This is a genomic window from Brachybacterium fresconis (assembly GCF_017876515.1).
In the GTDB taxonomy this organism is placed as follows: Bacteria; Actinomycetota; Actinomycetes; order Actinomycetales; family Dermabacteraceae; genus Brachybacterium; species Brachybacterium fresconis.
Map to the genome: position 1 here is coordinate 2678284 of NZ_JAGIOC010000001.1, position 226024 is coordinate 2904307.

Consider the following 226024-nt stretch of genomic DNA (forward strand, 5'->3'; position numbering starts at 1 on the left):
GGAAGCTGTCGGCGCGGACCGCAACGGGCTGTCGGTCAGCGTGCCGTCAGCCGCGGTCTTCTTTCCGGTCCCGTGGGTCTCCAGCCACTGCCGCAGCGTGCCCCGGACGATCCCGAGGTCCTCCGCGATACCGCGGACCGTCGCTCCCGGTGTCGATTCGTACAGGTCAACCGCCTGCTGGCGAAACTCTTCGGAGTAGTGCTTCCTGGCCATGGTTCATGATCTCGCTTCCCCAGCAAATGCTGGAATCAGCGTGTCCACGAACAAGGGTCAGGCCCCCACCCGTCCACATAAGACGGTGGTCTCAACCGGTCAACGCACCACTCACCGGATGATGCTGGCCGGAGGTGGTCGTGACGTTTTCAACGGGGCAGATCGACGGGGCCAGCTCCAGCGGAACTCCCAAGGCCGCCCGGCAGAGCAGGCCGACCCGGCGTGACCCGCGGGGAACGCCGGGTCGGCATGCTCTGCTCTGGCAACGTGGAGACTCACTCGGACATGACGATCGGGAGCACGTCAACCAGCCTGGTAATACGTCGTGGGGACCTCGGCAGCCGTTCCGCACGGTCGAGGTGGAGGCCGTGGAGCCCTGCCTGCGTTGCTCCACGGAGGTCGAGGTCTTCGTTGTCGCCCACGTGGAGCACATAAGAAGGGTCTACCTCCAATGCCTCGCACACCGCCCGGTACGTGGAGGGCCTCGGCTTTGCGGCACCGAGAGCCTCACTCGTCCACACCCCGGACACGTACTCACGGATTCCGAGGTGGTGGGCTTTTCGCTGCTGCCTCGCCTCCGGCCCATTGGTCAGGATCGCCAAACGTACGCCCTGGCGGTGCAACTCGCGCAGCACGGGTACAGCGTCATCGAAACCTATCCACTCGCGCTCGTACAGCTCCACGAATCGCGCATAGATCCGATCGCACTCTGGGTCACTGATGCTCTGAGCAGGACCGAGGCTCTCCAGTAGTCCTCGAACTCGAAGCCTCCGGTACTGGGGTCCATCGATCTCCCCTAGGCCGCGCCGTTCAGCCAGACGCTCGGCGTGGCGCTCCCACGCAGCGACGACCGTGGGGGTCGCCTCGGCACCCATCTCTTCGACGAGGCGAGCAACCCCTAGGCGTGCGGAGCTGGCGTGATCGAACAAGGTGTCATCGAGGTCAAAAATCACGGCGCGGAACACGAGACCAGCATGTCGCACGCGCAGCCCTACGTCCTAAGATCACGAAGGCCTGCCGACCTCGTCGCACCATGTCCACCCTGCCGCAAACTACGGTGGTCTCAACCGGTCAACGCAGCACCCGTGTAGATTCTCGCTCGATCTGTCAGACGTGCAGCACTGTGAACAGCGGTTCGACGGCCGTGGCGAGTGCGCGGTTTCTCGCTATGTCGTCAGGTTCCTAGCGGGGCGGAGGAAGCGCCCGGTCCTTGGAAGCGAGAATGGTGATGGAGACCGGGACGTCCTTCTCACCCGGTTCCGTGACCCTGTCGATCCGAAGGCCAGCGTCGACGAAGGCGTTCAGAAACTCCGCGAGGGGAACTTGGCGCATGCCGCCGACTTTGTACCGTATGCCACCCTCTCCCCACCAGGGGGCAGACTCATGTCGTCGTGCCTCGCGATAGGTCGTGTGTACGACCAACTCTCCTGCGGGGAGGCTGTGTACATGTGGTCCGTTGAAGCACGGGTGCACTCCGTAGAACATAAACATCCCCGTGGGGCGCAGAACTCGTGCGGCTTCCCTGACCATGCGGCTGAAATCGTCGACGTCCGTGGACGTCCAGGCGCTCATGACCAGATCGAAGGACTCGGAGTCGAATGGGAGGTCCTGGGCGTCGCCCTGGTGTACTCGGGGGCATCGCTGACGCGCCAGGCGAAGCTGGTCCTCAGAGATGTCGACGCCGGTTGCGGTCCAGCCGAGTTCTTCGATGATGGCGAGGTTCCTGCCTGTGCCGCACCCGATGTCCCGGCACGTGCCGGATCCTCGCGGGAGGGTCTCGCGCAAGACCGCGTCTCTGTGGGGACCTTCCGCCATCTGGGCGTCATACCAGTCTGCGAGGCCGTCGTAGCGAGCTCGGCTATCTGGGATGTTCGGTGACCTCGTCGGCGAGTTCATGCAAGAAGCCTATCGAAGTCCTCGCCTGCCAGACCGGTACAACTCTGCCCCACGCCGTCGAGAACTCGTCGTCGGCGACGATGCAGCACTGGAGGACGAACCGTCCCGGGATTGATGCCGCCGCTGTTGGAGTCGAGGTGCATCAGCAACACCCCAAAGAAGGACGCGCCTCAGCTGACCGCACGAGGCCGCCAGCGGACGTGTCCGGAAGATGGGTACCCCAGCGGTACAGTTGCGGCCGAGTGACGTGCGGTTGCCAATAGGGTTCGAACGTGTACTTTTGCGACACATCTGTCGCACGGGGTATACCCCACTGGGGCAGGCTGGCAGGTTTCCGTTGCGGCTATCGTGTAACGGTGGATCAGGCAACTCGGGGCATGGGCGCCTTCGTCGATGAGTCGAGCGCCAATCGGGGCGCTGCGACGCAGGAGTATCTAATCGGGGCCGCGATCTTGGATGCAGAGCATCAAGACTCGATTCGGGAGGAGCTCCTCCCTCTGCTCTTGCCCGGCCAGATCAAGCTCCATTGGACAGATGAGAGCGAACGCCGCCGTCGTCGGATCGTTGATGCGATCGTTGCGGTCGGTCCAATGAATGTCATCGTGACGCACCTGAGTGAGCGCCAACGGAAGACGGAGCGGTTTCGACGCAAGTGCCTAGAGGTTCTCTACTACGAGCTCGCCGGGGCTGAGGTGCTTGAGGTGACGCTTGAGAGCCGAAGCTCAGTGCAGGACTCGAAGGATCGTGCGCACATCGTCGCTCTGCAGAACCAAGGACTCGACCGGGGGGTGCGGATCCAACACCTGAGGGGCGGAGACGAACCACTGTTGTGGATCGCAGACGCGGTGCTCGGCTCCATTAACGCTGCTTACTTGGGCAATCCGGCGCACCTGGCGGCCTTGCAAAGCACGATCCTGCTCGAGCAGCGAACCCCAGAGTCTTTGACCCCTTGCGCAGGGGCAAGCGAAAGGCCCTAGATCCAGTCGTCCGGCTGGGGTTCTAAGGCCTTCTTCCGCACCCGTCGTAACGGGGGGCACTACCTATGGTAGCCAGCGCTCGCCAAGCTGGCAAGGCTCAGCCGGGGCGCCGAGGGTCAGTCAGCCCGCGGCAGCGACTCCAGGGCTGCGCGCAGCCGTGCGTCGGCGTCGTCAGCCACTGCGCGGACGTGGTCACTGCCGCTGATCTGGACCATAACTTTCGGATCCATCGCCTCGATGATGCTGCGGCCTTCATCGGCGCCGGCCCGGACGATCACGTTGCAGGGCAGGAGTGCGCCGAGCTGCGGCTCCGCGGCGAGGGCCCGGCGAGCAAGGCTGGGGTTGCAGGCTCCGAGGATGATGTAGTCGCCGATCTCCTCGGCGGCGGCGGTATCGAGCTTCTTCTCGAAGGTGGCCCGCATGTCGATCTCGGTGATGATCCCGAATCCCTGCTCGGACAGCGCTGTACGGACGGACTCGACGGCCTCGGTGTACGGCTGGTCGAGGGTGAGGTGATGGGTATAGGTCATCGCGTTCTCCTTCGGGTCGTCGTGCCGGACCTCGATCATCTCGAGGTCCGGGGTCTCAGGCCAGGGTCAGGAACAGCTTCTCGAGCTCCTTGCGGTCCAGATCCTTGTCCGGGCTGGTCATGCACTGCTCCATACCGCTGGCGATGATCGCGAATCCCGCGCGGTCCAGCGCCTTGGAGACGGCCGAGAGCTGGGTGACGACGTCCTTGCAGTCACTCCCCTCCTCGATCATCCGGGTGACAGCGGCGAGCTGCCCCTGGGCGCGCTTGAGGCGGTGGATGACAGGGGTCATGTCATCGGGGTTCAGTTCCATGGCGTTCTCCTGACGAGCCGAGGCGTTGACACCACACTATACCCCCGGGGGTGCCTTGCATACCCCCCTGGGTATGTGAGAGTGTGCGTTCCAGTGGCGATGGTTCGCCTGCCGCGACGGATCCCGTCGCTGGCTCCTCGATGCTCGAGAGGGAGTTGTCATGTCTGAGATCACTGTTGCCGAGGTAGACGTCCGTCGCGTGCGGGACCAGATCGTCGATGTCCGGGAGGATGAAGAGGTTGCCGAAGGGATGATCCCCGGGGCGCTCCACATCCCGCTGGGTCAGCTGGCCTCGCGGACGGCAGAGCTGGACCATGCGCGGCCCGTGGTCACGGTGTGCCGCAGCGGCAAGCGCAGCGCGCGCGCAGCGGAAGAGCTCACAGCGGCCGGTTTCCAGGCCGAAACCATGAACGGCGGCATGATCGCCTGGCGAAACGCCGGCCTGCCGACCTCCTGACGGACGCCTCACCTCGAAAGGAAGGTCCTCCGTGACGTTCATCCTCGTTTTGACCCTGTTGCTGGCGGTCCTGATCGGCGTCTCGCTCGGACTGCTCGGCGGTGGCGGCTCGATCCTCACGGTCCCGATCCTGACCTATGTGGCGGGCCTGTCACCGAAGGAGGCCATCGCCGCTTCCCTGTTCGTCGTCGGGACCACCTCGGCAGTCAGCGCCATCAGCCACGCCCGGGCAGGCCGGGTGCGGTGGCGCACCGGGTTGATCTTCGGGGCAGCCGGGATGGTCGGCGCCTTCGGAGGCGGCCTCCTCGGTGGCTACATCCCGGGCACCGTGCTGATGATCGCGTTCGCGCTGATGATGGTCGCGACGTCGATCGCGATGATCCGCGGCCGCAAAGGCGCCCGCGCAAAGGATGCCTCCCCGCGCGACCTGCCCACGGCGAAGATAGTGGCCGAAGGGCTCGCGGTCGGACTCGCCACCGGCCTGGTCGGCGCGGGCGGAGGGTTCCTGGTGGTGCCCGCCCTGGCGCTGCTGGGAGGGCTGCCGATGCCTGTGGCGGTGGGCACCTCGCTGGTGGTGATCGCGATGAAGTCCTTCGCGGGACTCGCCGGCTACCTCACCTCGGTCTCGCTGGACTGGGCCCTGGTGGGCGGGGTGACCCTGGCCGCGATCCTCGGCTCACTGCTCGGATCCCGCCTGGCCGGGCGGATCCCCGAAAACGTCCTGCGCAAGGGCTTCGGGGTCTTCGTCCTGTTCATGGGGGCCTTCGTCCTGGTCCAGGAGCTGCCGGGGATCGCCGGCACCATCGTCGGCGCGGTAGCGGTGCTGCTCGCCCTCGCGGCCGCCGGATGCTGGTTCCTACTGCCGAGCTGCCCCCTGCGTGCGACGCGGCGGCCCGCATGAGCGCCTCCGCTCCCCACGCACCCGGGCGCGTCCTCGGTCTGACGGAGACCACGTTCGGTTCCGCGATCCGTTCTCATGAGCTGGTCGTGGTGGACTTCTGGGCCTCCTGGTGCGCCCCGTGCCGGCGCTTCTCCCCCATCTTCGCTGCCGTCGCCGCCGAGCACCCGGAGGTGCTGTTCGCCTCCGTCGATACCGAGTCGGAGCCCGGACTGGCGGCTGCCGCGAACATTCGGGCCTTGCCCACGCTGATGCTCTTCCGTGACGGGCTGCTGGTGCAGACCCATCAGGGCGGGCTCCGCGCCCCCCGCCTCACCAGGATGCTCGAGACAGTGCGCGCCCAGGACATGGGTTCCGTGGGCGCGCCGGCCCCGGAGGCTGGTCAAGGGTGACCCATCGCGCCATCGTTGCTCCGCTCCGATGGGGGCTGCGGGAGAACCTTCCCCAGTTCCTGCTGCTCGTGGCAGTCAACGCCCTGGTCGGGGCGACCCTCGGGCAGGAGCGGACCGTACTGCCGCTGCTGGCCACTGAGGAGTTCGGGCTGGACCACTACTCCGGGGCGCTGACGTACATCCTCGCCTTCGGCCTGGCCAAAGCCGGCGCGAACTATCTCGCCGGCACCCTCAGCGACCGCCACGGGCGCAAGCCCGTACTGGTCGCAGGATGGGTGCTCGCCCTGCCGGTCCCGGTTCTGCTGATCCTGGCCCCGACCTGGGGGTGGGTCGTGGCCGCGAACGTCCTGCTGGGTATTAGCCAGGGCCTGACCTGGTCTACCACCGTGGTGATGAAGATGGACCTGGTCGGCCCCCATCGTCGCGGCACCGCCATGGGCCTGAACGAGGCCGCCGGCTACCTGGGGGTCGCCGGGACCGCGATCGCCACCGGATACCTCGCCGAGGTCTATGGACTGCGGCCTGCACCGTTCCTGCTGGGCGCCGCCTTCATCACCCTCGGCCTGGGACTGTCGGTTCTCCTGGTGCGCGAGACCCGCGATCACGCGCGCCACGAACCTGGCGGCGCTGAGGCGCCCGACAGGGAGAGTCGCAGCGACCGGGAGGTCTTCGTGCTGACCAGCTTCCGGGACCGCTCACTGTCCTCGATCAGCCAGGCCGGCCTGGTCAACAACCTCAACGACGGCCTGGCCTGGGGGCTCTTCCCCGTCCTCTTCGCGACCGCGGGGCTGCCACTGGGGCAGGTCGGCGTGCTCACCGCGGTCTATCCGGCCGTGTGGGGCGCTGCGCAACTGGTGACCGGGGCGCTGTCTGACCGGTGGGGCCGTAAAGGCCTCATCGTCACCGGCATGCTCACCCAGGCACTGGCCCTTGTCCTGATCGCTGCCGGCTCGAACTTCCCGTCATGGCTCGGGGCGATGGCGCTGCTGGGACTGGGCACCGCGATGGTCTACCCCACCCTGCTCGCCGGCATCGGCGATGTCGCCCACCCGTTGTGGCGGGCACGAGCGGTGGGCGTCTACCGGCTGTGGCGGGACGGCGGCTTCGCCATCGGCGCCCTGGTCGCCGGCATCACGGCCGATGCCCTCGGACTCGAGGCCGCGGTCATCATCGTGGCCGCCTTGACTGCCGCATCCGGAGTTCTCGTCGCGCTGCGCATGCGCCGCAACGACCACCTCCCGACCCCCTCGTTGCATACCCCCGGAGGTACCTGATACCCTCGGGGGTATAGCTCGATCGCTATCGCCCACACCGCACAGGAGGAATCGTGCTTCTCGAACGCATCTATGACGAGGACCTGTCCCAGGCCAGCTACTTCATCGGCTGCCAGTCCCAGAGCGTGGCACTGGTGGTGGATCCACGGCGCGACATCCAGGTCTACCTGGACCTCGCCGCCCACCACGGGATGACCATCACCGCCGTGACCGAGACCCACATCCATGCCGACTTCCTCTCCGGCACCCGCGAGCTGGCCGCCGCCACCGGCGCCACCGCATACGTCTCCGGCGAGGGCGGCGAGGACTGGACCTACGGCTTCGACGCCGAGTTGCTGCACAACCGCGACACGATCCAGCTGGGCAACATCACCGTCACCGCCCGCCACACCCCAGGCCACACCCCCGAGCACCTGTCCTACCTCGTCACCGACGGCGCCTTCACCGACGAACCCGGCTACTACCTCACCGGCGACTTCGTGTTCTCCGGGGACCTGGGCCGCCCGGACCTGCTGGACGAGGCCGCCGGCATGGAGGACACCCGCTTCGAGGGCGCCAAGCAGCTGTTCGCCTCGCTGAAGAACGCCTTCCTCACCCTGCCCGACCATGTGCAGGTCTTCCCCGGCCACGGCGCCGGATCGGCCTGCGGCAAGGCGCTCGGCGCTCTGCCCTCGACGACCGTCGGTTATGAGCGGAAGTTCGCCTGGTGGGCCACCTACCTCGAGCGCGACGACGAACAGGGCTTCATCGACGAGCTGCTCGACGGCCAGCCCGACGCGCACGCCTACTTCGCCCGCATGAAGCGCCAGAACAAGCAGGGTCCCGCCATCCTCGGCCGCCGCCCCACGCCGGGAGTGGTCGGCGTCGAAGAGCTCACCCGCGGACTCCAGGACGGCACCTACGCCCTCATCGACACCCGTCCCGTGGACCAGGTCCACACCGGGACCGTGCCCGGCGCGCTCAGCATCCCCTCGCTCGGCAAGGCCGCCACCCACATCGCCTGGGCCTTCGACCCCGAGACCGACGACGCCGAGCTCGTCGTCCTCGCCGAGGACGCCGAGACCGCCACCGAGTACGGCGACCACTTCGTGCGCGTCGGCGTGGACTCCCTGACCGGCTATGTCACCTCCCTCGACGGCCTGCCCACCACGGTCCCCGCGGTCGTCTCCCCGGCCCACCTGGAGGCGCTGCGCGCCGAGGACGCCACCGCCCTTCTGCTGGATGTGCGGAACCGCAGCGAGCACGCGGACGGGACCGTCCCCGGTGCCGAGCAGCTCTCCGCCGGGAAGGTGCTCTTCCACCAGGACGACCTGCCCGACCGTGAGGCGGGCCGGCTGATCACGTTCTGCCAGTCCGGACTGCGCAACTCCGTCGCCGCCGCGGCGCTGCGCCGCGCGGGCTACGACGTGGTCGAACTCGACGGCAGCTACGCCGCCTGGTCCCACTGGACCGCACAGCAGCACGACCTCGCCACCACTGGAAAGGACGCCCGATGACCGCCCCCCTGCGAAACGCCCCCCGCACCGTGGCGCCGGCCGAGCTCACCCGACGCCTCTCCGAGGATCCGGAGCTGATGATCGTCGACGTCCGCACCCCGGGCGAGTTCGACACCACCCACATCCGCGGCTCCTACAACGTGCCCCTGGACCTCCTCACCGAGCACACCGCCGACCTCGCCGAACGCATGCACGACCACGTCGTGCTGGTCTGCCAGTCAGGTGCCCGGGCGAGCAAGGCCTGCTCGGCTCTGCATGAGGCCGGCTTCGACGCGGTCGACGTGCTCGAGGGCGGCATCGCCGCCTACCAGGCAGCCGGCGGCACCGTGGTGCGACGCGGAACCCGCTGGGCGATGGACCGTCAGGTCCGCATGACGGCCGGCTCCCTCGTCCTGCTCGGCACCCTGGCCGGCCAGCTGATCCACCCCCGCCTGGGGCTGCTCGCCGGCGCCATCGGCGCGGGCCTGACCTACTCCGCCCTCAGCGACTCCTGCGCCATGGCCTCGGTCCTCTCGAAGATGCCCTGGAACCGCGTCGCACCGGACCCCTCCCTCGCAGCCCTCTTCGAGAAGGCGCCCTCGCAGGCCGCTTGAACCACCCCGCCATCACCGCTAGGAGAACCCCATGTGCAGAGCTACCACCTGCCGTACCTGCGGCAAGACCACCTGGGCCGGCTGCGGCCAGCACGTCGACCAGGTCATGAAGAACGTCGCCCGCCAGGACCGCTGCCCGGGCCACGCGAAGGAGGAATCCCGCGGAGGATTCTTGGCGCGTCTCCTCGGTCGCTGATCCCACCAAGCGCTCGACCTCAAACCGGGGCCCTCCGCGAGCACTGACGCGCCCGTGGAGGGCCCCTCTCGGAGCAGAGCGCGCCGCACAGCATGGCGCGTATCAAACTAGGGCACTCCAGCGAAACAGTTACTGAGCCGTCGTTTACGGTTCCCGATAGGGCCCGAAAGTGCACTTTTGTGTGGCTTCGTTCGCTTGGTGGCGGGGTTTTTGCAGCGCTCCGTGGCGGTCTTGTTGCCGCGATCACGCAGGACTGGCTGCAGGTAGGTGTCGCGGTCTGAACCGAGAGGGGTGCGCCCGGTCGGGGCCGTTTGGATCGCTGCCGCTACGTCAGAGTCCGAAGGCTCCGCCGCTGACGAGGATCACGATGCCGAGGCCGATGAGAACGATGGGGAAGAGGATGTGCTCCCAGCGTTCGAGCACTTCGGCGATCGGGGGGCGGGTGGCGACGAACTTTGCCAGGGCCACCAGGACCGCGACGAGCGCGAGGAAGACGATGCAGTAGGCGACTACTGCGAGAGGTTCCACGCTGAGGAAGACAGGGGTGTAGACGCCGATGTTGTCGCCGCCGTTGGCAAGGGTGACGCCTGCGACTGTCCACACGCCGACCTTCTTGCCGGCAACCTTGGCCTCGTCGTCATCGTCGTCATCGTCTCCGCGCCAGGCCTGCCATGCGGCCCAGAGGCCGAGGCCCAGAGGGATGAGACCGAAGTACGGGATGGCTGCCGAGGGCAGGAATGCTCCGGCACCGATGGTCACCAGGACCGCGGCACCGAGGATGCCGACGAATCCGAGGTACTGGCCGGCCAGAATGCGGGCGGTAGTGCCGCGCTGGCCTGCCCCTCGCGCGAAGAAGAGGGAGAGCACGATGATGTCGTCGATGTTGGTCGCTGCGAACAGGCCCATCGCCTGCAAGACCGAGGTGAGGATCATGCGCCCTCCCCAGCTGCGTCGCATCCGGGAAGCGAGCAGGCGGGATCGATGCACGGGGCGTCTTCGTCCACTGTCAGGGTGGCATCGACCAGTGCCGTCAGCGCCTGCGCCAGGTGCGAATCGGCGATCTCATATCGTGTCCGACGACCCTCGGGCTCGGAGACGACGATCCCGCAATCGCGCAGGCATGCCAGGTGGTTGGACACGTTCGGGCGTGTCAGGTCCAGATCTCGGGCCAGTTCCGCCGGGTAAGCGGGATGGTCGAGCAGGGTCAAGATGATCCGGGATCGAGTGGGGTCGGCCAGTGCACGACCCAGGCGGTTCATCACGTCGAGACGCGAAGCAATAGTCAGCATAGACTGAACTATACAGCGCGCACTGAACACTCGGTCACAGGCGTCAGCCCAGATCGCATGCCCGTAAGGGGAACCCTCACCGGACACCACCGCTACTTATCGAGAGGAACGACGGCACGCCTGGCGGGCTGTCCCGTAAGACCCGTCCGGTGAACTGTCCGGTGAAGGGAGGCTATATGACACACTGGGGAGCATGTCCCCCTTGAAGGTCGGCTATGCCCGAGTCTCCACCGACGAGCAGGACCTGACCGCGCAGCGTGACGGACTCGCGGCGTTCGGTGTCGATCCCAAGCGCATCTACGTCGATCACGGGCTCACGGGCCGCAACGCCGACCGTGAGGGCCTGCGGCAGGCGCTGGCTGCCTGTCGGGACGGCGATACGTTCGTGGTCACCAAGCTCGATCGGCTGGCGCGTTCAGTCCGTGATGCCCACCAGATCGCCGACGACCTCGCGGCGCGGGAAGTGAAGCTGAGCATCGCCGGATCGGTGTACGACCCGACCGACCCGATGGGGAAACTGTTGTTCAACGTGCTGGCGATGGTCGCCGAGTTCGAAGCCGACCTCATCCGTGCCCGCACCCGCGAGGGGATGAAGGTCGCCAAGGCCAAGGGCCGGCTGCGCGGGAAGTCACCGAAACTCACCCCCCGGCAAGAAGCTCACCTCGTCCAGCTACATGCCGCCGACGAGCACACCGTGGGCGAGCTGGCCGAGCTGTTCAGCGTGGGCCGCTCCACGGTCTACCGCGCCCTTCAGCGCGCCGAGCGCGGGCGCGAGAACGCCTTGCAGTAGGTGCGTGATGGACGCTCGAGCGCGGTGGCGAATCCTCAGGCTCCACGTCGAGGACCAGGTGCCCCTCGCGCGCTTAGCTCGCGAGACCGAAGTTGGGCTGCGGACCCTGGAGCGCTGGCACGCCCGCTACCGCGCTGACGGCTACGCCGGACTGGAGACAGCCTCACGGGCGGACGCCGGCTCCCGCCGCCTGCCGCCCGACCTCGTCGACCTGATCGAGGGACTGGCACTGAGCAAGCCGCGGCCGGCCATCGCCACCATCCACCGCAAAGTAACCGGCATCTGCGCCGCCCGGAGGTGGCCGGTCCCCTCCTACTCGGTGGTGTGGGACATCGTGCGGACCCTGGATCCCGGCATGGTCACCCTCGCCCTGGAGGGCGCAGCGTCCTACCGCGACAAGCACGAGCTGGTGCTACGCCGGCAAGCAGAGCTGCCCAACGCGATGTGGCAATCCGATCACACCATGCTCGACATCCTGGTGGTGGGCACCGATGGCAGGCCCGCGCGGCCATGGCTGACAACGATCCTCGACGACTGCTCCCGGGCGGTCTGCGGCTACACAGTCTTCCTGGGCGCACCGTCGGCGATGAACACCGCCCTGGCGCTGCGCCAAGCGATCTGGCACAAGACCGACCCGGCCTGGCCGATGTGCGGCCTGCCCGACGTGCTCTACGTCGACCACGGCAGCGACTTCACCAGTGACCAGCTCGCCCACACCGCCGTCGACCTCCACATCCGACTGATCCACTCCACCGTCGCCCGACCCCAGGGACGGGGCAAGATCGAGCGGTTCTTCGGCACCATCAACACCGAGCTACTCGCCACCCTGCCCGGACACATCACCGAAGGGCACCCCTGGCCGACACCGAAACTGTCCCTGGCCGCCCTCGATAGCGCCCTGGAGGCGTTCGTGGCCACCTACAACGACCGCACGCACAGCGAGCTCGGAACCTCCCCGCGCAGCGCGTGGATCGCCGACGGCTGGCTGCCCCGAATGCCCGAGAGCCTGGAAGACCTCGACAGACTGCTGTTGACCGTCGCCAAGACCCGCGTCGTGCGCCGCGATGGCATCCGCTTCCAGGGCCTGCGCTACGTCTCGCCAACTCTGGCCGGCTACGTCGGACGCTCGGTCGTGATCCGCTACGACCCCCGCGACATCACCGAGATCCGCGTCTTCGATCACGACGAATTCGTCTGCAAGGCCGTCAACCAAGAGCACCACGACCAGAAGGTCAGCCTCAAGGAGATCCAGGCCGCGCGCAACGCCCGCCGCCGAGCGCTGCGAGCCGGCATCAACGAACGCATCGCCCTCGTGGCCGCACCTACCGAGACGCCACGGATCACCGAAGCACCGGCTCCGGCGCCGAGGTCGGCGTTGAAGATCTACAAGGAGGACCTCAGGTGAGCCAGCGCTTCATCGTCACCAAGGAGCACCGCCGCTTCACCGAGTTCGCCGACGCCGTGCGCCGCGGGCACACCATCGGTTTGTGCTTCGGATCAGCCGGCGTAGGAAAGACACTCTCCGCGCGCCGCTACGCACACTACGAGAAGGCTCATGACCTGCTGACCTACTGGGGGCCGCGCTCCGACAACGACGCCAAGATCTACGCCGCCTTGAACCGGAGCCGCACCGTGCTCTACACCCCCAGCGTGCTGACCACCCCGCGGACCCTGAAGGACGAGCTGACCCAAGCCATCACCCGCACCAACATGTGCATCGAGCAGCACCTCGTACCTCCCGGCACGGCCACTCCCGAGGCCTGGGGATGGCGACACGGCAGGAACTACGTGGAGCTGATCATCGTCGACGAGGCCGAACGACTGCGTCCCGCCGCGCTGGAACTGCTGCGCGATCGCTACGACCGCGACGACATCGCCCTGATCCTGATCGGCATGCCCGGCCTGGAGAAGCAGTTCAGCCACTACCCCCAGTTCTACAGCCGAGTCGGCTTTGCCCACCAGTACCGGTCCCTGGGACAAGACGAACTGCTGTTCGTCCTCGAGCGACACTGGCGATCCCTCGGCAAGACCCTCGATCCCGACGACTTCACCGACGCCCAAGCCATCGCAGCCATCGCACGGATCACCCGCGGCAACTTCCGGCTCCTCGAACGCCTCTTCCCCCAGATCCAGCGGGTCCTGAAGATCAACGAACTCGACACCATCACCAACGACGTCATCGAAGCCGCACAGAGCACCCTGGTCATCGGTGTCACCTGACCCCGCCACGAAGCGACCGAAGAACCCCGCCATTCAGCAGACGAAGTCACAACGGCATTTCTGCGACAGATCTGCCTCGTGGGGTATACCCCAACGAGACGGCTGACGACTGTTTCGTCGACCATCGTCGGCCTCCAGAAGCGCCCAGCATCGCTGGAGGTCGGGTCCCCTCGGAACCTCCGCTTGTTAGCGTCACGACCATGCGGACCCCCTCCCTCGCGTCTCTTCGCCCACTGTCCCAGTTCGCTCGCGATGCCGCGGCGTACTCAGCCTTCGGCGCCATCCCCGTCGGGCGCCTGCACGGCAGGCAAGCCCTGGCCCTCGTTGCGGCGTCCGCCGCCCTCGGCGCGGCGGGAACGTTCCTCGGCCTCCGGGCCGCCGCGAGAGCACGCACGGCCGCTCCCGACGGCTGGATGCCGTGGACTCCCCATGGGCAGGCTGCCCTGGCTGGTCCTGCGAAGACCGAGGGAGACGGAGCGAAGCCCCCGGGTGGGGAGGACCGTCGGGCGCTGGCACGGAGAGCTGCCATCGCCGCCGTGGCGGGGACGATGTCCGGCGGCGCCACCGCCATCGGAGTGGCGGCGGACAGGCGCATGGAAGCGTTCTTCACGGATCGGGGCGCGCGGCACCCGAGGCTCGCCGTGGGTCTGAGCCAGGGCATCGGCTACGCCGGACTGATCGCGCTCATCGCAGCCGTGGTCGACGCCCGGGAGAATCCGGGGAACCGCGCGTCCCCCTCACGCTCACCGCTCGCCCGGCAACCTGACGTCAGGACGGCGAGGCAGCCATGCCGCTCCGGATGCGCTCGGATGCGTCGTTGAGCTCGGCGCGCGGCTGTTCACGCCAGTCAGCGTCGATGCGGAAGCCATCGCCGGGCGTCCGCGGGAACACGTGGAGGTGGGCGTGGAAAACCTCCTGGAACGCAACCTCGCCGTCGGCCAGGAACAAGTTCACGCCCTCGCACGGAAGCCCCGAGTTGCGCAGTGCCGCGGCGAGACGCTGGCCGGCCCGGAACATCGACATCCCGAGCTGCTCGTCCAGGTCAGCCAGGTAGGGCGCGTGCCGCTTGGGGATGACAAGGAGGTGCCCGTCAGCCACAGGCTGGATGTCCATGAAGGCGAGGACATCTTCGTCCTCGTACACCCGGCTCGACTCCACGGTTCCGGCTACCACCCGGCAGAAAATACATTCATCGGCGCTCATGGACTCCACGGTGCCCGATCCGACGCGAACGGCTGCCCGGTTTCCACTGAACACGCGCCTTCGAGCGCCAACCCATCACACCGGAATCCAATGGGGCCAACGCCGGCGGACCTGTTGCGCAGGTCGAGGTACCTCAACTGAGCGCATCCGTCCCGCTAAGCATCACCCTGCGTGACAGCTACGCGACCGTAACTTGTCAGGTCGAGCGATAGGTCGCGTGGCTAATTCAGAAGTATCTGGCACAACGCGCGTATCGGTCCCAACCAAAGTATGGACGCTTCGGCCCGTCTCTTCATGGCGATACCGTTTTCCCCAAGTCGTGCTCGTGGAGGCTGGCGATCGCGGCCGTGCATGCATCGTCGAGCGCGGCACGCGCCTCGCGGGCAGCTGCTTCGGGATTGACGGCGACTGCGGGCTCGAGCAGTGCAGTACACGCCGTGGCCAGTGTTATCTGGGGGTCGCTGCCGGGCAGTAGATCGGCGACAGGCTCGCGGGACGCGATGTCGTGCAGCCCATGCATGAGTCCGGCGGCGGCGTGCACCTGCATCTCCAGGGGCAGGTCTGCGCGGATCACTCCGTGATGTCGCAGGACGGGAAAGATCCGCAGGAGTATTGCCACAGGGCCGATGATGCGGGTGATCTGCACGATAGCGGGATGGTTCTCCATCACGCTACGCACACTCGGTCCGGTCGAGCGCACGGTGGCTGCAAAGGGATGCTGCTCGAAGGTGCTGCCGACCAGCGGCAACAGGCGGTGCGGGACGACGTTCGCCGGGTTGTCGCGCATCGCGGCGCCGATCTCGGAAAGCACGTCGAGGAAGTCATGGGCGAGCAAGTCGGCGAAGAGGTCTTCCTTCGTCGACCAGTACAGGTAGAGCGTGCCCTTGCCGACGCCAGCGTGGTGGGCGATATCCGCGATCGTGATGCCGCGCATCCCGCCCTGCAGTGCCAGTTCCCGTGAGACCTGCAAGATCCGCTCGATCCGCGGCGACATGGTGCTCGTCGTCCCCATCAGTGACTCCTCGTGTCCTGCGCCTACCGGTTGCCGGGTGGTCGCGTCCGTCGTCTCCATCGCTGTGGCCGCACAGCCCGGCCATGGCGCCCATTCTCGCTGGAGCCGGGTAGCCAGCATGCCGCAGCGGTCGCGGCCCGGACGCATGTCGAACATGAATCGTCGGATCTGTCGCCGCTGCGGCTGTCCGGCTGCCGCGGTGTCGCTGGATCAAGCGGCGAGATCGGCTTCGCGCATGCGGTACAGGGGCAACCGGGCGAAGATGGCCCGTGCTGGAGACAGGGCGAACATGCGTCGGTAGAAGGCCTGGATGCGACTGCTCCGCTTGATCTCCTCCTCGGTGTCCAGAGTGAAGATGGCACGCATCGGTGACGCGGACCGCTGGAAGGTCTCAACCGGGCCGCGCAGCGCCGCTTCCCAGGCGGTCAGGGCCTTCTCGAGCGAGTCCGGGTGCTTCTGGAGCATCGCCCGGAGCACGTCAGCGCCGCTGAGGCTCGAGGTCGCGCCCATCCCGGAGTAGAGAGTGGGGCACCAGGCCGCGTCGCCGAGCAGCATGACGTTGCCGTGATGCCAATGGTCGACGTGTGCCTGCTCGACCGAGTCGAAGAGGAACTCGTCGGTGTTCTCGAGGTGACGCAGCGCAGCCTCGACCATATCGCCCAGCGGCTGGGGTCCGTAGACCTCACGCAGTCGCGCAGCGACCCCGATCTCCTTGGCACGGGCCCGATCTGCGTCGACGTCCTGGGTCTTGTAGGAGAACAGCACGGTCGGCGCGTGGTCCTCGAAGCTGAAGACGGTGAACGAGCGTCCCGCCTCCTTGATGCTCGCGCCGTCCTGGACCCGCAGACCGGGAAGGCCCTGCGGCAGCTCGTAGGCGCAGACCATGTCGGCCACCCGGTCCAGATAGTCGGTGTGCGGGCCCCAGGCCAGCCGGCGGACCGTGGAGCGCAGACCGTCGGCTCCGACCACCAGGTCGAAGTCCTCGGTCCGCTCGGTGCCGTCGACGGTGTTGCGCAGAGTGACTGTCGCACGGTCCGCGCCCTGGACGATCGCCATCGGAGTCGTCGAGAAGTGGACGTCCACGGAGGCGGGCAGCGATTCGAAGGCCGCTCTCTCGACGTCCCCGCGCAGCATCAACCACGGGCTCGTCGGAGTGTCCCCGAACCCGACGCTGGGGCCTTGCAGCCCCTGGCGGTCGGCCTTGTAGGTCCTGCCGTCTGCCGGGTTGCGCGCACGCAACCCTGTGATGCCCAGGTGCTCCGCGGCGACCCGGCCGGAGCCGAACATCATGATGAAGTAGCCGCCGCGACGCCGACCAGGGGACCGCTCGACGATCTCGGCCTCCCAGCCCGCCTTCTCGAGTGCGATCGCGGCCGACAGTCCGGCGATTCCTGCCCCGACGACCAGGGCCCTGCGTGGGGTGTGCGATGCGTACGTCATAGCAATATCATTGACCTACCTGACCATTTCGGTCAGTCGGTCAGCGCTCGCTCGATGAGTAGCGTTGGCCACATCTCGGTCGTGGCGACCCGTTACCTTGTGAGTGCCCCCGATGGACGGGGGTCTGGTCGCTCGGCCGGGTATGGCTTTGTTGCCCTGCCATCAATGGTCGACCGGCATCCTTCGAACAACTCATTCAGATCGCGCTGGTACTGCGCTATCAGGTCCGGATCGGTGGCCTCCACCTGACGCCCGATACGCTCCATCGCCCCCTTGAGCTGCGTTGACCCGGGTCCATCCTGTCCGTGCACGACGCATGGCCCGACGGCCCGATAGGCGGGCTCCGTGTCGTGGTGGCCATCCCAGCGGCCGATCGTGAGGCCGAGGATTCCCAGGCGCGGATCGTGGGTCGCGTCGGCCAGGACCCACCGGCCCTCGACACGGACCTGCACCGTCGTATGGATGTCGCTGCGGAAGGCGAGATGCTGCTGTGCGTCCACCAGGACAGGCAGCTCGTACTCCCAGGACACGGCTCGACATCGGGCGCCGAGGGCGCTGAGCTCCTCGGAGAGCAGACCGGCCGTGGCGACGCAGTTCCCCCGGCCATCCACGAGCAGTCCTGCGGCGTCATGTGCGGCGAGGGTGTCGTACGGGAGGCTCCGCACGCGCTCGAAGATCTCGACCAGGTCGGATTCATCGATCATTCCTCCATCCTCCCGTCGAACGAGCACCGGACGATACCCGGGAAACCGGGATGCGCACCCGATAGCCCGGATCTACCCTGAACACATGACCTCCGCGGGCGCCCCGCTCACCCCGACCGTCACGGTCGTCACCGACGCTGGATTCGATCTGCTCGGGCGTCTGCTCCAGCTCTACCTCTACGACTTCTCCGAGCACGCGGGGTACGACGTCGACGAGCGCGGCGAGTACCACTACGCATGGTTGGACGCCTATCGCGACGAGGCGGATCGCCACGCGTACCTCTTCCGCGTGGGGGCTCATCCTGCAGGGTTCGCACTCGTCCGGCGCGGCGAGCCGACGACGATGGCGGAGTTCTTCGTGCTCAGAAAATACCGCCGCGGCGGCGTGGGCACCACGGCGGCCCGGCAGCTTCTCGCGATGCTCCCCGGGACGTGGTCCATCAGCCAGCTCGCCTCGAACAGGGCCGCGACCGAGTTCTGGCGGCGGGCGATCCCGGTGCCCTTCGAGGAGATCACGCATGCCGACGGGCACATGGAGCAGCGATTCACGAGCCCGCGCCCGCAGCGCCCCGCAGGGCATCGATAGGATTCGCACCCATGCAGCGCTGCAGCTCGGACCGGGACTTCTCGGCGTACAACGCCGCCCAGCAGGCACGGCCCGTGCGACTGCTCGCTCGCCGCGCTGTGGAGCTGGCAGCAGAAAGTACACGGACCGACGGCTCCGGGACCGCGGTGGAGCTCGGGTGCGGCATCGGCGTCGAGGCACGCTTCCTGGCCGAGAACGGCCTCACCGTGCACACTGTCGACGCAGATGCGAGCGTCGAGCGCGCCATGGCAGCGCTCTCCGCTGACCTGCCGGTCCACCACAGGACCACCGATCTCGCGCAGCTGCGCGAGCTGCCACCCGCCGATCTCATCCTGTCCTGCGCCACACTCCCGTTCGTGCAGCAGCCCGCCTTCGACGCCCTCTGGTCGACGATGCGCTACTCGCTCCTCCCCCGCGGGGTCCTCGCCGTCGACCTCTTCGGCGACCATGACGACTGGGCGGACACCGACGGCACCTACTTGAGCCGCAGCGCTCTGGAGGCGCTGTTCGACGGACTCGAGATCATCGAGCTCACCGAGGAGGAACGCGACGGCCGTTCCTTCGACGGACGCAAGCACTGGCACACCTTCCGGGTGATCGCCCGCCGACCCTGAAGGGAACTGTTCACCGCGCACTGGCTCCGCTGCGCCCTGGCCATGCAGATCCCCGATCCGCGTCCGCGGAGACATCGTCACTCTGCACAGCGAGAACGTCACTCTCTACAGTGAGGTGCTCACTGTAGAAAGTGAGGGGCTCAGTCTATACACTGAGCCCCTCAGTGCATACAGTGAGAGAATGGACGATCAGGAGCTCGCGGAGCACGTTGCCCGCCTGCGTCGACAGCGTCAGGATGACGCCCACGTCGAGGCAAAGGCAGCAGCCAGTGGAGCGCCGAAAGATCTCTGGCGCAGCGTGTCCGCTTTCGCCAACACCGAGGGCGGTCTCATCATCCTCGGCCTGGACGAGGCGAGCGGTTTCGTCCCCGCGGAAGGATTCGACCCGCAGCGAACCCTCGATGTGGTGCTCACCGGCTTCGACGCCTCACCCGGCACCCACGCGAAGATCACGCCGATTCCTCCGCACGAGCTCGGCCGGAGCGAGGTGGACGGGGCCCAGGTCGTCACCCTCCGCATCGACGCCCTAGACGGGACCTCAGGAGCGAAACTGCCTTGCTTCGTCACGGCGCAGGGCCTCGAAGCGGGCAGCTACAAGCGAGTCGCCGATGCGAACAAACGCCTCACTCACTACGAAGTCTATCTCCTGCATTCGAAGAGGAGACAGGACCGCACCGACCGCGAGACGGTCGAAGGGCGGACCCTGGCCGAGCTCTCCACCGACCTGGTGAGCCGTACCCTCGAGGGCCTTCGCACTCGGGGTCGGGCCCTCACCGGAATCGAGACCGGAGACATACAGGGAGGTTTACACCGAGTCAACGCCGTCGACGCCGACGGCGTGCCGACTCTGGCCGGATACCTTGCTCTGGGCGCCTACCCGCAGCAGGAGTTCCCTCATCTGGCCATCGATGTGGCGGCGCACCCGGGCACCGAGAAATCTCACGATCCAACCCTTCGGTTCCTGGACCGCCAGGAATGCGACGGGCCCATGCCTCAGGCCATCAACGACGCAGTGCGAGCAGTGCTGCGCAATCTCCGCACCCGCCGCGTCGTCGACGGCACGGCGGGCACGGACGTCCCGGAGATTCCCGCCGACGTGCTGCGTGAAGCGATCACCAATGCCGTGCTGCACCGCGATTACTCACCGTACGTCCGCGGCCAGCAGGTCGCCGTCGACATCTTCCCGGACCGCGTCGAGGTGAAGAGCCCCGGAGGTTTCTGGGGAGACCGGACCAAGGAGAATGTCGCCGAGGGCTACTCGACCTCGCGCAACGAGAGCCTCGTACAGCTGCTGCGAGTGGTTCCCATGCCCGACGGCCAGTCAACAGTCGCCGAGAACCAGGGCTCAGGGGTGCAGTTGATGGTCGCCGCGATGCGCCGGCACGGTCTGCCCGCCCCGGATTACAGTTCAACCTCCATCGACCACGTCGTCGTCAAGCTCGCTCGTTTCGGGCTGATCGATCCCAGCATGAGAGCGTGGATCGACGGGCTCTCCGAGCGCGACCACAGAGACCGCCAGCATGACGTGGCACTCGCGCTCGCGAAGCTCAACCAGCAGGTCTCTGTCGCGGACCTGCGGATCAACCTCGGGCTCGACTCGGACGACTGCCGAGAGGTACTCGCAGAGCTTGTCGCCGACGGACTCCTGGAAGGCATGAACGATGGGCCGTATGTACTGGTCGATCCGGGAATGACCGAGGCAGTCTCCGGTGCGCGCTGGGAGATCCTCTCGATCCTGGATGTCACGACGGCGAAGTCCATCGCAGAGATCGCCGAGGCGACGGGGAAGACGCGCAACGCACTTCGTCCCCTCCTGCGCGATCTCGTCGATCAGGGGCTCGTCCTAGCAACGGCCCCGCCCCAGAGCCGCAATCGGACGTACCTCATCCCGCCCTCCCGCTGAGCGTCACTTCGCGGTGACGGGCCGACTGAAGCGTCTGCACACGTAGACCCGCGAGAACCGACCCCGGAGTTCAGGCTCGTCCTGGACACTCGCGTGGCAGAACGCGGTCAGCGGAGCCGAGAGTCCAGACGGGCTCTCCCAGCCGGCATCCGTGTCCTCCCAGGTCTTGTAGACGTGGAGGTAGTGCTCCGATTCTGCGAAGCCGTGGGCACGGTACCACTCCAGGGCGGGCTCGTCCTCACGGGTCCAGGCGTCCACGACCGACACAGTGCCGGGCAGTTCGGATCGCGCGCGGGTGAGCAATGCGGACGCGACACCTCTGCCCTGGTGGTCCGGATCCACCGCCACGGTGTCGATCGTGGCCAGATCGCCGTCGATCTCGATGTCCAGGATGCCGACGGCATCATCGCCGTCCAGCGCGACGAGCTGCACGGCTGGACTCGGCGGGCGCCTCGCCCACACATCGTCGTAGTAGCAGGTGGACAGGAAGGTCAGGGTTCTGCATCGCAGCCAGCTGGTCTCGTCGGCCGGCTCGTAGCTGCGGATCACGATGGGCATAGTTCTCCTACGGATCGGTGTCATGGAAGGGAAGCCTCACGCGGAGAACATGCGGCGAGGATACTCAGCCTTTCACCGGGTGTCAGACCGTTTTCAACACGGTGTGCAGGCGATGCTCCGGGAAGCATGATCGAAGGATGAGTCCGGAGCGCTGCGTCTTCCATGCCCGCACGATGCACAACACTGACGCACACGAGCTGCACCCCTCAGCGCGCTCGAGCGGACGGATCCTCGTGCCTTCGCGGCCGCGATCGCCCAATGCGACGACACTCCGGAACGCCGACGGCTCCGGGATACGTGGATTCCGGTTCTCGACGCAACGTGGACCGAGGTGGTCTTTCTGTCTCCCGTGCAGCAGCGCGCGATCTGGGAGGCATGGCGCACCATCGCCGGGGTCGAGCTGCCGGGGCAGGAGTTCTGGGCGATCCCCATCAAGGACCTCGGCCCCGCGGTCGTCTTCGATCGACACCTGAGCAGCACAGGCGATCCGATCGACCCGCGGGAGATCGACGCCCTCGACGTCGCCACCCACCGCTCCTCGGAGGAGACGACGCCACGGAATGCTCGGTGGATCGACGAACTCGCGAGAGCGAGCAAGCGCGGCGCCTGGTTCAACGGGACCCCGCACGTCCTGACGAAAGACCCCGTGCCGCTCCGCTCGGCAGAGGTGATCGACTGGCGTCCGAAAAACGGTTGACCCTGAACGGCAGCGACCGGAGCATGGCGCCATGCTCATGACGTCGCAGGACATCGATCCCCCGGCAGTCCTGGACTTCATCGTCCGCCAGCAGCAATCCCCCGAGACGGCGTGCGCCTACCTCGGCACGGAGCCGTCGGAGATCCGTGGCGACCTGGAAGAGCTGGACCAGCACTGGCTGGAGACCGTCCGCGTGTCCGTCGCGGCAGACGGCGGGATCGTCGGCGCAGCGGTCATCGAGTGGGACGAGGAGCTGGACCGTTCCTGGGTGCACGGTCCCTGGATGGAGCAGGACGCATGGCTGACTGCGGGCCCCTCGCTGCTCGCGGCGGTGACGGCGCAGGCACCGGTCGTCGGCCACGAGATGTACGCAGACGTCAGCAACCACGGCATGGCGCAGCTGGCACGCCGCTGCGGATGGCAGGCCGGGGAGGCCAATTTCGAGTATCGCCGCGCCACGCCCGTACCGTCCGGAGCTCCGGGGACCCGCCCGGCCACCAGCGCGGACGAGCCCGCCATCCGCGCGCTGCATGAGCGGGAGTTCCCCGGAACCTACGCGTCAGCCTCCGAGCTCCTCGATCCCGACAGCCGCTACTCGACCCTCGTCTTCGCACCGGAGGGGACGGTGCTCGGGTACGTGGCCTCGCAGCTGCAGTCGGAGTCCGCGGTGTACGTGGACTTCCTCGCGGTGCGTCCCGACGCGCGTCGGAGCGGCGTCGGAGAACGCCTCATCAACGGTGCGCACGAGAGCTCGGGCCGGGACAAGATCACTCTTACGGTCGATGAGAACCGTCCCGCGGCACGCGCGTTCTACGCCTCCACCGGTTTCGAATCGATGGCCACCACGCGGCCCTATCGACTGCGCCGGTCGAGACGGTGACGAGTCGGCCTGAGCGCACGGGTCTCCACGCGCTACGGGACCCACGTCTGCGAGAAGTAGTCGGCCTGCAACGTGAGGAAGCTGCCACCCGGCTCCGCCCGCACCCAGATCGTCCGGGGGTCGACGAGGTTCCCCGGGATCTCCAGCTGGGGCGTCGCCCCGATCTCCTCGGCGAGCTCCTGAGGTGAGGATCCCGGCGCAGGCCGCACGGTGATCTCGATCCAGCATCCGCCGCTCGCGCAGTCACGCTTCGTGCTGATGATTTCGGCGTCCTCCGGCAGGGGGATCGACGACACCGCCGGCACGTCCCCCTCCGTGGCCATCATCGTCAGCCAGAGATAGCGTCCGCCGACGAGGAGGAACGCCACGAGCAGCGCGGCGATCACCCAGCCCACGATCAGCCTCCGGCGCTCGCCTTTGCCCATCTCGCCCCGTCCATCCGTGGATGCGGTCAGTCTATGGATCGCCGCTCTCCCGGAGCACTTCTCGGACCGCGACGTCCTGCGTCATCGGTGCCGACCATCACACCGCGCCCTCAACGACGGAGCTCTACGAACAGGAATGCGAGGAACCGCGGATCGTCACGATCTGCGAAGAGCTCTGGGACATACTCCCTGGCCCCTGGTGAGACTCCCGGCTCCCGCACGTCGGCGATGGTGAAGCCCGAGCGAAGGAACGCCTGGATCATCTCCGAGAGCGGACGATCCCAGAAGGTGACGTCCGCCTGCTGCCCGTCGAACTCCCAGCGGTCGGTGCGCGGACGGGTCGCGAAGTAGTCCGGCTCCTCGCCATTCTGTCGGCCGGCGTACCAGATCGCGAAGGGGTGCTCGACAGAGAGGAGCAGCCGCCCGCCCGGCTTGAGAACCCGCCGGAACTCGGTCAGCGGCGCGTCCCAGTCCCGCAGGTTGTGCAGTGTCAGCGAGCAGACGACGTCGTCGAACGCGCCGTCATCGAAGGGCAGCGGTGCACCGAGGTCGGCGACGATCAGCTCGGCGCCGTCCCCTACTCGCTCTCTGGCGAGGCGGAGCATCTGCGCGCTGCCGTCGATGCCCACAACACTCGCGCCGCCGTCGAGCAGGTCTTCGATCGTCACCCCGGAGCCAGCGCCCGCATCGAGCACCCTGCGGCCATGCACCTCCCCCAGCATCTCCCGGATCTCCGGGCGATTGTAGTGCTGGTTCAGCAAGCTGCCGGCGTTCTCTGCCGCGTAGCCCTCGGCGATCGCGTCGTACACAGCAGAGTCATTGACCGGACGGGCGCTGTCGGCAACGGTGCGCGACGGGGAGATCTTCATCCCGGCGAGACTACCGGTGCGACAGGGGCATCGAGCGAGTGTTCGCGGAACTCGGGGGCTCGGCGCGCGCGCCCGGAAATCTCCAGCCCTCGAGCTCGCTGGCCCGGTCCACCCCTCCACCGCCTTGCGGCAGCGGCCTGCGCCCGTCACGATGTCCCTGTAAGCCGATTCCTCAGTCCGACCTGTCTGACGGCTTGCCGCTCCAAGGGCGGTGACTCATGTCGGCTCTGACCAGCTATCGGCAGCTCTTCCTTCGCCCTGGCGCGGGGCGGTTTTTCGTCCCCGCAGCTCTGGCGCGACTCGGCGTCGCGATGCAGAGCCTCGCCATCCTCTGGGCGGTCCAGGGCGCCTCCGGCTCGTTCGCGGTGGCGGGGCTCGCCACGGGTTCCTTCGCGGTTGCGGAGGCCCTGCTCGCTCCGCAGGTGGCGCGGTTCGTGGACAGCCGTGGGCAGCGGGCGGTGGCCATCTCACAGCTTCCGGTGTTCGGTCTCGCCACGGCGCTCCTGCTGCTCGCCGTATTCCGAGATCAGGCAACCTGGGTGTGGGTCCTGTCCAGCGCTGTCGCCGGCGTCTCCTGCCCCCAGGTCGGCTCCCTCGCCGCTGCGCGATGGCGGCATCTCACCGGCGGCTCTGCGCAGGTGACCTCCGCTCTCGCCCTCGAGGCAGCGGTCAACGAGCTCACCTTCATGCTCGGCCCCATCCTCGTGACGACCCTCAGCGCCGCGGTCCATCCGTCAGCCGGTCTGGTGCTCGCCGCAGTCCTGGTGCTGGTGTTCACAACCGTGCTGATGCGGCGCCGTGAATCGGAGCCTCCGCGCCAACCGCGCGGGCCCGGACTGGTGCTCGATACGCGACTCGCGAACGCCGCGTTCCTGCCGTTCGTGGTGCTGCACCTGCTGCTCGGCCTCTACTTCGGTGGAATGGCGCTCTGCCTCACGGCGGCGGCGCTGTCCTTCGGCGCAGGCACATACGCGGGCCTCGTCGCGGCAGCCGGGGGCGCGGCGAGCCTGCTCACCGGCCTCCTCTACGGGTCCTCGCGACGGATCGGGGCAGCGCCGGCGATGGTCGGAGGGGCAGCCCTTCTCGCGGTGTCGTGCTTCGCGCTGAGCCAGGTGCAGAGGTTCATGCCGTTCGTGCTGCTGACCGTGCTGGCGGGTGCCTGCGTCGCCCCGATCGTGATCCCCGCGGCGGTCACGCTCCAGGAGGAAACCCCGCGCTCGCTCTATGTCCAGGCGGTCACCTGGACCGGGTCGGCGAGTGCCCTGGGGACCGCGGTCGCCGGACCGCTCGTCGGCCGTCTCGTCGACCAGGCGTCCCCGCAGCGGGGCTATTTCGTCCTCGCGATCATCCTCGCTGCGCTGGTGCTGACAGCGGCGATCCTCACCCGGGGCGGGCGGAGAGCCGCGAGCTGACAGGCGAGCAGAGGAAAGCCTCGCCTCCGCGTCCCGTCGCTCGCCGCCACCGCCGCGCTCAGGCCTCCGGGATCTCGCGGTCGAAGGCCTCCGGCGTGATCGAGGCGGGCTCCGGCCCGCAACGCACCCCGGTGTCCAGGGCGTCGATCCGGGTGAGCTCGTCCGCGGTCAGCTCGAAGCCGAACACGTCGAAGTTGGCGGCGATGCGCTCGGGCCTGACGGACTTCGGGATCGCAGAGCGTCCCTGCTGGAGGTGCCAGCGCAGCATCACCTGGGCGGCTGTCACGCCATGGGCGTCCGCGATCTCGCCGATGACCGGGTCCTCGAAGGTGGAGCCGCCGCTGTCCCCGCCGTAGCTGGTGATCCCGCCCATCGGGGACCAGGCCTGGGTGAGGATCCCGTGCTCGGCATCGGCGGCCTGCACGTCGGCCTGGGTGAAGTACGGGTGGACCTCGACCTGGTTGACGGCGGGGACCACGTCGGTCTGCTCCCGGAGGTTCGCGAGCACGTCGGGCATGACGTTGCTGATGCCGATCGCGCGCACTCGACCATCGGCCAGCAGCTTCTCGAGCGCCGTGTACGCGCCGATGGTGCGCTCGAAGTCGGTGGGCACGGGCTGGTGCAGCAGGAGCAGATCGATCTGCTCGACGCCGAGCTTGTCGGCGCTCTTGTCGAAGCCGTGCAGGGCCCCGTCGTAGCCGTAGTCCGTGATCCACAGCTTCGTTTCGAGGAACACCTCGGAGCGGTCCAGTCCGGAGCGGCGGACGGCCTCGCCCACCTCGCGCTCGTTGCCGTACGCGGCCGCGGTGTCGATCAGGCGGTAGCCGAGCCGGAGGGCCTCGGCGACCGCGGCGGTCGTCTCCTCGGGCGGGGTCTGGAAGACGCCGAAGCCCAGGGCGGGCATCTCGACGCCGTTGTTCAGGGTGCGCGTGGTGGTCATGTCGGTCTCTTTCGGAGGGCGGTCGTGGTCGGTGTCGCCGGGCGGCGGCTCAGTGCTCCGCGGCGGGCTCGTGCGCGGTCAGCGCGGGGTGGTCGGTGGCGGCGAGGCTTCCCAGCAGGCGTATCCGCTCCTCGGTGGCGCTGCCGGGCTCCGCGGTGTAGGCGAACAGGGACCACTCGGGATTGGCGGGCAGGTCCATCGCCTCGTAGCTGAGCTCGAGGTCGCCCACCACCGGATGGTGGATCCGCTTGAGTCCGGCGCGGTGATGGCGCACGTCGTGGACGGACCAGCGCTGCCGGAAGGCGTCGCTGCGGGTGACGAGCTCGCCGATGACGTCGGTCAGCCCTGTGTCCAGGGGGTTCTGTCCGGCGTAGGTGCGCATCGTGGCCACGATGCCGTCCGCGTTCTGCTCCCAGTCCGGGAAGAAGGTGCGCGCCGCCGGGTCGAGGAACGTGAACCGGGCCGTGTTCGCCCGGCCCGACGGATCCTCGAACAGCGGCGCGTACAGGGCTCGTCCCAGGGCGTTGGAGGCCACGAAGTCCATCCGTCGATCCCGCACCCACATCGGGGCACCGGTGACCGCGTCGAGGAAGCGCTGGAACGCCGGGGTCACGCCCCGCTCACCGCACTTCCTGCGCTTGCGCACGGGGCGGGGTCCCGCCGCCCGCGCCAGATCGGCCAGATGGTCGATCTCGGCCTCCTCGAGCCGGAGAGCATGGGCGATCGACTCCAGAACCTCGGTGGACACCCCGCCCAGCTCGCCTCGCTCCATCCGCGCGTAGTACTCGACGCTCACGCCGGCGAGCATCGCGACCTCCTCCCGGCGCAGTCCGGGCACCCGGCGACGAGATCCGCCGATGATGCCCGCCTGCTCCGGCGTGATCCGGTCCCTGCGCGTGCGCAGGAACTGAGACACCTCTGCTCGATGATCCATGCGCCCACGGTAAGACCGCCGCGTCGCGGGAAGGAGGAACTGTCAGTACACGGATCAGCGGCCCCTCCCTCCGCCGGCGGCAACGCGCATAGAGTTCCCGGACCATCCCCGAACCCGTCCCGAGGACCTCTCCCCCGTGAACCGTCTCCTGGTGCCGACCTCCGCGCTGATGTGGGGACTGCAGATCGCCTTCCTCAGCCCGTCGCTCGCGCTGATCCTCTCCACCCTGTACGGGGCCAGCACCACGGAGATCGGGTGGGTGCTGGCGATCTACAACGCGAGCGGCTTCATCGCCTCGCTGGTGGTGCCCGCCTGGGCGGACCGCCGCCAGGAGTACCTGGGGCCGATGCTTCTCAGCGGCGTGCTCACGGTCCTGCTGGTGCTGCTGCTGGCCCTGGTCACCACTCTGCCCCTGGTGACCATCGTGCTGGTGGTGGTGGGCGGGCCCGCCGGGGTGGGGGTCTCGCTGCTGTGGGCGCATCTGCGCCATGCCGGGGCGCGGCCCGCGCAGATCGTGAACACGCGCGCGATCGTCTCGGTCGCGTGGGTCGCGGGACCTCCGCTCGCGACGCTCGTCATCGGCTGGTTCGGGCCGCAGGCGATCCTGCTCGCGATCGCTCTGGTGGCGCTGGCGAACATCGGCACCACGATGCTCATGATCCGCGGCCACCGCGCCGCACTCGCCTCCGGCACCCCACCGGCTCCCGCGCACGAGGAGGACGACGTCTCCCTCGGCACGGCGGGCATCGTGCTGGTCACCGCCGCGTTCGTGCTGCTGCAGGCGACGAATGCGACCGCCATGTCGTTCCTGGCCGTGTACGTGCCGCAGACGATGGGCGTGGACGTGGTGTGGGCCGGCATCGCCCTCGGGGTCGCCGCCGGTCTCGAGGTGCCGGCGCTCATGATCGTCGCGCGCCTGACCACGCGGCACTCGAGCCTCGGCCTGATCCTCACCAGCTGCGTGGCCGGGATCGCCTACTACCTGGGCGTCGCCGTGGCGACAGGGCCGATCCTGCTGATCGCGCTGCAGGTGCTCAACGCCTGGTGCTTCGCGGGGATCGGCGGGGTGGGACTCACCCTCTTCCAGCAGATGATCCGTCGGCCCGGCCTGTCCACCGGGCTGTACATGAACACCCGGCGGGTGGGCGCGATCCTCTCCGGCCCGCTCATCGTGCTCGGCGGGGCGACCGCCCTCGGCCAGCGCGCCACATTCCTCGCCTGCGCGCTGCTCACTCTGGTGGGCCTGCTGATCATTGCCGTGGCTGGCCGACGCAGCTCTCAGATCGTCGCCACCGAGCCCGCGTCGACCCGGTAGTTCGAGCCGGTGACGAACGAAACGCGGTCCGAGCACAGGAACGCGACCACGGCGGCGACCTCCTCGGGCTCGCCCCGGCGCTCGTGCGCGGCGCTCCGGTGATCAGTGCCTTCTTCCCGGTGATGTTCAGATCCCTGGTCAGCCGATGCTCCCTCGCAGCAGGTCCCGGTCGGTGATCGCGTCGGCGATCACCGTGCGTGCGGCGTCCCGTGCCCCGTCGATCTGCCACATCAGCACGCCGACGGGTCGCCCACGGTCCTCGAGGTAGTAGACGACGCTGTGCGCGGTGTCGTGGTGCACCTCGAGGGTCTCCAGGGAGGGGTCCAGGGTGCCCACTGCTTCCCAGCGCACCCCGTAGACCATCGAGTAGAAGTAGGGGGTGTGCTGGTAGGGGGCCTCGGACCCGGCCATCGATCGTCCCGCGGCCGCGCCGGATTCACGCGCGTGGTCGACGTGCTCGATCCGGGTGCGGCCGAGGATCGCGTCGGGGTACTCGATGATGTCGCCGGCCGCCCAGATCGACGGGTCGGAGGTGCGCAGGTGCTCGTCGACGACGACGCCCTCGGAGACCTCCAGCCCTGCGTGGCGGGCCAGGTCGAGGCGGGGTTCGGCGCCCAGGCCGACCACCACGATGTCGCCACCGACGGCGGTGCCGTCGTCGAGCGTCACGCCGACGTCCGCGTCGTCCTGCACGGTGAGCATCTCCGCGCGTCGACCGGGGAGCAGCTCGACGCCGTGGTCCGTGAACAGCTTCTGGTAGCGCTCCGCGATGCTCGGCGGGAACTGCGAACCGCCGAGCACCTCGTCGGGGAACACGAGGGTGACGTGGGCACCGTTGAGCGAGAGGGAGGCGGCGATCTCCGCACCGATGTACCCGCCGCCGACGACCACCGCGCGGGCCCCGTCGGTCATCAGATGCCGCAGGGTGCGATAGTCCGCGAAGCTGCGGAAGTGGATGATGCGCTCGTCCTCCGGGCCGTCGAGCCGGCGCGGCTCCGAGCCGGTGGCCAGCAGCAGCTTCCCGTAGTCGATCCGCTCCCCGCCTTCGAGCTCGACCTGCTTCGCCGTCCGGTCGATCGCGGTCACCACGGTGCGCACGCGCAGGTCGGCACCGGTGTCCTCGGCCGTGTTCAGCGGGACGGAGTCCTCCCCGAACTCCGGGTCGATCCACAGCTTCTTCGTCAGGGCGGGCCGGGTGTAGGGAGCGTCCTCGTCGGAGCTCACGATGCCGATGGTGCCGTCCGCATCGTGCTCTCGAAGCGCCCGGGCGGCATCGTCCGCCACCTGGCCTCCGCCGATGATCAGATAGTCGTACGAGGTCATCTCAGAGATCTCCTTCGTCGCGGCGTCGCTGTGCCCCGAGTAGACATGCTGAGCGCACGAACTTCGACCCCTGAGCGGGAAATCGACCGTTCGGTCTCACTCTGCCCGTCCTCGCGATCGCCGCGCTCCGGCCGTGGGCCCCGGCGTTCATCCACGGCGACCTGCAGATCGCGCACGTCTTCGTCGACGACGGCGATGAGGTCGTCGGCATCATCGACTGGTCCGGCGCCGCGCCCGGCGATCCGATGCTTGAGCTGCTGCGAACTGCCCCTGCAGCCGCCGCGACGCCCGTCTGACCGCTCGGACCGCACCCGTGACGTCGGCATGGTGGTGACGTAACGTCGGGGCCACGCGGTTCGTCCCGCACGGGCGATCACCCGCCACTGCGCGAGAGGAATGCATCCCATGGACCACATCCGTCTCGGTCACTCCGGGCTCTACGTCTCCCGCCTGGCACTGGGAACGATCCCGTTCGGCTCCGGGGGCGGTTTCGAGAAGATCGCCGGACTCTCCGTGGACGAGGCCCGTCGACAGCTCGACGAGGCCCTCTCCCACGGCGTGAACTTCCTCGACACCGCGAACATCTATTCGGCCGGCGACTCCGAGCGCGTCCTGGGGAAGGCTCTGGGGACGCGCCGTGACGACATCATCCTCACGTCGAAGGCCCGCACCTCGATCGGCGAGGGGCCCAACGATTCCGGCGCGAGCAGGTACCACGTGACCCGCGCGGTCGAGGAGAGCCTGCAGCGGCTGGGCACCGACCATCTCGACCTGCTGTACATGCACCAGTGGGACGGTCAGACCCCGATCCTCGAGACCATCCAGACCGTCACCGACCTGATCCGCGCCGGCAAGGTCCGCTACTGGGGCGTGTCCAACTACAGCGCCTGGCAGCTGACCAAGACGGTCTACGAGGCACGGCAGGCCGGGCTCGAGGCCCCGATCGCGCAGCAGGTCTACTACACGCCCGAGGCGCGGGAGATCGAGTACGAGATCATCCCGGCCGCCCGCGACCTGGGCGTCGCCACCTTCGGATGGAGCCCGCTGGGCGAGGGGCTGCTGAACGGCAGGGTGCGCCGCGGCACGAAGACCCCGTCGGATACGAGGCAGGGCACCGGGTGGCCGGAGCCGCACGTGACCGACTGGGAGCGCGCCTACGACCTCATCGAGCTGTTCGACGAGATCGCCGGCGACCTGGGATGGACGATCCCCCAGGTGGTCATCTCCTGGATCCTCGACCGCCCCGGCGTGGACGGCACCGTGATCGCCGCCCGGTCCTTCGAGCACCTCCAGGAGGACCTCGCCGCCGCCGATCTCATCCTGCCCGACGAGGCCCGCGATCGGATCACCCTGGCCTCGCAGCAGCCCGCCTACTACCCCCTGTGGCACCGTCTGCTCAACGGCCAGGACCGCCCCGAGCCGGTCGAGACGGAGTTCTACGCGGAGCACCAGCGCGCACTGGACGCCCGCCGGGACGGCTGAGGCCGAGGGACGCCCTCCGCTCGCCGCCGATGCGGCACACTGGGTGCTGACGTGCACCGTCGTCGACGGGCAAGGAGGCCCCACCATGAACGACATCGTGATCGTCGCCGCGGCGCGCACCCCGCAGGGACGTCTGCAGGGTGCGCTGTCCTCGTTCCCGGCACCCCGGCTGGGATCCTTCGCCATCGAGGGAGCGCTCGCGCGGGGCGCCGTGGACGCATCCGGAGTGGACGCCGTGATCATGGGGCAGGTCCTGCCGGCGGGCTCGGGCCAGAACCCGGCCCGGCAGGCTGCGATCGGCGCGGGGATCGGCTGGGACGTGCCGGCGCACAGCGTCAACAAGGTATGCCTGTCGGGGCTGACCGCCGTCATCGACGCCGCCCGGATGATTGCCGTCGGGGACGCGGAGGTCGTCGTCGCGGGCGGCATGGAGTCGATGTCCCAGGCCCCGCACCTGCTCATGGGGTCTCGCTCCGGGTGGAAGTACGGAACCGTCGAGGCGCTCGACCACATGGCTCACGACGGTCTGACCGACGCGCAGGACCGGGAGAGCATGGGGCAGTCGACGGAGCGGCACAATCCGCGCTTCGCGGTGACGCGCGAGGACCAGGACCGGGTCGCGGCGCTGTCGCACCAGCGGGCGTCCGCGGCCGCCGAGGTGCTCACCGAGGAGATCGTCCCGGTCGAGGTGCCGCAGCGCCGCGGGGACCCGGTGGTCGTCACCGCGGACGAGGGGATCCGCCCGGACACGACCCTCGAGAGCCTCGGAGGGCTCCGCCCCGCCTTCGCCGAGGGCGGGAGCATCACGGCGGGGAACTCCTCGCAGATCTCCGACGGCGCCGCGGCGCTGGTGCTCACCACCCGTGCCCGGGCCGACGAGGAGGGCTGGCAGGTCATGGCCGAGATCGGGGCCTCCGGGCAGACGGCCGGACCCGACAACTCCCTGCAGGCGCAGCCTGCGGATGCGATCAGCCGTGCCCTGGCGAGGCAGGGAATCACGCCCTCTGACCTCGATGTGGTGGAGATCAACGAGGCCTTCGGCGCGGTGGTCGCCCATTCACGGCGCGAGCTCGGCCTGCCCGAGGAGATCGTCAACGTCCACGGCGGGGGCATCGCGATCGGTCATCCCATCGGCGCCTCCGGCGCCCGCCTCGCCGTACATGCCGCCCATGAGCTGAGGCGCCGGGGATCCGGCACCGCCGCCGTCGCGCTCTGCGGCGGCGGGGGCCAGGGCGAGGCGCTGCTCCTGTCGCGCTGAGCGCTCCGGGACACTGCTCCCGAGCAGACCGAGCAGACCGAGCAGACCGAGCAGACCCGACCCACCCGACCCCCCGACTCACCCATCGGTCGAGCTCTACGTTCTCGGTGCCACCGACGCTTGTGGCAACGAGAACGTAGAGCTCAACCGGGGGTTGGGGCCGGAGGGATGGGGGTTGGGGCCGGAGGGGGGATGGGGTTCGGGGGCGGCTGAGGGGTGGCTTGCGGCCAGCAGGTCAGCCGGCCGCCGGGGCCGGGGTGCGCGGGGCGTCGGCGCTCGCGACCGGCGCCGGGTCCTGGGCGCGGCTGCGGAAGCCTCGCAGCCGCAGGCTGTTGCCGACGACGAACACGCTGGACAGCGCCATCGCGGCGCCGGCCAGCATCGGGTTCAGCAGGCCCAGCGCCGCCAGCGGGATCGCGGCCGTGTTGTAGGCGAAGGCCCAGAACAGGTTGCCCTTGATGGTGCCGAGCGCGCGGCGGGAGAGCCGGATCGCATCGGCGGCGCTGCGCAGGTCGCCCCGCACCAGCGTGATGTCCGCCGCCTCGATGGCGACGTCGGTGCCGGTGCCCATCGCCAGGCCCAGATCGGCCTGGGCGAGGGCCGCGGCGTCGTTGACGCCGTCGCCGACCATGGCGACGACCTTCCCCTCGCGCTGCAGGCGCGCGACGTGGTCGATCTTGTCGCGGGGCATGACCTCGGCGATGACCTCGTCGATCCCGACCTCCGCGGCGATCTGCCGCGCGACGGAGCGGTGATCGCCGGTCAGCAGGATCGGGGTGAGGCCGAGGTGCTTCAGCTGCTCGATCGCCTGGGCGCTGGTGGGCTTGACGGCATCCGCGACCACGAGCACCCCGCGGGCCCGTCCGCCCCAGGCGACCACGACCGCGGTCCGCCCCTGCGCCTCGGCCTCGGCCTTCGCGGCAGCGAGGTCCACGTCGAGCTCGCCGCCGTCGCCGTCGCCGTCGCCGTCGCCGAGGAGGTTCTCGCGGCCGACGAGGATCTCCTGGCCGTCGACGAGCCCGCGCACGCCGCGCCCCTCGAGGTTCAGGAAGTCCTGAACCGCGGGCAGCGGGCCGGCCACGGCCGCGGCGCCCTGGCTGATCGCCCGGGCGATGGGGTGCTCGGAGGCGTCCTCCACAGCGCCGGCGCGGCGCAGCAGCTGGTCGCGATCCACCCCGGCCCCGGGTACCACGCCGGCGAGGGTCATGGTCCCGGTGGTGACGGTGCCGGTCTTGTCGAGGACGACGGTGTCGATCCGGCGGGTGGATTCGAGGATCTCGGGACCCTTGATGAGGATGCCGAGCTGGGCGCCGCGGCCGGTCCCCACGAGAAGGGCGGTCGGGGTGGCCAGGCCCAGGGCGCAGGGGCAGGCGATGATCAGCACCGCCACGGCGGCGGTGAAGGCGGCCTCGACGGGGAAGCCGAGCAGGAGCCAGGCGGCGAGCACCACGATCGCGAGGACGATGACGATGGGCACGAAGATCCCGGAGACGCGGTCGGCGAGACGCTGCACCTCGGCCTTGCCGGACTGGGCGTCCTCGACCAGCGTCGCCATCTGGGCGAGCTGGGTGTCGGAGCCGACGCGGGTGGCGCGCACCAGCAGCCGGCCGCCGACGTTCACGGTGGCGCCGGTGACGGCGTCGCCCTCGCCCACCTCGACGGGGACGGACTCGCCGGTGAGCATCGAGGCATCGACGGCCGAGGAACCGGAGACGATGGTCCCGTCGGTCGCGACCTTCTCCCCGGGGCGCACCAGGAACTCATCGCCCACGATCAGCTCGGAGATCGGCACGCGGACCTCGGCTCCGTCGCGGAGCACGGCGGCATCCTTCGCCCCCATGTCCAGCAGGGCGCGCAGCGCCGCGCCGGCCTGCCGCTTCGAGCGCTTCTCGAAGTACCGCCCCAGCAGGATGAACGTCGTGACGCCGGCAGCGACCTCGAGGTAGATGTTGGCGGCGCCGTCGCCCGGGGCGATGGTGAGCTCGAAGGCGTGCGTCATGCCGGGGACCCCGGCGGTGCCCAGGAACAGCGCGTACAGCGACCAGAGGAAGGCTGCGCTGACGCCCACGGAGATCAGGGTGTCCATGGTGGCGCTCAGGTGGCGAGCGTTCTTCCAGGCGGCGCGGTGGAACGGCCAGGCGGCCCAGACGATCACCGGGGCGGCGAGGGCGAGGGAGGCCCACTGCCAGTAGGTGAACTGCAGCGCGGGGATCATCGCCATCGCGATCACCGGGACCGAGAGCACGGCGGCGCCGATCAGTCGCTGACGCAGCGCCCGCAGCTCGGGGTCGTCCTGCTCGCCGTCCGCGTCGCCGTCCCCCGTGGGCCCGTCGGCCGTCGGCGTGGGCAGGGCCGCGCCGTATCCGGCCTGCTCGACGGTCGTGACCAGGTCCTGCGGCTCGTACTCCGCGGGGTAGGTGACCTTCGCCTTCTCGGTGGCGTAGTTGACCGTCGCGGTGACCCCGTCGAGCTTGTTGAGCTTGCGCTCGATGCGGTTCGCGCACGAGGCGCAGGTCATCCCGCTGATCGACAGCTCGATATCGGCACCCAGGGGGATCTGGGGCGAGGGGGTGGTCATGACGGGTCTTCTCTCACTCGAGGGGGGCTCGCGGCCGACGAGGCGGCTCCCGCGAGGGCGGGACAGGGCGCGAGCGCGCGCGGGGGCGGGACGTCAGGCGCGGGTCGCGGCGTAACCGGCTTCCTGGACCGCGGCGAGCACGACGTCGTCCTGGACGGGCTGGGCAGCGGTGAACGCGAGAGTGCCGGTCTCGTGGCTGACCTCGATCTGGTCGACGCCGGGGATCTCCCCGACCTCTTCGCGCACGGACATCTCGCAGTGCCCGCAGGTCATGCCGGTCACCTGGTACTCATAACGGTTCTGGGCCATGGGGCGCCTCCTTGTCGTGGCATACCCTTACGGGGTATTCGTTCCTGCCATTTATACCCCTAGGGGGTATGCATGTCAAGGTGTGACCGGCGCTCCGTGAGGTAGTGCGGCGTCCTGCCTCAGTCGCGGTCGCGCACCGCGGCGGCAGCGACCTCCGGGCGCAGGTCCACCCAGCGCAGCAGCTGGGCATTGAGCGCCACGACGACGGTGGACAGCGACATGAGGATCGCGCCGACGGACATCGGCAGGACGAAGCCGATCGGGGCGAGGACGCCTGCCGCCAGCGGCACGGACAGCAGGTTGTAGCCGGCCGCCCACCACAGGTTCTGGCGCATCTTGCGGTAGGAGGCGCGGGAGAGCTCGATGACCGAGAGCACCGCACGGGGGTCGGAGCTGGCGAGCACGACGCCGGCCGAGGCGATCGCGACGTCGGTGCCGGCACCGATCGCGATGCCGACGTCGGCCCGGGCGAGAGCCGGAGCGTCGTTGACGCCGTCACCGACCATCGCGACCTTCGTCCCCTCCTGCTGGAGCTCGGCGACCTTCGAGGACTTGTCCTCGGGGCGCACGCCGGCGAAGACGCGGTCGATCCCGAGCTCACCCGCGACGCTGCGGGCCACGGCCTCGGCGTCGCCGGTGATCATGACGACCTCGATGCCCCGGGCGTGGAGGGCGTCGACGGCCTCACGGGACTCTGTCCGCACTTCGTCGCTCAGCTTCAGCGCTCCGATCACGGCGCCGTCGCGCAGCACGTGGAGGATGATCGCACCCTCCTCGCGCCAGTCGGCGGCGTCGGGATGCTCGGCCTGCCCGGTCTCCTCCAGCAGGCGCGGTCCGCCGACGCGGATCTCGCTGCCGTCGACACGGGCAGTGACCCCGAGCGCGGGGGTCGAGGACAGGTCCGACGCGGCGGGGATGTCCACCTCGTCGGCCTGTGCCCGCTCGATGATGGCGCGGGCCAGGGGGTGCTCGCTCTCGGACTCGGCCGCGGCGGCCAGGGCCAGGACCCGGTCGGGGTCGTCGGCGGCGATCTCGGCGAGGACGGGCTCGCCCCGGGTCAGGGTGCCGGTCTTGTCGAACAGGACGGCGTCGACGGTGCGCATCGCCTCCAGCGCCAGGCGGTCCGTGACCAGGACGCCACCGCGGGCGGCGCGCTCGGTCGCGATCGAGACCACCAGCGGGATCGCGAGGCCCAGGGCGTGCGGGCAGGCGATGACCAGGACGGTCACGGTCCGCACGACGGCATCGTCCGGCAGCCCGACCAAGAACCAGACGATCGCGGTGAGCACAGCTGCGCCGAGGGCGAACCAGAACAGCCAGGCGGCGGCCTTGTCCGCGATGCGCTGCGCGCGGGAGGAGGAGTTCTGCGCCTCGCTGACCAGGCGCTGGATCCCCGCGAGCGCGGTGTCGTCCCCGGTGGCGGTGATCTCCAGGCGCAGGCTCGAATCCGTGGCGACCGTGCCGGCGACGACCTGCTCCCCAGCGCCGCGAGAGACGGGGCGGGATTCGCCGGTGACCATGGATTCATCGACGTCGGCGCGGCCCTCGATGATCCTGCCGTCGGCCGGGACGCTCGCGCCGGGCCGCACCAGCACCCGGTCGCCCGTGAGCAGGTCCGACGGGGGGACGGTCACGATCTCGTCGCCCTCGATCCGCTCGGCCTCATCAGGCAGCAGCGCCGCCAGGGAGTCCAGTGCGGAGGAGGTCTGGGCCAGGGAGCGCATCTCGACCCAGTGCCCCAGCAGCATGATCACGACCAGCAGGGCAAGCTCCCACCAGAATTCGAGCTGAGGATCGAGCAGGCCCAGCGTGGAGCCCCACGAGGCGAGGAAGGCGACGGTGATCCCGAGGGCGATCAGCAGCATCATCCCGGGCTGACGGGAGCGGATCTCGGCGACGCCGCCGGTGAGGAACGGGCGCCCGCCCCACACGTACATCACGGTGCCGAGCAGCGGGGAGATCCACAGCGCGCCGGGGAACTGGGGCAGCGAGTAGCCCAGCAGCGTGGCGAACATCGGCGAGAAGATCACCACCGGGATCGCGATCAGGAGGTTGATCCAGAACAGGTGACGGAACTGCGCGACGTGGTCGCCGTGGCCGGAATGACCAGAGTGGCCGGAGTGCTCGCCGTGCTCGCCGTGGCCAGAGTGGCCCGCGTGGTCGCCGTGACCCTCGTGGTCGTCCTGCTCGGCAGGGGCGGGGTGCGCCGCGCGGACCGGGTCCCTCTCGGGCTCGACGTGATCCCTGTGCGGGGGCTCGCGATGGGTCATCATGCCTGCACGCTATACCCCTTAGGGGTATCCGTCCAGGGTTGCCGCCCCCGCCGAGTGAGCGTCGCGACCCCAACCGACGGCCATCACGGCTCTTCTTTTCATCGCTCATCGACGATATGATCGCTCCATGACGATCATCGACGTCACGCGCGAGCCCCAGTTCGAGATCGGCGACGGTCAGGCCGCGCTGTTCCACGCACTGGCCGAGCCGACGCGGCTGGCGCTGCTCCAGCACCTCTCCACGGGGGAGCACCGGGTGCGGGACCTCGTCGACCACATGCATCTCGCCCAGTCCACAGTGAGCAAGCACCTGGCCTGCCTGCGCGACTGCGGGCTCGTCACCGCACGCAGCGAGGGCCGCGCCTCGTGGTTCTCGCTGACGGACCTGGCGCGCCTGACGGATGTCCTCACCGCGGCCGACGTGCTGCTCGGCGCCGCCGGCACCTCGCTCTCCCTGCAGGACCACCGCGACCACGACGTCGGTCTGGACGGTGAGCTCTGATGGGCGCCGGGCACGACCACACGCACAGCCACGGCGCCGCCGGGACCGCCCGCACCCGCCTCGCGATCGCCTTCGCGATCACGGCACTCATCGTCCTGGCCCAGGCGGTGGGCAGCGTCGTCACCGGCAGCCTCGCCCTGCTGACGGACACCGCCCACGCCCTCGTGGACGCCTCCGGGCTGCTCGTCGCCCTGCTCGCGGCGACCATGATGCTGCGCCCCGCCAGCAACGCCCGCACCTGGGGCTTCGCCCGGATCGAGGTGCTGGCGGCCCTGGCGCAGGCCACACTGCTGATCGTCGTCGGCACCTACACCGCCATCGAGGGCATCTCCCGATTGGCGGACCCGCCGGCCGTCCCCTCCGGGGAGCTGCTCGTGTTCGGCGTGATCGGCCTGCTCGCCAACATCCTCGCGATCGCTGTGCTCGTCGGGGGGAAGGACTCGAGCCTGAACCTGCGCGCGGCCTTCCTCGAGGTCGTCAACGACGCCCTCGGATCGCTCGGCGTGATCGTCGCCGCACTGGTCATCCGCTACACCGGCTTCGAGCAGGCAGACGCCCTGGCGGGGCTGTTCATCGCGGCACTGATCGTGCCGCGCGCCGTGCGCCTGCTGCGCGAGACGCTGCGGATCCTCATGGAGTACACCCCCAAGGGCGTCGACCTCGACGAGGTCCGCGAGCACCTCCTCGCCCTGAAGCACGTCCAGGACGTCCATGACCTGCACGCCTCCGCGATCGGCTCGAGCCTGCCGATCATCTCTGCGCACGTGGTGGTGAGCGAGGAGTGCTTCGAGTCGGCGCACGCCCTGCGCATCCTCGAAGAGGTGCAGACCTGCGTGAGGACCCACTTCCCGGTGGCCTTCGAGCACGCCACCATCCAGATGGAGAGCCCGGAGGTCCACCAGCGTGAGGCGGCACGGGGCCTGCACGCGTAGCCGCGGGTCACCGGGCGAGGGAGGCGGCGAACGCCGCCAAGGCCGGTCAGCCAGGGGTCGTCGCCTGGGACTTCCAACTGCAGCCGGAGGTCTGACCCGATCTCGGCGACGACGCCGACCCCAGCTGCTCACCGGACCCGTGAGAATCGTTCAGAGTGTCTCCGGCCGGCGAATCGCTTCGGCACCACCGTCGATGAAGATCAGCTGACCGGTGACATAGCTGTTCTCCTCGCTGGTCAGGTAGCGCAACAACCCCGCAGGGGCAGTCGGCGGGCCTGCCGGGCCGTTGAAGGGTGCCGGTGAGCCCTCCATGAGAAGCCTGCGCCCCTCCTCATTCGCAAGAAGCTCCGCGGTCATCGGAGTCTCGATCACGCCGGGCGCGATCGCGTTGAGGGCGATGCCTTCGCCAGCCCACTGCGGGGTGGCCGCATTCTTGCGCACCCAGCGGGCGATGGCGTTCTTCGAGGAGTTGTAGATCGAGTTCGAGGCTCCCGTGGCTGCACCCTCGGCGATCTCCTCAGCTCGTGCCAGTGCCCGCTCCTAGTCGTCGGAGATCAGGGCGTCGAACAAGTCGTCGTCGAGGGGATCCAGCGCTGCCAGCGACGAGGCGACCGCAGCGCGAGGCGTCTCGGCAGCGGCGAGCAGAGGGCGCAATCCTTCCAGTGTCGCGACGGCCCCGAAGTAGTTCACGGCGGCGGTGGCGACGATGGGTGCCGACAAACCAGCGCAGGCGATGACTCCGTCGAGAACTCCGCCGGACCGCTCGCGAACCTGCGTCACCAGCTCGCGACGACCGTCCTCGGTCGTGAGGTCGACGTTCACGTCGGCGTCCTTGAGGTCGATCGTGATGACGGTATGCGCATCCTCGCGCAGCAGCCCCGTCGTGACCTTGCCGATTCCGGAGGCCGCGCCGGTCACTGCGTAGGTCCGTGACATGACAACTCCTTTGCTGACGACCCCGGCGAGCGCCGAGCCTGTCCCCACTCGAGCACCTGTCGTCGAACGAGTCAAGACACCTGCTCTGATGCGTCAGCGACCAGACCTCGACGTCGCTGCAGCTGGCGGGATCGCCCCGTGTCCACCGACGCCGCCGCCCGTCACAGGCCGCTGCTGCTCCCCCATGGCCCGCGGCCACCAACCCCAGCGTTGCATCCATTGATGCATGCATTAGGGTGTCCGTGTGGAATCCCTGGAACTGCCCTGGCTCGACGCCTCCGACCGTCAGCCGCTCGCCGAGCGCATCGCCGCTGCCGTCGCCCGCCGCATCGCCGAGGGGGACATCGATCCCGGCGACCTGCTCACCGAGGTCGACGTGGCCGCTGAGCACGGAGCGAGCCGCACCCCGGCCCGCGAGGCGATGCTGAAGCTCTCGACCTGGGGCCTGGTGCGCCTGGTGCCGAAGAAGGGCGCGCTGGTGACGAGCCCCACGGCCCGCGAGCGGCGCGAGCTGCTGTCGGTGCGTTCCATGCTCGAAGGCCACGCAGTGGCCCGCATCGTCGGCGACGAGGGACGACGCACGAACCTGCTCGAGGCGCTGGAGGCGACCCTGGCCGCGCAGGCCGACAGCATCGGCCGCCCGAAAGAGTTCGCCGTCCACGACCACGCCTTCCATCTGCAGATCATCCGCCAGCAGGGCAACAGCGTCGTCGACGAGCTCATCGCCTCGCTCGCCCCGCGGCTGTACCGGCTCAGCCATCTCGCGGTCACCGCCCCGTCGGCCGATCTCACGGCGCTCCACCGGGAGCACGTCGAGCTGACCGCGGCCGTGCGGGATCAGGATGTCGTGACGTTCCGCGACCTGATCGAGCACCACCTGACCTCCGGGCACGAGCACTACGAGGTCCAGCCGTGAGCCGACGACCGGTGCCCGCCTGGCTGCGGGTGGCCCCCACCGGTTTCGTGCTCGCCTGGGGCGGCAACCACTTCACGCCCCTGCTGCACGTCTACGAGTCGCTCGGCGGGTACGCGCCGTGGCAGGCGAACCTGCTGCTGGGGATGTACGTGGTGGGCCTGATCCCCGGCATGCTGCTCGCCGCGGCGCTCTCGGACCGCCACGGCCGCAGGCCCCTCGCGATCGCGGGGCTGGTGGGCGCGGCGATCGCGAGCATGCTGCTGGCCGCCGGGATGGAGAGCTTCCTGGTGCTGTGCTTCGGTCGCGTCCTGGCGGGTGTCGGGGTGGGCATCGGGATGTCTGTCGGCTCCAGCTGGGTCAAAGAGCTCTCGAGCCCTCCGCACGACCTCACCGCGACGGCGACGGCCGGTGCCCGACGGTCCTCGCTGACCCTCACCCTCGGCTTCGCGATCGGCGCCGGCGTGACCGGTTCCCTCGCCCAGTGGGCACCGCTGCCGGGACAACTGCCCTATGCGGTCCATCTGCTGCTGTGCCTGCTCGCCGCGGCCGCCCTGGTCACGGCACCGGAGAGCCTGCCCCGCGAGCTCCGGGCACGCGGATCGCTCCGCACGGACCTGCGGGTCCCGACGGCGGGCCATCCGGTCTTCGTGCGCCTGGTGCTCCCGGCGGCGCCGTGGGTGTTCGCCGCGGCCGGCGTCGCCTACGCGATCCTGCCCAGCACCGTGGAGGAACATCTCGGCGACTCGGCCACGATCTACGCAACCGGCCTGACCGTCCTCACCCTCGGGGTGGGCGCCCTCGCGCAGGGGACCGTCGGACTGCTGAACCGCCTCACCCGCGGGCGGGCACTGCTGGTGGGTATGAGCGGCATGACCGCCGGGATGGCCCTGGCCGCCGTGGCGAGCGATCTGCGTAGTCCCGTGTTCGTCGTCGCCGTGGCCGCCCTGCTCGGGGCGTCCTACGGAGTGTGCGTGGTCGCGGGGCTGATCATCGCCCAATCGCTCGCGACCCCGCGCGACCTGGCCGGGATCACCGGGGTGTACTACTCGCTGTCCTACCTCGGGTTCCTGCTGCCGACGATCCTGGCCGCACTCGCCCCGGTCCTGTCGTACACCGGCGGGCTCGTCATCGTCGCGGTGGTCTGCGCGCTGTGCCTGGCGCTGGTGGGGCTCGGCCTGCGGCGGCCGCCGATCCGGACGACCGACGCTGCCGATGCCGCCGAGGACGAGCCCGCTCAGCTCAGGACCACGCAGGAGCTCGCCGTCGGTCGGTGACGGTGCGCGCACCCTCCGGCATCCGCTCAGGGCGGCCCGGCTCGTCGTCGTCCGCCCCGACGCCGGTCCACGAGATCCTGCCGGCGCGTGACGCACGAAACTCGCTGCACTCTAGGCAAACTTGCACCGGGTGCATATTGTGGTCGTCGTCGACACGGAACCCCGTGCACCGACGCCGATGGACGACGACCTCGGAGGTGCCCGATGTCCGCGGACGAGGACGGAAAGAAGCCGGGCCTGCGCGAACGCAAGCGTGAGCAGCTCCGCGCCACCGTTGAGCGCGCGGCGCTCGACCTCATGCTCGAGCAGGGCTACGACGCGGTCACGGTCGAGATGATCTGCGAGGCCGCCGTGGTCTCGCGGCGCACGTTCTTCAACTATTTCGGCTCCAAGGAGACCGTCGTGCTCGGCCGAGCACCGGAGGGCCCTTCGCCGGAGGACCAGCAGGCGTTCGTGCACGGCACGCACGGCACGATCCTCGCCGATCTCGCCCGGATGCTGCTGAAGACCCTGCAGGAACGACCGCACGACGTCGACCCGGCGCGGTGGCGGGACCGCCTCGCCCTGATCCGGGCCACTCCGGAGCTCGCCATGACCCTCGCGGACACGATCGCCGCCAAGGACGCCGACCTCCTCCACCTCGTGGGACGTCGGATCCGCGCGCGATATGCCGCCGAGGGCGTTGCCGAAGCCCCCGGGCGGGCCACGGATCTGCAGATCACGCGGCAGGCCGAGGTGATCGTCGCGCTGTGGTGGGGGATGGCCCGCTACACCATGCAGACCATCGTCCAGCACCCCGAGACCGACACCGAGGAGCTCATCGAATCGCTCCTCGACACCCTCACCCTCATCCAGGAAGCAGAGCTATGACCGCCACCCGAACTGCTGCCCCCGCGCCCGCTGCGCCCCGGGAGAACGGCAGCGGCACCCGACTGGTCCCGCTGTTCGCCGGCCTGCTCGTCGCGATGTTCATCGCGGCGCTGGATCAGACCATCTTCACCACGGCGCTTCCCACCATCGTGGGCGACCTCGACGGGGTCGACCAGATGCTGTGGGTGACCACGTCCTACCTGCTCGCCTCGACGATCATGATGCCGATCTACGGCAAGCTCGGCGACCTCGTCGGCCGCAAGCCCCTGCTGATCTTCGCGCTGTCCGTGTTCGTCGTCGGCTCCCTGGTGGGTGCTGTCGCCGGGAACATGAGCGTGCTCATCATCGGCCGCGCCATTCAGGGCATCGGCGGCGGCGGCCTCATGCTGCTCGCCCAGGCGATCATCGCCGACGTCGTCCCCGCCCGCGAACGCGGCAAGTACATGGGCCTCATGGGCGCCGTGTTCGGGCTGTCCTCCGTGGTGGGCCCGCTGCTGGGCGGCTGGTTCACCGAATCGCTCAGCTGGCGCTGGGGCTTCTGGCTGAACATCCCGCTGGGAGCGATCGCGATCCTCGCCGCGGTGTTCTTCCTGAAGCTGCCCAAGAAGTCACAGCGCGCCCGCCTGGACGTCCTCGGCATCCTCACCATGGCGGTCGCCGTGACCTCGTTGATCCTCGCGACCTCGTGGGGCGGCAACACCTACGAGTGGGGATCCTGGCAGATCATCGGACTGTTCGTCTCCACCGTCGTCTTCGGTGCTCTGTTCGTGCTGGCCGAGCGCTTCGCCGCCGAACCCATCATCCCGCTGCACCTGTTCCGCAAGCGCAACTTCGTGCTGACCACGATCGCCTCCCTCGTCATCGCCATCGCGATGTTCGGAGCCCTCGGGTACATGCCCACCTACCTGCAGATGTCCACGGGCGTGAGCGCGACCGAGTCCGGTCTGATGCTGCTGCCGATGGTGGCCGGTCTGCTGATCACCTCGATCGCCTCGGGCCAGATCGTCTCGCGGACCGGCCGCTACAAGTGGGCGCCGATCCTGTCCATGCTGGTCGCCGCGCTCGGCGTGTTCCTGCTGTCCACGATGGAGACCGACACGGCGACCTGGGTGATCATGTCCCACATGTTCGTGCTCGGCGCCGGCCTCGGCATCGGGATGCAGAACCTCGTGCTGATCGTGCAGAACACGTTCCCGGCCTCCGAGGTCGGCACTGCGACAGCGTCGAACAACTTCTTCCGCCAGATCGGCGCCTCGCTCGGGTCGGCGGTCGTCGGCTCGGTGTTCACCAGCCGCCTCACCGATCTGCTGAGCGAGCGGATGCCGGCCCGGGCCGCGACCCAGATGGACGGCGGGGGCGCCAACTCGCTCACCCCGGAACTCGTGCAGTCCCTGCCCCAGAAGCTCCAGGACATCATCGTCGGCGTCTACACCGACGCGCTGACCCCGGTCTTCCTCTGGCTGGTCCCGCTGCTGGGCGTGGCCTTCGTGATCGTGCTGTTCGTCAAGGAGGTCCCCCTGGCCACGACGGTCGACGGCTCCGGTTCGACCGAAGCGGCCCCGGCCACCGCTCCCCCCGGGACGCTCTCCCCGGGGCCGGGCCGGATCGAGGAGAACCTGAGCCTGGGCCTGGTGCTCTCCCTGATCGTCCAGCGCTCCCGCACGGCGAGGGAGGACTCCGAGCTGACCATCGCCCTGGCCCGCCTGGCCGGGGACCACCCGGGCAGCACCTCGGAACGCGCCGAGCATGCGGTGCGCACGCTGATCACCCCGGCGGCCCTCGCCCTCCTGGACGGCACCGACGGCGACCCCGGCGCGGAGCGGCCCGGGCGCCACCGCGCCCAGGACCCCCGGGACGGCGAGCCCGCTTCGGAACCCGCCCTCCCGACCCCTCAGCTCGCTGCCCAGTCCTGAGCAGCCTCTCCCGAAAGGACTTCCTCATGACTCGTCGATTCGTCGGAGCGATCGTCTCGCTCCTCGCCCTGCTGGCCGGACTGTGGCTCGCACTCTCGCCCTTCGCCCTCGGCTTCCAGCCGGAGGACACCGACTGGACCGATGCGACCCTGACCGACGTGTGGACCGGGCTGCCGCTGGCACTCGTCGGTCTCGTGGGTCTGATCGTGTTCGCCGCTTCCCTGCGCACCCACATGGTGCAGGCCGGATACATCACGCCCCGCCCGGCACCGGCCCCGGTGGTCACGCCCGCCGCCACCCCTGACAGCCCCCGTGAGATGGACGCCATGCTCGAGCCGCTGATCGCGGCCCTCGCCCGCGACCTCGACCGCGAGAGCCCCGACCCGGCCACCTCCGCCCAGGAGACCACCACCCCCCACCGCGAGTACGGCCGCAGCGCCGTGGGCACCGACACCGGCGCCCAGGCCGCCGTCGCCGCCGACCGCTGATCGCGAAGGAGACACCGTCATGACCGAGAACCTGCAGAACACCGCTGCATCCGCTCCCAACGCTGCGACCCCCGAAGGGCGGGTCGCCGCTGCCCACGTCGCCGAGCCCCTCAACGTGCTCGACAAGGTCGGGATGGGCATCCTGTCCCTGCTCGGCCTGGGCGGGCTGTGGATGATGCTCGCCCCGTTCCTCGTCGGCTTCCAGGGTCGCGGGGCCGACTGGACGGCCGGCACGACGAACGACTTCGTGGTCGGCCTCGTGCTCGCCGCCCTGTCCCTGGCCGCTGTGGTGACCGTGCTCGGCGGCGGACTCGCCACCATCGCGCGCACGGCACGGGAGCGGGTCACCCCCGAGGAGGTCTGAGGCACCCACGCCGAGACGAGGAGTCGGCTCCCGAGGTGTTCGCCCCCAGCCGGTGTCGGAGCACGACGGGCCGGGAGACGCTGTGACCGCCCGAAGGGCGCCCCGTAGGATGGGAGCAACCGCATTCCCAGCGACTGCACCGGCCAGGAGGCCCCCGCCATGACGAGCCCCGCATCACCTCAGGTCCCCACCACAACGTTCGCCGGCGGATCCCCGATCCCGTTGATCGGCTTCGGCACCGGAGGCGCCCAGGGGCCGGCCGGGGCGGATGTCATCGCCTCCGCGCTGCGCACCGGGTACCGGCTCCTGGACACGGCCGCCCAGTACGGGAACGAGGCCGCCGTCGGCGAGGGGCTGCGCCGCAGCGGCGTCGACCCCGCCGAGGTGCTCGTGACCACCAAGGTGGCCGGGGGCGATCACGGCCGCGAAGCCGCTCGCACCGGGACCCTCGAATCCCTGCGCCGCCTGGGGCTGGAGCAGGTGGGGATCGCTCTGATCCACTGGCCGAACCCCTCGCGCGGGCTTGCGGTGGACACCTGGCGCACTCTCCTGGACCTGCGGGAGGAGGGGCTGGTCGCCCATGCCGGCGTCTCGAACTTCCGCCCCGATCAGCTGCAGGAGCTGTTCGATGCGACCGGACAGTGGCCCGAGATCAACCAGATCCAGCTCTCTCCGGCGCTGCCGCGCCCGGAGCCCGTCGCCTTCCACCGCAAGCACGGCATCGTCAGCCAGGCGTGGGGACCGCTCGGCACCCGCGAGGGGCTCGCGGAGCAGTTCGCGATCAGGAAGGTCGCCGCGAAGCACGACGTCTCCCTCGCGCAGGTGGCGCTGCGCTGGGCCGTGGACCGGGAGATCGTCGTGATCCCCCGCTCCGCCGATCCGGGCCGGCAGGCCCTGAATCTCGATCTGTCCTCGCTCCGGCTGGACGAGGAGGACCGCAGTCTCCTGGCGAGCCTGGACCTGGGCGAGGAGAAGGCCTGGGACTCCCGGGAGCACGAGGAATGGTGAGCAGGGCCCGCGTCAGCCCGTGACCTGGCGTGCGAGGCAGTACTGCGTCACCGTGCGTCCCACGCTGCAGTGATCATCCGAAAGATCTCATCGACAGCCCTCTCGGGATCGCTCGCCTCGCGGCCGAGCGAGAAGGCATCGATCACGAAACGTGCGATCGTGCGGCAGGCCGTGGTCGTCTCCTCGAGGCCGAGATCGGTCGCGATGGTGGCGGCCAGCGCGTCGGCATGTCGCAGCCTCATCGACCTCTCGTAGTTCTGGAGCGCCGGGGTCTCATCGACCAGCTCCCACAGCGGCGCGGCCTCGTCGGACGCGCAGTGTCGCACCTGGGCATGGATCTCCCGGTGGAGCACGGGGATCAGCGGCTCCTGGGGCGAACGCTCCGCGACCGCGTCCGTGAGGTGCAGCTCGAACGCCGGGTCCTGATCGAACACGAGCGCCTCTTTCGACGCGAAGTGGGAGAACAGAGTGGTCACCGCGACATCGGCCTCGGCCGCCACCTCGCGGATGCCCACCGCGTCATAGCCGCGCTCGCAGAACAGTCGAAGTGCGGCGTCGGCGATGTTCCGGCGCGTTGCGGCCTTCTTGCGCTCACGTCGTCCCGGCGTGACAGTCATGGTCTGATGCTACCAAGGTCGAAACACTACCTGTTGCTGTTTCCTATCTGCTAGTGGTAGCTTGCCGCTCATGAGAAAAGTGATCTTCGCCGAATACGGCGGCCCCGACGTCCTCCAGCTCGCCGACACCGACACGCCGCACGCAGGCCCTCACGAAGTACGCATCGCAGTCCGCGCGGCTGGGGTGAACGCCGCTGACTGGAGACTGCGCGAAGGGCAGTTCAGCGCGGGGCAGCCGATCGAACTGCCTGTCGGCGTCGGCCTGGAGGCCTCGGGAGTGGTGGACGAGATCGGCGAGGGCGTCACCGGCGTCGAGCTCGGAGATCACGTCTTCGGCATGGGGTCGGAGACCTACGCCGAGCACGCCGTGCTGTCGTCGTGGGCCCGGATGCCCGACGGCCTCACGTTCGAGACGGCCGCCGGCTACACCTCCGTCGGCGAGGCGTCGCTGCGCATCCTCGACCAGGTCGGCGTCGAGCCCGGACAGACGCTCCTCGTCAGCGGCGCGTCCGGTGGCGTCGGATCGACGGTGCTGCAGATCGCCGAGGACCGCGGTATCTCGGTGATCGGCACGGCGAGCGCGGACAACCTGGACTACCTGCGCTCCCTGGGTGCCACGGCCACGACCTACGGGGACGGCTGGGTCGAGCGGGTCACGGCGCTCGGGACGATCGATGCCGCGCTTGATCTGGCCGGATCGGGTGTCATCCCCCAGTTGGTCGAGCTGACGGGAGACCCGGACAGAGTGCTCTCGATCGCCGACCTCTCGGCACCGGAGCACGGCGTCCGCCTGTCGCTCGTGCCCGGCCCCGTGCAGGAGGCTCTCGACGTCATCGTCGAGCTCATCTCCCGCGGCGCGCTGCACACCCCCGTCGAACAGTCGTACACCCTGGCCGAGGCGGCGTCCGCGCACGTCGACAGCCAGGCCGGCCACTCCCGGGGGCGCCGCATCATGGTCCCATGAGCTCGTCAGCCGGTGACGGTTCCCGCGATCTCGTGCATCTGCTCGAGCCGGCCCCACTCGTCGTCGTCCGTGCCGGCGTAGACGTAGGAGATCCGCCCGGCGTAGCCGACATCGCGCAGCACCGTGAGGCAGCGCGTGAGGTCCTCGACATCGAGCACGCCCGGCGCGGATTCGCGGGCCTTGACCTGGGAGCACTCCGCTCCCCCGGCCACGGCGGCGATCTGCTCGTACTTGTCGGGTCCGGTCCAGTTCCCGGTGTCGATGAGGAGCCCGACCTCTCCCCCGAGCCGGTCCAGCAGGTCGCGGGTGGTGTCCGCGTCGACCAGGAGCGACTTCCAGTTCTCGGTGATCACCCGGATGTCCGGATGGTCCGCCGCGAGCTCGCGGAGCCGACGGGCGCTGAGCGCGATCGTCTGCTCCGTCGGCGGCTGGTCCCCGGCGGGCACCCGCACCCGCGGGGCGCCGAGCTGCTCGGCCACGTCGATCCAGCCCGACAGCCAGTCCTGCTGCTCCTCGCCGCGCTCGGGGTGCGTGACGTCCCCGTCGTCGACCAGGAAGCACTCGAGGTCGACCCCTGCGGTGTCGAAGGCGTCGCGCACCTCGGCGAGGTAGGAGGCCGCGGTGCGGGGCAGGTAGAAGTGGCACAGCTGCGCGCTGGCGAATCCGTGCGCGGCGAGCTGACCGGGCAGCTCGAGCAGCGGCAGGCCCTCGGCACCGTCGTTCTCGGTCAGCACCCCCGACGGTGCCGACCCCGGGGCGACGAACCGCCCCATGGTCCGGAACAGCGACCAGGTGTGCAGCGCCTTGGTGGGATCGAGCGAGTGGGCCATGGGATCTCCTGTGAGCGGGGTGCCGGGACACGGCGTGGCAGGGCTCCATCATGTCGCGGATGGGCGGCGCAGGATACGGTCCGGGCCCATGACCGTGGACCGCCGCCGACGGGCCGATCCTGGCCGGCTCTGCCGTTCTCGGCGCGCAGATGGAGGCGAGGTTGGACCGTCCCGTGCCGTGACGTGGGGTCGCGCTGGTGGACGCCCCGTCGCCTGCAGGCAGGAACTCGGACGCAGCTCCCGCCCGCTCGCGCCGCCGTCGACCTCACGCAGGCTATGGCCGCAGATCGGACATCACGGGACGTCTGTTGCCACACCGGTCTCGGCGCTCTACGTTCATCAGCATGGACAATGCGGTGGCCCGTCGCGCGATCACGGCGGCCCAGGAGCTCCTCGCATCGCTGGAACTGGACGTCGAGGAAGCCGTCGTCCTCCACGACTCGAACCGACTCACGGTGCTCCTGCTGCCCTGCGACCTGGTCGCCCGCATCGGTCCCATCTCGCCGGGCGGCGCCGAGCTCGAGATCGACCGGGCACTCCGGCTCGCCGCCGTCGGCGCACCCGTGGGCACCCTCGATCCACGCACCCCTCCGCGAGTCCACGTGCGCGACGGCTTCGAGATCACCCTGTGGGCCCATCATGCACAGCGCAGCGATCGCGAGCTCCCCCCGGCCTGCTACGCCGACGCCCTCGCCCGTCTGCACATGGCGATGCGCGAGGCGGACCTGGACGTCCCGCCGCTCTCCGAGCGCGTCGGCTCCGCACTCTCCCTGGTCGACGACCCGGGACGCACCCCGCGCCTGACCGGCCCGGACCGCGCCTTCCTGCACGAGGCCCTCATCGGGCTCGGCGCAGAGATCGAGCGGCGCGGCACCCACCAGGTGCTGCACGGGGAGCCGCACCCCGGCAACATCCTGGACACCGCCGAGGGCCCGCTGTTCATCGACCTGGAGACCTGCTGCACGGGCCCGGTCGAGTTCGATCTCGCCCACGCCCCGATGGACGTCGCCGCGCACTATCCGGGACTGGACACCGACCTGCTCGCGGACTGCCGAATCCTCTCCTGGGCGCTGGCGACCTCGTGGCGCTGGGACCGCGATGACTCGCTGCCGAGCGGAGAGCGCCTGGGCGCCGAGTGGCTGCAGCACGTCCGCGAGATGATGTCTCGCCGATCGCACGCCCTCTGACCGTCCCCCTCGTTCACGGCGCGAACCGGGCGCTCAGCTCCGCCACTCGTTCCCTGCGGTGCTCCGGCCGCATGCGCCCGGCCCGCTCCAGCAGGCTGATGCCGTGCAGCGCGCCCCAGAACACCTCGGTCACGGTGCCGTCGCCGTCGTCCCCGATCGCGGCAGCCAGGGTCTCGAAGCCTGTGCGCAGGTCCGGGGGCGTCTCGGCGCCGGCGAACTGCGTGTCGATCGAGAGCTGGAACATCGCCTCGTAGACCGCTGGGTGGGCACGCCCGAAGTCGAGATAGGCGGTGGCGACGGCCTCGATGTCGCGCTGCCCGTCGGTGCCGCCGAGCGCGGCACGGCACTGCTGCGTCAGGTCGGCGAAGCCTTCGAGCGCCACGGCCAGCATGATCTCTGCCTTTCCGCCGGGGAAGTGGCCGTAGAGCACCGGCTGCGTATAGCCGATGGCATCGGCGAGGTGCCGGGTCGTCACCGCCGACCATCCGTCGGCATCAGCGCGTTCCCGAGCGATCTCGAGGATCCGACGACGCCTCTCCTCGGTGCGCTGCTGACGTGCCTTCGTCTCCACCACTGGTCCTCCCGACGCCGCCCCTCTTGCCCTCCCGTGCTCTGCCAGCGTAATCTAACACTGCTAGATCTAGCACTGCTATTCAGGAGTGACCCCATGCTGCCCGTCCTCGCCGTCGTCTCCACCACCAGCGTCGGCCTCCTGGTCGGCGTCGAGTTCGCCGTCGCCGTCGTCGTCCATCCGATCCTCCGACGCCTGCCGGTCGCCGCCTCGATCGCCGGGCGCGCGCACGGCGCACGGATGCTGGGCCGCGTGATGCCGTTCTGGTACATCGGCTCGACCGTTCTCGTCGCGGCACTCGCCGTACTGACCTGGGGCTCCACCACGGCCGTGGTGGCACTCGTCGCCATCGGGCTGCTGCTGCTCAGCGTCGTGCTCTCGGTCGCGCTGCTGGTGCCGATCAACAACCAAGCTACCCAGTGGACCGCTGAGTCTCTCCCCGAGAACTGGCGTGAGCTGCAGCAGCGCTGGGACCGTCTGCACACGGCCCGCGTCGGGATCATCGTCGTGGCGCTCGTGCTGGTCACCGTTGCCACGACGACTCTGTGACCGACGGGCTGCCCGAGCCCCTGGTGTCCGCCGAGAACACTCCGTCGGGCCCGCAGGGAGGGCGCTTCCGTGAGGACGTGGTGAAAGGGGTGGCGACACGTGACCCCGGAACCGCATAGTGAGGGTGGACCCAGGTACGCGAGCGGCGCGGGGCCGCCCCCGTCGGCCACAGGCCCGCACGGTCACCGACCGCCCCTGGACAGGCAAGGAGTCGACATGAGCCCACGACGCCGAGGTCGCCCACGACTGGACCTCGAGGAGCTGCCGCCCGCCCTCGCCGCCACCCTCGACGCCGCCGTCGCCGGCGAGGAGGTCATGCTGACGCGGTCCGGTGCTCCGCTCGGCACCCTCGTCGTCCGCTCCTCGACCCTGGAAGGCGTGGTCCACGAGACACCCCGAACGAAGGACCCGCGCCCGGTGCCCGAGGGGATCACCGTGGTCGCGACCGCGATGGAGCTCTCGGAGAAGGCCCGCCGGCGGATCTCCGAGGAGCTCGGCGAGGACTACATCGTCCTCGACCTCCACGAGGCACCGCCCTGTGCCGACGTGCTGCTCGTCCCGCCGATCAGCCCACAGCTGGTCGGGGCGCTGCGCGGGCAGTTCCCCGACGCGCGCCTGCTGGTCACCGAGATCGAGGACGAGGAGCTGGGCGTCCACTACGGCGGCCCCGTCAGCCGAATGCTCGAGGCGGGCGCCTCCGGTTACCTGCCGCCGCGGCCGGTGGCCGAACTCGCCACCACCGTGCACGCCCACCTGAGGCGTCGCGATGCGCTCGCCCTCGAAGCCTCCGCTGCCGGCCAGGAGCAGACCGGTGAGGGCCGGACCCTCACCGACTGACGACTGGTGGCGGCGGCGGACCAGCGACCGTACAGCCGACGCTGTACAGTCATGGCATGCACGAGACCGTGACGCTCAGCCACACCGCATCCCTCGCCCGCCTGGGCCACGCGCTGTCCGACGAGACCAGGACCCGCGCCCTCCTGGCGCTCCGGGAGGCCCCGGCATTCCCGTCGGACCTCGCCGAAGCGCTCGGCGTCTCGCGACAGAAACTCTCGAACCACCTCGCGTGCCTGCGCGGATGCGGGCTGGTCGAGGGGGTGAAGGAGGGCCGGAACACCTGGTACCGCCTGAGCGACCCGCACCTCGCCGACGCCCTGAGCGACCTGATGAGGCTCGTGCTGGTCGTCGACCCCGACTGCTGCTCCGGCGAGGAGTGCACCTGCGCATGAGCCCGACGACGACCCCGTTCTCCGCCACCCCGACCGATGCGCGCCGGGCCGTCCTGCAGCGCCGCATCCGCTGGATCGTCGCCGCGACGATCACCTACAACGTGCTCGAGGCCGTGATCGCCCTGGCCGCGGGCCGTGCAGCGTCTTCCGCCGCGCTGATCGGCTTCGGCCTCGACTCGATCGTCGAAGTCCTCTCCGCGGCCGCAGTGGCCTGGCAGTTCGCAGGCCCCGATCCACACCGTCGGGAGAAGGTCGCCCTGAAGGTCATCGCGATCTCGTTCTTCGCCCTGGCCGCCTTCGTGAGCGTCGATGCGCTGCGATCGCTGCTCGGCGCCGGCGGGGCCGATCACTCCTCGGTGGGGATCGCCCTGGCCGCGGTGAGCGTCGTGATCATGCCCGCGTTCTCCTGGTTCGAGCGTCGCACCGGGCTCGAGCTGGGTTCCGCCAGCGCCGTCTCCGACTCGAAGCAGACCCTGATCTGCTCCTACCTCTCCGCCGCCGTGCTGCTCGGGCTGGTGGCGAACAGCGTGCTGGGCTGGGCCTGGGCGGACTCGGTCGCGGCCCTGGTGATCGCCGTCTTCGCGATCCGTGAGGGTCTCGAGGCGTGGCGCGGGGACGCCTGCAAGCAGCCGGTCTCGGCGCTGATCTCCGAGGGCGAGGAAGGCGGGCACTGCTGCTGAGGCCCGAGAGATCCTGAGCCAGGATCGAGACCGTCATCGTGGGCGTCTCCCGCCATCCTGAGGCGCCCATCATGTCGATCTCGATCCAGGGGAGATGCGACGGGCCCGTCGGCACCGCAACTCGCGCCCCGCTGACTTCGTGCCTCCCCATGCCTCACCCCACGAGCAGGCAGAACGGATGACCCTCCGGGTCAGCCATGACATACAGCGGCTCCTCGGCATCGCCCGAGCGGTCCATCAGCAACCGGGCGCCGAGGTCCTCGGCGCGCTCGCGCTGGACCTCGAGCTCCTGTTCATCGGGCACTCGGAAGTCCATGTGCAGCTGCATGGGGATCTCTTCGCTGGGCCAGGTCGAGGGGCGCAGGTAGGGCTTGTCCTGGACGGCGAGGATGCGCCGCTCCGCCGCATCCAGCAGCACGATCCAGTCGGTGTCATCGGGTGCGGGCGGCGGCGGCATGTCATCGCCGGGCCGGCAGTGCAGCCCGAGCAGGGCGCTGTAGAAGTCGGCGAGTGCCCGCGGGTCACGGGCATCGATCGCGGTGCAGCTGAGCACGGGATACGTCATGGAGCCTCCTCGCTCCCCGTCCACCGTAGTCCCGGCCTCGGGCACAGCGGAAGGCGGCCCGGAGATCCACCCCCGGTCTGACCCGCACCATCCCCCGGGGGGATCCCGCGGGCCACCCGGTGTTCCTACGCTGAGGACATCCGCCCGGCACACCGGACGGGACATCCCTGACGACGAAGGAACCCCCGTGACGACCTACGGCACCATCGCCCACCACGGCACCGGCAAAGGCACCACCAGCCTCGTCCTCGGCATCTGCTCCCTCCTGGCCGGGTGGGTGCTGATCGCCCCCGTCATCGGTCTGGTCCTCGGCATCATGTCGCTCGGGAACGAGCCCGACGCCCGCGGCCGGGCGGGATGGGGCATCGTCCTCAGCGTCCTGGCGATGGTCGGCTGGATCATCGCGTTCGCCCTCCTCGCCGTGACCGGGATCGGCCTGACGTTCCTGAACGGGGACCTGGGCGCTCTCCTCGGCGGCTGACGTCCGCGCGCCCGACGGTAGGTCAGCCGACGGGACCTTCGAGAATCGTCAGCTGATCGACGTCCCGGAAGCCGAATGCCCTGTTCAGCGCGAGCATCGCGGTGTTGTCGGGCGCGGTGTAGGTCTGGATCCAGCGGGCACCACGGGCCTCCTCGACGCCGCTGAGGTTCTCCAGGTTCGCGAGCTTCAGGGCGCGGCCCACGCCGTGGCCCCGGTGGCCGCGGTCCACGAGGGTGTCGTCCTGGGTGATGATCTCCGGGTCGTGACGGGAGACGAACAGCTCCGTGTACCCGACCCCCACGCCATCCAGGCGGGCGAGGCTGCGCACCAGGATCCAGCCCTGGTCGGCCATCCGCCGCTCCCCGCGGCGCACGCTGTCCACGTCGCTGCGCGCGGCCGGACGGGTGAGGTCCCCCAGGGGGACGTCCTCCTCCATCTGGGTGGTCAGTCGGGTCCACTCCTCGATCACGTCCTCCGGGCAGGCGCCGGTCCATGACCGCACCTGCACGTCCGGGGCCGACGGGGCCCGGTCGGGCCGGGCGTGGTGCGCCCACAGCGCCTCCAAGTCCACCGGGAGGTCGAGCAGGAGCCGACGCTCCTGGTGGCCGGTCCGCAGCCCGATCGAGATGGCGAAGGCGACCCCGGCCTCGGAGTACGTCTCTGCCTGCAGAAGCTCCGCGGCGCCGCGGAGTCGCCCGCGCACCGCTGCGGCCAGCGCGGTGCCGATGCCCTGACGGCGCTGCTGCGGCAGCACCGAGATCTCCACGTCGGCCGCCTCCCCGGGGTCGACGTCGGCCCCGGCGGCGCCGACGGGTCGTCCGTCCGAGGTGGCCACCAGCAGCACCGAGGTGCGGCCGGGCTTGGGGTCGCCGTACTGGGCCAGCGTGGTCTCGTCACTCGCCCACCAGGCGGCCTCGCGCCCGGCATTGAACCCCTCCCCGAGCAGGGCGTTCCACGCCAGGATCTCGTCCTCGCGAGCGGGATCGACGTCGGTGATCTGCACAGCGCTCATGGGGACATCGGACCACGGGATGCCGCCATGCTCCACCGATTTTCCGACGGCAGCGCCGGGAGCGGGCATCGAGCGGCCCGAGATCTGCCCCGGAGCGGTTCCGTTCGTCGGTGCTGCGGCTTACGCTCACCTCGAGCGCACGGCATCGTGCCGGCGCCGACGTCGAGGAGGACGCCATGCCCGCAGCCCTGCACCCCTATCTCAACTTCGACGGCAACGCCCGCGAGGCATTCGAGTTCTACGGCCGGGCCCTCGGGGCGACCCCGCAGTTCGCCACCTTCGGCGAGTTCCAGGCCGTGCCCGACGGCGACCCCGCGGCCGACAAGATCATGCACGGCTCCCTCGAGGTCACGGACCTGATCCGCCTGTACGCCTCCGATGTCATCGAGGGCATGGGCGCCTACGTGCCAGGCACCAACGTGACCCTCTCGCTCATGGGCGACGACGAGCCCGTGCTGCGCAGCGCCTTCGAGAAGCTCACCGAGGGCGGGGCCATCACGATGCCTCTGGAGAAGCAGATGTGGGGCGATGTCTACGGCGCCTTCACCGACCGCTTCGGGATCGTGTGGCAGGTGAACATCAGCCAGGACGGGCAGGGCTGAGTTCGCGCATGACCTCCCCTGGTCATGCAGATGAAGCATGTGCGTCGGAGGAACGCAGGCGCCGTCCCGCTCAGCGTTCGTGGACCACGCTCCGCCGTCGCTCGTAGGCGCGGGCGGCTCGCACCCGGTCCCCGCAGCGGGTGGAGCACCAGTGGCGGCGAGCGTGGGTGCGCAGCAGGAAACGGTCGCACGGAGGCGCCCCGCACCGTGCCAGGGAGGAGGCATCCTCCCCGGTCAGCAGCGCCGCCGCGTCTTCGACGATCTGCGCCATGGAGTGCTCGACGAGTTGGGTCACGGGATGCCCGGGGGCGCGATACAGCCCGCGGTTCGCGTCATGGTGCAGCAGGGGGGCACTGGGGACGCGGGTGAGCGTCCGGTTCACGTGCTCGAGCACGGATCTCTCGGGAGGTGTGCCGTCGACCTGCGCGGCGAAGAGCGCACGCAGCTGATGACGCAGATCCGCGAGCTGGTTCTGGCAGTACTCCAGCAGCTCGGTGTCTTCGGGGGCGAGTCCGCGATCGACGAGCCAGGTGGTGGCGGCGGCCGGGCTGTCCAGTTCGTCCTCGTGGCGCCCGCCGGGCAGCATCACAGCACTGTCGGCCAAGGCGAGGCTGATGTGCTCGGTGGCTCCGGGAGCGGGGGGCAGGGGAATCGTGGACACATCTCTCATGGTACCACTTTCCTTTTCCCGTGAGAGTGGTGCTACGGTCATCTCACGCTGCACTTCTCGTTCTCCCGTGAGAAAGAGGTCCCTCATGACCGTCCCCGCACCCTCCGGCACCGCCCCCTTCGCCCTGTCCGTGCTCGACAACGCTCACACCGGCGTCGGGCAGACGGCCACGGAGACCTTCAGGGAGATCACCGCGCTTGCCCAGCTGGCCGAGCGCCGCGGCTTCCGTCGCTTCTGGATGTCCGAGCACCACGCCATGCCGGCCGCGGCTACCTCGTCGCCGCAGATGATGCTCGCCCGCCTTACGGCGGAGACCGAGCGCATCCGCCTGGGTGCCGGCGGCGTCATGCTCCCCAACCACGTGCCGCTGCTGATCGCGGAGCAGTTCGGGATGCTCGAGGCGCTCGCCCCCGGCCGCATCGATCTCGGTCTCGGTCGAGCTCCCGGCACCGATCCGGCGACCGCCGCCGCTCTGCGCCGGGGCCGCGAGGCGAACGACGCCTTCCCCGAGCAGGTTCTCGAGCTGCTCGGCTTCGTCGAGGACGATTTCCCCGACGGACACCCCTACCGGAACGTCCACGCGGTCCCCGGGCCGTGGCAGGCGGACGAGAACCGGGTGCCGCGCCCGGGCACCCCCGAGACGTGGGTCCTCGGCTCCTCACCGTTCTCCGCCCAGCTCGCCGGCCAGCTGGGCCGCCCCTACGCCTTCGCCCTGCAGTTCGGGGACGCCGACGTCGTGACCGCGATGCGGCTGTACCGGGAGAGCTTCCAGCCCTCCGCCGTGCTCGCGGAGCCGTACAGCCTGGTCAGCATCGGGGCGGTCGCCCACGACGATCCCGCCGAGGCGCGGCGTCAGGCGCGGACGGCGGCCATGGCGATGCTCCTGATGTTCACGCGGAAGGGCTACAAACTGCTTCCGCCGGAGGAGGTCGAGGCCTACTCCCCCACCCTGCAGGAGCAGCAGATCCTGGACCAGTACACCCAGAGGTCCGCCCATGGCACCGCCGCGCAGGCCGCCGAACACCTCGACAAGCTCCACGAGCTCACCGACGTGGACGAGATCATGCTGGTGACGATGGGCCATTCGCGCGCGGTCCAGTCCCGCACGGTGGAGCTGATCGCCGACCACTACGGCCTGCCCGGAGCGTGAGGAAACGAAGACCCCGCCCCCACCCCCGATCCCCGGAGGACCTCGATGACCACCGCTTTCGCCCCTGTGCACTGACCACCCGCAGCGGTGCCACGCGCCTCGGGGGCGATGCCCGGGGCCTCGCCTTCTGGGAGGATGCCCCCTGACCTCGCCCGACGGGGTCGAGGTCACCGTCACCGGCAAGCCGGCGCGGCACGGACCCGAGGGCAACGAGACGACCTCCGGCGATGTCGTCGGTTTCCTGCTGACCCTCCTCTCGGAGGCCCCTGCTGACCTGGCCTGGTGACCGACTGCCCGGCGCCCGCCGGCCGGAAGGGGATCACGTGCCCGTGCGATCCCCGAACTGCCGTCGGTACCCCGACGGGGTGGTTCCGTAGGCAGCGGCGAAGTTCTGCCGCAGGGTGACGGCGGAGCCCATGCCGCATGCCTCGGCGATCCGCTCGATCGGCAGACTCGTCGTCTCCAGCAGGCGCCGCGCCTCGTCCAGCCGCCGCGCCCGCACCCAGGCCGCCGGCGTGGACCCGGTGACGGCGCGGAACTCGCGCAGGAAGGTGCGGGTGCTGAGGTGCACCACGGAGGCCAGGCTGGTCACCGTGAGCTCCTCCTCGAGGTGCTCGGCGGCCCACTGCAGGGTCCGTGAGATCGCGTCGTCCCCCGCCTCTCGCGGCAACGGCCGCTCGACGTACTGGGCCTGCCCGCCCTCGCGGTGCGGGGCGATCACCAGACTGCGGGCGATCTGGTTGGCAGCAGCCGCGCCGAGCCGAGTGCGCACCAGGTGAAGGCAGGCATCCAGCCCGGAGGCGGTCCCGGCCGAGGTGAGGACGTCGCCGTGGTCGATGTACAGCACGGAGTCGTCGACCGTCAGCTCCGGGTGCCGCGCACGGAGCAGGTCGAAGGCCTGCCAGTGCGTGACCGCGGGGCGACCCTCGAGCAGACCTGACTCGACCACCGGCAGAGCTCCGAGGCACAATCCGACGACCGTGGCTCCGCGCGCATGCGCCTCGACCAGCACGCGCTCGGCGCGAGCACCGAAGTCGCGCCCGTCGTCGAACCACGAGGGGACCACCACGACGTCAGCCTGCGCAGCGGGGGTCAGCCCCAGCACTCCCTCGATCCGATACCCCTCGGCCGTGCTCACCGATCCCTTCCGGTCGCTGAACAGGAAGGTCTCCCACGAGGCCAGCCCCTGCCGGGTCACCTCGTCGAACACCATCTGCGGCACCGCGAGATGGAACATCGTGATGCCGTCGAAGGCATAGATCCCGATCCGCACGAAGTCTCCTCACCCATGGCGAGATTCCATCGTATCGAGTCATTCGCGCCACTGGTGGGCGTGCGCGAGCCTGAGCACTATGGGGACATGCCGACAGCCGTCGGCTCCCGTGTCCGTGAAGGAGCACCATGACTGCACCCCGCCGCGCCCTGATCCTCATCGACGTCCAGTTGACCTACTTCGACGGCCCGCTGGAGATCCAGTATCCGACCCACTCGGACTCCCTGCCGGAGATCCTGCGCGCGATCGACGCCGCGAACGCCGCCGGCATTCCCGTCGTCGCGGTACAGCACACGATGGGCGAGGGCGCGCCCGTCTTCGACGCCACCACGGCGGCTTTCGCCCTGCATCCGGAGATCGAGGCCCACCGGAAGGGCGCCTGGAAGTCGGTGGTCAAGGAGTACAGCTCGGTCTACGCCCATACCGACGTCGCCACGTGGCTGCGCGAGCAGGACGTGGACACCGTGACCCTGGTGGGCCACATGACCAATAACTGCATTCTCGCCTCCGCCGTCGAGGGCGAGGGACTCGGATTCACCACCGAGGTGCTGCGCGACGCCACCGGCGCGATCCACCTCGCCAACGAGGCAGGCTCGGTCACTGCGGAGACGGTGCACACCACTCTGATGACCCTGTTGAACTCGAACTTCGCCGCGGTCGGGAGCACTGCCGCCTGGCTCGAGGCGCTCTCCTCCGGCGAGGCCCTGTCCGGCAGTGATCTAGTGAGCTCGGCCATCCAGGGCGCGCAGGAGGCTCAGACTGCCTGATGGCGCACGGCCTTCCGAGCCGGCGGCGGGACGAGGTGGGCAAGCGCGGGATCATCCAGCGGAACCCACGCCGGCTCGTAGGTGTTCGTGGGGCTGCTCTGCCGTGCTTCCGGCCCACCCAGGACGGGCCGCTCGAACGCGGTGCGCACCGTGAAGTACAGGGCGGGCGCCTCGGAATCGACGGGCACGGGGAGCAGCGGTCCGACCGTCCCGGCCAGACCGGTCTCCTCGGCGAGCTCACGCAGGCAGGCATCCTGCGGCGTCTCACCGGGCTCGATCCCACCGCCGGGCAGGACGCAGTACTCGCGTCCTGCCCGGCGGCGCCTGATCACCAGAAGATGATCCCGTTCGATCACGACGGCCACGGCGCGGATCCTCATGGGCTCACCGAGCCGTCTCGAACTCGTCGGCGCGCTCGTCGCGTGCTCCCTGCCGCGGCGCGGTAGCGGGCGCGATGACCGCCGCCAGCAGCACCACCGCCAGTGGCACCACGAGAGCACCGCGCAGTCCGATCTCCTCGCCGAGGAAGCCCAGGGTGGGTGGGCCGACGAGGAAGGCGAGATAGCCGATGGTCGAGGCCAGCGCGACGCGGGCGGCGGGATTCGCTCCCGAGTCGCCGGCGGCGGACAGCGCCAGCGGGAAGCCGAGCGAGGCGCCGAGTCCCCACAGCACCACGGCGGCCACGGCCGTCGGCTGACTGTCGACGAAGGCGATCAGCGCCAGCCCGGTGGCGGCGAACAGGGCGCTGACCATGAGCACGCGGGAGCGGCCCACGCGGGCGACGATCGGCCCGCCGGCGAAGCGACCGGCGGTCATGGAGGCGGCGAAGAGCGCGAACACCGTCGATCCCATGGTCGCGCCGAAGCCGTGGCCGTCGACCATGACCAGCGGCAGCCAGTCGTTGGCGGTGCCCTCGGCCAGCGCCATCGCGAGCACGATGCAGCCGATCAGAACCAGGCGGGTGTCCTTCCAGATCGCCGGGCGCGGGGTCGCGGCCTGCTCGGCGCGCTCGGCGGGCGAGATCAGGCCTGTCCCGGCGGGCACGGAGCGCATCGCCCAGAGCAGCAGCGCCGCGCCGACCGCGCCGGTCAGCGTCAGGTGGGCGAGGACGGGGAAGCTCACGGCGTTGGCGAGGATTCCCAGGCCGGCGCCGATCACGGTGCCGAGGCTGAAGCAGCCATGCAGGGCGGGGAGGAACGGGCGGCCGCCGGCTTTCTCGACGTCGGCCCCCTCGACGTTCATGGCGACCTCGCCCCCGCCCATGCCGGCGCCGAACAGGGCGAGGCCGACGGCGGTCAGCATCGGCAGGCCGGCGGCGGCTCCGAGCGCGATCGTCGGCATGGCGACCACGATCAGGCCGGAGCCGACCGCGACGACGGGTCGGGTGCCGAAGCGCATCACGAGCGGCCCGGACGAGAGGATCCCGATCATCGAGCCGACGGAGAGCCCGAACAGGACCAGCCCCATCTGCGCCGTGGAGGCCTCGAGCAGGTCCCGCACCACCGGGGTGCGGGTGACCCAGGCGGACATGCTGAGGCCGGGCAGCAGGAACAGGGCGTACAGCGCCCAGCGGCGCGCGCGCAGGGAGATGGGCACGAAGGCTCCTCGGGGACAGCGGGAGGGGCCGCAGCCGCCGGCGTTGCAGGCGGCGCAGCGGCGCGAAGACTGCGGCGCACCAGAGGTGCACCGTGCACGCTCACGGTACGGGAAGACAGTATCGACGTCGCCGCAGTCCGCGTCGGCGAATCAGTGGGCGTACGTTGCGAACATGCACTCCGTACCCCTCACCCTCGATCTCGTACGCGGCCTCGCCGAGCTCGAACCGACGCCTCGCGGACTGCGCACCCACCGTCTACCCGCCTGGGCCCGTGCGCAGTTCCCGGATCCGCAGCTGCTGGCCATGGAGCACCAGCCCTCCGGTGCCCGACTCGCCCTGCGCACGCGCTCCCAGCAGCTCGAGCTCGAGCTGCACTCGACGCGGGTGGCCTTCCGCGGAGCGGAACGGCCTCGCGGCCGGGTCGACATGGTGATCGACGGAGAGCTCGTGCTCAGCGACCCGCTCACCGGCGGGGACGCTCTCGACGTCGACCTGGCCACGGGCGAATCCGCCCTGCAGCCGGGGCCGACGCACCGCGCCGTCGTGTCCGACCTGGGGCCCGAGGAGAAGGAGATCGAGCTCTGGCTCCCCCACAACGAGGGGATCGAGCTGGTCGCGCTCCGGGCGGACGGGCCCGTCATGCCGCTCGAGCCGGACGGGCAGCCGGGCTGGGTCCACTACGGCAGCTCCATCAGCCAAGGCTCCAACGCCGCCGCGCCCACGCAGATCTGGCCCGTCATCGCCGCCCGCGCGGCCGGGATGAAGCTGCGGAACCTGGGCCTGGGCGGCAGCGCGTTGGTGGATCCGTTCGTGGCCCGGACGATCCGCGACGCCCCGGCCGACGTCATCTCGCTGGAGCTCGGCATCAACATCGTCAACCTCGACGGTTTCCGTCGACGCACCCTCGTGCCCGCCGTCCACGGATTCCTCGACACCATCCGCGAGGGTCATCCCCACACGCCGATCCACCTCGTCACCCCGCTGTTCTGCGGCATCCACGAGCACACCCCCGGGCCCGGCACCGTCGACCCCGCCTCGATCGGCACGGACCAGGTGCGCTTCGCCGCCTCCGGCACCGAGGGCGACACGGAGTTGGGCCGGCTCACTCTGACGGTGATCCGCGAGGCGCTCGACGAGGTCGTCGGCCGACGGAACGATGAGAGTCTGCACCTCGTCGACGGTCTCGCGCTGTACGGCGAGGCCGACGCGGTCGAGCATCCGCTGCCGGACGCCCTTCATCCGGACACGGCGACCCATCGGCTGATCGGCGAGCGCTTCGCCGCGCAGGTGCTCGGCGCGGGGGCGCGAGCCGAGTGATGGGACGGGCCGCTCCGGGACGGTCGAGCACACCCTTCACTGCATGCGGCGTGATTTCCAGGCATGAGCCTTCAGGACAACCGCGGCTTCGATGTCCGGAATCCTCGTGCTGTACTCGATGCTGCGCCCGTCGCGGAGCTCGGCCGTCACGTCGAGAAGCAGCGGCTCGCCCAGCTCGTCCGCGTTGCTCATCGAGGCCACGCGCAGCGCGCGCGACGGCGAAATGGTCGACTCGCTCATCATCCGTCCCCCGTGAGAAGCCGCGAGACCTGTTGCGCTGCCTCGCCGCTGTCCTGGTCTCCGCTCATCAGCAGATCCCAGTGGACGATCGCAGCGTCCGCGATCGGGAAGCCGTCGGACCCTTCCGCCTCCTCGACGTGTGGGGCGAGACGCCAGAGTGTCGGATCGCGAGGCACGCAGGTGATGAGGGTCGCCTCCCCCAGCGGCGCAGGGACGAAGCCGTCGTCGGAGAGGTCGATGGGCCCGGCGACGTATACCCGCCCTCGCATCGGGAGCTTCCAGGGAGCGAGCCTGTCGGCGCCGACGTCGCCACTCACCAAAGCGGGCACCTCGAGCAGCGCCGCGATGTTCACGACCTGGTCGACCTGCTCCGTCACGGGGTCCAGGCCGTACCAGCCGAACTCCTGCCCGCCTGGGCCGGGGTACTCGCTGCGCCAGTGCTCGAGCAGGCGAGCTCGATCTGGGGCGAGCAGCCCCTTGCCCTCGTCGGTCACGAGTCCCTGCAGCGCCTGGGCGGCGCGGGAGACCGACTGCTGGGTGGTCCCGAGAGCCTCTGCGATCACCGGTTGTCGGTTCGGACTCGGCGTGAGCAGCAGGTAGCGCTGCAGCGCCCAACGGACCCACGCAGGCCGGCCCGTCTGCTCCCGTGGCCGCCTTCGCAGTGATGGAGCAGACGCCGCCTCGTAGGTACGGCCAGCGTGGATGAGCCGGGTCGGCTCGGCAGTGAGGATGTCGAATTCGCCGGCCTCGGCGCGCTCGACCACGCCAGGGGTCGCGGATCGTCCGACGTGCAGCACGCGGCGATCCGCGCTCGTCTGGGGGGAGGCGTCGATCCGGATCTGGCGAGCATTGAGGCTCTCGGTCGGCACCGAAGGCGTGACTTCGAAGGACGTGCGATCCGGTGTGCGCAAGAGCCAGCTCGATCGCGAGGAACCCTCCGTGACCAGCACGTCGAGTTCGTGCAGCAGATTCGCTACATCAACTGACATCGATCCTCCAACAACTTCAGTCACGCCGGACGTGACTGTGCGTGTTGGACAATTCCATCGTGGATCTGTAAGGGGCGCTACCTCAGGTGCCACCGTCGCGAGTCAGCAGGCCGACGAGCCCGAGACCGACCCAGCTGCACGTTCCCGCTGAGCGACCACTGCCCGCCTCGCGTCATCCTCCGTGCACCGCGCGGTGGTCGAGCTCCCGCCATCCCACAGGCAAGGGGACCGGCCCGAGATCGTCGGAAGGCAGGCACTGCTCCCAGTCGGCGTCGAACGGCCACGCCCCCTCCACGAAGGCCTGCCGCAGGCGCCGCCCCTGCTCGCGGATGCGTTCCACCTCGGCCGCGGTGGTCGCACCGATCCGCAGGAGGTGCTCGAGCTCGTCGTCGTCCTTGAACTCGACGCTCCAGGACTCCGTCCCGGGCGTCCCGACGCCCACGACGTCGAGCACCCAGTCCTGGGTGTCGAACCCGATCGGGGACCGCTGCCAGGGGCACTCGAGATTGCCGTACCAGTCCCCGGTCCAGGAGCGACCGTCGTGCCATCGCCAGATCGACCAGTTCTCGCCGCGGGCGTGGACACGGATCACCGTGGCGCCACGCCAGGTCGTCTCCTCGTGCGTGCCGTCCCAGTCCAGCGGCGCCACCAGCCGATCACGGGGCCCCTCGGCACGACCCGCGCGGCGAGCCATCCCCGACCCCACCGGGGTGGCGACCACGGAGAACTCCTCGGAATCGGCGATCACGATTCCCGCGACCGCGAAGCTGGGCGCGGGGCTCGCCGAGGGCCGATTCCTGATGCTGCGCAGCGCGACCCGCGTGCCCGGAGCGAAGGGGGCGAGCTGCGGGACGGGCTCCGGGACGGGGACATGCGCGGAGAAGGTCACGCCCGAACCCTACGCACCAGCTGGCAGCCCCGTGTCGCGGAGACCCGCATCGTGGCACGGGAGATCGGCGCGGTGGGCCGACGTCAGCGGAAGGTCTTCTTGAAGTGGGTCGCTGAGTCCTCGTACCCCATCGACCGATAGCCTCGATATTTCATCGGTCTGATCAGCGGGGGCGGTCGGCGTCGTTGCCGATGTTCAGCTGCCGATTCTGTCGTTCGAGTATGACGGTTCGTCGCAGTGCCCGTTGCGAGAGATCGTGTTCCACTCTCGAGAAGAGGTTCTGCTGGTCGTAGGGACGGGTGGAGCACCTGGTCAGGTCTGTGCGACGGCGGTGCGCAGCCAGTTCGTGCCGGTCAGGACGGTGCAGGCTTCGGGAGCGTGCTGTCCAGTCAGTTCTGCGACCCATGCCCCGTCGCGGATCCCATCGGTGCCGGTGTCGTGGACGGGAGCCCATGCCTTCGCCTCATCGAGACGATTCAGCAGGTCAGGCGTGCTTGCGGGGAGGATGCTCCGACCGAGCAGGCCGGACGTTGCCGGTGGAGCCAGCCTGTGACGTCCATGGTGCCGCCTGGGCCTGTGCCTGCACCACGTACTTGACGTGGGACACGTCAGCGCACGAGATACCCTGTGGCAACTCGTTGTCCGCCACCGAAAGAGAACCCCATGCGGCACGCTTGGAAGATCGCTACGGTCTTCATCCTTATTGGGCTCTCCGCCCTTTGGCTTCGATCGTCGATGGTCATTCCAGATAGCCTGGCAGTGCCAGCCGCTCTAGTGGGCGCTGTAGGCTTTTCCAGTTTTATTTTAATCGGAGCTCTCACGCGGAAGCAGAGATGACATTCTGCTGCCGACGTCACATGACGTGAGTATTCAGAAAATAAGCGACTCAGCGAGGGTCGCGAATGATTTGCTTCTGCTACACGGACCCCCGTTGTTTCGCCATCGCAATGACGACGTCCCGCGATGCTATTGTGTGATCATCGCAAGTGTTCGTCAATTATGTGCACCGAGATATGCCATTCAGTGCCCGAAGACCTCTACCATCTCGGTTCGAAAGTTCCGCGATGACGGCTGCGTGAGAAGATGCCGGCCCGGCACAGACTCCCATGGCGGAAACCTGGAAGTTGCCAGCGTGACTCAGCGGCGGCTGGTCATCGACGGGGAGAACGCGACTCTGCAGGCGGGAAGGGAGCTCCATGGGTGGGCGTCCCGGCGCGCCGACCGGGAGCTGAGCGACATGGAGCTGCGGGCCGCCCGCCGCTGACCCACCCCGGTCGACGTCGGAGCGCCGGGTCTCTCACGACCGTTCGATCCCGTGTGTCGGACCCGGCGGACACCGTCCGGGACATGGCTGACCTGGTGCCCGACGACTACGCCTCGACGCTCGAAGAGCTGAAACAGCACGTTCACCACGCTCGCTTCAGGGCGCAGCGCGCTGCGCACACTGAACTGTTGCGGTTGTACTGGCGCATCGGCAGGACGAGCCTGGACCGGCAGGCACAGCAGGCCTGGGGATCGAAGGTGCTCCAGCGGCTCGCAGCCAACCTGCGCGCCGAGTTCCCCACGATGAAGGGCTTCTCGCGACGAAATCTCCTCTATATGCGAGCGTTCGCCGAGGCCTGGTCGTCGGAGGACGAGATTGTGCAACGCGGCGTTGCACATTTGCCGTGGGGTCACGTCATCGAGCTCCTGAGCAAGCTCGATGACTCGGAGTTGCGCGACTGGTATGCCGGCCAGGACGCCCAGCACGGCTGGACCAGGCCCGTGCTCGTCCATCAGATCAGGACCCGCCTGCATGAACGCGAATCGGCAGCCCCGTCGAACTTCCCGACCGCGCTCGACGGCAGAGATTCCGACCTCGCCCAACAGCTCACGAAGGACCCCTACACCCGGGATTTCCTCGCCCTCGACAGCGACGCATGCGAACGGGAGCCCGAGGAAAGGCTGGTCACGCGGATCATCGAGACGTTGCGAGAGCTCGGACCGGGGTTCGCCTTCGTCGGCCGCCAGGTGCACTTCGACGTGGACGGCGACGACTTCTACGTCGATCTGCTGTTCTTCCACGTCGAACAGCTGCGCTACGTGGTGATCGAGCTGTAGGCAGAGCGATTCGACCCGCGCGACACTGGTCAGCTCGGGTTCTACGCGGACGGTGCCGGGCCACGGGGACGACGACTCCGCTGACGCTCACGGATCACGAGGTCGCCGCGCCTTCAGCGCCGGATCACGAACTCCAGCGGCAGCTCCGCGGTCAGGGCCTCGATCTCCGGATCCCGCAGCACCTCGCCGTCGACGGTGGGCAGGTCGAGGTAGCCGCGGCTGATGCGGTGGATGAGATGGGTTCCCTCCGCTGGCGAGCTCCCGTTGCGCAGCACCTGCCAGGCCCCGGGGTCCTCCCGCAGGCGTCGGGCATCAGCGCTGGTCGCGGGGCACTCGGCGAGCGCAGCCCACAGCTCGGCGTCGGTCATCTCGACCAGCCGTTCGAGAGACAGCGCCCCGCCCGGCGCCGCCAGCGCGGTCGAGACGAGGTCGCGCAGCACGGCGACCGCCAGGACGTCGGCCCAGGAGCGCTGGGCCCGGGCCTCCGCGGCGACCAGGCGGGCGAGCTCGGCCGCGGTCTCGCGGTCGGTGTCGACGGTGCCGTCGTCCAGGCGCAGACGGCGCAGCATTCTCGCCGGCAGATCCCGCGTTCGTCCGTGGGCCTGGCCGCTGCGCAGGAAGGAGTCGAGATGGTCGAGCTTCATCGTGCCCGGACGGCTGCCCAGCGGCGAGGGGATCTCCCCCTCGTCGATCGCGATGATCTGCTCGGGGGAGATCCCCTGCGGTTCGAGCAGCGGACGCAGCGCGAGGATCCGCTGGTGGGAAAGGTCGTGGTGGTCCAGGCCCTCGATCCCCTCGAGGGTGTGGCTGTACGGCAGGTGGCCCACGTCGTGCAGCAGCGCCGCGATCCGCGACGCCTGGTCGTCGGGGGCGAAGTGCGCCACCAGGGCGAGCAGTCCGAGGGAATGCTCGAGCCGCGAATAGGTCTGGGTGGTCGTCAGCGCCGCGGCCCCGGCATGAGCGATATGGGCGAGGCGGCGCACCCGGGCATGGTCCAGCAGCCCGCGCTCGAGCGGGCTGAGCTCCACCTCGATCCGCCACAGCGGGTCGAACCAGCGGCCGTCCAGCCCCAGGGTGTCCGCGGCATCGGCCGCATTCGTCGTCGTCTCCACGAGGGTCCACGCTAATGGGTCATGGCGTCGCCCGGGCCTGGGCCCGCAGATCCACCACCCGCCGTGCGGTCAACCCTCGTCGTCGGCGAGCCACTGCACGAGGGTGAGCTCGTCGACGATCCCGTCGGCGGGGACGAGTCCGCCGTCCGCCATCCCCCGGCCCAGATAGGGAAGCTGCCACAGCACGCGGGGCCGGCGCCCGCCGATGCTGCCGCGAGAGGAGAGGATCGCCCGGGCGATCTCACGGGTGGTCGCGACCTCGGGGCCGCGCACCGTGAGGGTGCGGGAGTGCGGGTCGTCGGTGGAATCCTCGATCTCGTCGGCGATGTGGGCGGCAGCCCTCCTCGCCGACAGCGCCGCCATGGTCATGGTGGGCAGCACCGAGACGGGGCCGATCGAGGCGCGGCGGACCACGTCGTCCATCAGTTCGAACCATTGGGTGGAATGGATGATCGTGACCCTCTCGCCGCTGCTCGCGTACACCTGCTCCTGTGCGGCCTTGCCCTGGTAGTAGCCCATCAGGCGGTTCACGGCCGGGTCCGCGGCCCCGGCGATCGAGACGCACACGATCCTCCCGACGCCCTCCTGCCGGACGGTGCGGACGACGTGCTGTGCGGTGCCCTCGAAGAAGGCACGGGCGGTGGCGGCGCGCAGCGCCTCGAGATTCAGGCAGTCCACGACGACGTCGGCCCCGCCCAGCGCCTCGCGCAGTCCGACGCCGGTACGGGCGTCGACGCCGGTGCGGCGGCTCGCCCGCCGCACCTCGTGCCCCCGCTCCTCCAGCTGCTCGGCCAGCCGCGATCCGATGGTCCCTGCCGCCCCGAGCACCGTGATGATCATGGTCATCATCGTCCTCCGGCGGCCGACGGGCGGCAAGGGCGGGTACGGATCACGACGGCACCGCCCGGCCCCCGAGGCCTACGATCGATCCATGGTGCCGACCCCGTTCCCCGTCCCACCCGCCGAGCGCATGCCCTCGCTCGAGGGATCGACGCCGCCCGGGCACGCCCTCGGCCGCCTCGCCTACATCGACGCCACCGCCGGCATCGCCGGGGACATGCTGCTGGGGGCGCTGATCGATGCCGGCGCCGACCTCGACGGGGCCCAGCGGGTGCTCGATGCGCTGGTTCCCGGATCGGTGCGCTTCGTGCGCCGCGAGGTGGACCGTGCCGGTCAGCGCGCCACCAAGGTGGACGTCGAGGTGCTGGTCGACGATCCGCCGCATCGCACCTGGTCCTCGATCAGGGCGATGCTCGAACGCGCGCGAGCCCTCGACGAGGCGCCCGCCCGCACGATCGACCTGTCGCTGGCGGTGTTCACCCGCCTGGCCGAGGCGGAGGGCGCGACCCACGGCGTGGCACCGGACGAGGTCCACTTCCACGAGGTGGGGGCACTGGACTCCTTGGCCGACGTGATCGGGGCCTGCGAAGCCTGGCGCCAGCTCGGCATCACGATGGGGGTGGGCAGCGTGATCGCGGTGGGCAGCGGGCGCATCCGCGCCGCCCACGGCGACATCCCGGTGCCGGTCCCGGCCGTGGTGCGCCTCGCGACGGGATGGCCGACGGTCGCCGGCGAGCTGCTGCCACCGCGCGGGCACGGGCCGGCTCACCAGCACGACCATCCGCACGGCGACGGTGACCGTCCACCCCACGACGGCCAGGAGCCCGCCCCGACAGGGGTGCACCATCACTCCCCCTCTCCCGACCACGCCGCGTCCGGCCTCACGGTCCCGGACTCCGATGCCCCTGTGCCCGAGCACGTCGCCGGCGGGCCGCACGAGCACGGCGGTCGACGGGTCCCGCCGGGCGTCGCCCCCGGCATCGGCGAGCTCGCCACCCCCACCGGCGTCGCCCTGATGCGCAGCCTGGCCGCCTCCGCGGGGCCACAGCCGATGCTGGCCACCGAGGCGGTGGGCGTCGGCGCCGGCACCAAGGACACCCCGGGTCGGCCGAACGTCGTGCGGGTGGTCCTCGGCCGCCCGGGATACGGCGAACCCGACCAGGCCGGCTCCCACCAGGGCGGCTCCCACCCGGCTGGTGGCTCCCCCCAGGTCGGCTCCCACCAGGCCGGCTCCCACCCGTCCGGTGCCCATCAGGGCGACTCCATCGATCATCGGACCGAGCATGCGGTCGGGACGGGGTCGGCCGATCCCTCCGCCCTGGCAGCCTCCGAGCTGCCGACCGGACGGACCGCGGCGGCCGCGTCGAGCGGGGTCGCCGCCGACGCCCACGACACCCCGACGTCCGCCCTGCAGCTGGAGGCGAACGTCGACGACCTCGACCCGCGGCTGTGGCCCGGCGTGCTCGAGGAGCTGTTCGCCCACGGCGCGCTGGACGCCTGGCTGACGCCGATCACGATGAAGCACGGCCGTCCGGCCGTCACCGTGCACGCACTGGTCAGAGAGGATTCCGCGGGCAGCACGGCGGCGCTGCTGATGGACCGCACCGGCACGCTCGGGGTGCGGATGCACCGGGTGGAGCGTCTGATCCGCACCCGCGAGTTCACCGAGATCGAGGTGCGCGGGCAGAAGATCGCGGTGAAGATTGCCCGTGACCAGGACGGCACCGTGGTGCGCCGCGAGCCGGAGTTCCGGGACGTCGCCGCGGCGGCCCGGGTGCTGGGGATCAGCGAGCGCGCGATGCTCGATCTGGCGAAGGATTCCGCCGCGGACCTGACGGATCCGCGGAACTGATCGATACTGGGCAGGGACCGCCCCCGCTCACTTGGAGGTTTCCATGTCTGCCCTGTCCGACGCGATCACCCAGGCCATCGACCGCGCCCGCAAGGCCGAGAACGGCCGTCACGCCGAACTGCTGGTCAACGACGGTCCGCTGCGACAGACCGTCATCGCCCTGAGGCAGGGCGTGCGACTGGCCGAGCACAACTCCCCGCCCGCCGCCTCGATCCAGGTGATCCGCGGCGTCGTGAAGGTCACCGGCGAGGAGGAGGCCGTCCTGGAGACCGGCTTCATCGAGGCCCTGACCCATCACCTTCACGCCGTCGAGGCGCTGGACGACTCCGTGTTCCTGCTGACCACGGTCACCTCCGTCCCCGGCTCGGAGAGCCACGGCGGACACATGAGCACCACCGGTGAGCTCCTTCCCGTGCGCGAGGAGGAGATGACCGATTCCGAGCAGGCCACCGCCCACGCAGAGATGGACCACGAGTCCGGCGGCGGACGCAGCGACAGCTGAGCTCGCTCAGGGCGCGTCCATCTTCCTGAGCTCCTACCGCTCGTCCCTCGCATTACGTCGCTCAGGCCGCGTCGTCCGCCTGCCCGGCCAGGCGCAGCCAGGTGTTCACCACCGTGTCGGGGTTCAGGGACATCGAGGTGATGCCCTGCTCCATGAGCCACTGCGCGAAGTCGGGGTGGTCGGAGGGGCCCTGCCCGCAGATGCCGACGTACTTGCCGGCCGTCCTGCAGGCCTCGATAGCGCGGGAGAGCATGAACAGCACGGCGGGATCGCGCTCGTCGAAGGCGTCGGCGACCAGACCGGAGTCCCGGTCCAGACCGAGGGTCAGCTGGGTCATGTCGTTCGAGCCGATGGAGAAACCGTCGAAGTGCTCGAGGAACTGCTCGGGGATCGCAGCGTTCGAGGGGATCTCGCACATCATGATCACCTCGAGCCCGTTCTCCCCGCGCACCAGACCGTTGCCGGCCAGAAGGTCGATGACACCCTTGCCCTCGGCGGGGGTGCGCACGAAGGGGATCATGAGCTTGACGTTGGACAGCCCCATCTCCTCGCGCACGTACCGCAGCGCCTCGCACTCCATCGCGAAGCAGTCCGCGAAGTCCTCCGAGAGGTAGCGGCTCGCGCCGCGGTACCCGATCATCGGGTTCTCCTCGTGCGGCTCGAACAGGTTCCCGCCCAGCAGGTTCGCGTACTCGTTGGACTTGAAGTCGCTCATCCGCACGATCACCGGCTCCGGGGCGAAGGCGGCGGCGATCGTGGCCACCCCCTCCGCGACGCGCTGGATGAAGAACTCCCGCGGTGAAGGGTAGGCGGCGACCTGTGCGCTCACCTCGGCCGCGAGCGCCGGCTCCTGGGTGCGCAGACGGTCCAGCTCGAGCAGGGCGCGGGGGTGGATGCCGATCTGGCGGTTCACGATGAACTCCAACCGCGCCAGGCCCACGCCGGCGTGCGGCAGCCGGGAGAAGGCGAAGGCCTGCGCCGGCGTGCCGACGTTCATCATGATCTTCGTGTCCAGCTCCGGCATGGAGTCCACCTCGCTGGTGGCGACGGTGAAATCGAGCGTCCCGTCGTAGACGAAGCCGGTGTCGCCCTCGGCGGCGGAGACGGTGACCTCCTCGCCGTCGGCCAGCTCGCGGGTCGCGCCGCCGGTGCCGACCACGGCCGGGATCCCCAACTCGCGGGCGATGATCGCGGCATGGCAGGTACGGCCGCCGCGATTGGTGACGATCGCGCTGGCGCGCTTCATGATCGGCTCCCAGTCGGGGTCGGTCATGTCCGCGACCAGCACCTCGCCGGGGACGAAGTCGTGCATGCGCTCGATCGACGTCATCACCCGCACCGGGCCGGCCCCGATCTTCGCGCCGATCGCACGGCCCTCGACGCGGACGCTGCCGCGAGAGGTCAGGTGGTACTTCTCCAACGTGCTGCCGGCGCGGGACTGCACGGTCTCGGGGCGGGCCTGGAGGATGTACAGCCCGCCGTCGGCGCCGTCGAGCCCCCATTCGACGTCCATGGGGCGCCCGTAGTGCTCCTCGATGATCAGCGCCTGCCGGGCGAGCGCGGTGACCTGCTCGTCGGTCAGGGACAGGCGCGTCCTCTCGGCGGGGTCGACCTCGACGAACTCGGTGGTGCGGCCGACGGCGGGGTCGTCGGTGTAGACCATCTTGGTGGCCTTCTCGCCGACGGTGCGCTGGAGGATCGCCGGGCGGTCCTCGCGCAGCCCGGGCTTGTACACGTAGAACTCGTCGGGGTTGACCGCTCCCTGGACCACGCCCTCCCCCAGCCCGAAGGCGGAGGTGATGAACACGGCCTGGTCGTACCCGGATTCGGTGTCGACGGTGAACAGCACACCGCTGGAGCCGAGGTCGGAGCGGACCATCTTCTGCACCCCGGCGCTCAGCGCCACGGCGGCGTGCTCGAAGCTGTGGTGGACGCGATAGGCGATCGCCCGATCGTTGTACAGCGAAGCGAAGACCTCGCGGATCGCAGCGAGCACCGCGTCGATGCCGCGCACGTTCAGGAAGGTCTCCTGCTGGCCGGCGAAGGATGCGTCGGGCAGATCCTCCGCGGTCGCGGAGGAGCGCACGGCGAAGGACGCCTCGGCGCCGCTGCCCGCGGCGAGGCGCTCGTAGGCCTCGCGGATCTCCGCCTCGAGCTGCGCGGGGAAGGGCTGGGCGATCACCATCTCGCGGATCTCGCGGCCGGCGGCGGCCAGCGCCACCGTGTCCTCGGTGTCCAGCCCGCCCAGCTGCTTCTCGATCCGCTCGGCGAGCCCTGTGGCGCCGAGGAATTCGCGATAGGCGTCGGCCGTGGTGGCGAAGCCGTCGGGGACCTGCACGCCGAGCCGGGCGAGGTTCGAGACCATCTCGCCGAGCGAGGCGTTCTTGCCGCCGACCTGCTCGAGGTCGGTCATCGCGAGGTCGGAGTACCAGCGGATCGTGGGGGTCATGTCGTGCTCCTTCCGACGGCGGCGCTGCCGCCGCGGGGTGGGCGAGGGGAGTCAGCTGCGGGGTCGACGGGTGGCGAGGGATTGGAGGATGCGGGTGGACATCTCCTCGACGGAGGTCGCCGAGGAGTCGATCGAGTCGATGGCGTAGCGGCGATAGAGGCGGCGGGCCCCCTCCAGCTCCCAGCGGGTCTGCTCCAGGGAGGCGTAGCGCGAGTTCGCACGGCGTTCGCCGCGGACCTCCGAGAGCCGCTGCGCAGAGGTCTCCAGGCCGAAGCAGCGATCGGAGAGCTCGGCGATCGCACCGGGCAGGCGACCGTCCTCGAAGTCCTCGTCGACCAGCGGATAGTTCGCGACGAACAGGCCGTGCAGCAGGGCGAGATACATGCTGGTGGGGGTCTTGCCGCAGCGGGAGGGGGCGATGAGGATGACGTCGGCCTTCTCCAGGGCCCGCACGGACTGGCCGTCGTCGTGCTCGATGGTGAACTCGACGGCCTGCATGCGGCGGTTGTACCGGCCCATGTCGCCCACGCCGTGCAGGCGGGCCGGAGCGTGGTCGCCGCTGACCCCGAGCTGGGCCTCGAGCTGCGCCAGCGGCCCGGAGACGAAGTCGACGACGGTGGCTCGGGTGCGCAGCAGCACCGCACGGACGGCCTCGTCGACAGCGGTGAGGAACACGATCGGCGGCGCCGGCCCGTCGGCGGCGGCATCGAGCATGGCCAGCACCTTCTCCGCTTCCTCCAGGGTACGCAGGAAGGGGACCCGGTGGCGCTCGAACGGGATCGACGGGAACTGCAGCAGCAGGGCGTTGCCCATGGACTCGGCGCTGATGCCGGTCGAGTCGGAGACGAAGTAGACGGGCACGGACGGCTTGTCGGCCATCGACGGCTGGTCGGCCATCGACGACTGGTCGGCCATCGACGACTGGTCGGGCATCGACGGCTGGTCGCGCATCAGCCACCTCCTGTCTCTGGCGTCGTCGCCGGGATGGGCACACCGTACCGACGGAATGCGCGAGGACCAGGCCTGACGGCGTGTCCGTGGCCCAGTTCACCTGCCGAAGCGCATGGCGTGCGCGAACCCCGGCGGATCACCGCGCGTTCGGTCACGACCGGGCACGGGCTCGAGGCCGGGAGCACGGCGCGTCCGCACCCCGCTCGCCCCGGGTGACCTCTCGCCCCGGCCCGCACCCCACTCATCCCAGCCAGAACCCCGCTCATCCCGGCCCAAAACCCGCTCACCCCCGGCGCGAAACCCGCTCACCCCCGGCGCGAAACCCGCTCACCCCCGGCGCGAAATCCGCTCACCCCCGGTGACCTCTACGTTCTCGGTGCCAAGATGGACGGTGGCACCGAGAACGCAGATCTCGAAGGACAGATTCGGCACGCAGCCGGGAACTGACGGGCCTGAAGGGATCAGGCGCGCTCGAGGATGGCGACCAGGAACTGCCCGTCCGCCGGGCGCAGGTCCCAGGAGGAGAAGCGCTGGGCGAGGCGCAGCCCGGCCGCTGCGGCGTCGGCCTCGAAGTCGGCCATCTCGTAGCCGCGATCGAGCCCGAAACCGACCACCAGGCGCCCGTCGTCCGCGAGGTGCTCGGCGAGGCGGGCCAGGGCCGGGCGACGCTCGCTGCCGGCGAGGAAGGTGAGCACGTTGCCGGCGCTGAGGGCCAGGTCGAACTGCTCGCGCTGCCCCTCCGCGTCCCGCAGGTCGAGCTCTGCGAGGTTCCCGACCTCCCAGCGGGCCGCGGGATGGTCCTCGCGGGCGACGTCGATCAGGTGCGCATCGAGATCGACGCCGACGACACGGTGACCGGCGCGGGCCAGATGCCCGCCGAGGCGTCCGCTGCCGCAGCCGGCGTCGAGGATCCGGGCACCCCGCGGCGCCATGGCGTCGATCAGCCGGGCCTCACCGTAGATGTCCTGGCCGGAGGCCTCGATCCGTCGCCAGCGCTCGGCGTAACCGCGCGCGTGCTCCGGGTTGCGCCGGACCGCGGCGGTCCAGAGGTTCTCGGCCGGGCCGGGACCCGCCGCGCCCGGCGGCACCGCCTCTGACGCGCCCGCAGAGGAGCCACGCGAGGAATCGGGGGACGATTGCGGCTGAGCGCCGCCGAGAGGGATGGTCATCTCCCCATCGTGGCCCACCTGGCCACATGATGGAGCCTCCGGCAGCACGCGAGCCCGCGATACCAGGAGCCTCCCGTCGGGCGAGCCGGGGCGCTGAGCCGAGCCGGGACGAGCCGGGACGTCGAGCTCTGCGTCGTCGTTCCCAAAACCAGCTATGGGAACAAGAGCGCAGAACTCGGCTGAGAAGGGGCGGAGGCTCGGGAACGGGCGGGGCCGACCCGCCCGCCGCACCTGTTCAGGCGGCCATGCGGGAGTCGTCGCGGATCTGGCCCACGAGCTCCTCGAGCATGTCCTCCAGGGTGACGATGCCGACCACGGCGCCGTTCTCGTCGGTGGCGGCGCCGAGGTGCGCGCCGGTGCCCTGCATCGTGGTCAGCGCCTGGCGCAGGGGCTCGTCGGCGCCGATCTCCGGCAGTGCGCGCAGGCGCTCGGTGGGGATCGGGTCGTCGCGATGCTCCTGCACGGAGTCCAGCAGGTCCTTGATGTGGACATAGCCGGTCAGGCGCCCCTCGGCGGTCCGCACCGGGAAACGGGAGAAGCCCTCGACCGCGGCGGTCTCGGCCTCGGCGGCGGTGACCCCTTCGGGCAGGGACGAGATCTTCTCCAGCGGGATCACCAGGTTGGCCACGCTGCGGGCTTCGAAGCGCAGCGCCCCCAGCAGCAGCGCCTCGTCGTTGTCCTCCAGCAGTCCGCCCTCGCGGGACTCGCTGACCATGGCGGCCACCTCGTTGCGGGTGAACACGCTGGTCACCTCGCTCTTCGGGGTGACGCCGAGCATCCGCAGCACGAGGTTGCCGCTGGCGTTGAGCAGCCACAGCAGCGGGCGCAGCACCGTCACGATGCCCATCAGCAGCGGTGCCAGGATCAGAGCCATCCGCTCCGGACCGGCCAAGGCGATGTTCTTGGGCACCATCTCGCCGAAGACGACGTGGAGGTAGGTGACCAGGGCCAGGGCGATCGCGAAGGAGATCGGATGGACGAGCGCGCCGGGCACGCCGAGCGCGTCGAAGGGTGCCTCCAGCAGGTGGGCGATGGCCGGTTCGCTGATCGCGCCGAGCGCCAGCGAGCACACCGTGATGCCCATCTGGGCGCCCGCCATCATCAGCGAGACGTGCTCCATGGCGTAGATCGTGATCTTAGCGGTCCACCGTCCTTCGAGGGCCTTGGGCTCGATCACGGCACGGCGGGCGGAGATCAGCGAGAATTCCGCGCCGACGAAGAAAGCGTTCAGCGCCAGCAGCAGGAGGGTCAGGCCGAGGCCGAGTCCGGTGCTCATCGGCTCACCTCGCTGGTCTCGGGCGCAGCGACCGCATGATGCTCGAGCGCCACCCTCTTCTCGTCCCCGGGGCTAGCGGAGCCCTTGTCGGAGCCCTTGTCCGAGTCCTTGACGGAGCCCTTGTTCGAGTCCTTGCCCGTGCGCTCGTCCTTCTCCGTGCCGTCGTCCTCGGCGTCGGCGCGCTCGACCTTCACGTGGACGGTCTCGATGCGCATGCCGTCGACCTCGGTGACCTCGATGCGCAGCTGCGCGAGCTCCTCGCCGGGGGCGGGGTCGGTGTCGACGACGATCTCGTCGCCCACCTCTGCGAGCCGTCCGAGTTCGAGGGTGACCAGACCGGCGAGGGTGTCGTAGTCCTCGTGCTCGGGCACGGTGACGCCGAGGCGCTCGGTGGCCTCGTCGGGCCGCATCCGGGCGTCCAGGTCCCAGGAGCCGTCGGGCTCGGGGGTGTCGTCCCTCTCGTCGTCGTGCTCGTCGCGCACCTCGCCGACGATCTCCTCGACCAGGTCCTCGAGCGTGATCAGTCCGGCGTGGTCCCCGAACTCGTCGACCACCACGGCCATCTGCAGACCGCCGCCGCGCAGCGTGTCCATGAGGTCGTCCAGCGGCACCGTGTCGGGCACGAACGTGGCGATGCCCATGACGGCATCGACCCGGGTGGCGGACCGTTCGTCGAAGGGGACGGCCAGGCCATGGCGGATGTGTGCGACGCCGGCGATCTCGTTCTCGTCGGTCAGCACGGGGAACCGGGAGTGACCGGTGCTGCGGGCCAGCTCCAGCATGTCGGCGACGGTGTCGTCCTCGTCCAGGGAGTCCATCCGGCCGCGCGGCACCATCGCGTCGTGGGCGCGACGGTCTCCGAAGGCGAGAGTGCGCTGGACCAGCGAGGCGGTCTCCTCCGCGAGGGCGCCCTCGTCGGCCGAGCGCTTGACCAGGGCGGAGAGCTCCTCGGCGCTGCGGGCGGAGCCGAGCTCCTCCTGCGGCTCGACGCCCAGGGCCCGCACCACGGCATTCGCGTTGCCGTTGAACAGGCGGATCGGCAGAGCGAAGACCTTCGTGAAGATGCGCTGGAAGCCGACGACCATCTTCGCGGTGCGCAGTGGCTGGGCGATCGCCATGTTCTTGGGGACCAGCTCGCCGAAGATCATGGTCGCGCCGGTGGCGAGCACGAGAGCGATCGTCACGGACACGGAGCGGGCTGCGACCGTACCCAGGCCCATGTCCACCAGGGCCGGGCCGATCAGCGCGGCGATCGCCGGTTCCGCGAGGAAGCCGATGCCCAGGTTGGTCACGGTGATGCCGAGCTGGGCGCCCGAGAGCTGGGTGGAGAGGGTCTTCATCCCCTCCAGCACGCCCCCGGCGCGCTTGTCGCCCCCGTCGACGGCGGCTTCGACGTCGTTGCGGTTGGCGGTGATCAGGGAGAACTCGGCGGCGACGAAGCCGCCGCAGGCGAGGACGAGCAGGAGTCCGATACCCAGGGATATGAGGGGACCGATCAGGTCCATGGACGGGTTCCCCCGGTCAGTGCATGTCGTGTCAGGCCCGAAGGCCTGGGACTGTCACTGGGGGCGTCGCTGGCGGCGCTCATGGTCTCCTGGTGCTCCTCATGATCCGCTCCGGCTCTCGGTGCGGGATGACGAAATGCTACAGCGCGGTCCCTGGGCGCGGGAGGGGTTGTGGATGCGAGGTCCGACGCACTGGGACGGCTCGCCCCCGTTCTCGGGCACGGGTCGGCGTACGGCTCAGAGCTCCGCGGCCCGCCTCTGCAGGAAGCTCGCGACGGCCCGCAGCTCGATCTCGTCGACCGCGTGGCCGAGGTGGGGCCGGCGCTCCTCCTCGAGGCGGGTGTGCGCGGTGAGGAACTCGCGCGTCGCCTCCTCCGTCTCGGGATCGAAGTGCGGGTCGAGTCCGCCGTGACCCCACAGCACCGGCGGCGCCACCTCGGCGAGCGGCGCATCGCCCGGCATCGGCGCGGGGAACGGGGCACCGGAGAGCTGGACGATCCACGCGAGGGCCAGAGGGTCCCGTCGCAGCAGCTGGAGGGCGAGGAATCCTCCCTGGGAGAAGCCGATGGCGCCCGCCACGGTCGTCCCCTGCTCCGCCTGCTCGGCGATCCAGCTCTCGACGGCGGTGGCCGAGACCTCGAGGGTCTCGGGGCGGGCGGCGTCCAGAGGCCAGCCCATCCAGGCGTAGCCCTGCACGTAGCGGTAGATGCCGCGCAGGGAGGCGTAGGTGAAGTCCTTCGGCAGGAACGGGACGAGGCCCGTGAGGTCCTCCTCGTGACTGCCCAGGCCGTGCAGGAGGATCACCAGCGGCTTGTCGGCCGATCCGTCGGACCCGGCACCGGGCGGGTCGAGGCGCACCACGGCGGACTCGTCGATGCGCGGCGAGATCAGCTCGACCGACGGGGGAGGGGGCGAGTTCGTCATGACCCGAGCGTAATGGCGCGCGCCGCGGACGTGCTCCCCGCGCTTCCGGGCAGGGAAGGACCCGCAGGTTGCGCATCTGCGCTGGTCGGATGGACGGTGTCCGACCCCTGCGGGTCCCGGCAGCTCGGTGGTATTCGCTGCGCGTCCGTCGATCTGGGGGCCCGCCGACGGCGGGTCAGGTCGATGGTCGCCTCAGCGGCGAGCCACCTCACATGTCCGATAAGAAATCATTCTTTGGACCACCTCCCTTCCTGTGTCCCTCCACCGTAGGACCGGCCCGACGACGGCGCAATGGATTAATCGCCGTGCTCTCGGCGCAGCTCCGACCCGCGGGGCCCCTGTCCCCGGACCGATCGCCGTGCTTGGATGGGCAGCGGCCCGTCGTCGCCGATGAGGAGCGCATCCGTGCAGTCCGTCCTGACCGATTCCCTGGAGAAGGTGCTCGGGGGGACCGCCCCGCGCCCCGCCGAACTGATCGGGGGCGCGCACGCCTCCGGGTTCCTGGGTGAGGTGCTGTCCGTGCAGGTCGCCGTGCTGCTCGAGGAGCACGACGCCCCGGACACCGCCTCCGCGGACCGGCTCGCCCACGCGCCCCGCGACCTCGAGGATGCCTCCGCGGTGGTGGCCGTCCACCTCGCCGGGGACCTCGCCGAGCGGGCCCGCGTGCACGTGGTGCGGCGGGTCCCCGTCTCCTCCCCCGCCCCCGAGAACCCCGATGAGCACTACCTGGCCACCGAGCCGGGCGAGTACCCGGACCTGCTCGAACCGGTCACCGACCGGACCGCACGCCTCACCCCGGGGATCTGGGAGGCGCTGTGGATCGATATCACGCCCGAGGGCCCGTCCGACGGCGGGCCCCACGACCTCGCCGTCACGCTCACCAGCGCCGACGGGGAGCACCTGCTGGCCGAGCACACGGTGCACCTGCGCGTCCACCCCCACCGTCTGCCGCCGCTGGCCATCACGAACACGCACTGGTTCCATGCCGACTGCCTGGCGACCCATTACGACGTGGCGGTGTTCTCCGAGCGGCACTGGGAGCTCATCGAGGCCTTTCTCGCCTCGGCGCGCGAGATGGATGTGAACTCTGTGCTCACCCCGACCTGGACGCCGCCGCTGGACACCGCCGAAGGGTACACGCGCCCGGTGGTCCAGCTGGTGGGGATCCACGAGGTGGAGGGTCGGTACGACGTCGACTTCCACCGGTTGGACCGCTGGCTGGGGATCTGCCGCGACCTGGGATTCACCGGGATCGAGATCGCGCACCTGTTCACCCAGTGGGGCGCCCGCGCCACCCCCGCGATCCAGGTGGAGACCGCGGCAGGGCTCGAGGACCGTTTCGGCTGGCACGTCCCGGCGACCTCCCCCGCCTACCGTCGGCTGCTCGAGGCGCTGATCCCGGCGCTGCGCGAGCATCTCGCGGAGCAGTGGGACGGTCAGGTGCTCTGGCACATCAGCGACGAGCCGGGCCAGGACCACCTCGCGGACTACCGTGCGGCGAAGGCGCAGGTCGCGGACCTGCTCGAGGGCGCGCAGGTGGTCGATGCGCTGAGCTCGCTGGACTTCGCCGCCCGTGGCGTGGTGGAGACACCGATCGTGGCGACCGACCACGTCGGGGCGTTCCTCGAGGCCGGGTGGACGCCGTGGGTGTACTACTGCGTCTCCCAGAACCGGGACGTCGCGAACCGGTTCATCGCGCTGCCCTCGGTGCGCAGCCGGGTGCTGGGCCGCCAGCTGTTCGCCTTCGACGCCCCCGGGTTCCTGCACTGGGGCTACAACTTCTGGTACTCGCAGTTCTCCCTGAAGACGATCGACCCGTTCCAGGACACCTGCGCGGGCGGTCCGTTCTTCGGCGGCGACCCCTTCGCGGTCTACCCCGGGCCCGACGGCACGGCGTGGCTCTCGATCCGGCACCGCGTCTTCGCGCAGGCCATGGCGGACCATCGCGCGCTGACCTGGCTGGCGGAGCTCACCGACCGCCCCAGCACGAAGGCGCTGATCGACGAGGGCGGCACCCTGACCTATTCTTCGTTCTCCTATGAAGTCGGCGCCCACCTGCGCTCCCGGCAGGCGGCCGACGAGAAGATCCTCGCCGCTCTCGCCGCGCGCTGATCCCGCCGCCGGCGGCCCGCGCCGGAGCCGCCCGACCCCGTCGGATGCGCGCAGGCCGGCCGACGGGCCTCAGGCCTCGGGGTCGGCGAGGTCCCGGTCGGTGCCCAGAGCATCGCCATCGGTCCCGGCGAGCTGGTCGAGCTCCTCATCGTCGATGTCGCTCTCCATCCGGTCCTCGTCACGATTGCCCTGCTCGGCGGCGACCGCGTCCTCGGTGCCGCGTTCACGGTCCTCGTCGAAGCCGTAGCCGTCGGCGTTGCGGGAGTCCGAGCCCTCGGCGACGACCCGATCGGTCTCCAGGGCGTCGTCGATGCTCACGTCACCGGGCTCCTCCTCGTCCGGGCGGGCGTACTCGTCCTCGCTGGTCTCGGCCAGCAGCTCGGTGTCCTCGTCGGTCGTCGGATCCTGGGCGCCCTCCGGAGAGGTGGCCTCCTCCTCCCAGGCGGCGGACTCGGGGTCGTAGGGGTCGGTCATGGTGTTCCTCCTGACGTCGGGACGAGCGGGTCACGCGATACCGCCGGGGTGGTCCCGGGCGGCGGCTCAGGTCAGCGCATCGAGGATCGCGCGGTGGAACGCGTCGAGATCGTCGGGCGAACGCGAGGTGATCAGCCGGAAGCCGCCGGAGTCGTCGAGGACGACCTCCTCGTCGACCCACTCCGCGCCGGCATTGACCATGTCGGTGCGGATCGTGGGCACGGAGGTGAGCCGACGGCCGTCGACGAGCCCGGACTCCACCAGGATCCAGGGTGCATGGCAGATGGCGGCGACGGGCCTGCCGGCCTCCGCGACGCCGCGCACGAGCGACTGGACGGTCTCGTCGGTGCGCAGGGCGTCGCCGTTCAGGGTGCCGCCGGGGAGCACGAGGGCGTCGAAGTCGTTCGCCTGCACGGCGTCGTAGGTGGTGTCGACGGGGACCTCGGGGCCGAGGTCGTGATCGAGCACGAGGGTCTGGATGGTCCCTGACTCCGTGGCGGCGACGGTGACGGTCGCCCCCGCCTCGCGCAGCGCTTCCAGGGGCCGCCGGATCTCGTCGGTCTCGGTGCCGAAGTTGCTGGAGAGCAGGAGGATCGTACGATCTGCGAGTGGGCCTGGCATGGCTTCTCCTTCCGTCGGACGAATCGACGGCGGGGCCTGCGTGCGGCGACGTCGGCCCCGTCCCGCCGGGGCTCCGACCGTAGCACCGGCAGGTGGGGTGCGTCCCGACCGATCGGTGCAGGATGACGGCGGACGCGAGCGCACGAGGCGGACGCGGTGAGGCGCGCCGAGGCCGCCCTGGACAGGGTCCAGGGCGGCCTCGGAGTCGTGCCTGCGGGTCGGGCCCGAGGCGGGGGTCAGGCGTCCGGCGGCGGGGGCACCGAGGTGCCGGCCGACGGGGCAGGTCCGGAGCCCGCAGCAGGCTTCGAGTGGGCGGAGCCCTTGGTGTTCTCGAGCTTGGCGAGCTGGCGGGCGGCGGCGTCGCGACCACCGAGGCCGAAGGCCAGCACTGCGGCGGCGGCACCACCGATCACCAGGGCGCCGAAGGCCATCTCGATGATCGAGTCGGCCACGCCCATGGACTGCAGGCCCATGGCGGTGAACAGGATGATGATCGCCCAGCGCACGATGGTCGAGGCGGTGCCGGTGAGGATCTTGCCGACGATCATGGCGATGAAGAAGCCGGCGGCGATGATCGCACCGCCGAACAGCACGTTGCCGCCGAGGGCGAGGATCTCGCTGAGGATCGCGGTGATCTGCGGGATGCCGAGCACCTGGGCGCCCATCACGGCGAAGAACAGCACCACGGCGATCTCGACGATGCGCAGCACGGTCGGGGTGGCGGAGGAGCCCTGCGGCAGGATCTCCTGCTTGGTCAGCCACGCATCGACGCCGGAGCCGTCGAGGATCGGACGGAACAGACCGGAGACGAAGCGTCCGATCAGCACACCGATCCCCACCAGCACCACTGCGGCGATGATGTTCGGGATGGCGGTGAACACGCCGGTGAGCATCGCGGACGCCGGCTCGGAGATCGAGGCGATTCCGAGGATCTGCAGAGCCGCGATCGACACCACGATCATGATCAGCGCGAACACGACGGACCCGAGGATCTCGGGGACCTTGGACGCCTCCTTGCCGGGCTGGCCGGGCTGGTCGGGCTGGCCGGGCTGGCCGGGCTGGCCGGGCTGGCCCTGGTGATCGGGGTGGCCGGCCTGCGCCGGAGCGCTGGTGACACCGCCGGTGGCCTTCTCGAAGCCGGACTGGGCGGTGCCCAGCAGCTTGCCGAAGTCCACGGCGTTCAGCGCGGTCACGATCAGGGCCCGGACGATCTTCGCGATCGTCAGGCCGATGATGAACACGAACACGGCGCCGATGATGTTGGGGATGAAGCTCAGGCCCTGCTCGAGCATTCCGATCACTGGCGAGAGCACCTGCGAGAGCTGGAAGATGCCCAGGATGATGATCAGGCCCAGCAGCCACACCACCATCGAGGCGATGGTGCCGATCGAGTTGCCGAGACCTGCGCCGTCCACACCGGGACGCTGCAATGCCGGCACCTTCTGCGTCAGTTTGGCGACTCCGCCTTTGACCACGGCGGCCAGGATGGCGGTGATGATCAGGATGACGATGGCGGCCAGGATCTTCAATCCGAGCCCTGCCCAATCGATGGTGGATAGCGCGTCCACGATGTCCTCCGGTTATCTCGGGGGTCGGGATGGTCACCGATCACCGGTCGGCAGAGGAGCACCGCACCGCGATCGGTCGAAGACCCTTCAGCGGATCCTCAGGATGAGCATGGACTATTCCGCTTTTCAGGTCCAGACGTGCAGGTGAGGCGCATCACGTCGATGCTGCGAAGCGGAGCGTGTGTCCGATTGCGGGTGAATTCTTTGTTTCCGGCCCGGCCACGATGATCATCGCCCGAGAATGCGCGCTCTCAGGTCCCGCAGAAGGTCATGAAGTGTTCTCCGCCGTCGCCGGGGCCTTCGAGGTGGGCGTGCTCCGCGTGATGCTCGAAGGGCCGACGGACCGCCTCCAGCAGGGTCCTCACCGGCTCGAGATCACCGAGGTGCGCGGCGCGCAGGGCGGCGTCGAGGTGCACGTTGCGCGGGATGTGGACCGGGTTCGTGCGTGCCATCGCGTCCTCGGCGGCGACGGCCGACGGGCCGGTCCCGCGCAGGGCGAGCAGCCGCTGATGCCAGGCCTCGAAGGGTGCGGGGTCGGAGAACAGCGAGGCCGGATCGGCATCGGTCAGGGCGCGGAAGAAGCCGGTGTGGTCGACCTGCTGCTCCTCGAGGAGGACGGCGAGGTCGGCGCCGAGGTCCTGGATCCTCGCGAGATGCTGATCAGCTCCGGGGTCCGGCCCGCCGGCCGCGGTGCCCTCCCCCTGGGTCGGCGAGCTGTCGACCCGGTCCGACTCCGCCCCCAGCGGGATGCCGAGCTTCGCGGCCAGGCCCCGCGCGTACGCGGCGCGGTAGTGGCCCTCGTAGCGCTCGAGCACGGCGGTGGCCTGCTCGACGGCGACGTTCGGATCTCCCTCGTCGACGAGCTCGAGCAGCGTCTCGGCACAGCGCGAGAGGTTCCACAGGGCGATGCCGGGCTGATGGCCGTAGGCGTAGCGTCCACCGCGGTCGATCGAGCTGAACACGGCGTCGCGGCGATGGACGTCGAGGAAGGCGCACGGCCCGTAGTCGATGCCCTCGCCGGACAGCGCCATGTTGTCCGTGTTCATGACGCCGTGGACGAAGCCGACCAGCATCCACTGCGCCATCAGCTCCGCCTGGGCCCGCATCACCGCCTCGAGCAGGGCCAGCGGAGGACTCGCGGCCCCTTCGGCCGCCGGATGATGGCGCTCGATGGCGTGGGTGACCAGCGCCCGGCGGACCCCGAGGTCGTGGTGCCAGGCGGCGTACTCCAGGGTGCCGACGCGCAGGTGACTCGCGGCCGCGCGCACCAGCAGTCCACCCGGCTCGGGGGTCACGCCCTGGCGGGGAGCGATCTGCTCCCCGGTGGTCAGCACCGCGAGGGCGCGGGTGGTGGGGATGCCGAGGGCGTGCAGGGATTCGCCGACGACCGCCTCCCGGAGCATCGGACCCAGTGGGGCCTTCCCGTCCCCGGCCCGGGCGAAGGGGGTGGCGCCGGCGCCCTTGAGGTGCAGGTCGCGGCGATCTCCGCGGGTGTCGACGAGGTCGCCCAGCAGCACGGCGCGGCCGTCGCCGAGCTGCGGGTTCGCGCTGCCGAACTGGTGTCCGGCGTATGCCTGGGCCGTGGTGAACGGATGCTCCGGCGCATCGGATCCGGGGGCCAGGGAGCGACCGTCGGCGGCGAGCTGCCCGGTCAGCAGGGCGATGCCCTCCGGTCCCCGCAGCCAGGCCGCGTCATAGCCGAGCTCGGCGGCGAGGTCCTCGTTCAGCCAGACCAGCTCGGCAGCGGGCGGGACGTCGGACTGCCAGGGCACGGACAGCTCCGGGACCGCGGCCGCATAGCTCTGGTGCAGCACCGGTTCATCCAACAGCATCGCCTCCTGCCCCCACGCTACCGCCGCGCGCGACGCCCGCGCTCTTGACACCGCACGGCGTCGGGCGAAGACTGGACCCGCATTGTGCAACCGGGTTTCAGAAGACGGGTCCGGATGCCGCGACCACGACGGCGAGGGAGCTCGATGATGACGGCCGACGACGCCGCGTCCGCAGCGCGCCCTGACTCCGGCCCGGGAACGGCCGTGCGGCAGGGCAACGCCCGGGACTGCGTGCTCACGCTGCGCGGCGCCTCCGGAGCGCTGACCATCGGCGAGCTCTCCGCCGCCACGGGCCTGTCCCGACCGACCGTCGAGAGCGTCCTGCAGGACCTCATCGCCGCCGGCCCGATCGCTCCGGTCCCCGCCGCCGACGTCGCCGGCCGGCGTGGTCGCCCCGCCCGCCGCTTCGCCCTGGACCCCGACGCGGCGACCGTCGCGGCCCTCGACCTCGGCGAGCGCACCGTGAGCTGCCTGATCACCGATGCGCTCGGCGCAGTCCTCTCCCGGAGCACGGTGGCGGTCGAGAGCGGGGACCACCTCGCGGCGATCGGGCGGGCGATCGGACGCACCGGGTCGCGGCCGGACGTCGTCGGTCTCGCCGTACCGGGAATCCTCGCCGCCGACGGCCGCCTGACCCGCAGCCTCGCGATGGACGACCTCGTCGGCCGCGACCTCGCCGCGGAGGTCTCGGGGCTGCTGGACTGCTCGGTGGTGGTCGAGAACGACATCAAGCTCGCCGCCCTCGCGGAACGTCACCTTGGCCCGCCGGCGAACTCCATCGCCTACGTGCAGATCGGTCATCGTCTCTCGGTGGCCCTCATCGTGGACGGGGCGATCCTGCAGGGCAGCCACCGCCTGGCCGGCGAGCTCGGCAGTCAGCGCGGGATGCGCTGGACCAGCACCTCGCGGCGCGGACGGCTGACCTGGTCCACCGGGGACGAGGCGAAGCCGCTGCTGGAGCGGGCCGCGGCCGGGGAGGAGATCGCCCGGCGCGAGATCGAGCAGTTCTGCGCGGAGATCGCGCCGCGGCTGGCCACCGTGGCGCTGACGGTCGATCCCGAGCTGGTGGTCGTCGGCGGCGGGCTGTCGCGCCAGGGCGAGACCCTGCTCGATCCGCTGCGACGCAGCCTGCACCACCTGCTGATGACCCCGGAGCGGCCCGAGGTGGTGGCCGCCCGGCTGACCACGGACGGCTCGCTGATCGGCGCGCTCGGCCGGGCCTTCGAGCACGGTTCCGCCCGCATCGCCGGAGTGCCCGGCGTGCCGGCGCCCTGGCCGCAGTTCCTCGCCCCGATCCCGTCGGACGGCGCCACCACGACGACCCCGAACCCCTCGGAGGCGCGCCCCGCCCCCTGATCTTCGACCACACCGGCCCACCAGCGCACCAGCGCACCAGCGCACCAGCGCACCAGCCCGAGACCACCACATCCCCGATCGCGAAGGATCCCCATGACCCCCGGCATCCGCCTCGGTTTCAGCTCCTACAGCTTCCACAGCAAGCTCGCCACCGGCGAGATGACCCTGCCCGAGGTGATCGACTGGGTCGCCGCGAGCGAGGGCGAGCATCTCGAACTCGCCTCCCTCGGCGACGATCCGGGCGCCCCGATCCCCAACATCGCCTCCGACCCCGCCTACGTCGAGCAGATCCGCGCCCACGCCGAGCAGGCCGAGGTGACACTGTCCACCCTGGCGATCGGCGCGGACTTCGTCACCGACGACCCCGCGGAGCTCACCGCGCAGATCGATCGCGTGAGGGCCCACGTGGACCTCGCCGACCGTCTGGGGATCCGCCAGATGCGCCACGACGTGGTCGCTCACGCCGGGCGCGAGGGGGACGACACCCCGCTGTTCGAGAAAGCGCTGCCCTCGATCGTCGCGGCCAGCAAGGAGATCGCGCAGTACGCCGCGACGAAGGGCGTCACCACCAGCCTCGAGAACCACGGCTTCTTCGTGCAGGCCGCGGACCGGGTGCGGCGGATCATCCACGCCGTCGACGAGCCCACCTTCCGCACCACCGTGGACGTGGGCAACTTCGTGTGCGTCGACGAGGACCCGACGGTCTCCGTCCCGCAGAACCTGCCGTACGCGATGGTCGTCCACCTCAAGGATTTCTACATCCGCCCGGCCGATGCCGATCCCGGCGAGGGCTGGTTCCGCAGCCGGGGCGGGAAGCACCTGCGCGGTGCCGTCGTCGGAAACGGCGACATCGACCTGCGCTCGGTGGCCCGCTCGATCCGCACCTCCGGGTACACCGGCTTCGTCTCGATCGAGTTCGAGGGCTGGGAGGACTGCCTCCTGGGCTGCGAGCGCGGCCTGGCCAATGCCCGTCGCCTGCTCGAGATCCCCTGACCTCTCACCCCCCTCTCACCGCTCTTCACGACCCCATCCGCCTCCCGGCCAGAAGGAAGCACCGCACATGAGCACATTCCGAGTCGGCGTCATCGGCGCCGGAACCATCGCCCAGTCCCACCTGACCGCCTACGCCGAGAACACCGACGTCGAGCTGATCGCCGTCGCCGACATGAACCTCGAGCGCGCCCGGTCCGTGGCCGACACCTTCGGCGCGAAGCGCGCCTACGCGGACCCCCACGAGCTGCTGGCCGACGACGAGATCGACGGGGTGTCCATCTGCACCTGGAACAACTCCCACGCCACCTGGGCGATCGCCGCGATCGAGGCCGGCAAGCACGTGCTGGTCGAGAAGCCGATCGCCCGCACCCTGGACGAGGCGCTCCAGATCCAGCAGGCCGTCGAGCGCAGCGACCAGGTGGTGCAGGTCGGGTTCGTGCGCCGACACTCCCCCAACTGCCAGGTGCTGAAGTCCTTCATCGACGCGGACGAGCTCGGTGAGATCTACTACGCCAAGGCCAGCTGTCTGCGTCGCGTGGGGAACCCCGGCGGCTGGTTCGCGGACAAGGAGATCTCCGGCGGCGGCCCGCTGCTGGACATCGGCATCCACGTGCTGGATCTGTGCTGGTACCTCATGGGCTCCCCGAAGGTCGTCTCCGTCAGCGGCAACACGTACGAGAAGCTCGGCAACCGCGCGAACGTCACCACCATGCCGCGCTACAAGGCCGCCGACTACGATCCCGACCGCAACACCGTCGAGGATCTGGCCAACGCCGTGATCCGCTTCGAGAACGGGGCCTCGCTGCTGCTGGACTGCTCCTTCTCGCTGCATGCCACGAAGGATTCGATCGAGGTGGCGGTATACGGCGAGAAGGGAGGGGCGGAGCTCGAGCCGGCCCTGCACATCGCCACCGAGATGCACGACTCGGTGGTGAACATCGAGCCGCAGATCGCCTCGCGCACCTTCGAGTTCGGCACCGGGTTCGCGCACGAGATCCAGAACTTCGTCGACGCCGGCCTGGGCCGTGCGGAGTCGGTCGCCCCGGCCTGGCACGGCGTGGAGATCGTGCGGATCCTGGAGGCGATCTACGCCTCGGCCGAGTCCGGGCAGGAGGTCACGATCGCCTGAGCGGCGCATCCCTCCCGGGCCCGCGCTCGTCGGCGTGGATCGTGCCGGCGAGCGCGTAGGGTCGAGCCATGACAGCACGCACCACGTACCTCCTGGTCGACGGCGAGAACATCGACGCCACGCTCGGCATCTCCGTCCTCGGTCGCCGCCCCCAGCCGGAGGAGCGGCCCCGCTGGAACAAGCTGCTGCACCATGCGGAGGTCACGTGGGACCAGCCCGTCAAGGGCCTGTTCTTCCTCGCCGTCGGCGACAGCCTGCCCTCCGGGTTCGTGCAGGCGCTGATCGCCCTGGGCTACAAGACCATCCCGCTGCGCGGCGAGGGCAAGGTCGTCGACATCGCCATCCAGCGCACCGCCGAGGCGCTGGTCTCCCGCCCGGCCGACGTCATGCTGGTCAGCCACGACCGCGACTTCGTCCCGCAGATGCAGGAGCTGGCCTCGTCGGACGACCGCCGCACCGCCCTGGTCGGCTTCCGCGAGTTCATGGCCAGCGATCTGCAGGAGATCCCGGGGATCGAGTTCCACGACCTCGAGTACGACGTCGCCGCCTTCACCAGTCGTCTGCCGCGCGTGCGGATCATCGACATCGACGAGTTCGACCCGCTGGAGTTCATCTGAATCCGGCGTCGGATCACCCGCCGCCGCGGCGTCTCAGGCGGTGAGGTCCAGGACGATCCGTCCGCGGACTCCTCCTGCCTCGAGACGACGGTGCGCCTCGGCGGCCTCGACCGCGGGCAGCACATCGGCCACCCGCAGCGCGAGCACGCCCTGCTCGGCGAGGTCGCGCAGTCCGGCGAGCATCCCCCGCGCCTCGGCGACATCGCGCACCATGACCGGCTCGACCCTCAGCCCGCGCGCTCCGTCGCCCCGGTAGCCGCGGAAGGTGGCGACCGCGCCGCCGTCGGAGACGGCGGGCAGCACCTGCGCGGACTGGATGGAGGCATCGGCCAGGCCGTCGACCCCGTCGGGGGCGACCTCCCGGATGCGCTCGGCGACGTCCTCGCCGCGGCGCACGACGACGTCGGCCCCCCAGGAGCGGACCAGCTCCTCGTCCTTCTCGGCCGCGTCGGCGAGCACGCGCAGGCCGTCGTGGACCGCCAGCTGGACCAGGTAGCCGCCGAGGGTGCCCGCGGCCCCGGTGACGGCGAGGGTCTGCCCGGTCCCGAGCGCGAGCAGGTCGAGGGCGCGACGGGCAGTCAGCGCATTCATCGGAAGCGTCGCGGCCTCCGCATCCGAGGCCCCCGTCGGGGCACGGACCACCGATCCCACCGGCAGCACGATCTCCTCCCGATAGGCGCCGTGCGGGCCGGTGGGCATGACGATCCCGATCACGCGATCGCCGACGGCCAGGCCGTCGCCGCCGTCCGGTCCGAGCTCCGCGACGACCCCCGTGACATCCATCCCGGGAACGTCACCGGGCGCGTCCGCCTGCTCCGCGTCCGCCCGGGCCCCGCTGCGCACCAGGGTGTCCGTCGGACTCACCGCGGCGGCGCTCACCCGGATCCGCACGGTGCCGGGCTCGAGCTCCTCGACCGGGACGTCGATCTCGTGCAGGGTCTCAGGGCCTCCGTACCGTGTCACTCCGATAGCTCGCATGCACCCTGCCTAACACTGTTCCGCAGGCTCGGCAACGGGCATGGACCGCACGGTCGCCGTCGGCCCCCGGATCCGCCGACGGGACGACCGATCGGACGGTCCCCCTGTACAGATCCCGCCGGAGCGGACGAGGGTGGCCCCATGACTGGATTCACGACGACCAACCCGACCACGGGACGGACCGAGAAGGAGTTCGCCGGACTGGACGACAACGGCGTCCAGGACGTGCTGGCCCGGAGCTCTGCGGCCTACTCGAGCTGGCGCACGCTCGCGGCGCAGGAGCGCGCCGCGATCCTGGAGCGGGTCGCCGATGCCTATGACGAGCGCAGCCGGGAGCTCGGAGAGCTCATCGCGACCGAGATGGGCAAGCCGCTGCAGCAGGCGATCGGGGAGGCCGAGCTGGCCGGTTCGATCTATCGCTGGTATGCCGAGCACGGCCCGGATCTGCTGCGCGACGAGCAGCTGGATCCGCAGGGCGCCCAGGAATCATTGGTGCAGACCGAGCCGATCGGTCCGCTCATCGGCGTGATGCCGTGGAACTACCCCTATTACCAGGTGGCCCGCTTCGTGGCCCCGAACCTGATGGTCGGCAACACCATCCTGCTCAAGCACGCCGAGATCTGCGCGGCTTCCTCCGAGGTCATGGCACAGATCCTCCACACCGCCGGCGTCCCGGAGGACGCCTATATCAACCTCTTCGCCTCCCACGACCAGATCGCCGACATGATCGCCGATGAGCGGATCCGGGGTGTCTCGCTCACCGGCAGCGAGCGGGCCGGATCCGCCGTCGCCGCCAACGCCGGGAAGCATCTGAAGAAGTCGGTGCTCGAGCTCGGCGGGTCCGATCCGCTCATCGTCCTCGATGATGCCGATCTCGAGCGTGTCGCCCGGATCGTCGCCACGGCGCGACTCTCCAATGCCGGGCAGGCGTGCAACTCCCCCAAGCGGATGTTCGTCCCGCGCGAGAGCGTGGACGCCTTCGTCGCGACCGTCGTCGAGGTCTTCGAGGGCGCGACCGTCGGCGACCCGCTGGACGAGGACGTCGATGTCGGCCCGCTGTCGTCCGTCGGGGCTCGCGACGGCGTCGTCGAGCAGGTCGAGCGCGCCGCCCAGCAGGGAGCGAGGATCCACACCGGCGGCGACGCCCTCGAGGGCGACGGCGCCTTCATGCGACCGGCGGTGCTGACCGGAGTCACCCGGGAGATGGACGCCTACTCCGAGGAGATCTTCGGTCCGGTCGCGGTGATCCACGGCGTCGAGTCGGTCGACGAGGCGGTGGAGCTCGCCAACGACGTCCCCTACGGGCTCAGCGGCTCGGTGTGGGGCACCGATCTGGAGCGTGCCCGGGAGGTGGCCGACCGTCTGGACGTCGGGATGGCCTACGTCAACGAGCACGGCACGACGCTGCCGGGCCTGCCGTTCGGCGGCGTGAAGCGCTCCGGCTTCGGCCGTGAGCTCGGCCGCTGGGGCATGGGAGAGTTCGTCAACGTCCGCCTGCGCCGCACCGCCGTCGAATGAGCGACGGCGGTCGACCGGGCGGTGTCAGCCACGGCCCGCCAGCACGCCCTCGACGAAACGGATCACGTCGTCGACCACCTCGGCGCGGTTGGTCTCGTTGAGGATCTCGTGCCGGGCGCCGGGGTAGGTCTTCACCCGCGTGGCGCTGCCTTCGACGGCCCGCAGACCGACCCGGCTCGCACCGGGCGGGACCAGATGGTCGTCCTCGCCGTGCAGGTACAGCAGCGGATGATCGCCGACCGTGCCGGCCGCGGTGATCATGGCCAGGCAGCGCTGGATGGCCTCCAGGGTGGGGCGTTTGAAATCGCCGTGCCAGACCAGCTCGTCCTCGGCGTAGGTGGCGCCGACGGCCGGATCGCGGGAGAGGGTCTCGGGGTCGATCGGGGTGGAGGGGATCTCCTCGAGCGCGAGCAGCTCGTCGACGATCGCCCAGGAGCCCAGCACCGGCCCGGAGAGCACCGTCGCGACCGATCGATCGGGGTGGATCTGCGTGTACCGCGCGGCGATCATCCCACCCAGGGAATGTCCGAGCAGCACGATCGGGACGTCCGGATGCTGCTCGCGGGCGTATCGGACCACGACGTCGAGATCCGCCACGACCGGCTCGAAGTCCTCGATCAGCACACGCGCTCCGTCACTGCGGCCATGGCCGACGTGATCAGCGGCGTAGACGGCGGCACCGGCGTCGTTCAATCGGCCGGCCACCCAGGCGTAGCGGCCGACGTGCTCGCCGTAGCCGTGGGCGAGCACGGCGATCCAGCGGGGATCGGGCAGGGTCCAGGCGCGCCCGACGAGGGCACCGCCGTGGCCGGCGAAGGTGACGTCGTCGGACGGGGTGAGGGTGCTCATAGACCCATGATGCCTTCCCGGCCCTCCGTGCACACTGATCCCCCGTCCCGTATGGTCGGCAACTTCCTTCCTCGACTCCCGCGAGAGGCCCATGGACGACACCACCCCGTCGAACCCCGATCTGGACAACGGCTCGCGCCGTACTCGTCGGCCGCGCCGACGGAAGGCACTGATCGCGCTGTTCGTGATCGGCTGCCTCGTCGCCGTCGGAGGCCTCCTCACCGACCGCTACCTGGGCTCGCTCCAGGAGGCGTACGAGAAGCGCAGCGTGGTCAGCCTCGACCGCGGCGCATCGGACGGGGAGCGCCCCGCGGAGGCGGCGGGCGACGGGCAGAACATCCTGCTCCTGGGCTCGGACCAGCGCGCCACCGCGGAGGCCGCCGCGCAGGAGGTCAGCGGGCAGCGGTCCGACACGATGATGCTCGTGCACCTGCCCGCCGACGGCTCGGAGGCCTACGTGACGTCCTTCCCCCGCGACCTCTACGTCGAGATCCCCGGCCACGGACAGGACCGCATCAACGCGGCGCTGTCCTACGGCGGCCTGCCCCTCGCGGTGAACACGGTCGAGGACTACACGGACACACCGATCGACCACGTCGCACTGATCGACTTCGAGGGCATCACGGGGCTGGTCGACACCCTGGGCGGCGTCGACGTGCACGTGCCCGAATCCTTCGAGCGGGACGGCATGCAGTTCACCGAGGGCACCCAGCATCTGGACGGCGAGGAGGCGCTCGTCTTCGCCCGGGAGCGCAAGCAGCTCGACACGGGCGACTTCGCGCGCAACCAGAACCAGCAGCAGCTGCTCAAGGCGATCGCCGGCGAGCTGCTGAGCGGAGACACGCTCTCCAGCCCCGGGAAGATGCGCGACACGATTGCAGCCCTCTCCCCGTACCTCACGACGGACGAGGGCCTGGACTCGAGGACGATCGTGCAGCTGGGCGTGGAGAACCGGAACCTGCGCAGCTCCACCCTGCACTTCCTGGAGGCGCCGCACGGGGACCCGTACACCACCGCCGGCGGCGCGAGCGTCGTCGCCTCCGACGAGGAAGGCATGGAGGAGCTGCGCACCGCACTGGAGGAGGACACGATGGACGAGTACGCCGCCGAGCACGCGGACTGAGACCGGTCTCGGGACCCGGACCAGCCGCGGGACCGAGACCAGCTGCGGGACAGGGCTGCCGTCGGCGGGACCTCGGCGCTCCCCGTCAGGATCCGCGGGCCGTCCCGCTCGGACGCGAACACCCCCGTGATGCGAAAAACCCCGGTTCACCTGGGTGAACCAGGGAATTCCCTGCGGTGCGCGAGGGGGGACTTGAACCCCCACGCCCTCTCGAGCACACGGACCTGAACCGTGCGCGTCTACCAATTCCGCCACTCGCGCATTCCTTCGACACCGGGTCACAGAGGCGCCGAGGCCGAAGGTTCCTTTAGGTTACCCCCGATGAACCCTCAGCCAAAACCGGCTCGCTCGAGCGTAATCAACGCCACGTTCCGAGACGTCGTGCGGGTCAGCGCATGATCCCCAGCCGGATCAGAGCACGATCCCGATCCCGGTCGGCGCACGATCCCCAGCCGGGTCAGCGCATGCTCTCGGCCTCCTCGAAGGCATCCTCGATATCAGACGGGTCGATGCGCCGACGGGCGACTGCGACGTACAGCACCGTCGCGATCAGCACGGCCGGGACCCCCACCAGGGCGGCGATCTGCATGCTGGGTCGCACGGTCACGGTCGCAAAGACCGCCAGCAGCCCCACGAGGCCCGCTCCTGCGGCGAGGATCCCGCCGGGCATCCGGAAGGTCGCGCCCGTGATCCCGCTGCGGCGGAATCGGATGTAGGTGATCAGGATCAGCGCCCACACCATGATCACGGCGAACACCACGAGGCTCATCATGTAGCCGAACACGCCGCCCACGCCGCTGAAGGCGAGCAGCGCCGCGCCCACCAGCCCGATCGAGCTCAGGGCGATGCCGACCACCGGCACCCGGCGGGCCGTGGTCACGGCCGCGAAGCGCGGGGCGAGCCCGTCGGCGGCCAGGGAATGGATCATGCGGCTGCCGGCGTAGAGGTTCGCGTTGGCGGCCGACAACGCCGCGATCAGCACCAGCACGTTCGTGATGTCCGCGGCCCCGGGGATCCCGATCCGGTCGAAGACCATGACGAACGGGGAGGTGGCCACCTCCTCCCCGGTCCCGGCGGCCTGACGCCACGGCACCAGGCACAGGACGATGCCGATGCAGAAGACGTAGAAGAACGCCAGGCGCACGATGGTGGTGCGGGCGGCGGTGCGGATGGACCGGGCGGGGTCCTTCGCCTCGGCGGCGGTGATGGACAGCAGCTCGATGCCGCCGAAGGAGAACATCACGACCGACAGCGCGATCCACACCGGGGCCCAGCCCATCGGGGCGAAGCCCCCGTCGGCGGTCAGTTCGACGAATCCGGAGGCCGGGGCGCTCGGCAGCCCGAAGATCACCAGCACGGCGCCGATCACGATGAAGACGAACACCGCGATGACCTTGATCGAGGACAGCACGAACTCCACCGCGCCGAAGGACCCGACGCTGGAGAGGTTGATCGCGAGGATCACCGCGGCGAACAGGATGATCCCTGCCCACAGCGGGATCGCAGGCACCCAGTAGGCGAGGTAGGCGGCGCAGGCCACGAGCTCGGCGCCGGTCACGCAGACGGTGACGATCCAGTACAGCCACCGCGAGAGGTAGCCCCAGAACGGGGAGAGGTAACGGGCGGCGAGGGTGCCGAAGCCGCCACGCACGGGATGGCGCGAGGCCATCTCCCCCATCGCCAACGCCACGGAGGCGGCGATCAGGGAGCCCAGCGCGAAGGAGATGATCACGGCGGGGCCGGCGATACCGATCGCCTCGCCGGAGCCGAGGAAGAGCCCGGTGCCCAGCGCCGAGCCCATGGCGATCATCGCCATCTGCCCGTGGCCGAGGGACCGGGCGAGGGATCCGTCGTGCTGCCCGGTCGCGGCGTCAGGGCGCGCGGAGGCCGGGGAGGAGGTGTCGTTGCGTCGAGAGGTCACCGCACGAGGGTAGCCCGCGTGGCGCATCGCGGACGATGCCCGCCCGCGCGCCGGCTGACCACCAGTCCCGGGACCCGGCGGATGTCGGTGCTCATCGACGAGCACCACAGCGGACCGACGCGTCGAGATCGACGTCTCCACCAGATCGAGACCGACCTTCGGAACATCTTCCTCGAGTGAAAGTGTTCCGAAGGTCGGTCTCGATGGCAGGAGACGGCAGTACGTCGATCAGGCCTTGGTCAGCCGCCTGATCTCCTACCGCTCGGATCTCGCAGTACGTCGATCAGGCCTTGGCGGCGGGGGCGCCCTTGGCCGCGACGACCTGCAGGGCGAGGGTCGCGAAGACGTCCTCGTGCAGGCGCACGGTGGCCTTGTGCTCGCCGAGCGAGCGGATCGGCGTCGGGAACTCGACGGTGCGACGGTCGATGTCCTTGTCGAACATCGCCTTCACGCCCTCGGCGACCTCCTTGGAGGCCACGGCGCCGAAGAGGCGGCCGTTGTCCCCAGCGCGCTCGGAGAGCACGACGGGCTTGGACTCGAGGGTCGCCTTGAGGGCCTGGGCCTCGTCGAGGCTGGCGATCGCACGCTTGCCGCGGGCCGCGCGGATCTGGTCGAGCTGACGCTGACCGCCCTTGGTCCACGGGGTGGCGAGACCGCGGGGCAGCAGGAAGTTGCGCGCGAAGCCGTCGCGGACGTCGACGACGTCCCCGGCGGTACCGAGCCCCGTGACCTCGTGGGTGAGGATGAGCTTGCTGGTCATATGCTTCCCTTCCTCGCTCAGCGGCCGGAGGTCGAGTACGGCAGGAGAGCGATCTCGCGGGCGTTCTTCACGGCCTTCGCGATCTTGCGCTGCTCCTGGACGGTGACGCCGGTGACCCGACGGGCACGGATCTTGCCGCGGTCGGAGACGAATTTGCGCAGCAGCGCGGCGTCCTTGTAGTCGACGGTCTCGAGACCGGCGGCCTTCAGCGGGTTCAGCTTCTTCTTCGGGGGACGAAGTGAGGGCTTGGCCATCGTGGTGCTCCTTCTTTCTGAGGGGAGCCCGGGCATGCACCCGGGATGGAATGGATCTGGAACTGCAGCGATCGAGTCGGTCGGCCTCACGAGCTCAGGCTCGTGCGGCGTCCCCGGTCACGATCAGAAGGGAGGGTCGTCGTACCCGCCCTGGTTGCCGCCACCGGCCCACGGATCGGCGGCAGGGGCGCCCTGGGGCGCGTTGTTGTAACCGCCCTGACCGCCGTAACCACCCTGGCCACCGCCCTGCGGCGCACCCTGCGGGGCACCGCCGCCGAAGCCGCCCTGACCGCCGCGTCCGCCGCCGCGCTGGACCTTGTTGGCCTTCGCGGTCGCGTAGCGCAGCGAGGGGCCGATCTCGTCGACGTCGAGCTCGATGCTGGTGCGGTTGTTGCCCTCACGGTCGGTGAAGGAGCGCTGCTTCAGGCGGCCCTGTGCGACGACGCGGGCGCCCTTCTCCAGCGACTCGGCCACGTTCTCCGCGGCGTCGCGCCAGATGGAGCAGCGCAGGAACAGAGCCTCGCCGTCCTTCCACTCGTTCGCCTGACGGTCGAACATGCGCGGGGTGGACGCGATGGTGAACGACGCGACCGCGATGCCGGACTGCGTGAAACGCAGCTCGGGATCAGCGGTGAGGTTGCCGATCACCGTGATGACGGTGTCATTCGCCATGGGTGCTCCTTAGCTCCAGGGGCTTCAGGTGTGGTGCGGGGGTCAGTGACCGGAGGTCACCGGGCGTCGAGACGCATGACCTTGGTGCGCATGACGGACTCGTTGAGCCCGAGCTGGCGGTCCAGCTCCTGCGAGGTCTCGGCCTTCGCGGTGAAGGTGAAGACGATGTAGATGCCCTCGACCTTCTTGTCGATCTCGTAGGCGAACTTCCGCTTGCCCCAGATGTCGACGTTGTCGATGGAGCCACCCTCGTTGGGGATGACCTGCACGAGCTTCTCGAAGGTCTCGGTGATGGTCCGCTCGTCGACGGACGGGTCGAGGATCACGACCATTTCGTACTTACGCATGTTCTGGTACCCACCTCCTGTGGTCTCTACGGCCACGGTCTCTCCGTGGCAGGAGGGTTCATGCCATCCGCGCGGGCGTCGGCGACGCACGCCACGGACCGGCCAAGCCTACCTGTCACCTCCGTCGGGGACCAGGGGCGGGCGCGACGTGCGCCCGGGGTCACAACCGGCCCCGGGGCGGCGAGGACCTCGCGCGCCTCCCGCCGGGGCCTGACATCGATGTCAGGCTCTGATCTCAGGCGCTCGAATCATGGCCCCACGGTGATGGTCGTGGTCGTCACGGCACCGTCCGTCGTCCTCCCATCGATGTCAGGTACTTCCCTGGTCAGCGATCGCGACGGATCGGCACCACCATCGGCGAACCGCTCTGCGGGTCGGCCGCGATCTGCGCGCGCAGTCCGAACACCTCGGCCACCAGCTCCTGACAGAGCACCTCCTCGGGCGCGCCGGAGGCGACGATCCGGCCGGAGTCCATCACCACCAGGTGGTCGGCGTAGCGGGCGGCCTGGTTGAGGTCGTGCAGGACGGTGACGACGGTGCGCCCCTGCTCACGCATGTCCTGGCACAGATGCAGCACATCGATCTGGTGGGCGACGTCGAGGAAGGAGGTGGGCTCGTCCAGCAGCACGTACTCGGTGTCCTGGGCGAGGACCATCGCGACCCACACCCGCTGGCGCTGCCCTCCGGACAGACCCGCCACCGGGCGCTCGGCGATCTGCCCGACGCCGGTGGCGGCGAGGGCGGACGCGACCGCCTCGTCGTCCCCGGGCGACCACTGCCGCAGCGGCGAGTGGTACGGGTGGCGGCCCCGTCCCACCAGGGCCCGCACCGTGATGCCCTCGGGGACGACCGGGTCCTGCGGCAGCAGAGCGATGCGTCGGGCGACGGCCTTCGGCCACCAGCGGGCGAGCGGCCGCTCATCGAGCAGGGCCGCTCCGGCCCGCGGGCGCAGGGTGCGCGCGAGGGTCTTCAGCAGCGTGGACTTGCCGCAGCCGTTGGGGCCGATCACCGCGGTGAAGGCGCCGCGCGGGACCGTGAAGTCGAGGCCGGCCAGGACGGGCCTCTCGCCGTAGGCGACGGTCGCCGCGGCCAGACGCAGGGACGAGGCGGTATCGGGTGCGCTCATGCGTCGGACCTCTTCCATTCGGCGAGCAGGAGGTAGCCCAGATAGACGCCGCCCAGGCCGGCGGTGATGACGCCGACGGGGAGGTCCTTGACCGGGGCCACGTGCTGGACGGCGAGGTCGGCCAGCACCATGATCAGCGCCCCGACCAGCGCGGACAGCACGAGCTGCGGGCCGGGGGCGCCGGCCGAACGGCGGGCGATATGGGGGGCGGCCAGGGCCACGAAGGAGACGGGGCCGGCGACCGCGACCGCTGCCGCCGCCAGCAGCACGGACAGGCCGATCGCCGCGGTCCGGGTGCGCAGGGCGGAGCCGCCGAGAGCGTCGGCCAGCTCATCGCCCAGGTCCATCATCCGCAGGTCGTGGGAGACCAGCGCGATCCCGGGGATCAGCACCACCAGGGCGATGCCGATCAGCGCGGCCTGGTCGAGGCTGCGGGAGTTCAGGGTGCCCACCAGGTAGCCGGCGAGCTGGGAGGAGCGGTCCCGCAGGGCGACGGCCACGACGTACTGCGTCACGGCCAGCGCCATCGCGGAGACCCCGATGCCGGTGATGATCACGCGGGCCGGGGAGGCGAAGCCGAGGCCGGTGGAGACGTGGACGAGGCCGATGGCCGCGGCGGCTCCGAGCAGGGCGCCCACGGGGGCGGGCACCAGGCCCGGGGCCAGCAGGGTCGACAGAGCCACCCCGGCACCGGCGCCGGCCCCGATGCCGATCACATCGGGGCTGCCCAAGGGGTTGCGGGTGACGGTCTGGAACAGTGCTCCGGCCAGCCCGAGGGCGATGCCCGCGCCGATGCCGACCAGCAGACGGGGCCCGCGCAGGCGCTCCAGCACGAAGGTGACCTTCGTGCCGGCATCACCCCGCGCCGCGGAGACCAGCTCGCCGGGCCGGACCCCGAGCTCGCCCCAGGCCAGGGTGGCCACGGCCCCGGCGAGGATCGCCGCGATCACCGCAGCCCCGATGGCCAGCGGGCGGGACCTCAGCGCCCGGGAGATCAGCGCGCGATCCATCAGGTCGTCACCTTCCCGCGCCGTACGGACCACAGCAGGAACGGGGCGCCGAGGAACGCCGTGACCACCCCGACCATCAGCTCCTGGGGGCGGACGATCACCCGGGCGAGGACGTCGGAGCCCAGCAGCAGGGCGGCCCCCAGCAGCAGGCAGATCGGCAGCTGCCAGCGATGATCGCTGCCCACGAGACCGCGCGCCAGGTGAGGGACGGCGAGGCCGACGAAGGCGATCGGTCCGACGGCCGCGGTGGCGGCGGCCGCCAGCAGGGTCGCGGCCAGGATCGCACCGGTGCGCAGCAGTCCCACCGGCGTGCCGAGCGAGGTGGCGACGTCATCGCCCAGGGCCAGCAGGTTCAGGCCCGGCGCGACCCCGACCGCCAGCACCAGGCCGAGCACGAGCGCCGGAGCGACGGCGGCGAGGGTGGCATAGGAGGAGCCGGCCAGCGAGCCCACCACCCAGTGGCGGTAGGAGTCGAAGACGTCGGGGCGGGTCAGGATCATCGCCTGGATGTACGCATACAGCACGGCGGAGATCACGGCGCCGGCCAGGATCAGCGGCACGACGGAGTGGGAGCCCGCGGGCCGGCCCAGCAGATGGACCACCACCACGGCGAGCAGCGCCCCGGGCAGGGCGACCCAGACGGTCGCTCCGCCGCCGGAGAAGCCCCAGAAGGCGGTCGCGGTCACCACCGCGGCGGAGGCGCCGCTGGTCACGCCCAGCAGGCCCGGTTCGCCGAGCGGATTGCGGGTAACCCCCTGGATGAGGAGCCCGGACGCGGCCAGGGCGGCCCCGACGACGGCGCCGAGCACCGTACGGGGCTCCCGGGCGGCGACCACCTGTCGCAGATGCTCCTGCCCGCCCCCGCGCAGGGCGGTCCACACCTCCGACGGGCTCGCGGCTCGCGCCCCGAGTGCGAGGCTCGCTGTCGCGGCGATCCCGAGCAGCACGATGACCGCCATCAGCACCAGCCAGGGTGAGAGGCGTCGGGCCCCGTCCACCTCGAACGCGGCAGGCCCGGGCTCGACCGACGGCCCGGCCGACAGGTCGTCGGCCGGGGCATGCGGGGCGAACTCGGTCCTGCTCACCTCAGGCCGTGGGGACCTGCGCGATGGCCTCGTCGATCATGGGGAGGTAGCGCTCCAGGGCCCACGGAACCGTCAGCGGGGTGATGATCGAGGAGCCGGTGACGAAGGAGTGGTCCGTCGGCGCGACGACCGCGCCCGCCTCGATGGCCGGGATCGAGGCGTAGAGGTCCTGGGCCTCGATCTCCGTGCGGTTGGCCTCGTCGGAGTAGAAGGTGATGATGAGGTCCGAGTCGGCCAGCAGGTCCGCGTTCTCCAGACCGATCATGGCCGAATCGGTCCCGGGCACGTCCCACTCGCCCAGCTCCTGGGTGACGGGGTCGACGGTGAGGCCGAGCGCACGGACCATCGCCACCCGCTGCTCGTCCTCGTAGAAGACGCCGAGAGTGCCGGGACCGGAGTTGTAGATGAAGGAGAAGGTGTAGTCGGCGTACTCCGGCTGCGCGGCCTTCTCGAATCGCGCGTGGATCTCCTCGATCAGGCCGGCGGCGGGCTCGTCCTCGCCCAGGGCCTTCCCGATCGTGGTGATCTGCTCCTGCCAGGTGATCACCCAGGGCTGCTCGGCGTAGGCGACGGTGGGGGCGATGTCGGTGAGGATGTCGAACTGTTCCTGGGTCACGCCGGACCAGGGCGCGAGGATGACGTCGGGCGCGAGCGCGAGGACCGCCTCGACGTCGAGCTCGGTGCCGCCCGTGAACTGCTCGGGCAGGTCAGCACCGGCCTCGGTGACCGCCTCGTGGATCCACGGCAGGTAGCCGGTGTCGTCCGCGCCCCAGGCGTACTCCTCGATGCCGACGGGGATGATCCCCAGCGCGATGGCAGTCTCCGCCGATCCCTGGCCGAGGGTGACGATCCGCTGCGGCTTCTCCGTGATCTCGGCGCTGCCCAGCGCGTGCTCGATCGTCACCGGCGCGAAGCCTCCCGACCCGCCGCCGTCGGAGGCACCGGAGCCGTCGCCGTCACCCTCCGCGCTGCAGGCGGCGAGCGCGAGCGGTGCGACGAGGACACCACCGAGCCAGGCGCGGCGGGTCGGACGGGTGGGGACGGTCATGGCTCTCCTGCGGGTGAGGGACGGGCACGGCCGCCGGACCTGCCGGCGACTTAGGCAAGACTAACCTCACGAAATTCGGCAGGGAACACCCGAGGTTCCCGTCGTCGCCGTGATCCGGGTAACACAGCGGCCCCGGCGCGGATCAGGCGCTGCCGTCCTCCCGGGTCGTGGCCGGTTCCGCGGAGGGCAGGGCATCGGCCCGATCGGCGGGGTCGACCCCGGCGGGGTCCTCCGAAGCGTTCCCGTCGACGCCTCCCTCGGGCTCGTTCCCCTGCGTGGGTCGGCTCGCCTCCTGGTCGTCGCCCTCGTTCGCCGGCGACTCGCTCGGGGACTCCGACGGCTCCTCGCTGGGCTCGTCCGAGGGCTCCTCGCTGAGGGATTCCGAGGATTCCTCGCTGGGCTCCTCGCTCGGGGACTCCGACGGCTCCTCGCTGGGCTCCTCCGACGGTTCCTCGCTGGGCTCGTCCGAGGGCTCCTCACTGGGCTCGTCCGTGGGCTCCTCGTTGGGCTCCTCCTCCTGGGACGGCGGCGGGGGCGGCGGCGTGTAGCTGCGCTCGCGGGTCTCGTTGTCCAACTGGACCTGCGCCGGGAACTGCAGCATCTCCTGGCCCTCGAGGGAGGGCGACATGATGTCTCCCCAGATCTGCGTCGGGAAGGTGCCGCCGGTGATGTTCTCCTCGCCCCCGAAGGGCGTCAGCTGCTCCTCGGAGGTGCCGTCCTCCGACGGTTGGAACATTCCCACCGCCGTGACCAGCTGCGGGGTGAAGCCCACGAACCAGGCGGAGCGGAAGCTCTCGGAGGTTCCGGTCTTGCCGGCGATCTCCCGCCCGTTCATCACTCCTTGGAGGTCACGGGCGGAGCCCGTCGTCGGCGGACCCTGCAGGGCGACCGTCGCGTTGATCGCGACGTCCTCGTCGATGACCCGCCGCTCCTCGGATTGGAACTCGTACCGGGTCGATCCGTCGGGGCGGGTCACGTTCTTGACGATGTGCGAGCCGTGGTGCACGCCGCCTGCGGCGATGGTCGAGTAGACCTCGCCCATCTCCGTGACCGTGGGGGAGGCGGTGCCGAGCACGTTGGACACATCGGCATCCAGGCCCGGGGTCGTCTCCGGCAGCCCGAGCGCGATGGCGGTCTCCTCGGTGCGTTCCGGACCGATCTCGGTGTTGACCTCCGCATACGCGGTGTTGATCGAGCTGGCGGTCGCCTTCTCCAGCGTCACGCGCCCGTAGTCGGTGTCCGAGAAGTTCTTGACGGTCCAGCCGGGGAAGGTCTTCGGGGAGTTGCCGTCCCAGCGGGAGTCCAGCGGGTAGCCGTCCTCCAGGGCCGCGATCAGGGTGAAGGTCTTGAAGATCGACCCGGCCTGCATGCGGGACTGGGTGGCGTCGTTGCGCGGCTGGGTGACGAAGTCCTCCCCGCCGTACATCGCCTTGATGGCCCCTGTGGACGGATCGATCGTCACGGTGCCGACGTGGTTGCGCTCGGGCCGGTCCTCGGGCAGGTTCTCGACCGCCTGGACCGTGTTCTCCTGGATGGCCGGGTCGATCGTGGAGACGATCGTGAAGCCGCCGGTGTTGATCTCCTCCTCGGTGAAGCCCTGTTCGAGGAGCTCGCTGCGCACCTGGGCCAGGAGATACCCGTTGGTCCCCCCGAGCGAGTTCTCGCTCTGGGGCTCGATGGTCTCGGGGAACTGCATCGCGTCGGCCGTCTCGGGCGTCAGCTGGCCGACGTTGACCTGTCGCGAGATCACCCGGTCCCAGAGCTGGACGGACTTCTCCTTGTTGTTCGCCGGATCGTAGGCGGACGGGCCGGGGATGACGGCCACCAGCAGCGCGGCCTCCTCGTCGGTCAGCTCGGAGGCGTCCTTGCCGAAGTACGCCTGGGAGGCCTCCTGCACGCCGTAGGCACCCCGCCCGAAGTAGATGGTGTTGAGGTATCTCGAGAGGATCTCGTCCTTGCTGAGCTCCTGGTCGATCTTCAGCGCCATCACCGCCTCCTTCGCCTTGCCGACGTAGGAGGTGGTGGTGCCGGTGTAGTACCGCTCGACGTACTGCTGGGTGATGGTCGAGGCGCCCTGGCGGGAGCCTCCGGAGAGGTTGTTGACCAGGGCGCGGACGATGCCGCGCGGGGAGACTCCGCGGTTCTCGTAGAAGCTCTCGTCCTCGCTGGCGACCACCGCGTCCTTGATGTTCTGCGGGATCTCGTCCGAGGACAGCTCGGTGCGGTTGATCTCGCTGAACGTGCCCATCTCCGTCTCTCCGTCGGAGAAGTAGACGCGGCTGGTCTGGGCCAGGGCGAAATCGGAGGGCTCGGGCACCTCGGTGTCGTTGTACAGCCACACGGCGAAGCCGAGACCGCACAGGACCAGCAGCGCCATCGCGCCGACGATCAGTCGGAGGGAGGGGATCCAGCGCCACGGGTTCTTGGCCCCGGCGCGGGGGTAGTTCAGGAAGTTGGTCGCCGCCGCTTTCCTGCCCCTTCCTCCGGCCCCTGCGCGCCCGGCACCGCCCGCGGCGGCCGTCGTGGCTGCGGCGCTCTTCGCCCCCGGGCGTGCGTGGCGGGAATTGACGGAGGTGCGCCCGCCGGTGTCCGCGGACGAGGACGATGCCGCCGTCGAGGCGGCCGCCCCACCCGGGGCAGAGGTCCGGGAGGTGGACTTCGGGGAGCTGGACGCGCCGGATCCCTTCGCCGCAGAGCTCTTCGCGGAGGAACCCTTGGCAGAGGCACCCTTCGCGGCTCCCGCTGCTGCGGCACCCGACCCGGAGGTCCTGGCAGTGCGGCTGGTGCCCTTGGGCTCCGAGCCCTTGCCCGCCGGCTTGCCGGAGGACGCGCGGCGCACTCCGGCTGCACGGCGTGCGCCACCGCTCGCCGAGGACTTCGATCGCGAGGATCGGCCCGACGAGCCACGGGACGAGCGGCGGGAATCGCTCATGACTGCTCCTGGTCCTTCGAGGGGACGAACGGGGGTGCGTCGAGACGGCGCACGGCCTCCCAGTATGATCACGCCTCCCCCTGAGACGGAACGACCCCGCGTCGAACCACACAGGGTGTGCACGTCTCGTGCGGCCTCGCTCACACGGACCGAACGGACCGTCACACGAGATTCACATGCCGCCCCGCACTGCCTCAGCCCCGCTGACGGGCCTCCCACCAGGTGCGCAGCTCGGCGATGGCCCGGTCCTCACCGAGCGGACCGTGCTCCATGCGCAGCTCGAGCAGATGCTTGTACGCCTCGCCCACCTCACGGCCCGGGGAGATCTCCAGGACCTCCATGATCCGGTTCCCGTCGAGGTCAGGACGGATCCGGTCGATCTCCTCCTGCTCGGCGAGCTCGTCGATCCGGGCCTCGAGCTCGTCATAGGCCCGCGCCAGAGCCTTCGACTTGCGCCGATTGCGGGTGGTGACGTCGGCCCGGGTGAGCCGGTGCAGGTGCTGGAGGAGGTCGCCGGCATCGGTGACATAGCGCCGCACCGCCGAATCGGTCCAGGGAGCGTCGGCGTACCCGTGGAAGCGCAGGTGCAGCTCGACCAGACGCGCCACCTTCTTGGTGGTGTCCTTGTCGAAGGTCAGCGCCTTCATCCGCTTCGTCGTCATCTTCGCGCCGACGGTCTCGTGGAAGCGGAAGGTGACCACGCCGCCCGGTTCGAAGCGTCGGGTGGCGGGCTTGCCGATGTCGTGGAACAGCGCGGCGAGCCGCAGCACCAGGTCCGGAGCCTCGCAGGGTCCGCCGGAGCCTGCCGGGCTCTCGAGGTCGATGGCCTGGTCCAGCACCGTCAGGGTGTGCTGATAGACGTCCTTGTGGTGGTGGTGCTCGTCGATCTCCAGGCTCAGCGCCGGCAGCTCCGGGAGCACGTGCGCGGCCAGACCCAGCTCGACCAGGAGCTCGAGGCCGCCGCGGGGGTGGGCACCGAGCATGAGCTTGACGAGCTCCTCGCGCACCCGCTCGGCGGAGACGATGGTGATGCGCTCGGCGAGGGCCTCGATCGCATCAGCCGTGGAGTCCTCGATGCGCAGGCCCAGCTGGGAGACGAAGCGCACAGCACGCATCATGCGCAGCGGGTCGTCGGTGAAGGACTGCTCGGGGCCGACGGGGGTGCGCAGCACCGTCCGGGCGAGATCGGCCAGCCCGTCGAAGGGGTCGACCAGCTCGAGCGAGGGGATCCGCACCGCCATCGCGTTGACGGTGAAATCGCGACGCGAGAGGTCTCCCTCGAGCGTCTCGCCGTAGGCGACCTGCGGCTTGCGGCTGGTGGAGTCGTAGGACTCGGTGCGATAGGTGGTGATCTCGACCTTCACGCCGTCACGGACCCCGCCCAGGGTGCCGAACTCGCGGCCCATGTCCCAGATCGCCCCGTCGTGCGTCCACTGCCGCAGGATCGTCTCGGTCTCCTCCGGGCGCGCGGAGGTGGTGAAGTCGAGGTCCGCGCTGGAGCGACCCAGCACAGCATCGCGGACGGGCCCGCCCACCAGGGCGAGCTCGTAGCCGGCGGCCTCGAACCGGCGGCCCAGGTCGTGGATCTCCTCGGGCAGCGCCCGGAACATGGAGGCGGCCCGGATGCGGGCCCTGGCGAGCCGGTCGGCGGTGCCGGAGGTCTCGTCGGCGGGGTCGACGATGTCGAGGGGATCGGGCACGGGGGGTCCTGTCGTGGGTCGAGGGCGGTCAGGCGTGAGACGGACGCGATGTAAGGGTCTCGTGCACCCGGGGGCCCTCTACGGTAGCGGCCGCTTACAGTGTCACCATGCCGTCGTCCCCGCTACCCGTGCGCCCGGTGCTCGCGGCACTGCTGACGGCACTGCTCATGGCGTCATCGGTGCTGGTGGGCGCCTCGGCGAGCCCGCTCCCGAGCGCCGCGGCCGCCGACGCCGCCGGGATGGACGCCCCTGCGGCACCGCCGGAGACGGACCCCGCCGCGCCGGTGAGCATGGATCTCGTCTCCCTCACACCCACCTCGCTGGCCCCGGGCGGCACGCTGACGGCGGAGGTCGAGGTGACGAACACCTCCTCGGAGCCGCTGTCGGCGGTGGCCCTTCAGCTCCGCACCCGCACCGCCCGCGTGACCGACCGCGAGAAGCTCGAGACCTGGCAGTCCGACACCTCCCCGGACACCTCCGGAGCGGCGCTCGCCACCTCGGCGGAGGTCGACGAGATCGCTCCCGGGAAATCCGCGACGGTGACCGTCGAGGTGGATGCCGAGGAGCTCGACTACTCCGAGGCCCCCTACTTCTGGGGGACCCGTCGCATCTCCCTGACCGCCGTCTCCGGCGAGGAGCCGCTGTCGGCTCTGCGCTCCTTCGTGGTCTGGCGCCCGGAGGAGGCGACCGCGAGCATCACCCAGTCCGTGCTGCTGCCCGTCTCGGCCCCGGATCCTGCGGCCGCGATCACCGATCCCCAGGCGCTCCAGGAGTCCCTCGACGCCGGTCACCTCGCCGACCAGCAGCAGCTCGCTCTGCGCGACGACGTCGACTGGTGGCTGGACCCGGCGCTGCTGGATCCGCCGCTGCTGCCGGTCGACACCGAGGAGGGCAGCGGCGAGGACGCCCAGGATGAGGAGTCCGCCCAGGTGCCGCGCGAGTACGCGCCCGATCCGCGCTCCGAGGAGCTCGCGACCACGCTCCAGGAGGGGGTCGGGGACCGCACCGTGCTGGCCATGCCCTTCGGCCGGGCCGACCTGGTCAGCCTGAACGCCGGGGGCGCCGAGGACCTGGCCGCCGTGGCGGCCGAGAAGGGTCGGGCGACCTGGGAGGACTCGGGCATCTCGCCGCGGGCCACAGCGCTGGGCGTGCCGGGGCCGACGGCCTCCGGCGACACTCTGGACGGACTGATCGACGTCGGGGCGTCCGCGGCGCTCGTGCCGTCGGCCGCCGTGCAGCCGGACCTGCACCCGAGCGTCACCCCGAGCTCGGTGGGCATGTACGAATCCTCCGACGACTCCGGGGATCAGCTGCCGCTGCTGACGCCCGACCCCGTGCTCTCGGACGAGTTCTCCCATCTCACCGCCGAGGCCGACACCGAGCAGACCCGGCAGCGCCTGCTCGCCGAGACCGCGACCATCGCCTCCGAGTACGCCACCGCGCCGCGGCATCTGCTGATCTCCCCGGATCCCGAGGCCGCGCTGGACCCCGCCGCGGCCGGCGCCACCCTCGACGCCCTCGAGGAGGCGCCGTGGGTCTCCTCCGGACGGACGGGCGACCTGCTGGACGCGGCGGCCGGGCAGGAGACGACCACGGATCCCCGGGCCGAGGGGGACGAGATCTATGCCCAGGGACGGCTCGGCGGCGGCGACGTGCTGCCCGCGGCCCGCACGGAGGACGGCGGCTGGGAGCATCCCGAGACCGCCGCGGACCCCGACCTGCTCGACCCCGAGGTGCTCTCCTCGCTCGAGGACACCTGGGGACGCCTCGGCACCCTGGCGACGGTGATGGAGGACGACTCCTCCCTGGAGCCGGCGCGGCGGGAGATGCTCGGCGCCGTCTCGGTCCGGTGGCGAGGCCATCCCGAGATCCCGGCCCAGCGCGCCGAGGCCTCCGCCGCCCGGGCCGAGGCCCTGGAGTCCCGGATCGAAGTGGTCCCCGCCTCCGGGTACAACCTCATCTCCGACTCCGTGGGCGTGCCGATCACCATCTCCAACGGCCTGGACACCCCGATCACGGTGCACACCGAGGTCAGCTCGGACCGTCCCCTGGTCCAGATCGGCGAGCACGGGGCCGTGGAGGTCCCGGCCCGGGGCCAGGTCGACGCCACCGTCCCGGTCGACGCGGTCGCCAACGGCACGGTCACGCTGACCACGGTGCTGACCACCGAGGACGGCACGGCGCTGACCGAACCGGTCCAGGTGCCGCTGACGGTGAACCCCGCCTGGGAGAACTGGACCACGCTGGTGCTGGTCATCGCGATGGGGGTGCTGGTGGTCGTGGGCGTGGCCCGGGCCCGCCGCACCGGCGCCTCCACCCGCGCTCCGGCGGTCCACGGACCCGAGGATCCCGAGGAGCTGGCCCGGACCGGACGCTCGACGCCCGCTCCCTTCCCCACCAGCACGGACAGCACGGACGATGCGGAGGCCGCGGGCGACACGGACGATGCGGCCCGCGAGGAGAGGGAGCGGATCCCGCCGGCGGACGCCGGCTCGCCGCCCGTCGACGACCCCCGCCCCGATGACCCGCACTCCGACACCACCGCCGACCGCCCCGAGGAGGACCGCCCGTGAGCACCCCCGGACGCGTCCAGCACGTCCCCCGTCACCGCCGCCACGGCGTCCCCGCCAGCCGCTCGAAGCTGATGCAGGCCAGCGTGGTGATGGCCGCCGGAGCCATGGTCTCGCGCCTGCTGGGCTTCGTCCGCAACTTCATGTTCGGCGCCATCCTGGCGGGCTCGACGTCCTCGGCCGCGAGCGCCTTCAGCGCCGCCAACACCCTGCCGAACACGATCTGGCTGCTGGTGGGCGGCGGCACGCTGAACGCCATCCTGGTGCCCGCGATCGTGCGGGCGGTGAAACGACCGGACCGGGGCAGCGACTACATCTCGCGTCTGATGACCCTGGTCGCGGTGGTCTCGCTGGGCATCACCGTCGTCTGCATGCTCGCGGTCCCGGTGCTGCTGACCGTGACCAGCGGTGTGCTGCCGCCGGAGACCTACGGGCTCGCGGTGCAGCTGGGGTACTGGATGATGCCGCAGGTGTTCTTCTCGGCGCTGTACGTCATGTGCGGACAGCTGCTGAACGCCCATGACTCCTTCGGGCCGTACCAGTGGGCACCGGTGCTCAACAATCTCGTCGGCATCCTCGGGGCCGGGATGTTCCTCGTCGCCTGGGGCGAGGTCGGCTCGCCGGCGGACTGGACGCTGTCGATGATCATCGCGATGGCGGCGATGAACGTCGGCGGCTCGGCCGCGCAGGTGGTGTTCCTGTTCTGGTACGTCAAGAAGCTCGATCTGCGGCTGCGGCCCCGCTGGGGGTTCCGCGGCCTGGGACTGGGCAAGCTCAGCCGGATCGGACTGTGGACGCTGGGGATGCTGGGGCTGGGCCAGCTGGGCATCTGGGCCTCCCGCTGGGCGACCGGCGGCGCGGTGCGGATGACCGAACAGCTGCACGACCAGCCCGAAAAGGCGGCCCGCTACCCGGCGCTGCTGACCATGGACTGGGCGTACATGGCGTTCATGATCCCGCAGGGCATCATCGCGGTCGCCGTGGTCACGGCCGTCTTCCCCGCGATCTCGCGGCGGGCGGTCGACGGGGACCACGCCGGTGCCCTGGCCCGGTATGCGGAGACCAACCGCATGCTCGCGGTGCCCATGATGCTGAGCACCGCGGTGTTCATCGCCCTGTCGGGTCCGATCATGTGGGTGATCGGCGGCGGCACCGGCCCGATCGCCGCCCGCGCCAACGGCACCGTCCTGGTCGCCTACATGCTGGGATTGGTGCCCTTCGCCGCGCTGTACCTGATCAAGCGGGTGTTCTATGCCTATGAGGACGCCCGCACCCCGTTCCTCGCCCAGATCCCGATCGCCCTGATCAGCATCGCGGCGGTCCCGGTCATCCTGACCACCGTGGATCCGATGTGGGCGACGATGGCCGCCGCCGGCTCCACCAGTCTCGGCAATCTCGTGGCCTGGATGGTCGGCATGTGGCAGCTGCGCCGCCATGCGGCCGCCCTGGGCACGACGCCGCCGAGCATCCGCACCGGGGTGATCACGACGGGCAAGCTGCTCGCCGCCACGGTCGCCAGCTGGGCCGTCGGGACGGGGCTGGTCACCGTGGTCGGGGACCTGATCTGGTGGCACCGGGCCACTGCCGTGCTGCTGGGCGGGGTCGTGGCGGTGGTGATGGCGGTGGTGTTCGCCGCCATCGGCTGGGCGCTGAAGGTGGGCGAGGTCCGTCAGCTGATCGGCTACGCCCAGCGTGTCGTGACCCGGTTGACGCGTCGCGGTACCAGGGTGACCTCGTAGCATGGTGACGCTCGTGAGGGGCGCAGGAGGGCACGACGAGGTAAAGGACGGTTCGTGAACACGATCCCGCAGCAGGACGCACTGCGTTCTCGGTGGACCCTGGAGGGGAAGATCCCCCTGTCCGGCATCGCCGACGGCGCGGTGTGGCACCGCGCCCGAACAGTGGCCACCGGGGAGTCCGTCATCCTGTTCATCGTGCGGGGCGAGGCGGCTCTCGAGGCGGCAGATGCCGTCCGGCGCGCGTATCTGGTGGAGGACCCGCATCTGCTGCCGGTTCGCGAGATCGTCGTGCTCGACGACCCGCGGGAGGGCGATGACGACGCACCCGCCCAGGACGGGCCGACGACGATCGTGGAGTATCCGCTGCCGCCAGCTCCGCCGCTGGCGGCGCTGCTGAGCAAGGCCCCTCTGCACCCGGAGACGGCCCGCTCGATCATCGGCGAGGCCGCGACCGGCCTCGAGGTGGCCCGTCGGCGCGGCGTCCGCCACCAGCTGCTGGACTCGAACCGGCTGTTCGTGGACACCCGCACGGGCGCTGTCGTGGTCCTCGGCGTCGGCGTCGAAGCGGCGGCCCACGTCGGACTGGACCGATCGCGGGAGACGGCGTCGTTCCAGGACACCGCCGCGCTGGTCGCGCTGCTGTACCGGATCCTGACCGGTCGCAGCCCGCAGCATGATGCCTCCGGGACCGTGCCGCGGCCGAGCACCGTCGTGGACACGGAGATCCCGCAGGATCTCGACCTGCTGTGCGACCTGGTGCTCAATGAGTCGGCCGACGACATCCCCGAGACGACCCGGGCTCTGATCGCGGCGCTGGAACCCTGGCAGTCGATCCCGGTCACCCTGGAGGCCTACCCGAACCCGATCCCGCACCACCGTCCCGCTCCGGAAGCGCCGTCGGCGACCGCGGCGACGGCGGGCGCGGCAGGTCCTGTGGCGGATCCGGCACCGTCGGAGCACTCGCCGGAGGAGGGCTCCGCCGCGCGGACCGCGTCGCCGACGGAAGCCTCCACGTCGGGCGACACGCGGGGCACGTCGGCCGGGACCGAGGTGGACGAGGACACGATCGCCCACCCTTCGACGACCGCCGCGGGTGTCGCGGGCGCTGGGGCCGGCATGGCCGGGGCTGCCGGCGCGGCCGGAGCCCTGGGAGCGATCGGGGCCGCCGAGGCGGCGGACGATTCCCGGGATCGCGAGTCGGCGCACCCTGCCCAGCCGGACCGTCCGGAAGCGACCGACGCAGCACGGGGCGGTCTCGAGGATGGTCAGCAGGACCGCGCCGAGCAGGATGATGCGGAGCGTGCCGCCGCGCAGCGCGCCACGGAGGAGGAATCCGCCCGCCGCTCTTCGGATGCCCAGGCCATCGTGCACGACCTCCACCTCGACCAGAAGCGTGGGACCAGCCCGTTCCCCGGCCACCTCGACATCACCGCGCCGGAACCGGTCCCGCTCGCGACGGGCGACGAACCGTCCGGGACGGCTCCTGGGGCGACGAGCTCCTCCGAGCAGGGGACCGCTGCGCGCCCTGCGTCCGGTGAGGCCGCCGACGGAGCGGACACCGGAGCAGCCGTTGCAGGGGTCGCCGCCGGAGGCGCGGCCGCAGCGGGCGCGGGAGCCGCAGCGGTCTCCGGGGGATCGCACTCCGCCGACGTCCCCGCCCGCACCTCGGGCACCCAGTGGCCGCTCGCTCCGTCCTCACCCGACACCGCCGGGTCGCCCGCGCCCGCGACCGATCCCCACGCACCGGCGGAGACGCGGACCCCGTCACAGGCTCCGGGAGGCGGTTCCGCGGCAGATCCGGCGGCCGTGACCGGTCGCGGCGAGTCCGTCGCCCCGGCGGCCGTCGACGGCCCGATCGTGGTCCACGGACGTGGACGCTCCTCCCTCGACGACGAGCCCGCGGAGAGCACGCTCCCCGCCTCACGCAGCTCGCTGCTGCGGGACGTGGTCAGCGTGGCGGTCGACCACGACGACCCCGACAGCTATGCCTGGGGGCCGCAGCAGCCCGAGGAGCGCTCCCGCCAGTCGCAGTGGATCATCGCCGGTGCCGTGCTGTTGACCATCATCGCCGCCGTCTTCGCCGTGACCACCGCGACCTCCGGGCTGCGCGACCGGATGGCCGATCCGTTGGACACCTCTGCGGCACCTGCACCGACGGAGACGGAGACCGGCGAGGCCCCCGTCGAGCCGACCGCCGAGAACACGGAGGAGCCCGAGCTGCCGTCCCCGGAGCTCGACGGCGTCGAGCTGTCCTCCCACGGCGGCGGGGATCCCGATCACACCGACCAGCAGGACCGGCTCACCGACGGAGATCCCAGCACCTACTGGTCCACCCAGCACTACGCGAGCCCGGACTTCGGGGGCCTGAAGGACGGCGTCGGCATCCGGATCGATCTCGCGGAGAAGTCGGAGCTGTCCGCCGTCACGGTCACGACCGCCCGCAACACCGGCGGCACCCTGGAGCTGCGCACCGTGAACGAGGACGGATCTCCTGGCGACGTCCTCGCCTCCGGGGAGTTCGCGGGGGACAGCGAGGTGCGACTGGAGCCCGACGAACCCGTCGAGACCGGCCAGGTCATGGTGTACATCCCCGAACTTCCCCCGGACAGCGATGAGGCGGGGCGGTTCCGTGCCCGGATCGCGGAGATCAGCGTCGAATGACCCCCGAGGCGCCTCACGACGCCGACCGGCCGGCGACGAACTCTGCCCTGCGTCGCCTCCGCGAGCTGCCCGCGCGGTGGCGACGTCGAGGAGCGTCCCGGCGCCGGGTGACGAGGCGTCCGCAGTCGGTTGCCGTGCTCGGCATCCCGGTCCCGCTCCTGCTGACCGCCCTGGTCGTGGCCGCTCTGCTCGGACTGCTCCTCTCCGTCACGCTCGAGGCGTCGACGGGCAACCGCTCCTACAGCGTCTCCTCCTCGGTCGAGCAGGCATCGGGCGCCGGGAAGAATTCCTCCGGTCTGCCCGTTGTGACAGAGGCGAGCTTGGGCACCGAGGTGCAGAGGCTCGTCGACTCCGGCATGATCCAGCCGCCGACGAGCTTCGACGCCACGGCGTGCCTGCGGGCCCTGGGAGTCCAGGACTCGGTTCTGATCATGGAGGAGGTCGCATGGAGCGCCGACGAGTCACAGGCCTGGTTGCTCGTGCACGGTCCCACGGACCGCGAGACCCTGCGCGCGAACGGCGGCACCGTCTCGGCCACGGTGGTCCGCCCGGACTGCGGCCCCGCCACGGCGGACGGGGGCGACCGGGGCGAGAGCCGACTGTGGTCCGGCGACGTCATGATCGGCTCCCTATGAGTTCACTCCGCCTCCCGCCACCACCCGTTCCGCGCCCCCGGGCCGGCCCGGCCCGGACGCGGACCCCCTGAGACCACGACGCGGACTCCCTGAGACCACCACTGCTCCTTTGAAAGGACATCACCTCATGTCACAGCCCATCCAGGCCCTGAACATCATCGGCACCCCCTCCGCACCGACCGCGGCAACCGCGCCGGAGACCGCGACCACGGCCGACGACACCGTCCATGAGGTCGTCATCGTCGGCTCCGGTCCCGCCGGATACACCGCGGCGATCTACACCGCCCGCGCCGAGATGAAGCCGATCGTCCTCGCCGGGGCCCTGGATGCCGGCGGCGCCCTGATGACCACCACCGATGTCGAGAACTTCCCCGGCTTCCCCGAGGGCATCCAGGGCCCGGAGCTGATGACGCAGATGCAGGAGCAGGCCGAGCGCTTCGGCGCCGAGGTCATCTACGAGGACGCCGTCGACCTCCAGCTCGAGGGCGACATCAAGACCGCCACTCTCGACGACGGCACCGTGTACCGCGCGAAGACGCTGATCCTCTCGACCGGCTCGGCGTACCGCGAGCTCGGGATCGACGGGGAGAAGCAGCTCTCCGGCAAGGGCGTCAGCTGGTGCGCGACCTGCGACGGGTTCTTCTTCAAGGACCAGGACATCATCGTCGTCGGCGGCGGCGACAGCGCCGTCGAAGAGGCGACCTTCCTGACCCGGTTCGGCAAGTCCGTGACACTCGTCCATCGGCGTGACGAGCTGCGGGCCTCGAAGATCATGGCTCGCCGGGCGGAGGCCGACCCCAAGCTGCAGTTCGCGTGGAACAGCGAGATCGTCAGCATCAATGGCGCCGACAAGGTCGAGTCGGTGACGCTGCGCGACACCGTCACCGGCGAGGAGCGCGTCATGCCGACCACCGCCGTGTTCGAGGCGATCGGCCACCTGCCGCGCACAGATCTGCTGAAGGGCAAGCTCGAGCTCGATGAGCAGGGCTACATCGTCGTGCAGGGCCGCTCCACCCACACATCGGTACCCGGCGTGTTCGCCGCCGGCGACGTCGTGGACCACACCTACCGCCAGGCCGTCACCGCCGCCGGGACCGGTTGCCAGGCAGCGCTGGACGCCGAGCGGTGGCTGACCGACCAGGCAGCCCTGGCCGATGAGCAGGCCAAGGCCGCGCTCGCGGTCGCGGCGGTCGGGTCCGACGCACGCTGAGCACCGTCGTATCCGGTCGGGAGCTTCCACGATGACTGCTCCGGGCGGCGGCCTCGATCCCGATCCCGGAACCGAGGTCGCCGTGCTGCTGGTGAGCACCCGCTGGTCCACGCCGGCCCGGCCCGCGGCCACGGTGCTGCGCGAACTCGCGCGACGCTGGGGTTCGTCCGTTCTGTCCCTGGAGCTCGAGGACGCCGGCGAGGACACGCTCGACCGGCTCGGGGTCGAGACCATTCCCACCTGGCTGCGTCTGACCAAGAGCAGCACCCAGGGGAGCCCGGCAGACAGCGCCGTGACGCCGGTTCGCGACCTGATCGCCACCGACGTCCTCGGCAACGAGGTCGTGCTCAGCGGGCCATGGCAGATCACCCGACGACGCAGCGGTGCGATGCCGAAGCACATGGTCGCTGAGCTCTTCGGGCCTCCCACGGAATCCGGTACCTGAGTTCCGCCGCCCCACGAAACCGTCCTCCCACGCCCGATGCACCTCCCCGCGGGACCGTTCCCCCGCCCGGTGCGCCGATGACGAACGCACGTCTGCGAATCCTTGTCAACGTGTCTAGGACGCTCCCTGATCACGGGGGCGGACGGACTTATCCACACGGTCGTCCACAGCCCCATCCACATCACAGTGCGTGTGTGTCCACAGAGTTATCCACACTCTCGTGTGGATAACTTCGCGTCGATTTTTCTCACGCGTGGCACCACGAGCCGGCCCTGACCAGCGGCGACGGCACCGGGCCGCAGTCGGCGCACGCGAGACACTTCCTGTCATATGCACAACTGGAGAAGTATCGGTCATATGTCCATCGCAGACTTTTCCACACCTTACGCACACTGTGTACAGGGCATGGCTCTCCGTCCCAGGTTCCGGTACCAACGTCCTCCACGCGGCGTTGCGCATCGGCCTGTCCCGTCCTGGAGCCGCTACGAATCCAGACCGGAGCCGGGAACTCACACGGCAGCCGCGCATGGTCGGTCCACGTGGAACCGCGTAGAACCCGACTCTCCAGGGCCCTACGACGCCAGACGGTCCCACCGACAGCGAGATGTTCTCCTTCCGTTCAGGCTCCGTCCATGGGTCGGTCGGCTGGTGAGGGGAGAAGGTTCCCCGTGAAACGCGCGACACCTGCGGGAGATTCCGCGGCATGATCACGGCAATCAGAACAGCGCGACGGACGTCCTCCGCAGGCTGCCACCCTGAGGGCCACTATCCCGGGGCCACCGTCGAACGTCGGCGCAAACGCTGAACCGCTCCGCCCATTCACCGAGGTTTCGCGTGAAACCGGATGCTCCACGCCGTTCCGGGCGACGACGAGGGTGGTCTGCATCTGACAAGTATTCCGCTGGCGAAGCGACCTGATCCAGGACCGACAGGACCGAAGTGCGTGGGGAAGAGCGACCATCGTGGTTCGATAAACTCCGCTCGGTTTCACGGGGAACATGCCTTCACCCATCCAGCGGGCGACACACCCGTGCACCACCCGCGCCCGGACCTGTCCACACCTCCACCACACAAAACTATGCCGTTTCCCGTGAAACTCGCTCGCGCGCGTCGGCACGTCCGGTGGACGAGAGGCGGATGCCGCCCTTGATCGGTCCCGCAGGACGAGCGGCCGGGCGGAGGCAGCCCGTCACTGACCTCGGTGTCGCCGGACCACACTCGATGGCGAGCATGGGTCGCACACCCGCGAGACTGCCTGGAGCGCACTCGCGTCGGGAACCACAGTCGAGAGTCCGCGTGACCGATCCTGCTCGGCTCAAGAGTGTCGGGGTCGGCCTTCCACGTCAGAACGTCACCCGGACGGTGTTTCCCGTGGAACCCCATGAGTTCATGATGGCGACGGCAGTGTGCAGTGCCGAGCGCACCGAAGCCAATGTATCGAGCCCGAGAAGGACCGTGCGCAGTTTCCCGTGAAACTGTCAGGACCTCGAGACCGAATCGCTCCTGAGGCAGCGTGGCCGATGCCGTTGGTCGACGGACGTGGAGAGTGTGACCGCAGCTTCATAGGCTCCAAAACCTGCCGTGGTCCACGCGCACCGCGTTCACAGCACATCGAATCAAGACCGCTCGGCATCGTGCCCGACCGTTCTCGACGTTTCGCGTAGAACGGAGCGCGCTACGGCGCAGCCCTAGTTTCCCATGAAACGTAGCGCGTTACGATGCTGACGTCGTTTCCCGTGAAACGTCGGCGAGTCCGCGGGGCGTATGACGGGGCCCGGCGCGCAGAGTTCGACAGACGCGTCGGCAAGCGTCGGCTCCCGAACTCACAGAAGGTGGACGATGGTCCAACCACCATTCTCCCCAAGCCAACCGCCCTTAGCCCTGGTCTATGCGCGGTAGCTGGCAAGCCGTCCACGATCCGCCGAACGCCTGGCCACGCGGGTCGCACCCCCATCAGGACGGGATCGGGGTCGGGGACACGTGGAGACTCGTGTAAAGACTGGCGTCACGTCAGCGCGTTCCACGGGAAACATCACCGGCAAATCACGGGGGTCTGCATTCAAAGCGTGATGTCTCTACCCTGGGCGACGCCCAGGCCACAGCTGCCCGCAGTCCCGCTTTCGCTTCACCCGCACCGAACGTTGCGCCGTTCAGTTTGAGCGGGGATGAGTTTCACGGGAAACTCGTGGCTCTCAACTGGGACCCCCTGGTGACACAAACCGCATCTCGGGTCTACCAAGCCGGACGACAGTTTCACGAGAACCGCTGGTGCGATGCGTTCACCGCGCGTCGGGGAAGCCGCAGAACCCCAGGTCAGTCGGGTCCGGGGGCCACAAAGGCATGCCTCGGTCCCTCACCTCAGCCGTCACCCGCCCTCACCGTTCCTGCCGTGCACCGCCGACAGTTTCACGCGAAACGCCGCTACTCTCACTCGCACGTCTCCCACTCCAGTGCGCGCCCTTCCACGCGTAGCCAGAAGGAGAGGCTCCTTCGGCACGCAGCGACAATGCTTGATCGGACCCATTCGAGGCCGGAAGATGCCGATAGATCGAGGACTGCACGCGTGCCAGACCATGGCGTTGAGGTGTTCTCGCCCTGCTCGTCCGCGAACCGGTTTCACGTCAAACAACCATGTAGCACCGCTCGAACGAGACGAAAGATATCCACGCAGCGCGTCAGCCCTGAATATCAGCAGCCCAGAGGGCCATGCTCCGAGGAAGGATGGCAAAGAGAAGCCGCTTGTTCTCGTCGGGATGGAAAGGCTCGACCGACGGCCTCGGGAGCTCGATGGAGGCCGTGCGCGCCCACTCTGACTCCTGCCCGCCGCGGTTCCACGTGAATCATCCACATGGATGTGCACATTGGTGGACAAAGCGAAATTGGTGCTCGTGACCTGCCCTGACGATGAGTCACCACCTGTGGACGAACAGCCGGTCACGCAGGGCTAGGGGCATGACGCCGTGGAGAATCCAGCTCGCGGGTGAGACGGGCTCCCGTCTGGGGTAAATGACGTCAATAGGGTCAACGTCAGAACATGCGAGAGACCACTGTGCTCCAGATCACATACGCTGTGCACGGTGGCGACAATCGAACAGACAGCAACCCCTCGCCCGCTCGCCCTGAGCGGCGCGGAGCGAACGGGGCCAACGGGGACCAACGGGGCCACGGTCGAACGACTCTGGACACAGGAAAGGGCCGGCGCGAGCGCCGGCCCCGTCATCCTGCATCGGACGTGTTCAGTCCTTCGACTCCTGAGTGGTGTCAGGAGCGGGGACGTCCAGTCCCATCGATTCGATCACTCGATCGAGGTCCTCCAGGTTCGAGAACTCGAGGGTGATACGTCCCTTGCGCTTGCCGACATCGATCCGCACCGGGGTCTCCAAGCGGTTGGAGAGACGGCTGGTGAGGTCCACGACATGCGGGTCATAGGTGCTGCGGCGGGCCGCGCGAGTCGGCGCCTGCTGACCGCCACGGGCCACGAGGCGTTCCACGGCGCGGACCGAGAGGCCTTCGGAGACGATGCGCTGGGCGAGTTCCTCCATCAGCGACGGATCGTCGAGAGAGAGCAGGGCGCGGGCGTGGCCAGCGCTCAGGGCCCCGCTGGCTAGGCGACGCTGGACGAGCGCGGGCAGGCGCAGCAGTCGAAGCGTGTTGGTGATCTGAGGGCGGGAGCGGCCGATCCGGTCGCCCAGCTCGTCCTGGGTGCACCCGAAGTCCTCCAGCAACTGCTGGTAGGCGTTGGCCTCTTCCAGCGGGTTCAGCTGAGTGCGGTGGAGGTTCTCCAGCAGGGCGTCCCGCAGGAGATCGTCGTCGCTGGTCTCCCGGATGATCGCGGGGATCGAGGTCAGCTCGGCTCGGCGCGCGGCACGCCAGCGCCGCTCGCCCATGACCAGCTCGAAGGACTCGCCCTCGTCGGTGACGGGGATGGGCCGGACGACGACCGGCTGCAGCATGCCGACTTCGCGCAGAGAATACGCGAGCTCGTCGAGCTCGTCGTCGTCGAACATGGTGCGCGGGTTGCGCGGGTTCTCCCGGACCTCGTGGATCGGGATCTCCGCGAACTCGGCGCCCGGGACGCTGAGGAGGCCGTCCTGGCTGCGCTCGGGCCGGGCATCGGCGCTGGTCCTGCCAGCTGCCTCGGAACCGGCTTCGGTGTCCGCATCCGCATCCGCATCCGCATCCGCATCGACCGCAGCGTCGGACCCGTCGGGCGTCGGCCGGAAGGATCCGACAGGTTCCGCCGCGGGCTGCTCGGACGACGCACTCCGCGCCGCCGGCTCCTCGGCCGGCGATGCGTCGGAAGCCGTCGAGTCCCCGTCGGCCCGGGGCGATGGCTGCGAGTCCTGCACCGGCGTGGGCTCGACGGTTTCTACCTCGACGGCCGGGGTCTCGTCCGGCGAGGCCGCGGAGGGTTCCGTCGACGTGCGGCGGTGGCGCGACGTGCTCGTCGTCGCGGCGGGTTCGGACGCAGCGGGCTCCGGGGTGACGGACTCCGACGCGGCGGGCTCCGGGGTGACGGCCTCCGACGCGGCGGGCTCTGTCGCCGGGGCGCTGGACGCGCGGCTCGTGGACTTCGTGGATCGGGGCGCGCTCGAAGCCGTCGTCCCCGGCTTCGTCGAGGCCTTCTTCGCCGTGCTCTTCGAGGTCGAGGACCGCTTGGCCGTCGAGCCGGTGGCGGACCCGGACCCGCTCCGGGTCGTCGACGCCGTCTTCGTTCCCGAGGTGGACCGGCTGGTGGATCCGGATTTCTTCGCCGGGGACGATCCGGCGGTCGATCGCTTCGCCGAAGTCCGTGACGTGGTCGAGGGGCGCTCGTCGGCCACCTCCTCGCCGTCCGTCTCCGGGGAGGCGGAGGAGGCGCTGCGCGCAGACCCTGCACGACTGCGCCGCTGGGCGGCCGCGCGCGCCATGTCTCCTGCGAGGTCGGGGCGCTGGGCGCGCTCGCGCTGGGGACGCTCGCCCTCCCGGGAGGCGCTCTCACCGGAGAAGAACATGTCGACAGGGCGGTCGCTCGGGGCCGCTTCCTCGTCGGGAGATTCCGGACGCACACGCGTGCGCAGCTCCTGCTCGGGAGCGGGGCTCGACCCCGCGCCCGGGATCAGGGCACCGAGTCCTCGCCCGAGTCCTCGCTTCTGCGTCATGGCCGTTGTCCTTCCGGAAAGTGTGATCCACCAGGGGAGAAACCAGGAGCACGCGAGGCGTCGGTGCGGGGGTGCTCCGGGCGGGGGTCAGGGGGCGGGGCGGGTGGTCAGTTCATGGGCGGCGGCCCGGTAGGCCAGCGCACCGCTCGAACCGGGATCGTACGTCAACACGGTCTGGCCGTAGCTCGGGGCCTCGGAGATCCTCACGGACCGGGGGATCGTCGTGGTGAGGGTCTGATCCGGGAAGTGGTCCCGGACGTCCTGGGCGACCTGTGCGGCGAGTCTCGTGCGGGCGTCGTACATGGTCAACATGATCGAGGAGACCACCAGCTCCGGGTTGAGATGCTGGCGGATCAGATCGATGTTGTTCAGCAGCAGGCTCAGGCCCTCCAGCGCGTAGTACTCGGCCTGGATGGGGATCAGCACCTCCCGGGCGGCGACCAGAGCGTTCACGGTCAGCAGGCCCAGCGAGGGCGGGCAGTCGATCAGCACGAAGTCCGGACGCACCAGTCCCTGCTCGTCGCGGGAGGCGAGATAGTCCCGGATCGCATTGCGCAGCCGGTTCTCGCGCGCCACCAGGGAGACCAGCTCGATCTCGGCACCGGAGAGGTTGATCGTGGCGGGCGCACAGGTCAGGCGGTCCATGTCCGGGACGTCCTGGACCACGTCGGCCAGCGGCGCGGACTCGACCAGCACCTCATAGATGCTGGGAACCTCGGAGTGGTGCTCGATGTTCAGAGCGGTCGAGGTGTTGCCCTGCGGATCCGCGTCGATCACCAGCACATGCAGGCCTCCCATCGACAGCGCGGCCGCCAGGTTCACGGCGGTGGACGTCTTGCCGACGCCGCCCTTCTGGTTCGCCACCGTGATCACCCGGGTCGTCTCGGGAGGGCGGAAATCCGCCGTCTCGAGCTGCTCGCGTCGCGCGTGGTCCCGGGTGAGCTCTCGCATCAGCGGAGTGTCTTCCATCGTCCCGCCTCCACGGGAGGAATCGTCGCGCTGATCAGCCACGTGCCTCTCCCTTCCTGGTCGCCTGTGCTCGGCGACGCACGTGGACCACTGTAGTGGGAACCTCGACCTCGCCGATCCCGTACCGCTCGATGTGCGGATCGATGCCACCGAGCTTGCCCAGCACCGCGCCCGCCTTGTCCACTTCGTCGGCCGCGGACCCGCCCTTCAGCGCCAGCAGCTGACCGTCCTCGGCGACCAGCGGCAGGGTCCAGCGGGACAGCTTGTCGAGCGCGGCCACCGCCCGGGCGGTCACCACGTCGAAGGTGCGCCGGCCGTGCAGCTCCTCCGCACGAGCGCGCACCACCGTCAGACCCAGGCCGAGCTCGGCGTCGACCTCTTCCAGCCAGGTGACGCGACGCTGCATCGTCTCGATGAGCGTGACCTCCAGATCCGGACGGGCGATCGCGAGGACCACTCCGGGAAGACCGGCGCCGGAGCCGACGTCCGCGAGGGTCCGCGCGGCGGGGTCGATCGCCTCGACCATCAGCGCGCAGTTGAGGATGTGCCGCTCCCACAGCCGCTCCACCTCGCGCGGGCCGATCAGTCCCCGTTCGGGACCCTGGTCGGCGAGCAGAGTGGTGAAGCGCTCCGCCAGCTCGAGGCGATCTGCGAACAGACGCTCGGCCGGCGGCCGCAGGGCATCGGGCAGGGGCAGCATGGTATTCCTCAGGATGTCGGGTAGATGACCACGTGGCGGTTCTTGCCGTCCCCGTCGGACTCCGAACGCAGCCCCTCGCTCTTCGCGACGTCGTGGACGACCTTGCGCTCGAAGGGGTTCATCGGCCGCAGCGGCACCGGTTCGCTGCCGTCCTTGGCCTCGGCCACCGCCTTCGCCGCGAGGTCCTCGAGGCTCTCCTTGTGCTCGGCCCGGAATCCGCCGATGTCGAGCATCAGCCGCGAACGGCTCCCGGTGCGGGTCTGCACGGCCAGGCGTGCGAGCTCCTGCAGGGCATCCAGCAGCTCTCCCTTGGGGCGGTTGAGCCGTGCGAGCCGATCGGCTCCGGCGATCTCCACGGAGGCCCGGTCGCCGTCCACGTCGATGTCGATGTCGCCGTCGAGATCGGCGATGTCCAGCAGCTCCTCGAGGTAGTCGGCGGCGATGTCGCCCTCCTCCTCGAGGCGCCGCATGCGCTCCTCCGCTGATTCCGGGGGATCCTCCGGTGCGTCCTCCTCGGCCGAGGCGTCCTCGGTCGGCTCCGGGGACGTCTCGGCGTCCGATGGTGCGTCGGCGTCCGTCACGGCTGCCGGGCTCGTCACGGGGGCATCGGAGTCCTCGACGTCAGCATCCGGGACCTGCGGCACGGACGTGCTCTCCGCGACGACAGGGGCCGGCTGCCCGTCGGTCTCGTCGGCCGTGGGGCGATCAGACGTGGTCTCGTTCATTCGGATCCTCCGGGGAACATGCTCGGGATGTAAGAGGTGCGCCCCGGGAGCGTCGGCGCTCCCGGGGTGCGAGGTCACTTCTTGCGCTTCTTCTTCGCGCCCTTGTTCAGCGGCGAGGGGCTCGAGGAAGGAGGTGGTGCAGGCGATTCTCCGGCCTCTTCCTGGGCCTTGCGACGCTCCTCGGCCGCCTTCTCCCGGGCGGCACGCGCCCGCTCGAGCTTCTCCTGGTCCGACAGCTTCTTGCCGCCCTTGTTCTTGGACGACGGCTGGACGCGGAGGTTCTGCTCCGGCTCCGGATCCGGCTCGGCGGAGACCTTCTTGGGCGGGGTGAAGTCGAGGGGCTCGAGGCCCTTCTTCTCCCGCTTGGCATTGATGCGCTCGTGGCGCTCCTTGGCCGCGTCCGAGCCCGGGGTCGGGGTGGCGCGGATGACGATGTACTGCTGGCCGAAGGTCCACACGTTCGTGGTCAGCCAGTAGATGAGCACACCGATCGGCATGCCCGGCCCCGTGATCACGTAGATGAACGGGAGCATGTACAGCATCATCTTCTGCGTGTTCGCCATGGGGCCCTCGAGGGCCGCCTTCGGCATGTTCTTCATGGTCAGCGACTTCTGGGTGAAGAAGGTGACCGCACACATGCAGGCGATGATGATGCCGGCGACGAACTTGGTGGTGATGCCGCCGTCGCCCGAGTTCAGGAAGCTGTCCGCGATGGTGACGTCGCCGAGGATCGTGGAGTGGCTGGCGCTCTGGGCGAGATCCGGGGTCAGCGGGCCGAAACGGGTTCCTTCAGCGGCCTCCGGCAGCTTGTTGTACAGCACCCGGAACAGGCCGAAGAAGATCGGCATCTGCAGCAGCATCGGCAGACACGAGGAGAACGGGCTGGCCCCGGCCTCCTTGTAGAGGGCCATGGTCTCCTCCGCCATCTTCTGGCGGGAGGCCTGGTCGGTCTTGCCCTTGTACTTCTTCTGGACCGCCTGCAGCTCCGGCGAGACCATCTGCATCGCGCGCGAGGCGCGGATCTGGCGCACGAACAGGGGGATGATCAGGGTGCGCACCACAACGGTGAGGCCCACGATCGACAGCACCCAGGTGAGTCCGGAGTCGGCCTCCATGAACACCGACAGCAGCGCATGGAACTTCACCATGAGCCATGCGACGGCCCATTCGATCGGATACAGGGGGTTCATCGGCCTGGTCTTCCTGCCGCACGGATGCGCATGACGTTCATACGAGGTGCCGGCTCTGGTCGGTAATCATGGACAAGGGTAGGCCCTAGGGGGCTGGGTGCCGCAGTCGGCGTGGATTCCTCCACATGCCCGGTGCCGGCACCGGGTCGGGGCCGCCGCGGCTCAGGGGATTGCAGCGCACGATCCGCCCGGCGGTCAGGACCGTCCCCTTCACCGCGCCGTGCACACGTAGGGCGTCCATGCCGTACTGCGAGCACACCGGGTCGTACCGGCAGGCGGGCGGAGTGTAGGGAGAGATCCCGACCTGATAGCCGCGCACCAGGATCGACAGCGCCCGGCGGGGCACGTGCAGGACAGCGCGGAGGACGACGTCCCCGCCCGCCGGATCCGCCCTTCTCATCGCGCCGCCTGCACGCGACGCTCGAGCTTGGTCACGGCCGAGCCGAGGGCGGAGTCGACCTCGGCCTCGAGCTGTGCGAAGGGCACCTGATCGATGCCGGGCAGGGAGCGCACCACCACGGCCGTCCCCGGCGGCAGCTCCACCAGGCGCGGGCGGACGATCTCCCGCAGCCGACGGGTCACCCGGTTGCGGACCACGGCGTTGCCGATCTTCTTGGATACGACGAATCCCACGCGGGCTGCATCTTGCTCCTGCCCCAGCAGGTTCAGATGCACGACCACGTGGGATCGAGCGCTGCGTGTGCCACCTCGGGTGACGGCGCGGAACTCGTCACCGCGGTGCAAGCGGCGACTGGACCAGTTCATGGAAGCCTGGTGCGCTGCCCCTGGTCGGGGACCAGATCAGGAGGTGATCTCGGCGCGGCCCTTGGCACGACGGGCGTTCACGATCGCCCGGCCGGCGCGGGTGCGCATGCGGGCGCGGAAGCCGTGCTTCTTCGCGTGACGACGGTTGTTCGGCTGGAACGTGCGCTTGCTCATCGGTTCTCCTCGATCGTGGGCACGGACGTACCCCTCGCGGTGGTCTGTGGTCTGCTGCACGAACGGACTGTTCGGGCGCACCCGCAGGGCGGGGCGGCTGCCGGGAACCGTGTCGGACGGCGCGCAGCGCTGACTGCACGATCTTAGGAGCGCGGTGGCGAGGGGTCAACGGCCAGAGCCCTGAGCGGCTCGGTTGTGGCCCGATTCTCATCACCGAGCCCGCCGCACGGTGCTTCGCGCCCTGCGGTCGGGGCGGGCGGACGGTACGCACGGGCCCGACGGGGCCGAGGAACCTCTCGTGGGGGATTGTCCACAGGGACGATCCACAATACAGCGGCTACTGTGGAAAACTACCCGGACCGCCGAACCATCCCTGTACGGAGTGACCACATGCCTGACGCGAACGTCGCCGCGATCTGGGAGCGCACCTTGGCCACGCTGCGCCGTGACGACACCGTCTCCCAGCGCGTGATCGCCCTGCTGACGTTGTCCCGCCTGATGGCTGTCGTCGCGGACACCGCCCTGGTCGCGGCACCGTCGACCTCCGCGAAAGAGCTGTTCGAGCACCGGGTCGCCGGCTCGTTGCAGGCCGCTCTCAGCGAAGCCGTCGGCCATGAGATGCGCTTCGCCGTGACGGTCGACGAGTCGCTCCTGCTGGAGGAGGACACCGACGAACCTTCCGTGACCTCCACGTCGGGGACCGACAGTGCACATTCTGTGGACAAAGATGTGGACAGTCCCGTGCAGGACGTCCACACCGCTCCGTTCCGACGCGACGAGGGATCGATCCTTCCCCCCTCCGGCCGGCAGGGACGCGCCACGCTGCCCGAGGACCCCTCGACAGCGTCCGCCGGTGCGTCCCCGACCGGTGCTGCGGCGGAGGAGCCCGGTGCCTTCGCCGGATTCACCGCAGCGTCCGGCACCTCCGCCCCGTCCCCGGGACCCGCACCGCGGCGTTCCGCCCCCGCGACCGGGCCCGCTCTCGGCGAGGATTCGCGCCTGAACGCCAAGTACACCTTCGACACCTTCGTCATCGGCTCCTCGAACCGCTTCGCGCAGGCAGCGGCCTCGGCCGTCTCCGAGACGCCTGCCAAGGCGTACAACCCGCTGTTCATCTACGGCGGCTCGGGCCTGGGAAAGACGCACCTGCTGCATGCGGTCGGCCACTACGCCCAGAGCCTCTACCCGGACGTCGTGGTGCGGTACGTGAACTCCGAGGAGTTCACCAACGACTTCATCAACTCCGTGCAGTCCGGCCAGTTCGGCAAGGCCCAGGAGTTCCAGCGCCGCTACCGGGACATCGACATCCTGCTCATCGACGACATCCAGTTCCTGCAGCGGGCGCCGGAGACGATGGAGGCCTTCTTCCATACGTTCAACACGCTGTACAACACCGACAAGCAGATCGTGATCACCTCGGATCTTCCCCCGAAGGAGCTCGGGGGCTTCGAGGACCGGATGCGCTCGCGCTTCGAGATGGGTCTGATGACCGACGTCCAGCCTCCGGACCTCGAGACCCGCATCGCGATCCTGCGCAAGAAGGTCGCCCAGGAGAACACCGGCGAGGTGCCGCACGACGTGCTGGAGTACATCGCCTCCCACATCGCCACCAACATCCGCGAGCTCGAGGGCGCGCTGATCAGGGTGCAGGCGCTGCACTCCCTCTCCCGCCAGCCCATGGACGTCACCCTGGCGGAGTCGGTCCTGAAGGACCTGCTCTCCCACGACGACGGTGCCCAGATCACCGCTTCGACGATCATCGCCCAGACCGCGACCTACTTCGGGATCTCCGTCGAGGAGATCGTGGGGACGGGACGCTCGCGCCGGCTGGTCTCGGCGCGTCAGATCGGGATGTATCTCTGCCGGGAGCTGACGGACATGCCGCTGATCCGTATCGGCGAGGAGTTCGGCGGCCGGGACCACACCACGGTGATGCACGCGAACAAGAAGATCAGCGAGCTCATGAAGGAGCGCCGGGCGATCTTCAACCAGGTCACGGAGCTCACCGGCCGCATCAAGAGCTCCAACTCCGCCTCCTCCCGCCAGTGAGGGAATGACACTCCTGGTCAGAGCGCAGTTCTCCCCAATTGTGGACAACTCTGTGGATAGTGTGGAACGAGGAGCATCCGTGCAGGAGTCGATGTGCACGGCCGAATGACAGCAATCTGCCCTCGAGACCATGCTGTGCACACCCCACCCACGTCGGATCTGACATGGTCAACGTTCCATCCACGATCGTGTCATTCGTGCTGACCTGCACGGATCGTGGTTGTCCACGGAATCCACAGCCGTGATGAAGAGGACTGCAGTTCTTTGCTCGACGGGGATGTGGACGGGACGGGCTGCGGGGGAGACCGGGAGGATCGTGTGATTCGGGGGTGCCGGGGTGCGGGAGGAAGCACGGACGAGAAGGGGTCGCTGTCAAGGATCACCGCCGGTGTGTCGGCGGGAGGCCGCGGGAACCGATACGCTGTCTCCCGTTCTGGCTATCGACCACTGCGAAGGAGTGGCAACGGTGAAGTTCCACCTCGACCGCGGCGTCCTCGGCGACGCCGTCTCCTGGGCCACCCGAACCCTCCCCGTGAGGCCGGCGATGCCGATCCTGCAGGGCGTGCGGATCATCGCCGATACCAGTGGCGAGCTGCAGCTGTCCACCTTCGATTACGAGGTCAGCGCGCAGATCCGTCTCGATGCCGAGGTGGAGCAGGCCGGTGAGGTCCTGGTCCAGGGACGCATGCTCTCCGACATCGTCCGGGCCCTGCCCAACAAGGACGTCTCGATCGTCCTGGAGGGCACGAAGCTCCAGGTCCGCTGCGGCAGCGCCCGCTTCGCCCTGGCCACGCTCCCCGTCGAGGAGTACCCGCAGCTACCCGCGATGCCGCCCGTGGCCGGCTCCGTCCCGGCCGACGTCTTCGCCGAGGCCATCGGACAGGTCACCGTCGCCGCCTCCAAGGACGACACCCTGCCGCTGCTGACGGGCGTGAAGGTCGAGATCTCCGGCGAGACCATGACGCTGATGGCCACCGACCGCTATCGCCTCGCGCTGCGCGAGCTGACCTGGAACCCTGCGAGCCCCGGCGCCGAGCAGACCGCTCTGGTGCGAGGCCGCACCCTCCACGAGGTCGCCCGCTCCCTGGCCACCGGCGGCAGCGTCGACATCGCCCTGTCCGAGGACGACTCCGCGACCCTCATCGGCTTCGAGGCCGGCGGCCGACGCACCACCTCCACTCTGGTCGACGGCGAGTACCCGCCCGTGCGCCGGCTGTTCCCCGAGACCACGGCGATCACGGCCGTCGTCGCGACCGGACCGCTGATCGACGCGGTCAAGCGGGTCTCCCTGGTCGCCGAGCGCAACACCCCCGTGCGGCTGTCCTTCACCGAGGGCCAGGTCGCGCTCGAGGCGGGCGCCGGTGATGATGCCCAGGCCAGCGAGGTCCTCGAGGCGCATCTCGAGGGCGAGGATCTGGTGGTCGGCTTCAACTCCGGCTTCCTGCTCGACGGCCTCGGCGCCCTCGGCGCGGAGTTCGTGCGCCTGACCTTCACCGACTCGATCAAGCCCTCGGTCATGAGCGGTCAGGAGTCCCTCGAGGGGACCCCGGACACCTCGTACAAGTACCTGATCATGCCGATGCGGATCTGAGGGAGAGCGAGCTCCCCTCCGTGCAGCTGACCTCGCTCGACCTCACCGATTACCGCTCCTATCCGCGTCTGACCCTGCCCATCGGTCCGGGCATCACCGTGATGGTCGGTCAGAACGGCCAGGGCAAGACCAACATCGTCGAGGCGCTCTGGTACCTGGCGACCCTGTCCAGCCACCGGGTCCCGCACGATGCGGCCCTGGTCCGGCGGGGCGAGTCGACAGCGATCATCCGGGCGAGCTTCGTCCGGGCGGGTCGGCCCCTGCAGGTCGACCTCGAGATCACGCCGGGAAAGTCCAATCGGGTCCGGCTGCAGGGCCAGAACGTCGCCCGCCTGCGCGATCTGCTCGGCGAGGTGCGAGCCGTGCTCTTCGCTCCCGAGGACCTGGGCCTGGTCAAGGCCGATCCCGAGGGCCGACGCCGCTTCCTGGACGAGCTGCTGTTCGAGATCGCGCCCCGCTACGCCTCGGTCAAGGCCGACTACGACCGGGTGCTCAAACAGCGCTCCAACCTGCTCAAGCAGATGCGGTCCATGCGCCGCGGCGGCAGCGGGCGCAGTGTCGGCGGCCTGGATCCGGCGGACTCCGCCGCCTCCACCCTCGAGGTCTGGGACCAGCAGCTGGCCCGCTTCGGGGCGGAGCTGCTGCGCGCCCGGCTGCACCTGGTCAACCGCCTTCGCCCCCACCTGGGGTACTCCTATCTCCGGGTGGCGACCGACGAAGGCGCCGAGGAGTCCTTGGATCTGCCGCCCGACCAGCGCGGGAACCTGTCCTCGCCCGCGGACGTCGCCTACCGCTCCGCCGTGCTCGACGAGCTCGGCACCCTTCCCGGCCAGCTGCCCTCGACCGGCGAGATCCATGATCAGCTGCTGACGCTGCTGGCGAGCCGCCACGATGAGGAGATCGACCGCGGCGTCACTCTGACCGGGCCTCACCGCGACGATCTCGAGATCCGTCTGCACGACTTCCCGGCCAAGGGCTACGCGAGCCACGGCGAGTCCTGGTCCCTGGCCCTGGGCCTGCGGCTGGCCTCCTACGACCTGCTGCGCCTGGAGGAGGGAGACCTCGGGGACGGTGAGCCGATCCTGATCCTCGACGACGTGTTCAGCGAACTCGACACCCGCCGGCGCGAACGTCTGGGCCGGATCGTCACAGGTGCGTCGCAGGTGATGATCACCACCGCCAACGACACCGATATCCCGGACTCGCTGGACGAGGAGATCCACGTCATCGACGTGAGCCTCGGCGACGCGGTGCCGCGTGCCGGTAGCGGCTGGTCATGAGCTCCTCGCCCCGCCGACCCCGGCTCGCGAACCCCTACGACCTCTCCACCTGGAACACTGCCCCCGGCGAGGAACCGCAGGAGGGAGCGGACTCATCGGCCCCATCGACGATCCGGGCGAGCGACCCGCGGCCTGCGCCGGAACCGGCACCGCAGCCGGAACCCGAGCAGGAGCTCTTCGATCCGCCGGAGCTGCCCTCCCCACCGGACCCCTTCGAGCTCGCCCGCCGCACCGTGAACCGCTCCCGGGCCGCCGCCCGGGATCGCGGCCTGTTCCCGATCTCCGCGAAGACGCAGGCCCGGGACGTGCGGGACCGCTCCGGGAAGGCGCCGGGCTATTCCGGGTCCCGCCCCGACCCCCGCGACCCCCAGGGGGTCGACCTGGTGCTGAAGAAGGTGCTGGGCAACCTCGGGTGGAATGCCGGGATGAACGCCGGTCGCGTGCTGGAGGAATGGGACGTGATCGTCGGGGAGAAGGTCAGCTCCCACTGCCGCCCCGTCTCCCTCGAGGACGGGGTGCTGGTGGTCAGCGCCTCCTCCTCCGCCTGGGCCGCGCAGTTGCGCATGCTCACCGGCCAGCTGGTCACCACGATCGAGGAGCACGTCGGCTCCCACGTCGTCTCCGAGCTCAAGGTCACCGGCCCCGCTGCGGCCGAGCGGTCCTGGAAGAAGGGTCGACGCACCGTCACCTGGCGCGGCCCGCGCGACACCTACGGCTGACCGCCGTCGTGGCCACTCGAGCGACCCGGCGGTCACTTCCGCGCGACCATCCTGTCGCACGTGCCGTTCGGGAGGTGTCATTCCGGCACGTCCGACAGGATCGACCACTGGGACCACTGGGACCACTGGGATCACTGGGATCACTGGGATCACTGGGATCACTGGGACCACTGGGACCACTGAGACCGCAGAGTCCGCTGAGACCGGTTCGACCACGCCGGCGGAGCCGGTGCTACCGTAAGGGCTGACGAGCTGACAAGCTCGCGTGCACTGGGGTCGGTGAAATTCCGAGCCGGCGGTGATAGTCCGCGACCCGATGGCCTCTGGCCCTCGGCTGACCAGGTGGAAATCCTGGACCGACGGTCAGAGTCCGGATGGGAAGCGCACGCGGACGTCGTCCTGTGACGACCGTCGGTCGCGCATCACGTGCGCGGCCACCGCAACCCCTTCCTCTCTCCGGACCGCGAGCCGCGGACCGGAGGAGAGATCATGCTGACCGACATCGAGCGCCACGCGCTGCGCCGCGCCGTCGAGATCGCGGCCGATGATGGCGTCCCCCTCGGCCCGAACCCCCGCGTGGGCTGCGTGCTCCTGTCCCCCGGCGGCGACGTGCTGGCCGAGGGCCACCACCGCGGCGCCGGCACGGCGCACGCGGAGGCCGACGCCCTGGCCCGTGCCACCGCATCCCTGACCGGCGCCACGGCCGTGGTCACCCTCGAACCATGCACCCACCACGGCCGCACCGGGCCCTGCGCCGACGCCCTGCTCGACGCCGGCATCTCCCGTGCGGTGATCGCCCGCCGTGACCCGAACCCCGTCGCCGCCGGCGGCATCGACCGCCTGCGCCGCGCCGGGATCGACGTCGAGCTCGACGTCCCCGAGGAGCTCGCCGCCGCGGCCGCCCACCTGAACCGCGGTTGGGAGCACGGAGTGCGGCACCAGCGCCCCCTGGTCACCGCGAAGCTCGCCCTCACCCTCGACGGCCGCGCCGCCGCGGCGGACGGCACCAGCCGGTGGATCACCGGAGAGGCAGCCCGCGCCGAGGTCCACGAGCTGCGCGCCACGTGCGACGTCGTCCTGGTCGGGGCCGGCACCGCCCGGGCCGACCACCCCACCCTCACCGCCCGACCCGAGGACGGCGCCCGGGTCCCTCGGCAGCCGCTCCGCGCCGTCATGGGCACCGGGCAGTTCCCGGCGCTGCCCACCCCCGAGGGTGCCGGTGAGGCGATCACCCTGGCCACCCACGACCCGTCGGCCGCCCTCGCCGATCTCTTCGCGCGCGGCCGACGCCACGTGCTGCTCGAGGGCGGGCCCACCCTGGCCGCCGCCTTCCTGCGCGCCGGGTGCGTCGACGAGCTGATCGTCCATCTCGCCCCGACGCTGCTCGGCACCGGGCCGCCGGGCCTGGGCGATCTGGGGATCACCACGATCGCCGATCGCCTGGATCTCGACCTCGTCGAGGTCACCCCGCTGCCCCCCGATCTTCGCCTCACCCTGCGGCCGCGCGCCGCCTGACCTGGAAGGACCACCATGTTCACCGGAATCATCGAGGAGCTCGGCACCGTCGAGACCCTCGAGCACAGCGGGGACAGCGCCCGCATGACCGTGCGCTCCCCGCAGGTCCTGGAGGGCATCTCCCTCGGCGACTCGATCGCCGTCAGCGGCTGCTGCCTCACCGTCACCGCCCAGGACGGCCGGACCTGGTCGGCCGACGTCATCACCACCACCCTCGAGGCCACCTCCCTGGGATCGCTGCGCACCGGCGACCTCGTCAACGTCGAACGCTGCGTGCGCGCCGACGCCCGGCTGGACGGCCACATCGTCCAGGGCCACGTCGACGCCGTCGCCGAGATCATCGGCCGCGAGGAGGGTGAGGGCACCACGCTGCTGCGCCTGAGCCTGCCGGACGGCCTCGAGCGCTATGTCGTCGACAAGGGGTCGATCGCCGTGGACGGGATCAGCCTCACCGTCGCCGGGATCGAAGGGGAGGTCGTCACCATCGGGCTGATCCCCGAGACCCTCGAGCGCACCACCCTCGGGACCACGCAGGTCGGTGACGTGGTGAACCTCGAGGTCGACGTGCTGGCCAAGTACGTCGAGAAGCTCAGCGCCTCCCTCCTGCCCGGGGCGGAGGCCCGGCGATGACCGCGCTGCGCCTGGACCCCGTCACCGAGGCGATCTCCGCGATCGCTGCCGGGCACCCGGTGGTCGTCGTCGACGACGAGGACCGCGAGAACGAGGGCGACTTGATCCTGGCCGCCTCCGCCGCGACCCCCGAGCTGCTCGCCTTCGCCGTGCGCTACTCCAGCGGTCTGCTGTGCGCCCCCATGACCGCGGGGCGCGCCGATGCCCTCGACCTGCCGCTGATGGTGGCCGAGAACGCCGACCCCCTGCGCACCGCCTACACCGTGAGCGTGGACGCCTCCGAGGGCGTCACCACCGGGATCAGCGCCGCCGACCGCGCCCGCACCCTGCGCACCCTCGCCGGTCAGCACTCGACCCCGAGCGACCTGATCCGTCCCGGACACGTGCTGCCGCTGCGGGCCCGCGACGGCGGGGTGCTCGAGCGTCGTGGCCACACCGAGGCCGCCGTCGACCTCACCCGCCTGGCGGGACTGTCCGCGGTGGGGATGATCGTCGAGCTGGTCCACGACGACGGCACCATGATGCGCGGGCCCGCCCTGCGCGACTTCGCCGATGAGCACGATCTGCTGATGATCTCCATCGAGGAGCTGGTCGCCCACCGCCGCCGGCACGATCCGGAACCGCTGGACATCACCGCCCCCGTCACCCTGCCCACCGATCACGGAACCTTCGGGGCGCTCGCCGTCCGCGACGGCTCCGCCGAGCACCTGGTGCTGGTGCGAGGCGACGTCACCACTGCCGAGCCGGTTCTGACCCGGATCCACTCCGAATGCGTGACCGGCGACGTCTTCGGCTCGAGGCGCTGCGACTGCGGCCCGCAGCTGCAGGAGTCCCTGGCCCGCATCGACGCCGCCGGCCGCGGTGTGCTGATCCTGCTGCGCGGTCATGAGGGACGCGGCATCGGACTGGTCGAGAAGCTGCGCGCCTACGCCCTGCAGGAGAGCGGGCGCGACACGGTCGACGCCAACCTCGACCTGGGCCTGCCCGTGGACGCCCGCTCCTTCGCGATCGTCCCGCGCATCCTCGACCACCTCGGCGTCGGCTCCATCTCGCTGCTGACCCACAATCCCGTCAAGACCGGCGCCCTGCGCGCCGGCGGCGTCGAGGTCACCTCCGCCGTCCAGCTGGACACGCACGCCACCGCGGAGAACCTCGCCTATCTCACCACCAAGCGGGACCGACTGGGCCACCACCTCGTCGGCCTGCCCACGACCGGCCCGACCGCGGGCACGGACCCGCACCCCACCTCGAATCCCACCACCGACCCGAACGGAGCGTCCTCATGAGCGGACACGGTAGCCCCACCCCCGAGATCCCCCACCTGCCCGGAGCGCGCGTCGCGATCGTCGCCGCCTCCTGGCACGAGCAGGTCATGGACGGCCTGCTCGACGGCGCGCTGCGCGGCTGCGCGGCGGCCGGCATCGACACCCCGACCGTGGTGCGGGCCCCCGGATCCTTCGAGCTGCCGGTGATCGCGGACCGGCTGGCCCGCACCCATGACGCGGTGATCGCCCTCGGCGTCGTCATCCGCGGGGGGACGCCGCACTTCGAGTACGTGTGCGCAGCCGCCACGGACGGATTGGGCCGGGTCGCCCTGGATCACGGCATCCCCCTGGGATTCGGCGTGCTGACCTGCGATGATGAGCAGCAGGCATTGGATCGTGCCGGTCTGCCCGGCTCCGTGGAGGACAAGGGGTACGAGGCGACGGCCGCCGCCTTGACCACGGTGGAGGTGCTGTCCTCCCTCCCCGCGTCCTGATCCTGCGGGCGCGGTCGCCAGACGGCGCTGTGGCGCGATAGCACCCGGGGAGGCGTATGGGCCCCCGGCCGAGGCCCCGGCAGAGGCTTCCAGATACCGTCCCGCGCCGTCTGATGCCCGATCCGCGTCGCGTTGTGCACAGAACCGGCGAGGTTAATAGGTTCAGTGGGCTCCATCGGCTAGAATAAGGGCAGTTCGACCGACGTCTTCCGACGTCCTCGCGGACTTCGAAGCCGGCGGCTCGATCGCTGCGGCCTACGGGTGCTGATCGCGCGTGCGCGCGCGAGGCGCCTCCGTGGGCCGCGTGCGTGCTGAGCCGGCGGCTCGTCCCCGCGGCCGGCCGGACCACCCTCGGCGCTCACCGGGCCGAGGGACCCCAGGACTGCGAGGAGCCACATCAGGTGAGCGACAGCGACCGACCCCTGCCCGCCCAGGACGCGCCCCAGGGCGCGCCGGACCCGGTGCCCGATCCCGCACCCGAGGTCGGCTCCATCGGGGAGCGCGCAGCCCACGCCCCCACGCACTACGACGCCTCGGACATCACCGTCCTCGAGGGCCTCGAAGCGGTCCGCAAGCGCCCCGGCATGTACATCGGCTCCACCGGTGAGCGCGGCCTGCACCACATGGTCCAGGAGATCGTCGACAACTCGGTGGACGAGGCGATGGCCGGTCACGGCGAGACCATCGAGGTGACCCTGCTGGCCGACGGCGGCGTGCGCTGCGTCGACCACGCCCGCGGCATCCCGGTCGCCATGCACCCCACCGAGGGCAAGCCCGCCGTCGAGCTGGTGCTCACCGTGCTGCACGCCGGCGGCAAGTTCGGCGGCGGCGGGTACGCGGTCTCCGGCGGTCTGCACGGCGTCGGCTCCTCCGTGGTCAACGCGCTCTCGGTGCGGATGGAGGTGGAGATCCGCCGTGACGGTCACGTGTGGCGCCAGACCTACTCCCGCGGCGCCCCCGCCACCGAGCTGGTCCGGGGCGAGGAGACCGACGAGACCGGCACCACGATCACCTTCTGGGCCGACGACGAGATCTTCGACGAGACCGTCTACGACGTCGAGACGCTGCGCAGGCGGTTCCAGCAGATGGCGTTCCTGAACAAGGGCCTGCGCATCACGCTGACCGACGAGCGTCCCGTGGAGGTCGACGAGACCGAGGACGAGGATCTGGTCGACGTCGAGCTCGAGGCCGAAGGCGCCGAGAAGAACGACGGTCCGATCGTCTTCTCCTACCACTACGAGCGCGGCCTGCAGGACTTCGTCGAGTTCATCAACACGGCCAAGCGGGCCGAGGTCATCCACCCCGACATCATCTCCTTCGAGTCCGAGGACACGGAGGTGGAGATCTCCGTCGAGGTCGCCATGCAGTGGACCGGCGCCTACTCGGAATCGGTCCACACCTACGCCAACACGATCAACACCCACGAGGGCGGCACCCACGAGGAGGGCTTCCGCTCCTCGCTGACCTCGATCGTGAACCGCTACGGACGCGCTCAGGGCCTGCTGAAGGAGAAGGACGCCAACCTCACCGGCGAGGACATCCGCGAGGGCCTGACCGCCGTGGTGTCCGTCAAGCTCGGCGAGCCCCAGTTCGAGGGCCAGACCAAGACCAAGCTGGGCAACACCGTCGCCCGCACCTTCATGGTCAAGGTGATGACCGATCAGCTGCAGGACTGGTTCGAGTCCCACCCGTCCGAGGCCAAGGCCATCGTCATGAAGGGCCAGGCCGCGGCGGCCGCCCGCGAGGCGGCCCGCAAGGCCCGCGACGCCACCCGCCGCAAGTCGCCGCTGGAGACCGGAGGCATGCCGGGCAAGCTGCGCGACTGCTCCTCCCGCAATCCCTCCGAATCCGAGATCTTCATCGTCGAGGGCGACTCCGCCGGCGGCTCCGCCGTGCAGGGCCGCGATCCGCGCACCCAGGCCATCCTGCCCATCCGCGGCAAGATCCTGAACGTGGAGAAGGCCCGGCTGGACCGAGCCCTGGACAACCAGGAGGTCCGCTCGCTGATCACCGCCTTCGGCACCGGCATCGGGGACGACTTCGACGCCACCAAGCTGCGGTACCACAAGATCGTCCTGATGGCCGACGCGGACGTCGACGGCCAGCACATCTGCACCCTGCTGCTGACGCTGCTGTTCCGCTACATGCGCCCGCTGATCGAGCTCGGCCACGTGTTCATCGCGATGCCGCCGCTGTACCGCCTGAAGTGGTCCAACGCCCCGCACGAGTACGTGTTCAGCGACGACGAGCGCGACGAGCGGATGGAGGCCGGCCGGGCCGCCGGACGCCGCATCCCCAAGGACAACGGGATCCAGCGCTACAAGGGCCTGGGCGAGATGGACTGGAAGGAGCTCCAGGCCACCACCATGGACAGCGCATCGCGCACGCTGAAGCAGGTCACGGTCGATGAGGCCGCCGACGCCGACACCATCTTCTCCGTCCTGATGGGCGACGACGTCGAGTCGCGACGCCGCTTCATCCAGGAGAACGCCAAGGACGTCCGCTTCCTCGACATCTGAGCCCGCCCCGGGTCGGCGCCGGGGAGAGCCCGAGCGCCCCCGGGAGCGCCACGACCATCGGCCCCACCTGAAAGGCCTTCCGCATCATGAGCGACACCCCGCAGGACCCCACGAACCCCGACGAGACCCCGGAGCTGCCCGCCTCCGTGGCCGGACAGGCCACCCCCGAGGGCGCCCACGAGGTCTCCGGCTCCGAGGCCGCCGACCGCACCGTCACCCTCGTCGACCCGCTCGACGAGGGGGAGGTCGACCGCATCACCCAGGTCGACCTGAACCAGGAGATGCAGCGCTCCTATCTCGACTACGCGATGAGCGTGATCGTCTCCCGTGCGCTGCCCGACGTCCGCGACGGCCTCAAGCCCGTCCACCGTCGCATCGTCTACGCGATGTACGACGGCGGCTACCGCCCCGACCGCTCCTTCTCCAAGTGCGCGAAGGTCGTCGGCGAGGTGATGGGCAACTATCACCCCCACGGCGACAGCGCGATCTACGACGCCATGGTGCGCCTGGTGCAGCCGTGGTCGATGCGGTATCCGCTGATCCTGGGACAGGGCAATTTCGGCTCGCCCGGCGACGACGGCGCGGCCGCCCCGCGGTACACCGAGTGCAAGATGGCCCCGCTGGCCCTCGAGCTGGTGCGCGACATCGACCAGGAGACGGTCGATATGCAGGGCAACTACGACAACACGGTCGACGAACCCGTCGTGCTGCCCGCCCGTTTCCCGAACCTGCTGGTCAACGGCTCCTCCGGCATCGCCGTGGGCATGGCCACCAACATCCCGCCGCACAACCTGCGCGAGGTGGCCGACGCCGTCCAGTGGCTGCTGACGAACCACGAGGCCACCAAGGCGGAGCTGCTCGAGGCCTGCCTGCGGTTCATCAAGGGACCTGACTTCCCCAGCGGCGCCACCATCGCCGGCACCCGGGGCATCGAGGACGCGTACCGCACCGGGCGCGGCTCCATCACCCAGCGCGCCGTGGTCTCCACCGAGGAGATCAACGGGCGGATGTCGCTCGTGGTCACGGAGCTGCCGTACCAGGTCAACCCCGACACCCTGGCGCGCAAGATCGCCGAGATGGTCAAGCTCGGCAAGATCCAGGGCATCGCCGACATCACCGACGAGACCTCCGGCCGGACCGGCCAGCGCCTGGTCATCACGCTCAAGCGCGATGCCGTCGCCAAGGTCGTGCTGAACAACCTCTACAAGCACACCCAGCTGCAGGAGAACTTCTCCGCCAACATGCTGGCGCTCGCCGGCGGGGTGCCGCGCACCCTGTCGATCGACTCCTTCGTGCGCGAGTGGACCAAGCACCAGATCGACGTCATCATCCGCCGCACCCGGTACCGCCTGCGCAAGGCCGAGGAGCAGATCCACATCTACCGCGGCTACCTCAAGGCGCTCGATGCGCTCGACGAGGTCATCGCGCTGATCCGCCGCTCCCCGGATGCCGACAAGGCCCGCGACGGGCTGATGGAGCTGCTGGAGATCGACGAGACCCAGGCCGGTGCGATCCTGGCCATGCAGCTTCGCCGCCTGGCCGCCCTGGAACGACAGAAGATCACCGACGAGCACGACCGTCTGCAGGCCCTCATCGAGGAGTACACCGCGATCCTGGCCTCGCCGGAGCGTCAGCGGGAGATCGTCTCCGAGGAGCTGGGCGAGCTCGTCGACAAGTACGGCGACGACCGCCGCACGCGGATCGATCCCTTCGACGGCGACATGTCGATGGAGGACCTGATCCCCGAGCAGGACGTCGTCGTCACCATCACCCGCGGCGGCTACGTCAAGCGCACCCGGGCCGACCAGTACCGCGCCCAGAAGCGCGGCGGCAAGGGCGTGCGGGGCGCCTCGCTGCGGACGGACGACGTGGTCGAGCACTTCTTCACCACCACCACGCACCGCTGGCTGCTGTTCTTCACCAACCAGGGCCGGGTCTACCGCGCCAAGGGTTACGAGCTGCCGGAGGCCCCGCGGGACGCCAAGGGCCAGCACGTGGCGAACCTGATGGCCTTCCAGCCCGACGAGAACATCGCCTCGGTGCTGGCGATCGACAGCTACGAGGACGCCCAGTACCTCGTGCTCGCCACCCAGTCCGGGCTGGTCAAGAAGACCCCGATGACGGCCTTCGACTCCAACCGCACCGGCGGCATCATCGCGATCAACCTGCGCGACATCGACGGGGTCGACGGGACCCAGCCGGACCGGGTGATCGCGGCCCGCTCCGTGGACGCCGACGATCACCTGCTGCTGGTCTCCCGCAACGGCCAGTCCGTGCGGTTCCCGGCCGCCGATGACGTGCTGCGTCCGACGGGCCGCGCCACCAGCGGCGTGACCGGGATGAAGTTCCGCCACGACGACGAGCTGCTGGCGATGGACGTGATCCGCCCCGAGCAGTTCGTGGTCACCGTGACCGACGGCGGATACGCCAAGCGCACCAGCATCGACGAGTACCGCGTCCAGGGCCGCGGCGGCCTGGGCATCCGGGTCGCGAAGCTGCCCGACGACCGCGGTCACCTGGTCGGTGCCGCCGCCGTCGACGAGTCCGACGAGCTGCTGGTGGTGATGGAGAAGGGCCGCGTGGTCCGCTCCAGCGTGGCCGAGGTCCCGGCGAAGGGCCGCACCACCATGGGCGTCGTCTTCGCCAAGCCCGGCAAGAGCGATCGCATCCTGCTGGTCACCACGAGCCCCGAGTCCGAGATCGATGAGGACGTGGAGGATGCGGCAGAGGGCGGGGACACGGCCTCCGGCGACGGCGGTGCCGACCCTGCGAACGCGGTCGAGACCTCGAGCGAGGCCGTGGCCGAGGCGGTCGAGGGCGCAGATGCTGTGGAGATCGATACCGAGGACGGGTCGCAGACGGGGTCCTCCCCGTCGGATGATCTAGGCTCGGACGCGTCCGCCCCGTCGCCGTCCGGCGATGACGACCCGATCGAGGAGTGATCCGTGAGCACGAGTGATTCGAGGACGGCCCCCGGCCCGTCCGCATCACCGGAATCGAGCACCCAGCTCCCGTCGTTCCAGGACGAGAAGGAGCCGTCCACGGACGAGCAGTCGATCGGGTCCGGCAAGGGCTCGGCCGCCCGGGGCGCGAGCCGCAGCCCGAAGAAGACCACCTCGGCGGCGAGCCCGGTCGAGGCCGAGAAGCGCGGCCCGCGTCGGGTGCGCCTGACCCTGGCCCGGCTCGACCCGTTCTCCGTGATGAAGCTGTCGTTCCTGGTCGCCATCGCCATCGGCATCGCGACCGTGGTGGCCGTGGTGCTGCTGTGGAACCTGGTCGACGCGATCGGTCTGTGGACCCAGATCGACCAGCTCGGCCGTGACCTCAACGGCGGCGAGCCGCTGCCGTTCATGGAGTTCTTCCAGTTCTCCAAGATGGTCAGCTACGGCACCATCGTCGCGGTGGTGAACGTCGTGATCATCACCGCGCTGGGCACACTGCTGGCCTTCCTCTACAACCTGGTGGCGGCGCTGCTGGGTGGATTGAAGATGACCTTCACCGACGAGTGAGCCATCGGGCGGGCGAGCCGCCGGGCGGGCACCCGACCTCGCCCATCCCGCCCACTCACCCGCCACTCACCCGCATTCACCCGCATTCACCCGCCACTCACCCGCATTCACCCGCCGAGCTCTGCGTTCTCGTTCCCACAGCGCGTTATGGGAACGACTGCGCAGAGCTCGGCGCTGTGGGTGTGGGTGTGGGTGGTGGGTCGGGGCTGGGGATGGCTCCGTGGTGCTGGTGCTGGTGCTGGTGCTGGTGCTGGTGCCGGTGCTGGTGCTGGGATGGTTGGGGAGCGCCCGGGTCACTCCTGACGTTCGGTGACGTCTGCGACCTGGGCATCCAGATGCGCGAGGGTGGCCTCGGCAGGGACCGTGGCCGCGACGCCATGGGCGCCGGCACCGATCGAGATCTGTCGAGCCGGGTCCCCTCTCAGCGAGGCATCGGCGATCACGGGCCAGGCGGTGGTGGATCCGAACGGGGTGATGGTGCCGCGCTCGTACCCGGTGACCTCCCGGGCCACCTCCGCGTCCGGCATCGACAGCCGGTTCACCCCGAGCACTGCCCGCAGCTTCGGCCAGGAGATCTCCCGATCGCCCGGGACCAGCACGAACAGGAAGTCGCCCTCGCCGCGCCGCACCACCAGGGTCTTGACGATGTCCCGAGGCTCGACGCCGCGGGCCGCCGCTGCCTGGGCGAGCGAGCCGACGCGGCCGTGTCGCGTGATCTCGTGATCGAGGCCGGAGGCCTCCAGGGCGCTGGTCGCAGGTGTCTCGCTCATGGGCCCACGATAGGCGGGACGCGCCACGGGCGGGGACGGCGGCGGTGCGGGACCCCGATGGCCACGGGCCGGTTGCAGCACGCATCGCACGGCGTGGCGCGGACCACCGGAACCTGGGGCAGGCGGTGAGGCCTCGCTAAGGTCGAAGGATGTCCTGCTCCTCGACCCTGCCTGTCTCGACCCTGCCTGTCTCGACGCTGCCTGCCTCGACCTCGCCCACGCCGTCCGTCCCGGATGCGCCCGAGGACTATCCCTGGACGGGGCAGGCGGTGCGCTCCGCGCTGCTGCTCAGCACCGGGATCGCGGACCTCGACCCGGACGGCGGGGTGGACGCCCCGGCCGAGCAGCAGGACCGCCCGCTGGTGGACGTCGCCGCGATCGAGGCCGGCCTCGCCGCGGACGGTGCCGCCCCGCTGGCCGAGCGCACGCTGGTGGTGGCCGTCGGCTCCAACCAGACGCCCGAGACCATCGCGCGCAAGTACGCCCGCTCCGGTCATGATCTGCACCCGGCCACGCCGTTCGTGCGCTGCACGATCCACGATCTCGCCGTCGGCCACTGCGCCCACATCTCCGCACGGGGCTACATCCCCGCGGCGCCGTACCGCGCGCAGGGGGAGCGGATGGAGCTCGTGGCCACCTGGTTCGATGACGAGCAGCTCGCCGTGGTCGACGAGACCGAGCCGAACTACGAGCGGATCCACCTCGAGCAGGAGAGCTTCCCGGTGACGCTGGCGACGGGGGAGCGGCCGCGGCACGTCGACGTCTACGCCTCGGTGTGGGGCGTCCTCGCCCATGAGCACCCGATCCCGCTGCGCCATCGGCAGCAGGAGATCTTCGACGAACTCGTGGCACTGACCGGCTCCGAACTGGTCCGCGGGGACGCGGCGGAGATCTGCGCGCGGCTCGAGGCCGCCCCCGACGCCCTGCAGACCCTGGTGCGCGAGCACTCCCTGGTGGCCGAGGACGGCCTTCCCCGGGGCTGACGCATCGGGAGGGAGGAGGGCGGACGGTCCCGACTCACTCCACCGTGATGTCGATCCGGTGCCAGCCGCTCGCCCCGTTCGGGGCGGGAGGGGCCTGCTCGTCGGTCTGGACCTCTCCTTCGCCGTCGGTGGCCCGCACCGTCGCCGTGTGATCGCCCGGGGCGGCATCCTCCCAGCGCAGCGACCACTGCACCCAGGTGTCCTCGGTGACCTCGGCGCCGAGGTCGGCCTCGCGCCAGTCCCCGTCGTCGATCCGCACCTCGACCGCCGCGATCCCGCGCTGCTGCGCCCAGGCGGTGCCCCCGAGCATGACGGCGCCCGCCCCATCGGGAGTCAGCGACTGACTGCTGCGGGGCACGTCGATGCGCGAGGCGATCTTGATCGGGCCCCGCTCCGACCAGCCGCGCGTGGACCAGTAGGCGACGTCGTCCGCGAAGCGCGTGACCTTCAGCTCCGTGAGCCATTTCGTGGCCGAGACGTAGCCGTACAGCCCCGGAACCACCATGCGCACCGGATAGCCGTGCTGCTGCGGCAGCGGCTGCCCGTTCATGCCGACGGCGACCAGGGAGTCCCTCGCGTCGGTCAGCGCCTCGAGCGGGGTCGAGGCGGTGAACCCGTCGATCGAGCGGGAGAGGACCATGTCGGCTCCGTCCTGGATCCCGACCCGTTCGAGCAGGTCGCGCACAGGCACGCCCAGCCAGGTCGCGTTCCCGGCGAGCTCCCCGCCGACGGGATTGGAGACGCAGGCCAGCGTCACGTGCCTGGTGATCATCGGTTCGGCCAGCAGCTCCTCGAAGCTCAGGGTCAGCTCGTGGTCCACCAGGCCGTGGATCCGCAGCTGCCACGAGGTGGGATCGACGCGCGGCACGGCGAGGGCGGTGTCGATCCGGTAGAAGTCCGCATTCGGGGTGACATACGGGGGCATGCCCTCGAGGTCCACCTGAGCGTCCTCGGGAATCGGCTCCGCGGAGGCGACCGGGTCCGGCAGCACGTACTGCGCGGCCCGACGGGCCAGTTCACGGCTCGCCGTGACGCCGCGTGCGATGGCGGCGGCGGCGATCGCCCCGACCCCGAGCGCCCCGATGCCGACCAGCGCCCGACGACGATTCCAGGTCGTCTCCGTCGACCCGGGCCGCACGGCACGGAGCATGACCACCAGCAGCGGCACCGCGGCCACGGTCCCGGCCACGGTGGGCAGCGCGTCCGCCGCGCTGGTGTCCGCCCGGGTCAGCACGACGATCGCCGCGAACAGGCCGAGCCCGGCCTGCACCCCGGCGGCGATGCGCGGCCGACGGGCGCCGAGGGCGCCGTTGAGGCCCGTGAGGAGGACGTACACCGTGATCATGGACGCGAACAGGACAAGTTTGTCCTTGGTGCCGAACAAGCCGATGGCCAGGTCTTTCACCCACGGCGGGATGATGTCGATGAATCCCCCGCCGACGGCCACGAAGGGGGCCGAGGAGGAGCTGAAGGCCAGCGAGACGAGCTGCGCGACGGCCACCAGCACGAGGCCCGCGACCACGCCCGCGATGGCGGACCACCACGGGACGGGCCGGTCGCGGGCGGTCATCACAGGGCTCCCGCCGCGATCGGGTCGGTGGTCGGCTGTTCGGAGCCGCCCGCCGGTTCGACGGTGAGGCCGAGCTGCGCTCCCGCGGGCATCTCTCCCTCCATCCTCACGGTCTGGTCCGACGCGGAGATCAGCCCGGCGTCGTGGGGGCCTTCCTCATCGATGAGCCACAGCTGATAGGTGCTGCCGCTGGGGAGGTCCGCCAGATCGGCGGCCTGGACGATCATCGCCTCCTGATCGCGCGAATACATCAGGTGCAGTGCACCTCCGGACTCGGCCGGCACCGTCAGCTGCGTCGCGTCGTCGGAGGCCATGATGGTCGAGACCATCTGCTGCTCCTGCTCGGCGTCCTCCTGCGCGGATTGCAGGGCCTCGATCGTCTCCTGCGCGTCCTGCTGCGCGGCGCGCTCGGTGCTCCACAGCCCGACGCCGGCGACGCTGGTGACCAGGAGGGCGGTCGCCGCGACGGCGAGCCACCGGGTGCGTCGTACGACCGACCGGTAGCGGTCCAGGGGGACGACCTCGGCATCCCGGGAATCGGCGGCGGGGGCGTCGGCGGCCTGCGTCTCGGCCCGATGGGTGTTCTCGGCGGGGGCGGACGGTGTCGCGTTCTCGTCGGCGTCCTGCTCGGCGTGCGGCGGGAGCTGACGAGTCCGGGCGATCCGCGCCATCACCGAGTCCTTGAGCTCGGGGCGCGGCGGGGCCGGCTCCAGGCCGCGGGCGAGCTCGCCGGCGGTCTCCTCGAAGGAGCGGGCCTCGGCGGCGGCCTCGGGGTCCTGCGCGAGGTAGTCCTCGATCTGGGCGCGTTCGTCGGCGTCCAGGGCGTTCAGCGCCCAGGCGCCGGTCATGTCGTGCTTCTGCTCGTTCACGAGGTCACCCCCAGGCTCTCCCGCAGGACGATCATGCCGTCCCGTATTCGTGTCTTCGCCGTCCCGACCGGAATGTCGAGCAGGGCCGCCACCTCGCGGTGACTGTAGCCACCGAAGTATGCGAGGCGGATCGCCTCGGACTGCGGGGACGTCAGGCCACGCATCGCGGTGGCGACGCGCTGGGATTCGATTCTCAGTACTCCTTCCTCCTGCACATCGACGACCTCCTCCTCGAGGGCCCGGATGCCTTCTTCCGAGTCCCGACGCCGTGCGGCGTCACTGGAGCGGACGGTGTCGACGGCGCGCCGATGGGCGATGGTGCACATCCATCCGTGGGCGGAGCCGCGGCGGCTGTCGAACCGGGTGGCCTGCTTCCAGATCTCCACGAACACTTCCTGCAGCACCTCCTCACTGATCGACACATCTCGCACCACGCGCTTGATGAGGGCGAACAGCAGGGACGAGGTCTCGTCGTAGAGATCGGAGAAGGCGTCCTGGTCCCCTCGGGCGACGCGGCCCAACAGCTCGGACAGGGGAGGCACGGTGACCTCGGGGTCACCGTGCGCCCTCCCATCCGGCTCGCGCGACCGTGGTCGCGTCACTTCTTCCTCGGGGGGATCGAGCGCCATGCACAGCTCCTTCGGCGACGGCGTGAGCGGGCGAGGGGAAACTGCGGATGATGCCGCCGTCCCGCTCATCGCATCGTCTCAGTGTGCGCGGTTCAGGCGGCGTCCGCCATCGGCAGCGGCATCAGAACGGTATCGACCAGGCGGACGGCGGTGTTCCAGGTCCGCACGCCGCCGCAGATCCCGGACGCGACTGCTCCGAGCTCCGGACGCATCATGGACGTGCTCATGACAGTCTCCTTCGTGATCCTGTGCTGACACCCCAGCGGCGTCATGCAAGAAGTTCGGAGCGGCCCGTGGCGTGGATTGGTGCGGATCCCTGGAGGTGCTGTGACCTCCCGTACAACCGTCGGGGCCGGTTGGACGCCGTGGGCCGGAGCGCTGTAGTGTTGCTCGTCGGTGGCTGATACCGACGGACGTCGCAGATCAGCCTCCACGGGCCTATAGCTCAGTCGGTTAGAGCGCTGTCCTGATAAGACAGAGGTCACTGGTTCAAGTCCAGTTAGGCCCACTTCGAGGATCGGAGGACTCGTGAAGAAGCTCATCAGCTACACCGCCGTCCTGGTCGGCTCGACCGTCGCCGGCCTCCTCGTGTGGAGGAAGGTCGAGTCGGATCGCCACCGCGACGAGCTGTGGTCCGAGGCCGAGCGGATCTCCGCCGAGCAGGACGCCACCGAGATCCGCGACTGATCCACCGGCGTTCTCCCTGCGCCCGTGGCGCCGAGGGGGCTTAACTCAGTTGGTAGAGTGCGACCTTTGCAAGGTCGAAGTCAGGGGTTCGAATCCCCTAGCCTCCACAGATGTGCAGGTCGAGGCCCTTCCCCGTCACGGGGGAGGGCCTCGAGCGATGCGCCGGGCGGTCGGTGGTCCAGCGCCGTCAGCGGTGATCCGGTCCGCTCCCGGTGCGTCCGATCCGCGGGCCGCTCAGCGCGGAGCGTGCGAAGAAGGTGAGGAAGCGGGCCGCCGCCCGCAGTCGGCGGGCGCGGGTGAAGCCCTGGCCGCGCACGGACGTCCCCAGCCGGACCACGTCCGGGACGCTGATCGTCAGCAGTGCCCGGAAGGGCTGCGCGTCCGAGGCGCCCACGGGGGCGATCTCGGAAGGCAGCGTGGTCAGCCCGGACAGCAGGGCCAGAGGCAGACGGGAGCGGGTCGTCTTGACGCCCGTCAGCTGCCAGGGGCGCCCGGAGTCGTCCTCGAACCGCAGGGAGTAGCGCATCGCCTCGTCGACGCCGCGGGGGAACAGGGACAGGGTGCCGGTGACGGGTGCTTGCGAGGCGAGACCGTCGACGTCGATCGCACCCTGGATCGAGACGGCGTGCGCCGGGTCGGTGAGGAAGTGGTCGATGCTGCGAACCTCGGCGCTCAGTCGCATCTCGAGACGGGACCGGCGGCGACCGGGCGCGGCCATCCGCTCGGTGAACAGGACACCGTCGCCCCGGGTCCCCTCCTGAAGGGCCGCGGCGGCGAGGAAGGCGGAGTCCTCGGGCACCGGCGCCGGCGCGACGTCCTCCCATTCCGGGGCGCGCCATCCGGGGCGGCCGGAGGCACGGATGACGGTCTCGATGGCCCGTTCCGTGGCGGCCAGGATCGTGGCCGAGGGATTGACGCCCGTGGCCGCCGGGAGGGTCGAGCCGTCCATGACGAACAGCCCGGGGTACCCGTGCACCTCGCCCTGTGAGTCGACGACGCCGCTGCCGGCATCGGGGCCGGGGCGCACCCCGCCCAGCGGGTGGACGGTGATGGTCCTGCGCAGCAGGGACCAGGTCGGGGGGTTGTACTGGCGGGCGCCCAGCAGGCGGCTGATCAGGGGCCCCACTCGGCGCTGGGACCGGTAGAGATGGGACTGCCACCGATTGCTCCAGGACAGCTCCGCCTTCCCGGAGGAGTCCAGGCGCAGCGTGCCCCGGCCGGAGTCCCTGCCCATGGAGAGCACGGCGAAGGTTCGACGCGGGTCCGAGCGACGAAGCCGCTGCCACCGGTGCCGCAGGCCTCCGGCGGGCAGCAGCGCGTCGATGAGCGCGTGCAGCGGTGGCGGGATCGCGCCGTCCTGGACCTGGTACCAGACCGACCGACGCCCTTCCGGAACGGACAGCACCGTGGTGGTGGTGATCGTGGGCCCGGTCGTCATGTCCTTCCGGTCGCCGCGCAGCTCCGCGAGGGTCAGGAAGTCGCCGTTGCCGGAGAATCCGCGTCCCAGGTGCGGGGACAGGCCCGGCAGCGTGCCGTGCCGGTCCCGTGAGCGCAGCAGCAGCTCATTGGTGGCCACGGCTCCGGCGGCGAGGATCACCATCGGCGCGACCCATTCGCGAGGGGGCGCGGAGGGATCGGAAGGTGTCGAGGTGACCACCGTGTACTCGCGGCCTTTCGAGGCGGCGGAGCGGAGATCGATCCGTTGGACCTCGGCGTCGGTGACGGCGTGCGCGCCATGGCGCTCCGCGAGCGCGAGGTAGGTCGTGTCCAGGGTGTTCTTGGCCCCGTGGTTGCAGCCGATCACGCACTCGCCCACGAAGGCGCATCCTCGCCGCGGGACGCCCTGGGCGTTGGGACGCCACGTCTCGGGATCACCGAAGGTGACGGCGAGCGCGGGGCGGATGGTGCGCTCCGGTGCCCCCATTCCTTCCATCATCCGCTCGATGAGGGCGGTGCGGGGCGCGGCCTCGCCGGTGCTCGGATCGGAGCCGGCCGGCGCCACGCCCATCACATGGGCCGCCAGGTCGTAATAGGGATCGAGGGTCTGCCGACGCAGATGGTCGGGCCAGCGCTCATCCATCGCGCCCTCGAAGGGTCGGGCGAACACATTGGCGTAGACGAGCGACCCACCGCCCCAGCCCGAGGCCTGGACGCTGCCCATGGTGTCGAGCCAGCGGATGTCGTAGAGGCCGCGGTCGACCCCCCACAGCCAGCCGTCCTCGAGGTCGGGTCGACGGGGGAAGTCCCCGGGGTGCCATCGTCGGCCCCGCTCGAGGATCACGACGGAGAACCCTGCTTGAGCGAGGCGGGCGGCAGCGACGGCACCGCCGAAACCGCTGCCCACGACGATGGCGTCGGCGGTGGATCGCTCGTCCATGACCGTCCTCTCCGATACGTCGGGGCCGTTCACGGGTGCGAGGCGGTGCTGTCGACGAGCCCCTCGAGGCGATCCGGAGCCGTGGGGAGCTTGTCGCGGCGCACCCTGACCCGGTCGCTCTGGTCGTCGAGCATCCGCCGACGGGGCGACGTCGACGTCAACGTCAGGGTACCGCCCTGTCCGCCTCGCCCGCCGGGCGAGGGAGCAGCGGCGCAGAAAATCTTCCAATCCGCTGATCCGTGCGCTCCGAACCACTCCTGGATCGCCGCCCCCGACGGCCGCAGGGTCGTCCGGCGTCCGACGAAGGAGTCATCATGCGCACGACGACGAAGCGAATGCTCCCCCTCCTCGCGGCCACGGCCATGCTCGGCACGTTCGGGATGTCCGGCGCCGCGATGGCCGAGGGGCCCGACAGCACCTCGCTCGAGGCGAACCTGACCCAGCTGAACGACTCCGGCGCCTCCGGCACCGCGTGGGTCACGGTCGAGGGCAACGAGGTCACCGTGAAGCTCGACAGCACCGGCATGCTCGCCGAGGCCCCCCACGCCCAGCACATCCACATCGGGGGCAAGAACCAGTGCCCCGATCCGAACATGGAGGGCACCGGGGCTGACGGCGCGATCCGCACCACCGACGCCGCCGGCGACTACGGCGGCGTCAAGGTCTCCCTGACCAAGGACGGCGACACCAGCCCGGACAGCGCCCTGGCCGTCGAGCGGTTCCCCACCGGTGACGCGACCTACGAGCGCAGCTTCGAGGTCAGCGACGAGATCGCCGAGAACCTGCGCAACGGTGACGGCTCCGTGGTCCTCCACGGCGTCGACCACAACGGCAACGGCACCTACGACGGCGAGCAGATGTCCGATCTGGACGAGTCCCTGCCGTCCGAGGCGACCGATCCGGCCGCCTGCGGTGAGCTGGAGATGAGCCAGATGGACGCCATGCCCGAGGGCGGCGCCGAGACCGGTGACGGCACCACCGCCGGCATCGAGAACTCCGGCGCCATGCTCGCCGGGGGCGGCCTGCTGACCGCTGCGGCTGCCGGCGCGTTCGCGCTGCGTCGTCGCCAGACCCAGAAGTGACATGACCCCTCAGGGATCATCCCACCGGGGCGGCGGTCGTCGGATGACGGCCGCCGCCCTGGCGGTCCTCGCCCTGGTCGGCGCGGCGCTGCTGGTGTTCTCGCTGACCAGTCAGGTCGGCGCACCCCCGGAGCCCGAGCTGCGAACGGCCGCTTCGGACAGCGGGGGCAGCACCCCGGTCTCTGACGGCGGGGGCACCTGGTCAGGGGGCGAGGCGACACCCGCGGAGCCGTCGCCCACCCCCAGCACCGAGGCCGCCGAGCCCACCGAGCAGCCCGGGACCGAGGACGCCACGACCTCCGCGATCGCGGCCCCGCTGGAGCCCTCCGAACCCACGGGCCTGCGGATCCCGTCGATCGACGTCGACGAGCAGCTCTTCCCGATCGGCCTCGGCGACAACGGTGAGCTGCTGGCCCCCCGCGGCGACCGTGCGCACCGGCCCGCGTGGTTCGAGGGGTCCCCCACGCCCGGCGAGAACGGCCCCTCGGTGATCGAGGGTCATGTGACCTGGGGCGATGATCCCTCCGTATTCTTCGAACTCGGTGACCTCGAAGCCGGTGACCGGGTCGAGGTCGAGCGGGAGGACGGCACGGTCGCGACCTTCGAGGTCTACGACGCGGCCCGCTATCCCAAGGACGAGTTCCCGACCCTGGCCGTCTACGGGCGGACCGAGGGCCCGGAACTGCGGTTGATCACCTGCGGCGGCGACCTCGGCGCGGACGGCCACCACCTCGACAACACCGTCATCTTCGCCCGGCTTCTCCAGAGCTGAGGATCACGCCATGGCCACCACCACCCGGCCCCGCCAGGGATGGTTCGGGCAGCTCCTGCTGCGCCTGCACTTCTATGCCGCGATCTTCGTCGGCCCCTTCATCCTGGTCTCTGCGGCCAGCGGCGCCCTCTACGCGATGACCCCGCAGCTGGAGCAGATCGTCTATGCCGAGGAGCTCACCGCCCCGTCCGACGGTCCCGCACTGCCGATCGCCGATCAGGTCGAGGCGGCGACGGCGCACGTGGGCGACGGGGCGGAGCCCGCCGCGGTCCGCCCGGCACCGGAGCCGGGGGAGACGACGCGCGTGATGTTCGCCGAGGACTCGCTCGGGGAGAGCGAGTCGCGCGCGATCTTCGTCGACCCCGCCTCCACCGAGATCCGCGGCGACCTCACCGTCTACGGCACCAGCGGCGCCCTGCCGCTGCGCACCTGGCTCGACCAGCTGCATCGCAGCCTGCATCTCGGCGACGTCGGTCGGCTGTACAGCGAGCTCTCCGCGTCCTGGCTCGGGGTGATCGCCGCAGCGGGTCTCGGGCTGTGGATCCGACGAGCCCGGCGCGCCCGTCGGGCCCGGGACCTGGTGAGACCGGACCTCCGGGCGCACGGCTATCGCCGGACCCTCTCGCTGCACACCTCAGCGGGAGTCTGGGTGCTGTTCGGCGCGCTCTTCCTCTCGGCCACCGGCATCACCTGGTCGCAGTACGGCGGCGGGAACATCGGCACGATCCGCGAGGCCTTCGGGTTCACCACCGCGTCGGTGAGCACGCAGCTGCCGACGAGCCCCGGCACGACGGACGGCGGCCGCGGGGGCGAGCATGCGGGTCACGGCGACGGCGGACAGGTGGCCGAGGGGTCCGGCGGTCACGGCGCGATGCAGCAGGCGGGGTCGACCCCGACCGAGATCGACGGCGTCCTCGCCGCCGGCCGGGCCGTCAACATCGACACCGGTCGGGTCGAGATCCTGCCGCCCGCCGATGCGGATTCCGCCTGGGTGGTGCAGGAGATCCAGCGCAGCTACCCGACCGAGGTCGACGCCGTCGCCGTCGACGGCGCCACCCTCGAGGTCGTCGACCGCACCGACTTCGCCGACCAGGACCTCGCCGCGAAGCTGACCCGATGGGGGATCGACCTGCACATGGGTACCCTGTTCGGCCTGGCGAACCAGATCGTCCTGGTCGTGATCGCCTCCACGCTGGTCGCGACGATCCTCTGGGGCTATCTCATGTGGTGGCAGCGTCGACCTACCCGGGGCGGGCGCGGGGCGGGCAGACCGCCACGCCGCGGTGCTCTGACCCGCGCACCCTGGTGGGGCGTGGTCCTGGTCCTGCTCGGCGCCGTCGGCATCGGGCTGATGCTGCCGCTGATGGGTGCGAGCCTCGCCGCCTTCGTGGTGCTCGACACCGTCCACGGACGCCTCACGGCGCGCCGGGCGAGGTGACGGCGCCCCTGCCGAGCCGGGTAGGGTTCCGGACGACGAGCCGGTGCATGCAGAACGGGACCCCGATGACTCAGAGACGACTGATCGTCCTGCTGGACTGCGGCGACACCCTCATCGACGAAGGCACCGAGATCCACCACGACTCCGGCGTCGTGCTCTCCGGCGAGCTGGTGCCCGGCGCAGAACGGATGGTCCAGGACGTCGTCGAGGCCGGGTTCCGCATCGCCCTGGTGGCCGACGGACGGGACGCCTCCTTCGAGAACCTCCTGACCCGGCACGGTCTCCTCGACCTGTTCGAGACGCTCACCTGCTCGGAGGCCGTCGGCGCCGAGAAGCCCAGCGCCCGGATGTTCACGGCAGCCCTCGGATCCCTGGACCTCACGGAATCCGAGGCCTCCCGCTGCGTGATGGTCGGCAACAACCTGGCCCGCGACATCGCCGGGGCGAACCGGATGGGGATCACGAGCATCCATCTGGCCTGGACGGATCGGTACCCGAAAGACCCCGTCGGCCCCGACGAGATCCCCGATCACACGATCAGCACGCCCGCCGAGCTGCTGCCGCTGCTGCGACGGCTCGAGGACGAGCCGGAATCCTCCCGCTGAGCCCGGTCGACGGCGGTCAGCCGTCCGCGCGGCGGCCGGCCCAGACGGTGCGCTCGGTGCGGACCCTCAGGTCCGCGCGGCGCAGGATGCTGCGGGGGCTGCCGGTGTCCAGCAGGTCATCGAGCGCGGCGAGGTCCTCGACGGACAGCTGGTCGGCGACGGCGTCGCGGAGGCGCTGCAGGACGCCGAGGGCGTAGCGGCCGATCAGCTCGTCGCCGGAGCCGTCGATGTCGATATCGACGGTGCGCTCGAGGTCCAGGGTGAGGCCGGCCGCTCCCAGCAGCGGTCCCCAGTCCGCGCCGCGGTGAGGCATCAGCTCCTGCTGGACCCGGTCGACCGCCCCGTGCACGCGCTCCTCCAGACCGGGGTGGTCCTCGGGGGCGTCCTCGGGCAGGAAGCGGGGATGGCCGGCCAGCTCCACCACGGCGAACAGGCCACCGGGCGCGAGGGCGTCGGCCGCGGCGCGCACGGCGCGGGCCGGGTGGGTCATGTGGTGCATCGAGGCCGACGCCCAGATCAGGTCCGGCGAGCCGAGATCCGGCCACGTCCCCTCATCGAGGTCGGCCTGCACCGTCCGCACCCGCTCCTGGACGCCGCGGACGGTCGCCGTCGTGCGCAGGCGCTCCAGGTGGTCACCGGAGACGTCGACCGCCGTCACGTGCGCCGTCGGGAAGCGGTCGAGGAGGGCGAAGGTCCCCGTTCCCGTGCCGCTCCCCAGATCCACGATGTGGTGCGGGTCGGTCCGCCGGGGTAGCGAGGCCGTGATCGACGCGATGTGCTCGGCGAGCACCTCGGCGTCCAGGTCGAGGATCTCCGCCTGGTCCGCCTCGGCGTGGCCGGGCCCGTGATCGTGGGGCGAGGGATGGGCGTGGGTGTGCTGATGCGAAGGGTTCACCCCCTCACCGTATGGTCGCTATGCGTCTCCAGCACGGTACTTTGCCTGCTGCGCAAAGAGCTGCCTGCCGACGCGGCCCGACGCGCACGCGCGAGCGACGCAGAGCACAGTGCGCCGGTCCCGGCGCCGTCGGAGCCGGGGTCGCCGTCAGCTGCAGGATCCGTAGCCGCCGCCGACGAGGTCGAAGCCGATGGACCAGCTGTGGGTCACGGGCTGCGAGGTCCACCCGCCCGGGCCGACGGCCTCGACGGTCACGTCCCCGGTCCACGTCGTGTTCCATCCGCCGGAGATGCCCCAGGCGACCGTGGAGGTCGAGGCGGGCAGGTACGTCGGAGTGTTCGCGGGGACATAGGGGTGTCCCTCGGAGGATTCCCCGCTCGCCCACCCGTCCGGTTCATCACCCCCCTCGACAGAGATGGTCACCAGGTACCCGGAGACCGGCAGCCCCTCGTCGGGCTCCGCGAGACGAAGCAGGTTCGGGGCACCGTTGTGACCTTCGCACACGGTCTCCGGGCGGGCGACCGACCCGGCGCTCGCCGAGAGCGTGCCGGTCTCCTCGGAGATCCAGGCGGCATCGGTGCTCTGCGGTCCGACGGTTCCACCGACCCCAGCGGCGCTCGCGCCGGCGAAGCCCACCAGGACGGCGAGCACGAGCCCGGCGGCCATGCCGAGACGGCCTCGTGCCGTCCGAGAGCTCCGCGCATCCTTCATGATCAGTTCTCCTCGTCGTGCGTCTCGTGCTGTGCCCGGCGCCGCAGCAGGGCGCCGAGAAGAATCAGCGCGGCCGTGAGCACCAGCCACGGCAGCAGATCCATGCCCGTGGCGGCCAGAGGCCCCAGCGGTCCGTCGGACCTCGCGGTCCCGTCCTCGTCCGAGCCCTGGCCCGTGGTGGCGGAGACGCTTTCGTCCGTGCCGGCGGTATCGGCAGCATTGCTGGTGCCGGCGGTGCCGGCGGTGCCGGCGGTGCCGGCGGTGCCGGAGGGGCGTGCCGGGGCGTCGGAGCCGCCCTCGTCCGTCGATCCGACCCCGTCCGTCGACCCGTCCTCGTCCGTCGACCTGTCCTCGTCCGTCGATCCGCCACCGCCCGGAGGGGTCACCACGACGTCGTCGCCGGCGCCCTGGGCGCGCAGGCGCAGCGTCCCGGCCAGAGCCTGGGCGCTGTCCGGCGCCCCGTCGACCAGGAGGATGCGCACCTGGAGCCAGTGCCGGTCCGTCGCCTCCTGGACGCCCAGATCGATCGGGGATCCGGCGGCCGGGGAGCGCCCCTCGATCAGGGGATGGGCTCCGGGGCACCCCGTGGCGCTCGGTCGGCCGGTGCAGGCTGCGACGTCCACGCGGACGTGGGCGGCGAGCGCGCCATCGACCACCAGGGTGCGACGGATGGTGCCGTCCTCGACGCCGTCGGCGGAGATCCCGATCGTCCACGTCGTGGCGCTGCCCGGGGAGAGGTTCTCCGCCCCGTCCGCCATCGAGGAGACCAGCTGCAGGTGCCGGCCCTCGACGACCGCGCCGGCGCCGTTCGCCCCGGCCGTCCCGCCGGTGGCGAGCACGAGGGCCAGGACGGCTCCGAGGAGCGCGGCCGCGCGTCGCAGCGCCCTCATGCCCGGCTCCTTCTCTCGCGCCGGGGCCAGAGACCCCAGATCACGAACGCCGCGGCGACGACGCCGAGCGGGGCCAGCATCCGTGAGGCCCCGAGCTGGGACACGACGGGCGCGATGCCCGGGACGGACAGCACCACTCTGCCCACCTCGGTGACGTCGTAGGGAGCGGGATCGTCCTGGGCGTTGGCATCGCCGCGCAGGGTCAGCAGGCGGGCGCCGGCGGAGGTGGAGTCCTCGATCCCGACGACCCGGTGCGTGACCGGCAGCTCGCCGGTGCCGCGGGCGACGGTGACGACGTCGCCCACCTGCACGTCGGGAGCCTGCACGGGAGCGACCAGCGCGGCGGACCCGGCGGGGATGGTCGGCTCCATCGAGCCGGAGCTGAACAGCATCACCTGCATGCCGCACACGGAGGTCAGCACGGCGAGCACGGCGCACAGCAGACCCAGCGCCGCGGCGACCCACAGCAGCGCGTCCCCGAGGATGCGGACGGTGCGTGACATGGAAGGAGTCCTCTCTCACAGCTGAGCGATGGTGACGGACAGACCCACCTGCGCGTCCGTGCCCTGTACGGCGGCACCGTCGTCGCCGTCGGCCGGTGCGGAGACGCGGAGCTCCAGGCACAGTGCGACGGGGTCCTGCCCGTCGGCCCCGATCTCGAGGCTCCCCGGGTCGACTCCGCCGACGAGCGGGCTGTAGCTGGTCGGTCCGCCGGCGAGGTAGGTGGCCCCCGCCCCGAAGTCGGCGGCGGTGCAGGAGGCGGTGGAGGCTTCCCGGGCCACGACCCGGTACTCGAGCGCCCCGGTGAGCGGGCCGTCGGCACCGACCGCGCCCAGCTGCACCTGCCCGCCCCGGGTGGAGCCGGCAGAGGTGCGCAGAGCGATCCCGCCGTAGTGGGACTCGCCGGGTGCGGGGGACTGCGCGGTGCCGCCCGGGGCGAGCCCCGTGAGGTCCGCCGAGAGCAGGACGGCCGACCCCGGAGGGTGGTGCGCCCACTCGCCGCCGCTCCCCCGGGACTGGGTCTCGAAGGTGCCGGCGGTGAAGGTGCCGGTGGCCGCCTCGGGGTCCTGCCAGGCAGCCACCGTCACGGCGCTCGCGACGCCGAGGGCGAGACCGCCGGCGAGGACCCCGAGGAGGCGACGTCGGGACATCAGGCCAGCGATTCGCCTGAGGTGCCGGTCAGCGTCCAGGTGACGTCGGCCGATTCGCCCTGCCTGAGCTCGGAGTCGGCGGTGACGGTCACCTTCAGGTAGACGACGTCGCTGAGCGCATCGAGCTCGAAGAGGTCGGGATGCTCGGTGCCCGCGGTCACGGACTCGGCGGCGACCAGGGAGCCGATGGTCTCGGTGGCATCGATGTCGCTGACCTGCTCGATCGAAGAGCTGAGATTGTCCGCAGCGGTGCCGGAGGCCGTCACGGCCCCGTCGACGGTCGCTGCGTAGGAAGAGGACTGGTCCAGTCGCACCGCGTACACCGCGGTGGCGGAGTCCGAGGGCGAGAGGTTCTGTGCCAGCTCGTCGAAGGAGAGCGTCAGCGCGTCGGCCGGTGCAGAGGTGTCGACGAAGGTGGTGCCGTCGGTGCTGCTGGCCAGGGCGAAGGACCCGGCGGCGAAGCTGCCGTCGGCGACCTCGGTGTCGGTCCACGAGGCGAGGGTCATCGCCCCGCCGACGCCGAGCACCAGGCCGCCGGCGGTGATCGCCAGCGCCTTGCGTCGCCGCTGCGTGGCCCGGGTGGTCTCGGTGGTCATGATCTGCTCCGTCCCGCCGGTCTCTGTCCCGGCCTCTTGTCCGTGAGACCATTGAGCGCCCTGTCAGCACGGCTCCGCGGCGAGCATGCGGGGAAACACGCAGATACTGTGGTGGCAGCTTCCGTGGAGGGCACGGAATCGGGGAGGGAGATCATGCGCGACGGTGCGAACGCGATGCGTCGCCCCCGGCCCCTCCGAGTGAGCATCGTCGAGGACGAGGCGCTGATGAACGCGATGCTGGCGCGGACGATCGACGAGGCCGACGGCTTGCGGGTCGTGCACGAGCTGGACAGCGCAGCCGCCGCTCGGCTCGCGATCGCCCCCGGCTCCACCGATGTCGCGCTGCTGGACGTCAACCTCGGGGACGGGAACGGGGTGCGCCTGGGCCTCGAGCTGCAGCGGGCCGATCCCCGCATCGCGATCATGCTGCTGTCCAGCCTCGACGTGATGGGTCTGTTCCTGTCCGTCCAGGACGAGGTCAGCGAACCATGGAGCTATCTCTCCAAGCGCTCCTCCTTCACCCGGGACGTGCTGATCGGGGCGATCGAGGCGACCGCCGATGGCGAGACGGTCATCGATCCCAGCCTCGTGCAGCGCTCGCGTCCTCGAGCCGGCACTCCGGTCGCGGGGCTCACCACGGCCCAGTTCGATGTGCTGCGGCTCGTCGCCGAGGGCCTGTCGAACGAGGCGGTCGCGGGGCGCCTGCACCTCTCCGAGCGCTCGGTGGAGAGTCACCTGCTGGCGATCTACCGCCGCCTCGGGGTCGATGGGGAGGGGGCGAACAGGCGCGTGCGGGCCGTGCTGGTCTTCCTCGAGCAGACGGGCCGCACATGGCAGCGGTGACGAACCGGCGCCTGGGCGTCGCGGCGTCCGTCGCCGCGCTGAACATGCTGGCCTTCGCCGTGCTGGTCGCGGAGCAGGCCATCGAGTGGAGTGCCGAGGGCTCGGCGACCTCGCTGATCTGGTGGGTCGGAGGGACGACCCTGGCCCTCGGGCTCGTGCTGGTGCTCGCGGTCCTGCTGCTCGCGGCCCTGGTGCGGTCATGGTGGCTCCGGCTCTGTGCCGGCGTGGGCCTCGCCGTGGTCCAGGCCCTGGTGCGGACCCTGCTGCTGCTGCCTGCCATCGCGGCCGACGGCGGCCCGCCGGGAGCCGTCGTGTGGGCCACGGGGATGACCGGCTATTCGGTGGCGCTCGGTGCCGGTCTCCTGGTGGGTGCGCTGCTGGTGCGCGAGGACCGGGAGCGGGCGCGTCGGGAGGCGGAGGAGGACCGGGCCCGGCAGGCGATCGCGGAGCTGGAGGGGGAGGAGCTGCGCGTGCGCCGGATGGTCGCGGACCGTCTGCACGGTGGCGTGCAGCATCGCCTGGTGGTCATCGCGAGCGGTCTGGACCGCGCCGCCGCCGAGCTCGAGGGCTCGGGCTCCGGGAGGTGGGCCCCGGCGCTGCGCGAATGGGCCGCAGACCTCGACGAGCTGCGGGAGGAGCAGGTGCGCTCCCTCAGCCACAGCCTGTTCCCCTCCGGTGCCGACCTCGGCACCTACGAGGCGATCCGCGCCCTGCTGGACCGCCTGCCCACGAGCGTGGCCACCACGGTGGTCCTGGGCCCCCGGATGCGCGACCTCGTGCACGAGCACCGGTCGCCGCTGCCGCTGGTGGACCGCCTGGTGGTCGTGTATGCGGTCGAGGAGGCCGTCACCAATGCACTCAAGCACGGCGGGGCGGAGGCGGTCACGGTCACCATCGAGATCGCGCAGGACACCGAGGCCCTCTGGATGCTCGACGTGACCGTCGACGACGACGGTTCGGGTCTGCCGGCCGGGCCGACGGTCCTCTCCGGTCTCGCCCGGCACCGCTCCCGCGCGGAGGCTCGCGGCGGATCGCTCGAGCTCACGCGGTTGCCCGCCGGTGGTGCCCGCCTCCACCTCGTGCTGCCGTTCGTCCCCGAGACCGGTCAGCCCGTCGTCGCGGCATCCTCACCCGGGACCGGATAGTCGACGAAGGCGAAGGCCGAGCCGTCCGGTGCCCAGCTGGGGACGTTCATCGTCCCCTGGCCGCCGTGCAGCGAGACCAGCGTCGTCGGCTCCCGCCAGGCCCCCATCGTGACCAGCCGCAGCTGCACGGACCGGTTCTCGGGATGGCCGACGGTACCGGGTGGGAAGCTCACATAGCAGGTGACGTCCCCGGTGGGGGCGACGTGCGGGAACCAGTTGACCCGCTCGTCGGCCGTGAGCTGTTCGAGCCCGGTGCCGTCGGGACGGATCCGTGCCAGCTGGGCGTGGCCCGGCGTCGTGGAGAACTGCTCGGTGTTGAAGAGGATCCACTGCCCGTCGGGGGTGAAGGCGCTGCCGTCGGCCGGGCCGGGATCGGTCGTCACCGCACGGTCCCCGCGACCGTCGGCCCCGATCAGGTGGATCCGGGCGGAGGCGGGGAGGTCTCCGCCCTGCGGCTCCAGGCGCACGTAGGCCAGCTGGGACCCGTCCGGGCTCACCCCGTGCAGGAAGTGCAGGGGGCCGTCCTCCTGCGTCACCCGATGGATCGGACCGCCGTCGAAGGGCACGTGCCAGATGTGGTGGTCGCTGGCGGAGGCGAACACCCCGGTCCCGTCGGGCGCGAGCACGTGGTCGTTGTTCACCGGGGGCAGCCCCGGCGCGTCGAACGGCTCGGGCGGGACGGATCCGTCGGCCGGCAGGAACCACAGCCTCCCGTCCCCGTTGACCAGCAGGCGACCGTCGTCGGTCCAGTTCGGCGCCTCGTACAGGCGCTGGTCGGACTCGTGCACCGTGCGCACGGCACCGCTCGCGTGGTCCCAGATGCGGATCCGGGCGCGCTGGCCGGGCAGGAGGGTCCGCCAGGAGATGCTCTCGCTCATGGGAGGAAGTCTGGCACGGCGGAAAATCCGTCGCGCTCGCCGCCGGAGCTCCGTTCAGGCCGTCTCGAGGATCAGGTCCGCCGCGCGCCAGGCGAGGGCGGTGACCGGTCCGTTGAGGTTGCCGGAGACCATGACCGGCAGGACCGAGGCATCCACGACACGGAGGCTCCCCACGCCGCGCACCCGCAGCCTCTCATCGACGACGTCGTCCTCGCGCGGGCCCATCGCGGCGGTGCCGATCGCGTGGTACCCGGAGCCGCCCCTGGTCAGAGCGGCGTGCACGATCTCCTCGTCGGACCGCACCGCCGGGCCCGGCACCGTCTCGTGCGCGATGCGGGAGGCGATCGGTTCCGTGGCGAGCAGTCGGCGCAGCGTGGTCACGACGTCCGCGGTGATCGACCGGTCGTGCTCGGTGGTCAGATGACCGGGGTCGATCGTCGGCGGCTGATCGGGGTCGGCGGAGGCGAGGTGCACGCTGCCGGTGCTGTCCGGCCGCAGCGGGTACCCGATGGCCATCAGCCCCGGTGCGTTCTCGACCCCGAGCTCCCGGCCCTGCTCGGGCGGCTGGATCGAGTACGGGGCGATCTGGAGCTGGGCGTCGGGGCGCTCGATCCCGGATCGGGTCCGGTAGAAGCCGATGACGTCGAAGGCCGGTGCCGCGAGCGGCCCGCCCCCGCGGCAGCGGTACTCCTCCATTGCCTCGGCGAGGCCCTCCGACGTGCCGAGCAGTCGGTTGTACCCGAGATCCTCGGTGAGACGGACCTGCACGGTGACCACGCGGTGCTCCCGCATCCGCTCGCCGACGTGCGGGCTGTCGACCACCTGCTCGATCCCGGCGTCCTCCAGCGCGCGATGACCGCCGATGCCGGAGCGCTCCAGGATCCCGGGAGTCGCGATCGCCCCGGCCGACAGGATCACCTCCCGGGCGGCGCGGTGGGCGATGCGGCGTTCGTCCTGCCGCCCTCTGACACCGATGGCGTGACCGTCGTGGACCACGACCTCGTCGACGGCCGTGCGCAGGGAGAGGGTGAGGTTCGGCCGCTCGAGGACGGGGTGGAGGAATGCTGTGGAGGCGCTCGAGCGACGACCGTCGCGGATCGTGGCGCGCGTGTAGCCGATGCACTCGCCGGCGTGCTCGTCGGGGCGCGGAGCACGCTCCCATCCCAGCGCGGTCCCGGCGTCGAGCACGTCCTCGAGCAGCGGGTCGCCGTCGGCCGCCGAGGAGACGGCCAGATGCTTCTCGACCTCCCGGAAGGCGGAGATCATGCTGTTCCAGGACCAGGCGGGACCGCCGACGGAGGCCACGTCGTCCCAGTCCGGGCGTTGCCCGCGGTTGTAGACCATGCCGTTGACGGAGCTGGACCCGCCGAGGGTCCGACCGCGCACCCAGTGCTCGACCCGGGCGTCCGGGCCGACGGGGCGTGTGGGGTAGTGCCAGGCGCGGGACGGGTCGCCGATCAGCTCGCCGAACCCGCGAGGCATGCCGATGCGGGGGTCGTCGTCGCGGTCCCCCGCCTCGATCAGCAGCACGGTGATCCGAGGATCCGCGGAGAGCCGATGGGCGAGCACGCATCCGGCCGTGCCACCGCCGACGATGACGTAGTCGTAGGTCGTCATGGGCGGTCACCCTAGGGGAGGAGGCAGGACCCCGACCAGGGGTCGCACCCCGAAGAGAACCGGACGGCGTCGTACGGGGAACCGTACGCTCTGACCTGCATCAACGGTGACCCTTCGGTAACCGGATCCGTCGGCCATAGCGTCCCTCGGGCCGGATCGGGGCTCCAGGAGCCGTCCGGAGATCCGGTGACCCGAACCCTCGATGAGGAGTGAGCACGCGATGGTCAACAACCAGACCGGCGGCGCGACCATGACCCTGTGCGAGGGTGCCGACGGGGACGAACTGCATCGACCCGCGCTCCGCCCCCGCCACGGAGTTCCCGGATCTGACCCGGTTCAACTCGGTGAAGCTCGCGGCCTGACCGGCCGGTGCTCGCCAGGAGCGCGGCACCGTCGGTCCGCCGACGGTGCCGCGCTCACCCCGCCGGTCCGCCGGCGATGAACATCACCACGACGAAGAACAGCACGATGACGCCGAGCGCCGTCCCGACGGCGGCCGGGAGCACCTTCGATGCCACCCCTGTGTCGTGGCGGCCGATGCCGATCATGCCGAGAACGACGGCGGCCGCCGCGACCGGGGCCGAGATGATGTCCCCGATGGCCGGGATCAGCAGGCACCCCACCGAGGCCAGGCCGAAGGTCAGGGACCAGTCTCCGGCGGAGTATCGCTTGGCCTCATGCATCGCCCCATCATGCCCGGTCCTGCTCATCGATCACCTCATCGAGGATGTCGATCGTGTCCAGCTGCCGGGCGACCTCCTGCTGCAGACGGTCCCGATAGCCGCGCAGCGCGGACACCAGGGCCCCGGTGCGGTGCTCCTCGGCGACCATGCCGGGCAGGACCGGCCGGATCTCGGTGCTCGTGAGCCCGGCGGCGAACAGGCGCTGGACCAGGACCACGCGATCGACCGCCTCGTGGTCGTAGCGGCGGTGTCCCGCCGGGGTGCGCCGCGCCGACAGCAGCCCCTGCTCCTCGTAGTACCGCAGGGAACGGGGACTGACACCCGTGAGAGCCGCGAGGCCCCCGATGCTCAGCAGGGAATCGGCCCTCACATCCATGGCAGAGATCGACATACCTGCAGTGTAGGGAGCATCCTGACTGGATCTGCGGACCTTCTCATGCGTGTCAGATCGAGGCTGACAGGAATCCACCGCGAAAATCCTTTGGCACCGTCGATGCCACCTTGTACCGTCGCCCGGATCCACGGATCGTCGTCACGAGGAGTGATGTGCATGGACCCGGGGCCTCCGCTCCGGGCAGGACCCGCGCTCGACGCCGAGCGCCACCGGCCCAGCGCGCCGGCCGGATCCCTGATGCGCGCCCCAGATCACCCCGGCACCGCCCGGACGGAGTCCGCGCAGCGTGCCACGACGAGGACGAGGTTCTCCCCATGGCCATGAACGATCCGCACCTTCCCACCACGCCCCTGGAACGCCGCACCCTGCTCAGAGCGGGCGGGCTCCTCGGCGCCGCCGGCGTGACCGGCGCCGCCGCCTTCCACCCCGCACCCGCCCACGGCGAGGGCCCTCCCGCCCCATGGCTCCGGCCCGGCGACCCGGGCTACGAGGAGTCCCTGGCCCGGTTCAACATCTCGATCGATCACCACCCCGAGGCCGTCGTCCTCGCCCATCACTCGCACCACGTCCAGGAAGCGGTGCGCTACGCGGGGCGCCACGACCTGCCCGTCGCCGTGATGGCGACCGGACACCAGGCCTCGGTCCCCTTCGACGGCGGGATCATGGTCAACACCGCGGCGATGGATCGCATCCGGATCGACACGCATGGCTCAGCCGCGACCGTCGGCCCCGGGGTGCGCTGGGGTGAGCTCGCCGAACGCGCGGCGCACCACGGTCTGGCTGGTCTGGCCGGATCCTCCGGCAGCGTCGGCGTCGTGGGGTACACCCTCGGCGGTGGGCTGAGCCCCGCCATCGGCCGCCTGCACGGCTACGCGGCCGATCACGTCTCCCGCCTGGAGATCGTCACGGCCGACGGGGAGCTGCGCGAGGCGACGCCCGAGTGCGAGGAGGACCTCTTCTGGGCCGCTCGTGGCGGGAAGGGGAACTTCGGCATCGTGACCTCGATGGATTTCGGGCTCTTCCACGTGCCGACGCTGTACGCCGGTGCGCTCCTGTTCGCCGCCGAGGCCGCGGAGGACGTCCTGCCGGCGTGGCGGGACTGGGCCGCCCAGGCGCCGGAGGAGATCACGACGTCGGCCGCCTTCGTGCAGATGCCGCCGGATGCGCCGGTGCCCGAGCCGGCGCGCGGAAGGCTCGTGGTGAGCGTGCGGGTCTCCTACGACGGGGACGCCTCCGAGGGCGAGCGGCTGGTCGCCCCGCTGCGGGCGGCGGCCCCGGTGCTGGCGGACTCGGTCGCCGAGATCCCGTTCACCGACTGGGAGCAGATCCACAGCGACCCGGCCGGCCCGATCCCGGCGTACGAACGGACCACACTGCTGGCCGAGCTGCCGGACGAGGCGATCTCGGCGATGATCGCGCTGGCCGGAGCCGACTCGGGATCACCGATGAGCCTGGTCGAGGTGCGTCAGCTCGGTGGGGCGCTGGCCCGCGAGCCCGAGGTCTCCAATGCCGTCGGCCGTCGCGGCGCCGCGTTCACCTTCTTCACGATCGGCGTCGCACCGCCGGAGGAGGTCGAGGACGTGCGCGCCTACGGGGAGCGACTGATCGGGTCGATGGAGGCCTGGAGCAACGGCGGCGCCTACGTCAACTTCCTCTCGAGCGACGAGTCGGATCCCGAAGACGTGCGCAGCGCCTACACCCCGAAGATCTACGAGCGCCTCGCGGAGGTGAAGTCCGAGGTGGACGGCGAGAACATGTTCCGCCTGACCCACAACATCCCGCCCGCCGACGGGTGAGCGGTCACGCCAGCGGGTTGGGCTGGATCGGCAGGGCCTCGATGATCGGGTGGTCCTTGTCGATCACGCCCATCTTCGCGGCGCCGCCCGGCGAGCCCAGATCGTCGAAGAAATCGACGTTGGCCGTGTAGTACTCGGCCCACTGGTCCGGGGTGTCGTCCTCGTAGTAGATGGCCTCGACGGGGCAGACCGGCTCGCAGGCTCCGCAGTCCACGCATTCGTCGGGCTGGATGTAGAGCATCCGGTTTCCCTCGTAGATGCAGTCCACGGGGCACTCATCGATGCAGGCGCGGTCCTTGACGTCCACGCAGGGCTGCGCGATCACATAGGTCACCAGGGTCTCCTCCCTTTTCGGGTACCAAGAACGTAAGATCTCAAGTGCACTTGAGGTCAAGCTGAGGAGGTCGAGGGTGAGCGTGCCGCATGAGCCCGAGGAGCTGCTGACGATCGGCGAGATGCGCCGACGCACCGGCGTGGCCGCCTCCGCGCTGCGCTATTACGAGGAGCTCCAGCTCATCGCCGCGGTGCGCACCGGCGGCAATCAGCGGCGCTACGCCCGCCACATGCTGCGCCGGGTCTCGCTGATCTCCGTCGCGAAACGTCTGGGTGTGCCGCTGGCCGACGTGCAGCTCGCCTTCGCCGACGTGCCGATGGACACCACTCCCTCGCATGCGGACTGGCAGCGCGCCTCCCGTCGCTGGAAGGCGCAGCTGCAGGAGAGGCGGCGCGGGCTCGAGCGGCTCGAGGCCGAGCTCACCGGCTGCATCGGCTGCGGCTGCCTGTCGCTGAAGGCCTGCGCGCTGCTGAACCCGGACGACGCCCTCGCGGCGACCGGGGCCGGTCCGCGCCGGCTCGCGGACCTTCGCGAGGACGAGGGTCGCCAGGACGAGGACCGGGATGACGAGGTGTGACCGAGTGGTTTGGCTTCAAGTGCACTTGAGGTCTTAGGCTCACGGTATCCACTCGACGAAAGGACTGATCATGGCGGACTACACGCTTCCGGATCTCGATTACGACTACGGGGCGCTGGCTCCCTCGATCTCGGGGAAGATCATGGAGCTGCATCACGACAAGCACCATGCGACCTATGTCAAGGGTGCGAACACGGCGCTGGAGAAGCTGGCGGCGGCTCGGGAGTCCGAGGATTTCGGGGCGATCAACCAGTTCTCGAAGGATCTGGCGTTCAACCTCGGGGGGCACACGAACCACTCGATCTTCTGGAAGAACCTCTCCCCGGAAGGTGGGGACAAGCCCACCGGTGAGCTGGCGGCGGCGATCGATGAGTTCTTCGGGTCCTTCGATGCCTTCCGCGCCCACTTCACGGCGGCGGCGCTGGGGATCCAGGGGTCGGGCTGGGCGATCCTGGCCTATGAGCCGATCGGCGGGAACCTGGTGATCGAGCAGTTCTACGATCAGCAGAACGGTGTGCCGGTGGCGACGATCCCGCTGTTCCAGCTGGACATGTGGGAGCACGCCTTCTACCTGGATTACCAGAACGTGAAGGCGGATTACGTCAAGGCGATCTGGAACATCGTGAACTGGGCCGACGTCCAGAAGCGGTTCGAGAGCGCCCGGAAGGTCGGTGCCTCGCTGGTGGCCCCCACCGCCTGAGGCCCGCGTGCTGCGTGGCCGGTTCGTCCCGGCTGCGAACGTCCGAACGGCCGGTCCCCGAACGGGGCCGGCCGTTCGCCGCGTCGGCAGCTGGACGTCGTCGGCACGTCGTACCGGCATTCCGCGCGGACTACGATCATCCGATGGCCTACGAGCTCGAATCCTCCCTCCTCGTCCCCGCCTCGCCGATGACCGTGTACCGCCTGGTCAGCGATGTCACGCGAACAGGGGAGTGGAGCGAGCAGACCTATCTGGTGCAGTGGGACGGCGACGACCGCGGCGAGGGCGCGACCTTCACCGGTCACAACAGGACGCCGGACCGTGAATGGTCCACGATCTCGACCGTCGTGACCGCACTGCCGGGCGAGGAGTTCGCCTGGTCCGTCGGGGACGCGGGCGTGACCTGGGGGTACCGGATGCGCCCATCCCCGGAGGGGACGATGCTGACCGAGTTCACGCGGTTCGGGCCCCGAGCGGAGGTCGTCTTCTCACAGAGGTTCGGCGAGGACGCCGCGAGGCAGATCGAGATCAGACGTCAGGCAGCCGTCGGAGGTATGCCGGTGACCCTGTCGCGGATCAGCGAGCTGCTGGCGTCCCAGCGCTGTCCAGCGGGTCGGCCCCGGATCACCCCTTGACCGACCCCTGCATCAATCCGGCGAGGAAGTACTTGCTGAGGATGATGTAGACGATCAGCGTCGGCAGGGAGGCGAGCACGGCGCCCGCCATCGAGATGCCGTAGTTCGTCAACAGGGCGCCGTTGGCGAGGTTGTTCAGGGCCAGGGTGACCGGTCCGTTGGCCGGGGACGAGAAGAACACGGCGAACAGGAAGTCGTTCCACGCATTGGTGAACTGCCAGATCAGCACCACGACGAAGCCGGGGATCGCCAGCGGCAGCGCGACGCTGACGAAGGTGCGGAACATCCCGGCGCCGTCGATCTTCGCCGACTCGATCAGCTCGTGGGGGACCGACTCGAAGTAGTTGCGGAAGATCAGCGTCGTGATCGGGATCCCGAACACCACGTGCAGCAGGATCAGCGACGGGATGCCGTTCGGGACGCCGACGGTCAGCAGCATCTCCATCAGCGGGATCATCACCGCCTGGTACGGCAGGAACATGCCGAACAGGATCAGCGTGAAGACGATGTCGGCCCCGGGGAACCGCCACCGGGACAGCACGAATCCGTTCATGCACCCGAGTACCGCGGAGATGATCGTCGCCGGGACCACCATCTGCACGCTGCGCCAGATCGACGGGGCCAGCGCCTCCCAGGCCGTCACCCAGTTCTCGGTGGTCCAGTCCTGGGGCAGGAACCAGGCGCGCGTCGGGGAGGCGTCGCCGATGCCCTTGAAACTGGTGATCACCAGGACATAGACGGGGATCATCACCACCACCACGCCGAACAGGATCAGCGCGTACCGGATGAGGACCGCCCAGGGGAAGCGGTGCCGAGGACGGGCGTCGGGGCGGATCGTGGTCTCGGCGCTCATCGGGTGCGCTCCCGGTGCTGATGGATGAGGTACGGAACGATCAGGAAGGCGATGATGATCAGCAGGAACGCACCGACCGCCGCGGCGTTCGCGTAGTCGAAGCCCGACTTGAACACGAACATGTCGATCGCGGGAACCTTGGTCTGGTAGTTCGATGCGCCGGAGATCGACATGATCAGGTCGAAGGACTTCAGCGACATGTGGGCGATGATCACGATCGCGCTCATCACCACTGGTGTGAGCTGGGGGAAGATGACCCGCCGATAGATCTGCCATTCGGTGGCGCCGTCCATGCGTGCGGCCTCACGCAGCTCCTCGGGGACGCCACGGAACCCGGCCAGGAACAGCGCCATCACATATCCGGAGAGCTGCCAGATGGCGGGCAGAGCGATCGCGAGGATGCCGAAGGTGACGTTGTTCCACCAGGGATTCTGCAGGAGATCCAGCCCGATCAGCTGGAACAGCCGGTTCAGGCCGCTCGCTCCCTCGCCCTGGCTGGAGTTCAGCAGCCAGCGCCACACGACGCCCGAAGCGACGAAGCTGACGGCCATCGGGAACAGGTAGATCGTCTGGAAGGTGCGGCCGCCCTTGATCGGCCGTTCCAGCAGCCAGGCCCACACGAAGCCGGTGACCATGGCGCCGATCAGGAACGCGAGGGTGAACAGCACCAGATTCGCCAGGGAATGACGGAACTGCTCCGTCAGCAGGAGGTCGATGTAGTTCGTCAGGCCGACGAAGGCGATCGGCTCCTGGTCGGCGGCCTGCGCGGCGGAGTGGTTGTCCGTCATCGACGTCCAGAAGTTCACCCCCAGCAGCCCGTAGACGAAGATGCCGATCAGGATGACCGACGGCAGGATCATGAGCAGCGGGGCGCCGTAGCGCGCGAACAATGCCTTCACGCCCTCTCCTTTCTCCCGGCCGTGCCGGGACCCGACGACGGGAGCGGACCCGGGGCGAGGTGCCCGGTCCGCTCCCGTCGCGGAGCTCGGCTCAGGCGGAGAGGTTCTTCTCCGCGATCGAGGCCAGCTGCTCCTGATACCCGGCGACGTCACTGGCACCCGTGGTGAACTGGCTGGTCGCATCGGAGATGTCGTTCAGCCATCGCACCGGAGTCGCCGCGCCGTGGGCGAGCGAGGGGCAGATCGTGTCCTGGCCGTAGGACTCGATCGCCGTCTGCTGGTAATCGGGGAACTCGTCGGTCTCGACGTCGGTGCGGGCCGGGATCGACCCCTTCGCCAGCGAGAAGCCGAGCTGGCCCTCCTTCGAGCTGATCGTGTCCAGCCAGGCCTTCGCCCCGTCGGGGTTCGGAGCGCCGACCGGCAGCGTGAACGAATCCGCCAGGAACCCGAAGATCGCCTCGCCACCGCTGAGCGGGTAGAACCCGAAGTCCTCTCCACCGGTCCAGTCGGCCTGCTGGAAGGACGCCACGGCCCAATCGCCCATCACGTTGTAGGCGGCGGTGCCGTCGATCTGCATCTGGGTGGCATCGGTCCAGTCCAGGCCGTCCCGGTCACCGTTGGTCAGCGAGATGAGGGTCTTGAACTGCTCCAGTGCGGTGGTGATCTCGGGCGTCGTCCAGTCGGTGTCGCCGGTCCACAGCCCGTTGTACGCCTCGGATCCGAGATCGGCCATGAGGATCGCCTCGAGCAGGTTGACCTGGGTCCAGGTGGTGCCGATCGAGAGTCCGGTGACACCGGAGTCCGCCGCCTTCTGGACATCGGCGATGAAGGCGTCGACGTCGGCCGGAACCGCGGTCGGGTCGATGCCGGCGGCCTCCAGCAGAGCGATGTTGGTCCAGACGACATTGGATCGGTGGATGTTCGAGGGGACGGAGTAGATCTTGTCCTCGACCGTGAGCAGCGCCAGCAGGTCCTCGGGGAAGACGTCGGTGAGGCCGTACTCCTCGTACAGGTCGGAGACGTCCTCGATCTGCGCGGCGGCGATGTAGTCGGAGAGCTCCTCGCCCGCGTGCGCCTGGAAGGTGTCCGGCGGATCCCCCGCCTGCAGGCGGGATTGCAGCATGTCCTTCGCCGCACTGCCCGCCCCGCCGGCGACCGATCCGTTGACGAACGTGTAGTCCGGGTAGTCCTTCTTGAACTGCGCGACGAGCGCGTCCAGACCGGCCTTCTCCGATCCCTGGGCCCACCAGGTGAAGACCTCGACCTCACCGCCGGCCGAACCGTCGCCACCACCTGATCCGGAATCGCTGCCGCATGCCGCCAGACCGGCCGCGGCGATACCGCTGCCTGCGAGAGTGAGGAAATATCTGCGTCGCATGATCTTCTCCTTCGAATGATCGGATGTGCGAGGTCGCGGTCGTCTGTCGTCGGGTGCGTCGTCGCCGTGCCGACGGGCGCGCGGCGCCTCGTCCCCGGAACCTACCGGTGGTCACCTCAAGTCTCCGGCGCTTTCGAAGAATCTTCAGTCACGCGTTGACAACGATCTGCGTGCGGTGCGCGGCGTGCGGTGTTCTCCGGCCTCCTCCCGGGCTCCTTCGCCGGCTCTGCGGGCGGCGCGGGGAGGGCTGCGCCGTGACCAGGGTCCCGGAAGCGGACCCAGCGCGTCTGCAAGGATGTCGCACATGACCGTGCTCGTCGCCTACGCGACCCACTCCGGCGCCACCCGCACCGTGGCCGAGACCCTCGAAGAGACCCTGCGCCAGGAAGGGCTGAGTCCCGTGCTCGCCGATATCGCCGAGGACCCGGATCCGGGTGGCCACGAGGCGGCGATCATCGGGTCCGCCGTGCGCGTCGAGTCGTTCGAGAAATCGTTCGTGCGCTGGGTCAACAGGTACAGTGCGCGACTCGACGAGCTGCCTCTGGCGCTGTTCTCCTGCTCCGGCTCGGCCGCCGATCCCGCCCGGGGCGGCCGACAGAAGGCGACCGACACCTTTCTCGAGAGCACCGGCATCGAGCCCGTCGCGGTGAAGAACTTCCCCGGCTGGGTGCTCATGGACCGGATCCCGGTCCATGAGCAGCTGCTGCTGAAGACGATGCGCACTCCCACCGGCGACTTCCGGGACCTGCCGGCGGTCGCGGCCTGGGCCCGGGAGATCGCGCCGCTGCTGCGTCGCTGATCAGCGGCCGACGGCGCGCTCCAGCAGCCGACGGTGGAAGCGATCCTCCCCGGAGACCTCCGGATGGAAGGACGTGGCCAGCAGGTTCCCCTGCTCGACGGCGACGATCCGGCCGTCGTCGAGGCCGGCGAGCACCTCCACCGTCGGCCCGACCTCGGTCACCTCCGGGGCGCGGATGAAGGTCGCCGCGACGGGGCGCGATCCGAGCGCGGGCACCGCGAGGTCCGTCTCGAAGGACTCGTTCTGGCGGCCGAAGGCATTGCGTCGGACGGTCACGTCGAGGCCCCCGAGCGTCTGCTGACCCGCGATCGCGTCGTCCACTCGATCCGCCAGCAGGATCATCCCGGCGCAGGTCCCATACACCGGCAGACCATTCACGATCGCCGCACGCAACGGTTCGCGGAGACCGAACGTCCTGGTCAGTCGATCGATCACGCTGGATTCGCCCCCGGGCAGCACCAGGCCATCGATCGTCGCCAGGTCCTCGGGGCGCCGTACCAGCACGACCTCGGCCTCGAGACCCTCGAGCATCCGCGCATGCTCCCGCACGCCGCCCTGGAGGGCGAGGATCCCGATCCGCAAGTGCGAGCCCATGCCCGTGCCCCTGCCCGTGCCCGTGCCCGTGCCCGGCCCCGCGCTCGCTCCGCCGGGATTCACCACCCGCGCTCGGACAGGCGGTGCGGGGCGGCGACGTCGGCGACGTTGATCCCGACCATCGCCTCGCCGAGCCCGCGCGAGACCCCGGCGATCACGGAGGGGTCGTCGTGGAAGGTGGTGGCCCTGACGATGGCGGCGGCCCGCTCGGCGGGGTTGCCGGACTTGAAGATTCCGGAGCCGACGAAGACCCCGTCGGCCCCCAGCTGCATCATCATGGCGGCGTCCGACGGTGTGGCCACCCCGCCCGCGGTGAACAGCACCACCGGCAGCGAACCGGTCTCGGCGATCTCCTTGACCAGGGAGTACGGCGCCTGCAGCTCCTTGGCCGCGACATAGAGCTCGTCCTCGCTCTTGGCCGCCAGAGCCCGGATCTCCGCCGTGATGGTGCGGATGTGCTTGGTGGCCTCGGAGACGTCGCCGGTGCCGGCTTCACCCTTGGAGCGGATCATCGCGGCGCCCTCGGTGATCCGACGCAGGGCCTCGCCGAGATTCGTCGCGCCGCAGACGAAGGGCACGGTGAAGGCGTGCTTGTCGATGTGGTTCACGTAGTCGGCGGGGGAGAGCACCTCGGATTCGTCGACGTAGTCCACGCCGAGCTGCTGCAGCACCTGCGCCTCGACGAAGTGGCCGATCCGGGCCTTGGCCATGACCGGGATCGACACCTCGGCCGTGATCGCGTCGATGAGGTCGGGATCGCTCATGCGGGCCACACCGCCCTGGGAGCGGATGTCCGCGGGGACGCGCTCCAGCGCCATGACGGCGACCGCGCCCGCGTCCTCGGCGATCCGTGCCTGCTCGGCGGTGACGACGTCCATGATGACGCCGCCCTTCAGCATCTCCGCGAGGCCGCGCTTGACCGTGCCGGTTCCGGTGGTGGATGTGCTCATGGGTTTCTCCCGTCGCTCGCGCGGCGCGGGCCGAGCGCGTCCGATGCGCCGGCCCTCCCTGCACCACATTGACCTATGCCAAAAAATACCACGGCCCATGCCGACGGTTGGAGCACGGGACCGGCGGTGCGCGATGCGGGAGGGCATCCTGGTGCACGCCCCATAGACTCACGAACGTGAGCACGGATGCGGAGCACTGCACAGGGCAGGATCATGCCTCGAGGATCAGCGGCGGCACCGCCGCGGAGATCGCCGACAGCGTGCGAGGTCTCGTCGAGCGCGGCGCTCTGGTCCCGGGCCACCCCCTTCCCTCCGTGCGGGCGCTCGCGGAGCAGCTCGGCATCAACCGCAACACCGCCGTGGCCGCCTATCGCACGTTGGCCCGCTCCGGCGTCGTCGTCTCCCAGGGCCGTGCCGGCACCCGGGTCGCCCAGCATCCGCGAGTCCCCCAGGAGGGCTTCGCCGCCGCCGGCTCCCTGCGCGACCTCGGCACCGGCAACCCCGATCCCACGCTGATCCCGGACCTGCGCCCCGCGCTGGCCGCGGCCGTCGGGCGCCCCGTGCTCTATGGCGAACCGGTCATCGACCGCGACCTGGAGAGCTGGGCGCGGGACTGGATCGCGCCCGACGCACCGGGCCCGGTCGACGGCATGGGCCTGACCCTGACCAGCGGCGCCGTCGACGCGGTGGAGCGACTGCTGGCCCAGGCCCTGCTGCGCGATGACGCGGTGGCCCTCGAGGACCCGTGCTTCCTGGCCAGCATCCACCTCTCCCGGCTCGGCGGCTACCGGGCCGTCCCCGTGCCGGTGGACGCCGAGGGCATGACCGTCGACGGGCTCCGGCGCGCCCTGGACCAGGGCGTTCGCGCCGTGGTGAGCACTCCACGGGCCCAGAACCCCACCGGCGCCTCGCTCACCGCCGAGCGGGCCGCCCAGCTGCGCGAGGTCCTCGCCGACCACCCCTACGTGCTGGTGATCCAGGACGACTACTACTCCTACCTGTCCCGTCGGCCGTTCCACTCGATCATCGGCCCCGAGCATCGGCGCTGGGCGCTGATCCGTTCCGTCTCAAAGTTCGCCGGTCCCGACATGTGCCTGGCCGTGACCGCCTCCGACCCCGAGACCGCCGCCCGGCTGGCGATGCGCCTGAGCCCGGGCACCACCTGGGTGAGTCACCTGCTGCAGCGGCTCACGCACGCGGTGATGACCGATGCCGGCGCGCTCGCCCTCATCGAGCGCGCCGGTGCTCATTACGCCGAGCGCAACGCCGCCTTCGCCGAGCGCCTGAGCGCCCACGGCCTTCCGGCCCGGGCGGGCGACGGGCTGAGTCTCTGGGTGGGCGTGCCCGCCCCGGCCCGGGGCGTCGCCGAGCGCCTCATGCGCCGCGGCTGGCTGGCGCGCACCGGCGACGAGTTCCGGCTCGGGCCGACGGACGAACCGTCCCACCATCTGCGGCTGACCGTGCACGATCTGGATGAACAGGCGGCGGAGACCCTCGCCGCCGATCTCGCCGCCGCAGCGCGCGAAGCCCGCTGAGGTCGCGAACCCGGGACCTCCGACTCAGAGCTCCCGGATCACCCGCGCCGGATTCCCGACCGCCACCACGTTCGCCGGCACATCCCGGGTGACGACCGCCGACGCCCCGATCACCGAGTTCTCACCGATCGTGACGCCCGGCAGCACCGTCGCGCCCCCGCCCAGCCACACGTTGTCGCCGATGATGATCGGCTCGGCCCGTTCCAGCTTGTCGCGGCGGGGACCGGGCTCCAGGGGATGGATCGGGGTGAGCAGCTGGACGTTCGGGCCGATCTGGCAGTCATCGCCGATGGTGATCGTCGCGACGTCGGCCGCTGTGAGGCGGTAGTTCACGAAGGTGCGCTTTCCGAGCACCACGTGCGTGCCGTAGTCCACCGACAGCGGGGGGCGCACCTCGGTCTCCGCTCCGACCCCTCCCAGCAGCTCGGCGAGCAGGTCCCGGGCCTCGGGCGCGTCGGCGAGCCACGCCCGGTGGTAGCGGTCGGCCAGAACGATCGCCCGGCGCTGAGCCGCGCCGAGCTCCTCGTCGGAGACGTACCAGTCGCCCGCGAGCATGCGCTCGCGCTGGGTGCGATCATCGGCCGGATCCAGGGCGCTGCTCATGGGATCGAGGGTAGCGGGCAGGGCCGAGGGCCCGAGGCGAGGGCCGGCGAGGTGCAGACTGGCGGGGTGAGCACGACGCCGGACCCGAGCCCGTTCGAGGGCTACCGCACCAGCGACCCCGAGTACCGCCGCATCACGCTCGCGCTGTTCTTCGCGGGGATCGCGACCTTCGCGACCCTGTACAGCACGCAGGCCCTGCTGCCGGAGCTCGCCACCGCCTTCGACGTCACCCCCGGCCAGGCGACGCTGTCGCTGTCGGTCGCGACCATCGGCCTGGGGGCGGCCCTGCTGGTGGCGGGCGTGCTGTCCGAGGCGTACGGGCGCACCCGGCTGATCCACCTGTCCCTGACCGCCTCGGCCCTGGTCGGCCTCGCCTGCGCCCTCGCCCCGAGCTGGGAGGTGCTGCTCGGGCTGCGCCTGCTGCAGGGCATCGCCCTGGCGGGGCTGCCGGCCGTCGCGACCGCGTATCTGCGCGAGGAGATCCACACCCGGGTCACCGCACGTGCGGCCGGCCTCTACATCGGCGGCACCGCCCTCGGTGGGATGACCGGCCGCCTGGTCACGGCCGGGATCGGGGGAAGTCTGGGCTGGCACTGGGCCCTCGGTGCCATCGCCCTGGTGGGTCTGATCTGCGCCCTCGCCGTCCGTCTGCTGCTGCCGGCCTCCCGGAACTTCGTGCCCGTCCCCGCCCGGCCCCGTCGGCTCGCCCGGATGATGGCCGGTGCGCTGCGGGATCCCGCGCTGCTGGCGCTGTATGCGATCGGCGGCTGCTCCATGGGTGCCTTCGTCGCCGCCTACAACGCCCTGAGCTTCCGCCTGGTCTCCGAGCCCTTCGCGCTCGGCCTCGGCGCCGCCGGGCTGGTGTTCCTGGTCTACCCCGTCGGGACGGTCGGCTCGATCCTCGCCGGCCGACTCGCGGACGTGCACTCGCGCCGCCTGGTGGTGCCGGTCGCCAGCGGCGTGCTGGCCGTGGGGCTGCTGCTGACGATCCCCGAGCAGCTGGCCGTCCTCGTCATCGGGGTGGCCGTGATGACCGGCGGGTTCTTCGCCGTCCACGGGGTCGCCAGCGGCTGGGTGCCGGTGCGCGCCCACGCCGCGGGCCTCGCCCCCGGACCGGCCGCCTCGCTGTACCTGTTCGCCTACTACCTGGGGTCCTCGGTGTTCGGCAGTCTCGCCGGCCTGGTCTGGTCCGCCGGCAGGTGGCCCGGGGTCCTCGCGCTCACCCTGACGCTGACCGCGATCGTCGTGGTGCTGGCGCTGCTGCTGCGGCGCACCCGGTCCCTGGAGACGGGGAGGGGGTGATGGAGCTGCTCGCTCTCGCGGTGGTCGTCGGCGCGGTGCTGCTCGGCGTCACCCTCCAGCGCACCAGCGGCATGGGCACCGGCCTGGTGCTCTCGCCGACGCTGGTGCTGGCGATCGGCCCCGTGGCGGGGATCCTGCTGACGAACATGACCACCGTCGTGTCGGCGCTGTTCCTCACCGTCGCCGTCCGGGCCGACATCGACTGGGGTCGCTACGCCCGGATCGCGCCCGCCATCGTCCTGGGATCGGTGCCGGCCGCCCTGCTGGTGTACGCGGTCGGATCCGGATGGCTCGAGGTCATCATCGGCGCGGTCCTGCTGCTCTCCCTGGCGGCCACCCCGCTGCTGCACCGGCTGACGGAGGTCCCGCCCCTGCCCGCCGGGCTGGTCGCCGGGCTGCTGGGCGGTTTCCTGAACACCGCCGTCGGCGTGGCCGCCGCCGCGATGCTGGCCTACGCGCAGGTGACCCGGTGGGAGCAGAAGGCGTTCGCCGCCACCCTGCAGCCGATCTTCCTGACCATGGGGCTGACGTCGGTGGCGACGAAGCTGCTGGTAGGGGCGGTCGGCGAGGGGCAGCCTCCGCCGTGGCCGTTGATCCTCGCCGCCATCGGCTCCGTGCCGCTGGGCGTTCTGCTCGGCGGGGCCGTCGCCCGCCGGGTCTCGGCGAGGACGGCCCGCCGGGTGGCCGTGGTGGTCGTCGTGCTGGGGGCGACGGCGACCCTCCTGCGCGGTCTCGGTCAGGTCCTCGGCGCCCCGGCGCCGTGAACGTCTCGGGCGCTCCGGTCAGGTGAGGGAGCCGTACCAGGGGTTGCAGACGCCCTCCTCGGTGGGGGCAGTGGTGATCTCCAGCAGGTGCCCGGTAGCGGTGCGGACGAAGGTCGGGGAGTAGTTGGGGCAGTAGTTGTTCCAGGGGTCCTCGACCGGCACCGGGGCGGGCTCGACCACCCAGCGGATGTTCCCGTGCAGCGCACGGTTCTGGGTGCGCAGCACGACCTCGCCGTTGAGCGCGGACAGCCTCCCGTCCGGCAGGTAGTGCATCTGGGAGCCCAGGAGCACGGAGCCGTCCTCGTCGACGGTCAGGGTCGGGGTGTGGCGCGGCTCGGTGCCGTCGGCCGCGCGGATCAGCGGGTCCCGTGCGGTGACGGGGCCCCACGTGCGGGGGTCGCGCGAGATGCGCACATAGGTGCGGCACAGGTCCTGCGGTCCGCAGATCTCGTAGCTCATGGCCCAGTGCCCGCTGCGCAGGCGGCGGACGTTGGGCATGCCCGGCCGGGCCGTCGGGTCCTCCAGCTCGATGACCGGCGTCGGATCGGTCCAGGTCAGGCCGTCGGCCGAGGTCTGTTGGACGATCTTCTGGGAATGGTCGTCCCCATCGGTCTCATCGCAGTACCAGAGCACGAGCTCGCCGTCATCGGCGACGGCGAACTCCGGCTCCCACAGGCCGCCCTCGTTCGCGGCGACCGCGGTGATCGCGATCCGCTCCCAGGTCCGGCCGACGTCCGTGCTCGCCCAGATGCGGATCGACATCCGCCGATCTGCGATGTCCTGGCCGACCGACGCGCTCCACAGCAGGGTGCCCTCGGGGAGGTCGTCCACCGCCCGGGGCAGCTCGTACAACGTCGCGCAGCACAGACCCTCCCCGGTCCCGGTCGCCTCGTCGGAGACCGTGCCGACCTGCGCGAAGGTGGCACCGCCGTCCGTGGACTCCCAGATCCCGCCATAGCCGGAGGGGCCGTCGAAGGAGACGACGGAGGCCAGCAGGCGGTCGTTCGCCGTGCCCTGATGGGCGAGGCGCACCACCCGGGGATAGAGGCCGGTCCCCTCCAGCAGCAGTTGCGGGGGTCGGTCCGCGGGGCTCTGGTGAGGCCCGGGCCCACCGGTGGTGCGGGGACCGACGGAGTGCCCACCGTCGGCGAGGGCCGGACCGGCCGCGCCGGTGGCGGCGGTGCCGGTCAGGGCTGCGGTCAGAGCGGTGGTCAGGGTGCGTCGTTTCATGATTGCTCCGTCACTTCCTCGTGGGAGTGGTGCGGTCTCGCTCGTGCGATCGGTGCGGGTCATGACCTCGAGCCGGGCAGGGTCAGCGGCGACTCCTTCGCCCGCGCGGTCCGGGAGGGGAGAGAGCCGCGGGCGCCTGTTCGTCGACCCTAGTGCAACGACGCCGGTCTGACCCCACTGCCCGCCGCCCCCACTGCCCGCCGCCGAGTTCTGCGGTGTCGTTGCCAAGATCGACAGTGGGAACGAGAACGTAGAACTCGGCTTGGTGGGGCTCCGGAGCTGGGCGGGGTGGGCCTCTGAGGTGGGTCCTGGGGCCGCCGACGGGCCGATGGGATGGAACGGGCTACGGACCCGGTCCCCATCCGGATACGATCGGGGCGGATCTTGACGGCTCCAGCGACGGAGAGTGACATGGCCCCTGAGGACCCCGCACGGCCTCTGCGCATCGGCATCATCGGCACCGGCGGGATCTCCCGCGCCCACGCCCCCGGGTGGATCGAGGTCGGCGCCGAGCTGCACTGCTACAGCCTCGCCGGCGCCGAGGAGTTCGCCGAGGCCTTCGGCGCCACGGTCCACGGGAGCCTCGAGGAGCTCCTGGCCGTCGTCGACGCGGTGGACGTCTGCACCCCCACGGCCGTGCACGCCGAGATCGTCCATCGGGCCCTCGACGCCGGCATGGACGTCGTGTGCGAGAAGCCGCTGGCGCTGACCACCGAGGACGCCCGCGCCATGGTCGAGCACGCCGAGCGCGCGGGTCGGCACCTGTTCCCGGCCCACGTCGTGCGGTACTTCCCGCAGTATGCCGCCGCCCAGCGCGCCATCGAGGCCGGCACCATCGGCCGCCTCGCCGTCCTGCGCTTCGAACGCACCGGCTCCTTCCCCACCCAGCCCTGGTTCGCCGACGAGGAGCAGTCCGGCGGCATCGTCATGGACCAGATGATCCACGACATCGACCAGGCGATCTGGCTGGCCGGACCGGTCCAGCGGGTCTACGCCCAGCAGTCCACCTCCGCCGCGAGCGACACCGTGCGCACCGCCCACGCCGTCCTCACCCACACCTCCGGCGCGATCAGCCACTGCCGCGGCCTGTGGGGCCCGCCCGGCACCCGGTTCCGCTACACCTTCGACCTCGCCGGGGACGGCGGCCGCCTGCAGTACGACTCCGCCGGCGATCCCGGCGTCGTCCTCGACGACGTCGCCGCCTCGCGCCCGGCGAGCGGGGACGGGTTCCTGCCGGACCTCAGCGGTCTGCGCAGCCCGTACGCCGAGGAGATCGTCGAGTTCGCCGCCGCCCTGCGCTCCGGTGGTCCCACCCGCGTCGCCGCGGCCGACGGTGCCTACGCCGTGGAGATCTCCCGCGCCGCCCTCCAGTCCCTGCGTACCTCAGAGAGCATCACATGCTGACCGAGAACCCCGCCGCACCCCTGCGACCGCTGCGGATCGCGCTGATGAGCTGCGCGCACACCCACGCCGGCGCCTACACCGCTCGGCTCGATCCCCGTGCCGACGTCGACCTCGTGGTCGCCGACCCCGACGGGTACGGGGACGTGCCCGCCGAGCGCGTCGTCGGCTCCTACCGGGAGGCCTGGGAGGCCTGGTCCGACGGGCCCGACGCCATCGTCGTCACCAGCGCCAACGCCCACCACAAGGACCTCGTGCTCGAGGCCGCCCGCCGCGGCGTGCACGTGCTGTGCGAGAAGCCGCTGGCCACCTCCGTCGCCGACGCGGAGGCCATGGTCGCCGCCTGCCGCGAGGCCGGCGTGGTGCTGATGACCGCCTTCCCGGTCCACTTCGCCCCGGCCGTGCAGAGCCTGCGCGCCGCCGTCGCCGACGGCACACTCGGCGAGGTCATCGGTCTGACCGGCACCAACAACGGAAAGCTGCCCGACACCCGTGCCTGGTTCACCGACGTCGAGCTCGCCGGCGGCGGTTCCCTGGTGGACCACACCGTGCACCTCGCCGAGATCCTCGACGCGATGTTCGGCGCCCCCCAGGCCGTTCACGCCACCACCAATCGCATCCTGTGGGCGGACCGGGCCGGCGAGGGCGCGGAGACCGGCGGGCTGGTCACCCTGACCTACGCGGGCGGGCTCGTCGCCACCATCGACTGCTCCTGGTCGCAGCCGGCCGAGGCCCCCACCTGGGGCGGACTGCGCCTGCAGGCCGTCGGCACCGGCGGGCAGATGCAGATCGACGCCTTCGCCGAGCACGTCGGCGGGCCCGGGCAGTGGCTGCCCTACGGATCGGACTCCGACTCCGCGCTGCTGGTCGCCTTCCTCGACGCGGTCCGGGTGGGCGAGGCCGTCGAGCCCTCGGGCGACGTCGGCCTGCGCACCGTGCGGGTGGTCGCCGCCGCCCAGGAGTCGGTGCGCACGGGGCAGCCGGTGACGCTCGCGAGTCTCTGACCTCTCGCCCCGACCTCCGACGCGTTCGGCTCAGCGCTCCAGATCGCGCTCGAGCACCGGGGCCAGCCGGAAGGGGATCAGCTCGCCCATCGCCAGCGAGGTGTCGGCGCGGATCACGCCGTCGCAGGCCAGCACCAGCTTGTTGATCCGGTAGAGGTCCTCGGCGTCGCGGCACACGCAGCGCACCAGGATGTCTCCCTGCCCGCTGAGGCCGTGCACCTGGACCACTTCGGGAATATCCCGCAGCTGGGTGATGACGTGCTCCAGACGGGGCTGGTCGACCTGGGTGATCATGAAGACGGTCAGCGGGTAACCCAGGGAGGCGGCGTGCAGGCGCCGGTCGTAGCCCTGCAGCGCCTGGCCGGCCTCCAGGGCGGCCAGGCGCGACTGGACGGTGTTGCGGGAGAGCCCGAGGCGCTCGGCGAGCGCGACGATCGTCGAGCGGGGATTCTCCGTCATGGCCAGCAGGAGGCGTCGGTCGGTGTCATCCACGGTGCGCATACTGCGTGATTCTACGGCACCGTAACGACGCAGACTGTGCATTCTGCTGAAATTACCTGGTTCTCGTTGTACGTCATGCACCCCCGGCGTAGCGTGGTCAGGGACGATGACGTCCCACGCACCCACCCGGTGCGGACGTCCCATGCGCCCATCCGGCGCGGCGGAACCCGGAGGTCCGAATGTTGACGACCACGTCAGCTCCCGACCAGGACCTGGTCGATGGACTCGCACAGCCTCTGTTCGTCCTCGGCGAGGACGGCACCCGACACCCCGACACCACCCTCGACCCCTTCCTCCACGACGCGGACGAGGAGCTGCTGACAGGCCTGTACCTGGACATGGCCGTGATCCGTGCGCTCGACGACGAGGCCGTCGCCCTGCAGAGACAGGGCGAGCTGGGGCTCTGGCCCCCGCTGCGCGGCCAGGAGGCCGCCCAGATCGGCCTGGCCCGCGCCCTGCCGGAGACGGACTTCCTGTTCACCTCCTACCGGGAGAACGGCCTGGCCTGGTGCCGGGGCGTGGGAGCGCAGGAGATGCTCTCCGTCTGGCGCGGGACCACCCTGTCCGGCTGGGACCCCTTTGCCCACCACATGGCCACCCCGCAGGTCATCATCGCCGCGCAGGCCCACCACGCCGTCGGCTACGCGATGGCCACCCAGGCGCAGGGCAAGGACGACATCGCCGTCGCCTGCTTCGGGGACGGTGCCCTCAGCCAGGGCGACCTCAACGAGGCCATGGTGTTCGCGGCGTCCTTCCACGCGCCGGTGCTCTTCTTCTGCCAGAACAACCAGTACGCGATCTCCGAGCCCGTGGCCGTCCAGGCCACCGTCCCGATCGCGCTGCGCCCCACCGGCTTCGGCATCCCCTCCCTGCGCGTGGACGGCAACGACGTGCTCGCGATGCGAGCGGCGAGCCTGCTCGCGGCGCGGCACATCCGCTCCGGGAAGGGGCCGATGTTCGTCGAAGCCGTGACCTACCGGCTCGGCCCGCACACCACCAGCGACGACCCCACCCGCTATCGCGACGAGGAGGAGCTGGAGACCTGGCGGCACCGCTGCCCGCTGGGACGCCTGGAGCGCCATCTCGACCAGCTCGGCGCCTCGATCGAGGAGCTGCACGCCGAGGCCGAGCGCCGCAGCGAGGAGACCACCGCAGCGCTGCGGGAGGCGGTGACCGCGCTGCCCGTCCCGGCGCCGGAGAGCCTCTTCGACCACGTGCTGTCCACGGAGCATCCGGGCCTGCTCCGGCAGCGGGAGCAGTTCCGGGCGTTCACGGCGTCGCTCGCACCGGAGCCGACGGAGACGGCGCAGACGGGGGGACCGGCCTCATGAGCACCACCATGACCATGGCCGCGGCCCTGAACGCCGCGCTGCGCGACACCCTCGAGACGGACCCCGATGTGCTGCTGATCGGCGAGGACATCGGCACCCTCGGCGGCGTCTTCCGCATCACCGACGGGCTGCAGAACCGCTTCGGCGCCGCCCGGGTCATCGACTCGCCGCTGGCCGAGTCCGGGATCCTCGGCACCTGTGTCGGCATGGCCTATCGCGGGATGCGCCCGGTGGCGGAGATCCAGTTCGACGGCTTCGTCTACCCGGCCTTCGACCAGATCGTCGCCCAGGTCTCCCGTCTGCACTACCGCACCGGCGGGCTCGTGCAGATGCCGGTGACCATCCGGCTGCCCTACGGGGGCGGCATCGGCGCCGTCGAGCACCACTCGGAGTCGCCCGAGGCGTACTTCGCGCACACCCCCGGCCTGCGGGTGGTCACCGTCGCCGATCCGCAGGACGCCTACTCCACCCTCCGTGCCGCCATCGAGTGCGACGACCCGGTGCTGGTGCTGGAGCCCAAGCGCCGCTACTGGTCCAAGGGCGAGGTGGACTCCTCCGTCACGGCCGATCTCTCCTCCGCACGCGTCCTGCGGCGGGGCGCGGACGCGACCCTCGTCGCCTACGGGCCGCTGGTGGTCACCGCGCTGGAGGCGGCGGTCGCCGCGGAGGACGACGGCATCGATCTCGAGGTCATCGACCTGCGCACCCTCGCCCCGCTGGACCGGGACACGGTCGCGGCCAGCGTGCGCCGCACCGGCCACCTGGTGGTCGCCCATGAGGCGCCCGGGAACGTCTCGCTGTCCTCCGAGGTGATCACCTCGGCGGTCGAGGACTGCTTCGACCGTCTGGAGGCCGCTCCGGAACGGGTGACCGGCTACGACACCCCCTATCCACCGGCCGCGCTGGAGGACCACCACCTGCCCGGCATCGACCGGATCCTCGACGCCGTGGACCGCACGCTGGGCCGACGCAGCTCGAGGGAGGTCGCCTGATGAGCGACTTCCGACTCCCCGATCTGGGGGAAGGACTGACCGAGGCGACCATCGTGACCTGGAATGTCGCCGTGGGCGACGAGGTCACGCGGAACCAGGCGCTGGCCGAGGTGGAGACCGCCAAGGCCCTCGTCGAGCTGCCCAGCCCCCACGCGGGCCGGGTCAGCGCCCTGCACGCCGCCGAGGGCGAGACCCTCGCCGTCGGGGCACCGCTGATCGGCTTCGAGGAGGTGGGGGCGCCGACGCCGACGGCGGACGGATCACCGGCCGACCCTCCGGCGGAACCGACGGCAGAACCTCCTGCGGAACCCCCACGGGAGCCTCCGGCGGAGTCCACCGCCCCGCAGCGCCAGCAGGTGCTGGTCGGGTACGGCCCCGCCCTGCCCGGCACCGGACGGCCCCGCCGTCGGCCCCGCTCCTTCGAGACCGTCCCGTTCGTCGGCCGCCGCGAGGACGAGGCGGACCGCGAGAGGCCCTCGGCGATGCCACCGGTGCGCCGTCGCGCCCGTGACCTGGGCGTGGACCTCGCCGCGGTCGAGGGCTCGGGGCCCGGCGGCAGGATCCTGCGCGCCGACGTCGACGCCTGCGCCCACGACGGGTCCGGGGGGAACGGCGAGACCGGCACGAACGCCGCCCGCGCCTCCACCCGCGTGCCGGTCACCGGCCTGCGCCGCGAGACCGCCCGGGCGATGGCGGACTCCGCCTTCACCGCGCCGCACGCCTCGGTGCACACGACCATCGATGTCACCGACACCCTCGAGCGGCTGCGACGCCCCGGGCGCGACGGGCGCTCCTCGTCGTTCCTCGCGGCGGTCTGCCGGGCGATCATGCCGGCGGCCGCGCGGACCCCGGTCGCCAATGCCCGCTTCGACGCGGAGGCGGGGACGATCGAGGAGTTCGCACGGGTCGTGCTCGGCATCGCCGTCGCCACCGACCGCGGCCTGCTGGTGGCCACCGTCCCCGAGGCCGACGCCGTGGACGCCGCCACCCTCACCGAACGGATCGCCGCGCAGGCCGGCCGGGCCCGGGACGGCTCGCTGCCTCCCCAGGAGCTGACCGGCTCCACCCTGACCGTCACCAACGTCGGCGTGTTCGGGGTCGACGGCGGCGTCCCGATCCTCAACCCCGGGCAGTCCGTGATCGTGGCCGTCGGCGCGATCCGCACCCAGCCCTGGGAGCACCACGGCGAGGTGGCGCTGCGGAAGGTGGTGACGCTGACGGTCTCCTTCGACCACCGGGTGCTCGACGGCGCCGAGGCCTCCGCGTTCCTCACCGACGTCACCGATGTCCTGTCCGATCCCGCGATCCTGCTGACGAGGTAGCCCATGGACGTTCTGACCAGCACGGTCGACCCCGCTGCGGAGAGCGGCCAGGCCGCGGAGATGGCCGCGCTCGTGGCCGACCTGCGCACCCGGCTCGCCGCCACCGCGGTCGGCGGTCACGCCGCCTCCCGCCGGAAGCACCGCGACCGCGGCAAGCTGCTGCCGCGCGAGCGCATCGACCACCTGCTCGACGAGGGCACAGCGTTCCTCGAGCTCGCGCCCCTGGCGGCCGACGGGATGTACGAGGACGCTGCCCCGTCGGCCGGAGTCATCGCCGGCATCGGGATGATCCACGGCCGCCACTGCCTGATCCTGGCCAACGACGCCACCGTCAAGGGCGGCACCTACTTCCCGATGACGGTCAAGAAGCACCTGCGCGCCCAGGAGGTGGCCGAGCAGAACCGCCTGCCCTGCCTCTACCTGGTCGACTCCGGGGGCGCCTACCTGCCGATGCAGGACGAGGTCTTCCCCGACCGCGACCACTTCGGACGGATCTTCTACCACCAGGCCCGGATGAGCGCCGCCGGGATCGCCCAGATCGCCGCCGTGATGGGCTCCTCCACCGCGGGCGGTGCCTACGTGCCCGCGATGAGCGACCAGACCGTCATCGTGCGCGAGCAGGGCACCATCTTCCTCGGCGGCCCGCCGCTGGTGAAGGCCGCCACCGGGGAGGAGGTCACCGCCGAGGAGCTGGGCGGCGGGCAGCTGCACACCGAGGTCTCCGGGGTGGCCGACCACCTGGCCGAGGACGACGAGCACGCCCTGGCGATCCTCCGCGACATCGTCGACACGCTGCCGAACCCGGAGCCGGTCCTGCCCCGCGAGCCCTCGCGGGAGCCGGCCGTCGATCCCGCGACGATGGGTGCGGCAGTCCCGGCCGATCTGTCCACCCCCTACGACGTGCACGAGGTCATCGCCCGCATCATCGACGCCGGAGAGTTCTCCGAGTTCAAGCCGAGCTACGGATCGACCCTGGTCACCGGGTTCGCGCGGATCCACGGTCACCAGGTCGGCATCGTGGCCAACAACGGCATCCTGTTCCGCGAGTCCGCGCTCAAGGGCGCCCACTTCGTCGAGCTCTGCGACCAGCGCGAGATCCCGCTGGTGTTCCTGCAGAACATCGCCGGGTTCATGGTCGGCGCCGAGTACGAGCGCGGCGGGATCGCCAAGGACGGCGCGAAGATGGTCACCGCCGTGGCCTGCGCCCGCGTCCCCAAGCTCACCGTCGTCATCGGCGGATCCTTCGGGGCCGGGACCTACTCGATGTGCGGCCGCGCCTACTCTCCGCGGTTCCTGTGGCTGTGGCCGAACGCCCGGGTCTCCGTGATGGGCGGCGCCCAGGCCGCCGCGGTGCTCTCGACCGTCCGGCGCGATCGGATCGAGGCCGACGGCGGCACCTGGAGCACCGAGGACGAGGCCGAGTTCCGCCGGCCGATCGTCGAGGAGTACGAGGCGCAGGGCAGCCCCTACTACTCCACCGCCCGGCTGTGGGACGACGGCATCATCGAACCCGCCCGGACCCGCACCGTGCTCGGCCTGGCTCTGGACGTCGTCTCCCGTGCGCCGCTGGCCGAGCCCTCCCACGGCGTCTTCCGGATGTGAGGCGCAAGATGCTCAGCTCCGTCCTGATCGCGGGCCGCGGCGAGATCGCGATGCGGATCCTCCGCACCGCGGCCGACCTCGGCCTCACCACGATCGCCGTGCACACCGACGAGGACGCCGACGCCGCCCACGTGACCGCCGCCGACGCGGCGATCCGGATCGACTCCTATCTCGAGGGGGAGCAGATCGTCGCCGCCGCGATCTCGACCGGCGCCGAGGCGATCCACCCCGGGTACGGCTTCCTCTCCGAGCGCGCCGACTTCGCACGCAGCTGCGCCCGGGCGGGGCTGGTGTTCATCGGCCCCGACGCCGCCGCGATCGAGACCATGGGCGACAAGATCTCCGCCCGCGCCGCGGTCGCCGCCCGCGGGGTCGCCACGGTCCCGGGCCTGGCGGCGCCCGGACTGGACGATGCCGCGCTGATCGCCGGAGCCGCCGACGTCGGATTCCCGCTGCTGGTCAAGCCCGCGGCCGGCGGAGGCGGCAAGGGGATGCACCGCGTCGCCGAGCCTTCCGAGCTGCCGGCCGCGCTGGCCACGGCGCGCCGCGAGGCCGCCGGCGCCTTCGGCGACGACACCCTGTTCCTGGAGCGCTGGATCACCTCCCCGCGCCACATCGAGGTGCAGATCCTCGCCGATGCCCACGGCCACGTGATCCACCTGGGCGAGCGCGAGTGCTCCCTGCAGCGGCGCCACCAGAAGGTGATCGAGGAGGCCCCCAGCCCGTCGCTGACCCCGGCGCAGCGCGAACGGTTCGGGCAGGCCGCCGTCGCCGCCGCCCGCGCCGTCGCCTACCGCGGGGCCGGGACCGTCGAGTTCATCGTGGACGCCACCGCGCCCGAGCAGCCGTTCTTCCTCGAGATGAACACCCGCCTGCAGGTCGAGCATGCCGTCACCGAGGCCGTCACCGGATATGACCTGGTGGCCGAGCAGATCCGCATCGCCGACGGGCAGCCGCTGTCGATCCGCCAGGACGAGGTCCGCGCGAGCGGCCACGCGATCGAGGCCCGCGTGTACGCCGAGGACCCCGACGCCGGGTTCCTGCCCACCGGCGGCACGGTGCGGGACCTCGCCCTGCCCGAGGGCGTGCGGGTGGACCACGCGCTCGCCGTCGGCATGCGCGTCTCCAGCACCTACGACCCGATGCTGGCCAAGGTGATCGCCCACGCCCCCAGCCGGGAGCAGGCGCTGAAGTCGCTGGACCGCGCCCTGGCCGCCACGCATGTGCTCGGGGTGGTCACCAACACCGCCTTCCTGCGAACCCTGCTCGCGCTGGACGAGGTGGTGGCCGGGACCGTCGACACCGGGCTCATCGAGCGCCGCCTCGACGAGCTCGCCCGCCCCGCGGTCACCGCTGCCACGCTGGCGGTCGCGGCCCTGGTGCGCTGGGATCACGTGGCGCGCAGCCGCTGCGACGACCTCTGGCACGCCCCGACGGGATGGCGGCTGGGAGGACAGGCACCCTTCGTGGTGCGCTTCGACGGGGCCGACGGGGCCGACGACCCCTGTGCTGCTCCTCGGACGGTCGAGCTGACCGGCACGCCCGCCGCGGCCCGGGCGCGGATCGATGGGGAGGAGATCTCCCTGGCCCTGCATCCCGGGGCCGTCACCGTCGACGGCCACCGCATGCCGCTGGTCCGACACGGCACCGACCGCGCGGTGTGGATCGGTCTGCCCGGCGAGGACCGCGAGCTGATCCTGCACTCCCCGCGCCGCAGCGCCGGCGTGCGGGATGCGGCCCCCACCCTGGAGTCTCCGATGCCCGGGACGGTGACGGCCGTGCTGGTCGCCGAGGGGGACGAGGTCGCCGCCGGGGATCCGGTGCTGGTGGTGGAGGCGATGAAGATGGAGCACACCCTGCACGCGCCGAGTCCCGGGACGGTGCGCCTGCGCGTGGCCATCGGGGACCGGGTGGGCCGCGGCCAGGAGCTCGCCCAGGTGATCACCGACCGGACCGCCCTCGACGACGCGGCCCCCGATGAGCACGCCCCCGACGAGACCGTCCCCGACGAGCACGCCCTCGACGAGCCCAGGAGGCCCGCCCATGAGCACTGAGCAGAACCCCCCTCGGATCGTGCAGCGCGGCCTGTTCGCCGACGAGCTGCAGGTGGGAGCGGTCTACGCGCACCGTCCGGGCCGCACGGTCACCGAGGCCGACAACGTCCTGTTCTCCACCATGACGATGAACCCGCAGGCCCTGCACCTCGACGCCGCCTTCAGCGAGTCCACCGAGTTCGGCCAGCGCCTGGTCAACTCGATGTTCACCCTCGCCACCGTGGTCGGGGCCTCCGTCGCCCAGCTCACCCAGGGCACCCTGGTGGCGAACCTCGGGTTCTCCGAGATCACCTTCCCGCATCCGCTGCACCTCGGCGACACCCTCTACAGCGAGACGGAGGTGACCGCGGTGAGACCCTCGCGGTCCCGCCCCGGCCAGGCCGTCGTCTCGCTGGCCCACACCGGGCGCAACCAGCACGGCGACGTCGTCGCCCGGGCGGCGCGCACCACGCTGATGCATCAGTCGCAGGGGCCCGCCTCATGAGCGCCCCGGAGGCTCCGGGCGACGCCGACGAGGTGGAGACGCTCCCGCTGGGACCGGCGCTGCTGTTCTGCCCCGGGGACCGACCGGACCGCTTCGGCAAGGCCGCCGCCCGGGCCGACGCCGTCCTGCTGGACCTCGAGGACGGCGTCGGCCCGGCGCACAAGGCCGCGGCGCGAGCGGCGATCGGCACCCACGGACTCGACCCGGATCGCACGGTGGTCCGGGTCAATGCCGCCGGAAGCACCGAGCTGGCCGCCGACCTCGCCGCCCTCGAGCCGCTGCGCCCGCGATACGTGATGATCCCCAAGGCGGAGAGGCCCGAGGACGTCGACCGCGTCGTCGCCGCGCTGCCCGGGGCAGGAGTGCTGGCGCTGTGCGAGACGGCCCGCGGGGTGCTCGCCGCCCCCGAGATCGCCGCCCACCCCGCCGTGGTCGCGCTCATGTGGGGCGGGGAGGACCTGATCTCCTCGCTGTCCGGCACCTCCTCGCGGCACGCCGACGGCAGCTACCGGGACGTCGTCCGCCACGCCCGCTCCACGGTGCTCCTGGCCGCCCGCGCCCACGACCGCAGCGCCATCGACGCGATCCACACCGACCTCGCCGATGCCGAGGGCTGGCGCGCCGAGGCCGAGGACGCCGCCGCCAGCGGCTTCACCGCCACCGCCTGCATCCACCCCGCCCAGGTCCCCGTCGTCCGCGCCGCCTACGCCCCCACCCCCGGCCAGACCGCCTGGGCCCGCGAGCTCCTCGTCGCCGCGGACGCCGCCGGAGCCGGGGCGTTCGAGCACGACGGCCGCATGGTCGACGGGCCGATCCTGCGCCACGCCCGCCTGCTGGCGAAGCGATCACGGCCTGCGCCGTCCCCTCCGTCCTCGCCCGACGACTGAGCACCTGCCCCGCGCCGACGGCGCAGCGGCCGAGCACCGAGCACCGACCAAGCACCGACCAAGCACCGACCAAGCACCGACCGAGCACCGACCGAGCACCCATCGAGCATCGACGCCCCGAGAAGGAGCCCCTTGTGAGCACCACCCCTGCGACCACCGCCGTCCCCGGCACCGAGCTGCTGAGCGAGGAGCACCAGCGGCTCGCCGCCCGGGTCCGTGAGTTCGCCGACGAGGTGGTGGCGCCGGAGAGCTACGCCTACGACACGGAGCGCCGGCTCCCGATGGAGATCATCGCCGAGATGGGGCGGATGGGGCTGTTCGGGCTGCCGATCCCCCGCGAGTTCGACGGGCAGGGCAAGGACTACCTCTCGCTCTGCGTCGCGGTCGAGCAGCTGGCCCGGGTCGATCAGTCCATCGCCGTCACCCTGGAGGCCGGGCTCGGACTGGGCGCTATGCCGATCCTCAGCGTCGGCACGCGCGAGCAGAAGGAACAGCATCTTCCGGCCCTGGCCCGCGGTGAGGAGCTGGCGGCCTTCGGGCTGACCGAGGCGGAGGCCGGCTCCGATGCCGGGGCCACCCGCACCACGGCCGAGCTCGCCGACGGGCAGTGGGTGATCGACGGGACGAAGCAGTTCATCACCAACTCCGGCACCCCCATCACCTCCCTGGTCACCGTCACCGCGGTCACCGGGCAGCGCCGGCGCCGGGACGGACGCACCTCCCCGGAGCTGACCAGCATCATCGTCCCCACCGACACCCCGGGGTTCACGGCCCTTCCGGGATACGACAAGGTCGGCTGGCACACCTCCGACACCCACCCGCTGCTGCTCGAGGACGTCCGCGTCCCCGAGGAGAACCTGCTGGGTGAGCGGGGCCGCGGCTTCGCCAACTTCCTGGCGATCCTCGACCAGGGCCGGGTCGCGCTCGCAGCACTGTGCGTGGGCGCGGCCCAGGGCTGCCTGGAGCAGGCGACGGACTATGCGAAGCGCCGGGTCGTCTTCGATCGCCCCCTCGGCGACAACCAGCACATCGCCTTCACCCTCGCCCGGATGCAGGCCCGGGTCGCGGGCGCCCGCGCGCTGATGCACGAGGCCGCCCACCGGCTCGACGCCGGGATGCCCTTCAGCACGGAGGCCGCGCTCGCCAAGCTCGTGGCCAGCGAGGCCGCGGTCGACAACGCCCGCGACGCCTGCCAGATCTGGGGCGGCAACGGGTTCCTCAACGAGAACGTCGTCGCCCGCCACTACCGCGACTCGCGGGTGCTGGAGGTCGGCGAGGGCTCGACCGAGGTGCAGCTGTCGATCATCGCCAAGCATCTGGGCTTCCCCAAGGCGCTCACCGCCTGAGGCGGGAGGCGGGCACGTGGAGGGTTCGACGACGGGTTCGACGACGCGGTCGGCCCGATGACGCCGCACGGCTGCCCGGATCTGCTCGGCCGGGCTCGAGAGAACCGTTCGGTTCGACCTGGCGATGGCGTTCGGCTCGACCTGGTGAAACCGTTCAGCGCGGGCCGGCGGGGCCAGTACCCTATGGGAAGAATGATCGCCGAGCCCGGGGGTCGGGCCGACGTGGCCGCCTCTCCTGGAGATGAAGGGAGCGCCGCGATGGCCATCCGACGACAGGTCCTGCGCGACGAGGTCGAGGAGCTCATCCTCCAGCGGCTGCTCGAATCGCGCTGGGCGCCCGGCTCCCGTCTCAGCATCGACGGTCTGGCCCGTGACCTGGAGGTCTCCCCGACTCCGGTGCGCGAGGCGATGGTCTCCCTCGAGCGCTCGGGGCTGGTCGAGTACGTCGCCCTGCGCGGCTACGTGGTCGCGCCGCCGCTGGACGCCGCACACATGCGGGAGCTGCTGGACGCGCGCAAGGTCGTCGAGTCCGCCGCCCTCGGCCGCGCCTTCACTGAATGGGAGGCGCTGGTCGCCGACCTCGACGAAGCCCATCGTCATCACGCCGAGGTCCTCGAGCGCATCGATGCGGCAGGTCCCGAGGACTACGCCCTGCTCGATGAGCATTTCCGGGCCGACTGGGCCTTCCACCGGGTGTTCTTCGCGCACGCCGACAACCGCTACCTGCGCACCATGGTGGAGAATCTCAGCACCTACTCCCACCGCATGCGGCAGACCTGGTCCGGCGGGCCGGAGACCTTCGACGGGCACACCGCGCACGAGGAGCACGGCCTGATCCTGCAGAAGGTGCGCCAGCATCATCATGACGGCGCGCTGCTGGCGCTCTCGGCCCACCTCGACGCTGTGCTGGGGCGCTCCCTGCCGGTGGAGGAGGAACCCGTCTCGGGCGCGGTCGGCGCGGACGACTGACCGGTCCCGTGGGGCGGGACCCTGCAGCTCAGCGGTCGACCAGCGGGTCCCGGTCCTGGTCGGGAAGGTGTCGCCGCAGGAACTCGGAATGCACGTCGAGGGATCGGGTGACACCGGTGATGATGTCGCCCTCGATGCGGTCCACCTCCTCGCCGAGGGCCAGCAGCTGCCGGTCGATGCTGCCCAGATTCGCCAGCGCCTGCTCCTGGGCCTCGCCCGTGACGGGGGTGAGGAAGTCGACGGTGTCCTCCAGGGCGCCGACCAGATCCGGGACGTAGCGATCGGCCATCCCCTCCAGCATCAGCACGTCGTCGTCGGAGGGACGCCGTGACTGCAGCGCGGCGGAGTCCACCAGGGCGTCGACGCGGTGCAGCAGGGATTCGGCGCGATGGAGCACCGGCGTGACCACAGGGCCGGGGGTTCGCCGTCGCATCCGGGCGAGACGTCGCTGCTGGTGCTTCGTGGACCGCACGATCTTCTCGAGCAGAGGGCGGGTGCCCCCGGGCATCTCCCCGGCGGCCCGGTCCAGGCGTACCGGTCGCGGCCTCCGATTGCGCAGCAGGAGCCCGGTGCCTCCGCCGACGACGATGCCGATCCCGAGGCCGGCCACCAGCGGAGCCAGCAGTCCGGCGCCGCCGATCAGGCTGCTCACCCCGAGCAGGAGGAAGCTGCCGATCCCGACGCTGCCGCCCAGCACGGTGGGCACGCCGACGGTGAGCCAGCGCCCGCGACGACGGGGCACCGACATCCGCGTCGAGCTGGGGGCGTGGACCTGTCCGACCAGGGGGCGCGGCAGAGGAGCGGCGGAGGATCGACGGTCCGCCGACCTCGGCGATGCCGCCGACCACGGCCGGCCCGTGCGCCACGGCGTGCTGCGCCGGAAGGGGGCGGGGCCCTTCCGGTCCTGCTGAGCACTCGCGGGTCGGCTCTGGGCGTTCATGGCTAGCGGCGGACCTCTCATGGGACGGAGCTGAGGTCAGGGGCGCGGAGCCCGGCCCGGCCGCACGGGGTCGACCCGGAAGCGCTCCACGCCATCGACCCTCCCCAGGGTATCGCGCGCGTCCGGGACCGGCCTGGGTGCAGGTGCCCCGTCGGGCCTGGGGGAAAACCGGAAGGTGGGGCGGTCCGGGGAGTGCGGGGCGCGAGGGTCAGACGCGTCGGCCCGCGGCGTGCTCCTCCGCGAGCCGCAGCAGCTCGAGGTAGCCCTCCAGCCGCCACGCGGTGCGGCCGACGAACAGGCCGCTCACGTGCTCGATCCCGAGCAGATCGGCGGCGTTGTCGAGGTTCACGGACCCGCCGTACAGCAGACCCGCGACCTTTCCGGAGCAGGCCTCACCGAGCGCCGCGAACGGTTCGATGAGTTCCTCGATGGTGGCCGGGCGGCCCGCCTCGCCGATCGCCCAGATCGGTTCGTAGGCGATCACGACGCGGGCGAGCTCCTCGGCGCCCAGACCCCGGAGCGCGCCGGCGGCCTGTTCGAGGATGAATGCGCTCGAGCCCCCCGCTTCCTTGACCTCGGCGCTCTCGCCGATGCACAGCAGAGGCGTCAGCCCATGGCGCAGCGCCGCGGCGACCTTCCATCGCGTGGTCTCCACGGTCTCGCCGAAGTGCTCGCGGCGCTCGGAATGGCCGATCTCGACCATCTGCGCCCCGGCATCCTTCGCCTGCGGGACGGAGACCTCCCCGGTCCAGGCGCCGGCGTCCTCCCAGTGGGCGTTCTGCACGCCGAGCAGCACGGGGGAGTCCTCGCCGAGCACCTCGGCCACCGTGGTGGTGGCGGTGAAGGAGGGGATCACGAAGGGCTGCACGCCCGACGGGGCCGTGGCCCCGCTCGTGCCGTCGTTCCTGGTGGCGTCGTTCGCCGCATCGTCGTGCGTCGGACCGCCGCCCGCCGCGCCGCCGAGGTGATCGCGCAGGCCGGTGGCCCAGGCCCGGGCCTCGGCGAGGGTCTTGGTCATCTTCCAGCTGGTACCGATCCAGAGGGGGCTCATGGCTCGTTGTCCTTCCGTGCGGTTCGCGGGACGCTCAGCCCACCATGCTCCGAAAGGTTCCCCGGGAGTGGAACCTTTCGCAGCGCCACGCGGGACGAGGGGAGAGGTGGCATGGTCGATCAGCGGAGGTGGTCGCCGAGCTCGGTCATGAGGATCGAGAACGAGATCGCACCGGGGTCGGGGGCGCCCAGCGACTTGTCGCCGAGGACCCGAGCGCGGCCGAGGGCCGCGGTGATGCCAGCGGTGGCGTCGGCGGCCTCGCGGGCCGTCGTCGCTGCCGCCAGGATCGCCGCAGCGGTGTTCTCGCCGGTGAAGGCTTCGGCGAGGGCGGCACGGAAGGGGACGGCGGCGTCGATCATGGTCTTGTCGCCGACCCGGGCCCCGCCCAGGCGCTGGACTGCATCGATGCCGGCATCGAGCGCCTCGACGGTCGTGCGGGGCGACCTGCCGCCGTCGTCGGCGAAGACGCCGCCGGCGGCGATCAGCGCTGCGCCCCATAGCGCTCCGGAGGTGCCGCCGGCCGATTCCGACCAGGCCTCCCCGGCGCGGACCAGCACGGTGCGGGCCCCGGCGCCGTCGGCGAGGGCGGCGTGTGCGGCCTCCGCGGCGCCTCGCGACCCGTAGGCCATGCCCTGGCCGTGGTCGCCGTCGCCCGCGATCGCGTCGATCCGGCCCAGTTCGGCCTCCTCCCGGGCGCAGACGGCCTCGAACCGATCGAGCACACCGGCGATCTCCGCCGCGACCTCGCGGGACTCGTCCGTGGAGGCAGGGGTCCCGTCGGCCCCGGCCTCCCAGAAGGACGTCCGTCGCGGGCGCTCGACGGCGGGCATCGCACCGCGGTGGTGGGCGGGGGTGTCGACCGGAGCCAGCCAGTGCCGCTCGAGCTCCTCGTCGAGGAAGACCAGGGACAGGGACAGCCCGGCCATGTCCAGGCTGGTGACGAATTCGCCGACCTCGGGACGCACGGGCGTGATCCCGGCGGCCTCGAGCAGCTCGGCGACCTTCGCATAGACGACGAAGAGCTCCTCGTACTTCACGGTTCCCAGACCATTCAGGACCACTGCGGCACGGCCCTGGTAGCCGCCCTCGGACCGCGTCGGCTGTTCGACGAGGATGCCCTCGACCAGCAGGGTCGCGATCTCGTCGGCCGAGCCGAGGGGCTCGTCGCGCACGCCGGGCTCGCCGTGGATGCCCAGACCCACGCCCATCTGACCATCGCTCACGTGGAACAGGGGCGCGTCCGCGCCGGGCAGGGTGCAGCCGTCGAAGGCGACGCCGAAGGAGCGCGTGGCGTCGTTCGCCGCCCAGGCGATCCGCTCGGCGTCGGCGAGGTCTGCGCCGGCCTCGATCGCGGCCCCGGCGATCTTGAACACCGGCAGGTCACCGGCGATGCCGCGGCGGTCCCGGTGGTTCTCGGGGGTGTTGGAGGCGATGTCGTCGCTGACCTTCACGATCCGCACGTCGATGCCCTCCGCCCGCAGCTTCTCGGCGGCGGCGCCGAAGTGGAGGACGTCGCCGGCGTAGTTGCCGAAGCCGAGGATCACGCCGCCGCCGTTCTCGGCGCTGCGCGCCACCGCGTGGACCTGGGAGGCCGATGGGGAGGCGAACACGTTGCCGCAGGGGGCGCCGTGCGCCAGACCGGGGCCGACCCAGCCGGCGAAGGCCGGGTAGTGGCCGGAACCGCCCCCGATCACCAGGGCGGGCTGACCCGCCGGCGTCTCGGTGGCCCGGACCACGCCGCCGTGCACGACGGCCACGTGGTCGGGGTGGGACAGGGCCAGGCCGCGGATCGCGTCGGTCGCGAAGGCGCTCGGGTCATTGAACAGGTGAGTCATCGGGGTTCCTCCACGGGCGTCCGTCCGGGAGCGGCGGCGCACTGGTCGTTGCCGGACACGGTGAGGCACATGCATGCCTCCCGCCATCCGAGATCCTATAGGAAACGAGAGGCGTGGTCGACGGCTCTCGAGGGTGGTCGACGGACCGTCCCGAATGGACGGTGCGTCAGGAGACGATCAGCCAGACCAGGCTCACGATCACCATCGCGCTGAAGCCCAGGATGGTGGTCAGCACGGACCAGGTGCGCAGACCGTCGCCCACGGAGAGTCCGAGGAACTTCGTGGCGATCCAGAATCCCGAGTCGTTGATGTGCGAGAGCGACACCGAGCCCAGTCCGATGGCCAGGATGATCAGCGCGGTCTGGAGGCTCGTGAAGTCGCCCGTCGCGACGGTGCCCTGGACGATCCCGGCAGCGGAGAGGGTGGCGACGGTCCCGGACCCCTGGGCGACCTTGAAGGCCAGGGCGATCAGGAAGGCCAGCAGCAGGATCGGCACGCCGGCGTCCAGCAGCAGACCCGAGACGGCATCGCCCACCCCGGTCTCGGTGAGCACTTCGGCGAACACGCCGCCGGCACCGGTGACCAGGATGACGATCGCGGCGGGACCGAGAGCGCCGTCCATGACCTCGCTGATCTGCTGACGCCCCCAGCCGTACATGATGCCCAGCAGGTACATGGCGGCGAGGGTCGCGACCAGGAGGGCGAGGGCGGGGGCCCCGATGAACGACAGCACGCTCGCGGCCGTGGAGCCCTCGACGGTCACGAGGGTGCCGACCGTGCCGCAGGCGATCATCACGATGGGCAGCAGGATGAGCGCGACCACCAGGCCGGCCGGAGGGCGCCGCGCGGAGAGGTCATCGCCCGCGCCGTCGCCGTCGGGGGAGGCGCCGCGGACGCGGGGACCGGCCCCGGAGCCCCTCGGCCCGGTGCCCGCCGCCCCCGAGCCCGTCGCCCCCGAGCCGAGGCTCGCTGCGCCGGCGGCGGCGTACTGGGCGTCGACCTCGGGCGTGAGGACGAAGGCGCGGCGGAGCACGCGCTTGCCGACCAGATGGACCAGGAAGCCCATCGGGATCGCGAGGGCCACGCCCAGGATCGTCACCAACCCCATGAGGTCGGGGGCGAGCAGCGTGGTGGAGCCGACGACGCCGGGATGGGGCGGGACCGTGTTGTGGATGAACACCATGAACACCGCGATCGGCATGCCGATCGCGACGGGGCCGCGATGCCCGGCGGCCTTCGCGAAGGCGAAGATGATCGGCACCAGGATGATGAAGGCGACGTCGAAGAAGATCGGGATGGCGACGAGGCCGGAGGCGATCAGCAGCGCGGACTCGAGCCGCTGGGGACCGAGGATCTCGGCCGCGCGGTCTGCGATGATCTCGGCACCGCCGGTCTTCTCGATGATCCCGCCCAGCATGGCGCCGAGCCCCACCAGCAGGGCGACGGAGCCGAGGGTGCCGCCCATTCCCTCGATCATCAGCGGCACGACGTCGCCGATCGCGATGCCGCCGGCCAGGGCCGTCAGGACAGAGACGACCAGCAGCGCGACATAGGCGGGCCACTTGAGCTTGATGACGGTGAACAGGAGGATCGCGATCGCGACGGCGGCGACCCCGACCAGGAGCAGCGGGTCCATCTTCGGGCCTTTCGTACGGGTGCGGGGCGGCCGTCGTCGGCCGCCCCGTCATCAGGGTCGGCTGGTCAGCGCTCGATGGTGTCGATCTCGAGCATGCGGGCGAGGACCTTGTCGAGCTCCGCGTCGTCCCAGACCTTCGTCCAGTCGGGCTTGATGATCGACTCGCGGCCGTAGTCCATGGCCCGCAGGCAGGCGTCGGAGAACGGGTTCGAGCCGCGCAGGGCGTTGGTCAGGGAGATGAAGATGTGGCCGTAGAACAGCGCCTTGACGGCGTCCTCGGGGATCCCGACCTCGTCGATCGCATGGTCCATGGAGTCCTTGAGGAACTGCCCGATCATGCAGCCGGTGGTCTCCACCAGGGTCGGCTCGAGCTGGGCGAGCTGCTTGACGGTCACCCAGTGCACGTCGATCACCGGGGCGTAGATCGCGCGGATCACGGCGGCGGTCCGCTCGCGGATCGCCTCGTCCTCGCCCTCGTAGGCGGCGACGACCTCCTGGGGCGCGGCGATGCCGCCGAAGGTGTCGGCCCACTCCTCCTTCGTGGTGCGCTCGAGGAAGACCGACGGATGGGCGGGGTGCGCGCAGGCCTGGTGGACGTCCTCGCGCTCGGTGAGCAGTCCGGCGTAGGCCGCGGCCGGATCGAGGGTCAGCAGCACCGAACCCGCCTTCATCAGCGGCACGACCTGTGCGGAGACCGTCCCGAGCGCCGTGTCGGGGATGGCGAGGATGACCACGTCGGCCGCCGCCGCGGCCTCCTCGATCCCCGTGACCTCACGGCCCAGCTCGGCCAGGCGCTGCCGGCCGGACTCGGACGCTTCGACGTAATGGACGGGGGCGTCGGTGAGGTTGAGGTTGTTCGAGACGCGGGTGCCCATCTTCCCGGCCGCGCCCACGACGGCGACGGAGATCGCGGGGTCGAGCTCGACGGTCTTGCCGTACAGGGGGTTCAGTTCCTTGCTGCTGGTCATGAGGGTCTCCTTCGGGACGGTGCGACCGGGGTCGCGGGATGGGCGCGGCCGGAGCCGCGCAGGGGTGCGACCGGGGTCGCGGAGCAGGACGACCGGACGGGTCGCGGGTGTGGACGGCGGAGGCCAGGGGTGGGGTCAGCCGAGGTCGGAGGGCGGGAAGTGCTCGGCGCGCCAGGCGCGCAGGGCGGTCAGGGTGCGGTCGGTCCAGGCGCGCTCGGTGGTCAGGGTTCTCTCCAGGTCGCCCTGCCAGGGCAGCCAGTGCTCGACGATCGCGCGGGGGGTGCGGCGGGCGGAGCCGGGGGTGGGTCCGTCGGCGACCGCCGAGCGCTTCCCGGCCGACGGGGCGCCGGCCCCGTAGACGGCCCCCAGCTCGAGCTCGAGATCCAGCAGTCCCTCGCCGAGCGGGGCCCCGGAATAGACGAAGCCGACCCAGCCGGCCTGGCGGGCGAAGGCGAAGTCCTTCACGTGGAGGTTCACGGTGCGCGGGGCGCAGGACGTGATCACCTGCTGGGGATGCTCGAGGCCGGCCACGCAGTTCGCCGGATCCAGGCAGACCCCCACCAGCGGGGAGCCGACCGCGTCGATGACCTGCAGCAGGGTCGAGGTCGGGATCTGCTCGTAGGTCTCCAGCGCGAGGGTGATGCCGGCGGTTTCGAGGCGAGGGAGGAGGCTGCGCAGCGTCCCGGCGGCCGCGGCGGAGCCGTCGGCGATCTCCTCTGCAGAGATCATCGAGCGCAGGAGACGGGCCCCGAGAGCCTCAGCGATGTCGAGATGGCGCCCGAGGTGCTCGGGGTCGATGCCGCGGGTGCCGAGCTCCAGCTCCAGGCCGAGGATCTCGGCGCGTTCGCGCAGCTCCTGCAGAGCGGCCGCGTCGCACTGCTCGATCCGCGGGTCGTCGCAGAACTGGAACACCTCACAGCCCAGCTGGGCGGCGCGGTCGATCATCCCGGCCAGCGACAGCGGCTCGGGGTTGGCGTCCTGGAACTCCCAGAACAGGGCGTAGCTGCCGATGCCGATCTTCATGTGCAGGTCACTCCGTCGTGGGGTCGCAGGTCGTGGGTGGGCGGCCGGACGCACGGGGTCCGGCGGCGCCCGGACGCTCTCGGTCCGGTGGCGATAGGGCCCGGACTCTCCTCGTCCGGACATGCTCGGAACCCTAGACGTCATCGTCGTGATTGGTCAACCGGTTAGCCAGTTGTGGGACGCTGGAAAGGTTCAGCGCTCCCGGTACGCTGAGGCGCTGTGAGCACCTCTGAGCAGCCCGCGGCCGACGACGCGGCCCCTCCGCGCTTCGGCCCCGGTCGCGTGGTCCCGAATGGACTGAACCGCTCCCCGAGCAGCGCTGTGACCTACCGGCTGCTCGACCTGCTGCTGGGGGAGTCCATGCGCCCCGGCGACCGCCTGCCGGGAGAGCGCGCCCTGGCCGAGGAGCTCGGCGTGGGCCGCAGCGCGGTGCGCGAGGCGATCTCCGCGCTCGAGGTGCTCGGCGTCGTCGAGACCCGGGCCGGATCCGGCACCTACCTGCGCTCGAGCACGTCCGAACTGCTGCCCAGCACGCTGAGCTGGTCGCTGCTGATGGACCAGGACCGCACCACCGAGCTGAACGTCGTGCGCGGAGCGCTCGAGCGGTCGGCCGCGCAGCTGGCCGCGCTGAGCGCGACGACCGCGCAGAAGGAGGAGCTCGGCCGGCTCGTGGACGAGCAGCGAGCGGCGGCGGATGATGCCGAGGGCTATGTCGCCGCGGACGTCGCCTTCCACCGCGTGCTCGCCGAGATGGGCGGCAACAGCCTGCTCACGGAGCTCCTGGCCACCACCCGGACTCTTCTGCGCGTGTGGTTCGATCGCGCCGTGGACAACCGGGAGGACATCGACCGGGCGATCAGCGAGCACGGGGAGATCGCGCGCGCGGTCGTCGCCGGCGACGCGATGGCCGCGGGGGAGGCGATGGAGCAGCACATGGCCACCGCCGCCGAGCGCATCCTGCGGGAGACCCATCAGTCCGACTGACTCCGGCCCCTGATCCGCTGCGGAGGTCCTCGTCGGCCCGCTCGTCGCAGACCGATTCCCCGTCCCGGTGCATGGATCTGCGCGAAGTGCTTCCCTCGAGGCCGAATGATCCTATAGGATCCACGGGAGACGTCATCACCACGGAAGGACATCGATGTTCACAGCGGAGACCTGGCCCATCGGGGCCAACATGCTCTCCTTCGGGAGCACGACCCCGGACGGCACCCCCACCGTGGAGGCCTCCTCCGCCGTCTGGGCCTCCCAGCTGCGTCAGGTCAAGGAGCTCGGCGTCGACCAGATCGATCCCACCGACGCCTGGCTGCCGCTGGCACAGCTGACCGACGAGCGCGTCGAGGAGTTCCGCCGGGTGCTCGACGGTGAGGGCCTGACGCTCTCCTCGATCTCCATGACCCGCAACTCCGTCGTCGACGTCGACTCCGGCGAGCAGAACCTCGCCGACGCGCTGCGCTTCATCGAGCTCGCCCCCAGCTTCGGGGTGAGCGTGGTGAACACCGGCTTCATGCAGGGACTCACCCCCGCCCAGCAGCAGGCGATCTGGTTCTGGCTGGCCGACGGGCACGTCGACGACCCCGCCCTGCGCGACCTGGCGATCGAGCGCGTGCGCACGCTGGGCGACGCCGCCCGGGACCAGGGCATCGAGGTGAGCCTGGAGATGTACGAGGACACCTACGTCGGCACCGCCGACGAGGCCGTATCGTTCCTGAAGGACGTCGACCACGAGTCCGTCGGCCTGAACCCCGACCTCGGCAACCTGGTCCGCCTGCACCGCGAGGTCGAGCCGTGGCCGGACATGTTCGAGAAGGTCCTGCCGCATTCGAACTTCTGGCACATCAAGAACTACAGCCGCGACTACGATCCCGCGACGGGCGCGTACTCCTCGGCGCCGATGCCCTTGAAGTACGGCTACATCAACTACCGCACCGTGATCCGCCAGGCGGTCGAGCTCGGCTACTCCGGCCCGTTCTGCTGCGAGCACTACGGCTCCGACTCCCTCGGCGTCATCGCCGAGAACGTCCACTACATCCGCCAGGTGTTGGCCTCCGTTCTGGCCTGAGCCCTCCGCTCCTCCCGCGTGAGTCCCTGAGAACGAAGGAGTTCTGATGGATCCGATCCTGCTCGTCGCGCTGCTCGTCGGCATCGCGCTCATCGTGGTCATCGTCCTGAAGACGCGACTGGACGCGTTCTCCGGGCTGCTGATCGCCTCCGTGGTGATCGGCCTGATCGCCGGACAGGACCTGCCGGCCATCGTCGGGTCGATCAAGGAGGGATTCGGCAGCACCCTCGCCTCGATCGGCATCGTGATCGGCCTGGGCGTGGCCATCGGCAAGATCCTCGAGGTCTCCGGGGCCGCCCAGGCGATCGCCGTGGCGTTCCTGCGTCTGTTCGGGAAGGGTCGCGAGCCCTGGGCGATGACCAGCATCGGTGCCCTGATCTCGATCCCGGTCTTCTGCGACTCCGGCTACGTGATCATGAACCCGCTGGCCCGTGCCATCGCACGGGTCAAGAAGTACGGCTACGCCACCCTCGGCATCGCGCTCGCCGGAGGCATGGTCATCACCCACCACTTCGTGCCGCCCACCCCGGGGCCGCTCGGCGTGGCCGGCATCCTCGGTGCGAGCGTCGGCTCGGTGATCCTCGTCGGCCTCGTGTTCACACTGCTCATGATCCCGGTGGTCACCGTGTATGCGAAGTGGATCGGCCCCCGGGTCGAGCACCTCGTCTCCGAGGAGATCCAGGAGACCGTCTACGGTGACGTGCGCGCCGAGCGCACTCCGGCGTCCGTCGGTGCCGGGTCGGGCAGCGAGGACGTCGCCGTCGACCTCGAGAGCCTCACCTCCGAGGACACCCGGCTGGGCGAACGGCCCGAGGGGGCGAAACCCCATCGGGTGGGGCCGGCGATCGGTCTGCTGCCGCTGGTGGTGCCGATCGTGCTGATCGTGCTGAACACGGTCGTCTCCGCGATCGACATGGAGAACCGGGGCATGCTGCCGGCGGACTACGAGCCCTCGGCCTGGGCCGGACCGTTCGTGTTCATCGGCGACCCGGTGATCGCGCTGCTGATCGGTCTGGTGCTGGCGGTCTACCTGCTGCTGCCGCGCTGGACGCCGCGCAAGCGGAGCCACAAGTGGCTTGGCGACGCCGCGGCGGACGCCGGTCTGATCCTGCTGATCACCGGTGCCGGCGGGGGCCTCGGACAGGTGCTGCGCGATACCGGGATCGGCGACGAGCTCGCCCAGGCGATCGGAGGGCTTCCGCTGCCCTCGTTCCTGCTGCCGTTCCTCATCGCCTCCATCGTGCGCATCGCGCAGGGCTCCGGCACCGTCTCCATGATCACGGCGGCGTCCGTCACCGCTCCGGTCATGGCGACCATCGGACTCGACCCGCTGGTCGCCGTGATGGCCTGCGTGGCAGGCGCGATGGTCTGCAGCTACTTCAACGACTCCTACTTCTGGGTCGTCACCCGCTTCATGGGCCTCGAAGGCACCGCGGCGCTGAAGGCCCACTCCGGGATGACCACCGTCATGTGGGCGGCGTCCATCCCGATGCTGTTCGTCCTGAGCCTCGTGCTCGGCGCGTCCGGCTGACACCTCGCATCTCGCCCGACGGGGGCATCCCGTCGGGCGAGCCCCTGTACGACATCCTGAAACACGACGAACGGAGAACTCATGACCCTCGAGATCACCCGCATCCAGCCCTTCCCCGACCAGCGCACCGCGATCGTCACCGGTGCCGGCGCGCCTCGCGGCATCGGCCGCAAGGTCTCCCGCAAGCTCGCCGCCGAGGGCTGGAGCATCGTCGCCGCCGACCTCGACGGAGCGGCCGCCGAGGCCTTCGCGACAGAGCTGGCCGAGCAGCTGCCCGCGGACTCGGGTCAGAAGGTCCTCGGCCTCGCGGTCGACGTCAGCGACCAGTCCGCCGTCGACGCCGCCTTCGTCCGGATCGACGCCGAGATGCCGCCGGTCGCGGCGCTGGTGAACCTCGCCGGGATCCCGAGCCCCCACTCGATCTTCGAGCTCACCTCGGAGATCTGGGACAAGGTCATGGACGTCAACGCCAAGGGCACCCTGCTGATGACCCAGGCCGCGGCGCGGCGCATGATCGACGGCGGCTTCGGCGGGCGCATCGTGAACACCGCGTCCATCACCGCTCTCGACGGCGGCGGCACCTTCTCCAAGACCGGCTACGCCGCCGCCAAGGCCGCCATCCAGGGCCTCACCCGCGGCAGCGCCCGCGAGCTCGGCCCGTACGGCATCACCGCCAACGTGATCCTGCCCGGCCCGATCGACACCGACATCATGGGCGGCACCCTGACCGACGACCGCAAGACCGGCATGAGCGAGAACATCCCGCTGCAGCGCGTGGGACAGCCCGAGGAGGTCGCCGGACTGATCAACTTCCTGGTCAGCGAGGACTCCAGCTTCGTCAGCGGCACCTCGATCAGCGTCGACGGCGGCAAGCACATGCACTGAGGCGCATCGGCCCCGGGGTGAGGTCCCCGGGGTGCCGCCCCGTGCACTGCCGCACCGCAGAACCCGCCATACCGACCCGAAGGAGAGACCCCATGGTCGACTCGACACTCTCTGGCGCCCTGGAATTCGCGAAGATGCTCGCCGCGGGCGGTTTCCGCCTGGACCCGGTGGCTTCCGCCCCGTCCATCGAGGACCTCCGGCTCCTGGCGAGGAAGCGCCTGCCCACGATGGCCTTCGACATCATCGACGGCGCCTCCAACCACGAGATCACCCTCGACGCGAACACGCGGGACCTGCGCGAGGTGCGCTTCCGACCCCGCTGGCTCACCGACATCTCCCACATCGACACCTCCACCACCGTCGACCGGATGGCGCTGCAGCGCCCGTACGTGCTCGGGCCGCTCGGCCTGCAGCGCATGATCGGCGGCGAGGGCGAGCTGGGCGCGGTGCGGGCCGCCGGGAAGGCGAACATCCCCTTCACGGTCTCCACCGCCTCGAACTGGTCGATGGAGGAGCTCGCCGACGAGGCGACCGGGCCGCTGTGGTACCAGCTGTACATGTACAAGAGCGACGCGATCGTCTCCAACCTCCTGGCCCGTGCACGGGCCATCGGGGCCGAGGCGCTCGTGGTCACCGTCGACGTGCCGCTGAACGGCAAGCGCTACCGCGACCACCGCAACGGCATGTCGATCCCTCCGAAGATCACCCCGCGCAACGCCGTCCAGGCGGTCCGCCACCTCGACTGGACCCGCGCCATCATGCGGCCGCCGACGATCGGCTTCCGCAACCTCGCCGGCCAGATCCAGGGCGACAACGCCGTCTCGCACCAGGAGTTCGTCGCCAAGTACCTCGCGAACCTCACTCTGACCTGGGAGAACATCGAAGACGTGCGGCGGCAGTGGGATGGGCCCATCTACCTCAAGGGCATCCTCACCCCGGAGGACGCGCAGCGCGCGAGGAACGTCGGTGCCCAAGGCATCTACGTCTCCAACCACGGCGGTCGCCAGCTCGACTCCTCGCCCAGCTCCATCAGCGTGCTGCCCTCGATCGTCGACGCGGTCGGGGACGACATGACCGTCGTCTTCGACGGCGGCGTGCGCACCGGCGACGACATCGCCAAGGCCCTCGCCGTCGGCGCGGACCTGGTCTCGATCGGTCGCGCCTGGGGCTACGGCAACGCCGCCGCGGGGGAGCGCGGCGTGCTGCGCGTGCTCGAGATCCTCGACGAGGAGCTGGAGCTGGCCATGGGCCAGCTCGGCGCGACCAGCATCGACGCGCTGGATCGCGGCTTCGTGGACTACCCCGAGGCGTGGCACGGCGTCGGCCTGCACCGCGACCCCGAGCGATCCCCAGCTGCCCGGGCCGCCGGCTTCAGCGCGGGGACCACCGAGGAGTCCGCACGATGAGCACCCCCTGGAAGCTGGCCGTCACGGCGGACTACGCCGAGGCCGACGGCTCGACCATCTACGGAGACATCGGGCTCGGCACCCTCGCCGCCCACGGCATCGAATGGTCGCTGGTCGGGCAGGCCGGCCGTGACCTGCGCGGCGAGGAGCTGGAGGGCTTCGACGCGCTGGTCCTGCTCAGCGGGACCCCCTTCGGCCGCGCCCAGCTCGAGGGCGTCACCACCCTGCAGCATGTCGCGCGCTTCGGCGCCGGCTTCGATTCCGTGGACCTCGCCGCCTGCGACGAGCGCGGCATCACCGTGACCAACGCCCCCACCGGGCTGCGGGTGCCGATGGCGCACACGGCACTGACCTTCCTGTTCGCTCTCGCCCACTCCCTGCTGCCCAAGGACCGTCTGGTCCGCGAGGCCGCCTGGGACCGCAAGGCCGAGCATCGTGGTCCGGGCCTCGCCACCGCCACGATCGGCATGATCGGGCTCGGCGGCATCGGCCGGGAGACCGTGCGCCAGCTGCGCGCCCTCGACCTGGACGTCATCGCCTGGAACCGCTCCCCGCGCCCCGAGTTCTGCGCCGAGGTCGGCATCGAGCAGGCCGGGTTCGAGGACGTGATCGCCCGCAGCGACTACCTCATCGTCACCGTCGCCGCCACCCCCGGCACGCGCCACCTGATCGGGGCGCAGCAGCTGACCGCGATGAAGGACTCCGCGTTCCTCATCAACATCGCCCGCGGCGCCGTCGTCGACGAGCCCGCCCTGGTCACCGCCCTGCAGAAGGGCACCATCGCAGGGGCCGGCCTGGACGTGTTCGAAGTCGAGCCGCTGCCGGCCGACAGCCCGCTGATCGCGCTCGAGAACGTGGTGCTGTCTCCGCACGCGCTGTGCTGGACGAAGGATTTCGCCGAGGCGACCGGGGCCGAGGTGCTGGATGAGGTGATCGCCGTGGCGAGCGGCGGCAGCCCCCGCCACGTCGTGAACGATCCGGCCGGACCGGCCCGCCCGTGAGCGAGCGGTCCGCGGCCGACGGTGAGCGCTCAGCGGCTGACGCCGAGCGCTCTGCGGCCGACGAGGCCCGTCTGACGGAGCTGACCTGCCTCGTCACCGGTGCCGCTTCCGAGCGCGGGATCGGCCGCGGAGTCGCGCTGACCCTCGCCGCCCAGGGCCGCCCGCTGGCCCTGCTCGACCTCGACGGCGCGGGACTCGACGCCGCCGCCGACGCCGCTCGCGAGGCGGGCGCGCCCGTCGTGGTCACCGCCGAGGTGGACGTGGCCGACGCAGCGAGCGTCGACGCCGCGATCACCGCCCTCGAGGCCGCGAGCGACGCAGGTGCCGGATCGCTGCCGTCGTCCGGGCCGATGCCGTCGACCGGTGCCCTGCCGCCGATCGCGGCGCTGGTCCACTGCGCGGGCATCGCGAATCCGACCCCGTTCCTGGAGATGACCAGCGGAAGCTTCCAGCGCACCCTGGCGGTCAACACCCTGGGCCTGTTCCACTTGGCTCAGCGCGTGCTGCCGGGCATGCTCGAGCAGGGCCTGGGGCGGATCGTCGCGATGAGCTCCACGGCCGCGCAGGACGGCGGCGGCAACTTCTCGACCTCCGCCTACGCCGCCTCCAAGGCCGGGGTCGAGGGTCTGATCCGGGGGCTGGCGAAGGAGGTCGCCGGCACCGGCGTGACCACCGCCGCGATCGCTCCGGCGAACATCGACACCGACATCATGGACGGTCGGCTCGAGGGGGAGCGGCGCGAGCAGTTCGTCGCCCGCACACCGGTGGGACGCCTGGGCACCACCCGCGAGCTCGGCGAGCTGGTCGCCTTCCTCGTCGGCCCCCACGGCGGTTTCACCACCGGCGCCACCTACAACCTCAACGGCGGTCTGCGCGTGGGCTGAGAGGGTGCGGAAAAGCGGCGGTGCCCCGGGTGCGGAATAGCTGCGGTGCCCCGGGTGCGGGTTCGGATCCGCTGCGGCGTCGACCCGGTCAGATGTGTCGTTCAGGCTCCCTCATTCCGGCACATCTGACGGGGTCGACGTGTGCGTGGCCCCCGGAACGGCCCCGTGCTGCCCCGCGTCGCGGTGGGCGGGCCGCCGTGGTCGCGTGGTGAGGAAGAGCCCGACGGCCGCGAGGGCCAGGAACACCACCATCGAGGAGAACGCGAGACGGTAGTCGTCGAGCCCGGCGCGGCCGTCGGGCGCCAGCACGTCGAGGATCAGCCCGATCACCAGCACCGCCAGCAGCGAGGTGGTGTAGCCGCCGATGTTCACCATGCCGGTGGCCGTGCCGATCGCCCGTGGTGGCACCCCGGTGCGGGCGAGGTCGAAGCCCACCGAGCAGGTCGCCGAACCGACCGACAGGGCGACGATCAGCGGCAGCAGCTGCCAGGCCGTGAGCGGGACGGGGATCAGCAGGGTGATGGTCCAGGCGACGGTGAGCACGCCGCCGGCGATCCATCCCAGCCGGGCCCGATGCTGCGGGAAACGGCCCGTGGCGACCCCCACCAGCGGGCCGATCGCGACCATCACCACCACGTTGATGGTGAGCAGTGCCCCGACGGCGGCGGGATCGAGCCCATGGCCGTTCGTCAGGTACGGCACGCCCCACAGGAACAGGAAGGTGTTGACCGTCGCCAGCGTCAGGGAGTGCAGGAAGAAGCCCGACCAGGCCGCCCGGGAGGTGAACACGTCGCGGAGCACCTGCCCGGCGCGCGGCCGCGCCAGGGCGACGGCGCCCTCGTCCCCCGGCGGTTCGTCGCGCACCACGGCCAGCACCAGCAGCACGCTGAAGACCAGCAGGAACGCCAAGGACGACCACGCCGCGGTCCAGCCGAAGCCCACCAGCACCGCCAGGAACGGCACCGCCGCCACGGCCTGGCCGAACTGGCCGATCATGGTCGCGAGCTGCGTGAACACCGGGACCTGCCCGGTGGGGAACCAGGTCGCGATCAGCCTGACGACGCTGATCAGGGTGGCCGCGTCGCCGACGCCGGTGAGCATGCGCGCCACCAGCGCTGTGGGCACATCGGTGGCCAGGGCGAGCAGCAGCTGCCCCGCAGCCATGGTCACCGCGCCGAGGACCATCATGCGGCGCGGTCCCACGCGGTCCAGCAGCAGGCCGGCCGGGATCTGCGCGGCGGCGTAGGTGCCCAGCTGCACCACCCCGAACAGGCTCAGCACCGCCCCGTCGACCCCGAATCGATCGGACGCCTCCACGCTCGCCACCCCGAAGGAGGCCCGCCCGGAGACGGCACACAGGTAGGCGAAGACCCCGACCGCCCAGACCAGGTGGGCGCGGGAGACGCGGGAGGCGGGCACAGGGCTCCTTCGAACGGCGCGAGGCTCTCGGGCGAGACCCTTCGCACTGCACTCCTCACGAGCGCACCCCTATAGGATCTAGGGGTCGCAGGGTGGCGTCAAGGTGCTGCGGGGGTGGTCCGACCTGTCGTCGGCGATGGGACGGACGCGCCCTCGGGAGCCGTCACCGGCCGCGCCGGCTGCACGCCCGGCGGCGGCGTCGCCGCCAGGATCGCCTGGAACACGACGTCCACGCTGGGAGAGGTCGTGCGGCGGTCCCGGGTGGCCGCGACCTGCCGGCCGTCCGCCGCCGTGCCCACCGGCACCACCACGGTTCCGGAGGTATCGCAGACGCTGGCCGCCAGGGCGTTCAGCACCCCGATGCCCAGTCCCTGGCGCGCCAGGTTCACCACCGTCTGCGGCTGCTCGGACTGCCAGGCCAGCGGGATCTCGAGCTCCCAGGCCAGCAGGGCGCTGCCGGTGTCGGGATCGACCGCGGCGCCCGGCTGGGCGATGGCGATCAGCGGATGCGCCTCGAGGGCCTGCGGCGCCAGACCGGCCGACGCCGCATCGCCCTCGGTCAGCAGCGGATGATCGGGCGGGATGATCGCGACGTAGCGCTCGGTCCACAGGTGGACGCTGCGGAGATCCTCGGACGGGGGATCGGCCGCCAGGGAATGGATCGCGATGTGGAAGCGCCCGGAGACGATCCCGGAGACCAGATCCGGGGTGGTGTGCTCGGTCAGCTCGATGCGGAGGAAGGGATGGGCGGCGTGGAGCGTGGCCAGCACCCCGGGCAGGAAGCCCGCGCTGACGCTGGGGTGGCAGCCGATCACCACCCGTCCCCGCGGCGTCCCGGAGTGGGCGTCGACGGCCTCGGCGCCCTTCTCCAGCGCTGTGAGCACGGCCCGGGCGTGGGGGAGGAAGGCGGTGCCGAGCTCCGTCGGTCCGATGGGCCGGTGGCTGCGGTCGACGAGGGTTCCGCCGAGGGTGCGCTCGAGCGCGGCCACGTGCGTGCTGACCCGGGACTGCGCTCGATGCAGCGCCCGCGCCGCCGCGGAGAAGCTGCCGTGGTCGATGACCGCCACGAAGGTCTCCAACCAATCCGTCTGCTCGATGCGCGCCATCGCGTCCGTCGTCCTCCTGAGGGATCCCCGCGCGCCGCACGAGGGTCACGATCCGATGTCGGTGGATCTCCGAGGTCCGGCATCCCTGCAGGTCTCCGCGGAGTGTGACCCAGCTTATCAATATCGCATATAGGATTTCCGGATCGCGGGTCGAATCGTCGGTCTCCCGGGCACCCGGCGTTGGTAGTTTTCAGGCACCTCGCAGGAGACAACGCCTGGTCACGACGCGAGCACACCGCCGTGCAGGCATCGCCCCCGCGACGTGCATCCATCCGACCCGCACGATGAAGTGGAGTCCGCCATGACGCACACCCGATCCCGCTCCCTGCTCTCCTGCCTCGCCGGCGCCGCAGCGCTCGCGCTGGTGGCCTCCGGATGCTCCGGCGGCGCCGGCGGTGGGGGCGGCGCCGACCGAGACGCGGTCCAGGCCTGCAACGACATCAACGCCGAATACCCGAACGGGCCCGTCGAGCTGATCGTCCCCTGGGCCGCCGGCGGTGGCACCGACGGCGTCGCCCGGCTGATCGGCGACCAGCTCTCGACCCAGATGGGCAGCAACATCAACGTCGTCAACCGCACCGGCGGCTCCGGCGTCGTCGGCCACCAGGCCATGGCCGACGCGGAGCCGGACGGCCAGACGATCGGACTGGTGACCGTCGAGATCGGGATGATGCACTGGCAGGGCCTGACCGACCTGACCGGCGAGGACCTCACCGCGATCTCGCAGATGAACGAGGACGGTGCCGGGATCACCGTCGCCGCCGATGCCCAGTGGGAGACCGCCGAGGAGCTGCTGACCTATATCGAGGAGCATCCCGGCGAGGTCACCTCCTCCGGCACCGGACAGGGCGGCATCTGGCACCTCGCGCTGCTGGGCATGCTGCTGGACAACGGCCTGCCCGTGGACTCGGTGAACTTCGTGCCCTCCGAGGGCGCGGCTCCGGCCCTGCAGGAGATGGTGGCCGGCGGCATCGACATGACCACGAACTCCCTCGGCGAGTCCCAGACCATGCTCGACTCCGACCGGGCCAAGGCCCTGGCCGTGATGGGCACCGAGCGGGACCCGAACTTCCCCGACGTCCCCACCCTCGAGGAGCAGACCGGCTCGGACTACAACATGACCGTCTGGCGCGGGATCGCCGGGCCCGAGGACATGGATCCCACGGTGGTCGAGGAGCTCGAGTGCCATCTGGGCCTGATCGCCGAGTCCGACGAGTTCAACCAGTTCATGGCCGACTCCGGTCTGGGCGTGAAGTACCGCGGCGCGGAGGAGTTCCAGCAGCTCATGGCCGAGGACGACGCGGCCAAGGGCGAGGTCATGAAGGAAGCGGGGCTCGCGAAGTGACCTCGTCGGAGACCGGGGCCGCGGCGGGCGCCGAGGCTCCTGCCGGCAGCTCGCTGCCGGTGAACCTCGTGATCGGCGCCGCCGCCGTCCTCCTCGGCGGCGCGGTGATCCCCTACGGGGCGTCGATGCCGTACATCCGCGAGGGCATCCCCGGGCCGGGACTGTTCCCGATGATGATCGGCGGCCTCCTGGTCCTGTTCGGGGCGCTCGTGATCATCACGAGCCTGCACGCGGCGCGACGGAGGCAGGCCGCCTCCGCCCCGTCGGCGGAGGCCGGGTCCGTCGCGGTCGCGGCGGCCGACGAGGCGGGCTCCGCCGCCCCGGAGGCCGGAGCGGTCCTGGACACGGACATCGGGTCCGACGGGCCCCGGCGATGGATCAACGGCGCCGTCCTGATGGGCGGCATCGTCTTCTTCGTGCTCGCCGCCGAGCCGCTCGGGTTCCCGCTGACCATGGCGATCCTCGTGTTCGCCATCGTGTTCTCGCTGCGGGCGAGGTGGTGGGTCGCTCTCCTGACCGCCGTGCTCTCCTCCGTCGGCCTGTGGGCCATGTTCGAGCTGGGCCTGATGGTCCAGCTGCCCGACGGCATCATCCAGGGGTTCTGACATGATCGAGAACTTCGAAGGCGCCCTGGTCCTGATCGGTGATCCCACCACGATCCTCGTGATGATCCTCGCCGCCCTGTTCGGCCTGGTCATCGGGTCGCTGCCGGGCATGACCGCCACCCTCGCGGCCGCGCTGCTGGTGCCCTTCACCTTCTTCCTGGATCCGGTGCCCGCGATCGCCGCGATCATCACCATGTCGGCGATGGCGATCTTCGCCGGGGACATCCCCAGCGCCCTGCTGCGGATCCCCGGCACCCCGTCGTCGGCCGCGTACACGGAGGACGCCTTCGCCCTGACCCGCCATGGCAAGGGGTCTCTCGGTCTGGGGGTCTCCCTCCTGGCCTCCGTGCTCGGCGGTCTGTTCGGGTCGGTGGTGCTGATCTTCGTGTCCCCGATCCTGGGCGAGTTCGCGCTGCGCTTCACCAGTTTCGAGTACTTCTGGGTGGCGGTGCTGGGGCTGACGGCGGCGGTGATCGTCTCGAAGGGGGCTCAGCTGAAGGGCGCGATCGCCCTGATGGTCGGACTGCTGGTCTCGACCGTCGGCCTCGACGTCACGCTCGGGCACCCGCGCTTCACCTTCGGCAACGAGGAGCTGTACCGGGGCGTCGACTTCATCGCCGCGATGATCGGCCTGTTCGGGCTCTCGGAGGTGCTGCGAGCCGTCACGGCCCGCAAGGGGCAGTCGATGCCGATCCCGCGGATCGAGGGCCGGGGAGCCCTGCGCTCCGCCTTTCGGGCGATCGGGCGGAACAAGGCACGAGTGGCCTCGGGCTCGACCATCGGCGGTGTCGTCGGGGCGCTGCCCGGGGCGGGCGCCGACATCGCAGCCTGGATCTCCTACGCGTTCACCCGCTCCACCAGCCGGAAGAAGCCCGGCGATACGGCCGACGACAAGCGCCTGGAGGCGATCGCCGGTGCCTCCAGCGCCAACAACGCGGGCGTCGCCTCGGCCTACGTACCGACGCTGGCCTTCGGCATCCCGGGCGACACCATCACGGCGATCCTGGTCGGCGTGCTGCTGGTCAAGGGCATCACCCCCGGTCCGGACCTGTTCCTGTACCAGACCGACACCCTGTACGCGCTCTACCTCATCTTCATCATCGCCAACCTGCTCCTACTGCCGCTGGGCTTCCTGCTGATCCGGGCCTCCGGGTTCGTGCTGCGGATCCCGCGGACGGTGCTGATGGGGCTGATCGTGTCGATCTCGATCTGCGGAGCCTTCGCCATCAACAACGGCTACCTCGAGGTGGGTCTGATGGTGATCTTCGGGGTGCTGGGGTACCTCTTCGAGAAGGGCGGCATCCCGCTGGCGCCGGTGGTGCTGGGGATCGTGCTGGGTCCGATCGTCGAGAGCAACTTCATGCAGTCGGTGATCAAGACCAACTGGGACCTGACCCAGTTCTTCACCCGCCCCATCAGCGCGGTCCTGATCGTCCTGGTGGTCCTCGCGATCGCGGCCTCGCCGATGATGACCTGGCTGGGCAGGCGCGCCGAGCGGTTCGCGTCGGTGAAAGCGGCGCAGGACGAGGAGGACTCCTCGGTCAGCTCCTGACCCCCGCGACGACGACGGAGCCCCCGACGGAGATCCGCTCTCCGTCGGGGGCTCCGCTGCGTGGGGCCCCGCGCGCCGCTGCGGGAGGCGCCGTGCGCCGCGGTCTCAGGATCGGGTGCGCAGGCTCGTCATCCCGCCGTCGATCGGCAGCAGCACGCCGGTGGTGGAACGGTTGCGGGGGGAGGCGAGGTAGCAGTGCGCCTCCGCCACCTCCTCGGGCTCGACCAGGCGGCCGTGGGGCTGCCGCGCGTTCAGGGCGGCCCGTTCCGCCGCGGGGTCCTCGGCCTTCTCCAGCAGCCGGCCGATCCACGGGGTGTTCGCGGTGCCGGGCACGACGGCGTTCACGCGGATGCCCTCGGCGACCCAGTCCGCGGCCATGGCCAGCGTCATCGCCTGCACGGCTCCCTTGGAAGCGGAGTAGAGCACGCGCTCGGGCAGGCCCAGCATCGAGGCGATCGAGGCGGTGTTGACCACTGCGGCGGCCTGTGACCTGCGCAGGTGGGGGAGTGCAGCGGTGGTCACGCGGGCCACGGAGACCACGTTGACGTCGAGCACCCGCGCCCACTCGGCGTCGTCGTTGGCCTCGACCTGCCCCTGGGCCCCGATGCCGGCGTTGTTGATGACGATGTCGATCCCGCCCAGCTCGGCGGCGGCACGGTCCACCGCGGCCTGCACGGCGGCGGAGTCGGTGACATCGACCTGGATCTGCACCGCGCCCGCGGGAGCGCCCGACGGGTCGAGATCGAGGGCGGCGGTCGCCGCACCGCGGGTCCGGAGGGCTTCGATCGTGGCCGCGCCGATCCCGGCACCACCGCCGGTCACCAGAGCCGTGAGTCCGGCGAACTCGAGATCCGTCGCTGCAGTCATGGGGTGTTCTCCTCGTTGAGTCGTCTTCCATGCAGGATATGGGAAGCGACCCGGGTCGTGCTGCACCGCCCTGGGGCGCGGACGAGCGGCGGGACGAGGACGTCGCCGCGGCCCGCCTGCGCCGATCCATTCGCGGGACATCTGTGCTGGTGGCAGACGCGGACGTGACAGGTTGTCGAATCCGGATACGGGGTTCCCGGAACGCGGATCGCGCGGATCGGTTCCGCACTCTTTGCCGCTGATAGCGTCCCCAGGAGGTGGCCCGCCCGGCGTGCTCCGACCGCATCGGAGGCGTCGACATCCGATGTCTGGAGGGGGTGTCGGTCGGCCGTCGCCCGCAGCGAGGCCGGTCGAGCCGCACCGCCCCACGGATCACCGCTGCGACCGCCGACCGCCCCGCCAGTGAGGAACCTCCGTGCGAGCACTCGTCCTGACCGACTTCCATCAGCTCGACCTGGTCGAGACCGCGCGGCCGGAGCCCGGCCCGGGCGAGGTCCTGCTGCGCATCTGCGCCACCGGCATCTGCGGCTCCGACTTCCACGGCTTCACCGGGGACAACGGTCGCCGCGGGCCCGGTCAGATCATGGGCCACGAATCCTCCGGCACGATCGCCGCCGTCGGCGCAGGGGTCGACGCCGCGGCGCTGCCGGTGGGCGCACCGGCCACCTTCAACCCGGTCGTCGTCCCCGAGGAGCTCATCGATCAGTACCGCGACCGGGAGCAGCACGCCCCCGGCAAGCAGGTCATCGGCGTCGCCCAGGACGTCCAGTCCTCCTTCGCCGACTACCTCGTCGTGCCCGAGCGCAACGTGCTGCTGCTGGACCCCGCGATGCCGCTGCACCTGGGAGCCCTCATCGAACCGCTGGCCGTCGCCGTGCACGCCGTCGGCCTGGGCGGACCCCGGCCCGGGGAGACGGCCCTGGTGGTCGGCGGCGGCCCGATCGGCCAGAGGGTCGTGCTCGCGCTGGATCGCGCGGGGGTGGAGGACATCGCGGTCTCCGAACGCGATCCCCGCCGCCGCGAGCTGGTCGCCGCTCTCGGCGTCACCGCGCTGGACCCGTCGGCCGCACCCTTGGCCGAGCAGGTCGAGGGCGTGCTGGGCGGGCCGGCCGACCTCACGATCGACGCCGTCGGGCTCAGCGCCACCATGACCGACGCGCTCGCGGCGACCGCGCTGGGCGGCCGCGTGGTGCTCGTGGGCATGGGGTCGCCGCGACTCGAGCTGCCCGCCTTCGCGATCAGCACCGAGGAACGCTCGGTCATCGGCTCCTTCACCTACTCCGCCCGGGACTTCGCCGCCGCCACCGCCTGGATCGGCGAGCACGTCGATCAGGTGACCCGGCTGGTCAGCAGCGTCATCGGCCCCGAGCAGGCCCAGGAGTCCTTCACCGCGCTCGCGGCCGGACAGGGACCGGCCGGCAAGATCCTCGTCCGCTTCGACGAGCACGGCCCGTCCGACCTCCAGGAGCAGCCCGCATGAGTTCCCACCAGCGCACCATCGCCCACGTCCGCGCCTACACCGTCACCGGCGGCGGCGCCGACTACCACGACCAGGGCAGCGACCACTGGATCGACGACCACATCGCCACCCCCATGTCCGGCTATCCCGGCTATGCCGACTCCCGCCAGTCCTTCGGCATCAACGTGCTCGGCACGCTGATGGTCGAGATCGAGGCCGACGACGGCACCGTCGGGTTCGCCGTCTCCACCGGCGGCGAGCTCGGGGCCTGGATCGTCGAGAAGCACCTGGTGCGCTTCCTCGAGGGCGCACCCGTGACCGACCTCGAGCGGATCTGGGACCAGATGTACCGCTCGACCCTGTTCTACGGCCGACGCGGCATCGTGCTGAACACGATCAGCGCCATCGACCTCGCGCTGTACGACCTGCTGGGTCGCCTGCGCCAGGAGCCCGTGTACGCGCTGCTGGGCGGCCCGGTGCGCGAGGAGCTGAGCATGTACGCCACCGGCGCCCGGCCCGATATCGCGAAGGAGCTCGGGTTCCTCGGCGGCAAGATGCCGCTGCACCACGGCCCGGCCGACGGCGAGGAGGGGATGGAGCAGAACATCGCCCTGCTCGCCGACATGCGTGAACGCGTGGGCGAGGACTTCTGGCTGATGTACGACTGCTGGATGTCGCTCGACGTCGACTACGCGACCCGCCTGGCGCACCGCGCCCACGAGCACGGGCTGCGCTGGCTCGAGGAGGCGCTGATCCCCGACGACTACTGGGGCTACCGGCAGCTGCGGAAGAACGCCCCGTCGGGCATGCTGATCACCACCGGCGAGCACGAGGCCACCCGCTGGGGCTTCCGCCAGCTGCTCGAGATGGGCGCGGCCGACATCATCCAGCCCGACGTCGGCTGGTGCGGCGGCATCACCGAGCTGCTGAAGATCTCCGCCCTCGCCGACGCCCACGGCGCGATGGTGGTCCCGCACGGCTCCTCGGTGTACTCCTATCACTTCGTGATCACCCGGACGAACAGCCCCTTCAGCGAATTCCTGATGATGCACCCGAGCGCCGAGGAGATCGTCCCGATGTTCTCCCCGATGCTGCTCGGCGAACCCGTTCCCGCGGACGGGACGATCCGGGTGCCGGACACCCCGGGCTTCGGCGTCGAGTTCAACCCCGAGATCCCGCGCCACCGGCCCCACACGCACTGACGGCCGGCGGCCCGACCCCCTGATACATCGGATGTATCATCCCTCGGGCGCAGCGACGGGCGGAGCTCGTCCCTGGCATCGTGGGGCACGAGACCCGACCGGTGGCCGGCCCGACGCCCGAGCCACCACCCCTTCGAAGGAGAAACCCATGCAGCTGCGACGACTCGGCCCCCTCGGGCAGGAGAAGCCCGCCCTCGTCCGCGACGGCGTCACCTATCGCCTCGACGCCCTCACCGACGACATCACCGGGGCCTTCATGGTCGGCGGCGGTCTCGACGAGGCCACGGCCGCGGTCGAATCCGGCGAGCTGCCGGTGTGGGAAGGTGCCGACCAGGAGCGCATCGGCGCACCCATCGCCCGTCCGGAGGCCGTCATCTGCATCGGTCAGAACTACGCAGCCCACGCCGCCGAGTCCGGAGCCGAGCCGCCCAGCACCCCGATCGTGTTCTTCAAGCACCCCAACACGGTGGTGGGCCCGCACGACGACGTCCCGATCCCGCCCGGTGCCACCAAGGTCGACTGGGAGGTCGAGCTCGGCGTGGTGATCGGGAAGCGCGCCTCCTACCTCCCGGACGAGCAGGCGGCGCTCGACGTCATCGCCGGCTTCGTGACCAGTCATGACGTCTCGGAGCGGGACTACCAGCTCGCCGAGTCGGGCGGGCAGTGGTCCAAGGGCAAGTGCGCCGAGAACTTCAACCCCGTCGGCCCCGACCTGGTGCCGTCGAACGAGGTCCAGCAGCGGGACCTGCGCCTGTGGTCGAGCGTGAACGGCGAGGCCCGCCAGGACTCGACCACCGCAGACATGATCTTCTCCGTCGCCCAGCTGGTCCACCACCTGTCGCAGTACATGGTGCTCTCGCCCGGCGACCTCATCAACACCGGTACCCCGCAGGGCGTGGCCCTGTCCGGTCGCTTCCCGTACCTGAGCGATGGCGACGTCGTGGAGATGGGCATCGAGGGCCTGGGGGAGCAGCGCCAGAGGTTCGTCCAGCGCCGCTGAGGCCCCTGGCCGCTCGCGCGGACGCAGCAGCGCCCCGCCCGCCCCTGGATCTCCCCGGAGCAGGCGGGGCACTCGCGTGCCGTCGGGTCTGTGCCGTCCGCCGGGGCCCCGCACAGAGGACGGCGCCGACCCCGGGGCGGGGGTCGGCGCCGTCGGGCATGACGCGGGGATCAGCGAGCGGAGGAGAGCCCGGCGTCGATCTTGCGGATGGCCCTCGTCCGGCGCCAGGCCAGCACCAGCGTCGGGATCGAGAAGATCAGCAGCGCCAGCGCCAGGGCCGGGTTCCACGGCCAGGCCACGGCGGCCAGACCCGCGATGACGACGGTCAGCAGGAGCATCACCCGGCGGCTGCGCTCGTAGGCCTCGCGCATCTCACCCAGCTCCGCCTTCAACTGCTCCTGCTCTGCGGAGGTCGCGGCCTTCGGTCCCCGGGCGGCCTCGGCAGAGGCCGCGCGGTCCGCCCGCGAGGTGATGACCAGCCGCACGCCGTAGACCACGGCGGCGACCAGCACCAGGCCCATGCCGAGCCAGTTCTCCCGCGAGGCGAAGAGCCAGGACAGCACCAGGCACGACGCGATCGCGATCAGGTACACGGGGGTGCGCATGGTCCCGGATCCTCTCACGGGGGCAGGGGCGGTCGTCGTGCTCATCCGAGGAAGTTCACGAAGAACTGGACCAGAGCGATCGCCCCGGCGATGAACAGGAAGATCGAGCTGATCAGCACGATCACCCGCAGCACCGGGTGCATCTGGTACGGCTTCGGGAGCACCTTGTGCTCGGTCCACAGCTGCGCGAAGCCCCACACGCCCAGGGACAGCACGCCGCCGAGGATGCCGGCGAAGGAGATCACCGCGGTGTAGCTGACGCCGCTGAACAGCAGGAACGTCGCCCCGAGGAAGGTGTACGCGGCCACGGCGACGCGGATCCTGTGCCAGTGCTTGGGATCGCGCAGGAACGCGAACGAGGGGGCGAAGGCCTCGCGGACCGTGTACGGGTAGATCGTCGAGAACAGGGCCTGCAGCGAGCCGAAGAAGGCCGCCCAGATCGCGATCTGGTACAGGTACACCAGCACCGGGGAGATGACGGAGAAGAACGCCGCCTGGTCGCTGAGGATGTTGTCGTTGTTCGGCACGGATTCCGCCGCGCCGGTGCCCAGCACCACGTCGCCCAGGATCAGGAAGGTCAGCGCCAGGATCGTCACGGAGACGAAGGAGGCGACCACGTCCAGCTGCGCTGCACGCAGCCAGGCGCGGCCGTTCTCGAGGTTCTCGCCGTCCTCGGCCAGCGGGATGCGGGCCACGTCGGTGTCCAGACGGTCGAGCTTCGCCTCGAGCTCGGCCGGGTTCGGCACACCGAGCATGCCCCAGCGCTTGGCGCGCAGGGAGCCCACGTAGCCGATGTAGTCGTAGCTGCCGCCGCCGAGGGCGCCGAGGTAGGCGATGATCTCCAGCGGGATCGGCCGCGCGGCGACGTCGGGGAAGCCGTCCTTGACCCATTGGGGGTAGTCGGCGGGAGCTCCCGGGATCAGGCCCCGCAGGGCCTCGACCCACGGCGGGTTCGAGACGAAGACCGCGATGAAGGCGAAGATGATCATGAGGCCGACGACGACCGTCTGGAAGTTCTCCACGATCTTGAAACTGCGGATGAACACGGTCGCGAAACCGATGACACCCCAGATCATGCCCCAGATCATGGGGTTGATGTCGGTGTGGAACGTCCAGTTCGACCACTGCCCCAGACCCTGGAAGTAGGCGACCGCCCAGGAGGGGAAGCAGGCGACGGCCAGGATGCCCAGCAGCAGGGCCAGCCAGTTCCGGGGCCCGGGGATGATCTGGGCCCAGCGCTGGAAGGGGTGCTCGCCGGTGAGGGTGATGTAGCGGGCGCCGGAATAGACGATCGCGGCCTTCATGATCGCGCAGAACACGAAGGTCCAGAGGATGGCGACGCCGAAGACGGCGCCGCCGCGGGAGGCGGAGAACACCTCGCCGTTGCCGATGGTGACGGAGGCGAGGATCATGCCGGGCCCGGTGAAGGCCAGCAGGTTCCCGAAGCTCCATTTCTTCAGTCGGGGATCCGCCTCGGGGAAGCGGAGCTCCCCGAGCCCGAGATTCTCAGGCTGTCCTGTAGTCATGTCAGCTGGTCCTCCTTTGGGCCAGTCGTCGGATGTCTCCGGGGGAGAATGCTGCCGTCGCCCGGGGCGCGCCGCGGTCTTCGCGGGGGTTGCCGGTCTCGGGCGGGAGCTCCCGCGTGAGCCCCAGGATGGAACCTGGGTCACATTCGCCCTGAACCTAGGCCGTGGAACGACCCCTGTCAACCAGTTCCTACAGGATCGTGGATCGATGGTCGCCGAACGCCGAGCGTCCCATCGGGCGGATGGCGGGCCGCACCACGGAGCGGGACGGCTGTCGCGGCCGCGCTCCGCGGCGGCGTGAACGCCGCTGGCCGATGCGGTGGCAGCAGTGGGATGATGTGCGGAGACCCCGCCGTGACCTGGCTGTGACCGGGGGCGCGAGCGACCGACGGCCCCGTGGCCCCGAGACCGTCGGTCCGATCGGTCCCCAGCGGCCCGTGGTGGAGTCCGGGAGGACCCCCGATGGCGCCGCTCTCGCATCTTCGGGCAATATCCAATAGGATTATCGCAGTATCAGCAGAGCCGCATGCTCGCTCCGGGGATCCTCGGGGCAGTCGGCGGCACAGGCGCCTCCTCCACGGCGGCGCACCGCTCGGACGAAGGAGTTCTCCATGACCATCTCCACCGTGACCATCGTCGGCGCCGGGTACATGGGCGGCGGCATCGCCCAGGTCCTCGCCATCGCCGGGTTCGAGGTGACCGTCGCCGATGTGAGCATCGAGAACGCGAACGCCTCCCTCGAGCGCCTCCAGCAGGAGGCTCGCGACTTCGAGGAGCAGGGACTCTACTCGCCGGGCAGCGCCGAGCTCGTCGCGAAGAACATCTCCGCCGGCAAGAGCATCGAAGAGGCCGTCGCCGACGTCGACTTCATCGAGGAGGCCGTCTTCGAGCGCGTCGACATCAAGCGCGACGTGCTGGCGAAGATCTCCGAGCACGCCCGTCCCGACGCGATCATCGGCACCAACACCTCGACCATCCCGGTCAAGGAGCTGGTCAGCGCCGTGAAGAACCCCGAGCGCTTCCTCACCGTGCACTTCTCCAACCCCGCCCCCTTCATCCCGGGTGTCGAGCTCGTGGCCGGGGAGACCACCACCGACGAGGCCGTCGCGGCCGTCAAGGAGCTGCTGGAGAGGTCCGGCAACCAGGGTGCCCAGGTCGCCGACACCCCCGGCATGGTGCTGAACCGCCTCCAGTACGCCCTCCTGAAGGAGGCCACCGCGGTGGTCGAGGAGGGCGTGGCGACCGCCGAGGACGTCGACACCATCGTGCGCACGACCTTCGGGTTCCGCCTGGGCTTCTTCGGCCCGTTCGCCATCGTGGACCAGGCGGGCCTGGACGTCTACGCCAGCTCCTTCGTGACCTTCGAGGGCGCCTTCGGGGAGCGGCTGGCCACCCCGCAGATCCTCACCGACGCCGTGGCCGAGGACCGCAAGGGCGTCAAGAACGGCAAGGGCCTGTTGGGCGACTACGACGAAGCCACCGCGGCCGAGCTGGTCGCCTACCGCAACAAGGCCTACGCGAAGATGTCGCAGCTGCTGGCTGAGCTGGGCCCGGCCCCGAAGGCCACCCCCACCGCCGACTGACCCCGCGACCGGGCGGCCCGGCATCGGGCTCGCCCGCCCCGTCGGCCCCCGCTCGAGGACCCGGGGCCCCGCGCAGCCCGCGCCGGGCCCTGGCTCCGCCCGCCCGTCGGCCCCACGCCCCTGAGGGGCCACCCCACGCTCACTGGAGAAACACCCGTGGAAGACCTCGTCCTCGCGGAGCGGCCCGTCTGGCTGCTCCTGACGATCGCCGTCGTCGCGATCGCCCTCCTGCTCGTCCTCATCATCAAGGCCCGTCTGCACGCCTTCTTCTCCCTGCTCATCATCGCGGTCGCCACCGGCCTCGCCGCCGGCATCGGCGTCGGCGACGTCATCGACGTGGTGATCGACGGATTCGCCGGCACCGTCGGGACCGTTGCGCTCCTGGTCGGCTTCGGCGCCGTGCTCGGCAGACTGGTCGAGGTCACCGGCGGCGCCCAGGTGCTGGCCGACAAGATGCTCGACACCTTCGGCGAGAAGCGGGCGCCGCTGGCCCTCGCGGTCGCCTCGCTCTTCTACGGCTTCCCGATCTTCCTGGACGCCGGCTTCATCGTGATGCTGCCGGTCATCTACACGGTGGCTCGGCGGCTCGGCGGCTCGTTCATGCTCTACGTGCTGCCGTCGATCGCGTCGTTCATGACGATGCACGCCCTGCTTCCCCCGCATCCCGGCCCGACGGCCGCGGCGACCGTGATGGGCGCCGACATCGGTCTGGTCGTGCTGGTCGGTCTGCTCGTCGGCCTGCCCACCTGGTACGTCGGTGGCTACCTGGTCGCCCGCGTCATCTCCCGGCGCTTCCCGGACACCCCGGTGCCCGCCCTGCTCGGCGACCCCCGCGACGTCCCCGCGGCAGAGCGACCCGCCTTCGGCTCCATCGTCCTGGTGCTGCTGCTCCCGCTGGTGCTGATCTTCTTCAACACCGCCTTCTCCACGCTGGAGGCGCAGGGCACCGTGAGCGCCGACAACATCGCCTTCCAGCTCTCCCGCCTGATCGGCGCGACCCCGGTGGCGCTGGCGCTGTCCGCCCTGCTGGCGATGCTGCTGCTGTACGTGATCCCGCGCCGGCGTCGCGGTGAGAAGGTCGGCGGGCTGCTCGAGGAGCTCGTCGACGACGCCCTCGCTCCTGTCTGCTCGATCATCCTGATCACCGGCGCCGGCGGCGCCTTCGGCGCCATCCTCACCGAGACCGGCATCGGCAACGAGGTGGCCGGCGGCCTCGACGCTTTGGGCCTGCCGCTCATCGTCGCCGCCTACCTCGTGACCATGGCGATGCGCATCGCGCAGGGTTCGGCCACCGTGGCCGCCACCACCGGCGCCTCGATCATGGCCCCGGCGATCGTGGCCGGAGACTTCGGGGCCGTCGCCGTCGCCGCCGTGGTGATCGCGATCGGCGCCGCCTCCATCGGCTGGTCGCACGTGAACGACTCCGGCTTCTGGCTGATCGGCAAGTTCTGCGGCTTCGACACCGTGACCACCTTCAAGACCTGGTCCGTCGTCGGCACCAGCATCTCGCTGGTCGGCTTCGCGCTGTCCGCGGTGGTGTTCGTCCTCGCGGCCTGACGGGGCGCGAGGGCGGGCGGCGCGGCCGCGCACGAGGTCGGCAGGGCAGTATGGGACGTCACGGTTCCGCCGAGCTCCTACACGGGCCGACCGGTCCATGGAGTCCCGTGATCCGCCTCCGCCCGTCGCTCGGCGTGCCGTGCCCTGCCCTGACGTCCCGCCCCGACCCTGGAAGAAGGTTCCTGTGCCTGTGCCCGTCACTGTGTCCGAGAACGCTGATCGCCGCCTGCTGGTCCTCGATGACGACCCCACCGGTTCGCAGTGCGTCGCCGGCGTCGACGTCGCCTTCGACCTCGACCCGGCGATTCCCCGCGGTGTCCTCGCCGAGCCGGGTTCGACCTGCTTCGTGCTCACCAACACCCGGGCCCGGGACGAGGACGAGGCCGTCGCGCTGAACCGTCGGATCCTCGCCGGCGTGCTCGCCGAGCCCGGTGCCCCGGAGGGGCTGCACGTCGTCTCCCGCTCCGACTCGACGCTGCGCGGTCACGTGATCGCAGAACCCGCTGCGATCGCCGACGAGCTCGCGGCGCACGGCCGGGAGGTCGACGCGATCCTGCTGGTCCCCGCCATGCTCGAGGCCGGGCGCTTCACCGAGGGCGACGTGCACTACGCCGTGGTCGGCGGCGAGGCCCGCCGCGTCGAGGACACCGACTTCGCTCGCGACGCGACGTTCGGCTATTCCCACTCCGACCTGCGCGAGTTCGTGCAGGAGCGCTCCGGGGCAGCCGTGCCCGCTGCCGATGTGTTGAGCATCGGGCTCGAGGACATCCGCGCCGGGGGAGCGGAGCGGGGCGTGGAGCGGGTGGAGCAGATCCTCGCCGGCGCCCGGGACCGGCGCTGGGTGGTCGTCAACGCCACCGAGTACTCCGACATGGAGGTCGTCGCGGAGGCCGTCGCCCGCCGGGAGGCGGCCGGGCGCACGCTCGTCACCCGCTGCGGCCCCTCGTTCGTCCGCCCGCTGGCCGGGCAGAGCGGCGCCCGCGTCGTCGAGGCCGGCACCATCCCGGTCCCTGCGGGGCACCTGGACCACGGTCTCGTCGTCGTCGGCTCCCACGTCGGACTGACCACCACCCAGCTGCGCGCCGTCCAGGCCCGCGGCACCCTCGTCGAGGTCGAGCTCGACGTACCATCCCTGCTCGACGGTCGGCGCGAGCAGCACCTCGTCGACGTCGCCGAGCGCGTTCGGGAGGCGCTGGGCGGGGACGACTGCGTGCTCTACACCAGCCGTGACCTGGTGCGCACCGAGGATGCCACGGAGTCCCTCGCCATCGCCCGCAGCGTGTCCGATGCCGTGGTCGAGGTGGTCCGACGGGTCCGCACGGTGCGGCCCGCCTGGGTCGTCGCCAAGGGCGGGATCACCTCGCACGAGGTCGCCGCCCATGGGCTCGGGATCCGCCGCGCCCGGGTCCAGGGGCAGTTCTGGCCCGGCCAGGTCTCCCTGTTCTCCGCGCAGGAGGCGCCCGAGGAGGTCATGGGCACGCCGTACGTCGTCTTCCCGGGCAACGTGGGCGGAGAGCAGGCCCTCGCGGATGTCGTGGACCGCCTCGCCGCCGCCGCCGCCTCGCGCTGACGGCGGGGTCGCTCCGCGCCGGGACCCTGTCCAGCACTGCCCCGCCGGCCGCCCGTCCTCACCCGTCGGCGGACGGACGCGGCCCGGCTGCGACGGGTCAGCCTCCCCGGGGCGGTTCCGGCGCGGTCCGACCGGCGGAGTCGGGATGGGC

At 70.6% G+C, this 226024-nt stretch carries 216 protein-coding genes, 3 tRNA genes, 1 pseudogene and 1 riboswitch (2 of these 221 running past the window's edge); of the genes and pseudogenes, 114 read left to right on the plus strand and 106 right to left on the minus strand.

All coding sequences use genetic code 11. The features are described 5' to 3' along the window. From JOF44_RS12040 to JOF44_RS12050, 3 genes are all read right to left on the minus strand, one after another. Positions 1-213 (minus strand): IS3 family transposase gene (locus tag JOF44_RS12040; RefSeq protein WP_377785327.1) (it extends 1052 nt beyond the left edge of the window). Within the gene, positions 1-213 belong to an annotated coding region that runs on past the window's edge; the region does not span the whole gene. A 275-nt stretch (positions 214-488) separates the two neighbouring features. Beyond that, positions 489-1178 (minus strand): HAD family hydrolase, encoded by a 690-nt coding sequence (locus JOF44_RS12045; RefSeq protein ID WP_209891539.1) that lies wholly within the window; start codon positions 1176-1178, stop codon positions 489-491. A gap of 217 nt (positions 1179-1395) precedes the next feature. Then, positions 1396-2109: a class I SAM-dependent methyltransferase gene (locus JOF44_RS12050; protein ID WP_209891542.1), complete on the minus strand. Its 714-nt coding sequence runs from the start codon at positions 2107-2109 to the stop codon at positions 1396-1398. A gap of 377 nt (positions 2110-2486) precedes the next feature. On the opposite strand from JOF44_RS12050, the gene JOF44_RS12055 reads away from it, so the two are divergent. Continuing rightward, complete coding sequence (locus JOF44_RS12055; protein ID WP_209891545.1) at positions 2487-3086, plus strand: hypothetical protein; 600 nt, start codon at positions 2487-2489, stop codon at positions 3084-3086. 116 nt (positions 3087-3202) lie between these two features. On the opposite strand, the gene JOF44_RS12060 is transcribed toward JOF44_RS12055, so the two are convergent. Both JOF44_RS12060 and JOF44_RS12065 read right to left on the minus strand, forming a co-directional pair. Further along, the gene (locus JOF44_RS12060; RefSeq protein ID WP_209891548.1) at positions 3203-3616 is read right to left on the minus strand and encodes a DUF302 domain-containing protein; all 414 of its coding nucleotides are present in this window, start codon (positions 3614-3616) and stop codon (positions 3203-3205) included. A 55-nt stretch (positions 3617-3671) separates the two neighbouring features. Continuing rightward, positions 3672-3929 (minus strand): metal-sensitive transcriptional regulator, encoded by a 258-nt coding sequence (locus tag JOF44_RS12065; RefSeq protein ID WP_209891551.1) that lies wholly within the window; start codon positions 3927-3929, stop codon positions 3672-3674. A 160-nt stretch (positions 3930-4089) separates the two neighbouring features. Here JOF44_RS12065 and JOF44_RS12070 point away from each other — a divergent pair, with 160 nt between their 5' ends. The 7 genes from JOF44_RS12070 to JOF44_RS12100 are packed head-to-tail and all read left to right on the plus strand — an operon-like array spanning position 4090 to position 9235. Continuing rightward, entirely contained in the window at positions 4090-4386 is a 297-nt protein-coding gene (locus JOF44_RS12070) for a rhodanese-like domain-containing protein (protein ID WP_209891554.1), read from the plus strand. A 31-nt stretch (positions 4387-4417) separates the two neighbouring features. Beyond that, on the plus strand, positions 4418-5287 hold the full coding sequence (locus JOF44_RS12075; RefSeq protein WP_209891558.1) for a sulfite exporter TauE/SafE family protein: 870 nt from the start codon (positions 4418-4420) through the stop codon (positions 5285-5287). Then, positions 5284-5676, plus strand: coding sequence for a thioredoxin family protein (locus tag JOF44_RS12080; RefSeq protein WP_209891561.1), 393 nt, complete (start codon positions 5284-5286; stop codon positions 5674-5676). The genes JOF44_RS12075 and JOF44_RS12080 overlap by 4 nt, the downstream gene beginning before the upstream one ends. Then, positions 5673-6950, plus strand: a complete 1278-nt coding sequence (locus tag JOF44_RS12085; protein WP_342591769.1) for an MFS transporter — start codon at positions 5673-5675, stop codon at positions 6948-6950. Before JOF44_RS12080 ends, JOF44_RS12085 begins: the two co-directional genes overlap by 4 nt. 53 nt (positions 6951-7003) lie before the next feature. Next, the gene (locus tag JOF44_RS12090; RefSeq protein WP_209891564.1) at positions 7004-8446 is read left to right on the plus strand and encodes a rhodanese-like domain-containing protein; all 1443 of its coding nucleotides are present in this window, start codon (positions 7004-7006) and stop codon (positions 8444-8446) included. Then, positions 8443-9039 carry a rhodanese-like domain-containing protein gene (locus tag JOF44_RS12095; protein WP_209891566.1) on the plus strand — a complete coding sequence of 199 codons (597 nt, stop codon included), beginning with the start codon at positions 8443-8445 and terminating at the stop codon, positions 9037-9039. Before JOF44_RS12090 ends, JOF44_RS12095 begins: the two co-directional genes overlap by 4 nt. Before the next feature lie 31 nt (positions 9040-9070). Then, positions 9071-9235 carry a hypothetical protein gene (locus JOF44_RS12100; protein ID WP_209891571.1) on the plus strand — a complete coding sequence of 55 codons (165 nt, stop codon included), beginning with the start codon at positions 9071-9073 and terminating at the stop codon, positions 9233-9235. A gap of 330 nt (positions 9236-9565) precedes the next feature. Here JOF44_RS12100 and JOF44_RS12105 read toward each other — a convergent pair whose 3' ends face one another. Further along, positions 9566-10168, minus strand: coding sequence for a cadmium resistance transporter (locus tag JOF44_RS12105; RefSeq protein ID WP_007925754.1), 603 nt, complete (start codon positions 10166-10168; stop codon positions 9566-9568). Beyond that, positions 10165-10524 carry a Cd(II)/Pb(II)-sensing metalloregulatory transcriptional regulator CmtR gene (cmtR, locus tag JOF44_RS12110; RefSeq protein WP_182800757.1) on the minus strand — a complete coding sequence of 120 codons (360 nt, stop codon included), beginning with the start codon at positions 10522-10524 and terminating at the stop codon, positions 10165-10167. The genes JOF44_RS12105 and cmtR overlap by 4 nt, the downstream gene beginning before the upstream one ends. Positions 10525-10717: 193 nt before the next feature. Between cmtR and JOF44_RS12115 the strand changes: the two genes are divergently transcribed. The 3 genes from JOF44_RS12115 to JOF44_RS12125 are packed head-to-tail and all read left to right on the plus strand — an operon-like array spanning position 10718 to position 13534. Continuing rightward, a complete protein-coding gene (locus tag JOF44_RS12115) occupies positions 10718-11314 on the plus strand; it encodes a recombinase family protein (RefSeq protein WP_010534181.1) in 597 nt (198 codons plus the stop codon). Between the two features lie 7 nt (positions 11315-11321). After that, positions 11322-12719 (plus strand): Mu transposase C-terminal domain-containing protein, encoded by a 1398-nt coding sequence (locus JOF44_RS12120; RefSeq protein WP_209891574.1) that lies wholly within the window; start codon positions 11322-11324, stop codon positions 12717-12719. Further along, the gene (locus JOF44_RS12125; RefSeq protein WP_209891575.1) at positions 12716-13534 is read left to right on the plus strand and encodes an AAA family ATPase; all 819 of its coding nucleotides are present in this window, start codon (positions 12716-12718) and stop codon (positions 13532-13534) included. Before JOF44_RS12120 ends, JOF44_RS12125 begins: the two co-directional genes overlap by 4 nt. Positions 13535-14302: 768 nt before the next feature. On the opposite strand, the gene JOF44_RS12130 is transcribed toward JOF44_RS12125, so the two are convergent. From JOF44_RS12130 to JOF44_RS12145, 4 genes are all read right to left on the minus strand, one after another. Beyond that, a complete protein-coding gene (locus JOF44_RS12130; protein ID WP_209891578.1) occupies positions 14303-14737 on the minus strand; it encodes an HIT family protein in 435 nt (144 codons plus the stop codon). A gap of 292 nt (positions 14738-15029) precedes the next feature. Further along, on the minus strand, positions 15030-15749 hold the full coding sequence (locus JOF44_RS12135) for a TetR/AcrR family transcriptional regulator (RefSeq protein ID WP_209891581.1): 720 nt from the start codon (positions 15747-15749) through the stop codon (positions 15030-15032). A gap of 210 nt (positions 15750-15959) precedes the next feature. Continuing rightward, complete coding sequence (locus tag JOF44_RS12140) at positions 15960-17189, minus strand: FAD-dependent monooxygenase (protein ID WP_209891584.1); 1230 nt, start codon at positions 17187-17189, stop codon at positions 15960-15962. Between the two features lie 92 nt (positions 17190-17281). After that, on the minus strand, positions 17282-17893 hold the full coding sequence (locus JOF44_RS12145) for a transglutaminase-like domain-containing protein (RefSeq protein ID WP_209891587.1): 612 nt from the start codon (positions 17891-17893) through the stop codon (positions 17282-17284). An 85-nt stretch (positions 17894-17978) separates the two neighbouring features. On the opposite strand from JOF44_RS12145, the gene JOF44_RS12150 reads away from it, so the two are divergent. The 3 genes from JOF44_RS12150 to JOF44_RS12160 all read left to right on the plus strand — a co-directional run bounded on the left by JOF44_RS12150 (position 17979) and on the right by JOF44_RS12160 (position 20996). Further along, a complete protein-coding gene (locus JOF44_RS12150) occupies positions 17979-18479 on the plus strand; it encodes a GNAT family N-acetyltransferase (RefSeq protein WP_209891590.1) in 501 nt (166 codons plus the stop codon). An 11-nt stretch (positions 18480-18490) separates the two neighbouring features. Continuing rightward, positions 18491-19093, plus strand: a complete 603-nt coding sequence (locus tag JOF44_RS12155; RefSeq protein WP_209891593.1) for a class I SAM-dependent methyltransferase — start codon at positions 18491-18493, stop codon at positions 19091-19093. Positions 19094-19274: 181 nt separating this feature from the next. Then, positions 19275-20996, plus strand: coding sequence for an ATP-binding protein (locus JOF44_RS12160; RefSeq protein WP_209891596.1), 1722 nt, complete (start codon positions 19275-19277; stop codon positions 20994-20996). Between the two features lie 3 nt (positions 20997-20999). On the opposite strand, the gene JOF44_RS12165 is transcribed toward JOF44_RS12160, so the two are convergent. Beyond that, a complete protein-coding gene (locus tag JOF44_RS12165; protein ID WP_245348935.1) occupies positions 21000-21554 on the minus strand; it encodes a GNAT family N-acetyltransferase in 555 nt (184 codons plus the stop codon). A 331-nt stretch (positions 21555-21885) separates the two neighbouring features. Here JOF44_RS12165 and JOF44_RS12170 point away from each other — a divergent pair, with 331 nt between their 5' ends. After that, the gene (locus JOF44_RS12170) at positions 21886-22251 is read left to right on the plus strand and encodes a hypothetical protein (protein ID WP_209891602.1); all 366 of its coding nucleotides are present in this window, start codon (positions 21886-21888) and stop codon (positions 22249-22251) included. Between the two features lie 31 nt (positions 22252-22282). Beyond that, entirely contained in the window at positions 22283-23131 is an 849-nt protein-coding gene (locus tag JOF44_RS12175) for a GNAT family N-acetyltransferase (protein ID WP_209891606.1), read from the plus strand. A gap of 32 nt (positions 23132-23163) precedes the next feature. On the opposite strand, the gene JOF44_RS12180 is transcribed toward JOF44_RS12175, so the two are convergent. Next, positions 23164-23556: a hypothetical protein gene (locus JOF44_RS12180; protein ID WP_209891609.1), complete on the minus strand. Its 393-nt coding sequence runs from the start codon at positions 23554-23556 to the stop codon at positions 23164-23166. 110 nt (positions 23557-23666) lie between these two features. Then, positions 23667-24425, minus strand: coding sequence for a class I SAM-dependent methyltransferase (locus JOF44_RS12185; protein ID WP_209891611.1), 759 nt, complete (start codon positions 24423-24425; stop codon positions 23667-23669). Positions 24426-24643: 218 nt separating this feature from the next. Here JOF44_RS12185 and JOF44_RS12190 point away from each other — a divergent pair, with 218 nt between their 5' ends. Further along, positions 24644-25837, plus strand: a complete 1194-nt coding sequence (locus JOF44_RS12190; RefSeq protein ID WP_342591770.1) for an MFS transporter — start codon at positions 24644-24646, stop codon at positions 25835-25837. A 58-nt stretch (positions 25838-25895) separates the two neighbouring features. On the opposite strand, the gene JOF44_RS12195 is transcribed toward JOF44_RS12190, so the two are convergent. Both JOF44_RS12195 and JOF44_RS12200 read right to left on the minus strand, forming a co-directional pair. Continuing rightward, positions 25896-26777, minus strand: coding sequence for an aldo/keto reductase (locus JOF44_RS12195; protein ID WP_209891618.1), 882 nt, complete (start codon positions 26775-26777; stop codon positions 25896-25898). Positions 26778-26826: 49 nt separating this feature from the next. Then, positions 26827-27711 carry a helix-turn-helix domain-containing protein gene (locus JOF44_RS12200; RefSeq protein ID WP_209891621.1) on the minus strand — a complete coding sequence of 295 codons (885 nt, stop codon included), beginning with the start codon at positions 27709-27711 and terminating at the stop codon, positions 26827-26829. Positions 27712-27847: 136 nt separating this feature from the next. On the opposite strand from JOF44_RS12200, the gene JOF44_RS12205 reads away from it, so the two are divergent. Next, positions 27848-29026 carry an MFS transporter gene (locus JOF44_RS12205; protein ID WP_209891624.1) on the plus strand — a complete coding sequence of 393 codons (1179 nt, stop codon included), beginning with the start codon at positions 27848-27850 and terminating at the stop codon, positions 29024-29026. Here JOF44_RS12205 and JOF44_RS12210 read toward each other — a convergent pair. Continuing rightward, positions 28990-29109, minus strand: a pseudogene (locus JOF44_RS12210) (SDR family oxidoreductase); the annotation flags it as partial. The gene JOF44_RS12205 and the pseudogene JOF44_RS12210 sit on opposite strands and share 37 nt — an antisense overlap. A 55-nt stretch (positions 29110-29164) precedes the next feature. Further along, positions 29165-30349, minus strand: coding sequence for an NAD(P)/FAD-dependent oxidoreductase (locus JOF44_RS12215; protein WP_209891628.1), 1185 nt, complete (start codon positions 30347-30349; stop codon positions 29165-29167). Positions 30350-30465: 116 nt separating this feature from the next. Here JOF44_RS12215 and JOF44_RS12220 point away from each other — a divergent pair, with 116 nt between their 5' ends. The 3 genes from JOF44_RS12220 to JOF44_RS12230 all read left to right on the plus strand — a co-directional run bounded on the left by JOF44_RS12220 (position 30466) and on the right by JOF44_RS12230 (position 33089). After that, entirely contained in the window at positions 30466-30645 is a 180-nt protein-coding gene (locus tag JOF44_RS12220) for a phosphotransferase (RefSeq protein WP_342591887.1), read from the plus strand. 109 nt (positions 30646-30754) lie between these two features. Continuing rightward, positions 30755-31831, plus strand: coding sequence for an aldo/keto reductase (locus tag JOF44_RS12225; protein WP_209891633.1), 1077 nt, complete (start codon positions 30755-30757; stop codon positions 31829-31831). Between the two features lie 85 nt (positions 31832-31916). Further along, the gene (locus JOF44_RS12230) at positions 31917-33089 is read left to right on the plus strand and encodes an acetyl-CoA C-acetyltransferase (protein WP_209891636.1); all 1173 of its coding nucleotides are present in this window, start codon (positions 31917-31919) and stop codon (positions 33087-33089) included. A 235-nt stretch (positions 33090-33324) separates the two neighbouring features. Here the strand turns inward: JOF44_RS12230 and JOF44_RS12235 are convergent, their stop codons facing one another. The 3 genes from JOF44_RS12235 to JOF44_RS12245 form a co-directional block, all read right to left on the minus strand. After that, on the minus strand, positions 33325-35667 hold the full coding sequence (locus JOF44_RS12235) for a heavy metal translocating P-type ATPase (RefSeq protein WP_209891638.1): 2343 nt from the start codon (positions 35665-35667) through the stop codon (positions 33325-33327). A gap of 93 nt (positions 35668-35760) precedes the next feature. Beyond that, the gene (locus tag JOF44_RS12240) at positions 35761-35976 is read right to left on the minus strand and encodes a heavy-metal-associated domain-containing protein (RefSeq protein ID WP_209891641.1); all 216 of its coding nucleotides are present in this window, start codon (positions 35974-35976) and stop codon (positions 35761-35763) included. A gap of 119 nt (positions 35977-36095) precedes the next feature. Further along, positions 36096-38246 (minus strand): heavy metal translocating P-type ATPase, encoded by a 2151-nt coding sequence (locus JOF44_RS12245; protein ID WP_209895974.1) that lies wholly within the window; start codon positions 38244-38246, stop codon positions 36096-36098. A 130-nt stretch (positions 38247-38376) separates the two neighbouring features. On the opposite strand from JOF44_RS12245, the gene JOF44_RS12250 reads away from it, so the two are divergent. Beyond that, positions 38377-38751, plus strand: coding sequence for an ArsR/SmtB family transcription factor (locus tag JOF44_RS12250; protein WP_209891644.1), 375 nt, complete (start codon positions 38377-38379; stop codon positions 38749-38751). Further along, positions 38751-39683 (plus strand): cation diffusion facilitator family transporter, encoded by a 933-nt coding sequence (locus tag JOF44_RS12255; RefSeq protein ID WP_209891647.1) that lies wholly within the window; start codon positions 38751-38753, stop codon positions 39681-39683. Before JOF44_RS12250 ends, JOF44_RS12255 begins: the two co-directional genes overlap by 1 nt. A gap of 150 nt (positions 39684-39833) precedes the next feature. Here the strand turns inward: JOF44_RS12255 and JOF44_RS20765 are convergent, their stop codons facing one another. Together JOF44_RS20765 and JOF44_RS20770 are read right to left on the minus strand one after the other, a co-directional pair. Next, positions 39834-40214, minus strand: a complete 381-nt coding sequence (locus JOF44_RS20765; protein ID WP_245349422.1) for an SDR family oxidoreductase — start codon at positions 40212-40214, stop codon at positions 39834-39836. Between the two features lie 9 nt (positions 40215-40223). Then, positions 40224-40619, minus strand: coding sequence for a Rossmann-fold NAD(P)-binding domain-containing protein (locus JOF44_RS20770; RefSeq protein ID WP_245348936.1), 396 nt, complete (start codon positions 40617-40619; stop codon positions 40224-40226). Positions 40620-40863: 244 nt separating this feature from the next. Between JOF44_RS20770 and JOF44_RS12265 the strand changes: the two genes are divergently transcribed. The 7 genes from JOF44_RS12265 to JOF44_RS12295 all read left to right on the plus strand — a co-directional run bounded on the left by JOF44_RS12265 (position 40864) and on the right by JOF44_RS12295 (position 47452). Beyond that, positions 40864-41535 (plus strand): GntR family transcriptional regulator, encoded by a 672-nt coding sequence (locus JOF44_RS12265; protein WP_209891650.1) that lies wholly within the window; start codon positions 40864-40866, stop codon positions 41533-41535. Further along, positions 41532-42809 carry an MFS transporter gene (locus JOF44_RS12270; protein WP_209891653.1) on the plus strand — a complete coding sequence of 426 codons (1278 nt, stop codon included), beginning with the start codon at positions 41532-41534 and terminating at the stop codon, positions 42807-42809. The genes JOF44_RS12265 and JOF44_RS12270 overlap by 4 nt, the downstream gene beginning before the upstream one ends. Before the next feature lie 204 nt (positions 42810-43013). Then, positions 43014-43679: a TetR/AcrR family transcriptional regulator gene (locus JOF44_RS12275; RefSeq protein WP_209891656.1), complete on the plus strand. Its 666-nt coding sequence runs from the start codon at positions 43014-43016 to the stop codon at positions 43677-43679. Beyond that, on the plus strand, positions 43676-45592 hold the full coding sequence (locus JOF44_RS12280; protein WP_209891659.1) for an MDR family MFS transporter: 1917 nt from the start codon (positions 43676-43678) through the stop codon (positions 45590-45592). The genes JOF44_RS12275 and JOF44_RS12280 overlap by 4 nt, the downstream gene beginning before the upstream one ends. A gap of 26 nt (positions 45593-45618) precedes the next feature. Further along, positions 45619-46080: an SPW repeat protein gene (locus tag JOF44_RS12285; RefSeq protein ID WP_209891662.1), complete on the plus strand. Its 462-nt coding sequence runs from the start codon at positions 45619-45621 to the stop codon at positions 46078-46080. Positions 46081-46099: 19 nt separating this feature from the next. Then, entirely contained in the window at positions 46100-46444 is a 345-nt protein-coding gene (locus tag JOF44_RS12290; protein ID WP_209891665.1) for an SPW repeat protein, read from the plus strand. Positions 46445-46603: 159 nt separating this feature from the next. Next, complete coding sequence (locus JOF44_RS12295; protein WP_209891668.1) at positions 46604-47452, plus strand: aldo/keto reductase; 849 nt, start codon at positions 46604-46606, stop codon at positions 47450-47452. Between the two features lie 47 nt (positions 47453-47499). Here JOF44_RS12295 and JOF44_RS12300 read toward each other — a convergent pair whose 3' ends face one another. Beyond that, entirely contained in the window at positions 47500-48069 is a 570-nt protein-coding gene (locus JOF44_RS12300; RefSeq protein ID WP_209891671.1) for a TetR/AcrR family transcriptional regulator, read from the minus strand. A 70-nt stretch (positions 48070-48139) separates the two neighbouring features. Between JOF44_RS12300 and JOF44_RS12305 the strand changes: the two genes are divergently transcribed. Next, positions 48140-49033 carry an NADP-dependent oxidoreductase gene (locus tag JOF44_RS12305; protein WP_209891674.1) on the plus strand — a complete coding sequence of 298 codons (894 nt, stop codon included), beginning with the start codon at positions 48140-48142 and terminating at the stop codon, positions 49031-49033. A gap of 5 nt (positions 49034-49038) precedes the next feature. Here JOF44_RS12305 and JOF44_RS12310 read toward each other — a convergent pair whose 3' ends face one another. Beyond that, positions 49039-49863 carry a sugar phosphate isomerase/epimerase family protein gene (locus JOF44_RS12310; protein WP_209891677.1) on the minus strand — a complete coding sequence of 275 codons (825 nt, stop codon included), beginning with the start codon at positions 49861-49863 and terminating at the stop codon, positions 49039-49041. 344 nt (positions 49864-50207) lie between these two features. Between JOF44_RS12310 and JOF44_RS12315 the strand changes: the two genes are divergently transcribed. Beyond that, positions 50208-51050, plus strand: a complete 843-nt coding sequence (locus tag JOF44_RS12315; protein WP_209891680.1) for a phosphotransferase — start codon at positions 50208-50210, stop codon at positions 51048-51050. A gap of 13 nt (positions 51051-51063) precedes the next feature. Here the strand turns inward: JOF44_RS12315 and JOF44_RS12320 are convergent, their stop codons facing one another. Next, entirely contained in the window at positions 51064-51621 is a 558-nt protein-coding gene (locus JOF44_RS12320) for a TetR/AcrR family transcriptional regulator (protein WP_209891683.1), read from the minus strand. A 96-nt stretch (positions 51622-51717) separates the two neighbouring features. Between JOF44_RS12320 and JOF44_RS12325 the strand changes: the two genes are divergently transcribed. The 4 genes from JOF44_RS12325 (at position 51718) to JOF44_RS12340 (ending at position 54079) form a co-directional block, all read left to right on the plus strand. Then, positions 51718-52170 (plus strand): anthrone oxygenase family protein, encoded by a 453-nt coding sequence (locus JOF44_RS12325; RefSeq protein WP_209891686.1) that lies wholly within the window; start codon positions 51718-51720, stop codon positions 52168-52170. A gap of 216 nt (positions 52171-52386) precedes the next feature. Beyond that, a complete protein-coding gene (locus tag JOF44_RS12330; RefSeq protein WP_209891689.1) occupies positions 52387-53007 on the plus strand; it encodes a response regulator in 621 nt (206 codons plus the stop codon). Positions 53008-53063: 56 nt separating this feature from the next. Next, complete coding sequence (locus JOF44_RS12335; RefSeq protein ID WP_209891693.1) at positions 53064-53399, plus strand: ArsR/SmtB family transcription factor; 336 nt, start codon at positions 53064-53066, stop codon at positions 53397-53399. Beyond that, entirely contained in the window at positions 53396-54079 is a 684-nt protein-coding gene (locus JOF44_RS12340) for a cation efflux transmembrane domain-containing protein (RefSeq protein ID WP_209891696.1), read from the plus strand. The genes JOF44_RS12335 and JOF44_RS12340 overlap by 4 nt, the downstream gene beginning before the upstream one ends. Before the next feature lie 154 nt (positions 54080-54233). On the opposite strand, the gene JOF44_RS12345 is transcribed toward JOF44_RS12340, so the two are convergent. After that, the gene (locus JOF44_RS12345; protein ID WP_209891699.1) at positions 54234-54644 is read right to left on the minus strand and encodes a VOC family protein; all 411 of its coding nucleotides are present in this window, start codon (positions 54642-54644) and stop codon (positions 54234-54236) included. Between the two features lie 187 nt (positions 54645-54831). Between JOF44_RS12345 and JOF44_RS12350 the strand changes: the two genes are divergently transcribed. Beyond that, positions 54832-55125: a hypothetical protein gene (locus tag JOF44_RS12350; RefSeq protein WP_209891702.1), complete on the plus strand. Its 294-nt coding sequence runs from the start codon at positions 54832-54834 to the stop codon at positions 55123-55125. Positions 55126-55147: 22 nt separating this feature from the next. On the opposite strand, the gene JOF44_RS12355 is transcribed toward JOF44_RS12350, so the two are convergent. Next, complete coding sequence (locus tag JOF44_RS12355) at positions 55148-56137, minus strand: GNAT family N-acetyltransferase (RefSeq protein ID WP_209891705.1); 990 nt, start codon at positions 56135-56137, stop codon at positions 55148-55150. Positions 56138-56313: 176 nt separating this feature from the next. On the opposite strand from JOF44_RS12355, the gene JOF44_RS12360 reads away from it, so the two are divergent. Then, the gene (locus JOF44_RS12360) at positions 56314-56739 is read left to right on the plus strand and encodes a VOC family protein (protein ID WP_209891708.1); all 426 of its coding nucleotides are present in this window, start codon (positions 56314-56316) and stop codon (positions 56737-56739) included. 70 nt (positions 56740-56809) lie between these two features. On the opposite strand, the gene JOF44_RS12365 is transcribed toward JOF44_RS12360, so the two are convergent. Then, positions 56810-57409 carry a CGNR zinc finger domain-containing protein gene (locus JOF44_RS12365; protein ID WP_209891711.1) on the minus strand — a complete coding sequence of 200 codons (600 nt, stop codon included), beginning with the start codon at positions 57407-57409 and terminating at the stop codon, positions 56810-56812. Positions 57410-57494: 85 nt separating this feature from the next. On the opposite strand from JOF44_RS12365, the gene JOF44_RS12370 reads away from it, so the two are divergent. Next, entirely contained in the window at positions 57495-58559 is a 1065-nt protein-coding gene (locus JOF44_RS12370; protein ID WP_209891713.1) for an LLM class flavin-dependent oxidoreductase, read from the plus strand. A 319-nt stretch (positions 58560-58878) separates the two neighbouring features. Here JOF44_RS12370 and JOF44_RS21165 read toward each other — a convergent pair whose 3' ends face one another. Then, on the minus strand, positions 58879-59832 hold the full coding sequence (locus tag JOF44_RS21165) for a GlxA family transcriptional regulator (protein ID WP_209891716.1): 954 nt from the start codon (positions 59830-59832) through the stop codon (positions 58879-58881). A 128-nt stretch (positions 59833-59960) separates the two neighbouring features. On the opposite strand from JOF44_RS21165, the gene JOF44_RS12380 reads away from it, so the two are divergent. Next, positions 59961-60599: an isochorismatase family protein gene (locus JOF44_RS12380; protein ID WP_209891719.1), complete on the plus strand. Its 639-nt coding sequence runs from the start codon at positions 59961-59963 to the stop codon at positions 60597-60599. Here JOF44_RS12380 and JOF44_RS12385 read toward each other — a convergent pair. Continuing rightward, positions 60587-60979, minus strand: coding sequence for an NUDIX domain-containing protein (locus JOF44_RS12385; RefSeq protein ID WP_209891722.1), 393 nt, complete (start codon positions 60977-60979; stop codon positions 60587-60589). The two genes, JOF44_RS12380 and JOF44_RS12385, sit on opposite strands and share 13 nt — an antisense overlap. Before the next feature lie 4 nt (positions 60980-60983). Beyond that, on the minus strand, positions 60984-62195 hold the full coding sequence (locus tag JOF44_RS12390) for an MFS transporter (protein WP_209891725.1): 1212 nt from the start codon (positions 62193-62195) through the stop codon (positions 60984-60986). Between the two features lie 172 nt (positions 62196-62367). Between JOF44_RS12390 and JOF44_RS12395 the strand changes: the two genes are divergently transcribed. Continuing rightward, entirely contained in the window at positions 62368-63513 is a 1146-nt protein-coding gene (locus JOF44_RS12395) for an SGNH/GDSL hydrolase family protein (protein ID WP_209891728.1), read from the plus strand. 36 nt (positions 63514-63549) lie between these two features. Here JOF44_RS12395 and JOF44_RS12400 read toward each other — a convergent pair whose 3' ends face one another. The 3 genes from JOF44_RS12400 to JOF44_RS12410 all read right to left on the minus strand — a co-directional run bounded on the left by JOF44_RS12400 (position 63550) and on the right by JOF44_RS12410 (position 65631). Next, positions 63550-63753, minus strand: a complete 204-nt coding sequence (locus JOF44_RS12400; protein ID WP_209891731.1) for a hypothetical protein — start codon at positions 63751-63753, stop codon at positions 63550-63552. Next, the gene (locus JOF44_RS12405) at positions 63753-64742 is read right to left on the minus strand and encodes a hypothetical protein (protein ID WP_209891733.1); all 990 of its coding nucleotides are present in this window, start codon (positions 64740-64742) and stop codon (positions 63753-63755) included. Before JOF44_RS12405 ends, JOF44_RS12400 begins: the two co-directional genes overlap by 1 nt. A gap of 172 nt (positions 64743-64914) precedes the next feature. Beyond that, entirely contained in the window at positions 64915-65631 is a 717-nt protein-coding gene (locus JOF44_RS12410; RefSeq protein WP_209891736.1) for a DUF402 domain-containing protein, read from the minus strand. 1132 nt (positions 65632-66763) lie between these two features. Here JOF44_RS12410 and JOF44_RS21000 point away from each other — a divergent pair. Both JOF44_RS21000 and JOF44_RS12415 read left to right on the plus strand, forming a co-directional pair. Further along, entirely contained in the window at positions 66764-66895 is a 132-nt protein-coding gene (locus JOF44_RS21000) for a hypothetical protein (protein WP_281067094.1), read from the plus strand. 83 nt (positions 66896-66978) lie between these two features. Next, positions 66979-67731 (plus strand): PDDEXK nuclease domain-containing protein, encoded by a 753-nt coding sequence (locus JOF44_RS12415; RefSeq protein ID WP_209891749.1) that lies wholly within the window; start codon positions 66979-66981, stop codon positions 67729-67731. A gap of 113 nt (positions 67732-67844) precedes the next feature. Here the strand turns inward: JOF44_RS12415 and JOF44_RS12420 are convergent, their stop codons facing one another. Together JOF44_RS12420 and JOF44_RS12425 are read right to left on the minus strand one after the other, a co-directional pair. Continuing rightward, positions 67845-68843, minus strand: a complete 999-nt coding sequence (locus tag JOF44_RS12420; protein WP_209891752.1) for an HD domain-containing protein — start codon at positions 68841-68843, stop codon at positions 67845-67847. Positions 68844-68912: 69 nt separating this feature from the next. Then, on the minus strand, positions 68913-69689 hold the full coding sequence (locus JOF44_RS12425; protein ID WP_209891755.1) for an SDR family oxidoreductase: 777 nt from the start codon (positions 69687-69689) through the stop codon (positions 68913-68915). 85 nt (positions 69690-69774) lie between these two features. Between JOF44_RS12425 and larC the strand changes: the two genes are divergently transcribed. Together larC and JOF44_RS12435 are read left to right on the plus strand one after the other, a co-directional pair. Further along, positions 69775-71535: a nickel pincer cofactor biosynthesis protein LarC gene (gene larC / locus JOF44_RS12430; RefSeq protein WP_281067095.1), complete on the plus strand. Its 1761-nt coding sequence runs from the start codon at positions 69775-69777 to the stop codon at positions 71533-71535. A 43-nt stretch (positions 71536-71578) separates the two neighbouring features. Next, entirely contained in the window at positions 71579-72037 is a 459-nt protein-coding gene (locus tag JOF44_RS12435) for a cupin domain-containing protein (RefSeq protein WP_209891758.1), read from the plus strand. Between the two features lie 61 nt (positions 72038-72098). Here the strand turns inward: JOF44_RS12435 and ppsA are convergent, their stop codons facing one another. The 6 genes from ppsA to JOF44_RS12465 all read right to left on the minus strand — a co-directional run bounded on the left by ppsA (position 72099) and on the right by JOF44_RS12465 (position 80311). Next, positions 72099-74486 carry a phosphoenolpyruvate synthase gene (gene ppsA, locus JOF44_RS12440; protein ID WP_209891761.1) on the minus strand — a complete coding sequence of 796 codons (2388 nt, stop codon included), beginning with the start codon at positions 74484-74486 and terminating at the stop codon, positions 72099-72101. A 51-nt stretch (positions 74487-74537) separates the two neighbouring features. Then, complete coding sequence (locus tag JOF44_RS12445) at positions 74538-75383, minus strand: pyruvate, water dikinase regulatory protein (protein WP_209895978.1); 846 nt, start codon at positions 75381-75383, stop codon at positions 74538-74540. A 515-nt stretch (positions 75384-75898) separates the two neighbouring features. After that, on the minus strand, positions 75899-76606 hold the full coding sequence (locus JOF44_RS12450) for a class I SAM-dependent methyltransferase (RefSeq protein WP_209891763.1): 708 nt from the start codon (positions 76604-76606) through the stop codon (positions 75899-75901). A gap of 235 nt (positions 76607-76841) precedes the next feature. Further along, positions 76842-77882, minus strand: coding sequence for a hemolysin family protein (locus JOF44_RS12455; protein ID WP_209891767.1), 1041 nt, complete (start codon positions 77880-77882; stop codon positions 76842-76844). After that, positions 77879-79387, minus strand: a complete 1509-nt coding sequence (locus JOF44_RS12460) for a hemolysin family protein (protein ID WP_209891770.1) — start codon at positions 79385-79387, stop codon at positions 77879-77881. The genes JOF44_RS12455 and JOF44_RS12460 overlap by 4 nt, the downstream gene beginning before the upstream one ends. A 237-nt stretch (positions 79388-79624) precedes the next feature. After that, the gene (locus tag JOF44_RS12465; RefSeq protein ID WP_209891774.1) at positions 79625-80311 is read right to left on the minus strand and encodes an alpha/beta hydrolase; all 687 of its coding nucleotides are present in this window, start codon (positions 80309-80311) and stop codon (positions 79625-79627) included. Between the two features lie 405 nt (positions 80312-80716). Here JOF44_RS12465 and JOF44_RS12470 point away from each other — a divergent pair, with 405 nt between their 5' ends. Further along, positions 80717-82423: a glycoside hydrolase domain-containing protein gene (locus JOF44_RS12470; protein ID WP_342591772.1), complete on the plus strand. Its 1707-nt coding sequence runs from the start codon at positions 80717-80719 to the stop codon at positions 82421-82423. 69 nt (positions 82424-82492) lie between these two features. Here JOF44_RS12470 and JOF44_RS12475 read toward each other — a convergent pair whose 3' ends face one another. The 4 genes from JOF44_RS12475 to JOF44_RS12490 form a co-directional block, all read right to left on the minus strand. After that, positions 82493-82897, minus strand: coding sequence for a hypothetical protein (locus JOF44_RS12475; RefSeq protein WP_209891780.1), 405 nt, complete (start codon positions 82895-82897; stop codon positions 82493-82495). 66 nt (positions 82898-82963) lie between these two features. Next, positions 82964-83518 carry a type 1 glutamine amidotransferase domain-containing protein gene (locus JOF44_RS12480; RefSeq protein WP_209891784.1) on the minus strand — a complete coding sequence of 185 codons (555 nt, stop codon included), beginning with the start codon at positions 83516-83518 and terminating at the stop codon, positions 82964-82966. A 236-nt stretch (positions 83519-83754) separates the two neighbouring features. Continuing rightward, on the minus strand, positions 83755-85086 hold the full coding sequence (locus tag JOF44_RS12485; protein WP_342591773.1) for a mechanosensitive ion channel: 1332 nt from the start codon (positions 85084-85086) through the stop codon (positions 83755-83757). Between the two features lie 251 nt (positions 85087-85337). Then, positions 85338-86918 carry a protein adenylyltransferase SelO gene (locus tag JOF44_RS12490; RefSeq protein WP_209891787.1) on the minus strand — a complete coding sequence of 527 codons (1581 nt, stop codon included), beginning with the start codon at positions 86916-86918 and terminating at the stop codon, positions 85338-85340. A gap of 144 nt (positions 86919-87062) precedes the next feature. Between JOF44_RS12490 and JOF44_RS12495 the strand changes: the two genes are divergently transcribed. From JOF44_RS12495 to JOF44_RS12510, 4 genes are all read left to right on the plus strand, one after another. After that, positions 87063-88274 (plus strand): ROK family protein, encoded by a 1212-nt coding sequence (locus tag JOF44_RS12495; RefSeq protein WP_245348937.1) that lies wholly within the window; start codon positions 87063-87065, stop codon positions 88272-88274. 93 nt (positions 88275-88367) lie between these two features. Beyond that, the gene (locus tag JOF44_RS12500) at positions 88368-89267 is read left to right on the plus strand and encodes a sugar phosphate isomerase/epimerase family protein (protein ID WP_209891790.1); all 900 of its coding nucleotides are present in this window, start codon (positions 88368-88370) and stop codon (positions 89265-89267) included. 67 nt (positions 89268-89334) lie between these two features. Further along, entirely contained in the window at positions 89335-90396 is a 1062-nt protein-coding gene (locus JOF44_RS12505) for a Gfo/Idh/MocA family protein (protein WP_209891793.1), read from the plus strand. A 68-nt stretch (positions 90397-90464) separates the two neighbouring features. Continuing rightward, complete coding sequence (locus JOF44_RS12510) at positions 90465-91013, plus strand: NYN domain-containing protein (RefSeq protein ID WP_209891796.1); 549 nt, start codon at positions 90465-90467, stop codon at positions 91011-91013. A gap of 33 nt (positions 91014-91046) precedes the next feature. Here the strand turns inward: JOF44_RS12510 and JOF44_RS12515 are convergent, their stop codons facing one another. Then, the gene (locus tag JOF44_RS12515) at positions 91047-91991 is read right to left on the minus strand and encodes an NADP-dependent oxidoreductase (RefSeq protein ID WP_209891799.1); all 945 of its coding nucleotides are present in this window, start codon (positions 91989-91991) and stop codon (positions 91047-91049) included. A gap of 141 nt (positions 91992-92132) precedes the next feature. Between JOF44_RS12515 and JOF44_RS12520 the strand changes: the two genes are divergently transcribed. Then, positions 92133-93509: an NAD-dependent succinate-semialdehyde dehydrogenase gene (locus tag JOF44_RS12520; RefSeq protein WP_209891801.1), complete on the plus strand. Its 1377-nt coding sequence runs from the start codon at positions 92133-92135 to the stop codon at positions 93507-93509. A 24-nt stretch (positions 93510-93533) separates the two neighbouring features. On the opposite strand, the gene JOF44_RS12525 is transcribed toward JOF44_RS12520, so the two are convergent. Continuing rightward, the gene (locus JOF44_RS12525) at positions 93534-94358 is read right to left on the minus strand and encodes an alpha/beta hydrolase (RefSeq protein ID WP_209891804.1); all 825 of its coding nucleotides are present in this window, start codon (positions 94356-94358) and stop codon (positions 93534-93536) included. 91 nt (positions 94359-94449) lie between these two features. Between JOF44_RS12525 and JOF44_RS12530 the strand changes: the two genes are divergently transcribed. Continuing rightward, entirely contained in the window at positions 94450-95481 is a 1032-nt protein-coding gene (locus JOF44_RS12530; RefSeq protein ID WP_209891807.1) for an LCP family protein, read from the plus strand. Between the two features lie 177 nt (positions 95482-95658). On the opposite strand, the gene JOF44_RS12535 is transcribed toward JOF44_RS12530, so the two are convergent. The 12 genes from JOF44_RS12535 to JOF44_RS12590 form a co-directional block, all read right to left on the minus strand. Next, positions 95659-95742: transfer RNA gene (locus JOF44_RS12535), tRNA-Leu, on the minus strand. A 196-nt stretch (positions 95743-95938) separates the two neighbouring features. Then, entirely contained in the window at positions 95939-97297 is a 1359-nt protein-coding gene (locus JOF44_RS12540; protein WP_245349435.1) for an amino acid permease, read from the minus strand. A 388-nt stretch (positions 97298-97685) separates the two neighbouring features. Continuing rightward, positions 97686-98162 (minus strand): 50S ribosomal protein L9, encoded by a 477-nt coding sequence (gene rplI / locus JOF44_RS12545; RefSeq protein ID WP_209891813.1) that lies wholly within the window; start codon positions 98160-98162, stop codon positions 97686-97688. A gap of 17 nt (positions 98163-98179) precedes the next feature. After that, a complete protein-coding gene (rpsR, locus tag JOF44_RS12550) occupies positions 98180-98416 on the minus strand; it encodes a 30S ribosomal protein S18 (protein ID WP_209891816.1) in 237 nt (78 codons plus the stop codon). Between the two features lie 123 nt (positions 98417-98539). Continuing rightward, a complete protein-coding gene (locus JOF44_RS12555) occupies positions 98540-99088 on the minus strand; it encodes a single-stranded DNA-binding protein (RefSeq protein ID WP_209891819.1) in 549 nt (182 codons plus the stop codon). Positions 99089-99144: 56 nt separating this feature from the next. Then, on the minus strand, positions 99145-99435 hold the full coding sequence (gene rpsF, locus JOF44_RS12560) for a 30S ribosomal protein S6 (protein WP_209891822.1): 291 nt from the start codon (positions 99433-99435) through the stop codon (positions 99145-99147). Between the two features lie 325 nt (positions 99436-99760). After that, a complete protein-coding gene (locus JOF44_RS12565) occupies positions 99761-100561 on the minus strand; it encodes an ABC transporter ATP-binding protein (protein WP_209891825.1) in 801 nt (266 codons plus the stop codon). Further along, positions 100558-101571: a FecCD family ABC transporter permease gene (locus tag JOF44_RS12570; RefSeq protein ID WP_209891828.1), complete on the minus strand. Its 1014-nt coding sequence runs from the start codon at positions 101569-101571 to the stop codon at positions 100558-100560. The genes JOF44_RS12565 and JOF44_RS12570 overlap by 4 nt, the downstream gene beginning before the upstream one ends. After that, entirely contained in the window at positions 101571-102656 is a 1086-nt protein-coding gene (locus JOF44_RS12575; RefSeq protein WP_342591774.1) for a FecCD family ABC transporter permease, read from the minus strand. Before JOF44_RS12575 ends, JOF44_RS12570 begins: the two co-directional genes overlap by 1 nt. A 1-nt stretch (position 102657) precedes the next feature. Next, positions 102658-103704 carry an iron-siderophore ABC transporter substrate-binding protein gene (locus JOF44_RS12580; protein ID WP_209891831.1) on the minus strand — a complete coding sequence of 349 codons (1047 nt, stop codon included), beginning with the start codon at positions 103702-103704 and terminating at the stop codon, positions 102658-102660. A gap of 142 nt (positions 103705-103846) precedes the next feature. After that, entirely contained in the window at positions 103847-106636 is a 2790-nt protein-coding gene (locus JOF44_RS12585; RefSeq protein WP_209891834.1) for a transglycosylase domain-containing protein, read from the minus strand. 194 nt (positions 106637-106830) lie between these two features. Further along, positions 106831-108246, minus strand: coding sequence for a CCA tRNA nucleotidyltransferase (locus JOF44_RS12590; protein WP_209895986.1), 1416 nt, complete (start codon positions 108244-108246; stop codon positions 106831-106833). Between the two features lie 197 nt (positions 108247-108443). Here JOF44_RS12590 and JOF44_RS12595 point away from each other — a divergent pair, with 197 nt between their 5' ends. The 6 genes from JOF44_RS12595 to JOF44_RS12620 all read left to right on the plus strand — a co-directional run bounded on the left by JOF44_RS12595 (position 108444) and on the right by JOF44_RS12620 (position 117596). Beyond that, a complete protein-coding gene (locus JOF44_RS12595) occupies positions 108444-110909 on the plus strand; it encodes a DUF6049 family protein (protein WP_209891837.1) in 2466 nt (821 codons plus the stop codon). Continuing rightward, positions 110906-112645, plus strand: a complete 1740-nt coding sequence (murJ, locus tag JOF44_RS12600; protein WP_209891840.1) for a murein biosynthesis integral membrane protein MurJ — start codon at positions 110906-110908, stop codon at positions 112643-112645. The genes JOF44_RS12595 and murJ overlap by 4 nt, the downstream gene beginning before the upstream one ends. Positions 112646-112699: 54 nt before the next feature. Continuing rightward, positions 112700-115306, plus strand: a complete 2607-nt coding sequence (locus JOF44_RS12605; protein WP_209891843.1) for a hypothetical protein — start codon at positions 112700-112702, stop codon at positions 115304-115306. Positions 115307-115413: 107 nt separating this feature from the next. Beyond that, positions 115414-115941 carry a hypothetical protein gene (locus JOF44_RS12610; RefSeq protein WP_209891846.1) on the plus strand — a complete coding sequence of 176 codons (528 nt, stop codon included), beginning with the start codon at positions 115414-115416 and terminating at the stop codon, positions 115939-115941. A 127-nt stretch (positions 115942-116068) separates the two neighbouring features. Then, entirely contained in the window at positions 116069-117151 is a 1083-nt protein-coding gene (gene trxB, locus JOF44_RS12615) for a thioredoxin-disulfide reductase (RefSeq protein ID WP_209891849.1), read from the plus strand. Positions 117152-117182: 31 nt separating this feature from the next. Continuing rightward, positions 117183-117596: a hypothetical protein gene (locus JOF44_RS12620; RefSeq protein WP_209891852.1), complete on the plus strand. Its 414-nt coding sequence runs from the start codon at positions 117183-117185 to the stop codon at positions 117594-117596. Between the two features lie 3236 nt (positions 117597-120832). Here JOF44_RS12620 and JOF44_RS12625 read toward each other — a convergent pair. The 8 genes from JOF44_RS12625 to rpmH form a co-directional block, all read right to left on the minus strand. Then, the gene (locus JOF44_RS12625; RefSeq protein ID WP_209891855.1) at positions 120833-122737 is read right to left on the minus strand and encodes a ParB/RepB/Spo0J family partition protein; all 1905 of its coding nucleotides are present in this window, start codon (positions 122735-122737) and stop codon (positions 120833-120835) included. A gap of 87 nt (positions 122738-122824) precedes the next feature. Further along, positions 122825-123706 (minus strand): ParA family protein, encoded by an 882-nt coding sequence (locus JOF44_RS12630; RefSeq protein WP_209891858.1) that lies wholly within the window; start codon positions 123704-123706, stop codon positions 122825-122827. A 34-nt stretch (positions 123707-123740) separates the two neighbouring features. Then, positions 123741-124406: a 16S rRNA (guanine(527)-N(7))-methyltransferase RsmG gene (gene rsmG / locus JOF44_RS12635; protein WP_209891861.1), complete on the minus strand. Its 666-nt coding sequence runs from the start codon at positions 124404-124406 to the stop codon at positions 123741-123743. Between the two features lie 8 nt (positions 124407-124414). Next, the gene (locus JOF44_RS21260; protein ID WP_245348938.1) at positions 124415-125131 is read right to left on the minus strand and encodes a Jag family protein; all 717 of its coding nucleotides are present in this window, start codon (positions 125129-125131) and stop codon (positions 124415-124417) included. 74 nt (positions 125132-125205) lie between these two features. Then, positions 125206-126321, minus strand: coding sequence for a membrane protein insertase YidC (yidC, locus tag JOF44_RS12645; protein WP_209891864.1), 1116 nt, complete (start codon positions 126319-126321; stop codon positions 125206-125208). A gap of 85 nt (positions 126322-126406) precedes the next feature. Beyond that, positions 126407-126721: a membrane protein insertion efficiency factor YidD gene (gene yidD / locus JOF44_RS12650; RefSeq protein ID WP_209891867.1), complete on the minus strand. Its 315-nt coding sequence runs from the start codon at positions 126719-126721 to the stop codon at positions 126407-126409. Next, positions 126718-127086 carry a ribonuclease P protein component gene (gene rnpA, locus JOF44_RS12655; RefSeq protein ID WP_209891869.1) on the minus strand — a complete coding sequence of 123 codons (369 nt, stop codon included), beginning with the start codon at positions 127084-127086 and terminating at the stop codon, positions 126718-126720. Before rnpA ends, yidD begins: the two co-directional genes overlap by 4 nt. A gap of 36 nt (positions 127087-127122) precedes the next feature. Continuing rightward, entirely contained in the window at positions 127123-127260 is a 138-nt protein-coding gene (gene rpmH, locus JOF44_RS12660; protein ID WP_076809390.1) for a 50S ribosomal protein L34, read from the minus strand. A 390-nt stretch (positions 127261-127650) separates the two neighbouring features. On the opposite strand from rpmH, the gene dnaA reads away from it, so the two are divergent. From dnaA to JOF44_RS21175, 11 genes are all read left to right on the plus strand, one after another. Continuing rightward, positions 127651-129309 carry a chromosomal replication initiator protein DnaA gene (dnaA, locus tag JOF44_RS12665; RefSeq protein ID WP_209891872.1) on the plus strand — a complete coding sequence of 553 codons (1659 nt, stop codon included), beginning with the start codon at positions 127651-127653 and terminating at the stop codon, positions 129307-129309. A 466-nt stretch (positions 129310-129775) separates the two neighbouring features. Continuing rightward, positions 129776-130900 carry a DNA polymerase III subunit beta gene (gene dnaN / locus JOF44_RS12670; RefSeq protein ID WP_209891886.1) on the plus strand — a complete coding sequence of 375 codons (1125 nt, stop codon included), beginning with the start codon at positions 129776-129778 and terminating at the stop codon, positions 130898-130900. Positions 130901-130920: 20 nt separating this feature from the next. Further along, on the plus strand, positions 130921-132180 hold the full coding sequence (gene recF, locus JOF44_RS12675; RefSeq protein ID WP_209891890.1) for a DNA replication/repair protein RecF: 1260 nt from the start codon (positions 130921-130923) through the stop codon (positions 132178-132180). Then, positions 132177-132899, plus strand: a complete 723-nt coding sequence (locus JOF44_RS12680; RefSeq protein WP_209891893.1) for a DciA family protein — start codon at positions 132177-132179, stop codon at positions 132897-132899. Before recF ends, JOF44_RS12680 begins: the two co-directional genes overlap by 4 nt. Positions 132900-133160: 261 nt before the next feature. Continuing rightward, a riboswitch (FMN riboswitch) is annotated at positions 133161-133290 on the plus strand. A gap of 98 nt (positions 133291-133388) precedes the next feature. Then, positions 133389-134414 (plus strand): bifunctional diaminohydroxyphosphoribosylaminopyrimidine deaminase/5-amino-6-(5-phosphoribosylamino)uracil reductase RibD, encoded by a 1026-nt coding sequence (gene ribD, locus JOF44_RS12685; protein WP_209891896.1) that lies wholly within the window; start codon positions 133389-133391, stop codon positions 134412-134414. Positions 134415-134429: 15 nt separating this feature from the next. Beyond that, positions 134430-135044 (plus strand): riboflavin synthase, encoded by a 615-nt coding sequence (locus JOF44_RS12690; RefSeq protein ID WP_209891900.1) that lies wholly within the window; start codon positions 134430-134432, stop codon positions 135042-135044. Beyond that, the gene (locus tag JOF44_RS12695; RefSeq protein ID WP_209891903.1) at positions 135041-136330 is read left to right on the plus strand and encodes a bifunctional 3,4-dihydroxy-2-butanone-4-phosphate synthase/GTP cyclohydrolase II; all 1290 of its coding nucleotides are present in this window, start codon (positions 135041-135043) and stop codon (positions 136328-136330) included. The genes JOF44_RS12690 and JOF44_RS12695 overlap by 4 nt, the downstream gene beginning before the upstream one ends. Continuing rightward, positions 136327-136803, plus strand: coding sequence for a 6,7-dimethyl-8-ribityllumazine synthase (gene ribH / locus JOF44_RS12700; protein ID WP_209891906.1), 477 nt, complete (start codon positions 136327-136329; stop codon positions 136801-136803). Before JOF44_RS12695 ends, ribH begins: the two co-directional genes overlap by 4 nt. 401 nt (positions 136804-137204) lie before the next feature. Then, positions 137205-139322 carry a DNA topoisomerase (ATP-hydrolyzing) subunit B gene (gene gyrB / locus JOF44_RS12705; protein WP_377785140.1) on the plus strand — a complete coding sequence of 706 codons (2118 nt, stop codon included), beginning with the start codon at positions 137205-137207 and terminating at the stop codon, positions 139320-139322. An 86-nt stretch (positions 139323-139408) separates the two neighbouring features. After that, the gene (gene gyrA, locus JOF44_RS12710) at positions 139409-142264 is read left to right on the plus strand and encodes a DNA gyrase subunit A (RefSeq protein ID WP_209891909.1); all 2856 of its coding nucleotides are present in this window, start codon (positions 139409-139411) and stop codon (positions 142262-142264) included. Between the two features lie 3 nt (positions 142265-142267). After that, positions 142268-142831: a DUF3566 domain-containing protein gene (locus JOF44_RS21175; RefSeq protein WP_209891912.1), complete on the plus strand. Its 564-nt coding sequence runs from the start codon at positions 142268-142270 to the stop codon at positions 142829-142831. A gap of 293 nt (positions 142832-143124) precedes the next feature. On the opposite strand, the gene JOF44_RS12720 is transcribed toward JOF44_RS21175, so the two are convergent. Further along, positions 143125-143601 carry an aminoacyl-tRNA deacylase gene (locus tag JOF44_RS12720; RefSeq protein WP_209891915.1) on the minus strand — a complete coding sequence of 159 codons (477 nt, stop codon included), beginning with the start codon at positions 143599-143601 and terminating at the stop codon, positions 143125-143127. Positions 143602-143750: 149 nt separating this feature from the next. On the opposite strand from JOF44_RS12720, the gene JOF44_RS12725 reads away from it, so the two are divergent. After that, positions 143751-144584: a hypothetical protein gene (locus JOF44_RS12725; RefSeq protein WP_209891917.1), complete on the plus strand. Its 834-nt coding sequence runs from the start codon at positions 143751-143753 to the stop codon at positions 144582-144584. A 34-nt stretch (positions 144585-144618) separates the two neighbouring features. On the opposite strand, the gene JOF44_RS12730 is transcribed toward JOF44_RS12725, so the two are convergent. The 4 genes from JOF44_RS12730 to JOF44_RS21005 form a co-directional block, all read right to left on the minus strand. Beyond that, positions 144619-146154: a molybdopterin-dependent oxidoreductase gene (locus JOF44_RS12730; RefSeq protein WP_209891920.1), complete on the minus strand. Its 1536-nt coding sequence runs from the start codon at positions 146152-146154 to the stop codon at positions 144619-144621. Beyond that, a complete protein-coding gene (locus JOF44_RS12735; protein ID WP_209891923.1) occupies positions 146154-147023 on the minus strand; it encodes an anti-sigma factor in 870 nt (289 codons plus the stop codon). Before JOF44_RS12735 ends, JOF44_RS12730 begins: the two co-directional genes overlap by 1 nt. Then, complete coding sequence (gene sigK / locus JOF44_RS12740) at positions 147020-147652, minus strand: ECF RNA polymerase sigma factor SigK (protein WP_209891926.1); 633 nt, start codon at positions 147650-147652, stop codon at positions 147020-147022. Before sigK ends, JOF44_RS12735 begins: the two co-directional genes overlap by 4 nt. A gap of 92 nt (positions 147653-147744) precedes the next feature. After that, positions 147745-147879, minus strand: a complete 135-nt coding sequence (locus JOF44_RS21005; protein WP_281067096.1) for a hypothetical protein — start codon at positions 147877-147879, stop codon at positions 147745-147747. Positions 147880-148086: 207 nt separating this feature from the next. Between JOF44_RS21005 and JOF44_RS12745 the strand changes: the two genes are divergently transcribed. From JOF44_RS12745 to JOF44_RS12755, 3 genes are all read left to right on the plus strand, one after another. Further along, positions 148087-148160, plus strand: a tRNA-Ile gene (locus tag JOF44_RS12745). A 20-nt stretch (positions 148161-148180) separates the two neighbouring features. Beyond that, on the plus strand, positions 148181-148339 hold the full coding sequence (locus JOF44_RS12750) for a DLW-39 family protein (protein ID WP_209891930.1): 159 nt from the start codon (positions 148181-148183) through the stop codon (positions 148337-148339). 34 nt (positions 148340-148373) lie between these two features. Then, positions 148374-148446, plus strand: a tRNA-Ala gene (locus JOF44_RS12755). Positions 148447-148526: 80 nt separating this feature from the next. Here JOF44_RS12755 and JOF44_RS12760 read toward each other — a convergent pair. Next, a complete protein-coding gene (locus JOF44_RS12760; RefSeq protein ID WP_209891934.1) occupies positions 148527-150716 on the minus strand; it encodes a GMC oxidoreductase in 2190 nt (729 codons plus the stop codon). 314 nt (positions 150717-151030) lie between these two features. Between JOF44_RS12760 and JOF44_RS12765 the strand changes: the two genes are divergently transcribed. The 4 genes from JOF44_RS12765 to JOF44_RS12780 all read left to right on the plus strand — a co-directional run bounded on the left by JOF44_RS12765 (position 151031) and on the right by JOF44_RS12780 (position 154613). Beyond that, complete coding sequence (locus JOF44_RS12765) at positions 151031-151798, plus strand: CHRD domain-containing protein (RefSeq protein ID WP_209891937.1); 768 nt, start codon at positions 151031-151033, stop codon at positions 151796-151798. 1 nt (position 151799) lies between these two features. Beyond that, positions 151800-152570, plus strand: a complete 771-nt coding sequence (locus JOF44_RS12770) for a class F sortase (protein ID WP_209891940.1) — start codon at positions 151800-151802, stop codon at positions 152568-152570. 10 nt (positions 152571-152580) lie between these two features. Beyond that, positions 152581-154008: a PepSY-associated TM helix domain-containing protein gene (locus JOF44_RS12775; protein WP_209891943.1), complete on the plus strand. Its 1428-nt coding sequence runs from the start codon at positions 152581-152583 to the stop codon at positions 154006-154008. Positions 154009-154073: 65 nt separating this feature from the next. Beyond that, positions 154074-154613: an HAD family hydrolase gene (locus JOF44_RS12780; protein WP_209891946.1), complete on the plus strand. Its 540-nt coding sequence runs from the start codon at positions 154074-154076 to the stop codon at positions 154611-154613. Between the two features lie 16 nt (positions 154614-154629). On the opposite strand, the gene JOF44_RS12785 is transcribed toward JOF44_RS12780, so the two are convergent. From JOF44_RS12785 to JOF44_RS12810, 6 genes are all read right to left on the minus strand, one after another. Continuing rightward, a complete protein-coding gene (locus JOF44_RS12785) occupies positions 154630-155508 on the minus strand; it encodes a class I SAM-dependent methyltransferase (protein ID WP_209891948.1) in 879 nt (292 codons plus the stop codon). Between the two features lie 147 nt (positions 155509-155655). After that, positions 155656-156219 (minus strand): hypothetical protein, encoded by a 564-nt coding sequence (locus JOF44_RS12790; RefSeq protein ID WP_209891951.1) that lies wholly within the window; start codon positions 156217-156219, stop codon positions 155656-155658. Positions 156220-156221: 2 nt separating this feature from the next. Beyond that, positions 156222-157109 carry a hypothetical protein gene (locus tag JOF44_RS12795; RefSeq protein ID WP_209891953.1) on the minus strand — a complete coding sequence of 296 codons (888 nt, stop codon included), beginning with the start codon at positions 157107-157109 and terminating at the stop codon, positions 156222-156224. Continuing rightward, positions 157106-157612, minus strand: a complete 507-nt coding sequence (locus JOF44_RS12800; protein ID WP_209891956.1) for a signal peptidase I — start codon at positions 157610-157612, stop codon at positions 157106-157108. The genes JOF44_RS12795 and JOF44_RS12800 overlap by 4 nt, the downstream gene beginning before the upstream one ends. 15 nt (positions 157613-157627) lie before the next feature. Beyond that, a complete protein-coding gene (locus JOF44_RS12805; protein ID WP_209891959.1) occupies positions 157628-158260 on the minus strand; it encodes a SipW-dependent-type signal peptide-containing protein in 633 nt (210 codons plus the stop codon). Beyond that, the gene (locus JOF44_RS12810; RefSeq protein ID WP_209891962.1) at positions 158260-158856 is read right to left on the minus strand and encodes a SipW-dependent-type signal peptide-containing protein; all 597 of its coding nucleotides are present in this window, start codon (positions 158854-158856) and stop codon (positions 158260-158262) included. Before JOF44_RS12810 ends, JOF44_RS12805 begins: the two co-directional genes overlap by 1 nt. Positions 158857-158967: 111 nt before the next feature. On the opposite strand from JOF44_RS12810, the gene JOF44_RS12815 reads away from it, so the two are divergent. Both JOF44_RS12815 and JOF44_RS12820 read left to right on the plus strand, forming a co-directional pair. After that, a complete protein-coding gene (locus JOF44_RS12815) occupies positions 158968-159699 on the plus strand; it encodes a response regulator transcription factor (protein ID WP_342591776.1) in 732 nt (243 codons plus the stop codon). Then, positions 159687-160844: a sensor histidine kinase gene (locus JOF44_RS12820; RefSeq protein WP_209891966.1), complete on the plus strand. Its 1158-nt coding sequence runs from the start codon at positions 159687-159689 to the stop codon at positions 160842-160844. The genes JOF44_RS12815 and JOF44_RS12820 overlap by 13 nt, the downstream gene beginning before the upstream one ends. Here the strand turns inward: JOF44_RS12820 and JOF44_RS12825 are convergent. The 4 genes from JOF44_RS12825 to JOF44_RS12840 form a co-directional block, all read right to left on the minus strand. Further along, the gene (locus JOF44_RS12825; RefSeq protein WP_209891969.1) at positions 160805-161722 is read right to left on the minus strand and encodes a TolB-like translocation protein; all 918 of its coding nucleotides are present in this window, start codon (positions 161720-161722) and stop codon (positions 160805-160807) included. The two genes, JOF44_RS12820 and JOF44_RS12825, sit on opposite strands and share 40 nt — an antisense overlap. 54 nt (positions 161723-161776) lie before the next feature. Further along, the gene (locus JOF44_RS12830; protein WP_209891972.1) at positions 161777-163339 is read right to left on the minus strand and encodes a GMC family oxidoreductase; all 1563 of its coding nucleotides are present in this window, start codon (positions 163337-163339) and stop codon (positions 161777-161779) included. A gap of 416 nt (positions 163340-163755) precedes the next feature. Continuing rightward, positions 163756-164022, minus strand: a complete 267-nt coding sequence (locus JOF44_RS12835; protein ID WP_209891975.1) for a hypothetical protein — start codon at positions 164020-164022, stop codon at positions 163756-163758. Between the two features lie 7 nt (positions 164023-164029). Further along, complete coding sequence (locus tag JOF44_RS12840; RefSeq protein WP_245348939.1) at positions 164030-164413, minus strand: MerR family transcriptional regulator; 384 nt, start codon at positions 164411-164413, stop codon at positions 164030-164032. Between the two features lie 317 nt (positions 164414-164730). On the opposite strand from JOF44_RS12840, the gene JOF44_RS12845 reads away from it, so the two are divergent. After that, positions 164731-166212 carry an FAD-binding oxidoreductase gene (locus tag JOF44_RS12845; RefSeq protein WP_209891978.1) on the plus strand — a complete coding sequence of 494 codons (1482 nt, stop codon included), beginning with the start codon at positions 164731-164733 and terminating at the stop codon, positions 166210-166212. A 4-nt stretch (positions 166213-166216) separates the two neighbouring features. On the opposite strand, the gene fdxA is transcribed toward JOF44_RS12845, so the two are convergent. Next, positions 166217-166546 (minus strand): ferredoxin, encoded by a 330-nt coding sequence (gene fdxA / locus JOF44_RS12850; protein ID WP_209891980.1) that lies wholly within the window; start codon positions 166544-166546, stop codon positions 166217-166219. Between the two features lie 76 nt (positions 166547-166622). On the opposite strand from fdxA, the gene soxR reads away from it, so the two are divergent. The 3 genes from soxR to JOF44_RS12865 all read left to right on the plus strand — a co-directional run bounded on the left by soxR (position 166623) and on the right by JOF44_RS12865 (position 168458). Then, on the plus strand, positions 166623-167123 hold the full coding sequence (gene soxR / locus JOF44_RS12855) for a redox-sensitive transcriptional activator SoxR (RefSeq protein WP_342591777.1): 501 nt from the start codon (positions 166623-166625) through the stop codon (positions 167121-167123). Between the two features lie 70 nt (positions 167124-167193). Then, positions 167194-167823: a superoxide dismutase gene (locus JOF44_RS12860; protein ID WP_209891983.1), complete on the plus strand. Its 630-nt coding sequence runs from the start codon at positions 167194-167196 to the stop codon at positions 167821-167823. 143 nt (positions 167824-167966) lie between these two features. After that, positions 167967-168458: an SRPBCC family protein gene (locus JOF44_RS12865; RefSeq protein ID WP_209891986.1), complete on the plus strand. Its 492-nt coding sequence runs from the start codon at positions 167967-167969 to the stop codon at positions 168456-168458. Here the strand turns inward: JOF44_RS12865 and JOF44_RS12870 are convergent. The 3 genes from JOF44_RS12870 to JOF44_RS12880 all read right to left on the minus strand — a co-directional run bounded on the left by JOF44_RS12870 (position 168448) and on the right by JOF44_RS12880 (position 171588). Further along, positions 168448-169311, minus strand: a complete 864-nt coding sequence (locus JOF44_RS12870) for a carbohydrate ABC transporter permease (protein ID WP_209891989.1) — start codon at positions 169309-169311, stop codon at positions 168448-168450. The two genes, JOF44_RS12865 and JOF44_RS12870, sit on opposite strands and share 11 nt — an antisense overlap. Beyond that, positions 169308-170171: a carbohydrate ABC transporter permease gene (locus JOF44_RS12875; RefSeq protein ID WP_209895999.1), complete on the minus strand. Its 864-nt coding sequence runs from the start codon at positions 170169-170171 to the stop codon at positions 169308-169310. The genes JOF44_RS12870 and JOF44_RS12875 overlap by 4 nt, the downstream gene beginning before the upstream one ends. Positions 170172-170301: 130 nt before the next feature. Beyond that, positions 170302-171588, minus strand: a complete 1287-nt coding sequence (locus JOF44_RS12880) for an ABC transporter substrate-binding protein (protein WP_209891992.1) — start codon at positions 171586-171588, stop codon at positions 170302-170304. 304 nt (positions 171589-171892) lie between these two features. On the opposite strand from JOF44_RS12880, the gene JOF44_RS12885 reads away from it, so the two are divergent. Next, positions 171893-172387 carry a flavodoxin domain-containing protein gene (locus JOF44_RS12885; RefSeq protein WP_209891995.1) on the plus strand — a complete coding sequence of 165 codons (495 nt, stop codon included), beginning with the start codon at positions 171893-171895 and terminating at the stop codon, positions 172385-172387. Here JOF44_RS12885 and pdxT read toward each other — a convergent pair whose 3' ends face one another. Both pdxT and pdxS read right to left on the minus strand, forming a co-directional pair. Further along, entirely contained in the window at positions 172388-172981 is a 594-nt protein-coding gene (gene pdxT, locus JOF44_RS12890; protein WP_209891998.1) for a pyridoxal 5'-phosphate synthase glutaminase subunit PdxT, read from the minus strand. It lies immediately after the preceding gene. 59 nt (positions 172982-173040) lie between these two features. Next, positions 173041-173931: a pyridoxal 5'-phosphate synthase lyase subunit PdxS gene (gene pdxS, locus JOF44_RS12895; protein ID WP_209892000.1), complete on the minus strand. Its 891-nt coding sequence runs from the start codon at positions 173929-173931 to the stop codon at positions 173041-173043. Between the two features lie 176 nt (positions 173932-174107). Between pdxS and JOF44_RS12900 the strand changes: the two genes are divergently transcribed. Beyond that, positions 174108-175466 carry an aminotransferase class I/II-fold pyridoxal phosphate-dependent enzyme gene (locus JOF44_RS12900; RefSeq protein WP_342591778.1) on the plus strand — a complete coding sequence of 453 codons (1359 nt, stop codon included), beginning with the start codon at positions 174108-174110 and terminating at the stop codon, positions 175464-175466. 24 nt (positions 175467-175490) lie between these two features. Here the strand turns inward: JOF44_RS12900 and JOF44_RS12905 are convergent, their stop codons facing one another. Then, entirely contained in the window at positions 175491-176069 is a 579-nt protein-coding gene (locus JOF44_RS12905; RefSeq protein ID WP_209892006.1) for a sugar O-acetyltransferase, read from the minus strand. 66 nt (positions 176070-176135) lie between these two features. Here JOF44_RS12905 and JOF44_RS12910 point away from each other — a divergent pair, with 66 nt between their 5' ends. Then, positions 176136-177371, plus strand: a complete 1236-nt coding sequence (locus JOF44_RS12910) for an MFS transporter (protein WP_209892009.1) — start codon at positions 176136-176138, stop codon at positions 177369-177371. Continuing rightward, entirely contained in the window at positions 177371-178135 is a 765-nt protein-coding gene (locus JOF44_RS12915; RefSeq protein WP_209892012.1) for a sulfite exporter TauE/SafE family protein, read from the plus strand. Before JOF44_RS12910 ends, JOF44_RS12915 begins: the two co-directional genes overlap by 1 nt. Positions 178136-178153: 18 nt before the next feature. On the opposite strand, the gene JOF44_RS12920 is transcribed toward JOF44_RS12915, so the two are convergent. After that, a complete protein-coding gene (locus tag JOF44_RS12920; protein ID WP_209892015.1) occupies positions 178154-179365 on the minus strand; it encodes a sialidase family protein in 1212 nt (403 codons plus the stop codon). Positions 179366-179776: 411 nt separating this feature from the next. Between JOF44_RS12920 and JOF44_RS12925 the strand changes: the two genes are divergently transcribed. After that, positions 179777-180769 carry a Gfo/Idh/MocA family protein gene (locus JOF44_RS12925; RefSeq protein ID WP_209892018.1) on the plus strand — a complete coding sequence of 331 codons (993 nt, stop codon included), beginning with the start codon at positions 179777-179779 and terminating at the stop codon, positions 180767-180769. Beyond that, positions 180763-181770 (plus strand): Gfo/Idh/MocA family protein, encoded by a 1008-nt coding sequence (locus tag JOF44_RS12930; RefSeq protein ID WP_209892021.1) that lies wholly within the window; start codon positions 180763-180765, stop codon positions 181768-181770. The genes JOF44_RS12925 and JOF44_RS12930 overlap by 7 nt, the downstream gene beginning before the upstream one ends. Before the next feature lie 30 nt (positions 181771-181800). Here JOF44_RS12930 and JOF44_RS12935 read toward each other — a convergent pair whose 3' ends face one another. Further along, a complete protein-coding gene (locus JOF44_RS12935) occupies positions 181801-182271 on the minus strand; it encodes an Lrp/AsnC family transcriptional regulator (protein ID WP_209892024.1) in 471 nt (156 codons plus the stop codon). A 179-nt stretch (positions 182272-182450) separates the two neighbouring features. Here JOF44_RS12935 and JOF44_RS12940 point away from each other — a divergent pair, with 179 nt between their 5' ends. The 9 genes from JOF44_RS12940 to JOF44_RS12980 all read left to right on the plus strand — a co-directional run bounded on the left by JOF44_RS12940 (position 182451) and on the right by JOF44_RS12980 (position 193258). After that, positions 182451-183602, plus strand: a complete 1152-nt coding sequence (locus tag JOF44_RS12940) for a thiamine pyrophosphate-dependent enzyme (RefSeq protein WP_209892029.1) — start codon at positions 182451-182453, stop codon at positions 183600-183602. After that, positions 183599-184594: an alpha-ketoacid dehydrogenase subunit beta gene (locus JOF44_RS12945; protein ID WP_245348940.1), complete on the plus strand. Its 996-nt coding sequence runs from the start codon at positions 183599-183601 to the stop codon at positions 184592-184594. The genes JOF44_RS12940 and JOF44_RS12945 overlap by 4 nt, the downstream gene beginning before the upstream one ends. After that, on the plus strand, positions 184594-185916 hold the full coding sequence (locus JOF44_RS12950) for a dihydrolipoamide acetyltransferase family protein (protein ID WP_209892032.1): 1323 nt from the start codon (positions 184594-184596) through the stop codon (positions 185914-185916). Before JOF44_RS12945 ends, JOF44_RS12950 begins: the two co-directional genes overlap by 1 nt. Positions 185917-185919: 3 nt before the next feature. Then, the gene (locus tag JOF44_RS12955; protein ID WP_209892035.1) at positions 185920-187518 is read left to right on the plus strand and encodes a carboxyl transferase domain-containing protein; all 1599 of its coding nucleotides are present in this window, start codon (positions 185920-185922) and stop codon (positions 187516-187518) included. A gap of 8 nt (positions 187519-187526) precedes the next feature. After that, entirely contained in the window at positions 187527-189572 is a 2046-nt protein-coding gene (locus JOF44_RS12960) for an acetyl/propionyl/methylcrotonyl-CoA carboxylase subunit alpha (RefSeq protein WP_209892037.1), read from the plus strand. After that, a complete protein-coding gene (locus JOF44_RS12965) occupies positions 189562-190056 on the plus strand; it encodes a MaoC family dehydratase (protein ID WP_209892040.1) in 495 nt (164 codons plus the stop codon). Before JOF44_RS12960 ends, JOF44_RS12965 begins: the two co-directional genes overlap by 11 nt. Next, on the plus strand, positions 190053-190943 hold the full coding sequence (locus JOF44_RS12970) for an HpcH/HpaI aldolase/citrate lyase family protein (protein ID WP_209892042.1): 891 nt from the start codon (positions 190053-190055) through the stop codon (positions 190941-190943). The genes JOF44_RS12965 and JOF44_RS12970 overlap by 4 nt, the downstream gene beginning before the upstream one ends. A 134-nt stretch (positions 190944-191077) precedes the next feature. Further along, on the plus strand, positions 191078-192289 hold the full coding sequence (locus JOF44_RS12975) for an acyl-CoA dehydrogenase family protein (protein ID WP_209892045.1): 1212 nt from the start codon (positions 191078-191080) through the stop codon (positions 192287-192289). A 258-nt stretch (positions 192290-192547) separates the two neighbouring features. Then, positions 192548-193258 carry a GntR family transcriptional regulator gene (locus tag JOF44_RS12980; RefSeq protein WP_209892048.1) on the plus strand — a complete coding sequence of 237 codons (711 nt, stop codon included), beginning with the start codon at positions 192548-192550 and terminating at the stop codon, positions 193256-193258. Between the two features lie 28 nt (positions 193259-193286). On the opposite strand, the gene JOF44_RS12985 is transcribed toward JOF44_RS12980, so the two are convergent. The 6 genes from JOF44_RS12985 to JOF44_RS13010 all read right to left on the minus strand — a co-directional run bounded on the left by JOF44_RS12985 (position 193287) and on the right by JOF44_RS13010 (position 200711). After that, positions 193287-194006, minus strand: coding sequence for a hypothetical protein (locus JOF44_RS12985; protein ID WP_209896003.1), 720 nt, complete (start codon positions 194004-194006; stop codon positions 193287-193289). Between the two features lie 400 nt (positions 194007-194406). Beyond that, positions 194407-195249 carry a triose-phosphate isomerase gene (locus tag JOF44_RS12990; protein WP_209892051.1) on the minus strand — a complete coding sequence of 281 codons (843 nt, stop codon included), beginning with the start codon at positions 195247-195249 and terminating at the stop codon, positions 194407-194409. 119 nt (positions 195250-195368) lie between these two features. Continuing rightward, complete coding sequence (locus JOF44_RS12995; protein WP_209892054.1) at positions 195369-197084, minus strand: dihydroxyacetone kinase family protein; 1716 nt, start codon at positions 197082-197084, stop codon at positions 195369-195371. A 166-nt stretch (positions 197085-197250) separates the two neighbouring features. Then, entirely contained in the window at positions 197251-198720 is a 1470-nt protein-coding gene (locus tag JOF44_RS13000) for a GntT/GntP/DsdX family permease (protein WP_209892057.1), read from the minus strand. Between the two features lie 65 nt (positions 198721-198785). Then, the gene (locus tag JOF44_RS13005; protein ID WP_209892060.1) at positions 198786-199688 is read right to left on the minus strand and encodes a phosphogluconate dehydrogenase C-terminal domain-containing protein; all 903 of its coding nucleotides are present in this window, start codon (positions 199686-199688) and stop codon (positions 198786-198788) included. A gap of 135 nt (positions 199689-199823) precedes the next feature. Beyond that, on the minus strand, positions 199824-200711 hold the full coding sequence (locus JOF44_RS13010) for a sugar phosphate isomerase/epimerase family protein (protein ID WP_209892064.1): 888 nt from the start codon (positions 200709-200711) through the stop codon (positions 199824-199826). Positions 200712-200930: 219 nt separating this feature from the next. On the opposite strand from JOF44_RS13010, the gene JOF44_RS13015 reads away from it, so the two are divergent. The 7 genes from JOF44_RS13015 to JOF44_RS13045 all read left to right on the plus strand — a co-directional run bounded on the left by JOF44_RS13015 (position 200931) and on the right by JOF44_RS13045 (position 208477). Further along, positions 200931-201695: a FadR/GntR family transcriptional regulator gene (locus JOF44_RS13015; protein ID WP_209892067.1), complete on the plus strand. Its 765-nt coding sequence runs from the start codon at positions 200931-200933 to the stop codon at positions 201693-201695. Between the two features lie 154 nt (positions 201696-201849). Beyond that, positions 201850-202770, plus strand: coding sequence for a sugar phosphate isomerase/epimerase family protein (locus JOF44_RS13020; RefSeq protein WP_209892069.1), 921 nt, complete (start codon positions 201850-201852; stop codon positions 202768-202770). Positions 202771-202816: 46 nt separating this feature from the next. Further along, positions 202817-204301, plus strand: a complete 1485-nt coding sequence (locus JOF44_RS13025) for a GntP family permease (RefSeq protein ID WP_209892072.1) — start codon at positions 202817-202819, stop codon at positions 204299-204301. A gap of 81 nt (positions 204302-204382) precedes the next feature. Next, on the plus strand, positions 204383-205186 hold the full coding sequence (locus JOF44_RS13030; protein ID WP_209892075.1) for an SDR family NAD(P)-dependent oxidoreductase: 804 nt from the start codon (positions 204383-204385) through the stop codon (positions 205184-205186). A gap of 92 nt (positions 205187-205278) precedes the next feature. Continuing rightward, the gene (locus JOF44_RS13035; RefSeq protein ID WP_209892077.1) at positions 205279-206592 is read left to right on the plus strand and encodes an alpha-hydroxy acid oxidase; all 1314 of its coding nucleotides are present in this window, start codon (positions 205279-205281) and stop codon (positions 206590-206592) included. After that, positions 206589-207593 carry an NAD(P)-dependent oxidoreductase gene (locus JOF44_RS13040; protein WP_209892080.1) on the plus strand — a complete coding sequence of 335 codons (1005 nt, stop codon included), beginning with the start codon at positions 206589-206591 and terminating at the stop codon, positions 207591-207593. Before JOF44_RS13035 ends, JOF44_RS13040 begins: the two co-directional genes overlap by 4 nt. Beyond that, positions 207590-208477, plus strand: coding sequence for an SDR family NAD(P)-dependent oxidoreductase (locus JOF44_RS13045; RefSeq protein ID WP_342591779.1), 888 nt, complete (start codon positions 207590-207592; stop codon positions 208475-208477). The genes JOF44_RS13040 and JOF44_RS13045 overlap by 4 nt, the downstream gene beginning before the upstream one ends. Positions 208478-208588: 111 nt before the next feature. Here the strand turns inward: JOF44_RS13045 and JOF44_RS13050 are convergent, their stop codons facing one another. Beyond that, positions 208589-209896, minus strand: a complete 1308-nt coding sequence (locus JOF44_RS13050; RefSeq protein WP_209892083.1) for an MFS transporter — start codon at positions 209894-209896, stop codon at positions 208589-208591. Between the two features lie 98 nt (positions 209897-209994). After that, on the minus strand, positions 209995-211002 hold the full coding sequence (locus JOF44_RS13055) for a LysR family transcriptional regulator (protein ID WP_209892086.1): 1008 nt from the start codon (positions 211000-211002) through the stop codon (positions 209995-209997). Between the two features lie 301 nt (positions 211003-211303). On the opposite strand from JOF44_RS13055, the gene JOF44_RS13060 reads away from it, so the two are divergent. From JOF44_RS13060 to JOF44_RS13070, 3 genes are read left to right on the plus strand one after another with little or no spacing between them, the layout of a single operon-like run. Continuing rightward, positions 211304-212347: a tripartite tricarboxylate transporter substrate binding protein gene (locus JOF44_RS13060; RefSeq protein WP_209892090.1), complete on the plus strand. Its 1044-nt coding sequence runs from the start codon at positions 211304-211306 to the stop codon at positions 212345-212347. Next, positions 212344-212952: a tripartite tricarboxylate transporter TctB family protein gene (locus tag JOF44_RS13065; RefSeq protein WP_209892093.1), complete on the plus strand. Its 609-nt coding sequence runs from the start codon at positions 212344-212346 to the stop codon at positions 212950-212952. The genes JOF44_RS13060 and JOF44_RS13065 overlap by 4 nt, the downstream gene beginning before the upstream one ends. A 1-nt stretch (position 212953) precedes the next feature. Next, the gene (locus tag JOF44_RS13070; RefSeq protein ID WP_209892106.1) at positions 212954-214504 is read left to right on the plus strand and encodes a tripartite tricarboxylate transporter permease; all 1551 of its coding nucleotides are present in this window, start codon (positions 212954-212956) and stop codon (positions 214502-214504) included. A 105-nt stretch (positions 214505-214609) separates the two neighbouring features. Here the strand turns inward: JOF44_RS13070 and JOF44_RS13075 are convergent, their stop codons facing one another. Beyond that, positions 214610-215371: an SDR family NAD(P)-dependent oxidoreductase gene (locus JOF44_RS13075; RefSeq protein WP_209892109.1), complete on the minus strand. Its 762-nt coding sequence runs from the start codon at positions 215369-215371 to the stop codon at positions 214610-214612. A 415-nt stretch (positions 215372-215786) separates the two neighbouring features. Here JOF44_RS13075 and JOF44_RS13080 point away from each other — a divergent pair, with 415 nt between their 5' ends. The 3 genes from JOF44_RS13080 to JOF44_RS13090 all read left to right on the plus strand — a co-directional run bounded on the left by JOF44_RS13080 (position 215787) and on the right by JOF44_RS13090 (position 219032). Beyond that, a complete protein-coding gene (locus JOF44_RS13080) occupies positions 215787-216851 on the plus strand; it encodes a zinc-dependent alcohol dehydrogenase (protein WP_209892113.1) in 1065 nt (354 codons plus the stop codon). Then, on the plus strand, positions 216848-218032 hold the full coding sequence (gene rhmD, locus JOF44_RS13085; protein ID WP_209892116.1) for an L-rhamnonate dehydratase: 1185 nt from the start codon (positions 216848-216850) through the stop codon (positions 218030-218032). Before JOF44_RS13080 ends, rhmD begins: the two co-directional genes overlap by 4 nt. A gap of 148 nt (positions 218033-218180) precedes the next feature. Next, positions 218181-219032 carry a fumarylacetoacetate hydrolase family protein gene (locus tag JOF44_RS13090; protein WP_209892120.1) on the plus strand — a complete coding sequence of 284 codons (852 nt, stop codon included), beginning with the start codon at positions 218181-218183 and terminating at the stop codon, positions 219030-219032. Positions 219033-219202: 170 nt separating this feature from the next. Here JOF44_RS13090 and JOF44_RS13095 read toward each other — a convergent pair whose 3' ends face one another. Then, a complete protein-coding gene (locus JOF44_RS13095; RefSeq protein ID WP_209892123.1) occupies positions 219203-219637 on the minus strand; it encodes a hypothetical protein in 435 nt (144 codons plus the stop codon). Between the two features lie 41 nt (positions 219638-219678). Further along, positions 219679-221163, minus strand: coding sequence for an Nramp family divalent metal transporter (locus JOF44_RS13100; RefSeq protein ID WP_209892126.1), 1485 nt, complete (start codon positions 221161-221163; stop codon positions 219679-219681). A 611-nt stretch (positions 221164-221774) separates the two neighbouring features. On the opposite strand from JOF44_RS13100, the gene JOF44_RS13105 reads away from it, so the two are divergent. From JOF44_RS13105 to JOF44_RS13115, 3 genes are all read left to right on the plus strand, one after another. Next, on the plus strand, positions 221775-222746 hold the full coding sequence (locus JOF44_RS13105; protein WP_209892130.1) for a 3-hydroxyacyl-CoA dehydrogenase family protein: 972 nt from the start codon (positions 221775-221777) through the stop codon (positions 222744-222746). Between the two features lie 156 nt (positions 222747-222902). After that, on the plus strand, positions 222903-224303 hold the full coding sequence (locus JOF44_RS13110; RefSeq protein ID WP_209892133.1) for a GntP family permease: 1401 nt from the start codon (positions 222903-222905) through the stop codon (positions 224301-224303). Positions 224304-224493: 190 nt separating this feature from the next. Beyond that, positions 224494-225873 carry a four-carbon acid sugar kinase family protein gene (locus JOF44_RS13115; RefSeq protein ID WP_342591780.1) on the plus strand — a complete coding sequence of 460 codons (1380 nt, stop codon included), beginning with the start codon at positions 224494-224496 and terminating at the stop codon, positions 225871-225873. A 97-nt stretch (positions 225874-225970) separates the two neighbouring features. On the opposite strand, the gene JOF44_RS13120 is transcribed toward JOF44_RS13115, so the two are convergent. Further along, positions 225971-226024, minus strand: partial view of a hypothetical protein gene (locus JOF44_RS13120; protein WP_209892139.1) — the final stretch only. It continues 390 nt past the right edge of the window; only the last 54 of its 444 coding nucleotides appear in the window; its start codon lies beyond the right edge, outside the window; its stop codon occupies positions 225971-225973.

Coding starts and splice junctions, on each gene's coding strand:
- JOF44_RS13000 (WP_209892057.1), bottom strand. CDS start 198,720: ATGGACCCGCTGCTCCTGGTCGGGGTCGCCGCCGTCGCGATCGCGATC.
- rpmH (WP_076809390.1), bottom strand. CDS start 127,260: ATGAGCAAGCGCACGTTCCAGCCGAACAACCGTCGTCACGCGAAGAAG.
- rpsF (WP_209891822.1), bottom strand. CDS start 99,435: ATGCGTAAGTACGAAATGGTCGTGATCCTCGACCCGTCCGTCGACGAG.
- JOF44_RS12625 (WP_209891855.1), bottom strand. CDS start 122,737: ATGACGCAGAAGCGAGGACTCGGGCGAGGACTCGGTGCCCTGATCCCG.
- rpsR (WP_209891816.1), bottom strand. CDS start 98,416: ATGGCCAAGCCCTCACTTCGTCCCCCGAAGAAGAAGCTGAACCCGCTG.
- JOF44_RS12760 (WP_209891934.1), bottom strand. CDS start 150,716: ATGGACGAGCGATCCACCGCCGACGCCATCGTCGTGGGCAGCGGTTTC.
- ppsA (WP_209891761.1), bottom strand. CDS start 74,486: ATGACCCCCACGATCCGCTGGTACTCCGACCTCGCGATGACCGACCTC.
- JOF44_RS13075 (WP_209892109.1), bottom strand. CDS start 215,371: ATGACTGCAGCGACGGATCTCGAGTTCGCCGGACTCACGGCTCTGGTG.
- JOF44_RS12325 (WP_209891686.1), top strand. CDS start 51,718: ATGCTGCCCGTCCTCGCCGTCGTCTCCACCACCAGCGTCGGCCTCCTG.
- JOF44_RS12255 (WP_209891647.1), top strand. CDS start 38,751: ATGGGCGCCGGGCACGACCACACGCACAGCCACGGCGCCGCCGGGACC.
- JOF44_RS12230 (WP_209891636.1), top strand. CDS start 31,917: ATGAACGACATCGTGATCGTCGCCGCGGCGCGCACCCCGCAGGGACGT.
- JOF44_RS13090 (WP_209892120.1), top strand. CDS start 218,181: ATGCAGCTGCGACGACTCGGCCCCCTCGGGCAGGAGAAGCCCGCCCTC.
- JOF44_RS12140 (WP_209891584.1), bottom strand. CDS start 17,189: ATGACGTACGCATCGCACACCCCACGCAGGGCCCTGGTCGTCGGGGCA.
- JOF44_RS12940 (WP_209892029.1), top strand. CDS start 182,451: ATGTTGACGACCACGTCAGCTCCCGACCAGGACCTGGTCGATGGACTC.
- JOF44_RS12480 (WP_209891784.1), bottom strand. CDS start 83,518: ATGCCAGGCCCACTCGCAGATCGTACGATCCTCCTGCTCTCCAGCAAC.
- trxB (WP_209891849.1), top strand. CDS start 116,069: ATGTCACAGCCCATCCAGGCCCTGAACATCATCGGCACCCCCTCCGCA.
- yidC (WP_209891864.1), bottom strand. CDS start 126,321: ATGAACCCCCTGTATCCGATCGAATGGGCCGTCGCATGGCTCATGGTG.
- rnpA (WP_209891869.1), bottom strand. CDS start 127,086: ATGAACTGGTCCAGTCGCCGCTTGCACCGCGGTGACGAGTTCCGCGCC.
- JOF44_RS12690 (WP_209891900.1), top strand. CDS start 134,430: ATGTTCACCGGAATCATCGAGGAGCTCGGCACCGTCGAGACCCTCGAG.
- JOF44_RS12100 (WP_209891571.1), top strand. CDS start 9,071: ATGTGCAGAGCTACCACCTGCCGTACCTGCGGCAAGACCACCTGGGCC.
- JOF44_RS12145 (WP_209891587.1), bottom strand. CDS start 17,893: ATGATCGATGAATCCGACCTGGTCGAGATCTTCGAGCGCGTGCGGAGC.
- JOF44_RS12695 (WP_209891903.1), top strand. CDS start 135,041: ATGACCGCGCTGCGCCTGGACCCCGTCACCGAGGCGATCTCCGCGATC.
- JOF44_RS13055 (WP_209892086.1), bottom strand. CDS start 211,002: ATGGCGCGCATCGAGCAGACGGATTGGTTGGAGACCTTCGTGGCGGTC.
- JOF44_RS21260 (WP_245348938.1), bottom strand. CDS start 125,131: ATGAACGAGACCACGTCTGATCGCCCCACGGCCGACGAGACCGACGGG.
- JOF44_RS12795 (WP_209891953.1), bottom strand. CDS start 157,109: ATGAGGGCGCTGCGACGCGCGGCCGCGCTCCTCGGAGCCGTCCTGGCC.
- JOF44_RS12870 (WP_209891989.1), bottom strand. CDS start 169,311: ATGAGCGCCGAGACCACGATCCGCCCCGACGCCCGTCCTCGGCACCGC.
- JOF44_RS12835 (WP_209891975.1), bottom strand. CDS start 164,022: ATGCATGAGGCCAAGCGATACTCCGCCGGAGACTGGTCCCTGACCTTC.
- JOF44_RS12385 (WP_209891722.1), bottom strand. CDS start 60,979: ATGAGGATCCGCGCCGTGGCCGTCGTGATCGAACGGGATCATCTTCTG.
- JOF44_RS12990 (WP_209892051.1), bottom strand. CDS start 195,249: ATGAGCCCCCTCTGGATCGGTACCAGCTGGAAGATGACCAAGACCCTC.
- JOF44_RS12340 (WP_209891696.1), top strand. CDS start 53,396: ATGAGCCCGACGACGACCCCGTTCTCCGCCACCCCGACCGATGCGCGC.
- JOF44_RS12060 (WP_209891548.1), bottom strand. CDS start 3,616: ATGACCTATACCCATCACCTCACCCTCGACCAGCCGTACACCGAGGCC.
- JOF44_RS12805 (WP_209891959.1), bottom strand. CDS start 158,260: ATGTCCCGACGTCGCCTCCTCGGGGTCCTCGCCGGCGGTCTCGCCCTC.
- JOF44_RS12505 (WP_209891793.1), top strand. CDS start 89,335: ATGAGCACATTCCGAGTCGGCGTCATCGGCGCCGGAACCATCGCCCAG.
- JOF44_RS12810 (WP_209891962.1), bottom strand. CDS start 158,856: ATGACCACCGAGACCACCCGGGCCACGCAGCGGCGACGCAAGGCGCTG.
- JOF44_RS12445 (WP_209895978.1), bottom strand. CDS start 75,383: ATGGCCGACCAGCCGTCGATGGCCGACAAGCCGTCCGTGCCCGTCTAC.
- JOF44_RS12770 (WP_209891940.1), top strand. CDS start 151,800: ATGACCCCTCAGGGATCATCCCACCGGGGCGGCGGTCGTCGGATGACG.
- JOF44_RS12825 (WP_209891969.1), bottom strand. CDS start 161,722: ATGAGCGAGAGCATCTCCTGGCGGACCCTCCTGCCCGGCCAGCGCGCC.
- JOF44_RS12175 (WP_209891606.1), top strand. CDS start 22,283: ATGCTCATGACGTCGCAGGACATCGATCCCCCGGCAGTCCTGGACTTC.
- JOF44_RS12395 (WP_209891728.1), top strand. CDS start 62,368: ATGCACTCCGTACCCCTCACCCTCGATCTCGTACGCGGCCTCGCCGAG.
- JOF44_RS12880 (WP_209891992.1), bottom strand. CDS start 171,588: ATGCGACGCAGATATTTCCTCACTCTCGCAGGCAGCGGTATCGCCGCG.
- JOF44_RS12830 (WP_209891972.1), bottom strand. CDS start 163,339: ATGACGACCTACGACTACGTCATCGTCGGCGGTGGCACGGCCGGATGC.
- JOF44_RS12925 (WP_209892018.1), top strand. CDS start 179,777: ATGGCCCCTGAGGACCCCGCACGGCCTCTGCGCATCGGCATCATCGGC.
- cmtR (WP_182800757.1), bottom strand. CDS start 10,524: ATGCTGACTATTGCTTCGCGTCTCGACGTGATGAACCGCCTGGGTCGT.
- JOF44_RS13025 (WP_209892072.1), top strand. CDS start 202,817: ATGGATCCGATCCTGCTCGTCGCGCTGCTCGTCGGCATCGCGCTCATC.
- larC (WP_281067095.1), top strand. CDS start 69,775: ATGGTGCCGACCCCGTTCCCCGTCCCACCCGCCGAGCGCATGCCCTCG.
- JOF44_RS12965 (WP_209892040.1), top strand. CDS start 189,562: ATGAGCACTGAGCAGAACCCCCCTCGGATCGTGCAGCGCGGCCTGTTC.
- JOF44_RS12950 (WP_209892032.1), top strand. CDS start 184,594: ATGAGCGACTTCCGACTCCCCGATCTGGGGGAAGGACTGACCGAGGCG.
- JOF44_RS12510 (WP_209891796.1), top strand. CDS start 90,465: ATGACAGCACGCACCACGTACCTCCTGGTCGACGGCGAGAACATCGAC.
- JOF44_RS12860 (WP_209891983.1), top strand. CDS start 167,194: ATGGCGGACTACACGCTTCCGGATCTCGATTACGACTACGGGGCGCTG.
- JOF44_RS12215 (WP_209891628.1), bottom strand. CDS start 30,349: ATGACCTCGTACGACTATCTGATCATCGGCGGAGGCCAGGTGGCGGAC.
- JOF44_RS12980 (WP_209892048.1), top strand. CDS start 192,548: ATGGCCATCCGACGACAGGTCCTGCGCGACGAGGTCGAGGAGCTCATC.
- JOF44_RS12820 (WP_209891966.1), top strand. CDS start 159,687: ATGGCAGCGGTGACGAACCGGCGCCTGGGCGTCGCGGCGTCCGTCGCC.
- rhmD (WP_209892116.1), top strand. CDS start 216,848: ATGAGTTCCCACCAGCGCACCATCGCCCACGTCCGCGCCTACACCGTC.
- JOF44_RS12620 (WP_209891852.1), top strand. CDS start 117,183: ATGACTGCTCCGGGCGGCGGCCTCGATCCCGATCCCGGAACCGAGGTC.
- JOF44_RS12240 (WP_209891641.1), bottom strand. CDS start 35,976: ATGGCCCAGAACCGTTATGAGTACCAGGTGACCGGCATGACCTGCGGG.
- JOF44_RS12885 (WP_209891995.1), top strand. CDS start 171,893: ATGACCGTGCTCGTCGCCTACGCGACCCACTCCGGCGCCACCCGCACC.
- JOF44_RS12330 (WP_209891689.1), top strand. CDS start 52,387: ATGAGCCCACGACGCCGAGGTCGCCCACGACTGGACCTCGAGGAGCTG.
- JOF44_RS12135 (WP_209891581.1), bottom strand. CDS start 15,749: ATGGGGACGACGAGCACCATGTCGCCGCGGATCGAGCGGATCTTGCAG.
- JOF44_RS12455 (WP_209891767.1), bottom strand. CDS start 77,882: ATGAGCACCGGACTCGGCCTCGGCCTGACCCTCCTGCTGCTGGCGCTG.
- JOF44_RS12315 (WP_209891680.1), top strand. CDS start 50,208: ATGGACAATGCGGTGGCCCGTCGCGCGATCACGGCGGCCCAGGAGCTC.
- JOF44_RS12865 (WP_209891986.1), top strand. CDS start 167,967: ATGGCCTACGAGCTCGAATCCTCCCTCCTCGTCCCCGCCTCGCCGATG.
- JOF44_RS12500 (WP_209891790.1), top strand. CDS start 88,368: ATGACCCCCGGCATCCGCCTCGGTTTCAGCTCCTACAGCTTCCACAGC.
- JOF44_RS12050 (WP_209891542.1), bottom strand. CDS start 2,109: ATGAACTCGCCGACGAGGTCACCGAACATCCCAGATAGCCGAGCTCGC.
- JOF44_RS12130 (WP_209891578.1), bottom strand. CDS start 14,737: ATGAGCGCCGATGAATGTATTTTCTGCCGGGTGGTAGCCGGAACCGTG.
- JOF44_RS12555 (WP_209891819.1), bottom strand. CDS start 99,088: ATGGCGAATGACACCGTCATCACGGTGATCGGCAACCTCACCGCTGAT.
- JOF44_RS13010 (WP_209892064.1), bottom strand. CDS start 200,711: ATGAAGATCGGCATCGGCAGCTACGCCCTGTTCTGGGAGTTCCAGGAC.
- JOF44_RS12310 (WP_209891677.1), bottom strand. CDS start 49,863: ATGGCCCACTCGCTCGATCCCACCAAGGCGCTGCACACCTGGTCGCTG.
- JOF44_RS12190 (WP_342591770.1), top strand. CDS start 24,644: ATGTCGGCTCTGACCAGCTATCGGCAGCTCTTCCTTCGCCCTGGCGCG.
- JOF44_RS12400 (WP_209891731.1), bottom strand. CDS start 63,753: ATGAGCGAGTCGACCATTTCGCCGTCGCGCGCGCTGCGCGTGGCCTCG.
- JOF44_RS12875 (WP_209895999.1), bottom strand. CDS start 170,171: ATGATCCTGCCGTCGGTCATCCTGATCGGCATCTTCGTCTACGGGCTG.
- JOF44_RS12475 (WP_209891780.1), bottom strand. CDS start 82,897: ATGACCGACCCCTACGACCCCGAGTCCGCCGCCTGGGAGGAGGAGGCC.
- JOF44_RS12160 (WP_209891596.1), top strand. CDS start 19,275: ATGGACGATCAGGAGCTCGCGGAGCACGTTGCCCGCCTGCGTCGACAG.
- JOF44_RS12185 (WP_209891611.1), bottom strand. CDS start 24,425: ATGAAGATCTCCCCGTCGCGCACCGTTGCCGACAGCGCCCGTCCGGTC.
- JOF44_RS12780 (WP_209891946.1), top strand. CDS start 154,074: ATGACTCAGAGACGACTGATCGTCCTGCTGGACTGCGGCGACACCCTC.
- JOF44_RS12465 (WP_209891774.1), bottom strand. CDS start 80,311: ATGACGAACTCGCCCCCTCCCCCGTCGGTCGAGCTGATCTCGCCGCGC.
- JOF44_RS12115 (WP_010534181.1), top strand. CDS start 10,718: ATGTCCCCCTTGAAGGTCGGCTATGCCCGAGTCTCCACCGACGAGCAG.
- JOF44_RS13070 (WP_209892106.1), top strand. CDS start 212,954: ATGATCGAGAACTTCGAAGGCGCCCTGGTCCTGATCGGTGATCCCACC.
- JOF44_RS12235 (WP_209891638.1), bottom strand. CDS start 35,667: ATGACCACCCCCTCGCCCCAGATCCCCCTGGGTGCCGATATCGAGCTG.
- JOF44_RS12580 (WP_209891831.1), bottom strand. CDS start 103,704: ATGACCGTCCCCACCCGTCCGACCCGCCGCGCCTGGCTCGGTGGTGTC.
- ribH (WP_209891906.1), top strand. CDS start 136,327: ATGAGCGGACACGGTAGCCCCACCCCCGAGATCCCCCACCTGCCCGGA.
- ribD (WP_209891896.1), top strand. CDS start 133,389: ATGCTGACCGACATCGAGCGCCACGCGCTGCGCCGCGCCGTCGAGATC.
- rplI (WP_209891813.1), bottom strand. CDS start 98,162: ATGACCAGCAAGCTCATCCTCACCCACGAGGTCACGGGGCTCGGTACC.
- JOF44_RS12425 (WP_209891755.1), bottom strand. CDS start 69,689: ATGACCATGATCATCACGGTGCTCGGGGCGGCAGGGACCATCGGATCG.
- JOF44_RS12300 (WP_209891671.1), bottom strand. CDS start 48,069: ATGACTGTCACGCCGGGACGACGTGAGCGCAAGAAGGCCGCAACGCGC.
- JOF44_RS12495 (WP_245348937.1), top strand. CDS start 87,063: ATGATGACGGCCGACGACGCCGCGTCCGCAGCGCGCCCTGACTCCGGC.
- JOF44_RS13005 (WP_209892060.1), bottom strand. CDS start 199,688: ATGACCAGCAGCAAGGAACTGAACCCCCTGTACGGCAAGACCGTCGAG.
- pdxT (WP_209891998.1), bottom strand. CDS start 172,981: ATGGGCTCGCACTTGCGGATCGGGATCCTCGCCCTCCAGGGCGGCGTG.
- dnaA (WP_209891872.1), top strand. CDS start 127,651: ATGCCTGACGCGAACGTCGCCGCGATCTGGGAGCGCACCTTGGCCACG.
- JOF44_RS12955 (WP_209892035.1), top strand. CDS start 185,920: ATGGACGTTCTGACCAGCACGGTCGACCCCGCTGCGGAGAGCGGCCAG.
- JOF44_RS12360 (WP_209891708.1), top strand. CDS start 56,314: ATGCCCGCAGCCCTGCACCCCTATCTCAACTTCGACGGCAACGCCCGC.
- JOF44_RS13040 (WP_209892080.1), top strand. CDS start 206,589: ATGAGCACCCCCTGGAAGCTGGCCGTCACGGCGGACTACGCCGAGGCC.
- JOF44_RS12515 (WP_209891799.1), bottom strand. CDS start 91,991: ATGCGAGCTATCGGAGTGACACGGTACGGAGGCCCTGAGACCCTGCAC.
- JOF44_RS12790 (WP_209891951.1), bottom strand. CDS start 156,219: ATGAAGGATGCGCGGAGCTCTCGGACGGCACGAGGCCGTCTCGGCATG.
- JOF44_RS12250 (WP_209891644.1), top strand. CDS start 38,377: ATGACGATCATCGACGTCACGCGCGAGCCCCAGTTCGAGATCGGCGAC.
- JOF44_RS12280 (WP_209891659.1), top strand. CDS start 43,676: ATGACCGCCACCCGAACTGCTGCCCCCGCGCCCGCTGCGCCCCGGGAG.
- JOF44_RS13035 (WP_209892077.1), top strand. CDS start 205,279: ATGGTCGACTCGACACTCTCTGGCGCCCTGGAATTCGCGAAGATGCTC.
- JOF44_RS12960 (WP_209892037.1), top strand. CDS start 187,527: ATGCTCAGCTCCGTCCTGATCGCGGGCCGCGGCGAGATCGCGATGCGG.
- JOF44_RS12800 (WP_209891956.1), bottom strand. CDS start 157,612: ATGTCACGCACCGTCCGCATCCTCGGGGACGCGCTGCTGTGGGTCGCC.
- JOF44_RS12490 (WP_209891787.1), bottom strand. CDS start 86,918: ATGCTGTTGGATGAACCGGTGCTGCACCAGAGCTATGCGGCCGCGGTC.
- JOF44_RS12380 (WP_209891719.1), top strand. CDS start 59,961: ATGACTGCACCCCGCCGCGCCCTGATCCTCATCGACGTCCAGTTGACC.
- JOF44_RS12720 (WP_209891915.1), bottom strand. CDS start 143,601: ATGAGCGAGACACCTGCGACCAGCGCCCTGGAGGCCTCCGGCCTCGAT.
- JOF44_RS12345 (WP_209891699.1), bottom strand. CDS start 54,644: ATGACGTATCCCGTGCTCAGCTGCACCGCGATCGATGCCCGTGACCCG.
- JOF44_RS12985 (WP_209896003.1), bottom strand. CDS start 194,006: ATGTCGGTGCCCCGTCGTCGCGGGCGCTGGCTCACCGTCGGCGTGCCC.
- JOF44_RS12070 (WP_209891554.1), top strand. CDS start 4,090: ATGTCTGAGATCACTGTTGCCGAGGTAGACGTCCGTCGCGTGCGGGAC.
- JOF44_RS12585 (WP_209891834.1), bottom strand. CDS start 106,636: ATGAGCGATTCCCGCCGCTCGTCCCGTGGCTCGTCGGGCCGATCCTCG.
- JOF44_RS12450 (WP_209891763.1), bottom strand. CDS start 76,606: ATGACCATCCCTCTCGGCGGCGCTCAGCCGCAATCGTCCCCCGATTCC.
- JOF44_RS12840 (WP_245348939.1), bottom strand. CDS start 164,413: ATGTCGATCTCTGCCATGGATGTGAGGGCCGATTCCCTGCTGAGCATC.
- JOF44_RS12180 (WP_209891609.1), bottom strand. CDS start 23,556: ATGGGCAAAGGCGAGCGCCGGAGGCTGATCGTGGGCTGGGTGATCGCC.
- JOF44_RS12225 (WP_209891633.1), top strand. CDS start 30,755: ATGGACCACATCCGTCTCGGTCACTCCGGGCTCTACGTCTCCCGCCTG.
- sigK (WP_209891926.1), bottom strand. CDS start 147,652: ATGGCGCTCGATCCCCCCGAGGAAGAAGTGACGCGACCACGGTCGCGC.
- JOF44_RS12165 (WP_245348935.1), bottom strand. CDS start 21,554: ATGCCCATCGTGATCCGCAGCTACGAGCCGGCCGACGAGACCAGCTGG.
- JOF44_RS12905 (WP_209892006.1), bottom strand. CDS start 176,069: ATGAGCAGCGCCCTGGATCCGGCCGATGATCGCACCCAGCGCGAGCGC.
- pdxS (WP_209892000.1), bottom strand. CDS start 173,931: ATGAGCACATCCACCACCGGAACCGGCACGGTCAAGCGCGGCCTCGCG.
- JOF44_RS12370 (WP_209891713.1), top strand. CDS start 57,495: ATGACCGTCCCCGCACCCTCCGGCACCGCCCCCTTCGCCCTGTCCGTG.
- JOF44_RS12845 (WP_209891978.1), top strand. CDS start 164,731: ATGGCCATGAACGATCCGCACCTTCCCACCACGCCCCTGGAACGCCGC.
- JOF44_RS12590 (WP_209895986.1), bottom strand. CDS start 108,246: ATGTTCCGGGCGCTGCCCGAGGAGATCCACGACCTGGGCCGCCGGTTC.
- JOF44_RS12355 (WP_209891705.1), bottom strand. CDS start 56,137: ATGAGCGCTGTGCAGATCACCGACGTCGATCCCGCTCGCGAGGACGAG.
- JOF44_RS12245 (WP_209895974.1), bottom strand. CDS start 38,246: ATGACCCATCGCGAGCCCCCGCACAGGGATCACGTCGAGCCCGAGAGG.
- JOF44_RS12530 (WP_209891807.1), top strand. CDS start 94,450: ATGGACGACACCACCCCGTCGAACCCCGATCTGGACAACGGCTCGCGC.
- JOF44_RS13060 (WP_209892090.1), top strand. CDS start 211,304: ATGACGCACACCCGATCCCGCTCCCTGCTCTCCTGCCTCGCCGGCGCC.
- JOF44_RS12335 (WP_209891693.1), top strand. CDS start 53,064: ATGCACGAGACCGTGACGCTCAGCCACACCGCATCCCTCGCCCGCCTG.
- JOF44_RS12540 (WP_245349435.1), bottom strand. CDS start 97,297: ATGGCGATGATCGCCATGGGCTCGGCGCTGGGCACCGGGCTCTTCCTC.
- JOF44_RS13020 (WP_209892069.1), top strand. CDS start 201,850: ATGTTCACAGCGGAGACCTGGCCCATCGGGGCCAACATGCTCTCCTTC.
- JOF44_RS13095 (WP_209892123.1), bottom strand. CDS start 219,637: ATGCGCACCCCCGTGTACCTGATCGCGATCGCGTCGTGCCTGGTGCTG.
- JOF44_RS13105 (WP_209892130.1), top strand. CDS start 221,775: ATGACCATCTCCACCGTGACCATCGTCGGCGCCGGGTACATGGGCGGC.
- JOF44_RS12915 (WP_209892012.1), top strand. CDS start 177,371: ATGGAGCTGCTCGCTCTCGCGGTGGTCGTCGGCGCGGTGCTGCTCGGC.
- JOF44_RS12775 (WP_209891943.1), top strand. CDS start 152,581: ATGGCCACCACCACCCGGCCCCGCCAGGGATGGTTCGGGCAGCTCCTG.
- JOF44_RS12150 (WP_209891590.1), top strand. CDS start 17,979: ATGACCTCCGCGGGCGCCCCGCTCACCCCGACCGTCACGGTCGTCACC.
- JOF44_RS12570 (WP_209891828.1), bottom strand. CDS start 101,571: ATGGATCGCGCGCTGATCTCCCGGGCGCTGAGGTCCCGCCCGCTGGCC.
- JOF44_RS21005 (WP_281067096.1), bottom strand. CDS start 147,879: ATGAGCACGTCCATGATGCGTCCGGAGCTCGGAGCAGTCGCGTCCGGG.
- JOF44_RS12095 (WP_209891566.1), top strand. CDS start 8,443: ATGACCGCCCCCCTGCGAAACGCCCCCCGCACCGTGGCGCCGGCCGAG.
- JOF44_RS12595 (WP_209891837.1), top strand. CDS start 108,444: ATGCCGTCGTCCCCGCTACCCGTGCGCCCGGTGCTCGCGGCACTGCTG.
- yidD (WP_209891867.1), bottom strand. CDS start 126,721: ATGAGAAGGGCGGATCCGGCGGGCGGGGACGTCGTCCTCCGCGCTGTC.
- JOF44_RS12630 (WP_209891858.1), bottom strand. CDS start 123,706: ATGGAAGACACTCCGCTGATGCGAGAGCTCACCCGGGACCACGCGCGA.
- JOF44_RS12405 (WP_209891733.1), bottom strand. CDS start 64,742: ATGTCAGTTGATGTAGCGAATCTGCTGCACGAACTCGACGTGCTGGTC.
- JOF44_RS12435 (WP_209891758.1), top strand. CDS start 71,579: ATGTCTGCCCTGTCCGACGCGATCACCCAGGCCATCGACCGCGCCCGC.
- JOF44_RS12460 (WP_209891770.1), bottom strand. CDS start 79,387: ATGGACCTGATCGGTCCCCTCATATCCCTGGGTATCGGACTCCTGCTC.
- JOF44_RS12945 (WP_245348940.1), top strand. CDS start 183,599: ATGAGCACCACCATGACCATGGCCGCGGCCCTGAACGCCGCGCTGCGC.
- rsmG (WP_209891861.1), bottom strand. CDS start 124,406: ATGCTGCCCCTGCCCGATGCCCTGCGGCCGCCGGCCGAGCGTCTGTTC.
- JOF44_RS12995 (WP_209892054.1), bottom strand. CDS start 197,084: ATGACTCACCTGTTCAATGACCCGAGCGCCTTCGCGACCGACGCGATC.
- JOF44_RS12930 (WP_209892021.1), top strand. CDS start 180,763: ATGCTGACCGAGAACCCCGCCGCACCCCTGCGACCGCTGCGGATCGCG.
- JOF44_RS12935 (WP_209892024.1), bottom strand. CDS start 182,271: ATGCGCACCGTGGATGACACCGACCGACGCCTCCTGCTGGCCATGACG.
- JOF44_RS12680 (WP_209891893.1), top strand. CDS start 132,177: ATGAGCTCCTCGCCCCGCCGACCCCGGCTCGCGAACCCCTACGACCTC.
- gyrA (WP_209891909.1), top strand. CDS start 139,409: ATGAGCGACACCCCGCAGGACCCCACGAACCCCGACGAGACCCCGGAG.
- JOF44_RS12275 (WP_209891656.1), top strand. CDS start 43,014: ATGTCCGCGGACGAGGACGGAAAGAAGCCGGGCCTGCGCGAACGCAAG.
- JOF44_RS12120 (WP_209891574.1), top strand. CDS start 11,322: ATGGACGCTCGAGCGCGGTGGCGAATCCTCAGGCTCCACGTCGAGGAC.
- JOF44_RS12290 (WP_209891665.1), top strand. CDS start 46,100: ATGACCGAGAACCTGCAGAACACCGCTGCATCCGCTCCCAACGCTGCG.
- JOF44_RS13100 (WP_209892126.1), bottom strand. CDS start 221,163: ATGACTACAGGACAGCCTGAGAATCTCGGGCTCGGGGAGCTCCGCTTC.
- JOF44_RS12725 (WP_209891917.1), top strand. CDS start 143,751: ATGTCCTGCTCCTCGACCCTGCCTGTCTCGACCCTGCCTGTCTCGACG.
- JOF44_RS12765 (WP_209891937.1), top strand. CDS start 151,031: ATGCGCACGACGACGAAGCGAATGCTCCCCCTCCTCGCGGCCACGGCC.
- JOF44_RS12520 (WP_209891801.1), top strand. CDS start 92,133: ATGACTGGATTCACGACGACCAACCCGACCACGGGACGGACCGAGAAG.
- JOF44_RS20770 (WP_245348936.1), bottom strand. CDS start 40,619: ATGTCACGGACCTACGCAGTGACCGGCGCGGCCTCCGGAATCGGCAAG.
- JOF44_RS13030 (WP_209892075.1), top strand. CDS start 204,383: ATGACCCTCGAGATCACCCGCATCCAGCCCTTCCCCGACCAGCGCACC.
- JOF44_RS12730 (WP_209891920.1), bottom strand. CDS start 146,154: ATGACCGCCCGCGACCGGCCCGTCCCGTGGTGGTCCGCCATCGCGGGC.
- JOF44_RS12525 (WP_209891804.1), bottom strand. CDS start 94,358: ATGAGCACCCTCACCCCGTCCGACGACGTCACCTTCGCCGGCCACGGC.
- JOF44_RS12195 (WP_209891618.1), bottom strand. CDS start 26,777: ATGACCACCACGCGCACCCTGAACAACGGCGTCGAGATGCCCGCCCTG.
- JOF44_RS12105 (WP_007925754.1), bottom strand. CDS start 10,168: ATGATCCTCACCTCGGTCTTGCAGGCGATGGGCCTGTTCGCAGCGACC.
- JOF44_RS12920 (WP_209892015.1), bottom strand. CDS start 179,365: ATGAAACGACGCACCCTGACCACCGCTCTGACCGCAGCCCTGACCGGC.
- JOF44_RS12155 (WP_209891593.1), top strand. CDS start 18,491: ATGCAGCGCTGCAGCTCGGACCGGGACTTCTCGGCGTACAACGCCGCC.
- JOF44_RS12365 (WP_209891711.1), bottom strand. CDS start 57,409: ATGAGAGATGTGTCCACGATTCCCCTGCCCCCCGCTCCCGGAGCCACC.
- JOF44_RS12295 (WP_209891668.1), top strand. CDS start 46,604: ATGACGAGCCCCGCATCACCTCAGGTCCCCACCACAACGTTCGCCGGC.
- JOF44_RS12285 (WP_209891662.1), top strand. CDS start 45,619: ATGACTCGTCGATTCGTCGGAGCGATCGTCTCGCTCCTCGCCCTGCTG.
- JOF44_RS12565 (WP_209891825.1), bottom strand. CDS start 100,561: ATGAGCGCACCCGATACCGCCTCGTCCCTGCGTCTGGCCGCGGCGACC.
- JOF44_RS12415 (WP_209891749.1), top strand. CDS start 66,979: ATGGCTGACCTGGTGCCCGACGACTACGCCTCGACGCTCGAAGAGCTG.
- JOF44_RS12200 (WP_209891621.1), bottom strand. CDS start 27,711: ATGGATCATCGAGCAGAGGTGTCTCAGTTCCTGCGCACGCGCAGGGAC.
- JOF44_RS12065 (WP_209891551.1), bottom strand. CDS start 3,929: ATGGAACTGAACCCCGATGACATGACCCCTGTCATCCACCGCCTCAAG.
- JOF44_RS12055 (WP_209891545.1), top strand. CDS start 2,487: ATGGGCGCCTTCGTCGATGAGTCGAGCGCCAATCGGGGCGCTGCGACG.
- JOF44_RS12970 (WP_209892042.1), top strand. CDS start 190,053: ATGAGCGCCCCGGAGGCTCCGGGCGACGCCGACGAGGTGGAGACGCTC.
- JOF44_RS12305 (WP_209891674.1), top strand. CDS start 48,140: ATGAGAAAAGTGATCTTCGCCGAATACGGCGGCCCCGACGTCCTCCAG.
- JOF44_RS12080 (WP_209891561.1), top strand. CDS start 5,284: ATGAGCGCCTCCGCTCCCCACGCACCCGGGCGCGTCCTCGGTCTGACG.